General features: G+C 67.3%; 212 protein-coding genes, 6 tRNA genes and 3 pseudogenes (1 of these 221 only partly in view). 107 read left to right on the top strand and 114 right to left on the bottom strand.

Annotation, left to right across the window (positions count from 1 at the left end; translation table 11 throughout):
- Positions 1-445, top strand: the 3' end of a protein-coding gene (locus tag ACOZ35_RS02005; RefSeq protein ID WP_424014818.1) for an ArsR/SmtB family transcription factor. Its footprint begins 518 nt before the window's first position; the window shows 445 of its 963 coding nt (coding positions 519-963); its start codon lies off the left edge, out of view; it ends in the stop codon at positions 443-445.
- 763 nt (positions 446-1,208) lie between these two features.
- Here ACOZ35_RS02005 and sod read toward each other — a convergent pair.
- Positions 1,209-1,808, bottom strand: a complete 600-nt coding sequence (sod, locus tag ACOZ35_RS02000; protein WP_424014817.1) for a superoxide dismutase — start codon at positions 1,806-1,808, stop codon at positions 1,209-1,211.
- Between the two features lie 202 nt (positions 1,809-2,010).
- Between sod and ACOZ35_RS01995 the strand changes: the two genes are divergently transcribed.
- Entirely contained in the window at positions 2,011-2,784 is a 774-nt protein-coding gene (locus ACOZ35_RS01995; RefSeq protein ID WP_424014816.1) for a pirin family protein, read from the top strand.
- A gap of 90 nt (positions 2,785-2,874) precedes the next feature.
- A complete protein-coding gene (locus ACOZ35_RS01990) occupies positions 2,875-3,624 on the top strand; it encodes a GNAT family N-acetyltransferase (RefSeq protein ID WP_424014815.1) in 750 nt (249 codons plus the stop codon).
- A gap of 36 nt (positions 3,625-3,660) precedes the next feature.
- Here ACOZ35_RS01990 and ACOZ35_RS01985 read toward each other — a convergent pair whose 3' ends face one another.
- Both ACOZ35_RS01985 and ACOZ35_RS01980 read right to left on the bottom strand, forming a co-directional pair.
- Positions 3,661-4,653, bottom strand: coding sequence for an NAD-dependent epimerase/dehydratase family protein (locus ACOZ35_RS01985; RefSeq protein WP_424014814.1), 993 nt, complete (start codon positions 4,651-4,653; stop codon positions 3,661-3,663).
- 68 nt (positions 4,654-4,721) lie between these two features.
- Entirely contained in the window at positions 4,722-4,868 is a 147-nt protein-coding gene (locus ACOZ35_RS01980; RefSeq protein WP_424014813.1) for a hypothetical protein, read from the bottom strand.
- 79 nt (positions 4,869-4,947) lie between these two features.
- Between ACOZ35_RS01980 and ACOZ35_RS01975 the strand changes: the two genes are divergently transcribed.
- Positions 4,948-5,457 (top strand): DUF7575 domain-containing protein, encoded by a 510-nt coding sequence (locus tag ACOZ35_RS01975; RefSeq protein ID WP_424014812.1) that lies wholly within the window; start codon positions 4,948-4,950, stop codon positions 5,455-5,457.
- Between the two features lie 30 nt (positions 5,458-5,487).
- Here ACOZ35_RS01975 and ACOZ35_RS01970 read toward each other — a convergent pair whose 3' ends face one another.
- Together ACOZ35_RS01970 and coxB are read right to left on the bottom strand one after the other, a co-directional pair.
- Entirely contained in the window at positions 5,488-7,986 is a 2,499-nt protein-coding gene (locus ACOZ35_RS01970) for a cbb3-type cytochrome c oxidase subunit I (protein WP_424014811.1), read from the bottom strand.
- Positions 7,983-8,774 (bottom strand): cytochrome c oxidase subunit II, encoded by a 792-nt coding sequence (coxB, locus tag ACOZ35_RS01965; RefSeq protein WP_317649629.1) that lies wholly within the window; start codon positions 8,772-8,774, stop codon positions 7,983-7,985. The genes ACOZ35_RS01970 and coxB overlap by 4 nt, the downstream gene beginning before the upstream one ends.
- A gap of 252 nt (positions 8,775-9,026) precedes the next feature.
- Here coxB and ACOZ35_RS01960 point away from each other — a divergent pair, with 252 nt between their 5' ends.
- A complete protein-coding gene (locus ACOZ35_RS01960) occupies positions 9,027-9,449 on the top strand; it encodes a hypothetical protein (protein ID WP_424016095.1) in 423 nt (140 codons plus the stop codon).
- Positions 9,450-9,496: 47 nt separating this feature from the next.
- Here the strand turns inward: ACOZ35_RS01960 and ACOZ35_RS01955 are convergent, their stop codons facing one another.
- Positions 9,497-11,995 (bottom strand): efflux RND transporter permease subunit, encoded by a 2,499-nt coding sequence (locus ACOZ35_RS01955; RefSeq protein ID WP_424014810.1) that lies wholly within the window; start codon positions 11,993-11,995, stop codon positions 9,497-9,499.
- A gap of 60 nt (positions 11,996-12,055) precedes the next feature.
- On the bottom strand, positions 12,056-13,774 hold the full coding sequence (locus ACOZ35_RS01950) for a COG1361 S-layer family protein (protein WP_424014809.1): 1,719 nt from the start codon (positions 13,772-13,774) through the stop codon (positions 12,056-12,058).
- A gap of 166 nt (positions 13,775-13,940) precedes the next feature.
- On the opposite strand from ACOZ35_RS01950, the gene ACOZ35_RS01945 reads away from it, so the two are divergent.
- Positions 13,941-14,690: a TetR/AcrR family transcriptional regulator gene (locus tag ACOZ35_RS01945; protein WP_424014808.1), complete on the top strand. Its 750-nt coding sequence runs from the start codon at positions 13,941-13,943 to the stop codon at positions 14,688-14,690.
- 16 nt (positions 14,691-14,706) lie between these two features.
- Here ACOZ35_RS01945 and ACOZ35_RS01940 read toward each other — a convergent pair whose 3' ends face one another.
- Positions 14,707-15,408, bottom strand: a complete 702-nt coding sequence (locus tag ACOZ35_RS01940; protein ID WP_424014807.1) for an HD domain-containing protein — start codon at positions 15,406-15,408, stop codon at positions 14,707-14,709.
- Positions 15,409-15,614: 206 nt separating this feature from the next.
- Here ACOZ35_RS01940 and ACOZ35_RS01935 point away from each other — a divergent pair, with 206 nt between their 5' ends.
- Together ACOZ35_RS01935 and ACOZ35_RS01930 are read left to right on the top strand one after the other, a co-directional pair.
- Positions 15,615-16,604 (top strand): cation diffusion facilitator family transporter, encoded by a 990-nt coding sequence (locus ACOZ35_RS01935; RefSeq protein WP_424014806.1) that lies wholly within the window; start codon positions 15,615-15,617, stop codon positions 16,602-16,604.
- Positions 16,605-16,673: 69 nt separating this feature from the next.
- The gene (locus tag ACOZ35_RS01930; protein ID WP_424014805.1) at positions 16,674-17,378 is read left to right on the top strand and encodes a YqjF family protein; all 705 of its coding nucleotides are present in this window, start codon (positions 16,674-16,676) and stop codon (positions 17,376-17,378) included.
- A 61-nt stretch (positions 17,379-17,439) separates the two neighbouring features.
- On the opposite strand, the gene ACOZ35_RS01925 is transcribed toward ACOZ35_RS01930, so the two are convergent.
- Entirely contained in the window at positions 17,440-18,729 is a 1,290-nt protein-coding gene (locus ACOZ35_RS01925; RefSeq protein WP_424014804.1) for a Glu/Leu/Phe/Val family dehydrogenase, read from the bottom strand.
- A gap of 171 nt (positions 18,730-18,900) precedes the next feature.
- Here ACOZ35_RS01925 and ACOZ35_RS01920 point away from each other — a divergent pair, with 171 nt between their 5' ends.
- Both ACOZ35_RS01920 and ACOZ35_RS01915 read left to right on the top strand, forming a co-directional pair.
- Complete coding sequence (locus ACOZ35_RS01920) at positions 18,901-19,365, top strand: PH domain-containing protein (RefSeq protein WP_424014803.1); 465 nt, start codon at positions 18,901-18,903, stop codon at positions 19,363-19,365.
- The gene (locus ACOZ35_RS01915; RefSeq protein ID WP_424014802.1) at positions 19,362-21,467 is read left to right on the top strand and encodes a PH domain-containing protein; all 2,106 of its coding nucleotides are present in this window, start codon (positions 19,362-19,364) and stop codon (positions 21,465-21,467) included. The genes ACOZ35_RS01920 and ACOZ35_RS01915 overlap by 4 nt, the downstream gene beginning before the upstream one ends.
- 18 nt (positions 21,468-21,485) lie before the next feature.
- Here the strand turns inward: ACOZ35_RS01915 and ACOZ35_RS01910 are convergent, their stop codons facing one another.
- Complete coding sequence (locus tag ACOZ35_RS01910; RefSeq protein ID WP_424014801.1) at positions 21,486-22,631, bottom strand: acyl-CoA dehydrogenase; 1,146 nt, start codon at positions 22,629-22,631, stop codon at positions 21,486-21,488.
- A 177-nt stretch (positions 22,632-22,808) separates the two neighbouring features.
- Between ACOZ35_RS01910 and ACOZ35_RS01905 the strand changes: the two genes are divergently transcribed.
- Complete coding sequence (locus tag ACOZ35_RS01905) at positions 22,809-23,870, top strand: phytoene/squalene synthase family protein (RefSeq protein WP_424014800.1); 1,062 nt, start codon at positions 22,809-22,811, stop codon at positions 23,868-23,870.
- A 40-nt stretch (positions 23,871-23,910) separates the two neighbouring features.
- On the opposite strand, the gene ACOZ35_RS01900 is transcribed toward ACOZ35_RS01905, so the two are convergent.
- The 3 genes from ACOZ35_RS01900 to guaB form a co-directional block, all read right to left on the bottom strand.
- On the bottom strand, positions 23,911-25,947 hold the full coding sequence (locus tag ACOZ35_RS01900) for a DEAD/DEAH box helicase (protein ID WP_424014799.1): 2,037 nt from the start codon (positions 25,945-25,947) through the stop codon (positions 23,911-23,913).
- 63 nt (positions 25,948-26,010) lie between these two features.
- A complete protein-coding gene (locus ACOZ35_RS01895) occupies positions 26,011-26,595 on the bottom strand; it encodes a HalX domain-containing protein (protein ID WP_424014798.1) in 585 nt (194 codons plus the stop codon).
- Positions 26,596-26,728: 133 nt separating this feature from the next.
- Complete coding sequence (gene guaB, locus ACOZ35_RS01890; RefSeq protein ID WP_424014797.1) at positions 26,729-28,216, bottom strand: IMP dehydrogenase; 1,488 nt, start codon at positions 28,214-28,216, stop codon at positions 26,729-26,731.
- A 525-nt stretch (positions 28,217-28,741) separates the two neighbouring features.
- Here guaB and ACOZ35_RS01885 point away from each other — a divergent pair.
- The 3 genes from ACOZ35_RS01885 to ACOZ35_RS01875 all read left to right on the top strand — a co-directional run bounded on the left by ACOZ35_RS01885 (position 28,742) and on the right by ACOZ35_RS01875 (position 31,326).
- Complete coding sequence (locus ACOZ35_RS01885; protein ID WP_424014796.1) at positions 28,742-29,749, top strand: DUF5794 domain-containing protein; 1,008 nt, start codon at positions 28,742-28,744, stop codon at positions 29,747-29,749.
- A 108-nt stretch (positions 29,750-29,857) separates the two neighbouring features.
- On the top strand, positions 29,858-30,085 hold the full coding sequence (locus tag ACOZ35_RS01880; RefSeq protein ID WP_424014795.1) for a DUF5795 family protein: 228 nt from the start codon (positions 29,858-29,860) through the stop codon (positions 30,083-30,085).
- Between the two features lie 134 nt (positions 30,086-30,219).
- On the top strand, positions 30,220-31,326 hold the full coding sequence (locus ACOZ35_RS01875; RefSeq protein WP_424014794.1) for a tyrosine-type recombinase/integrase: 1,107 nt from the start codon (positions 30,220-30,222) through the stop codon (positions 31,324-31,326).
- A 30-nt stretch (positions 31,327-31,356) separates the two neighbouring features.
- Here the strand turns inward: ACOZ35_RS01875 and ACOZ35_RS01870 are convergent, their stop codons facing one another.
- The gene (locus tag ACOZ35_RS01870) at positions 31,357-31,752 is read right to left on the bottom strand and encodes a hypothetical protein (protein WP_424014793.1); all 396 of its coding nucleotides are present in this window, start codon (positions 31,750-31,752) and stop codon (positions 31,357-31,359) included.
- 270 nt (positions 31,753-32,022) lie between these two features.
- On the opposite strand from ACOZ35_RS01870, the gene ACOZ35_RS01865 reads away from it, so the two are divergent.
- The gene (locus ACOZ35_RS01865) at positions 32,023-33,006 is read left to right on the top strand and encodes a hypothetical protein (protein ID WP_424014792.1); all 984 of its coding nucleotides are present in this window, start codon (positions 32,023-32,025) and stop codon (positions 33,004-33,006) included.
- Here ACOZ35_RS01865 and ACOZ35_RS01860 read toward each other — a convergent pair.
- Both ACOZ35_RS01860 and ACOZ35_RS01855 read right to left on the bottom strand, forming a co-directional pair.
- A complete protein-coding gene (locus ACOZ35_RS01860; protein WP_424014791.1) occupies positions 33,003-33,185 on the bottom strand; it encodes a hypothetical protein in 183 nt (60 codons plus the stop codon). The genes ACOZ35_RS01865 and ACOZ35_RS01860 overlap by 4 nt on opposite strands.
- Complete coding sequence (locus ACOZ35_RS01855) at positions 33,178-33,468, bottom strand: hypothetical protein (protein WP_424014790.1); 291 nt, start codon at positions 33,466-33,468, stop codon at positions 33,178-33,180. Before ACOZ35_RS01855 ends, ACOZ35_RS01860 begins: the two co-directional genes overlap by 8 nt.
- A gap of 213 nt (positions 33,469-33,681) precedes the next feature.
- Here ACOZ35_RS01855 and ACOZ35_RS01850 point away from each other — a divergent pair, with 213 nt between their 5' ends.
- Positions 33,682-34,827, top strand: a complete 1,146-nt coding sequence (locus ACOZ35_RS01850) for an ISH3 family transposase (protein WP_424013255.1) — start codon at positions 33,682-33,684, stop codon at positions 34,825-34,827.
- A 147-nt stretch (positions 34,828-34,974) separates the two neighbouring features.
- On the opposite strand, the gene ACOZ35_RS01845 is transcribed toward ACOZ35_RS01850, so the two are convergent.
- Both ACOZ35_RS01845 and ACOZ35_RS01840 read right to left on the bottom strand, forming a co-directional pair.
- Entirely contained in the window at positions 34,975-36,708 is a 1,734-nt protein-coding gene (locus tag ACOZ35_RS01845) for a DUF262 domain-containing protein (RefSeq protein WP_424014789.1), read from the bottom strand.
- Positions 36,709-36,781: 73 nt separating this feature from the next.
- Positions 36,782-40,627: an Eco57I restriction-modification methylase domain-containing protein gene (locus ACOZ35_RS01840; protein ID WP_424014788.1), complete on the bottom strand. Its 3,846-nt coding sequence runs from the start codon at positions 40,625-40,627 to the stop codon at positions 36,782-36,784.
- 2,292 nt (positions 40,628-42,919) lie between these two features.
- On the opposite strand from ACOZ35_RS01840, the gene ACOZ35_RS01835 reads away from it, so the two are divergent.
- Positions 42,920-43,678: a hypothetical protein gene (locus tag ACOZ35_RS01835; RefSeq protein ID WP_424014787.1), complete on the top strand. Its 759-nt coding sequence runs from the start codon at positions 42,920-42,922 to the stop codon at positions 43,676-43,678.
- A gap of 237 nt (positions 43,679-43,915) precedes the next feature.
- Positions 43,916-44,914, top strand: coding sequence for a restriction endonuclease (locus tag ACOZ35_RS01830; RefSeq protein WP_424014786.1), 999 nt, complete (start codon positions 43,916-43,918; stop codon positions 44,912-44,914).
- Positions 44,915-45,113: 199 nt separating this feature from the next.
- On the opposite strand, the gene ACOZ35_RS01825 is transcribed toward ACOZ35_RS01830, so the two are convergent.
- The 3 genes from ACOZ35_RS01825 to ACOZ35_RS01815 form a co-directional block, all read right to left on the bottom strand.
- On the bottom strand, positions 45,114-45,392 hold the full coding sequence (locus ACOZ35_RS01825; RefSeq protein ID WP_424014785.1) for a hypothetical protein: 279 nt from the start codon (positions 45,390-45,392) through the stop codon (positions 45,114-45,116).
- On the bottom strand, positions 45,380-46,201 hold the full coding sequence (locus tag ACOZ35_RS01820; RefSeq protein ID WP_424014784.1) for a hypothetical protein: 822 nt from the start codon (positions 46,199-46,201) through the stop codon (positions 45,380-45,382). The genes ACOZ35_RS01825 and ACOZ35_RS01820 overlap by 13 nt, the downstream gene beginning before the upstream one ends.
- Positions 46,202-46,339: 138 nt before the next feature.
- A complete protein-coding gene (locus ACOZ35_RS01815; protein ID WP_424014783.1) occupies positions 46,340-47,146 on the bottom strand; it encodes a DUF429 domain-containing protein in 807 nt (268 codons plus the stop codon).
- 456 nt (positions 47,147-47,602) lie between these two features.
- Here ACOZ35_RS01815 and ACOZ35_RS01810 point away from each other — a divergent pair, with 456 nt between their 5' ends.
- From ACOZ35_RS01810 to ACOZ35_RS01790, 5 genes and pseudogenes are all read left to right on the top strand, one after another.
- Positions 47,603-48,076, top strand: a complete 474-nt coding sequence (locus tag ACOZ35_RS01810) for a hypothetical protein (protein WP_424014782.1) — start codon at positions 47,603-47,605, stop codon at positions 48,074-48,076.
- Between the two features lie 1,312 nt (positions 48,077-49,388).
- A complete protein-coding gene (locus tag ACOZ35_RS01805; RefSeq protein WP_424014781.1) occupies positions 49,389-50,012 on the top strand; it encodes a hypothetical protein in 624 nt (207 codons plus the stop codon).
- A 716-nt stretch (positions 50,013-50,728) separates the two neighbouring features.
- Positions 50,729-50,824, top strand: a pseudogene (locus ACOZ35_RS01800) (DUF5795 family protein); the annotation flags it as partial.
- A 138-nt stretch (positions 50,825-50,962) separates the two neighbouring features.
- Positions 50,963-51,137, top strand: a tRNA-Trp gene (locus tag ACOZ35_RS01795).
- 403 nt (positions 51,138-51,540) lie between these two features.
- On the top strand, positions 51,541-51,756 hold the full coding sequence (locus ACOZ35_RS01790) for a hypothetical protein (protein ID WP_149798596.1): 216 nt from the start codon (positions 51,541-51,543) through the stop codon (positions 51,754-51,756).
- 201 nt (positions 51,757-51,957) lie between these two features.
- Here ACOZ35_RS01790 and ACOZ35_RS01785 read toward each other — a convergent pair whose 3' ends face one another.
- A complete protein-coding gene (locus tag ACOZ35_RS01785; RefSeq protein WP_424014780.1) occupies positions 51,958-52,158 on the bottom strand; it encodes a hypothetical protein in 201 nt (66 codons plus the stop codon).
- Positions 52,159-52,268: 110 nt separating this feature from the next.
- Between ACOZ35_RS01785 and ACOZ35_RS01780 the strand changes: the two genes are divergently transcribed.
- On the top strand, positions 52,269-53,225 hold the full coding sequence (locus tag ACOZ35_RS01780; RefSeq protein ID WP_424014779.1) for a PQQ-binding-like beta-propeller repeat protein: 957 nt from the start codon (positions 52,269-52,271) through the stop codon (positions 53,223-53,225).
- A 136-nt stretch (positions 53,226-53,361) separates the two neighbouring features.
- Here ACOZ35_RS01780 and ACOZ35_RS01775 read toward each other — a convergent pair whose 3' ends face one another.
- Positions 53,362-54,531, bottom strand: coding sequence for an ISH3 family transposase (locus tag ACOZ35_RS01775; RefSeq protein ID WP_424014778.1), 1,170 nt, complete (start codon positions 54,529-54,531; stop codon positions 53,362-53,364).
- A 36-nt stretch (positions 54,532-54,567) separates the two neighbouring features.
- Here ACOZ35_RS01775 and ACOZ35_RS01770 point away from each other — a divergent pair, with 36 nt between their 5' ends.
- Positions 54,568-54,966 carry a PQQ-binding-like beta-propeller repeat protein gene (locus tag ACOZ35_RS01770; protein ID WP_424014777.1) on the top strand — a complete coding sequence of 133 codons (399 nt, stop codon included), beginning with the start codon at positions 54,568-54,570 and terminating at the stop codon, positions 54,964-54,966.
- 23 nt (positions 54,967-54,989) lie between these two features.
- On the opposite strand, the gene ACOZ35_RS01765 is transcribed toward ACOZ35_RS01770, so the two are convergent.
- On the bottom strand, positions 54,990-55,187 hold the full coding sequence (locus ACOZ35_RS01765; protein ID WP_424014776.1) for a DUF5800 family protein: 198 nt from the start codon (positions 55,185-55,187) through the stop codon (positions 54,990-54,992).
- A 91-nt stretch (positions 55,188-55,278) separates the two neighbouring features.
- Positions 55,279-55,458 carry a DUF5786 family protein gene (locus tag ACOZ35_RS01760; protein ID WP_424014775.1) on the bottom strand — a complete coding sequence of 60 codons (180 nt, stop codon included), beginning with the start codon at positions 55,456-55,458 and terminating at the stop codon, positions 55,279-55,281.
- A 179-nt stretch (positions 55,459-55,637) separates the two neighbouring features.
- Between ACOZ35_RS01760 and ACOZ35_RS01755 the strand changes: the two genes are divergently transcribed.
- Positions 55,638-56,840 carry a polymer-forming cytoskeletal protein gene (locus ACOZ35_RS01755; protein WP_424014774.1) on the top strand — a complete coding sequence of 401 codons (1,203 nt, stop codon included), beginning with the start codon at positions 55,638-55,640 and terminating at the stop codon, positions 56,838-56,840.
- 108 nt (positions 56,841-56,948) lie between these two features.
- Here the strand turns inward: ACOZ35_RS01755 and ACOZ35_RS01750 are convergent, their stop codons facing one another.
- On the bottom strand, positions 56,949-57,719 hold the full coding sequence (locus tag ACOZ35_RS01750; RefSeq protein WP_424014773.1) for a ribonuclease H-like domain-containing protein: 771 nt from the start codon (positions 57,717-57,719) through the stop codon (positions 56,949-56,951).
- A 176-nt stretch (positions 57,720-57,895) separates the two neighbouring features.
- Here ACOZ35_RS01750 and ACOZ35_RS01745 point away from each other — a divergent pair, with 176 nt between their 5' ends.
- The gene (locus ACOZ35_RS01745) at positions 57,896-58,579 is read left to right on the top strand and encodes a glycerophosphodiester phosphodiesterase (RefSeq protein WP_424016094.1); all 684 of its coding nucleotides are present in this window, start codon (positions 57,896-57,898) and stop codon (positions 58,577-58,579) included.
- A 26-nt stretch (positions 58,580-58,605) separates the two neighbouring features.
- Positions 58,606-59,340, top strand: coding sequence for an SOS response-associated peptidase (locus ACOZ35_RS01740; RefSeq protein WP_424014772.1), 735 nt, complete (start codon positions 58,606-58,608; stop codon positions 59,338-59,340).
- 31 nt (positions 59,341-59,371) lie between these two features.
- Here ACOZ35_RS01740 and ACOZ35_RS01735 read toward each other — a convergent pair whose 3' ends face one another.
- Positions 59,372-60,829: a small ribosomal subunit Rsm22 family protein gene (locus ACOZ35_RS01735; RefSeq protein ID WP_424014771.1), complete on the bottom strand. Its 1,458-nt coding sequence runs from the start codon at positions 60,827-60,829 to the stop codon at positions 59,372-59,374.
- A 26-nt stretch (positions 60,830-60,855) separates the two neighbouring features.
- On the bottom strand, positions 60,856-61,629 hold the full coding sequence (locus ACOZ35_RS01730; RefSeq protein WP_424014770.1) for a prephenate dehydrogenase: 774 nt from the start codon (positions 61,627-61,629) through the stop codon (positions 60,856-60,858).
- A 151-nt stretch (positions 61,630-61,780) separates the two neighbouring features.
- On the opposite strand from ACOZ35_RS01730, the gene ACOZ35_RS01725 reads away from it, so the two are divergent.
- Positions 61,781-62,836: a M42 family metallopeptidase gene (locus tag ACOZ35_RS01725; RefSeq protein ID WP_424014769.1), complete on the top strand. Its 1,056-nt coding sequence runs from the start codon at positions 61,781-61,783 to the stop codon at positions 62,834-62,836.
- Positions 62,837-62,906: 70 nt separating this feature from the next.
- On the opposite strand, the gene ACOZ35_RS01720 is transcribed toward ACOZ35_RS01725, so the two are convergent.
- Positions 62,907-64,286, bottom strand: a complete 1,380-nt coding sequence (locus ACOZ35_RS01720) for an MFS transporter (RefSeq protein ID WP_424014768.1) — start codon at positions 64,284-64,286, stop codon at positions 62,907-62,909.
- 107 nt (positions 64,287-64,393) lie between these two features.
- On the bottom strand, positions 64,394-65,074 hold the full coding sequence (locus tag ACOZ35_RS01715) for a DsbA family protein (RefSeq protein ID WP_424014767.1): 681 nt from the start codon (positions 65,072-65,074) through the stop codon (positions 64,394-64,396).
- 111 nt (positions 65,075-65,185) lie between these two features.
- Between ACOZ35_RS01715 and ACOZ35_RS01710 the strand changes: the two genes are divergently transcribed.
- Complete coding sequence (locus ACOZ35_RS01710) at positions 65,186-65,608, top strand: DUF5779 family protein (protein WP_424014766.1); 423 nt, start codon at positions 65,186-65,188, stop codon at positions 65,606-65,608.
- A 65-nt stretch (positions 65,609-65,673) separates the two neighbouring features.
- On the opposite strand, the gene ACOZ35_RS01705 is transcribed toward ACOZ35_RS01710, so the two are convergent.
- Positions 65,674-67,290 carry a long-chain-fatty-acid--CoA ligase gene (locus ACOZ35_RS01705; protein WP_424014765.1) on the bottom strand — a complete coding sequence of 539 codons (1,617 nt, stop codon included), beginning with the start codon at positions 67,288-67,290 and terminating at the stop codon, positions 65,674-65,676.
- A gap of 99 nt (positions 67,291-67,389) precedes the next feature.
- Between ACOZ35_RS01705 and ACOZ35_RS01700 the strand changes: the two genes are divergently transcribed.
- The 4 genes from ACOZ35_RS01700 (at position 67,390) to ACOZ35_RS01685 (ending at position 69,929) form a co-directional block, all read left to right on the top strand.
- Positions 67,390-67,629, top strand: coding sequence for a hypothetical protein (locus tag ACOZ35_RS01700; protein WP_424014764.1), 240 nt, complete (start codon positions 67,390-67,392; stop codon positions 67,627-67,629).
- Positions 67,630-67,747: 118 nt separating this feature from the next.
- Positions 67,748-67,822 (top strand) — tRNA-Met (locus ACOZ35_RS01695).
- A 258-nt stretch (positions 67,823-68,080) separates the two neighbouring features.
- Positions 68,081-68,692, top strand: a complete 612-nt coding sequence (locus ACOZ35_RS01690; RefSeq protein WP_008445717.1) for a translation initiation factor IF-2 subunit beta — start codon at positions 68,081-68,083, stop codon at positions 68,690-68,692.
- 61 nt (positions 68,693-68,753) lie between these two features.
- Entirely contained in the window at positions 68,754-69,929 is a 1,176-nt protein-coding gene (locus tag ACOZ35_RS01685) for a M24 family metallopeptidase (RefSeq protein WP_424014763.1), read from the top strand.
- Between the two features lie 71 nt (positions 69,930-70,000).
- Here ACOZ35_RS01685 and ACOZ35_RS01680 read toward each other — a convergent pair whose 3' ends face one another.
- From ACOZ35_RS01680 to ACOZ35_RS01670, 3 genes are all read right to left on the bottom strand, one after another.
- The gene (locus tag ACOZ35_RS01680) at positions 70,001-70,153 is read right to left on the bottom strand and encodes a hypothetical protein (protein WP_424014762.1); all 153 of its coding nucleotides are present in this window, start codon (positions 70,151-70,153) and stop codon (positions 70,001-70,003) included.
- A gap of 86 nt (positions 70,154-70,239) precedes the next feature.
- Positions 70,240-72,633, bottom strand: coding sequence for an ATP-dependent DNA helicase (locus tag ACOZ35_RS01675; protein ID WP_424014761.1), 2,394 nt, complete (start codon positions 72,631-72,633; stop codon positions 70,240-70,242).
- Positions 72,634-72,813: 180 nt separating this feature from the next.
- Positions 72,814-73,470: an HAD family hydrolase gene (locus ACOZ35_RS01670; RefSeq protein ID WP_424014760.1), complete on the bottom strand. Its 657-nt coding sequence runs from the start codon at positions 73,468-73,470 to the stop codon at positions 72,814-72,816.
- A gap of 138 nt (positions 73,471-73,608) precedes the next feature.
- Between ACOZ35_RS01670 and ACOZ35_RS01665 the strand changes: the two genes are divergently transcribed.
- Positions 73,609-74,058, top strand: coding sequence for a TIGR00725 family protein (locus tag ACOZ35_RS01665; protein ID WP_424014759.1), 450 nt, complete (start codon positions 73,609-73,611; stop codon positions 74,056-74,058).
- Between the two features lie 55 nt (positions 74,059-74,113).
- Here ACOZ35_RS01665 and ACOZ35_RS01660 read toward each other — a convergent pair whose 3' ends face one another.
- From ACOZ35_RS01660 to dph2, 3 genes are all read right to left on the bottom strand, one after another.
- A complete protein-coding gene (locus ACOZ35_RS01660; RefSeq protein WP_424014758.1) occupies positions 74,114-75,190 on the bottom strand; it encodes an ATP-binding protein in 1,077 nt (358 codons plus the stop codon).
- A 99-nt stretch (positions 75,191-75,289) separates the two neighbouring features.
- A complete protein-coding gene (locus ACOZ35_RS01655) occupies positions 75,290-76,444 on the bottom strand; it encodes a methionine synthase (RefSeq protein ID WP_424014757.1) in 1,155 nt (384 codons plus the stop codon).
- A gap of 126 nt (positions 76,445-76,570) precedes the next feature.
- A complete protein-coding gene (gene dph2, locus ACOZ35_RS01650) occupies positions 76,571-77,614 on the bottom strand; it encodes a diphthamide biosynthesis enzyme Dph2 (protein ID WP_424014756.1) in 1,044 nt (347 codons plus the stop codon).
- A 178-nt stretch (positions 77,615-77,792) separates the two neighbouring features.
- On the opposite strand from dph2, the gene ACOZ35_RS01645 reads away from it, so the two are divergent.
- The 4 genes from ACOZ35_RS01645 to ACOZ35_RS01630 all read left to right on the top strand — a co-directional run bounded on the left by ACOZ35_RS01645 (position 77,793) and on the right by ACOZ35_RS01630 (position 80,459).
- Positions 77,793-78,452, top strand: coding sequence for an alpha/beta hydrolase (locus tag ACOZ35_RS01645; RefSeq protein ID WP_424014755.1), 660 nt, complete (start codon positions 77,793-77,795; stop codon positions 78,450-78,452).
- 69 nt (positions 78,453-78,521) lie between these two features.
- Entirely contained in the window at positions 78,522-78,896 is a 375-nt protein-coding gene (locus ACOZ35_RS01640) for a YlbF family regulator (RefSeq protein WP_424014754.1), read from the top strand.
- Positions 78,897-78,990: 94 nt separating this feature from the next.
- Positions 78,991-79,734: a MinD/ParA family ATP-binding protein gene (locus ACOZ35_RS01635; protein ID WP_424014753.1), complete on the top strand. Its 744-nt coding sequence runs from the start codon at positions 78,991-78,993 to the stop codon at positions 79,732-79,734.
- A 104-nt stretch (positions 79,735-79,838) separates the two neighbouring features.
- Positions 79,839-80,459, top strand: coding sequence for an RAD55 family ATPase (locus ACOZ35_RS01630; protein ID WP_424014752.1), 621 nt, complete (start codon positions 79,839-79,841; stop codon positions 80,457-80,459).
- Between the two features lie 26 nt (positions 80,460-80,485).
- On the opposite strand, the gene ACOZ35_RS01625 is transcribed toward ACOZ35_RS01630, so the two are convergent.
- On the bottom strand, positions 80,486-80,746 hold the full coding sequence (locus tag ACOZ35_RS01625; RefSeq protein WP_424014751.1) for a hypothetical protein: 261 nt from the start codon (positions 80,744-80,746) through the stop codon (positions 80,486-80,488).
- A 108-nt stretch (positions 80,747-80,854) separates the two neighbouring features.
- Positions 80,855-81,790, bottom strand: a complete 936-nt coding sequence (locus ACOZ35_RS01620; RefSeq protein ID WP_424014750.1) for an FKBP-type peptidyl-prolyl cis-trans isomerase — start codon at positions 81,788-81,790, stop codon at positions 80,855-80,857.
- A gap of 187 nt (positions 81,791-81,977) precedes the next feature.
- Between ACOZ35_RS01620 and cyaB the strand changes: the two genes are divergently transcribed.
- On the top strand, positions 81,978-82,580 hold the full coding sequence (cyaB, locus tag ACOZ35_RS01615; RefSeq protein WP_424014749.1) for a class IV adenylate cyclase: 603 nt from the start codon (positions 81,978-81,980) through the stop codon (positions 82,578-82,580).
- Between the two features lie 11 nt (positions 82,581-82,591).
- Here the strand turns inward: cyaB and ACOZ35_RS01610 are convergent, their stop codons facing one another.
- Positions 82,592-83,098: a MaoC family dehydratase gene (locus tag ACOZ35_RS01610; RefSeq protein ID WP_424014748.1), complete on the bottom strand. Its 507-nt coding sequence runs from the start codon at positions 83,096-83,098 to the stop codon at positions 82,592-82,594.
- A gap of 503 nt (positions 83,099-83,601) precedes the next feature.
- Between ACOZ35_RS01610 and ACOZ35_RS01605 the strand changes: the two genes are divergently transcribed.
- Positions 83,602-84,477 (top strand): HpcH/HpaI aldolase/citrate lyase family protein, encoded by an 876-nt coding sequence (locus ACOZ35_RS01605; RefSeq protein WP_424014747.1) that lies wholly within the window; start codon positions 83,602-83,604, stop codon positions 84,475-84,477.
- 175 nt (positions 84,478-84,652) lie between these two features.
- A complete protein-coding gene (locus tag ACOZ35_RS01600) occupies positions 84,653-85,906 on the top strand; it encodes a Glu/Leu/Phe/Val family dehydrogenase (RefSeq protein WP_424014746.1) in 1,254 nt (417 codons plus the stop codon).
- Between the two features lie 47 nt (positions 85,907-85,953).
- Here ACOZ35_RS01600 and ACOZ35_RS01595 read toward each other — a convergent pair whose 3' ends face one another.
- Positions 85,954-86,670 carry a diphthine--ammonia ligase gene (locus ACOZ35_RS01595; RefSeq protein WP_424014745.1) on the bottom strand — a complete coding sequence of 239 codons (717 nt, stop codon included), beginning with the start codon at positions 86,668-86,670 and terminating at the stop codon, positions 85,954-85,956.
- 182 nt (positions 86,671-86,852) lie between these two features.
- Here ACOZ35_RS01595 and ACOZ35_RS01590 point away from each other — a divergent pair, with 182 nt between their 5' ends.
- Positions 86,853-88,094 carry a trans-sulfuration enzyme family protein gene (locus tag ACOZ35_RS01590; protein WP_424014744.1) on the top strand — a complete coding sequence of 414 codons (1,242 nt, stop codon included), beginning with the start codon at positions 86,853-86,855 and terminating at the stop codon, positions 88,092-88,094.
- Between the two features lie 26 nt (positions 88,095-88,120).
- On the opposite strand, the gene ACOZ35_RS01585 is transcribed toward ACOZ35_RS01590, so the two are convergent.
- The 4 genes from ACOZ35_RS01585 to ACOZ35_RS01570 all read right to left on the bottom strand — a co-directional run bounded on the left by ACOZ35_RS01585 (position 88,121) and on the right by ACOZ35_RS01570 (position 91,550).
- The gene (locus tag ACOZ35_RS01585) at positions 88,121-88,690 is read right to left on the bottom strand and encodes a DUF7110 family protein (RefSeq protein ID WP_424014743.1); all 570 of its coding nucleotides are present in this window, start codon (positions 88,688-88,690) and stop codon (positions 88,121-88,123) included.
- A 179-nt stretch (positions 88,691-88,869) separates the two neighbouring features.
- Positions 88,870-89,214 (bottom strand): glutaredoxin family protein, encoded by a 345-nt coding sequence (locus tag ACOZ35_RS01580; protein ID WP_424014742.1) that lies wholly within the window; start codon positions 89,212-89,214, stop codon positions 88,870-88,872.
- Between the two features lie 646 nt (positions 89,215-89,860).
- Positions 89,861-90,493 (bottom strand): transcriptional regulator GfcR, encoded by a 633-nt coding sequence (gene gfcR / locus ACOZ35_RS01575; protein WP_424014741.1) that lies wholly within the window; start codon positions 90,491-90,493, stop codon positions 89,861-89,863.
- Entirely contained in the window at positions 90,480-91,550 is a 1,071-nt protein-coding gene (locus ACOZ35_RS01570; RefSeq protein WP_424014740.1) for a glucose 1-dehydrogenase, read from the bottom strand. The genes gfcR and ACOZ35_RS01570 overlap by 14 nt, the downstream gene beginning before the upstream one ends.
- Positions 91,551-91,656: 106 nt before the next feature.
- On the opposite strand from ACOZ35_RS01570, the gene ACOZ35_RS01565 reads away from it, so the two are divergent.
- Positions 91,657-92,460 (top strand): NRDE family protein, encoded by an 804-nt coding sequence (locus tag ACOZ35_RS01565; protein WP_424014739.1) that lies wholly within the window; start codon positions 91,657-91,659, stop codon positions 92,458-92,460.
- A 70-nt stretch (positions 92,461-92,530) separates the two neighbouring features.
- Entirely contained in the window at positions 92,531-92,884 is a 354-nt protein-coding gene (locus ACOZ35_RS01560) for a helix-turn-helix transcriptional regulator (RefSeq protein WP_424014738.1), read from the top strand.
- 121 nt (positions 92,885-93,005) lie between these two features.
- Here the strand turns inward: ACOZ35_RS01560 and ACOZ35_RS01555 are convergent, their stop codons facing one another.
- The 13 genes from ACOZ35_RS01555 to ACOZ35_RS01495 form a co-directional block, all read right to left on the bottom strand.
- Positions 93,006-94,784: a Na(+)/H(+) antiporter subunit D gene (locus tag ACOZ35_RS01555; RefSeq protein ID WP_424014737.1), complete on the bottom strand. Its 1,779-nt coding sequence runs from the start codon at positions 94,782-94,784 to the stop codon at positions 93,006-93,008.
- On the bottom strand, positions 94,781-97,018 hold the full coding sequence (locus tag ACOZ35_RS01550; protein WP_424014736.1) for a proton-conducting transporter membrane subunit: 2,238 nt from the start codon (positions 97,016-97,018) through the stop codon (positions 94,781-94,783). The genes ACOZ35_RS01555 and ACOZ35_RS01550 overlap by 4 nt, the downstream gene beginning before the upstream one ends.
- Positions 97,015-98,637, bottom strand: coding sequence for a proton-conducting transporter membrane subunit (locus tag ACOZ35_RS01545; protein ID WP_424014735.1), 1,623 nt, complete (start codon positions 98,635-98,637; stop codon positions 97,015-97,017). Before ACOZ35_RS01545 ends, ACOZ35_RS01550 begins: the two co-directional genes overlap by 4 nt.
- A complete protein-coding gene (locus tag ACOZ35_RS01540; RefSeq protein WP_424014734.1) occupies positions 98,630-99,172 on the bottom strand; it encodes a cation:proton antiporter subunit C in 543 nt (180 codons plus the stop codon). Before ACOZ35_RS01540 ends, ACOZ35_RS01545 begins: the two co-directional genes overlap by 8 nt.
- Positions 99,172-99,966 carry an MnhB domain-containing protein gene (locus tag ACOZ35_RS01535; RefSeq protein WP_424014733.1) on the bottom strand — a complete coding sequence of 265 codons (795 nt, stop codon included), beginning with the start codon at positions 99,964-99,966 and terminating at the stop codon, positions 99,172-99,174. The genes ACOZ35_RS01540 and ACOZ35_RS01535 overlap by 1 nt, the downstream gene beginning before the upstream one ends.
- On the bottom strand, positions 99,963-100,553 hold the full coding sequence (locus ACOZ35_RS01530; RefSeq protein ID WP_424014732.1) for a DUF4040 domain-containing protein: 591 nt from the start codon (positions 100,551-100,553) through the stop codon (positions 99,963-99,965). The genes ACOZ35_RS01535 and ACOZ35_RS01530 overlap by 4 nt, the downstream gene beginning before the upstream one ends.
- The gene (gene mnhG, locus ACOZ35_RS01525; RefSeq protein WP_424014731.1) at positions 100,550-100,885 is read right to left on the bottom strand and encodes a monovalent cation/H(+) antiporter subunit G; all 336 of its coding nucleotides are present in this window, start codon (positions 100,883-100,885) and stop codon (positions 100,550-100,552) included. The genes ACOZ35_RS01530 and mnhG overlap by 4 nt, the downstream gene beginning before the upstream one ends.
- The gene (locus tag ACOZ35_RS01520; protein WP_004598222.1) at positions 100,882-101,187 is read right to left on the bottom strand and encodes a cation:proton antiporter; all 306 of its coding nucleotides are present in this window, start codon (positions 101,185-101,187) and stop codon (positions 100,882-100,884) included. The genes mnhG and ACOZ35_RS01520 overlap by 4 nt, the downstream gene beginning before the upstream one ends.
- Positions 101,184-102,437 carry a monovalent cation/H+ antiporter subunit E gene (locus ACOZ35_RS01515; RefSeq protein ID WP_424014730.1) on the bottom strand — a complete coding sequence of 418 codons (1,254 nt, stop codon included), beginning with the start codon at positions 102,435-102,437 and terminating at the stop codon, positions 101,184-101,186. The genes ACOZ35_RS01520 and ACOZ35_RS01515 overlap by 4 nt, the downstream gene beginning before the upstream one ends.
- Before the next feature lie 204 nt (positions 102,438-102,641).
- A complete protein-coding gene (coaBC, locus tag ACOZ35_RS01510; protein WP_424014729.1) occupies positions 102,642-103,811 on the bottom strand; it encodes a bifunctional phosphopantothenoylcysteine decarboxylase/phosphopantothenate--cysteine ligase CoaBC in 1,170 nt (389 codons plus the stop codon).
- A 584-nt stretch (positions 103,812-104,395) separates the two neighbouring features.
- On the bottom strand, positions 104,396-105,553 hold the full coding sequence (locus ACOZ35_RS01505) for a DUF63 family protein (RefSeq protein ID WP_424014728.1): 1,158 nt from the start codon (positions 105,551-105,553) through the stop codon (positions 104,396-104,398).
- Positions 105,554-105,601: 48 nt separating this feature from the next.
- Positions 105,602-106,051: an Lrp/AsnC family transcriptional regulator gene (locus tag ACOZ35_RS01500; RefSeq protein ID WP_004598227.1), complete on the bottom strand. Its 450-nt coding sequence runs from the start codon at positions 106,049-106,051 to the stop codon at positions 105,602-105,604.
- A gap of 57 nt (positions 106,052-106,108) precedes the next feature.
- Entirely contained in the window at positions 106,109-106,873 is a 765-nt protein-coding gene (locus ACOZ35_RS01495; RefSeq protein WP_424014727.1) for a 4-phosphopantoate--beta-alanine ligase, read from the bottom strand.
- A gap of 204 nt (positions 106,874-107,077) precedes the next feature.
- Here ACOZ35_RS01495 and ACOZ35_RS01490 point away from each other — a divergent pair, with 204 nt between their 5' ends.
- The gene (locus ACOZ35_RS01490) at positions 107,078-107,314 is read left to right on the top strand and encodes a hypothetical protein (RefSeq protein WP_424014726.1); all 237 of its coding nucleotides are present in this window, start codon (positions 107,078-107,080) and stop codon (positions 107,312-107,314) included.
- 842 nt (positions 107,315-108,156) lie between these two features.
- Here ACOZ35_RS01490 and ACOZ35_RS01485 read toward each other — a convergent pair.
- On the bottom strand, positions 108,157-109,857 hold the full coding sequence (locus tag ACOZ35_RS01485; RefSeq protein ID WP_424014725.1) for an acyl-CoA mutase large subunit family protein: 1,701 nt from the start codon (positions 109,855-109,857) through the stop codon (positions 108,157-108,159).
- A gap of 123 nt (positions 109,858-109,980) precedes the next feature.
- Here ACOZ35_RS01485 and ACOZ35_RS01480 point away from each other — a divergent pair, with 123 nt between their 5' ends.
- The gene (locus ACOZ35_RS01480) at positions 109,981-110,334 is read left to right on the top strand and encodes a hypothetical protein (RefSeq protein WP_424014724.1); all 354 of its coding nucleotides are present in this window, start codon (positions 109,981-109,983) and stop codon (positions 110,332-110,334) included.
- A 38-nt stretch (positions 110,335-110,372) separates the two neighbouring features.
- Here ACOZ35_RS01480 and ACOZ35_RS01475 read toward each other — a convergent pair whose 3' ends face one another.
- From ACOZ35_RS01475 to ACOZ35_RS01395, 17 genes are all read right to left on the bottom strand, one after another.
- Positions 110,373-112,067, bottom strand: coding sequence for a potassium transporter TrkG (locus tag ACOZ35_RS01475; RefSeq protein ID WP_424014723.1), 1,695 nt, complete (start codon positions 112,065-112,067; stop codon positions 110,373-110,375).
- Position 112,068: 1 nt separating this feature from the next.
- Positions 112,069-112,752: a potassium channel family protein gene (locus ACOZ35_RS01470; protein WP_424014722.1), complete on the bottom strand. Its 684-nt coding sequence runs from the start codon at positions 112,750-112,752 to the stop codon at positions 112,069-112,071.
- Positions 112,753-112,843: 91 nt separating this feature from the next.
- Positions 112,844-113,284: a universal stress protein gene (locus tag ACOZ35_RS01465; protein WP_424014721.1), complete on the bottom strand. Its 441-nt coding sequence runs from the start codon at positions 113,282-113,284 to the stop codon at positions 112,844-112,846.
- A 147-nt stretch (positions 113,285-113,431) separates the two neighbouring features.
- Positions 113,432-115,000: a TrkH family potassium uptake protein gene (locus tag ACOZ35_RS01460; protein ID WP_424014720.1), complete on the bottom strand. Its 1,569-nt coding sequence runs from the start codon at positions 114,998-115,000 to the stop codon at positions 113,432-113,434.
- 79 nt (positions 115,001-115,079) lie between these two features.
- Entirely contained in the window at positions 115,080-116,582 is a 1,503-nt protein-coding gene (locus tag ACOZ35_RS01455; protein WP_424014719.1) for a TrkH family potassium uptake protein, read from the bottom strand.
- A gap of 7 nt (positions 116,583-116,589) precedes the next feature.
- Complete coding sequence (gene trkA / locus ACOZ35_RS01450) at positions 116,590-117,927, bottom strand: Trk system potassium transporter TrkA (protein WP_424014718.1); 1,338 nt, start codon at positions 117,925-117,927, stop codon at positions 116,590-116,592.
- 48 nt (positions 117,928-117,975) lie between these two features.
- A complete protein-coding gene (locus tag ACOZ35_RS01445) occupies positions 117,976-118,869 on the bottom strand; it encodes a mechanosensitive ion channel family protein (RefSeq protein ID WP_424014717.1) in 894 nt (297 codons plus the stop codon).
- Positions 118,869-119,114: a YhbY family RNA-binding protein gene (locus ACOZ35_RS01440; protein WP_424014716.1), complete on the bottom strand. Its 246-nt coding sequence runs from the start codon at positions 119,112-119,114 to the stop codon at positions 118,869-118,871. Before ACOZ35_RS01440 ends, ACOZ35_RS01445 begins: the two co-directional genes overlap by 1 nt.
- A gap of 79 nt (positions 119,115-119,193) precedes the next feature.
- On the bottom strand, positions 119,194-119,637 hold the full coding sequence (locus ACOZ35_RS01435) for an SHOCT domain-containing protein (protein WP_424014715.1): 444 nt from the start codon (positions 119,635-119,637) through the stop codon (positions 119,194-119,196).
- A gap of 84 nt (positions 119,638-119,721) precedes the next feature.
- Positions 119,722-120,228 (bottom strand): DUF5797 family protein, encoded by a 507-nt coding sequence (locus tag ACOZ35_RS01430; RefSeq protein ID WP_424014714.1) that lies wholly within the window; start codon positions 120,226-120,228, stop codon positions 119,722-119,724.
- The gene (gene gatA / locus ACOZ35_RS01425) at positions 120,225-121,529 is read right to left on the bottom strand and encodes an Asp-tRNA(Asn)/Glu-tRNA(Gln) amidotransferase subunit GatA (protein ID WP_424014713.1); all 1,305 of its coding nucleotides are present in this window, start codon (positions 121,527-121,529) and stop codon (positions 120,225-120,227) included. The genes ACOZ35_RS01430 and gatA overlap by 4 nt, the downstream gene beginning before the upstream one ends.
- A complete protein-coding gene (gatC, locus tag ACOZ35_RS01420; RefSeq protein WP_424014712.1) occupies positions 121,530-121,832 on the bottom strand; it encodes an Asp-tRNA(Asn)/Glu-tRNA(Gln) amidotransferase subunit GatC in 303 nt (100 codons plus the stop codon).
- A 78-nt stretch (positions 121,833-121,910) separates the two neighbouring features.
- Positions 121,911-122,339, bottom strand: coding sequence for a DUF5788 family protein (locus ACOZ35_RS01415; RefSeq protein ID WP_424014711.1), 429 nt, complete (start codon positions 122,337-122,339; stop codon positions 121,911-121,913).
- An 89-nt stretch (positions 122,340-122,428) separates the two neighbouring features.
- On the bottom strand, positions 122,429-122,953 hold the full coding sequence (locus ACOZ35_RS01410) for a universal stress protein (protein WP_424016093.1): 525 nt from the start codon (positions 122,951-122,953) through the stop codon (positions 122,429-122,431).
- A 102-nt stretch (positions 122,954-123,055) separates the two neighbouring features.
- Positions 123,056-124,210, bottom strand: coding sequence for a pyridoxal phosphate-dependent aminotransferase (locus tag ACOZ35_RS01405; RefSeq protein ID WP_424014710.1), 1,155 nt, complete (start codon positions 124,208-124,210; stop codon positions 123,056-123,058).
- 27 nt (positions 124,211-124,237) lie between these two features.
- Positions 124,238-124,642 (bottom strand): 6,7-dimethyl-8-ribityllumazine synthase, encoded by a 405-nt coding sequence (ribH, locus tag ACOZ35_RS01400; protein ID WP_096393176.1) that lies wholly within the window; start codon positions 124,640-124,642, stop codon positions 124,238-124,240.
- A gap of 555 nt (positions 124,643-125,197) precedes the next feature.
- The gene (locus ACOZ35_RS01395) at positions 125,198-125,419 is read right to left on the bottom strand and encodes a hypothetical protein (RefSeq protein WP_424014709.1); all 222 of its coding nucleotides are present in this window, start codon (positions 125,417-125,419) and stop codon (positions 125,198-125,200) included.
- A gap of 178 nt (positions 125,420-125,597) precedes the next feature.
- On the opposite strand from ACOZ35_RS01395, the gene msrA reads away from it, so the two are divergent.
- Complete coding sequence (gene msrA / locus ACOZ35_RS01390) at positions 125,598-126,137, top strand: peptide-methionine (S)-S-oxide reductase MsrA (RefSeq protein ID WP_424014708.1); 540 nt, start codon at positions 125,598-125,600, stop codon at positions 126,135-126,137.
- Between the two features lie 706 nt (positions 126,138-126,843).
- Positions 126,844-127,524: a metallophosphoesterase family protein gene (locus tag ACOZ35_RS01385; protein ID WP_424014707.1), complete on the top strand. Its 681-nt coding sequence runs from the start codon at positions 126,844-126,846 to the stop codon at positions 127,522-127,524.
- Position 127,525: 1 nt separating this feature from the next.
- Here the strand turns inward: ACOZ35_RS01385 and ACOZ35_RS01380 are convergent, their stop codons facing one another.
- The gene (locus ACOZ35_RS01380; RefSeq protein ID WP_424014706.1) at positions 127,526-129,727 is read right to left on the bottom strand and encodes a prolyl oligopeptidase family serine peptidase; all 2,202 of its coding nucleotides are present in this window, start codon (positions 129,725-129,727) and stop codon (positions 127,526-127,528) included.
- 150 nt (positions 129,728-129,877) lie between these two features.
- On the bottom strand, positions 129,878-130,195 hold the full coding sequence (locus tag ACOZ35_RS01375) for a hypothetical protein (protein ID WP_424014705.1): 318 nt from the start codon (positions 130,193-130,195) through the stop codon (positions 129,878-129,880).
- 165 nt (positions 130,196-130,360) lie between these two features.
- On the opposite strand from ACOZ35_RS01375, the gene ACOZ35_RS01370 reads away from it, so the two are divergent.
- Positions 130,361-131,440 (top strand): NAD(P)/FAD-dependent oxidoreductase, encoded by a 1,080-nt coding sequence (locus tag ACOZ35_RS01370; protein ID WP_424014704.1) that lies wholly within the window; start codon positions 130,361-130,363, stop codon positions 131,438-131,440.
- A gap of 372 nt (positions 131,441-131,812) precedes the next feature.
- On the opposite strand, the gene ACOZ35_RS01365 is transcribed toward ACOZ35_RS01370, so the two are convergent.
- Positions 131,813-131,883, bottom strand: a tRNA-Gly gene (locus ACOZ35_RS01365).
- A gap of 225 nt (positions 131,884-132,108) precedes the next feature.
- Here ACOZ35_RS01365 and ACOZ35_RS01360 point away from each other — a divergent pair.
- Positions 132,109-132,633, top strand: a complete 525-nt coding sequence (locus ACOZ35_RS01360) for a DoxX family protein (RefSeq protein WP_424014703.1) — start codon at positions 132,109-132,111, stop codon at positions 132,631-132,633.
- A gap of 13 nt (positions 132,634-132,646) precedes the next feature.
- Positions 132,647-132,931, top strand: a complete 285-nt coding sequence (locus ACOZ35_RS01355) for a hypothetical protein (protein ID WP_424014702.1) — start codon at positions 132,647-132,649, stop codon at positions 132,929-132,931.
- Positions 132,932-133,012: 81 nt separating this feature from the next.
- On the opposite strand, the gene ACOZ35_RS01350 is transcribed toward ACOZ35_RS01355, so the two are convergent.
- Genes ACOZ35_RS01350 through ACOZ35_RS01335 form a run of 4 tightly spaced genes read right to left on the bottom strand, consistent with a single transcriptional unit; the run spans position 133,013 to position 140,144 of the window.
- Complete coding sequence (locus ACOZ35_RS01350; RefSeq protein ID WP_424014701.1) at positions 133,013-135,457, bottom strand: methyl-accepting chemotaxis protein; 2,445 nt, start codon at positions 135,455-135,457, stop codon at positions 133,013-133,015.
- Positions 135,458-135,517: 60 nt separating this feature from the next.
- Complete coding sequence (locus tag ACOZ35_RS01345; RefSeq protein WP_424014700.1) at positions 135,518-136,204, bottom strand: class I SAM-dependent methyltransferase; 687 nt, start codon at positions 136,202-136,204, stop codon at positions 135,518-135,520.
- 41 nt (positions 136,205-136,245) lie between these two features.
- Positions 136,246-138,438, bottom strand: a complete 2,193-nt coding sequence (locus ACOZ35_RS01340; RefSeq protein WP_424014699.1) for a type II secretion system F family protein — start codon at positions 138,436-138,438, stop codon at positions 136,246-136,248.
- Positions 138,435-140,144 carry a type II/IV secretion system ATPase subunit gene (locus ACOZ35_RS01335; RefSeq protein ID WP_424014698.1) on the bottom strand — a complete coding sequence of 570 codons (1,710 nt, stop codon included), beginning with the start codon at positions 140,142-140,144 and terminating at the stop codon, positions 138,435-138,437. Before ACOZ35_RS01335 ends, ACOZ35_RS01340 begins: the two co-directional genes overlap by 4 nt.
- 167 nt (positions 140,145-140,311) lie before the next feature.
- On the opposite strand from ACOZ35_RS01335, the gene ACOZ35_RS01330 reads away from it, so the two are divergent.
- Entirely contained in the window at positions 140,312-140,812 is a 501-nt protein-coding gene (locus ACOZ35_RS01330) for a DUF5793 family protein (protein ID WP_424014697.1), read from the top strand.
- 17 nt (positions 140,813-140,829) lie between these two features.
- Here ACOZ35_RS01330 and ACOZ35_RS01325 read toward each other — a convergent pair whose 3' ends face one another.
- Together ACOZ35_RS01325 and ACOZ35_RS01320 are read right to left on the bottom strand one after the other, a co-directional pair.
- A complete protein-coding gene (locus tag ACOZ35_RS01325; protein WP_424014696.1) occupies positions 140,830-141,702 on the bottom strand; it encodes an SAM hydrolase/SAM-dependent halogenase family protein in 873 nt (290 codons plus the stop codon).
- Positions 141,703-142,197: 495 nt separating this feature from the next.
- A complete protein-coding gene (locus ACOZ35_RS01320) occupies positions 142,198-142,728 on the bottom strand; it encodes a nicotinamide-nucleotide adenylyltransferase (protein ID WP_424014695.1) in 531 nt (176 codons plus the stop codon).
- 170 nt (positions 142,729-142,898) lie between these two features.
- On the opposite strand from ACOZ35_RS01320, the gene lonB reads away from it, so the two are divergent.
- Positions 142,899-145,205, top strand: coding sequence for an ATP-dependent protease LonB (gene lonB / locus ACOZ35_RS01315; RefSeq protein ID WP_424014694.1), 2,307 nt, complete (start codon positions 142,899-142,901; stop codon positions 145,203-145,205).
- A gap of 405 nt (positions 145,206-145,610) precedes the next feature.
- On the opposite strand, the gene ACOZ35_RS01310 is transcribed toward lonB, so the two are convergent.
- Positions 145,611-145,790, bottom strand: a complete 180-nt coding sequence (locus ACOZ35_RS01310; RefSeq protein WP_424014693.1) for a hypothetical protein — start codon at positions 145,788-145,790, stop codon at positions 145,611-145,613.
- A 219-nt stretch (positions 145,791-146,009) separates the two neighbouring features.
- Between ACOZ35_RS01310 and ACOZ35_RS01305 the strand changes: the two genes are divergently transcribed.
- Genes ACOZ35_RS01305 through ACOZ35_RS01295 form a run of 3 tightly spaced genes read left to right on the top strand, consistent with a single transcriptional unit; the run spans position 146,010 to position 148,678 of the window.
- Positions 146,010-147,434 carry a cytochrome ubiquinol oxidase subunit I gene (locus ACOZ35_RS01305; protein WP_424014692.1) on the top strand — a complete coding sequence of 475 codons (1,425 nt, stop codon included), beginning with the start codon at positions 146,010-146,012 and terminating at the stop codon, positions 147,432-147,434.
- A complete protein-coding gene (locus ACOZ35_RS01300; RefSeq protein ID WP_424014691.1) occupies positions 147,427-148,431 on the top strand; it encodes a cytochrome d ubiquinol oxidase subunit II in 1,005 nt (334 codons plus the stop codon). The genes ACOZ35_RS01305 and ACOZ35_RS01300 overlap by 8 nt, the downstream gene beginning before the upstream one ends.
- A gap of 1 nt (position 148,432) precedes the next feature.
- Positions 148,433-148,678, top strand: a complete 246-nt coding sequence (locus tag ACOZ35_RS01295) for a hypothetical protein (RefSeq protein WP_149799432.1) — start codon at positions 148,433-148,435, stop codon at positions 148,676-148,678.
- A 133-nt stretch (positions 148,679-148,811) separates the two neighbouring features.
- On the opposite strand, the gene ACOZ35_RS01290 is transcribed toward ACOZ35_RS01295, so the two are convergent.
- Positions 148,812-149,051, bottom strand: a complete 240-nt coding sequence (locus tag ACOZ35_RS01290) for a hypothetical protein (protein ID WP_424014690.1) — start codon at positions 149,049-149,051, stop codon at positions 148,812-148,814.
- Positions 149,052-149,235: 184 nt separating this feature from the next.
- On the opposite strand from ACOZ35_RS01290, the gene ACOZ35_RS01285 reads away from it, so the two are divergent.
- The 7 genes from ACOZ35_RS01285 (at position 149,236) to ACOZ35_RS01255 (ending at position 154,448) form a co-directional block, all read left to right on the top strand.
- The gene (locus ACOZ35_RS01285) at positions 149,236-149,955 is read left to right on the top strand and encodes a helix-turn-helix domain-containing protein (protein WP_424014689.1); all 720 of its coding nucleotides are present in this window, start codon (positions 149,236-149,238) and stop codon (positions 149,953-149,955) included.
- A complete protein-coding gene (locus ACOZ35_RS01280) occupies positions 149,952-150,887 on the top strand; it encodes a sulfurtransferase (protein ID WP_424014688.1) in 936 nt (311 codons plus the stop codon). Before ACOZ35_RS01285 ends, ACOZ35_RS01280 begins: the two co-directional genes overlap by 4 nt.
- A gap of 170 nt (positions 150,888-151,057) precedes the next feature.
- Positions 151,058-151,423, top strand: a complete 366-nt coding sequence (locus tag ACOZ35_RS01275) for a helix-turn-helix domain-containing protein (protein ID WP_424014687.1) — start codon at positions 151,058-151,060, stop codon at positions 151,421-151,423.
- 201 nt (positions 151,424-151,624) lie between these two features.
- Positions 151,625-152,407, top strand: a complete 783-nt coding sequence (locus tag ACOZ35_RS01270; protein WP_424014686.1) for a CBS domain-containing protein — start codon at positions 151,625-151,627, stop codon at positions 152,405-152,407.
- A 120-nt stretch (positions 152,408-152,527) separates the two neighbouring features.
- Positions 152,528-152,764: a hypothetical protein gene (locus tag ACOZ35_RS01265; protein WP_424014685.1), complete on the top strand. Its 237-nt coding sequence runs from the start codon at positions 152,528-152,530 to the stop codon at positions 152,762-152,764.
- Between the two features lie 102 nt (positions 152,765-152,866).
- The gene (locus ACOZ35_RS01260) at positions 152,867-153,817 is read left to right on the top strand and encodes an NOP5/NOP56 family protein (protein WP_424014684.1); all 951 of its coding nucleotides are present in this window, start codon (positions 152,867-152,869) and stop codon (positions 153,815-153,817) included.
- Positions 153,810-154,448, top strand: coding sequence for a fibrillarin-like rRNA/tRNA 2'-O-methyltransferase (locus ACOZ35_RS01255; RefSeq protein WP_424014683.1), 639 nt, complete (start codon positions 153,810-153,812; stop codon positions 154,446-154,448). Before ACOZ35_RS01260 ends, ACOZ35_RS01255 begins: the two co-directional genes overlap by 8 nt.
- Positions 154,449-154,488: 40 nt before the next feature.
- Here ACOZ35_RS01255 and ACOZ35_RS01250 read toward each other — a convergent pair whose 3' ends face one another.
- The gene (locus ACOZ35_RS01250) at positions 154,489-154,875 is read right to left on the bottom strand and encodes an ArsR/SmtB family transcription factor (protein ID WP_424014682.1); all 387 of its coding nucleotides are present in this window, start codon (positions 154,873-154,875) and stop codon (positions 154,489-154,491) included.
- 94 nt (positions 154,876-154,969) lie between these two features.
- Here ACOZ35_RS01250 and ACOZ35_RS01245 point away from each other — a divergent pair, with 94 nt between their 5' ends.
- Positions 154,970-155,656, top strand: a complete 687-nt coding sequence (locus ACOZ35_RS01245) for a DUF7509 family protein (RefSeq protein WP_424014681.1) — start codon at positions 154,970-154,972, stop codon at positions 155,654-155,656.
- 43 nt (positions 155,657-155,699) lie between these two features.
- Here ACOZ35_RS01245 and ACOZ35_RS01240 read toward each other — a convergent pair whose 3' ends face one another.
- The 3 genes from ACOZ35_RS01240 to ACOZ35_RS01230 all read right to left on the bottom strand — a co-directional run bounded on the left by ACOZ35_RS01240 (position 155,700) and on the right by ACOZ35_RS01230 (position 156,768).
- Complete coding sequence (locus ACOZ35_RS01240) at positions 155,700-155,903, bottom strand: helix-turn-helix transcriptional regulator (protein WP_424014680.1); 204 nt, start codon at positions 155,901-155,903, stop codon at positions 155,700-155,702.
- Positions 155,900-156,316: a DUF2178 domain-containing protein gene (locus ACOZ35_RS01235; protein WP_424014679.1), complete on the bottom strand. Its 417-nt coding sequence runs from the start codon at positions 156,314-156,316 to the stop codon at positions 155,900-155,902. Before ACOZ35_RS01235 ends, ACOZ35_RS01240 begins: the two co-directional genes overlap by 4 nt.
- A gap of 143 nt (positions 156,317-156,459) precedes the next feature.
- Positions 156,460-156,768: a hypothetical protein gene (locus ACOZ35_RS01230; protein ID WP_004598280.1), complete on the bottom strand. Its 309-nt coding sequence runs from the start codon at positions 156,766-156,768 to the stop codon at positions 156,460-156,462.
- Between the two features lie 123 nt (positions 156,769-156,891).
- Between ACOZ35_RS01230 and ACOZ35_RS01225 the strand changes: the two genes are divergently transcribed.
- The 4 genes from ACOZ35_RS01225 to ACOZ35_RS01210 all read left to right on the top strand — a co-directional run bounded on the left by ACOZ35_RS01225 (position 156,892) and on the right by ACOZ35_RS01210 (position 160,043).
- Positions 156,892-157,593: an endonuclease III domain-containing protein gene (locus ACOZ35_RS01225; protein ID WP_424014678.1), complete on the top strand. Its 702-nt coding sequence runs from the start codon at positions 156,892-156,894 to the stop codon at positions 157,591-157,593.
- 42 nt (positions 157,594-157,635) lie between these two features.
- Positions 157,636-158,208, top strand: coding sequence for a phosphatase PAP2 family protein (locus ACOZ35_RS01220; RefSeq protein WP_424014677.1), 573 nt, complete (start codon positions 157,636-157,638; stop codon positions 158,206-158,208).
- 69 nt (positions 158,209-158,277) lie between these two features.
- Positions 158,278-158,362, top strand: a tRNA-Leu gene (locus tag ACOZ35_RS01215).
- 394 nt (positions 158,363-158,756) lie between these two features.
- Positions 158,757-160,043 carry a sulfatase-like hydrolase/transferase gene (locus tag ACOZ35_RS01210; protein ID WP_424014676.1) on the top strand — a complete coding sequence of 429 codons (1,287 nt, stop codon included), beginning with the start codon at positions 158,757-158,759 and terminating at the stop codon, positions 160,041-160,043.
- 37 nt (positions 160,044-160,080) lie between these two features.
- On the opposite strand, the gene ACOZ35_RS01205 is transcribed toward ACOZ35_RS01210, so the two are convergent.
- The 4 genes from ACOZ35_RS01205 to ACOZ35_RS01190 all read right to left on the bottom strand — a co-directional run bounded on the left by ACOZ35_RS01205 (position 160,081) and on the right by ACOZ35_RS01190 (position 163,256).
- On the bottom strand, positions 160,081-160,563 hold the full coding sequence (locus tag ACOZ35_RS01205; protein ID WP_424014675.1) for a hydrolase: 483 nt from the start codon (positions 160,561-160,563) through the stop codon (positions 160,081-160,083).
- A 120-nt stretch (positions 160,564-160,683) separates the two neighbouring features.
- Positions 160,684-161,706 carry an NADP-dependent oxidoreductase gene (locus tag ACOZ35_RS01200; protein WP_424014674.1) on the bottom strand — a complete coding sequence of 341 codons (1,023 nt, stop codon included), beginning with the start codon at positions 161,704-161,706 and terminating at the stop codon, positions 160,684-160,686.
- A gap of 79 nt (positions 161,707-161,785) precedes the next feature.
- Positions 161,786-162,967 (bottom strand): CapA family protein, encoded by a 1,182-nt coding sequence (locus tag ACOZ35_RS01195; RefSeq protein WP_424014673.1) that lies wholly within the window; start codon positions 162,965-162,967, stop codon positions 161,786-161,788.
- Between the two features lie 88 nt (positions 162,968-163,055).
- A complete protein-coding gene (locus ACOZ35_RS01190; protein WP_006113132.1) occupies positions 163,056-163,256 on the bottom strand; it encodes a hypothetical protein in 201 nt (66 codons plus the stop codon).
- A gap of 179 nt (positions 163,257-163,435) precedes the next feature.
- Here ACOZ35_RS01190 and ACOZ35_RS01185 point away from each other — a divergent pair, with 179 nt between their 5' ends.
- Positions 163,436-164,545: an OBG GTPase family GTP-binding protein gene (locus ACOZ35_RS01185; RefSeq protein ID WP_424014672.1), complete on the top strand. Its 1,110-nt coding sequence runs from the start codon at positions 163,436-163,438 to the stop codon at positions 164,543-164,545.
- Positions 164,546-164,617: 72 nt separating this feature from the next.
- On the opposite strand, the gene ACOZ35_RS01180 is transcribed toward ACOZ35_RS01185, so the two are convergent.
- Positions 164,618-165,391 carry a hypothetical protein gene (locus tag ACOZ35_RS01180; protein ID WP_424014671.1) on the bottom strand — a complete coding sequence of 258 codons (774 nt, stop codon included), beginning with the start codon at positions 165,389-165,391 and terminating at the stop codon, positions 164,618-164,620.
- A gap of 389 nt (positions 165,392-165,780) precedes the next feature.
- Here ACOZ35_RS01180 and ACOZ35_RS01175 point away from each other — a divergent pair, with 389 nt between their 5' ends.
- The gene (locus tag ACOZ35_RS01175; RefSeq protein ID WP_424014670.1) at positions 165,781-166,626 is read left to right on the top strand and encodes a halocyanin domain-containing protein; all 846 of its coding nucleotides are present in this window, start codon (positions 165,781-165,783) and stop codon (positions 166,624-166,626) included.
- A 187-nt stretch (positions 166,627-166,813) separates the two neighbouring features.
- On the opposite strand, the gene ACOZ35_RS01170 is transcribed toward ACOZ35_RS01175, so the two are convergent.
- Together ACOZ35_RS01170 and ACOZ35_RS01165 are read right to left on the bottom strand one after the other, a co-directional pair.
- Positions 166,814-167,170, bottom strand: coding sequence for an ArsR/SmtB family transcription factor (locus tag ACOZ35_RS01170; protein ID WP_424014669.1), 357 nt, complete (start codon positions 167,168-167,170; stop codon positions 166,814-166,816).
- A gap of 19 nt (positions 167,171-167,189) precedes the next feature.
- Entirely contained in the window at positions 167,190-168,149 is a 960-nt protein-coding gene (locus ACOZ35_RS01165) for a lysostaphin resistance A-like protein (RefSeq protein ID WP_424014668.1), read from the bottom strand.
- Positions 168,150-168,248: 99 nt separating this feature from the next.
- On the opposite strand from ACOZ35_RS01165, the gene ACOZ35_RS01160 reads away from it, so the two are divergent.
- The 10 genes from ACOZ35_RS01160 (at position 168,249) to ACOZ35_RS01115 (ending at position 175,088) form a co-directional block, all read left to right on the top strand.
- On the top strand, positions 168,249-168,590 hold the full coding sequence (locus tag ACOZ35_RS01160) for a helix-turn-helix domain-containing protein (RefSeq protein WP_424014667.1): 342 nt from the start codon (positions 168,249-168,251) through the stop codon (positions 168,588-168,590).
- Position 168,591: 1 nt separating this feature from the next.
- Positions 168,592-168,915: a hypothetical protein gene (locus ACOZ35_RS01155; RefSeq protein ID WP_424014666.1), complete on the top strand. Its 324-nt coding sequence runs from the start codon at positions 168,592-168,594 to the stop codon at positions 168,913-168,915.
- A gap of 20 nt (positions 168,916-168,935) precedes the next feature.
- On the top strand, positions 168,936-169,208 hold the full coding sequence (locus tag ACOZ35_RS01150) for a DUF7521 family protein (RefSeq protein WP_424016092.1): 273 nt from the start codon (positions 168,936-168,938) through the stop codon (positions 169,206-169,208).
- A 767-nt stretch (positions 169,209-169,975) separates the two neighbouring features.
- Positions 169,976-171,163, top strand: a complete 1,188-nt coding sequence (locus ACOZ35_RS01145) for a redox-regulated ATPase YchF (protein WP_424014665.1) — start codon at positions 169,976-169,978, stop codon at positions 171,161-171,163.
- 98 nt (positions 171,164-171,261) lie between these two features.
- Positions 171,262-172,092 (top strand): amidohydrolase family protein, encoded by an 831-nt coding sequence (locus ACOZ35_RS01140; RefSeq protein WP_424014664.1) that lies wholly within the window; start codon positions 171,262-171,264, stop codon positions 172,090-172,092.
- A gap of 79 nt (positions 172,093-172,171) precedes the next feature.
- Positions 172,172-172,657, top strand: coding sequence for a DUF371 domain-containing protein (locus tag ACOZ35_RS01135; protein ID WP_424014663.1), 486 nt, complete (start codon positions 172,172-172,174; stop codon positions 172,655-172,657).
- 259 nt (positions 172,658-172,916) lie between these two features.
- A complete protein-coding gene (locus ACOZ35_RS01130) occupies positions 172,917-173,174 on the top strand; it encodes an MTH865 family protein (protein WP_004598292.1) in 258 nt (85 codons plus the stop codon).
- Positions 173,175-173,278: 104 nt separating this feature from the next.
- Positions 173,279-174,049, top strand: a complete 771-nt coding sequence (locus ACOZ35_RS01125) for a J domain-containing protein (protein WP_424014662.1) — start codon at positions 173,279-173,281, stop codon at positions 174,047-174,049.
- Positions 174,046-174,858: a metallophosphoesterase gene (locus tag ACOZ35_RS01120; RefSeq protein WP_424014661.1), complete on the top strand. Its 813-nt coding sequence runs from the start codon at positions 174,046-174,048 to the stop codon at positions 174,856-174,858. Before ACOZ35_RS01125 ends, ACOZ35_RS01120 begins: the two co-directional genes overlap by 4 nt.
- Before the next feature lie 32 nt (positions 174,859-174,890).
- On the top strand, positions 174,891-175,088 hold the full coding sequence (locus tag ACOZ35_RS01115) for a hypothetical protein (protein ID WP_424014660.1): 198 nt from the start codon (positions 174,891-174,893) through the stop codon (positions 175,086-175,088).
- A gap of 99 nt (positions 175,089-175,187) precedes the next feature.
- Here ACOZ35_RS01115 and ACOZ35_RS01110 read toward each other — a convergent pair whose 3' ends face one another.
- Both ACOZ35_RS01110 and ACOZ35_RS01105 read right to left on the bottom strand, forming a co-directional pair.
- Entirely contained in the window at positions 175,188-176,108 is a 921-nt protein-coding gene (locus tag ACOZ35_RS01110; protein WP_424014659.1) for a metal-sulfur cluster assembly factor, read from the bottom strand.
- Positions 176,108-177,169 (bottom strand): amidohydrolase family protein, encoded by a 1,062-nt coding sequence (locus ACOZ35_RS01105; RefSeq protein ID WP_424014658.1) that lies wholly within the window; start codon positions 177,167-177,169, stop codon positions 176,108-176,110. The genes ACOZ35_RS01110 and ACOZ35_RS01105 overlap by 1 nt, the downstream gene beginning before the upstream one ends.
- Before the next feature lie 155 nt (positions 177,170-177,324).
- On the opposite strand from ACOZ35_RS01105, the gene ACOZ35_RS01100 reads away from it, so the two are divergent.
- From ACOZ35_RS01100 to ACOZ35_RS01080, 5 genes are all read left to right on the top strand, one after another.
- On the top strand, positions 177,325-178,365 hold the full coding sequence (locus tag ACOZ35_RS01100) for an NAD(P)-dependent alcohol dehydrogenase (RefSeq protein WP_424014657.1): 1,041 nt from the start codon (positions 177,325-177,327) through the stop codon (positions 178,363-178,365).
- 71 nt (positions 178,366-178,436) lie between these two features.
- The gene (locus tag ACOZ35_RS01095; RefSeq protein ID WP_424014656.1) at positions 178,437-179,849 is read left to right on the top strand and encodes a hypothetical protein; all 1,413 of its coding nucleotides are present in this window, start codon (positions 178,437-178,439) and stop codon (positions 179,847-179,849) included.
- A gap of 148 nt (positions 179,850-179,997) precedes the next feature.
- Complete coding sequence (locus tag ACOZ35_RS01090) at positions 179,998-180,480, top strand: hypothetical protein (protein WP_424014655.1); 483 nt, start codon at positions 179,998-180,000, stop codon at positions 180,478-180,480.
- Between the two features lie 22 nt (positions 180,481-180,502).
- Positions 180,503-181,675 carry a thiamine pyrophosphate-dependent dehydrogenase E1 component subunit alpha gene (locus tag ACOZ35_RS01085; RefSeq protein WP_424014654.1) on the top strand — a complete coding sequence of 391 codons (1,173 nt, stop codon included), beginning with the start codon at positions 180,503-180,505 and terminating at the stop codon, positions 181,673-181,675.
- A gap of 75 nt (positions 181,676-181,750) precedes the next feature.
- Complete coding sequence (locus ACOZ35_RS01080; RefSeq protein WP_424014653.1) at positions 181,751-181,933, top strand: hypothetical protein; 183 nt, start codon at positions 181,751-181,753, stop codon at positions 181,931-181,933.
- Between the two features lie 30 nt (positions 181,934-181,963).
- Here ACOZ35_RS01080 and ACOZ35_RS01075 read toward each other — a convergent pair whose 3' ends face one another.
- Positions 181,964-183,286 carry an NAD(P)/FAD-dependent oxidoreductase gene (locus ACOZ35_RS01075; protein ID WP_424014652.1) on the bottom strand — a complete coding sequence of 441 codons (1,323 nt, stop codon included), beginning with the start codon at positions 183,284-183,286 and terminating at the stop codon, positions 181,964-181,966.
- A 433-nt stretch (positions 183,287-183,719) separates the two neighbouring features.
- Here ACOZ35_RS01075 and ACOZ35_RS01070 point away from each other — a divergent pair, with 433 nt between their 5' ends.
- Positions 183,720-184,967 carry a pyridoxal-phosphate dependent enzyme gene (locus ACOZ35_RS01070; protein ID WP_424014651.1) on the top strand — a complete coding sequence of 416 codons (1,248 nt, stop codon included), beginning with the start codon at positions 183,720-183,722 and terminating at the stop codon, positions 184,965-184,967.
- A 30-nt stretch (positions 184,968-184,997) separates the two neighbouring features.
- Here ACOZ35_RS01070 and ACOZ35_RS01065 read toward each other — a convergent pair whose 3' ends face one another.
- Positions 184,998-186,251 carry a PGF-CTERM-anchored ABC transporter substrate-binding protein gene (locus ACOZ35_RS01065; protein ID WP_424014650.1) on the bottom strand — a complete coding sequence of 418 codons (1,254 nt, stop codon included), beginning with the start codon at positions 186,249-186,251 and terminating at the stop codon, positions 184,998-185,000.
- Between the two features lie 62 nt (positions 186,252-186,313).
- On the opposite strand from ACOZ35_RS01065, the gene btuC reads away from it, so the two are divergent.
- The 7 genes from btuC to ACOZ35_RS01030 all read left to right on the top strand — a co-directional run bounded on the left by btuC (position 186,314) and on the right by ACOZ35_RS01030 (position 191,821).
- Positions 186,314-187,480: a vitamin B12 ABC transporter permease BtuC gene (gene btuC / locus ACOZ35_RS01060; RefSeq protein WP_424014649.1), complete on the top strand. Its 1,167-nt coding sequence runs from the start codon at positions 186,314-186,316 to the stop codon at positions 187,478-187,480.
- On the top strand, positions 187,477-188,775 hold the full coding sequence (locus ACOZ35_RS01055) for an ATP-binding cassette domain-containing protein (protein WP_424014648.1): 1,299 nt from the start codon (positions 187,477-187,479) through the stop codon (positions 188,773-188,775). Before btuC ends, ACOZ35_RS01055 begins: the two co-directional genes overlap by 4 nt.
- Positions 188,776-188,849: 74 nt before the next feature.
- The gene (locus tag ACOZ35_RS01050; RefSeq protein WP_424014647.1) at positions 188,850-189,845 is read left to right on the top strand and encodes a class I SAM-dependent methyltransferase; all 996 of its coding nucleotides are present in this window, start codon (positions 188,850-188,852) and stop codon (positions 189,843-189,845) included.
- 85 nt (positions 189,846-189,930) lie between these two features.
- On the top strand, positions 189,931-190,152 hold the full coding sequence (locus ACOZ35_RS01045; RefSeq protein ID WP_424014646.1) for a hypothetical protein: 222 nt from the start codon (positions 189,931-189,933) through the stop codon (positions 190,150-190,152).
- Complete coding sequence (locus ACOZ35_RS01040; protein WP_424014645.1) at positions 190,139-190,528, top strand: peptide ABC transporter ATP-binding protein; 390 nt, start codon at positions 190,139-190,141, stop codon at positions 190,526-190,528. The genes ACOZ35_RS01045 and ACOZ35_RS01040 overlap by 14 nt, the downstream gene beginning before the upstream one ends.
- Before the next feature lie 581 nt (positions 190,529-191,109).
- Positions 191,110-191,182: transfer RNA gene (locus ACOZ35_RS01035), tRNA-Thr, on the top strand.
- 231 nt (positions 191,183-191,413) lie between these two features.
- Positions 191,414-191,821: a DUF4112 domain-containing protein gene (locus ACOZ35_RS01030; protein WP_424014644.1), complete on the top strand. Its 408-nt coding sequence runs from the start codon at positions 191,414-191,416 to the stop codon at positions 191,819-191,821.
- A gap of 315 nt (positions 191,822-192,136) precedes the next feature.
- On the opposite strand, the gene ACOZ35_RS01025 is transcribed toward ACOZ35_RS01030, so the two are convergent.
- The 3 genes from ACOZ35_RS01025 to proS all read right to left on the bottom strand — a co-directional run bounded on the left by ACOZ35_RS01025 (position 192,137) and on the right by proS (position 196,438).
- On the bottom strand, positions 192,137-193,438 hold the full coding sequence (locus ACOZ35_RS01025) for a helix-turn-helix transcriptional regulator (protein ID WP_424014643.1): 1,302 nt from the start codon (positions 193,436-193,438) through the stop codon (positions 192,137-192,139).
- A 108-nt stretch (positions 193,439-193,546) separates the two neighbouring features.
- Complete coding sequence (locus ACOZ35_RS01020; protein WP_424014642.1) at positions 193,547-194,743, bottom strand: hypothetical protein; 1,197 nt, start codon at positions 194,741-194,743, stop codon at positions 193,547-193,549.
- A 219-nt stretch (positions 194,744-194,962) separates the two neighbouring features.
- Positions 194,963-196,438, bottom strand: coding sequence for a proline--tRNA ligase (gene proS / locus ACOZ35_RS01015; protein ID WP_424014641.1), 1,476 nt, complete (start codon positions 196,436-196,438; stop codon positions 194,963-194,965).
- Between the two features lie 157 nt (positions 196,439-196,595).
- On the opposite strand from proS, the gene ACOZ35_RS01010 reads away from it, so the two are divergent.
- Positions 196,596-197,195, top strand: coding sequence for an NUDIX hydrolase (locus tag ACOZ35_RS01010; RefSeq protein WP_424014640.1), 600 nt, complete (start codon positions 196,596-196,598; stop codon positions 197,193-197,195).
- A gap of 512 nt (positions 197,196-197,707) precedes the next feature.
- Positions 197,708-198,766, top strand: coding sequence for a M42 family metallopeptidase (locus ACOZ35_RS01005; RefSeq protein ID WP_424014639.1), 1,059 nt, complete (start codon positions 197,708-197,710; stop codon positions 198,764-198,766).
- Positions 198,767-198,794: 28 nt separating this feature from the next.
- On the opposite strand, the gene ACOZ35_RS01000 is transcribed toward ACOZ35_RS01005, so the two are convergent.
- Positions 198,795-200,096 carry an MFS transporter gene (locus ACOZ35_RS01000; RefSeq protein WP_424014638.1) on the bottom strand — a complete coding sequence of 434 codons (1,302 nt, stop codon included), beginning with the start codon at positions 200,094-200,096 and terminating at the stop codon, positions 198,795-198,797.
- Positions 200,097-200,338: 242 nt separating this feature from the next.
- Here ACOZ35_RS01000 and ACOZ35_RS00995 point away from each other — a divergent pair, with 242 nt between their 5' ends.
- Positions 200,339-201,223, top strand: a complete 885-nt coding sequence (locus ACOZ35_RS00995) for a substrate-binding domain-containing protein (RefSeq protein WP_424014637.1) — start codon at positions 200,339-200,341, stop codon at positions 201,221-201,223.
- 4 nt (positions 201,224-201,227) lie between these two features.
- On the opposite strand, the gene purH is transcribed toward ACOZ35_RS00995, so the two are convergent.
- The gene (gene purH / locus ACOZ35_RS00990) at positions 201,228-202,832 is read right to left on the bottom strand and encodes a bifunctional phosphoribosylaminoimidazolecarboxamide formyltransferase/IMP cyclohydrolase (RefSeq protein WP_424014636.1); all 1,605 of its coding nucleotides are present in this window, start codon (positions 202,830-202,832) and stop codon (positions 201,228-201,230) included.
- A 167-nt stretch (positions 202,833-202,999) separates the two neighbouring features.
- On the opposite strand from purH, the gene purB reads away from it, so the two are divergent.
- The 8 genes from purB to ACOZ35_RS00950 all read left to right on the top strand — a co-directional run bounded on the left by purB (position 203,000) and on the right by ACOZ35_RS00950 (position 210,874).
- Positions 203,000-204,484, top strand: a complete 1,485-nt coding sequence (gene purB / locus ACOZ35_RS00985) for an adenylosuccinate lyase (protein WP_424014635.1) — start codon at positions 203,000-203,002, stop codon at positions 204,482-204,484.
- A gap of 62 nt (positions 204,485-204,546) precedes the next feature.
- The gene (locus tag ACOZ35_RS00980) at positions 204,547-204,885 is read left to right on the top strand and encodes a zinc ribbon domain-containing protein (protein WP_424014634.1); all 339 of its coding nucleotides are present in this window, start codon (positions 204,547-204,549) and stop codon (positions 204,883-204,885) included.
- A 100-nt stretch (positions 204,886-204,985) separates the two neighbouring features.
- Entirely contained in the window at positions 204,986-205,849 is an 864-nt protein-coding gene (locus tag ACOZ35_RS00975) for a sensor domain-containing protein (protein ID WP_424014633.1), read from the top strand.
- Positions 205,850-205,914: 65 nt separating this feature from the next.
- On the top strand, positions 205,915-206,595 hold the full coding sequence (locus ACOZ35_RS00970; protein ID WP_424014632.1) for a hypothetical protein: 681 nt from the start codon (positions 205,915-205,917) through the stop codon (positions 206,593-206,595).
- Positions 206,595-207,272 (top strand): metal-dependent hydrolase, encoded by a 678-nt coding sequence (locus ACOZ35_RS00965; RefSeq protein WP_424014631.1) that lies wholly within the window; start codon positions 206,595-206,597, stop codon positions 207,270-207,272. The genes ACOZ35_RS00970 and ACOZ35_RS00965 overlap by 1 nt, the downstream gene beginning before the upstream one ends.
- A gap of 85 nt (positions 207,273-207,357) precedes the next feature.
- Positions 207,358-208,959 (top strand): phytoene desaturase family protein, encoded by a 1,602-nt coding sequence (locus ACOZ35_RS00960; RefSeq protein WP_424014630.1) that lies wholly within the window; start codon positions 207,358-207,360, stop codon positions 208,957-208,959.
- Positions 208,960-209,029: 70 nt separating this feature from the next.
- On the top strand, positions 209,030-210,574 hold the full coding sequence (locus tag ACOZ35_RS00955) for a matrixin family metalloprotease (RefSeq protein WP_424014629.1): 1,545 nt from the start codon (positions 209,030-209,032) through the stop codon (positions 210,572-210,574).
- A gap of 81 nt (positions 210,575-210,655) precedes the next feature.
- Entirely contained in the window at positions 210,656-210,874 is a 219-nt protein-coding gene (locus ACOZ35_RS00950; protein ID WP_424014628.1) for a type II toxin-antitoxin system HicB family antitoxin, read from the top strand.
- A 156-nt stretch (positions 210,875-211,030) separates the two neighbouring features.
- Here the strand turns inward: ACOZ35_RS00950 and ACOZ35_RS00945 are convergent, their stop codons facing one another.
- The 3 genes from ACOZ35_RS00945 to ACOZ35_RS00935 form a co-directional block, all read right to left on the bottom strand.
- Positions 211,031-211,366 carry an AN1-type zinc finger domain-containing protein gene (locus ACOZ35_RS00945; protein ID WP_424014627.1) on the bottom strand — a complete coding sequence of 112 codons (336 nt, stop codon included), beginning with the start codon at positions 211,364-211,366 and terminating at the stop codon, positions 211,031-211,033.
- Positions 211,367-211,576: 210 nt separating this feature from the next.
- A tRNA-Ala gene (locus ACOZ35_RS00940) sits at positions 211,577-211,648 on the bottom strand.
- A gap of 80 nt (positions 211,649-211,728) precedes the next feature.
- A complete protein-coding gene (locus ACOZ35_RS00935) occupies positions 211,729-212,292 on the bottom strand; it encodes an SRPBCC family protein (RefSeq protein WP_424014626.1) in 564 nt (187 codons plus the stop codon).
- Between the two features lie 558 nt (positions 212,293-212,850).
- On the opposite strand from ACOZ35_RS00935, the pseudogene ACOZ35_RS00930 reads away from it, so the two are divergent.
- A pseudogene (locus ACOZ35_RS00930) lies at positions 212,851-214,581 on the top strand (ABC transporter ATP-binding protein); the annotation flags it as partial.
- An 8-nt stretch (positions 214,582-214,589) separates the two neighbouring features.
- Here the strand turns inward: ACOZ35_RS00930 and ACOZ35_RS00925 are convergent.
- Positions 214,590-215,228 (bottom strand): IS6 family transposase, encoded by a 639-nt coding sequence (locus ACOZ35_RS00925; protein WP_424014625.1) that lies wholly within the window; start codon positions 215,226-215,228, stop codon positions 214,590-214,592.
- 46 nt (positions 215,229-215,274) lie between these two features.
- Here ACOZ35_RS00925 and ACOZ35_RS00920 point away from each other — a divergent pair.
- Positions 215,275-215,646, top strand: a pseudogene (locus ACOZ35_RS00920) (hypothetical protein); the annotation flags it as partial.
- A 22-nt stretch (positions 215,647-215,668) separates the two neighbouring features.
- Here ACOZ35_RS00920 and gltB read toward each other — a convergent pair.
- The 3 genes from gltB to ACOZ35_RS00905 form a co-directional block, all read right to left on the bottom strand.
- Positions 215,669-220,372: a glutamate synthase large subunit gene (gene gltB / locus ACOZ35_RS00915; RefSeq protein WP_424014624.1), complete on the bottom strand. Its 4,704-nt coding sequence runs from the start codon at positions 220,370-220,372 to the stop codon at positions 215,669-215,671.
- A gap of 232 nt (positions 220,373-220,604) precedes the next feature.
- A complete protein-coding gene (locus ACOZ35_RS00910) occupies positions 220,605-220,772 on the bottom strand; it encodes an HEWD family protein (RefSeq protein ID WP_424014623.1) in 168 nt (55 codons plus the stop codon).
- 143 nt (positions 220,773-220,915) lie between these two features.
- Positions 220,916-222,649: a hypothetical protein gene (locus ACOZ35_RS00905; protein WP_424016091.1), complete on the bottom strand. Its 1,734-nt coding sequence runs from the start codon at positions 222,647-222,649 to the stop codon at positions 220,916-220,918.
- Positions 222,650-224,463 lie beyond the last annotated feature (1,814 nt).

Genomic DNA, 224,463 nt, shown 5'->3' with positions numbered 1-224,463 from the left:
CGACGGCCGCTCGACGGACGACCTGCTGGACGCGTTCGGCCACTACGTCCGCCACCACTACTGTCTGGCCGCGGACGGCGTCTGCCCCGAGTGCACCGGGACCGTCGAGACCGACCTCGTGCGCACCCCTGACGAGGAGGATCAGGAGGTCGCGGTCGAACACGCCTGCCGGCGCTGTAGCTACGACCTCCGATCCACTGTCGGCCTTCTCCTGCTCGACGACGCCGACGTCCTCCGGTTTCACGCGGACCGCGGCGTCGACCTGAGCTCGGTCCCGTTCTGGACGTTCGACTGGTGCGTGAGCGACGCCGCGACAACGGTCGTCTCCGAGGAGCCGCTCCGCGTCCGCCTGACGATCTCCTGTGCGGGCGACGAGATGCGTGTGGGCGTCGACGAGACCGGAACGGTCGTCGAGACCGACGCACCCGAACTCGACACGCGGTAACCACCCGAATCCGGACGATCACCGCTCGACGACTGCGGACAGCGAGCTTCATTTATAAAGAACTGCGGTGGCGCGTGCCTGCGAGCGGCCGCCCTCGGCGGCCGCGAGTCAGCACGCGCGAGGGACGCCGTGAGCGACGGGCGACCGAAGGGAGCCCGGAGCGAACGGCGAGGCTGGGGAGGCGTGAGGTGCTGTGCGGAGCGGTGCGGGGGGGACTCAAAGGGGCAGCCGGGAGGGCGCCGTAGGCGACGCAAGGACCGCAGGGAGCGAGCGCGGAGCGAGCGACCGAGGACCGCAGCGAGCGTACGGCGCCCTCCCGGCTGGGGCTTTGGAAGTGTTCACCGCCGATCCGCCAGTACTCATTTATAAGCGAGCGGCTGGGGCTTTGGAAGTGTTCACCGCCGATCCGCCAGTACTCATTTATAAGCGAGCGGCTGGGGCTTTGGAAGTGTTCACCGCCGATCCGCCAGTACTCATTTATAAGCGAGCGGCTGGGGCTTTGGAGGTGTTCGCCGCTGATATTCAGTCTACCATTTATAAGTGGGCGGCTGGGGCTTTGGAGCCGTTGGCCACCGATCCGTGATCATCTATTTATAAGCGAACAGCCGTTTCGAGCGGTGAGTTCCCAAAGTAACTGCGTTTCAGGGCCGAAGAGAAAAAGGGCCGCCGAGACTGCCCACAGCATCGCTCCGTCGCCGGCGGCGGGCGCGCGGAGCGGGGAAACGTCGTCTCTGACCGGGTCGCGCGGTCGACTACGCTTCGATTACTCGAACAGTTCGACGGCCTGCTCGTAGCGATCCGACGGCTCCTCCCAGTCGACGACCTCGAAGAAGTTGTCGACGAACTCGCCGCGAGCCGGACCGTAGTCGTGGTAGTAGGAGTGCTCCCAAACGTCCAGCGCGAGGATCGGGTGACCGCCCCAGATCGCACCCTGGTCGTGCTTGTCGACCACGACGTTGCGGAGTTGGTTCGAGAACGAGTCGTACACCAGAAGCGCCCACCCGCTCGCCGCGGAGGCCGCCGCCTCGAACTCGCCCTTCCAGGCCTCGTACGAGCCGAAGTCCTCCTCGATGCGGTCCGCGAGGGCGCCGGTCGGCTCGTCGCCGCCCGCCGGCGACATGTTCTGCCAGAACAGGTCGTGGAGGATATGACCCGAGGAGTTGTGGGTCACGTTGCGGATGGCCCCACCCGACGAGGAGAAGTCGCCCGCCTCGCGGTTCTCTTCGAGGGTTTCCTCGGCCGAGTTCCAGCCGTTGACGTACCCCTGATGGTGGGTGTCGTGGTGCCATTCGAGCACCTGCTCGGAGATGTGCGGCTCAAGTGCGTCGTAGTCGTACGGCAGCGGATCGAGTTCGTAGCTCATTGTTGCGTCCCAGTGTACTCGCGGCAGCGGTAAGAAGATTCTCTGTAGCGGATTCCAGTAAAATATCTGTTGTTTCCACACACCACCACATATGGCCCTTTAGCCACTTAAAACAGAAAATAAATAAATTAGATACTAAAACTGTCTATTTCTTGGTTCCGTAATCGTGATGCTTATCGGCCGTGATCGGCACCCTTCGAACGTGACTGAACACGAGTCGAGCGCGACCCGGACGGCGCCCCTTGCGGGCCAGACCGTCCGCCACGGCACCGGGGTGAACTCGAACCGGGCCTTCCCGACCGAGGCGCATCCGCAGCATCTCGATCCGTTCGTCCTCTTCGAGCGGTTCTACATCGAGCCGGACCAGGGGTTCCCGATGCACCCGCACCGCGGGTTCGAGATCGTCTCCTACATGATCGAGGGCGGCATGGACCACGAGGACAGTCTCGGGGTGACGAACACCGCCCGCGAGAACGAGGCGATGCACATCACGACCGGCGGCGGGATCCGACACTCCGAGTTCCCGGCTGACGGCGCCGGCTGCAACGGGCTCCAGCTCTGGGTGAACCTGCCGCGCGAGGAGAAGGAGATGGACCCGGACTACTCGGACGCCGGGCCCGACGAACTCCCGACCCAAGATCTCGACGGCGCGACGGTCACCACGGTCGTCGGCGACGGCTCACCGCTGTCGACGCACACGCCGCTGGAGTACCTCGACGCCGAGGTCACCGACTCCTGGCGGTGGGAGCTCCCGGACGAGTGGACGGGCTTCCTCTACGTCGTCGACGGCGCGGGGACGGTGGACGTGGGAGGAACCGCGACCGGCTCCGCGGACGCCATCGCCGAGGGCGAGGTCCTCCCGGTGACGGACGCCGAATCGGTCGACGTCGCTGCCGAAGGGTCACTTCGCGCGGTGGCGGTCTCGGGGCGCCCGCACGGGGAACCGATCCGCCAGCAGGGCCCGTTCGTCCTCTGAGAGCCGCCGGTCCGCCGCGGGGGACGACACTAACCGCGCGCGACGAAAATCCCGACCGAGTTTTTTGTATTCGGAGTGGTATCTACCCGCATGGACCTACGCGCCGCAACCGCCGAAGACGTCGACGCGGTCCGGTCGGTCGCCCGCGAATCGCTCGTGGCATCGTACGGACACGCGGTCGACGAGGAGCTGTTGGACGAGGCCGTCGAGGAGTGGTACGACGCCGGCGACCTCGGCGACGACGTCGAGGACGACGACGCGGTGTTCCCCGTCGCCGTCGTGGACGGCGTCGTCGTCGGGTTCGCGGAGAGCTACGTCGTCGGGCGCCGCGAGCGCGTGGGCGAGATCGACTGGCTCCACGTCCATCCCGACCACAGGGGGTCGGGGATCGGCTCCGCGCTCCTCGAACGGGTCGAGTCCGCGCTGCGGTCGGCCGACGTCGACCGCATCGAGGCGCGCGTGCTCGCCGACAACGAGGCGGGCACGGAGTTCTACGAGCGCGAGGGGTACGAGCTCGCGGGCGAGCGCGACGTCGACATCGGCGGCCAGACGTTCACGGAACGGGAGTTCCGGAAGCAGGTCGGCCGGCTCAGGGGCATCTCCGAGGCGACCTACCAGACCGAGGGCGGCGAGACGGTCTACGTCGCGTTCGACGAGAGCGACCGCGGCTCGCAGGCCCCGTTCTACGTCGCGTACGTCGACCCGGACCACGAGCGGCGGTACGGATACCTCTGTGGCAACTGCGAGGGGACGGACATCGCGATCGACACGATGGACCGGATGGAGTGTCGCGACTGCGGGAACCGCCGGAAGCCGACGCGGTGGGACGCGGCCTACTGACGGGGATCAGCCAGAGCACCGGCGTAACTCCCTTTTTCAGAGCGTCTCCTTCACGCCGATGACGCGCTCCTCGGCCTCGCGACCGGGATCCCACTCGCTCCCGTCGCGGTCCGACTCGCGGTGTTCCTCGACGGTCCGCGCCATCGCCTCGTCGACCGGCGTCGACTCCCAGCCGAGGTCGGCGAGCGCGCAGGTGTCGAGCAGGTGCGGGTACTCGCGGTAGAGGGTGAAGTCGTCGGGTTCGAGCCCGCCGGCCGCGAGCGCGTCGTCGCTCGCCGTGACGAGCTCGCAGTCGACGCCCGCGACGTCGGCGATCGTCTCCAGCGTCTCCCGCAGCGTGAGCGCGCGTCGGTCGCCGACGTTGTACGCCGCGCCCGGCTCGCCGCGCTCGGCGACGACCCGCAGCGCGCTCGCGACGTCCTCGACGTACGCCCGGTGCCAGAGGTTCTGCCCGTCGCCCGGGACGACCACGCGGTCGTGCGTGAGCACGCGGTCGATCCAGTAATCGAGCCGCTCCGTGTAGTCGTGCGGCCCGTAGACGATACACGGGCGGACGGCCATCGCGGCGACGCCCTCCTCGGCGGCCGCGAACACCGCGCGGTCGCCCTCCGCCTTCCGGTTGCCGTACGTCTCGTGCGAGTCGTCGGTCGCCTGCGCGTCGGTACACGATTCCAGCGGCGTCTCCCCCTCCCGCTTGGGGATCTCCTCGGCAGCGTAGCTGGAGCCCGACGAGATGTACACGTAGCCGTCGACGTCGGCGAAGATCTCCGTCGCGGTCTCCACGTCGGCCGGCTGGTAGGCGACGCAGTCGATCACGATGTCGGGCTCGACCGACAGCTTCGCGGCGCGTAACGCGGACTCGTCTTTCCGATCGCCCTCGACGTGAGTCACCCGCCCGTCGTCCGCGAAGGGGTTCTCGTGGTTCCCCCGGTTGAATATCGCGACCTCGTAGTCGTGTGCCAGCAGTTCCTCGACGGTGTGTCGGCCGATGAATCGCGTGCCGCCCACGACGAGCGCCGTGTCTGTCATACCCGGGATCGGACGAGCGAGGTGAAAAGCGTGGCCGAACCGGAACGCGGCGGGCCGACTCAGTCGACTCAGTCGTCGTCGTTGTCGCGGGGGCCGTCGCCGCGCCACCGGCGGTACAGGAGGTACGCGACGCCGAGACCGATACCCCAGGTGCCGACGCCGAACACCGCGACCGCGACCCCGGAGAGGAACTCGCCGAGCGGAACGCCGAACATACCCGAGTTCGGCGCGTCCGGCACATAAACGCTCCGAGAGAGGGGTAGCTTCTCGGGGCGGGAACTCGTACGACCGCTCATGACAGAACGCACTCGCCGGCGGCCCTGGCTCGCCGCCCTGCTCGCGCTCGTCGTCTCCGGACTCGGTCACGCGTACCTCCGCCGATGGGCCCGGGCGCTCGGCTGGTACGTGGCGGTCGCCGCGGCGGTGTTCGTGTTCGTCCCCGAGTCGGCGATCACCGGCGCGTTCGCCGGCGACCCGCCGGCGGTCCGAGAGGTCGCGCCCGCCGCCGCGGTCGTCGGCGCCAGCGTGATCGACGCCTACGTCGTGGCGCTCCGGAACAACCGGGCGTACGAGCAGGAGCGCGAGACGGCCCGCGCGACCAGTCGCACGGAGTCGATCGGCCACGGGACGGCAGATGAACCGAACGCGTCGTCTGCGGGGACGGCTGAAGAGCCGCAGGCGCCGTCCACGGGGACGGCGGACGACGACGGGACCGTGCGCTGTCCGGAGTGCGGGAAGGAGACCGATCCGGCGTTCGACTTCTGTCAGTGGTGTGCGGAGCCGGTCGGCGAGGCCGACGCGTGAGAGGAAAAGAAAACCGAACCGCGAACCGCCTCAGAAGAGGTAGAACAGCGGGAAGATGAACACCCAGACGATGTCCACGAAGTGCCAGTAGAGGCCGAAGTACTCGATCGGCCGTTCGTCGTCGAGGTAGTGACCCTGGTACGCCCTGACGAACAGGAAGATGGCGATCACTAAGCCGAGCAGCACGTGGATCCCGTGGAGCCCGGTCGTGACGTAGTAGATCGACGCCTGAATCGGGTCGCCGTGGGCGTTCGCGGAGATGGTGACGCCGCGGTCGAAGATTTCGTGGTTCCACTCCCACAGCTTGATCGCCATGAACGTGAACCCGAGCAGGATGGTCGCGCCGAGCGTCGCCAGGAGGCCCTGCCGGCTCTTCCGGCGAGCCGCGACCAGCGCGAGGATCACGGTGAACGAGGACGTGATCAGCACGAAGGTGTTGATGAGCCCCGGCAGCGACTCCGTCAGCGGCGACCAGGTCATCCAGCCCGCGTTGTAGCGGACGAAGATGGCCGCCGAGAGGAACGCGCCGAAGACGATCACGTCGGAGGCCAGGAAGAACCACATCCCCAGCTTCACCTTCTCGACGCCGTTGAACGGCCAGCGCTCGGCGAACTCCGAGGGAGGCGCGTAGAAGTCCTCGAGCCCCCACTTCACGCCGGTGTAGAGGAGCCCGACCATACCGGCCACGATCGCGGTCGGGTACAACGCGTTGGAGATGTTGACGCTACTCTGCATGGCCGTCGCGCCCAGCTCGACGGTGACCGCGTCCGCGAAGCCGGAGAAGCCGAACAGCGTGACGCCGAGCGCCACGGAGAGCGCGAACGGCCAGATGCTTGCGTGGCTCGGGTGTTTGTCCCAGTACGGGTACTCGGAGATGTGCGCCGAGTGGCTGTCGCCGCCGTCGGTGGCGACGTCGCCGTTGTCGTCGGTCTTCATCGCGGGGCCGCCGTCCGGCACGTAGTCTTTCACGAACTCCAGCTTGCCGGAGGCGTACGAGGGCCGGTTGGGCCAGTTCTCAAGCGGCGGGGGCGAGGAGACCGCCCACTCCGCGGTCCGCGAGTAGTCCCACGGGTTGTCGCCAGCTGGCTCGCCGGAGACGTAGGACTTCGCGAAGTTGTAGAACATGATGAAGAACGAGAAGCCGAGCACGAAGGCGCCGATCGTCCCGAACTGGTGGTAGATCTGGAACTCGGGGTTGTACTCGAACACCCGGCGGGGAGTCTCCCAGCCGAGGAACATCGAGAAGTAGACGGCGTTGAAGCCGATGAAGAAGATCACGAAGTGGAGCTTCCCGAGGAACTCGTCGTACATCTTCCCCGTTATCTTCGGGAACCAGTAGTAGGCCCCGCCGAACAGCGCTGTCGCGCCGCCGAACATCACGTAGTGGAAGTGTGCGACCACCCAGTAGGTGCCGCGGAACTCGTAGTCGAGCACGATGGCGCCGAGGAAGACGCCCGTGATCCCGCCGAGGATGAACAGCAGAAGCGCGCCGAACGCGAACAGGAACGGCGTCGTGAACTGGATCCGTCCCTTGATCAGCGTGTAGATCAGCGCGAAGACGACCAGGTCGAATGGGAGCGAGATACCGATGGTCGTCGCCATCATCAGCGTCTTGATCTCCAGGTTGATCGTCGTCAGGAACATGTGGTGCATCCACACGAGGAACGACTGGACGGAGATCAGACAGATGGAGATGATCACCCACTTCCGCCCGACGAGGCGACGGCCGGAGAACGTCTGGAACAGCTCCAGCATGACGCCGAGCGCCGGGAAGAAGACGATGTACACCTCGGGGTGACCGAAGAACCAGAACAGGTGTCCCCACAGGAGGGATCCGCCTTCGGTCGCCGAGAAGTAGACGCTGCCGAGGACGCGGTCGGCGGCGAGGATGAGTCCGACCGCGAGCAGCGCGGCGAACGCGAACAGCATCATCCACACGGTCGCGAGCATCGACCAGGTGAACATCGGCATGTCCATGATCCCCATCCCCTCCGCGCGGGAGTGGTGGATGGACGTGAGGAAGTTCACCGTCGACGCCGTGGTCCCGGTGACGAACATCGCGAGCGCGAGCACCGCACCGGTCGAGCCGATGCTCGGCGTGTACATCGGCACGTTGAGCGGGGCGTATATCGTCCACCCAGCCGACAGCGTGCCGCCCTGGAAGAAGCTCACCGCGAGCAGGAGCCCCGAGCCCAGGTACAGCCAGTACGATAAGGCGTTAAGGCGCGGGAACGCGAGGTCGTCCGCGCCGATCTGAAGCGGGACGAAGTAGTTCGCGAACCCGAACGCGAACGGCGAGAGGAACCAGAACACCATGATGAGCCCGTGGGCGGTGACGGCCTCGTTGTACGCCAGCCCGGAGAGGATCTGGCTCGTCGGGTCCCACAGCTGGAGGCGGATGAGCAGCGCCATCACGCCGCCGAACAGCAGGAAGAACAGCGCGGTGATCGTGTATAAGATTCCGATGTCCTTGTGGTTGGTCGTCACGAACCAGCGCTTGACCGAGGTCGTCGGCGGAAGCTCGCTCATGCGCTCACCCCGCTGGGCGCGGCGAACCCGGCTCCGGGCGCCTCGATGCTGGCGCTGTCGGTGCCGTTGCTCGCGGAGCTGTTACCGGTGCCCGCGTACCACTCCTCCCACTCGTCTTCCGGAAGGACCGTGATCTGTCCCTTCATCGCGGAGTGACCCGCACCGCACAGCTCGAAGCACTGGACGCGGTAGGTCGCCTCTCCGCCTTGCGCCTCGACGTCCTCGGAGCTCACGAGGAACCACGTCTCGCTGTAGTCGCCGGGGATGGCGTCGGACTTTATCCGTAAGTCCGATGAGCCGAAGTTGTGCCAGACGTCTCTCGACGTGATGTTGAGGTCGATCCGCTGGTCGGCCGGCACGATCAGTTCACCCCGTTCAGTGTGGCCGTTGGGGTACTCGTAGGCCCAGCCGTACTGGTATCCCTCGACCATGATCTCGATGTCTCCCTCGTCGCCGGTGTCCGGTCCCTGCTCGACGTAGAGGAGGAGCCCGTACGCGTACACGACGAGGCTGATGACGACGATCGCGCTCAACCCGAACGAGAGGAAGAGCTTCTTCGCTTTCGGACCGCCCTGTCCCGTCGGGAGCTCGCCGACGACCGGTGCGTCGAACTCCTCGTCCGACCGGTTCCCGTCGTCGCGGTACTTGTACACGTTCCACAGCGTGTACGCCACGACGATGGTGCCGACGAGGGTGCCAAGCGCGAGGAAGACGAAGAAGATCTCGTCGAAGACCTCCGCCTGTGCGCGCCAGTCGCCCCCCTGTTGTAGGATAACTGGATCTATCATGTTCGTCTGTCTGCTCTTGTACCACCCTTAGCGATGGCACACTTATCTCTTGTGTAGCGGGGCGGGCAATCGGCGGGCCGAAACGCGGGTCTCCCGCCACGGACGCGACCCCGCCGACCGGTCCGTCGACGCGTCGAGCGCAGAACCGTCGAGCCGGACAGAGCCCGCGCGTCGAAGGGTATTTGTACGCGCGAACGGAGCCCCTAACAACAGACATCCATGACATCACTCACCCTCTTGAGTACGGGGCTGATGGGCCTCCTCGTCGTCGCCACGTTCGTCGCGGTCGCCGAAATCGGAGCGAAGCGAGTCGCTCCCGGCCGCGACGAGGCGGGCGGGCGCTACGAAGCGATCGTCGGGACGCTCGGCGACGTCGCCCGGACGCCGGTTGTGTGGGCGGTCTCGTTCGTCGGCATCACCGTCCTCGTCGGTGGGAGCATCCTCCTCGGCGTCGGGAGCTTCGGGATCCCCGAGGGGCTCGCCGGGACGCTGGTGAGCGTCGCGTACCTGGCCGTCGGGCTCCTCCTCGTCGGCTTCGTCTTCCTCGGCGCCTACTTCGCGACGCGGAGCCGCGGACTCGGAAACGCGCACGGCGTCGCCGCCGGATCCCTCGCGACCGGCGCCGCGGGCCTCGTCCTCGTCACCGTCCAGCTGATCTTCGGCGTGGTCGGCTGACCCGGTCCCGCACTGGTTCTGTTAGCCGGTCGACGGTCGTTCGCCGCTCAGCGCTCGCTCTCGGCGCCGGACCTGCGGAGCCCGTCGTCGAGACCAAGACCGACCAGCCCGCCGTACCGGTCCCACACCACGACGAGCGACGGCACGAGCAGGATCGAACAGAGGTACGCATAGAACACGCCCAGCGCGAGCAGGACGCCGAAGTCGCGCAGCAGCGGGATCACCGCGAGCCACAGGACGCCGAGCCCGGAGACCGTGGTGAGCATGCTGCCGGTGAGCGCGCCGCCCGTTCCGGCGATAGTGACGTCGAGCGCCTCGTCGATCGGGAGCCCCGCCTGGTACTCGTCGACGAACCGGTGGACGAAGTGGACGGTGTAGTCAACGCCGAGCCCGATGGAGACGGAGAGGATCGGCGCGTTGATCGGCGTCAACGGAATTTCGAACAGCCGCATCGACCCGACGAGCAGCCCGACCGTGACGAGGACGGGAACGAGATTGAGGAGGCCGTAGACGGCCTTCCCTTCGAGGTACGCGTACGACAGCGCTAAGAACAGCGCCGTGAGCCCGAAGGCGGCGAACAGGCTGCGGATCGCCGACTCCGTCAAGAGGTCGATCACGGCCTCGTTGACGACGAGGGAGCCGGTCGGCACGGCTTCGAGCGGGGTCCGCTCGGCGAGGTCGCGCACGTCCGCGACCGCCTCGGAGTTGTCGACGCCCGGTCGGATCGTGTAATCGATCCGCGCGCTGCCGCGGTCGGCGGCCACGTAGCCGCGCGCCTGGCCCTCCGCGGAGGAGTCGAGGAGCGCGTCGTACACCTCGTCGACGTTCCGGTCGGGCACGCCGTTGCCGAGGCGGTCGTTGCGTTCGACCAGCGCCGCGAACTCGGGGTCCCGCTCCGCCCGGTCCTCGATCACGGTGACGATGCTCGTCGACTGCGCGCGGCGCTCGTCGGTCGTCGCGAAGGTGTCCGGCGGGTTCCGCGTCGTCCGATCGATCAGCTCTAAGGCGTCGTCGTCTCTGACCGACTGGTCGACGTACAGCGTCACCGACCCCACGAAGTCCTGTTCGAACTCCTCCTCGAAGAGGGTCAACACGTCGAGGAACGTGTACTCCGTCGGCGCGAACGGCTCCGGGAGGTCGGCGTACGTCTCCAGTCGATCTTGGTCGGGGAAGAACGCCTCCTCGGAGAACTCCGTGTTCACGCCGGTGCCGTAGGCGCCGCCGACCGCGCCGCCGACGAGGAGGAGGGCGACGACGGCGACGGGGGCGATCCGCGAGAGGTCGACGCCGACGTGGAGGACGCGGGCGAGCCGCGACCCGCCGGAGCCGAGCGCGCTCGTGCCGAACTCCGGGATCGGGAGGCGCTCTCGCCAGCGGTCGGCGAGCACCTTCGCGGCCGGGAGGAAGACGCCGAAGATCACGAGCGTGAACGTGATCCCGGCGGCCGCGACGATCCCGAAGTCGCGGTTCGGGTCGAACGGGCTCACCACGTTTGAGACGAGCCCGAACACCGTGGTGATCGTCACGAGCAGGAAGGCGATGAGCAGCTGGTCGGTCGTGGTCCGCATCGACGCCCCGATCCCGGTTCCGGTCGCCCGCTCTTCGCGGTAGCGGTTGACGATGTGGATCCCGAAGTCGATCCCGACCGCGAGCAGCAGCGGGAAGACCGTCACCAGCGAGTCGGAGAAGGGGATCCCGGCGTACCCCATGAACCCGAAGGTCCAGAGCAAAGAGATCAGCAGCGCGGAGATCCCGATCGCCATGTCGATCGGGTCGCGGTACGCGAAGATCAGGAACCCGACGATCAGGATGAGCGCCGCCGGGAAGACGATGATCGCGGTGTCGGTCAACAGCGCGGTGATCTCCGACTGGAGGATCCCGTCGCCGAAGAGGATCGCGTTCTCGCCGGCCTCGTTGCCCGGGACGGAGTCGACGACGTCGACGCTGCGGGTCTGCAGCTCCGTCACCCGAGCCGTGGTCGCCGCGTCCGGCAGGTCGTAGGTGATCCCCACGATCGCGGTGTCGGCCGCCTGTGCGGTGGGGTTGTAGTCGACGGACACCTGCGACGCGATCGCCCCCGTCGCGTCGGCGTCGGCGATGGCCGTCCGCAGTTCCGCGGGCGTCGCCTCGGCCACGGCGTCGCGCCGCTCGGCCGCGTTCGCCGCGTCCGGGTCCAGCTGCCGCGCGATCGCGTCCGCGTGGCTCGACGTCGACGCGACCCGAAGGGTGGAGCGCGACTGCAACCGGTGTTGGGTCTCCAGGGTCCGGACCAAGGCGTCGCGGGAGAGGACGTTGTCGTCGGAGACGATCACCTGCGCCGAGGTCGCGGAGCCGCCGATCGACGTCTCGAACTCCTCGTCGATCTCGTCGAGCGCCTGCTGCGCGGGGATGTCCTGCGTGAACTGGTCCGCGCCCGCGCTCGTCTCGATGCCGGTCAGCCCGCCCGCGAACACGACGGTGACGAGGAGGAAGACCGCCAGCACCGCCAGCGGCCGCTCCGTGACGACGCGGTCGATCTCCTCGATCAGCCGGTCTGCCGCGGTCACCGATGCCCCGCTGGCCGGCGCGTCCTCGCTCGGCGTTCAGTGGCGTGTCCCCTCATTCGATCACCGCCGTCGGTACCAGACTGCGCCGCCGACCGCGGCGACGACGAGGAGGGCGCCGACGGCGATCAGGCCCACGGGCGTCCCGCCGTCGTCGACGGCGGCGGTCACGGTGACCGGGACCTGCGTGACGTCCGAGATGCGGTCGTTGCCCCGCTCGTCGTCGTACCGGAAGTCGAGCTCGATCGGGTGCTCCTCCACGCTCGCGCTCCCCGCGGCCGACACCTCGAACCAGATCCTCGCGGACTCGCCCGGCTCGAGCTCGTCGACGAACGCCTCGTCGTTGACCGCCGTCAGCGGGCTGTCGGCGTAGAGCCCGGCGTTGATCGACGAGAGGGTCTCGGGGCGCCGGTTCGTGATCGTGGCGTTGATCCGTCGGGTCTCGCCGGCGGGGACCGTGGCGTTCTCGACGGAGAGCTCGAACTCGGGCTGTCGGGGCGCCACCTCGACGCGGCGGGTCTCCTCGGCCGCGAGCGTCGCGTCGCCGCTCTCGTACTCGGTCGTGAACCGGAACTGCCGCGGGCCGGGGTCGGCGCTCCCGCTCACGTCGGCGTCGAAGGTGAAGTTCGCCGACTCGCCGGCCGGGATCGTCGGGAGCGCGTACCGGCTCTCGCCGAGGCTCACGCGGTTGCTCCCGGAGTCGGCGACGAGGACGGCGTCCTCGACGTCGCGCGGTCCCTCGTTCGTGAGGGTGCCGGAGACCGTCCCGGAGTAGCCGACCTCCAGCGTGCCGGAGACGTCGCCGAGCGAGAACGACTGCTCACGTATCGGGACGACGCCGGCGCGCGCGGGCGCCGCGGTCTCGTCGATCCCGTTCGGGTCCCGGTAGTCGACGGTCGAGGAGAGCGCGTACGCGCCGCCGCCGAACGCCTCGCCGACCGACGAGTCGAACGTCACCGTCCGGTTCTCGCCGGGCGCCCAGTCGCCGACGAACGACTGGCCGCCGGCTTCGCCGGACCCGAGCCGGACCCCCGGGCTGGTCGTCGTTCCGGAGACGACCGCGTCGCGCGCGGTCTCTTCGCCGACGTTCGCCATCGTGACGGTCACGTCGCCGCCGCCGCCGACCTGCGCGTCGGTGTCGGTCTCCAGCACCGCGAACCGCGCGCCGTCGTCGACGACGATGGTGAGGTCGAAGTCGTCGATGCCGCGCCGATCCTTGTGGTCGTTGAACTCGGGGATGATCTCGAAGGTGTACCGGTAGCGGGCGGTCGCCTCAACCTCGTACCTGCCGTCGGGCACGTCGTCGGGCACGGTCACGTCCAGCGGGACGGAGACGGGGCTCGCGGCGGTCGAGACGTCGCCGACCGGGATCTCGCCGTCCTCGACGTCGATCGGCACGTCGCTGTCGTCGATCTCGAGGGTGAGGCCGCGCGCGGTCGTGACCCTGGAGTCCAGCTGGTTGCCGATCTCCATCTCGCCGGTGTTGACGATATCGACCGTGAGGGTCGACTCGGCGCCGCTCGGCACCGTCCGCTGGGTGGCGAAGAGTTCCAAGACCGGCGACCCGCGGACCTGTCTGTCAGTCGGGTCCGATTCGGTACCTGCCTGCGCGACTGCGCCGTCGGCAAGCGGGCCGTCGACGCCGGAGAGCGCCGCGGCGTCGCCGCCGTCAGCCGTCCCCGCGCTCGTGGCCGCGGCGCCCGCGAGCGAGAGGCCGACGAGTAGCGCGCTCACCGCAACGACGGCGAGCGCGGCGGTCGCGAGCCGCGCCGACCGACTCATCGATCCCCTCCGCCGGACCGGTGGGAGGGTCTGGTCGCGCGGAGCGACCGGTCGTACCGTGACGCGTCGGGTCGAGTCATACGTTCCCGTCAGGGGCCCGCGGCATAAGCGTGTTGAATGAACGTTCAATCAGGAGCGATATATACCGGACCCGTCTACGCGGCGTATGAACGACCCGTTCGCGGAGCCGTCGGACACGCGACAGGCGATCCTCGGCGCGGCGTTCCGCGCGCTCTGTGAACACGGCTACGCGAACGTCACGATCCAGCGGATCGGCGACGAGTTCGACAAGAGCCCGTCGCTGGTGTACCACCACTACGACGGGAAAGACGACCTGCTGATCGACCTCCTCAGCTTCCTGCTCGACGAGTTCGAGGCGTCCATCGCCGACGGTTCCGTCACGGGGCCGTCGGCCGACGGCGCAGCGGGAGAGGGAGACGTACCGGAGATGGCCCCCGAGGAGGCCTTCGACCGCTCGGCGCGGGAGCAGCTCGACGGCTACCTCACGGCCGCGGTCGATCCGGCGTCGCTCGAGGACGCGTACGCGCCCGACGAGCGGTTCGTCACCGTGATGACCGAACTCCGCTCGCAGGCCGCGAGCGACGAGGCGTACCGCGACCACTTCGACCGCAGCGACCGCGTCTTCGGCAAGTACCTCGAACGGCTCGTGCGCGAGGCGGCGGCCGACATCGCCCGCGACGGCGCCGAAGTGGCGGGCAACGGCGCGTCCGACGGCTCCTCCGACGCCGTCACCGCGTCGGAGGTGGCCGCGACGCTCCAGACGTTCGCGACCGGCGGGATGTTCCGCTGGGCGACGACGAACGACGGGGCGTGGGTCGGGGACGCTCGGGCCGGAATCGACCGCTATCTGGAGGCGACGCTGCCGCTCGTCGAGACCAACGGTTCGGAGAAATAGCGGTCGGGGAGCCCCCTCAGCGGTCGGTGACGCCCTCGGCGTCCATCCGGGAGACCTCCTCTTCGAGCCACTCGCGGATCCACTTCACGCGCTTGATGCGCTGGTGCGCGATGCTCTCGGCGGTGTCCGAGACGACGCGCTCGGTGTGGTCTTGGGCGCGCTGGAGCACGCGGTCGACCATCTTCGCCGAGTCCATGTGCGTGCGCGACTCGTACCCCATCCGCAACAACATGAGGACGGCGCCGTTGGCGCCGACCTTGTCGAGCACGTCGGCCTCGATCAGACACCGGCTCTCTAAGGGCACGTCGTCGAGGTCACCCGTGTACGAGTGGTCGACGACCGCCCCGCACACCTCCTCGATGAACGACTCGGGGTAGTTGCCGCGGCTCTGGAGGTACTCGCGGGTGACGCGCGCGCCGGCCTCCGCGTGGACGTCCTGTTCGGCCTCCAGCTTGGCGACGTCGTGGAAGACGGCCGCGACCCGCACGACGTCCACGTCGGCGCCCTCGGCCTCGGCGATCTCGGTCGCGAGGTCGACGACGTTGAGGATGTGATTGAACCGATACGACGCCGAGTGCCACGGGTACCAGCGCATCCGTCCGCCGTCGTCCTCGCCCTCGACGCTGGCCGCGAGGTAGTCGCGGACGAACCCCTTCATCTCCTCGAAATCCTCGTCGCTCACCACCGTTTCCTTAATTTCGACGCCCACCGGGACCACCTCGGGCGAAAAGATCGTGATTCATTACCGTCACCGAGGAGCGTTTCGGTCTTAGGCGTTACGACGGAGTCTTCGAGCCCCGACGCGCTCGGCGACGGGCGGTCCGACGACTACGCAGGACGGCGACCGGGACCGCCGACGAGCGGACGCCCCGACGGCGGCCGCGACGCGGGACGCTTAACAGGGTCGCGAGCGCAATGGCGTCTATGTCGAGCCCCTTCGGAAGCGGCGACCGCGCTCGGTTCCAGCGGGCGGCGGCGGTGAACGTCGCCGGCAACGCGGTGAAGATCGCCGTCGAGGGGGCGGTGGGGCTCACGTTCGGCAGCGTCGCGCTGGTGGCGGACGCCGCCCACTCCGTCGCCGATCTCGTCGCGAGCGCGGTCGTGTTCGTCTGGGGGGGCTCGCGGTACGAGAGCGCCGACGAGACGCATCCGCACGGCCACCAGCGGATCGAGCCGCTGACCGCGCTGCTCGTCGGCGCGACCATCGTCATTCTCGGGCTGCTGCTGTTACGCGAGTCAGTCCTCGGGCTGCTCGGGACGCACACTCCGCCCCGGAAGAGCCTCCTCCTCGTCGCCGCGCTGCTGTTCGCGATGGCGGACATGTACCTGCTGTACTGGTACACGGAGCTGGTGAACGCCGACCTCGGCTCGACGGCGCTCGCCGCGCTCGCGGTGGACTGCCTCAACGACATCTACACCACGATCGCGGCGCTCGTCGGCGTGTTCGGCGTGTTCCTCGACGTCCCGATCCTCGACCCGGTCGCCGGCGCGCTCGTCAGCGTCCTCGTCGTCTATCAGGGGATCGAGATCGGCCGCGAGAACGTCACCTACCTCGTGGGGGCCGCGCCGCCGGCGGGCGACCGCGAGCGCGTCGTCGCCGCGCTGCGCGATCACCCCGCGGTCGAGGGGGTCCACGACCTCACCGTCTTCTACGACGGAACCGACCTGGAGGTCGAGGTCCACGTCGAGGTCGACGGGGAGATGACGCTCCGCGAGGCCCACGACGTGGAGACGGAGCTCGTCACGACCCTCCGCGCGATGGAGGACGTCGGCGACGTCCACGTCCACCTCGACCCGTCCGGACTCGGCGAGTGGAAGGACGCGCCGGAGATATCGGGGGGCCCGGACGCGCCGGAAGGGTCGGAGGGCCCGGACGCGCCAGGGGCTCGCGGCGGCGCGGACCCGCGGGAGTGAGACCGGACGAACTGCCCTGAAACCGCCGGCGGCGTGCGGGTTTTGTCCCTTCGGGACCTACCGATCGATATGCTCGGTCGACGCTGGCTGGAGATGACGTGGCGGGACGGACTGTTCGCCCACTGGCCCGTCGACCCTTCGACCGTCGCCGCGGCGCTACCCGACGGGCTCTCGGTCGCGACTCACGACGGCGACGCCTACCTCGGCGTCGTCCCGTTCGTGATGGACGACATCCGGCCTCGGGGGATGCCGACGGGCCTGTCGTTCCCCGAACTCAACCTCCGGACCTACGTCGAGGGACCGAACGGCCCCGGCGTCTACTTCCACAGCCTCGACGCCGACGACCGGATTGGCGTCGCGGTCGCTCGCGGGCTGTTCCGGCTCCCCTACTACCGCGCCGAGACCGACGTCCGGCGCACCGCCACAGACGGCGAGTTCGATACCGTCCGCTTTGCGAGCCGCCGCGTCCACGAGGGCGCCCCGCACGCGCGGTTCGACGCGACCTACGCGCCAGTCGGCGAGGCGTTCACCCCCGATTCGGGGTCGCTGCCGGCTTTCTTACTGGAGAACTACCGCTTTTACACCGCCGGCTCGGGCGGGCGGCTGTACGTCGGCGAGATCGACCACGAGCCCTGGACGCTGCGCCCGGCCGAGGCGGAGATCCGGGCGAACACGCTGTTCGCGGCCAACGGCTTCGAGGCCCCCGACGGCGAACCGATTCTCCACTACGCCGAGCCCCTCTCGGTCACCGCGGACCGGATCAGGCGGGTCTGAGTCTCGCCGGTTTACCGAGCGGCGGTGAGGGGCTGCGAAGAGACAGCCCGCGACTGGCTCGCTACGGGAAGAGCCCGCGGTACTCGTGGGCCGTCGCCGTGCGCTCTAAGGCGAGCGTGTACGCGGCGGTCCGCAGGTCGGGAAGGTTCTTCGTGTCGTACTGCTCGATGGTCTCGTCGAACGCGGTGCCGATGCGGCGCTCGAGCTCGGCGTTGACCGTCTCCAGCGGCCAGGAGAACTCCTGGGCGTTCTGGACCCACTCCAGGTACGAGACGATGACGCCGCCCGCGTTCGCGAGGATGTCGGGAACGACCTGGATGTCGCGCTCGGTGAGCGCCTTGTCGGCGGCGACCGTCGTCGGGCCGTTCGCGGCCTCAACGATCGCAGACGCCCGGAGGTCGTCGACGTTGTCGGCGGTGATCACGCCCTCGACGGCGGCCGGGATGAGCACGTCGACGTCGAGCGTCAGCAGCTCCGCGTTGGTGATCGCGTCCGGGTCGTCCCAGCTGGAGCCGTCCGCGTTCCCCCGGTACTCGCCCGCGACGTACTCTTCGATCAGCCCGCCGGCGTCGACGTGCGCGCCGAGCGCCGCTACGTCGAGGCCGTTCGGGTCGTACGCCGCGCCCGACACGTCGGAGGTGGCGACCACGTTGGCGCCGGACTCGTCGAGGAGCCGGGCCGCGTTCGACCCGACGTTGCCGAACCCCTGGATAGCGACGGAGGCGTCAGAGAGGTCGCGGTCGAGGTACTCGAAGAGCCGCTCGGTGACGAGCGAGACGCCGCGCCCCGTCGCCTCCACGCGCCCGGGTGTCCCGCCGATCTCCAGCGGCTTCCCCGTGACGACCTGCGGGATGGAGTGGCCCTCGTACATCGAGTAGGTGTCCATCATCCACGCCATCGTCTGCGGGTTCGTGTTCATGTCCGGGGCCGGCACGTCGGTCTCGGGGCCGATCATCCGGCGGATCCCCTCGGTGTACCGCCGCGTGAGCCGTTCGAGGTCCTGGTCGGTGAGCTCCTTCGGCTCGCAGATCACGCCGCCCTTCGCGCCGCCGTACGGGAGGTCGACCAGCGCCGTCTTCCAGGTCATCCACCCGGCGAGCGCCTCGACCTCGCGCTGGGTGACCGAGGGGTGGAACCGGACGCCGCCCTTGAACGGGCCGCGGGCGCTGTCGAACTGACAGCGGTACCCCTCGAACACCTCGACCTCGCCGGACTCCAGCCTGACCGGGAGCGTCACCTTCAGCGTGCGCTCCGGGTGTTTGAGCCGCTCGAACACCCCGTGGTCCACGTCTGCGTACTCCTCGGCGCGATCCATCTGGGCGAGCATGTTCTCGAACGGGTCGTCGGCCATGGCCGAGACGACTCCGTCGCCCGGCATATCGGTTTCGGCAAGAATCGCCTTCGAAAGAGAATATCTCACACGATCTTTCGCCCGTTTTTCCCGACCGTTTCCGGCCGGACTTATACGTCGGGGCCGTCAATCGCCGGCCATGACACACGGACACGCGACGGGGGACCGTCGATGACGACACAGACGCTTCACCCCCGAGTCCAAGTCGTGTGGGTCCTCCGCGCGGTGCTGCTCTCGGCGCTCGTCACCGCCCCGTTCGTCGCCGGCGCGTACCTCGAGTACCTCCCGCAGTGGGCGCCGGTTGCCGTCGGGGCCGTCATCCTGACGCTCACCGTCGCGCACGCGCTGCTCCGCTACCGCCGCTGGAGCTACGAGATCCGCGAGGACGCGATCTACCTCGACCGCGGCGTGATCACGCAGGTGCGGACGACGGTGCCGCTGGTGCGGATCCAGCACGTCGACTCCCGCCGCGGCCCGATCGAGCGGACCGTCGGGCTCGCCTCCTGCGTGGTGTACACCGCCGGGTCGCGCGGCGCGGACGTGCGGATCCCGGGGCTGACGCCGGACGGCGCGAGCGACCTCCGCGAGGAGCTGAAGCGGCTGGCGATCCGCGCCGACGGGGAGGACGCGGTGTGAAGTTAGCGCCGCAGTCGGTCCCGTACCGCGCGCTCCAGAAGGCGGCCGGGACCGCCGTCGCGCTGTTCGTGATCGTGAACAGCGGCGGGTTCGGACTCCCGCTCGCGGTCGGCGGCGGGGCGGCCATCCTCCTCGTGATGCTCGCCTACGAGGTCGCGTACTACCGCCGGTTCGAGTACGTCCTCACGGAGGACACGCTCGACATCTCCTCGGGCGTCATCTCTCGGCGCGAGCGGGAGATCCCGTACCGGCGGATCCAGAACGTCGACGTGAGCCGCGGCGTGCTCCAGCGCGCGATCGGCGTCGCCGCGGTCGATCTGGAGACCGCCGGCGGCTCCAGCACGGAGGGGTCGATCCGGTTCGTCACGCCCGCGGAGGCGACGCGGCTCCAGCGCGAGGTCCAGCGCCGGAAGTCGGCGGCCTCCCGGTCGGACGACGCCGGCGAGGGGACGACGACCGGGGCCGACGCGGTCGAGGGCGGCCGCGACGACGCGTTCGCGCCCGACGAGGAGGAGCTGTTCGCCATCTCGCCGAGCGAGCTGGCGCTGGTCGGGGCGCTGTCGTTCGACGGGCGCCTGATTGGCCTCCTCGCCTTCCTCAGCTCCGGGTCGTTCCCGGTGCTGTCGAGCTTCCTGCCGGAGACATCGGCCGTCGCGCTCACCGCGACGGCGTTCGTCGGCGTCGCGGCGCTTTTCATCGCGTCGTGGCTCATCGGCGCGGGCGTCGCCTTCTCGAACTACTACGGGTTCCGGCTCTCGCGGGCCGGCGACGAACTCCGCTACGAGCGCGGGCTGTTCCGCCGGTACAGCGGGTCGATCCCGACGGAAAAGGTCCAGGCGCTGAGGATCACCGACAACCCCGCCAAGCGCGCGCTCGGCTACGCGAGCCTCTCGATCGAGACCGCGGGATACGCTCCCGGCCAAGGCTCGGAGTCCGGCAACCAGTCCGCCGTGCCGATCGCCGCGACCGAGCGCGTCTATCGGCTCGCACACGAGATCGAGTCGTTCGGAACCCCGGATTTCAACCGGCCGCCCAAGCGGATCCGGTGGCGGTACGTCATCCGGTACGCGATGATCGTCGGCGTCCTCACGGCCGTCGCGTACGGCGTGAACTGGTACGTCTCGGCGTCGCTCCCGTGGTACGGCGTCGCCGCGCTCCTCGTCGTCGTCCCGCCCGCGGCGCACCTGAAGTGGAAGCACCGCGGCTACTGGGTCGGCGAGGACCACCTGCTCACGCGGAACGGGTTCTGGAGCCGGTCCGTCGCCGTCGTCCCGTACTACCGGATCCAGAACGTGATCGACAGCCGCACCGTGTTCCAGCGCCGGTGGGGCGTCGCGACGATCGTCGCCGACACGGCGGGGACCAGTTCCCTGACCGGCAGCGACGCCGCGGCCGTCGACTTCGAGATCGACGAGGCCGAGGCCTTGAAGGAGACGCTCACCGAGCGCCTCGCGACCGCCGTCGCGGAGCGGCGGAGCGGGGGGACCGACTCATTCGAGTGGATCGACGACAACGCCGAGGGAGACGTGGGAGTCGGAGTCGGCAAGGGGGCCAAGACGGACGAGGGCGTCGGAGTCGGCAAGGGGGCCAAGACGGACGAGGGCGTCGGAGTCGACGAGGGAGTCGAAGTCGACGAGGGAGTCGAAGTCGACGAGGAGACCGGAGCGGACGAGAGAGTCGAAACCGACGAGACGAGCGAGCGAGACGAGGCGGCCGGTGCCGACCAGACCGGCAGCGACGGTCCCGTCGAGGGCGTGGTCGCCGACGCGGAAGCGGACGACGCGACGACGGAGGAGTCCCCCGACGACGAGCCCGAGATACCCGACGACGGCGTCGTCCGCCCGGACTTCTCGCCGAGCGACCGCGACTACTCAGAGCCCGCGGAGCGAATCGACACTGGCGGGTACGCGGTCGACCAGAACCCGTCGGATGCCGACGTGGCGCACGGACCTCGGGCCGACGAAGCGGGCGACGCAGACGAGCCAAAAAATGATCGGGACGGTGATGGGACGAACGGCGACCGCAACGAGGACGAACGGGCGGACGCCGACGACGCTGACGACGACCCCGCGAACGGCGACGACACCGATCCGCGGCCCTGAGCGGCGCTGCGTGCGGCGCTACTCGTCGAGCAGCTGCTGGGCGATCGTGTTACGCAACACTTCGCTCGTCCCCTCGTAAATCTCCGAGAGCTTCGCGTCGCGGTAGAAGCGCTCTGCGGGGAAGTCCTTCGTGTAGCCGTAGCCGCCGTGGATCTGGATCCCCTCGTTGGCGACCTCGCGGGATATCTCGGAGGCGTACAGCTTCGCCTGCGCGGCCTCCTTGATGTAGTCCTCGTCGCGCATCTTCAGGTCGGCCGCCTCGTGCATCAGCAGCTCCGCGGCGCGCGCCTTCGTGTCCATGTCCGCGAGCTTGTGCTGGATGGCCTGGAAGTCGGAGATGGGTCGGTCGAACTGCTCGCGCTCCTGCGCGTACTCGGCCGCCTCGTCGAGCGCGGCACGCGCGATGCCGACCGACCGGGCCGCGATGGTGATCCGGCCGCCGTTGAGCGTCTTCAGGGCGTGGACGAACCCCTCTCCCTCCTCGCCGAGCAGTCGGTCCTCGGGGATCCACATGTCGTCGAACCGGAGTTCCGCGGTCGGACACCCCTTGTCGCCGAGCTTGTCCTCCGTGCCCTCGACGATGAACCCGTCGTCCTCCTCGGGGCGCACGACGAACGACGAGATACCCTTGCGGCCGGCGTCGGGGTCGGTCTTGGCGAACAGCGTGACCGTGTCCGCGACGGAGCCGTTCGAGATCCAGAGCTTCCCGCCGTTGACGACGTAGCCGTCGCCGTCGCGCTCGGCCGTGGTCGACATCGCCGGCACGTCGGAGCCGGCCTCGGCCTCCGACAGCGCGAACGCGCCGATGTCCTCGGCGGTGTTCAGGGCGGTGAGGTACTCCTCCTTCTGTGCCTCGTCGCCGAACTCGTAGAGCATGTTGCCGGCCAGCGACGTGTGGGCCGCGACGACGGTCCCGAGCCCGCCCGAGCCGCGGGAGATCTCTTCGAGCCCGATCGCGTAGCTGTGGTAGTCGAGGCCGGCGCCCTCGTACTCGACCGGGAACGGCATGCCCATGAGGCCGAGGTCGGCCATCTCTTCGACCAGATCGGCGGGGAACTCGTCGGTCTCGTCGATCTCGGCCGCGCGCGGGACGACCTCTTCGTCGACGAACTCCGCGACGGTGTCGCGGATCTGACGCTGCTCTTCGGTGAGCGTGAACTCCATGCCGGAGCGTTCGGCCGGGCGGACTTAGCCGTTTCCACACGGTTGTACACGGGCCAGCGGTTCGTCGGAGCAGACGGGGACGGAGTCGTGCGGTTTCGGCGGCTCGGATGGCGAACGCCGGTCGGCCGCCGTTCCACGAGGCTTTTTATGCGTTGTGCCGTAAACACTGCCAACTGAATGAGCGGACGAGAACACGCCCCCGGCGAGGCCGACCTCGCGTGGTGTCACGAGGCGGTCCAGGGGGTCTCGCGGACCTTCGCGCTGACAGTCGACGTGTTAGAGGAACCGATGGCCTCGCAGATCTGCGTCGGCTACCTCCTCTGTCGCGTCGCCGACACGGTCGAGGACGCCGGTCACATCCCGCCGGACGCCCAGAGCGACGTGTTGCGGACCTACAAGCGGGCGATCGACCCAGAAGACGAGACCGAGATCAGTGAGTTCCGCAAGGCGGTCGACGAGTGGCTGCCCGCCGAGCGCGACGACGACTGGACCGTCGTCGCCGAGGCGCCCACCATCGCCGCGACGTTCGCAGAGCTCGATCCGGAGGCCCAGGAGGCCATCGTCCCGCCCGTGTTGGAGATGGTCGACGGGATGGCGATGTTCGTCGACCGCCACGCCACGGAGGGCGGGCTCCGCATCGACGACCGCGACGAGCTAGAGCAGTACTGCTACTACGCGGCCGGCACCGTCGGCAACCTCATCACAAACCTCCTCACCCGCGGCGACGTCGGCGAGGAACGCGCGCAGCGCCTGCGCGAGACCGCGGAGGAGTTCGGCCTCCTCCTCCAGCTCGTGAACGTCTCGAAGGACGTCTACGACGACTACACCGAGGAGAACAACGTCTACCTCCCCGCCGAGTGGCTGGAGGCCGAGGGGGTCGACCAGGAGCGCGTCGTCCACCCCGAGAACCGCGAGTCGTCCGCGCGCGTCGTCGACCGCACCGCCGACTACGCCCGCTCGTTCCTCGACGACGCGCAGGCGTACTTAGAGACGATGCCGCTCTCGAACGGCAACACGATGGAGGCGTGGACCGTCCCGTACCTGCTTGCGGTCGGCACCCTCCGCGAGCTCGGGAGCCGCCCGGAGGACGCGCTCACCGAGACCGGCGTGAAGGTGTCCAGACAGGAGGTGTTCGCGGTGATGTCCGCCGCGAGCGACGTGGGCCGCGACTCGCTGGCTGAGCTGCGACAGACCATCTCTCGAACCCCGTTCCACCGCGCGGTCGGCTCGGCCGACTGAAGCGCCGCGGTCCGACGCCGCCGATTTTTACGCTCACTTCTCACAGCCGCGACCGCGCTCGCGACACCGCCGGGACGCGCACGCCGATCGTCTCCCCGAGCGCCTCGGCCGCGCTCAGCAGCCACTCCGCGCGCTCGACCCGCGAGTCGAGGTCGCCGGGGCCGATGCGGTAGCGCTCGACGAGCTCCTCGACGGTCGCGCCGCCGATCCACTCGTCTAAGATGCGCGCGGTCTTCACCGACTCCAGCCACCCCTCGAAGTTGTCCGGCTCGGTCATGTCCGTGGTGAGGTGCGCCGCGTTCGTCCGGGCGAACTGGTATATTTCGGCACGCTCGGCGTTCCCAAGGTAGGTGTCCTGCATGTCCGGCGTGTCGCAGATCACCTCGAAGGCGGTGAGCGTCGTCGCGTCCGCGAGGTCGGCCGCTGCCCGGAGTCCGGCGACGATCCGCTCGCCCGTCTCGGGGCGGACGTACTGCTTCGAGGTAGTCTCGCCGACGGCCGTCGCGACGAGCCGGTAGTCCTCGACGCCGCCCGTCTCCCGCGCGACCATCCCGGCCGCGACGAGGTCGTCGACCGCGACGGCGACCGCGTCGGCGAGGCCGCCCGCGCCGGTCTCCCGCGCGTAGAACGTCCCCTCGAAGACGTCGAGGATCTCCGTCTCGGTCGCGGCGAACTCCGTCGCTATCGCCGCGAGGACGTGCGTCCGGAGCGCGGCCGGGTCGGCGAGCTGCGACTCGACGGCCTCGGGCTCGCCCTCGACGTACCGTTCGTGTACCTCGTCGCGCGTGTCGGCGTCGGCGACGAGGACCGCCTCGCCGTGCGGGTCGAGCCCCGGGCGCCCCGCGCGGCCGCACATCTGGTGGACCTCTAGGGTCGGGATCCACGACATGCCGCCCTCCCCGTACCGGCGCTGGTCGCGGACGACGACCCGCCGGGCAGGGACGTTGACGCCGGCCGCCAGCGTTGGCGTGGCGCAGATACAGGCCACGTCGCGCTCGCGGAACGCCGACTCGACGACCGCGCGGTGGCCCGACCGGAGCCCCGCATGGTGGAACGCGACGCCCGCACGCAGGCAGTCCGCGAGCTGGCGGCCGGTGAGCGTGCCGTCCACGTCGGTGGCCTCCTCGGCCGCCGCGGCGGCCGCCTCCTCGACCCCCAGATCGGCCGCGAGCCCCTCTTCCGCGAGCCGCTCGGCGAGGTCGACCGCCTCGCGCCGGGACCGGACGAACGCGAGACACTGCCCGCCGTCGGCGACCGCGTCGGCGACCAGCGCGGCCGTGACCTCGGTGGGGTCGTTCTCGTCGTCTGCGGCGTCCGCGTCGTCTGCGGCGTTCGCCTCGCCCGCCTCGCCTGCCTCGCCCGCCTCGCCCGCCTCGCCTGCCTCGCCGTCGGCTCCGGCGGTCACGGGGTCGACGTCGACCGACAGGCTCGTCCCGTCGTCGAACGCGACCTCGCCGCCGACGGCGACGCCGGTCCGGAGCTCGACGGGGCGCCAGTCGGACTCGACGAGGGCGGCGTCGAGCCAGTCCGCGATCGCGTCGGGATTGTCGACGGTCGCCGACAGCGCCACCGTCTGGAGGTCGGGGGTTCGGCGACGGAGCGTCGCCAGCGTCACTTCGAGGGTCGGCCCGCGCCGCTTCGCGCCGAGGAGGTGGACCTCGTCGACGACGACGCAGGCCAGCTCGTCGACCCACGAGGCGCCGTTGCGGATCGCCGAGTCGACCTTCTCGCTGGTGGCGACGACGACATCGTTGCCCGCGAGCGCCTCGCCCGTCGCGTCGAAGTCACCGGTGGAGATGCCGACGTCGATTCCGGGCAAGGCCGCGAACGTCTCGTACTTCTCACGGGCGAGCGCGCGGAGCGGGCAGACGTACAGCCCGGGGCCGTCCGCGGTCAGCAACGCGAGCTGGGCGACGAACGTCTTGCCCGAGGCGGTCGGCACCGCGGCGACGACGTCGGCGCCCTCGCAGACACCCGCGTCGACCGCCGCGCGCTGCGGCGGGTACAGCTCGCGCACGCCCCGCTCGGCGAAGTGGTCGACAACGGGCTGAGACAGCGGCAGGTCCCGGACGCGCATGTACCGCTCGTTCGGCGGGACCGGTGATAAAGAGTTGGCGGGATACCCCCTCGCGGGTGCTGGTTACTCGGTGTCGAAGTCCTGGAAGAGCTTCTCGTAGTCCTCGTCGTCGGTCGCGACCGCGTCGCGCGACTCGTCCGCCTGCTCGCGGAGCTCGGCGATCCGCTCGGTGAGCCGCTGGTACTCCTCGTTGTCCGCGAGGTCGCTCGCGCTCTTTTCGGACTCAAGCATCGCCTTCTTCGAGGTCAGCGAGAACAGCTCTTGGACCTCCGTGTCGTACTCGCCGCGGCGCAGCAGTCCCTCCACGGTCTCCTTGAGCGTCTCGCTCGTGACGGGCTTGACGAGGTAGTCGTCGAACCCCATCTCCAGGATGTCGAAGTCGGGCTCGACGGCGGTGACCATCGCGACCCGGCAGTCGATGCCGCGGTCGCGGACGGCCGTGAGGACCTCGTCGCCGGAGAGGCCGGGCATCCGGCGGTCGAGCAGGATCGCGTCGACCTCGTCGTCGGCCTCGTCGAGCTGGTCGAGCGCCTCGCGGCCGCCGTACGCGGTTCGGACGCGATACTCGTCGCCGAGCCAGGCGGCGTACAGGTCGGCCAAGTCGGGTTCGTCCTCGACCACGAGGACCAGCGGCGGTGTCTCACTCATGAATGACGGGAGCGAGGGGGTGTTCGCTCACACGTTTCGTCTCGCCGCTGGCTATATTAAAATACCTCTTCGACGCGCCGTTCGAACGGTCGGACTCGCCGCGGGTCGCAGCGAACGGAGCGGCTGGCCGAGATTACTCGTCCGGGCTGTAGTTGGGCGCCTCGTCCGTGATCATCACGTCGTGCGGGTGGCTCTCGCTCTGGCCCGCGCTGGAGACGCGGACGAACTCCGCGCGCTCGTGGAGGTCGGGGACGGTCTCCGCGCCGACGTACCCCATCCCGGAGCGCATCCCGCCCGTGAGCTGGTGGAGTTCGGAGGCGAGGCTCCCCTTGTACGGAGTCGCCGCCTCGACGCCCTCAGGGACGAACTCCTCATCTTCGTCCTCCTCCTTGAGGTAGCGGTCGCCGCCGCCGGACTTCATCGCGCCGACCGAGCCCATCCCGCGGTACTGCTTGTACTTCTTGCCCTGCATCGTGATGACGCGGCCGGGGGCCTCGTCGGTGCCGGCGAAGTAAGAGCCGAGCATCACCGCGTCGGCGCCCGCCGCGAGCGCCTTGATCGCGTCGCCGGAGTAGCGGATGCCGCCGTCGGCGATCACCGGGACGCCGTGTTCGGCGGCGACGTCAGCGACCTCCGCGACCGCGGTCATCTGGGGCATCCCCGCGCCGCTGACGACGCGCGTGGTACAGATCGAGCCCGGCCCGATGCCCACCTTCAGCCCATCGGCGAAGTCGACCGCGGCCTCGGCGGCCTCGCGCGTCCCGACGTTGCCGACGACGACGTCGGCGTCGACGGTCCCTTTGATGGCCTCGGCGGAGTCGAGGACGTTGAGGTTGTGCGCGTGCGCGCAGTCGATGAAGATGACGTCGACGCCGGCCTCGTCGGCCGCGACGGCGCGCTCCTCCTCGAAGGGGCCGACCGCGACGCCGACCAGCAAGCGGCCCCGCTCGTCGCGGGCTGCCTCCTCGTGTTCGCGGCGCTGGAGGATGCCCTGCATCGTGACGAGGCCGACGAGCCGGTCGTCGCCGTCGACGACCGGGACGCGCTCGATCTTGTGCTCGTACATCAGCTCCAGCGCCTCGCGGGCCTCGACGTCCTCCGGCGCGGTGATGACCTCGTCGGTCATCGCCTCGCGGACGGCGTCTTCCTCGCCGACCTCCAGGTACGGGCGGATGTCGGTGCCGGAGATGATCCCGAGGACGGCGTCGTCCTCGTCGACGACGGGGGCCCCGGAGACGCCCTGTCGCTCCATCACGGCGTCCGCCTCGCTGACGGTGTCGTCCGGCGAGACGGTGACGACGTTCTCGCGGCGGATGACGAGCTCGTGGGCGCGCTTGACGCGCTCGACCTCGGCGGCCGTCTCCTCGACAGTCATGTTGCGGTGGAGGACGCCGAGGCCACCCTCGCGGGCCATCGCGATCGCGAGGTCGCTCTCGGTGACGGTGTCCATCGCCGCCGACAGCACGGGGACGGTGAGCTCGACGTTTTTCGACACCTGCGTGCTCAGGTCGGCGTCGTCGGGCTCGACCCGGCTCTCCTTGGGTCGGAGCAGTACGTCGTCGAACGTCAACGCTTCCGGAACCTCAAGCTTCGCCGAGAATCGGCCAGAATCTGTCGCCATATAATGCGTCATGAACGGCCGATGAAAAGCGTTGCGAGACGGCACGGACGTGGTGGTTGATCACATCCGAGTCTGTGTTGTATACACGATTGTGGCTATTTTTCGACCGAAACGCGCTCGCGCAGGACCCGTCGGACGCAGCTCGTCGTCCGAGCGAGTTCGCCGCTCATAGCTCGGGGTGGAGGCCGAGAGATAATCGGAGAACCCCCGAGTGTGTCGACGTATCGTCATCGAAGGCGATTTTTCTCCGTCGATCCATCGTGTCGTGCGGACACGTCTCACACAACCTTTAACGCGACCGAAACACGTATATCGGGTATGGACTCCGACAGTCCCGTGAACGCGCGCATTGCCGGCCAGCCGAACGCCGACCTCGGCGTCCGCTTTACAGCCGGCAATCCGCGCAAACCCTTTACATGGGCTCGTCGGACCTCCCGCGGCGTGGACTCCGCGTGCTGGTCCCCGGACCATTACGATTCGCACGCGTCCCACCGCCACCCCGCCGGTCAGGGCTATCGTCCCTAAATGAGCACGTCACGCCACCCGGTCGCCCTGCGGCTCGAACAGCAGGTCGGGAGCGCGACGAAGCTGCTCGCGACCGTGATGGCCCTGCCGCTCGTCGACGGCATCTTCCCCGCCCTCGTCGTCGCCGGCGTCCTCGGCTCGGCCACCGGCGTCGTCGAGACCGGCATCCTCATCTTCGGCGGCTCCGCGACCGCCGCGGTCATCCTCGCGGAGATGGACGGCTCCCGGCGGGAGATGGCGACCTCGATCCTCCTGATCGGCGCGGTGATCATCCCGGTCGCCGCCGTCGAGGCCGCCCTCGCGCCGACGCTCCAAGGGCTCCTCAATCTGCCCGTCTTCGAGCGGTTCGCCGGGCTCGTCATCCTGACCGTCGCCGCCAAGACCGCCAGCTCGGAGGTCGGCGAGTACCTGCCGAGCCCGGGCGTGATCATCGGGCTCGGGCTCGTCGCGAGCTTCAACCCGTCGGGGTTCGTCCTGCGGACCTCGACCGAGTACGTCGTCAACGGCACCGCGGCCGCCGCCGTGGGCGTCGCGTTCGCGCTGTCGATCGCGCTGCTGTCGCCGCACCTCCGCGGGCGCGTCGACATCGACCGGTTCCGGTTCGGCTCCGCAGTCGCGCTGGGCGTGCTCGCGCTGCCGATCCTGCTCGGTCCGTTCGACCTCATGCAGACGGACGCGCCCGTTGCGCTCGCGGTGCTCGCCGTGACGACCCTGTTCGCGTACGACCCGAACTCGGGTGGGGTACAGAGCCCCACCGGCGACGACGACGCGCCCGACGACGACGAGTCGACGGACGAAGGTGCCGACGAGGGAGATGAGGACGCGACCGAGGCCAGCGAGGAGCCCGCGGAGTCGCCGAGCGAGCCCCCGCTCGACGCGCCACCCGAGGGGCCCTCCCCCATCGTCGACGACGACGTCGCGGTCCTCGCGAACGGCGGCGAGGGGCGCGAGACCGACGACGACCCGGACCCGTTCACCGACGACGACTCCCGGGCGCCGTGGCTGTAGTCCCGAGATAATCGGTCGCGGGCGCCGGCGCGTTCGACGCGCGTCGGTCGTCGCTCCGCGTCCCGCGCGTGTCGCCGGGGTTTAGGTACTCGACCCCGAACGACAGGTATGTCGAACCGCGTCGTTCAGGGGCGGATGGTGACGCCAGAGAAGCTCGCAGAGCTGGTCGAAGGTGAATCGGTGCTGGAGGCCGAGTCGATCACGGATGCCGACCGTGACTGCCCGGAGTGCGGCGGCGACGTCATCTCGGTCGGGTACATGCCGAGCGTGACCGAGTTCGTCACCGGCTACAAATGCCAGGAGTGCTCCTGGGGAACTACAGATCGGGACGAATAGGGCCTCATACCGACGGAATTGAGGCTTCTGCTGGTGCGACCACAGTACCGCGCACAGAATCAGTTACGAACTCCAAGTTTCGGGAAACCCGTCGCTGTCCCGTGATTTCGGATATTTTCCGCGCCAGTAGACAAATGAGTGACAACATCAAGGGGATACCTCTCATTCCCAACGGCACCGAGGAGCATCTCAACAACCGCCAGCTGGAAGACTACAAACACCATCGCCGAGAGTGGCTAACGTGGTGTTTGACCCAAGGCAAAGAGCCTGAGACTGGCACCGGCTACTCTCAGTCGACGATGGACGTTCGCCACTACCGCGCTAACAGCTTCTATGAGTGGGTTTGGGACGAGCGGGGGTACACCACGAACCTCACCCACGAGGACGCCGACGAGTATATACGGGAGGTCGCACTCTCCGAGTACGCTTCGAGCACGAAGGCGCACATCCAGAAAGCCGTGAAGTCGATCTACTGGTGGCGCGAGCACAAGTTCGACGAGCAGGAGTGGGAGCCCGACCTCAACTTCACGGGGAATAGTGGTGGCGCATCCGACCGCGACTACCTATCAAAAGACGAGCGCCAACGGCTCCGCGAGGCATCTCTCGAGTACGGCTCCATCCCGAACTACAACAGTTGCTCCAGGGTAGAGCGCGACCGCTACAAGGGACACCTCGCGCGTCGCTTCGACGTGCCCAAGGATGACATCGGCCTGGAGCACTGGGAACGTGCCAACGGATGGAAGATCCCGTCGCTCGTCTCTGTCTCCCTGGACACCGGACTGCGTCCGGTGGAAGTCCAGCGCGCAACGGCGGACTGGGCCGACCTCGACGCCGGCGTGCTTCGTATCTCTGCAGAGGACGCGTCGAAAGGAGACACCGCGTGGGCGCCTGTACTCAGCGAGCGTACCGTGGAGATACTCAGGCGCTGGCTTGAGCAGCGGAAGGCGATACCGATGTACGATGATACGGACGCCCTGTGGTTGACGACGAAGGCGAACAGGTACGGCTCTCGCTCGCTGTCTTACCTTATCGACCAGCTCTGTGACGTCGCAGGCATCGACACCACCAACCGGCAAGTTACGTGGTACTCAATCCGGCGTGGGCTCGCAACGGGGCTCATCGACGAGGCGGACTTGAGTACAGCGAAAGAGCAACTTCGGCACAAAAATATCGAGACGACGGTGCGATACGACCAGTCACCGCCAGAGCGTCGTCGTGATGCACTCGACAAACTGGGATAGGTTCACCATGGGAGACGGTTCGGCGACGACCTATTCTTTTGCGTCCGGTGGCTCGTCGGAGACTGTGCGCGCTGGCTCGCTTGAGAGGTAAGTTTGTGAGTGCTCAACTATCTCGTCGACATCCGAACTGTCCATCTCGTTTTGATTGACAGCAGCCCGTACCAGCTGAGTCGGGACTCGTTCGCCCGCGCGCTCCTCGAGTTCTCTCAAACTACCCATTCCAGTCTCTGCGTCCAAATCGCAGATTTCGTCCGGGGATCTCACCTTGGACGCCACGAAAAACTCCAGCTCCATCCCCTCGATGCGCTCGTTTTCGGCATCACCCCTCGCGTCGATAGCATCGCGCGGTTCGTTAAGCCCGTCACGCTTCTCGATCCGAGTATCGAGCTCTCTCTGCGTTGCCCCCAAATCGATCTTGTCTCCCATCTAAACACGGATTAGGGACGGTAGTGTATCGACTTTTATCCGTAGTCTGAACAATTTAGTTATTGTGCTAACTGTAGCGACTGTCTGCTGTCTGCCGGCTGCTGACTGACAACCAACCCACCCGTACACCACCTGCGATATATCTGCTGACAAACGAGACTGCTGGGTGCCCTCTGTTCGTTCCCACGCGAGCGTCATTGGGCAGGTAACTCTACAGCTGTTACGGGGGTGTTAATTAGTACCTACAGCGCGAAAGTTTGGATAACGCACATGGCTGATTCTCCTGAATTCGACCCCGATGAGCTCGCAGAGGAGATGACTGAGGAAGTAGTCGAGACAATCTCCCGAGTTTTCGGGCAGGATTTCTCAGAGGATGTCGATGACTCTGACTTAGAATCCGCCAAGGAGAAGGCGAGTACGCTACTTACCGAAGTCCAATCTTTCCAGCAATCCGACCCAGGTGAGGAAGAAGCAGTCCAATTTCTCCTCGAAAAGTACAATGAGGGGGCTGCTCGGATTCTGGGATTGGATGCGTCAGAACTGGATTCGTTGGACGGGTTGGCAGTCATCTTCGGGGAGATCGACACCAAACTCGACAAATTCCGAAATGAGGGAGAAACTCTGGGCTACCCTCAATACTTCGATGCTATCGAGAGCGTCGCAGATGGACTCATAGAACAGGAAGACTATCAAGAGCACCTCAACACGATCCGTGACGGTTGGGAAGATATTGGCGAAAAGAAGACACAGCGAATGTTTGCACGCTACAACAGCGACTTGCTATTCATCCTCGAAAAACCAGAGGTCGAAGATGGTTCGACTGTGGAAGAATACCTCGAGATGTACGGAGATTACTGCGAGCAGTTCAAGACACTCTCACCGTTCGCCATCTATAGCACGAACGTGATTCAGAAGGGCAGTGGAGAGCTGGATAATCGGCTAAACGATAATCTGCATACCCTCATCAGCATGTGTTCTTCCAGAGAGCAAATCGATGTTTTTGCGGAGGCATTTGACAACCACCGTCGGAATGCAATCGTCCACGACGATTACTTCGTCGACCCGATCGAGGAAACAGTGGAATTAGCCGTCAACAGTGAGGAAGAGGTATTCTCGTACTCGGAAGTTCGCGACTTAGCCGTCGAAGCCCGTTGCGCTGCTCAGTCGCTCTTTGTTTTCTCTGTCCTTGCCGAACACCGGGCAAACGTACGGGAATTTAGCGAACTCCAAGAAGAGTTCAACGAAGAAAATTAGTCGTCGATGTCGCTGCGCTCGAAGTCGAGCTGGTCGACGTCCTCCACCAGCGTGCCGGCGACGGTGGAGACGACGGCGGACTCGAGCTCGGGGAACGCGTCGAACACGGAGGTGTCGACGGGAACCGCTACCTCGTACGTGCGCACCGCGAAGTCGTCGAGTGGGGAATCGTCAGGCATTGGAGTCGGAATCAGCGTGGTAGTCGTCGAAGTCGGCATCGGCAGACTGGTTCTGGGCGCGCTCTCTGCGTACGATGAGGCGCTCGTAGCGGTGCGTCAAGCGACGTACCTTCTCCACGATGTCGTCGTAGCGACGTCCGCCACCGCAGGTTATTGCGACAGCACGGGAGCCATCTTGGGCTATACCCATCGACGTGTTCGGGAGGACTGATGCGGTCTCTACAAGGGTGCCCGTTACGGCCTCGAAGTCTTTTGGTGGGCTCGTCCGTGTCGGAGCCAGCATCGGTAGAGGGGAGGTCGGCAGCGAGGATTAGCACCTGGAAGGCGATCTCGTCGGGACGGAGCACTGTCTCTCTACTCTACACTAGGGGCTACTGCGCCGTAGGGTGTTCCCTCTGACGGGATAGCGCAACCGCCTGCGACGTGAACTAGCTCTCTACTTTTCTAGGCTCAGTCGATCACATCGGGTTAGAGGAAGTGTCTGCTTTGGGAAGATGTGCAACAACCCGAAGCAGACAGCGAGATAGAGGAAGAGCACCTGCTTAATTTTGTCGTCAACAGTCTTGAAGAGGAGCTTTCGGTAGATCTCGGAGAAGACGTTGAGGTCTCTACGGAGACATTGTACGAGGTCCTCGCCGGCGCCAGCGCCGGCGGGACCTCGATCAATCACGTCTGCGAAACGACTGACGACTCACCACACGCTAATACCGTCCGTGGACATCTCACCGATCAGTTTGAACTGGATTCGGTTGAATCGGTTGGAGACACGCTGCTTCAGCGAGATACGCTTGAGACACTTCCAGATCGACCGGTGGAGGTCTGCGCAGACCTCCACCTCGATCCCTACTACGGTGATGAGGACGAAACCGAGGCTCTGTACTCCTCACAGGCCAAGCGTGGAACAACGACGTTTCACGCCTATGCGACGCTCTACGTACGTGTCCGCAACAAACGATACACGCTGGCGGTTCGCCAGCTTGTCGCTGGCGATACCACCAGCGATGTCCTCGCTGAGTTCCTCGAACTGCTCGACGGCCTTGACCTCGGCGTCAAGGCCGTCTACCTCGATCGTGGATTCTACAACAGTACCTGCCTCGGACTGCTGTCCAAGCACAACTACGCCTACGTCATGCCGATTGTCAAGTGGGGCGAGACGATTCAAGACGAACTCAACAGAGGCTGGAGCCGCGAGATCGAACACGATCTCGCCGGTGAGGTGACGTTCCCCGTGTTCATCGACTGCGTCTACCAGCAGGGACGATACGACGAACACGGGGTGGCGCGTCACGGCTACGCCGCTGACGCGCCGTTCATCGACACACCACGGGATGCCCGAGAACACTACAGCAAGCGCTTCGGCATCGAGTCGAGCTACCGATTAGCTAAGCAGAGCCTCGCTTTCACCAGTTCTCAGGACGCTGGGCTCCGGCTGATGATGTTTGTAGTGAGCCTACTGCTTCAGAACAGCTGGCGATATCTCCACTGGAAGTACGTGGCGGCGCCCCGCCGCGGGGGGCGCCGCCTCTTGCAGTGGTCGTTCACGGAGTTCTGCGAAATGACGCTTCGCGCAGCTTGGACAGCACTTGGTGTGCGTAGGTCTGTTCCAGCGAACCAGTCACTTGACGACCGGTTCTTCCGGTAGCTGTCCACCGGTCCGGACAGCGGTCGTGAGTGGCGACGCCGTCGCGTCGGCGGCAGTCCGCCGCCGACAGCGGCGATCCATCCCGAAAATCATGCTCACTAGCGGTTCGAAGATGCTCCACAGCTAGTTCGGTTTGGTTCACCGTGATCAAACGGGGTTACGCGGCTGTCGATGTGATCGACTGAGGCTCCAAATCTTCACCATCGCGTTGGCTAACTCAGAGGTTCGCTGTTCTATTTCGTCAGTACCCCACTTGTCGTAGTCCTCACAGAGCTGCTGATTCATTCGCAGCTTCGACGTTGCATACGCCTCCTTCTTCTTTTTGAACGGGTCGGCTCCGATGGAGATGTTTTTCTCGGTTTCGAGGAGAGTGAGATTTCCAATTTTGTCTCTCACTTGCTCGAACTGCGCTTCCGTCGTACCAAGAGCCGATGGCCACGCACTGTACTTCTTTGCTGTGAACGAGGCTCTTGGCGCGATGTGCTCCCTATCGTATTCGTCAGTATCTATTTCTGTACCGCTGTAGTAGTCCGTCTCGATGCGTTTGAGAATGTAATTCGTTCTATCATTCAGCCTAACTCGTTTGTTCTCAACCGATGCGATGAATTCCTCGTCACTAGGACATCGGTCGGACAACCCTTTGTAGATCTCTCGGACGGAGTTCTCCTTGTCGAACGCCTCCGAACAGATTCGTGAGTAGATCCGGTCGAGTTCACCCCCGGTGGGATAGCTCGATATCTTCCAGCGCATCAGGAAGCTTTCCAGGAGGAGTAATGCTTCCATAGCCTTGTTCGCTGTATTGTATTCCTCAAATATCCCGAGCATAAGCGTCCGTGCCTGTAAGGAATTGATGATTTCCAGATCTGCGAGCTTGGAATTGATGGCCTTGTTCCCAGCATCATCGTACATGTCTATTTCATGATTGATTATTTTCGCGTAGAGCTCTGCTTTGTCAGCCACCTCCTCAATGTACTCATTTAGTGAGATACCAGCTTCAGGGAGTTTGGTGTCGATGATTTTCTGGTACTCATCATACAGCTTATAGTCTGACACGTCGCCGTCGTAATTCGGTACAGATGCCGACATGATGTAATGCCGGAAGAAGCGACTCGGCTGGTTCATATTCGGCATCAGTGTCTTGATGAGCCGTTCCCAGTCTTCCTGAATTTTCACGTAATCTATCTCCGAGTCCGGCGCGCTGGCAGCCTTGCTAAACGTGTAGTTCTTCATCAAATCCACTGACGAGAGCTCCATTCCACGATCATTTAGCGTCTCGAAGAGTCGGAATGCAGACTGTTCGCCCTCGCACCGAATCGAGACAAGAGTTACTGAGGCGAGAAGATGTTTCCGCAGCTCGTCTAGTGTATCTACGTCAAGATCTTCGAGCTTATTCCGGTAGAACTGTACGGCTTCCCGGAGCTGTCCATCTTCCATAGCCCCGTAATCCCGATCTATCATCCGCTTGAGGTCGGGATTGTCGAATGTGCTTAGCGTGAGATTCTGATATTCGTTCCTATCGAGGTCGCGCTTTTTCAGGTACTGGTTCTCGATATCCTTCGCTTGTTCGGACTCACCGAGCGCGTAGTACTTTTCACGCATCAGAGAGAGTAGAACCGTTATTGTCGCAATTCGCTGCTGGCCGTCAACGATCTCCAATTTGTTCAATTCATTGAGTCCTCCTGGACGCTCAATAAGTACGACTGAACCTAGAAAATGGGTTGAGTCATCACGAATCGAATTCAGGTCGGCCCAGAGAGCACCCCATTGCTCTTCACCCCAGGAATATCGACGTTGATAGTCTGGAACGGTGTATCGGTAATTCCGTGTGAGAACTTGTTCGACAGTGTCTTCAGTCGCAGAGAGTCCAATCCCGCTTGCCATATTATATGAACATCAATTGGAAGACAAAAAACATTCCCACAATTTCCATTCGGATTGAGTCTGTGTCTCCCGGCTAGCTCCCCTCTACAGCCAACTCGTCGTACTTCTCGAGTACCGTGTCGAAGTATTCGTCCGTCATCAATCGTGGATTCTGTACTTGGTAGAAGTCGTCGAGTATGAACTCAACCTGCTCTCGACCGAGCCCGTAGGCATGGAACGCACCGGCGTCCATCTCCGCTTGTAGCCGTTCGCGCTCTTCCGCGTCGGTGGCTGCATCAATATCCAACCGCTCGCGCATCTCGGCGAACTCGTCACCGTAGCAGTTGAGCTTCGCAGCTCGCGTCCAGATGTGCTCGAACCAGTCGTCACCCTCAGTGATACGGGGCATTTGCGATTCGACGAATTTGTATTTTTGAATATGGGTGTTGATCTTCGTCCTCATTAGGTAATCGAACGGGACGCTGTTAATCAGTCCGAGTGCAGCGAATAACGACTCATCGGTAAATATTCGCTCGTAAACCGAGTGCAGTGGTTCATCTGAAAGGTCGTCTTCGTCTGGGTCTATTTCATAAGGGCGAACCGTGTGAAGCGTGTTCGTACAGACGACTCCTGGCGGGATTACGGACGCAACAATTGTCCGCTCATTGCTGAACTTGGTGATGTCGCGGAAAACGATACGATATTCAGTGCAGTCCAGAAGTACATCCTCTTCGGAAAGCTCGCTTCCACGGTGGTCGTCGAGTAACTCATTAACGAATTGAACCTGTGAGCCCGTCCCATCGAACGCATCGAAGAGTCCCCGTTTTAATTTACGATAGTTCTTTTCTCGAATCCGGGTCTTCGCACTTAACTCTGGGTTATTGTCCTCTTCAACACTCGAGAACTCAGGGGGTTCGACGTCAAAGAATGAGCTATCATGGATGAATTGGTACACGTTGCTCCCCTGATATACTGGGTAGTCGCCCTCCCTAGGTTCTTCGACAAACCGGTCGGTATCATTTGTCCGGTGAAGTTCAGCGTAGGGTTTTGCGTACCAAGTCTCTGAGCGCTTCTCACCGATTGGGGGGAACTGGACGATCGTGTCGAGTACCTCTACCTCTTGCTGGGATTGAAGCTGCGGGAAGATTCTGGCTTCGGGAGAATATTCACGGAGGGCTTCCCTCGAAATCCGGAGTGCTTTCCGGTCGAAGTCCTCAAGTATGTCCATCCCTACATATTTGAACATCCCTTTGAGCTCCTCGGTTCTCCCTGAGTTCTTAAAAACGACAACTCCAAAGTTGAATTGGTCGTGTATCTCGGGGAAGACTATTCCCTTGTTCTCAAAGGTTACAAGGGATTCAATTGTCGTTTTGTCTAAGAGGTGGGTTCGGAGGTCTTTGTTTGCCGCACCACTGAAAATCATTCCAGGCAATACCTGTGATACTCGTCCACCTTCCTTGGTGAGCTGGAAGATCCGTTCAAGAAATAGAGAAGACAGGTCGTTCTCAGTACCCTGGGTTGTCCCACCGATGGTTGGCTTCTGCATGGTGTACTCCCCCGATTCGTGGAAGTACTTCGTGACAACCTCAATTTCGTGCTTGTATTGCTCCCACCCGTCTGCGATCTCCTCATTCTCGAGCAGCTCCTCCTGGCGACGGTTTTTGCCTTCTGGGAGTAGTGAGGGGAATTCCTCGTCGTACCGGACGAAGTAGTCGTCGCGAGTTGGGCGGAGCCTGTCCCACGGTGGATTCCCAACGATAACGTCGAACCCTCCCTCGGCGTACACCTCGGCGAACTCTAACACCCAGTGGAACGGGGTGTAGTTCTCAAGGTCGGCCTGTGTGACGTCGTCGACGACGTCCTGAAAGGTGTCGAAGATTTCGTCATCTAATTCTTCTCGGTATTCCTCCAGCAGGTCGAGTGCGTTCTGACGGTGCTCCTCCGCCTTCTCGGGGAAGGACTTGTACTCCTCGTGGAGTTCGATCTCCTCGATAACGTCGTCGTATCGCGAACGGACGCTGTCCTCCGTCCACCGCTCGAACGTTGCGAGTCCGTCCTCTGTCTCCTCGGGGAATCCAACGTAGCCGATCAGCGAGTTGCCTTGTCGAACGTTGAAGGTGATATTCGGAAGGGCCAGCTGCTCGGTGTCGAGCTCCTCGATGTCCTCCTTCTGGAGCTCGGACACGATGGAGAGCCACAGACGCAGTTTGCCGATCTCGACGGCCGGCTCCATGATGTCCACCCCGTAGATGTTCTCCTGAACCGTTGTCTGTTTCACAATGTGTCTGTCGGGGTACTCCTCGGACTTCGCCCACAGGTCTTGACGGATATTGGTAATCTCCTCAACTACGGAGGTGAGGAAGTGCCCCGAGCCCATCCCGGGGTCGACGACGTAGAAGTCGTCAATGTCGGCCAGTAGCTGGGTGACGAGGTCGCCCGAATCAGGAAGGCCGTCGATGAGCTCATAGAGCGTGTCGTAGTGTTCAACCTCGGCCTCGGGCCATCCCCGCTCTTCGACGAGTACACGCTCGAAACGTTCCTTCAGTGCGGGCCGAACCGTCTGCTCGGCGCTGAACCTGGTGATCTCCTTGGGCGTGTAGTAGGCCCCCAAGTCGGCGTTCTGGTCGCCAGGGTCGGTGGTGAGGTAATTGATCGTCTTCTCAAAGACGGAGCCCAGAACGCTCGGGTCGATGTCGGTGGGCCCACCGTCGGCGGAGAACTGGTACTCTTCGAGGAGCTCGACGATCGACTCTAGGACGCTGTTTTCGACGTCGAACTCGCGCTCGTCGGCCTCCGTCTCGTCGTTCAGTTCCGGCCGGAACAGGCCTCCGTTAAGGTACGGAATATCCTCGTAGAGTTCGACGCTGTCGACGTTGGATGTGCGCTCGTCCTCCTTTTTATTAAACACGTCGTAGAACAGTGGATCGAAGTAGGTCTTGTACAGGGACTGGGTATGGATGCTCGGGTCGTACGTCTCGACGAGCGACTCGAGCAACGTCGGATTGACGATGCATTTGTCCTCCAGGAACTTGATGAATATGAGCCGATTCATCAGTTCGACGGAGAACAGACGGGTATCGTCACCGGTAGCGCTGTCTGGGGGGATGACGCCGTCGCCCACCAACGAGCGCGCCCTCCGCTCGTCCTCGCCCTCGACGACCCCAAAGACGTACTTGAGGTAGTCGTCGTAGAACTCCTCGGTAACGGCCTTCTGTTTGCGCTTAATAACGTCACGGGCATCCTCGACAACCGAACGGAAGTTATGGTAACCAAACGAGCGGATAAGCTCGGCCACGAGCTCGCGCTCTTCGTCGGTGAGCACCTCCGTCGGCTGTTTGTGTCCCGTAACCTCGTTCTCGTAGAGTCGTTTGAAGACAGGCTGGATGTCGACGTCCGCGATGATATTGTGGGTGTAGGAGTCGGCGTCGTACCGAACGAACACCCAACGCAGCCCGTCGGTCGCGAAGCCGTAGTCGGTCTGGAACTCGCGCTGGCTAAGCCACGACTTTACCTGATCGACGCCATGCCCCCGATTTTCCAGCTGCTTCTTCAGTGGTTCCGCCTCGATCAGGAGCCGGGTGGAGTCGATGTTGGGGATGTCTCGCAGGGATACCGAGTAGTCGGCCTGTTCGCCACGGGTAGAGGAGAAGTCTCCCGCTTCGTAGCCGTAGTCCTCGTACCCGAGCACGTCGAGGAGGGGCTCGATTACTCTGTCCTGCGTCGTCGGTTCGGGGTCGAGTCTGTCGGTGGTATAGTCCGTTCGGAGAGTGTACTCGCCCCTTCCACGTCCAAAGATTTCGTCGAGGTACTTGTCGTCGATCTGCTCTCGCAGTCTTCGAACTGACTCCGCAATCGTTTCGATTACGGCGTCCTCTTCCTCCCGGGACACAGAGGTGGAGAACTCCTCGAAGTCAAATTCCGTCTGAGGGCCGGCCGACATTATGGGGCAACTCTTTCTCGTCACGGGATATGAAAGTACCACTTCGGTTGGCAGCGGGGACTTGCGTTTGAGACAAGCCCTCCGTTGCAATCAGTATGGTTCGTAGTCGAACGGTAACGCTCGGTGACAAACAGAGCTCGTTGGGGGGGGGCACCACAGACTCCGTCCGAGCCAAGGATAGCCCCCCTCGGTGACGAAAAACCCCTTCGCCAGACTACACACACTATTTCAGGGGTTCTCTCTGCTCCGAGAACCAGCCGGAGCGCCCAAACTTCGACCCCGAGGGGTGCTGGGTGCGAGCCGACGAAGACTGGGTGGGGATCGGCCAGATGAGTCGGCACTCGACGAGGCTGTCACAGCATAGTTTTGGAGTGTGATGACGACTCAGTATCCCTTGACGACTCAGACGTCGGTCCCGACTGAGTCTGTCCCGTCGACTCCCAACTCAACCAGTCACCCCCCAACGAGGTCGACGTTGGGGTCTACGTCGCACCAGCTTCTCCCCAGCATTACTGAGGCTTAACCAACAGTCGGCCCCAACCAGCGCCGTGTTGGTTAACAACCACAGAGTCGGTGTCGGATTCCACTAAGCGTAAGTCACCAACGACGTCGACGTCAGTGGGATTCGACACAGACAGCAGGCGCTATCAGTCGACTCACAGTAGCAGCTGGCACTGTTGGTGACGACGTCGAGGCCAGTGCTCTCCTGATTCGTCGACGACGTCGAGGGCGACTGAAGCCGTGTGAGGAGTCCAATCTCTGTGGTGTCTTATCAATGTGTTACGCCACAGATAATCTTGTACAGATAGTACAAGATTAATCCACTTCCGTAATCCCAAAAGTAGAAAATATCTATATTTTGATAGCGGTTGAATTATTGAGGCGTCGACGTGTTGGCTGTGTCGAGAGTGTGGCTTCAGTCCGTGCCACTGACACCGCCGGGTCAAAACAAACCAGCGATGCCAAGTCAGAATCGACAGAGAAGTAGCCACTAGCGCCTCTAAGCGACTTGACACCCCGGCTAAGTGGCAGGTGACTCGGAGTCAGCTGCGACGTCTCCTGAGGCATTCTGAGGCGTCTCAGCAAATCCCTACTGTATACTGTCTCAAGTCTTTGACTTGTCTACCTATACAGAAAGCTTCTGAGTGGCCTCTCACGGGTCTTAATTTTTGGTTATGATACAGACCACTTACCCACCACCCGGAAGCTGTTAGAGACGACGCCAGGACGGTCTGTGTCAATTCTGTGCTGAGTGGATCTCCCACCTGACTAGTAGAAATCCAACTGTCTAAGTAGACCACCTGACTAGTAGAAATCCAACTGTCTAAGTAGAGATCGACATCAGCTACCGCTACATTACGGCTCAGCAGTGTCGTGACCGCATAAGCAGACTCTAGATAACAACCCAGCACCGCAAGTTCAACACAACACAGTGACAGCACTACCACAGCATATGTACAGCAACGGCTCTACAGGGCCCACGCGTGAGTGGCCTAAAACGATTGAACCCTATTCAGCTAACACCAATAAGACGGAGATACCAGTAGAGTACAGTACAGCCCTCTCTGCGGTGTGTTGATACCAACTGAGTACTCGGTTGCCTTCCAGCTGGGCAGCGTTGCGCCCGATTCACTCCAAGTAGATCCCTATCTGGGCTAAGTCGCGATTTAGCCTGAGGGATTTCACTCAGCGCAAGACCTCCAAGGCATTGTTTTGATTTATATACAAAATACTACAATAACACATAAGTGTCATTCTATATATGAATTGTGTCGGCAACACAATATCCGTTTACCCCTGCTAGCGGTTTGTCGGCCTCAAATTGGCAGGCGCTACGAGACCGACGTCGCCCGTGTCTCTGCCCAGCTGGCACCGAGTCCTCGCCGACCGATGTGTCCCCACTACTGAGTGTCATCCGACATCAACACAGCTGTGACAACGGCGGTAATCTCGAGGCCAACCCGGTGCGTATGTCGGGACCAACCATGCTGGAGTGAGGCATTACTGTTGGCAATTCGAGCATTTCCGGAAGCGCGGTGTCTTAGATACCTGTAGGTCGTCTAATCCCAAGAATTGGATGTTTGTGAGTATCGACTCGTGGGGGCTTCCGTCTCACGCAACTGTGCCTGCGTCGGCAGCTGTCACTGTCGCGGACATCCGGGCACCTGCTGGCATACACGACACGCTGTGCTTGGGCGGTGTGGAGTGCCGTCCTCGGTAGTCGGACCCCAGGAGTAGCCCCGCTGATCCCTACCCATAAACGTTAGACCCCACACCGCCCAGTCTCACACTATGAGTACGGACTGGTCTGAGTCAGATTTCAGCAGCCACCTCCTCGATGTGTTTGACTACTATGGTATTGAGTATCAAACTGAAGTCCCACTCAGAAATCTCGGTGACAGTACTGGGTCTCGTCGGAAGATGGATATCTACGTCCTGAAGACGGACACGGCAATCGAGTTGAAGGGGGCCAAGGGCGACCTCGAGAGGGGACTCGGACAGGCGATGAATTATACGCGAGTCTGTAAGGAATCGATTCTGATGCTTGATGGTGAAGCTGCTGACCAGTATCGTCAAGATATCCACCGGACGTGCCAAATCGCACCGGCAGTCCACTTCTCGATGGTAATCCCCAACGGGAATCCCAACGGATCGGGTGCTGGGTTAGACGTCCGCACCGATTCTAGGCCGGACCTGTTCCACGAGATGCTGTACAACGAGGAGTGGGACGACGACATCGCTGTTGTGAAGCAGCTAATTCCTGAGTACGTCGACCACCAGGAAGAGAGGTGGGCCCGACCAGTTGGGGACCAAACCCTCTCTGGGTACCAACAGAATGGCGTCCTCAAGAGGGCGATACTGGCGTACGTGGAGTCGTCAAATGCGCCAGTTAGTCTCAATGAAGTTGTGGAACATATCCACGAGGACGTCGACGGTGTCAACCGCCACGATTCAGCCATCTACGATGCCTTCCGTAGCTTGTGTGATGAGAAGCGTATCATCAAGCTGAGTGAAAACAACTACGTCGAGAGGTTTGATCCCGACTCGTAGCGGGGCCTGCTACCTGTTAATGTCTACAATGTACCATCTCTGAGCGACATATATTGGGTGAAGGCATGGTGCCGAATCCATCGACGATTGATCTTACTGTCATGATACCGGATCACGACTCTCCGGAGATTGACGCTATCACTTCCACATTCCAAAATGTTGTTCCTTAGTTTCCAGCCAAGCTCATATCACATGACACAACAACGTTTTAATACTCACAATTATAAAAAATATTAGATGTCAGAATCAGATATGATTCAATCACTCAGGAATGATTTGTCCCCAGAACAATTTGAACACTTAATAGCAGATTTATGGACGCTACAAGACTGGAATACAGAAAAAACTTCAAATAAAAGTGACAAAGGAATTGATGTCATCGCAACCAGAACATCTCCATACAAAGAGAAGTGTCTTATTCAGGCCAAAAAGTATGGAAAGAACAGTAGTGTGAGTAGTCCAGAGATACAAAAATATGCCTCGCTTAAACAGAGAGAGGGTGTAGACACGGTTGTTATCGTCACTACAAGTGAGTTTACTAAAGAAGCTCTAGAACTCATAGATGATTTCAATCTCAAGCATATTAACGGAAGTCAATTAGTAGATTTCATTGGTAGACTGGACGCAGAAGAGCTTGTAAATAAATATGCTTTAGAGAATAAACCTGCTCCGGAGGTAGAGAGACCAAGCTACACAATCCAACAGGAAAATGAGTCTACCGACGAGAGCATAAAAACAGAAGAGCCAGAGCTCATTACTGTTTCCTCAGAACATCAAGACCTGTCTATCGAACTGGTCGCAACATCTAATGGAAGATCTCTCGATCCCTACTTGAAAGAAGACGTGATTGATGTTGAGGATCAAATGAGTGTCATAGGGCGAAAGACATTCCCAGGAAGGCTCATCGTGTTTTTACAAGCTAAAAATAGTGGAAATAGACTTGAATCCAGCCCTGATTATTTTACATTTGTTAGTAGCGATGGGTACGAATACGATATTGCCATCGATAGTGTCACTGGTATAACTGGAGCAAATTTACAAGGGCGCTGGAAAGCAGCGGACTTTGAGATAGCTCACGGGCAAACCCAATACTGGACTATCATCAGTAAGACAGTTCCTGAAGATATCAAAATTACATCTTTAGAGTACGATGACGGCAACCGAAAGATGGAACTAGATTTTAGCGAGGAGTTTGATAAACTGTTGGAGCAAAACGCAATGACATTTAGTTCGTGATTCTTTCATCTGTTGGGGACAAACTATTCAAAAACTCTGAACGGCAATGAGAGTGAGAAACCGGTTGACACTAGTCTTTGAGCGTAGTCGCGCCCAAGCTACTGAAAGCTAAGGACCAGAACGCTTACTAAAGCTGGCGAGCCTCTGAGGCTGAGAGTAAACTCTGGGTTCTACGGTTAGTACGTGCCTAGTCTGTACATTACTCGCCAACCACGAGCGTGACGTCAACCAGCTCATCGTTCTCCGACTCGTGAACGCGAGCGACGTCGATGTGGCCGAGTTCCATCACTTCTTGAATCGCCTGCTGGATGTGTCGACGACCATCAGTCTCGGTGGTGACCCACGAGTCCGGCTTGTCATCCACATCCCAGACTAGGTGGTCGGGATCGAGCATGGAGTCCTCGGTCGAGACACTGGTGAGCTGCGCTAAGTCCGGACCAGTGAGGCCGATGAAGCCTTCGACGGTCAGCTGGGACATGTCGGGGACAAGCGTGCCGTCGAGTGAGCTCTGGATCTGCCCAGGACGTCGGCGACCCACGGCTCGGCGTCGACGTCGAAGTCAACTATCGAGTCCTTGACACCCGCATCGGTCCCGACAGATGTGCCAGTCGACTCGAGCTCAGGTTCGCCGAGTAGGTCACTACCACGCGTTTCGGTCTCATCGCGACGCGAGTCCCACCAGTCGAGGGACGGGTCGCCCGACAGCGGGTCCTCACAGTCCGTGAAGAACCGGGCGTGCTCATCGATAGGTGGCTCGCCGAGTGCGTCCCAGTTGTTGACGGTGTACTGGTCGCCATCGACGCTGATGAGGTAGTCGGCCTCGAGATCGTCGATGGTGTTCCTGAGCTCGGGCAGGTTGACTTGGGACGCATCCGACTCTTCGAGGTAGTCGATAATGGGGTCAAGTCCGTCGACAGCACCACCGTCGCCCTTCACGTTGATCGCGTCGACGATAGCACGCTTGCGCTGGTCGATCCCGTACGTCGTTGCTCGGAGGACGTCGAGGCAGCGGACCACGTTGGCGACGTCCTGGGCCGTTGCGACGACACCCTCGACCTCCTCGAGCCCATCCTCGGTGCGAACGTTCCAGGTGACCGTGTCGCGCGAGTGGAAGTTGACCATCGCGCTGGCCTTGATGAGGTTCGCGACCATGTCGTAGACCCGGTTCGACTCCGAGCGCGAGTGCTTGAAGATGGGCTCGATGACGCTCCAGACGCCCCAGTCGAAGTCCTCACTGTCGTTGGGGAGGACAGCACGTTTCGGCGCGTTGCGATTTAACTCGAGCATGTGCGCCTGTAGTCGCTCAGTGCCGTCCACCCGTAGCCTCAAGCACTGGACTTGTTGATCCCCCCATCAAGAACACTGTTCACACCTGACCCCGCTCCTCGGCCTCAATTACGGCGTAGTAATTAGCTCTACGAATCGCTAGGCGTAGATATGTCCCTCAATCAGATTCTGTGGGCTAACATTGAACGGAGACGAATTTGTCGATGCCCGAAATGTCGCTAGTGATGCAACAAGACTATCCATGGCGTCGCCTCCTTTGTTATCAATAATCTTGTTTCGTGGAACACTACTAATATCAAGATCTGACAGATTAGATAGGGCGTGAACGTTGTGCTTTCTGCGGTCACGTGTAGATGCTCTACTTTTGTAGCGGGTAGCAAACAGTCCGTTTTCTCGTGCCAACGTCGCTGCTGGATAGGTCTCAAGAACGGTTGTATTTCCTCTATTGACCATTGGAGCGATAGACACACCTCGCTGGATTAACGGTTTCAGGATATCCCTGATGCCGTGAAACGTCTGTTTGTAAATTCGGATGCTGTGCGGGCAGTCTGCTCTATGCATCGCGTCGGTATCCCGTAATTCACTTTTTGAGAAATTGACGCACTGCTGACGGAATCTATCTGGGGTTAGTCCAGACCAATGTGAGCTATCAACAAACTTCAGCCATGATTTTGCGTCGAATACAACTTCAGCTATGATTTCGGGAACACCAAATGGGAAGTCGATTCCTATTGTTGTGTTGTTTAATGAGTCGATCCAATCGACAAGCTCTGTGAAAATCTTGCGCTTGTCGTTTTTAACAGCAAAGAAATCCGATGCCTTCTCACAGTTTGAAATCTGTAGGACTCCAGACGACTCTGTGCCTGTAGATATCCAAATGTGCTTTCCTGCGTTCTTTGCTCCACTAAAATCGATCCCAACCACATCTGGATTTGGACTGGTCACCCCTGTCAATTTGTTCCATACTGTATATGATTTACTGAACCTTCCTTTTCCTGCTATACCGTTATTCAATTGAGATTTTATGAGGCGAGCGAGATCTCAGTTTACTCATCTTCAATAGAGCTTTGATCACTATTAGCCGACCGACAGAATGAGTCGAAAGGGATCTCACGCCCGCTCAGAGTAGACGGGTGACCACTCAGAGACAACAGGACAGCAGAACCTGTGTGTGTCTAAGCGAAAAAATTGAGCCGACCCCCCAATTCGGAAATTCGAAGGCATGGTGCCTCGCGCACGCGCGAAAGTCGGAACCGGATGTAACCTATCCAGCGCTTATGGTCTAGACTAAATTTGTGACCGGGGTTAATATGGAGTTGCGTAGTGTAGCTGATCGACTTAGTTATTTATTTCCCATTATAAGAGCAGTAATTTAAAGATAGATCCGGAATAGAAGCCAATATGGTAAGAGATGACGACCTTCGTGTTGGCCACGATAAGATTCGTGACGAACTGAAGAAGCAGTTAGTTGAGTCAGACATTTCTGAAAACCAAGTCAACACTGAGTTCTACATGGATCCTCCCCGCTGGGTACGTACAAGACAGGTGGATGTTGTCTGGGAATTCGGGGATGAAATGGAGGCTAACGGTATAGCGTTTGAGATAAAACGAACGTCAAAGGGGTACTGTCGGATGAGCGGACTCAGTCAATTACACAGCGTCGCATTATCTGGATACTATCCAGTCCTTGTGGCGCAAGAGGACATATATCGTGACGAAACAGGCGGGCATACATCATTTGAGAGATTGGTGTTTGAGATCTCTGCGAGTTACGTCTCTATGAGTGAGAATGAAGGAGATCACTACACTGTGAATTTTAACATGATTAGAAACAGGCTCCCCTCCTGGGTTGATGTTCCAGATTGCTTCAATTAGATGCTACCAGTCCGATGTGTCCCCAGACGCCGTGTGGGTGTTTTTAAAATACGACCCATGTCAATCCAGTAATTATGCCCGGTAGCCGATCGCGAAAATTGGGGGGTGTCTTACACTAGGATCTGAAATATAACTTATTTTATACTAACTTGGATGCTAAAGCACCGCCCTCTGCCCAACCTCGGGTGTGTATCGGCAATAAGAATTCTCGGCACCATTGAAATCCTCAACCGGTGATCTGTTCTCAACGTTTTGTTGAATACAAAGCGCAGATCTCGCACAGAGATACCGGACGACACAATCAGTAATGAAGATTAGAGTGTGCGGGACTCGTGTAGCGACGTACCCCGGTATAATCTCTTGGGACAGCTGACGTTGTAGTTCTGATTTTTGACACTTGATAGGAGGCAGTAGAATTTCTATATCCGATAAATCCGATTTGCGTGGTATTAACTTCTCTAGCACAGGTATAGCTGGAGTATTTTTATATGCTCAATCAGACATGTAGACGCCGGGCGGGTCCGAACATCCGAACCTACAAGGGCCCGCCTCTCCAGGCAACCGATACGGCACAGGCCCACCCCTGAGCAGGTGAGCACTCCTGTGCTGCTCCGTCCATGAGCGACACGCAAGCTGATCGAAACAACGACGACGAGGAAGAATCACCGACGTTACTCGAACGGCTGCGGATGACGAAGATTGCTGTAAAAATCATCGTCATGGTCCAACAGCTACTCGAGTAGTAAAGCAAGTGGGCTCCAGATTCCTGGGCCCACCCCTGAGCAAGTGACCATTCAGACTTCGTGGAAATAAATCCCACTATTTTGTGAGTGAGTAGCTCTGTTGAAATCCTCAAACTGAGACATGTTCTTGACTACGTGCTGAGTGTGTCCTCTGTATCCCGCACCCAGATCCTATCAGTTTATGACTACATCTACAGAGCCGTATTCTCGTGTTTCTGTTGAACACTGTGGTTGCTAAGCAACGTATGGGCTTGCTGGGACACACTTTTGTCCCACTAGATTAGATGTTTGTGTGTAGTCGGTCTTTCGGAGGCAACCGTCGCACGCACTGCTCTACAACCTCCCCATACCGGGGCCCCAACAACGGCAACCAGATACACAACGCGCCCTACCAGCGGTGTGTAGCCATCGAATGGCGATACCGATCGCTCGTGAAGTTGTTCGGGTCTCAGTCGGAGGCAGGGTATTGTGCGGTGGTAATGAAACCTATAAACTCACTGCCTAAACGGCAACAGTCGACGTCTCGAATCGACCGAACAGCTAACCCACAAGATGATCCCCGAGTCGAGGTGTGGTCTGACCCCAGAGCTGCGGGAAACCCGCAGGCAACTGTTGACGCCAAAGGGAATCACTTTGAAATCACTGGGGGACAGCTCTCGTTGGGAAAAACCGTCTCGGAGACATGGTTCGCTGCTAATGATCTAAATGTGGATATCCAAGAATTGGAATCCCGTCACAAGCAGCAGATCCAGCGAATGTGGTTGGTTGATAGGGGCCAGGATGTCAACCCAAGCGATCCCTCACTCGGCGCTGAGGCGGGTCACTATGCCGATAGCACGGTGAACATGGAGGTCGTCTCAAACTTCGACCAGTTCAAGAACCACCTAGCGGATACATGTCTCCAGCAGCTGGAGGCCCCCGAATATGTCCGTAACCGTGTCCTCCATCTGATCCATAGTCGTGATATCCTGGAGTTCAATCAATACGGAGGTATCAACGGAGCAATTGTCGGCCTCACAATGGAAGCACTGGCAGAGTTCTACAGTCTGCGCACAGTGGCAGAAATCAAGGATACCCCCTGGTGGTCCGAAATCAAATCACTCGCCGATGAGTTCGATATCATCGGTGCTACTGGGCGCCAGTTCCGACAACTGGTAGACCACGTTGAGGAAAACTATGAGCTCCCCGAGTGAGCGGATGGCTCAACTGAACTTATCCATGAAGTAGGACATCGAGCGTCATCGATAGACTCCGAACTAACCCATCCGTCTCTAACAATTATACTAAACATGCCCTACAAGCCTTCTAACGTCTGATTCCCCCGAAGGTAATGTATAGTGGTGGGAGTTAGGATGAACCATGTGTGATTGCTCAGGAAGAACCTAGAACTGTTGTTGTTGATATAGATATCTTGGCTCGTACTAGTGTGCGTCTTGGAAGGAACGTGTCCTTGGCACAGATATTTTGTATACAACAGTGAACGCAGAGCGGGGCAGTGAGTGAATCTTTGCGGGCATAACCGACCTGCGGAGGCGGGGCGGAACGTCCAATATCTGCTGGCATACTACGAGAGGCGGAGGCGGGGCTGGGTGAGTACTCTGTGATATGAGTGTGATGCTAGTAGAGTAGCTAGATAATTGGCCGTGGCTGACTAAACCTGTTATTACTAATTTATATTTTACTTGTGGAGATTCGACTTATACTTCGTCACTGCCAGTTTAACCAGCAACGCGACATTTTATCACGATACACTCACTGATCGAATACGTGGTTGACCAGCAGCGTCGGACTAACTTCGAAGGGGTTTGCGACAGAATCATCCCCCATTTCGGTGTTAGCGAGTCTCCTATGGGCAAACTAGCACCCATCGCGTGTAAGCAGTCGACACGTTGCGCGCTGCTCAGTACTCGACGTCATCTCGGTCGGGTACATGCCGAGCGTGACCGAGTTCGTCACCGGCTACAAATGCCAGGACTGCGACTGGAGCGCCGACGATCGGGAGTAGCGCCGATCTTCGTCCGTTCCATACGGCCCCGAAGCGGACCGATATTCGCGGGACCGAGAGCGCGTCGCCGTCCCCCGAACGCCCTCGATCGAAACCCCTTTATCCGCGTTTCGGCAACGGTCTGATGCGAGATCACGCGGGGCTGTGGCCAAGCCAGGCATGGCGACTGACTCCAGAGGCTTGCGCCCGGGACGACACTCCAGACTGATATACCGAGCGGCCGACTGATCATCGGTCGTGTTGACGACCCTCTGGAGTTCCGAGGCGCACCGGAGATATCAGTCGATCGGGGGTTCAAATCCCTCCGGCCCCACTTCCTGCCGTCGCGAGCAACACCGCGAGCGACGGCGCCGTGCTGAGGAGGGATTTGAACCCAGCGGACGAGCGGAGCGAAGTCTGCGTGGTTCACGATCCCTCCGGCCCCATATTACTCCGAAATGCTTCGTAATTGCCAGCAGAGGCTTTTTCCGTTAACTTCTCCGCTTCCAAGGATAGTTATATTTCATTCGATCAGGGGATGATGACACACGCCATGATACAATTTGGAAAGCTGATGTAAAGCGAAAGCAGACGATCTTGAGCGCCCTCAATGCGCCTAAGCTCTCCACCCTATTCTGGTAAAAACACCGTGAGAGGTATAGAAAACAGATAGCTCTCTCAACAGAGATCAGAATCGGAATTCAAATAGCCGAATAGTTGTAACAGGGGATGTCCGAATGTCAGAAGATAGCAGTTCTACCCACGTACCCAGCCAGCCCGTTGTTGTCCAAGAAGACACCCATCAAAACGAAATCCCGGAGAATATCGACTCAGAGCTGTATTCGGCAGACAGCCCCACGAACTCGTTCCACGAGTTCACAATCGAGCGTGGAGACGACCTCGTTGAAGCACTGCGCAATAACGGCTACACGGTCAAATTCAGAGAGCGGTGACGTTCAGCTTGGACTTCGTTGGGACACTTAGAAACTGATAGGTTCGGTGTGGTCAGTCCGTCTGAGGTATGGTCCACTCCTCGTCAGTCGGTTCCAACGGAAGCCGCTCGGGATCGGAGTAGGGGAAAAGAAGCGTACTCGACGGACAGGTGCGGGCTCGTCGGCGGGTCGGCGGCGTCGGAAATTCGATTCGGCTTCCAACTACCGCCGCGCCACGATCCGCGCGGCCATCACGCCGACGATAGCGATCATGCCCGCCATCGCGAGGTAGATCCCCAGCCCGATTATTTCGCCGTTCGAACCGTTCACGCCCGCGAGACCCAAGAACACGAGGGCGATGACGGCGTGGAGCGCGAACACGCCGGACGGGACGTTCGCGCCGAGGTCGAATCCGATCTCCATACCCTCGCTTCGGAGGGCGGCGGAAAAAGTCGTCCGGTCGAAACGCGCGACGCCGGCCGCGACCGGCGCGGCCGCCACACTAAAGCGACCCCGACGCGACGGCTACCCCGATGACTGACGCCCGCTCTCGACGCGAGTGGCTCGCCGCGGTCGGCGCGGCGACGACCGCCGCCGCGGCCGGCTGCGCCTCCCTCGACAGCACGCCCATCGACGAGGAGCGGGAGGCCCCCGACGTGGACCCCGGCGCGGGGGATCCGACGCCGCAGACGATCCCGCCGGGCGTCGCGCAGTTCCGCGGGTCGCTGGAGCGGTGGGGGTACTACCCCGACGAGACGGTGCCGGACGCGGTCGAGGAGGCGTGGCGGATCCCGGAGGTGAACACCGGCGAACACAGCGCGGCGAAGGCGAGCGCAGTGCCGACCCCCGACGGGGGCGTCGTCCTCCCGGGCGACACCGGCGACCTGCTGTCGATAACGGCCGACGGCGAGGTGCGCTGGCGCGGGGAGACCAACGCCGGGGGTCGCGGGATTCACGGCACGCCGGCGGTCGCGGACGGCCGCGCGTACGTCGGCGCGTACGACGGCGTGCTCTACGCGTTCGCGCTCGACTCGGGCGACCTAGAGTGGTCGACGAACCTCGGCGGCTCGATCGGGTCGAGCCCGCTGTACCTCGACGGCGAACTGTACGTCTCCGTCGAGTTCCCCGACCCCGAGGGGCGCATGTTCGCGGTCGACGCGGAGACGGGCGACGTGACGTGGGAGGAGCCCCAGCACCGGCCCACCGACCACCCCCACTCCTCGCCCGCGATTTCGCTCGACGCGGGGCGGATGGTGTGTGGGTCGAACGACGGCTATCTCTACTGCTGGAGCTTCCCGGACCTAGAGTTTCAGTGGCGGTTCGCAACCGATCCGCCCGACTTCAACGACGGCGAGATCAAGGGCCCGATCGCGACGTACGACGGCGCCGCCTTCTTCGGCTCGTGGGACTTCAACGTCTACCGCGTGGACCTCGCGACGGGCGAGGAGGACTCAGTACCTCACAAAGCATCGTCAGCGAACCTGACCTGAGTCACCTATTCTGTTACAATGAGTCGTCGGTAGTGGCTGATCAGCGCTGTCCGAAGCCGGAGCTGTCGCTGTCGGCGGCGCTCAGCCGCCGACGCGACAGCGTTGCCACTCACGAGACGGCGTACTCGGTCGGTGACTACCGGTGGAACCGGTCGTCCGGTGGTCGGTTTGCGGGGACGGCCCGACGCACCGCGAGGGCCGTCCACGCAGCTCGTCGAACCATGTTCACGAACTCCTTGTACGGCCACCACCAGAGGCGACGCCCGCCTCGGCGGGGCGTCGCCACGTATTCGTAGTGGAGATACCGCCACGCGTTCTGTAACAGCAGACTCACCACAACGAACAGCAGTCTCACCGTCGCGTCTCGCGTCGTTGTTTTCGCTATCGCTTGCTCAGACAAGCGATAGCTCGACTCGATACCGAAGCGTTTCGAGTAGTGGTATCGAGCGTCGCGTGGTGTCTCAATAAACGGCGCGTCAGCGGCGTAGCCGTGACGCGCCACACCGTTCTCGTCGTACTTCCCGTTTAGGTACGTACAGTCGATGTAGACGGGAAACTCGACGGTCCAGCTGTGACCGTCGAGTTTCCCTGTCAGATCATGGTTGATGACACGGCTCCACCCTTTCGAGAGCTCTTGCTGAATCGTCTTCCCCCACCGAATGATCGGGATCACGTACGCGTAGTTATGCGCTTGAAGCAGCGTGAGGCACTTGCTGTCGTAGAATCCGCGATCAAGATAGACGGCCTTGACCTCGGTGTCAAGGCCGTCGAGGACACCGAAGAACTCAGCGAGGACGCTGCTGGCGGTATCGCCGTCTTCGAGACGGCGTACCGCCAGCGTGTAGCGTTTGTTCTTCACACGCGCGTAGAGTGTGGCGTAGGCGTGGAACGCGGTGGTTCCACGCTTGGCTTCCGAGTGATAGAGGCTCTGCGTGTCGTCTTCATTACCGTAGTAGGGCCGCAGGTGGAGGTCTGCGCAGACCTCCACCTGCTCGGGGAGCAGTTCAACGATATTTCGTCGAAGAAGGGTGTTTGCGACTCGTTCGAGCCGTTCCGGCTCGAACTTCGTCCTGAGGTGATAGAGGATCGTGTTCGCCGATGGGGAGTCTTGACTGGAGTTGCAGAGCGTCGAGATCGAGGTCCCGTCGGCGGTTGCGCCGACGAGGACCTCGTGGATGTCCTCTGTATCGATTTCAGCGTTGTTGGCGAGATTCAGAGTAACTTCCTCGTCAAGCTGGTTGACGAGGAAGTTAAGGAGTTGGTCTTCGTGGAGTTCACTGTCTGCTTGCTGCTGGTGTTTGGTCACATTCACAGCAAGCAGACGTTCTAACTAACCGGCTTTGTGAGGTACTGGGACTGGCGCTTCGAGACGGGCGACCTCTCGATGACGGGGCCCGCGATCGACGCCGAGCGCGACGTGGTGTACATGGGGAGCCACGACGACCACCTGTACGCGCTCGACGCGTCGACGGGCGAGATGGAGTGGCGCTTCCGGACCGGCCGCCCGCTGACCGGCTGCGCGACGACGACCGGCGACCGCGTGCTGACGGGCTCGAAGGACGGTACCCTCTACGCGCTGGACGCCGACTCCGGCAACGAGGTGTGGCGGGTCGAACACGACGGGTGGATAACGAGCGCGCCCCGCGTCGTCGACGGAGAGATCTACTACGCCGAGCGCGCGCCGGACCCGAACGGCGGCGACGTCGACGGCGGCGGCTACAAGCTCGTCGCCGCGGAGTGAGGGCGAGCGGTTCCGCTCGTAGTTTATAAGACGTCGCCGATCCGGACCGGCTCGCCGTCCAGCTTCGGGTCCTCGGCGACGATCGTCAGGACCTCGTGGTCGGTGACGTCGCGGTACGACTTCCCGGTCGCGTCCTCGATCAGCGTCTTCTCCAGCTCGAACTCGGTCCCCTCGTAGACGACGTCGACCCCGCGGTCGGTGAACGTCAGGTCGGTACTCATGCGTCGGCGTAGGCGGCGAATCTGTAAAAGGAGCGCGACACGGCTCGGGCCCCGCTGGGGGCTATCGGGCGTGGGGGTCTCTCGTCGGTAGCTACTCCTCGTCGTCGTCCCGCATCTCCGAGAGCCGGCCGACGAGGTCGTCGGTGTCGGCGTCGCCCTCGATGGTGACGTCGCCGTCGTGGTCGTTCTCGTGGACGTTGACCGCGTCGTCCTCGTCGGTGTCGACGTCCTGGTCCTTCTGTTCGCTCTCGTCGTACGATCCGAATCCCATGAGTGTCTCTTCGGCGGCGCACTGAAAAGCGCAGCGACCGTGATCCGCCGCGGTAGGGGTTCACGTCCCGGTCCGGAAGGAGGTTCTGCGGATCTGTGCCGACCTGACGCGGCGCGCACGCGTCCGACGCCCGTCCGACGCCCCGTACCGTTTATAGGCGCGGGGCGACTGCTCCCGGTGTGTCGCTGCGAGGAGACGGTCCGATAGAGGAGCTCGCGATCCCCTCGGGGACGACCGTCGAGGAGCACGACGTCGTCGTCGACGGCGACGTGCTCGTGGGCGGGCAGTCGACCGTCGAGCTCGGCGTCCGCGGCCGCAACGTCGCGATCGGCGAACGCGTGAGCGTCGCCAACGACATCGAGGCCGAGGGCGACTGCCGGCTCGACACGTGGTGTTCCGTCGACGGGAACGTGCTGGTCGGCGAGGACGCGTACCTCGGCGAGCGGGTGACCGTCACCGGCCGCCTGATGGTGTCGGGCGACCTCGACATCGGCGACGACGTGACGATCGAGGAGGGGTTCGAGGCCAACGGCTGGATCGTCATCCGGAACCCGGTACCGACGATCGTCTTCTACTTCATCGTCCTCTCGCAGCTGCTGCGCGTCGGCGAGACCGACGCCGCCGACGAGCTGGCCGAGGCGCTCGCCGACGGCGACGACGTCCGCGACCCCCTGCTGGTCCCGCGGAGCGCCGAGATCTCCGACGACGCCTGGCGCGTGTCGACGCCCGCGACCGTCGGCGACGACTGCCGCCTCCACGGCAACCTCCGCGCGGCGTCGATCCGCGTCGGCGAGCGCAACGAGGTGTTCGGCTCGCTGCGCGCCCGCGAGGACGTCACCGTCGGAGCCGACACGGTCATCCACGGCGACGTGACGACCCGCGGCGGGACCGTGACCGTCGAGAGCGGCGCGCGCGTCCTCGGCGACGTCTCCGCTGGCGACCTCGTGGTGTACGACGGCGCGGAGATACAGGGAACGCTCCGGGCCCGCGGCGAGATGAAGCTGATCCAGGAGACGGACGGAGAGGATGACGACGCAAGCGAGACCGACGAGGCCGACGACGTGGACGAAGCGGACGCCGACGACGTGGACGAAGCGGACGCCGACGACGTGGACGAAGCGGACGCCGACGACGTGGACGAAGCGGACGCCGACGACGGCGACGCCGAGACCAGCGGCGACAAATCCGAGACAAACGACGAGCCGGTCGAGATCGAACCGTCGGCGTCCGGCGACACAGATGGACGGGAGCCCGACGACGAAGAGGCCGACGAGGCCGACGACGAGACCGCCGAGACCACCGACGACGAAGAGGCCGACGAGACCGACGAGGAGGCCGCGCCGGTGACCGCGGACGCGGCGACAGCAGAAGACGAGTCCTGAGCGCGGACGAGTTGGGCGTCTAGTCCGGCGGAATTCTCCTGCGCGCCCCCGAGTTCGACCGTACGCCGCGACAGTCCGTACCCGCCGCCCGCGAGCTACGGGTTCCGCTCAGTCGCCGTCTCCGTCCGGAGCGGCGACGAACAGCTCTTCGTCGAGCCGCGCACAGACCTCGTCTGCGAGCGTCTGTAGGTTCACGGTGTCCTCGCGGTTGTACGAGACGAGCGTCTCCAGCGCCGCCTCGTCGCCGCGCTCGTACTCGCGCCAGAGGCGGACCGCGTCGCGCCCGGAGATGTCCGGTCGGTCGCGGTCGATCCCGAGCTGTTTCTCGATCGGCTTCAGCCCGCCCGAGAGCCCGATCCGCTTCGCGGGGTACATGAGGTCGAGGTGGGGCGTGTCGACCTCGAGGTCGAAGGAGGTCTCAAGGAAGGGGATGTCGAAGCGCGCGCCGTTGAACGTCGCGAGCAGGCTCGCGTCAGCGAACTGCTCGCGGAGGCGCTGCGCGGTGAGGTCATCGCCCGCGACGAGCGTCGTCGTCTCGCCGCCCTGATGGAAGCTGACCGTCGTCACGCGGTCGCGCCGCTCGTCGAGGCCGGTCGTCTCGATGTCGAAGAAGCAGGTCTCCTCGCGGAAGTTCTCGTAGAGCCGCCAGCGCTCGCCCGAGGGGAACTCCCGGTCGAAGTAGGCGGAATCGCCGTCGTCGAGCCGCGCGAGCGCCTCCGCGATGAACGACTCGATCCGGTCGGCGGTCGTCGACCCCACCCCCGCGACGTCGACCGCGGGGTCGAACTCCTCCCACGTCGTGACCCCTCGCTCCCAGAGGCGCCGTTCGGTCGTCTCGCCCACCCCCTCGACGGGGATGAAGCTGTTCTCGATGCGCATATCCGTCCCGGAGCGACGCGCGGCCAAAAACCCGACGGGACCGGCCGCGCGGCAAGATTGGGGGGAAGTGCTAACACGGTTCGAGCCCGAACCGGGACCATGATCGACCGAGTGAGCCGACCGAGGGGTAAGGCGTGAACGGCGAAACGACCCGGACGAACCCGGCCGACGTCACCATGATTGGCCACCGCGGCTGCGCGGGGCAGTACCCGGAGAACACGGTCGAAGCCGTCGAGCGCTCCGCGCCGCACGTCGACGCTGTCGAGATCGACGTGCGTCGGTGCGCGAGCGGCGAACTCGTCGTCTTCCACGACGCCGAACTCGACCGGCTGACTGACGCGTCCGGGAGCGTCGCAGACGCCGACTGGAACGATCTCCGCGAGCTGACGGTCCTCGACTCCGGAGAGCCGATTCCGCGACTCAAAGAAGTGTTCGACGCGGCGCCCGACAAGCTCCTCGTCAACGTCGAACTCAAGGAGTCGGGCGTCGCGGGCGACGCGCTCGACGCGGCCCGACGAGCCAGCAACGATGTGCTGTTCTCGTCGTTCCATCCCGAGGCGCTGACGGCGCTGCGGGACCGCGACCCGGCGACGGACCGCACGCTGCTCGTCGCGGACGGCACGCCGGAGAGCGTGGTCGAGACGGCGACCGACCTCGGCTGCGTCGCGGTCCACCCGCCGATCGACGTCGCGACCGAGCCGGAGTTCGTCGAAGCGGCACACGTCGCCGGGCTCGCTGTGAACGCGTGGACCGCGGTCGACCGCGCGGACGCGGAGCGGCTCCTCGCGGCCGGGGTCGACGGGGTCATCGCTGACCGCTGGGACGTACTCTCGGGGTCGGCGCGATCGTCGCGAGATTAAGTGGGTCCCGCCCCAACGTTGTCGACATGTGCGGCCGCTACACCCTCTTCACCCCGACCGACGACCTCGAGGAGCGGTTCGGCGTCGACTTCGGCAATCGCGAGCCGAGCTACAACTGCGCGCCGGGGCAGTCGCTGCCGGTGATCGCGGACGAGGACCCCGAGGAAGCGACCCGGATGGAGTGGGGGCTCACCCCCTCGTGGGCCGACGAATCGTTCGACCTCATCAACGCCCGAGCGGAGACGGTCCGCGAGAAGCGGAGCTTCGCCGACGTCTTCGAGCGCCGGCGCTGTCTCGTCCCCGCAGACGGCTTCTACGAGTGGGTCGGCGGGGACCGAGGTTCCGGGAAGACCCCCTACCGCGTCGCCTTCGAGGACGACCGACCGTTCGCGATGGCCGGAATCTACGAGCGGTGGGAGCCGCCCACGCCGGAGACGACCCAGACCGGGTTGGACGCGTTCGGCGGCGGAAGCAGAGACGGAGACGATGGAGCCAACGACGACCCGGACGTGATCGAGACGTTCGCGATTGTGACCACCGAGCCGAACGACCTCGTCACGGACCTCCACCACCGGATGGCGGTGATCTTAGACCCCGATGCCGGCGAGGAGGAGACGTGGATCCGGGGTGACGCGGACGAGGCCGCCGCGCTGCTCGACCCGTATCCGAGCGACGAGCTGACCGCACACCCGGTGTCGACGCGGGTGAACTCGCCGAGCGTCGACGCGCCGGACCTGATCGAGCCGGTAGCTGGTGACTGAGACGTTCGGTTCCGGCGATGGTCTCGGCCGTTCAGGGCGCGACCAAGTCGACGACCGTTTCGTCGTCGACGACGACGTTGTACGCGCCCTCGTCCTCGTTCCAGAGGACGAGCCCGTTCTCGACGAAGACGACCGACCCGTAGCCGGCCTCGCGGAGGTCGCGGTTCAGCGTCGTCTCGCGCGTACAGACGAGGTAGTGGTCGGTCGCCTGCGAGCCGTCGCCGACGCGATAGAGGGCGTTTTCGCCCTCGCTCAGGTCGTGGCTCAGCTTCACCGCGAGCAGGTTCACCCGGTCGGTGACGTGGCGCTCCGACTCGGCCATGCGCGCGCACCGCTCCGCGCTCGCCTCGACGTCGACGCGCCGTTTGCCGTCCGAACGGAGGATCGAGTACGCGAACTGCACGTCGACGTTGACGAACTCGCCCGGCTCGTCGGTCTCGCCGCGCGCCGTCGCCTCGTCGAGCCGGCGCTGGAACGGCGGGACCGCGAGGTCGGCGGCGACATCGAAGGACCAGCCCGGATCGGTCGGGACCGCGTCGGGCCACAGCCGCAGCGCCGGCGAGTATATCTCGGCGTCGCGGCCGGGGTCGCCGCCGGAGGCGACGACCTCGCGCTCGACCCGGCGGAGCCCGATCGCAGTGTTCCGGTCCGCGGGCGCGAACGCAACGAGGCTCCCGTCGGGCGCGAGCGCGTCGAGCGCGGCGTCGGCGACCGCAACCGGGTCGTCGAGCTCCGAGAGGACGTTGCCGAAGACGACGAGGTCGAAGGGGTCGTCCGTGGCGGAGGCAGGTCCTTCCGCCTCGTCGAGCCCGAGGAACGCCTCGGCCGTCGTCTCGTGGACCGTCGTCCGGAAGTTGCGGCCGGTCTCCTCCAACATCCGGTCGAGCACACCGGTCGCAGCGCTCGGCTCGACGGCGTGGTAGTCGACGACCGCGTCCTCGGGGAGGTAGTCGTGGAGCCCCAGCGCGGGGCCGCCGACGCCGGCGCCCACGTCGAGGACGCGGAGCGTACGGTCGAGCAGGCCGTTCTCGGTCAGGTCGTCGAGGACGTAGCCGACCGTCGCGTAGTACGCCGGCAGGTGGTAGATCGCGTAACCGAGCGCCGCGACGCGGTCGTACTCGACCTCGTTCTCGTAGAGGTAGTCCGTCTTCATCCGGCGGACGCGCTCGCGGAGTTCGTCGCCGGACTCGCCGCGGTGCCAGTTCGCGCCGTACTCGCGGACGAGCAGGTCCTCGACCGCGAACGCGTACGCCTCCGGCAGCGCCTCGGGCGCCCAGCCCGGCGGGTCGACGGGCGACTCCTCGACGGGGACGAAGGCGCCGTCCTCGCGCTCGCGGAGCCGGAGGTCGAACGCCTCCTCGCGGAGCGTCTCGCGGACGACCGCCGGGTGCGGGGTCCCCTCGATGTACTCGGCGATCTCTTCGGGGTCGATCGGTCTGACGTTGCGCAGGTAGTTCGCGTTGTTCCGGACCGCAGTTCTGTCGATCATTGGATTTTCGTCTGTCTCGGGTCGTCTCACTCCAGCCGGTCCCGCCCCTCGCCGTCGCCGCGGGCGCGCTCGTAGAGGGCGGCGAACGCCTCGTCGTCGGCGTCCGCGATCGCCGCTGCGGCGTCGGCCACGTCCTCGGCGCCGTCGAAGGCGCGTTGGATCTCGGCGTACACCGCGGGCGACCCCTCCGTGACGGTGTCGGCCACCTCGTCGAGCGCGGCCGACACGGGGGTGTGGAACTCCTCGCGGACCGGGTCCGCGGCGAGCCGCCACGCGAGCACCGCGGCGTGCGCGCCCGCCTGAACCGTCTCCATCGCCGCGTCGTGCTCGTCCGCTGTCGTCTCGAAGACGTCGTTGCCGCCGGCCCCGATCGATTCGGTGAGCCCCTCGACGGCCGGCCCGCCCTCGTCGACGACGACCGCGACGTTGCCCGGGACACGCGGCGGGGCGAACAGCGGGTGGTAGCTCGCGCGTTCGAGGTCCGGGGCGTGCTCGCGCATCGCGGCGAGGGCGTCGGTCATCTCGCCCGAGACGTCGACGATCGCCCGCTCCGCCCGCGGCGCGTACGCCTCGACCGCCGCGGGCACCGCCGACATCGGCACCGCGAGGCAGACCGCGTCGTGGACGGAGTCCCCGTCGACATCGACCGTCCGCGCGTCGCGACCCGACGCGGCGTCGGCAGCGACGGACGGGTCGCGATCGACGAACGCGACGCTCGCGTCGACCGGCGCGGCCTCGGCCGAGACGGTGTCAGCGACCCAGCGCCCGATCTCACCGGCGCCGACGACGAGGAGGTCCATCGGTTACGGGATCCGAGGCGACGCGCCGGTTAAAAGGACTCGCCTCGGGGCGGAGCGGGCGCTCGGCGCTGCGTCCCGCCGAGCGGATCGCGGGAGCGCCCGTTCTGCCGCGACCCCCGGACTTTCACGCGCGACCCGCAAGGGTCGGGACGTGACCGCGAACCCCACGCTCAACTTCGACCTGCTCGCGCGACTGGCGGACGCCCCCGGGCCGGTCGGTCGCGAGGACGGCATCCGGGACGTCGTGCGAGACGAACTTCCCCCCGTCGACGCCGTGCGGACGGACGCGATGGGCAACGTCATCGCGACCGCTGAGGGAGACGCAACTCCCGGCTACGAGGTGCTCGTCGCCGCGCACATGGACGAGATCGGGCTCGTCGTGAGCGACGTCGACGACGACGGCTTCCTCTCCGTAGAGCCGCTCGGCGGCTGGAACCCGGACGCGCTCCGCGGCCACCCGGTCACCGTCCACGCCGAGGACGGGGAGTACGGCGCGGTGGTCGGCGTCACGGCAGCGCACACGGCCGCCGAGGCGGCGCCGGACGAGTGGACGCTCGACGACGCGCACGTGTTCACCGGGCTCGACCCCGCGGCGGCCGCCGAGACGTTCCGCGTCGGCGACGTCGTCACGTTCGACGGCGACCTCCGAGAGATCGGGCGGTGCGTCGCCGGCTCCTCGCTCGACGACCGCGCGGGCGTGTACGTGCTGCTGGAGGCCGCGCGGCGCGCGGATCCCGACGTGACGGTTCACTACGCCGCGACCGTTCAGGAGGAGGTCGGCCTGCGGGGCGCGGCCGCCCTGGGTGTAGACGTCGACCCAGACCTCGCCGTCGCGATCGACGGGACGCTCGAGCAGTCGTACCCCGGCGTCGACCCTGCGGACGCGATATCGAAGCTCGGCGACGGCGTGGGCGTGAAACGGAAGGACGCGAGCGTCGTCCCGACGCCCGCGGTCGTCGAACGGCTCGAGTCCCTCGCCGAGGAGCGCGGAATCGACTTCCAGCGCGAGGTGGCTCGGAACATCGGGACCGACGCCGGCGCGCTCCAGAACGCCGGAGGCGCACGACCGGTCGGCGCCCTCTCCGTCCCCGTCCGGTACCACCACTCCGCCGTCGAGACGGCCGACGCGCGCGACGTCGAGGCCGCAGTCGACCTCCTCACCGCCTTCCTCGACACCGAGGACGGCGAGGGGTACGCGCCGAGCTGATCCCGGCCCGCGAGGAGGCACGTGACAGCGACGGCGCGTCGACCCCTTTCTCGGTCCCGTCGAAGCGACCTCACCCCTCCGCGCCGAGGCGGCCGATCACGCCCGCGCCGGGCGAGATGGAGCGGACCGCGGGCAGCAGCGCGATCGCGATGGCCAACTCCAGCCCACCGACCGCGAGGAACGCGGGCGTGTAGCCGAACGCGTCCGTGGCGCTCCCGCCGATGAGAAAGCCCGTGAGGAAGCCGAGCGAGCCGAACACGTTGAACAGGCCCATCGCCGCGCCGCGCACCTCCGGCTTGACGAGGTCGGTGACGAGCGCCATCGTCGCCGGAGCCATCAGCGCGCCGCAGACGCCGACCAGCACCATCAGCCCCGCGGCGATCGGGTACGCCGGCGCGACGCCGACGCCGATCGTGACGACGCCGTACGCGAGCGAGCCGGCCACCACAGGGAGGAAGCGCCCGATCCGGTCCGAGAGCGCGCCGAACGGCGACTGGAGCAGCGCGAACGGGACGAAGAAGAGCGCGAGTGTCGCGCCCGCCCCGGCCGCGGAGAGGCCGAACGTCGCCGGATCCTGGAAGTAGTAGACGCCGACCAAGGCGAAAAAGCCCGCTGTCAGGCGGTCGACGAAGCCGAACGCCAGGGGGACGAGGAGGCCGGGCGTCGTCCGGGCGCGGGCGAGCACGTCGCGGAAGCCGACGTCGTCGGTGTCGGTCGCCTCGGCGTCGGCTCCCGGTTCCGTCGTCGCCGTCGCCGTTCCCGACGTGGCCGCCCGGTCGTCGACGGTCACCGCGAGCAGTCCCGCCGCGGCCAGCACGACGGCGCCGGCGTACACCGGGTACAGCGCGCCCATATCGGCGAGCGCCCCGCCGACGACCGACCCGACCGCCGCCCCGAGCCCGATCGCGAGCCCCGCGGTCCCCATGTTGCGGCCGTTGCCGCCGCGCAGATCCATCAGGAGCGTGATCGAAAGCGAGAACGCGCCGATGGTGAGCGCGCCGCCCACCACTCTGACGAGGAGCGCGGCCTCGAAGCCGAATCCCAGGCCCGGCAGCGACGCGAGCGCGACGTACGAGGCCGCGCCGCCGAGCGCGCCGGTGACGATCAGCGGGACCCGCGTCCCGAGCGCGTCCGAGAGCGCGCCCCAGACGACCGCGAACGTCACGAACGCGCCGAACTCGGCGACGAGGAACCACATCCCGGCGTCGATGCCCGCGGGCGCGCCGAGCGCCACGACGAGGCCCGGCACGCCGGGGTAAAGGAGGACCTGCGAGATCAGCACCGCGAGGACGACCGCACCGAGGCGACGGCGTTCACCGGCGTCGGCCTCGGCCGCGGCCGCAGCAGATGGGTCGCCGTCGACCGAGCTGTGGCCGTCGATCGAGGCGTCGCCGTGGCCGGAGCCGTCGGCTTCGGCGGAGGGATCGGCGTCCGGGTCGGCGTCGCTCATCTACTTATAAAACGGGGCGAACGGGCAAAAGATCGACGCTCCGGGAATATTCGCTCAACGGTCGCGGCGGCGCCCGTTCGGTTCCGACGGGGCTCGTCGCGCGCGTTTCAGAGTTCGGCGTCGATCGCCGACGCGATCGATTCGGCCGCGTACCCGTCCTCGACGGGGCTTCCGTTCACGAAGATGGTCGGCGTCCCCTCGACGCCCATCGACGCGCCCTCCGACCTGTCGTCCGCCGACGCCTCTCCGTACGCCGCGAACCGCGCGTCGGACAGCACCGCGCAGGGGTCCGCGCCGGCGGCCTCCGCGGCGGCGCCGAGCGTCTCCCCGCTGTAGCTCCCCTGCGACTCGTAGGCCGCCGAGGCGAACTCGAAAAACGCCTCGTCGCCGTTGCGTGCGCCGACGCCGCGGGCCGCGCTCGCGACGGGGACCGCCCACATCTCGTCGACCGGAAGCGGGAAGTCCCAGTGTTCGTACCGGATCTCGCCGGGTTCGATGTACTCCTCGCGGATGATCGGGAAGTGGTCGAGCTTGTAGCTGGCGCAGTGGCCGCAGGTGAAGTCCTCGAACGCCTGGACGACCACGTCGGCGTCGGGGTCGCCGAGGGTGGGTCGGTAGTCGAGGTTCGGGTCCGACGGCTCCGTCAGGTCGCAGTCGTACTCGCCGGTGTCGAGTTCGACGCCGCTGAGGTCGAGGTCGGTCCCGCCGCCACCGCCGAGACATCCCGCCGCGCCGACGACGCCGACCGCCGCACCGGCCGCGAGCAGGGACCGCCGCGTGCGTTTCATAGCGTCTGTTGGGGTCGGCGCGCACTTAACCACTCCGTGACCGGACTGCGGTCGGGGTCGGAGTGGGAGTCGCGTCCGAACGTTTTTGCCGCCTCCTGTCGACTCCCACGTATGAGCGACTGGGACCTCGACCTGCGGGACGCCGAAGCGAAGATGGACGAGGCGTTCGCGGCCGCCGGCGACGTCGTCCTCGGCGTCTTGGACGGCACGACCGACCCGGAGGAGTGGGTCCGCAGCGTCGATTACGGGAACACGCTGGTGTTGTCGATAGAGGGCGACCTCAACGAGCTCGCCGCCCCCTTCGCGCGCGACGTGAAGGAGATGGACGGCGAGCTGATGCACTTCCGCGGCTTCCTCGTCGTCACCCCGCCGGGCGTGAGCATCGAGGCCGACCGGCTGAGCGACTCCGGACACGGTGCCGACGATGAGAACGGTGACGACGGCGACCGGGGCGGCGACGGCGGCGACGCCGACGACGCAGCCGAGGGGAACGCCGGTGCGGACCGAAGCGGCGCAGCTGCCGACCAGAACTGAGTGAGTTGCTGAAAAAACGGAGCCGTTGACCGTTCGAGACGCCTCGCGAACGCGGCCGGCGTCCGCTACCCCTCGCCGACCATCCGCTCTTCCTCGTCCCACTCGCGCTCGCGCAGCTCGTACTTCTGGATCTTCCCGGTTGCGGTGGTGGGAAGCTCCGCGACGAACTCCACCTCGCCGGGCGTCTTGTAGTCCGCGACGCGATCGCGGACGAACGCCTTGAGTTCTTCTGGGGTCGCACCCGCGTCGTCGGGGTCGCCGCTCTCGGGGACGACGAACGCCTTCGGCGTCTCGCCCCACCGCTCGTCGGGCGCGGGAATCACGGCGACGTCGGAGACGACGTCGTGTTCGAAGAGGGTGTCCTCGAGTTCGATCGAGGAGATGTTCTCCCCGCCGGAGATAATGATATCCTTCTTGCGGTCTTGGATCGAGACGAACCCGTCCTCGTCGACGACCGCCAGGTCGCCCATGTGGTAGTACCCCTCCAGCCGCTCAGAGAACGCCTCCTCGGTGGCCTCGGGCTTGTTCCAGTAGCGGTCCATCACCTGGTTGCCGCGCACGACGATCTCGCCGATCGTCTCGCCGTCGGCGGCCACGTCTTCGCCGTTCTCGTCGACGACGCGCACGTCCGTGCCGAGGTAGCCGATCCCCTGCGTCTTCTTCACCGCGAACCGGTCGTCGGCCCCCTCGTCGAAGTGGCGCTTCGCGTCGGAGGTAGTGATAAGCGGGCCCGTCTCGGTCGCGCCGTACACGTGTTTGAGGTCCCAGCCGAACTCCTCCTCGACGGTGCGGATCGTCGCCTCCGGCGGCGCGGCGCCCGCGGTGGCGACCCGCACGTCGTTGTCGCCGGTCGTTTCGCCGCCGTGTTCGGCGTGGTGGTCGCCGAGCATGTTGAGGACGGTCGGCGCCGCACAGAAGTACGAGACGTCCTCGCCGCGGATCCGGTCGAACGTCTCCGCGACGTCGACCCCGCGGGTACAGACGTGCCGGGCGCCCGCCCCTGTGATCGCGTAGATGTGTCCCCACCCGTTGACGTGGAACATCGGCAGCGTCCACAGGTACACGTCGTCGTCGGCGATCTCTTGGTGGATCGAGATGAGGTACGCGTGGAGCGTCTCGGCGCGGTGGGTGCGACAGACGCCCTTCGGGTCGCCGGTGGTCCCGGAGGTGTAGTTGATCGTGATCACCTCGTCTTCGTCCATCTCCGGGCGCTCGTAGGCGTCGGGGTCCGCGTCGTCGAGCGCGGCCTCGAACGACTCCCAGTCGCCCTCCACGGCGTCCGCGTCGTTCGTGAGGAACGTCTCCGTGGGCACCTCGTCGCGGATCACCTCGACGTTCTCGGCGTACTCGGCGTCGGCGTAAATTGCGTCGACGCCGGCGTCCGAGAGCATGTACGAGAAGTCGTCGGGCGTGAGCCGGTAGTTCAGCGGCGTGTGAACCGCGCCGACCTGCATCGCGCCGTAGGCGGCCTCCAGGTGGTAGTGGGTGTTCGGGTCCAACACCGCGACCCGGTCGCCCTTCTCGATCCCGCGCGCCTGAAGCGCAGCGGAGAAGCGGTCGGCTCGTTCGCCGAGCTCCGCGTACGTGTATCGCGTCCCGTCGACCGCGAGGACGGCCTCCTCGTCGGCGTAGTGGCGCCGCGCCCGGTCCAGAAAGTCCGTCGTCAACAGCGGCTTATGCATCGTCTATCACTATCGATGATGTGTGAAATCGTTTGCGGCCGACGCAAGGGACGGACGGTCGCGGGAGCCTTTTCACGGTCGGCCGCGGAGGGGTGAGAAATGAGCGACGAGTCCGAGGGGTCGGCGTTCAGCGAGGGGTACGTGATTCCGATCGCGGGACTGCTGTCGTTCATGTTCGCGCTGATGGCGGGACTTACCGCACAGCGGGCGCTTTCCGGCGGCCCGGCCGACGTCGCGGTGACCGTCGGCTTCGCCTTCGTGGCGGTCCTCGCGCTCCGGATCCGGATGAAGGCCGTCGCGGCGAAGACGAGCGACGACGGGGACGCGAGCGAGGAGTGACGGAGGGACTGATTTCGGCCGCCCGCGCGAGGGTTCGCGACCGCCAAGACGCGTGGACGAATCGCACACCGGCGTCGGGATCAGAACCCTTAACAGTCGCACCCGATTGTGCTACGATAGCGGGATGGGATAGCCAGGAGATTCCGCCGGGCTCATAACCCGGAGATCGGTAGTTCAAATCTACCTCCCGCTATCTTTTGTCGACGACAGTGAACGCCGAGCGCAGCGAGGCGTGAACAGCGTCGTCGACGAGATAGCCCCGAGGAGATTTGAACCAGGGAACGGAGCGAAGCGGAGTGACCGTGGTTCAAATCTCCCTCCCGCCATTTTCTGTCGAAGCCGAACGACTCCTGGCCGACTGCTACCCTCCTAGCGACGCTGCTCTCCGTTCGAAACCGCCATCGACTCCGAACCCGGAAGCGATTTCCGTCGCGCTGTCGTTTCCTCGCGTATGGATTACGAATCGAGCCTCGACCGCGCGATGGATGAGGTACCGGATCTGGGCGGCTCCGACGAGCGGCTGTCGGTCCCGGACCCGGAATGGCAGAAGGACGGGGCGTTCACCCGCCTGACGAACCTCTCCGGAATCGCCGACGCCCTGAGCCGCGACCCAGAACACGTCCACTCGAAGATCCAGCAGGAGCTGGGGACCGCGGGCCAGTACGAGGACGGCCGCGCGCGCTACAGCGGGAACTTCCGCGAGCGCGACTTCCAGGCCGCGATCGACTCATACATCGAGTCGTTCGTCACCTGCTCGGAGTGCGGCCTCCCAGACACGCGACTGGAGACCGAGAACCGGACGCCGATGCTCCGCTGTGAGGCCTGCGGGGCGTTCCGACCGGTGGCGAAGCAGAACACCTCCAACACCCAGCGGCAGGAGGACGCCGTCGAGTCGGGCAACACGTACGAGCTCGAGATCGTCGGCACCGGCCGCAAGGGCGACGGCGTCGCCGAGCGCGGCGAGTACACGATCTTCGTCCCCGGCGCGCAGGAGGGCGAGACCGTGACGGCGTACATCAAGAACGTCTCCGGCAACCTCGCGTTCGCCCGCCGCGAGAACTGAGTAGGGCGTCCCCGCGTTCCGCTACCCGACCGTTTATCCGCGCGTTCCCGTATCCTGAGCCATGGCCACGCGACTTCCAGAGTCGGCCTTCACGGACCGGCTCGCCGCGGTCCGAGACCGGCTCGCCGACACCGACGCCGACGCCGCGACCTGGGTCGGCGCGACGGCGATAGAGTACCTCACCGGCTTCCACCACATCCAGACGGAGCGCCCGGTCGTCCTCGCGGTCACCGACGACCGCGTCGAGATCACGGTTCCGAGACTGGAGGTCGAGCGGGTCGAGCCCAATCCGCGGATCGACGCCGTCCATCACTACTTCGATTACCCCGGCGGCGAACCCGTCTCGGTCGCCGTCGAGATGCTGAACGGGCTCGGCGCCGATGCGATCGCCGCCGACGCGGACGGCCCGCCGGGCGTGATGGGGTACGAGGGACCTGCCTTCTCCGAGTACCTCGATGTCGAGACGCAGTCGTGGGTCGACCGGATGCGCTGGGCGAAGTCCGACGCCGAGGTCGAGTTGATCCGCGAGTCCGCGAAGTGGGCGAACCTCGGCCACCGCTACCTCGCGGACTTCTCCGAGCCGGGCGCGCACCCGGCGACCGTCTCGCAGCGCGCGTCGACCGACGCCTCCCGCGCCATGCTCGACACGCTCGGCGATTCGTACAGCGTCCGCGTCCGCGGCGACGGGCCGGTCCACGCCGGCTACATCTCCGGCGAGGAGACCGCGCTCCCGCACGGCCACACCCCGAACGAGCGGCTCTCCGAGGGCGACGTGCTGGTCACCGGCGCAACGGCGAACGTCGACGGCTACCGTTCGGAGTTAGAGCGGACGATGTTCGTCGGCGACTACTCCGACGAGCAGGAGCACTACTTCGAGCTCATGCTGGAGGCGCAGACGCTCGCCATCGACGCCCTGGGCCCGGGCGTGCCGGTGGCCGAGGTCGACGAGGTCGTTTGGGAGTACTTCGAGGAGCAGGGCGTGACCGACCTCGCGCAGCACCACGTCGGCCACAACATCGGGCTGGGCGCCCACGAGCCGCCGTACATCGACCGCGGCTGGGACGAGCGCTACGACGGCGACGACGCCGTGATGGCGCCCGGGCACGTGTACACGATCGAACCGGGGATCTACACCGACGAGTTCGGCTACCGCCACTCCGACACGGTCGCGATCACCGAGTCGGGGACGGAGCGGCTCACCAACTTCCCGCGTGACATCGACTCGAACGTCGTCTGAACGCAGCGTCGACCGACCGCACCGCCGGCTGAACGCGGGGCGACTCGCCGGCGTCGTCGCCGAGCCGATCGTCACTCCACCCGATCGACGGCGACGCGGTGCCCGGTCTCGTCGACGTGCTCGCGCCGGAGCGCGTCGGCGTCGTCCAGCGCGTCGGACAGGTGTTCGACCGAGCACTCGCGGCAGACGAGGTGATACCGTTCGTTCCGAGAGACGGCGTCCATACGTTCGACACGTCGTATACCCGCATAGTTACAAGCCGCCTACCGGCGAGTAACGCGCCGTTATCCGGCGGTAGGCGGACCCGCGCTCACTCGCTCGTCGCGGGAGCCTTGGACTCGAACCGGTCGAGCGCGACCTCCAGCATGTCCGGGCTCACCGGCTGGTACTCCTCGCGTTCGTGTTCGGGCAGGTACTCACGGACGCCGTTCCACGAGTCGCGCGCGTAGCGGGCGTCGAGCAGCACGCGGACGCCGCGCTCGTCCGGCCCGCGGATGACGCGGCCGACTGCCTGTCGGGCCTTTCGCACAGCGGGGACGGTGAGCGCCGTCTCGAAGCCCGACTCGAACCGGCGGTCGTAGGCGGTGATCACCGCGCGGGTCTGCGGTTGGGCCGTGTTGATGATCGGGACGCCGCAGACGACGGCGGCGGAGAGGCGGTCGCCGCGGTAGTCGACGCCCTCCGTGAGCGTCCCGCGGAGGCTCGTCACCAGCACCTTCCCGTCGCCCGCGAAGAAGTCGTCTTTCAGCGACTCCGTCTCGCGGTCGCCGGTGGACTCGTCTAAGAGGACCGGCTTGTCGAGGCGGTCAGAGAGCTCCTCGGCCATCCACGTCGCCTCCGCGTAGCTCGGAGTCCCGACGAGGACGTTGCCGTCGCGGCGCGCGATCGCGGCCGTCGCGTCGAGGTGTGCGAGCCGCGTCGGGTTCTCCTCGTCCGGCGCGCCGCGGTTCTGGTGGGTGAACTTCGGCGCGTCGACCGCGAGGCTCGCGCGGTTCTCCTCGGGGAAGGAGAGCCCGTACGTCCGCTCGACGACCGGGCGCCCGCGCTCCGCCAGGTGGTCGAGCCCGGTCACCTCCCGGAACAGGTCCATCGGCTCCAGCGTCGCGCTCATGAGCACGCCGCCGCCGAACTCGGCCAGCCGGTCGCCGATCGGCTCGCTTGGCAGGCAGTTGTGGAGCGCGAGGCGCGCGTTGTACGCCCGCCGCCACGAGTCCGGCGGCTCCGTCTCGTCGAACGTACGTTCGAGCTCGATCGCCCGGAAGAAGTCGGTGTGGCCCTCGCGGTACCAGGCGTTGAGGGTGCGGCCGACGCCCGGCGTCGCGCGCTGTTTGTCCTCGTCCTCCAGCGAGTCGAGCACGCGCTTGACGACCGCGCCGACCTGCTCGGCGCGCGCCCAAACCCGTTCTTCGTACCCCTCGTCGTCGGCCCACGCCGTGATCTCGTCTTCGCCCGGCTCCTCGGGGTCGCGGAGCGGGATCTCCGTATCGTCGAGCTCGCGCATCGACGCCCGCCAGTCCGGGCGCTCGCGGTCGAGGTGCGCAGTCACGCGCCGGTCGAGCTCGCCGCGGAGGTCGGCGTAGAACTCCCGGACGGCCTCGATCTCCTCGATCGTCACGTCCGCGTCCTCCAGCTCGCCGCGGACCAAGGCGGCGTCGTCGGACTCCGCGCCCGCCGACTCGAACGAGAGCGGCTGGACGACGCGAGTGAGCTCGTTCTCCGCGTCGCGGAGGCTCGCGTCCGCGACGGCGTCGCTCACGAGGTCGCGAACTCGCGGTTCGAGCATGTGCGCCTCGTCGCAGACGACGAACGTGGAGTCGTCCAACAGCGCGCCGGTGAACGTCCCGGTCGTCACGGGGTCGAACGCGTGATAGTAGTTGCCGATGACGACCTCGACCTCGGGCACGAGCGCGCCCATGATCGAGTGGGGACAGGAGCCGTGGCCCGCCGCGAGCCGGACGAGCTCGTCGGCGTCGACGTGGCCGAGTTCGGTGACGTCGAACGGGACCGCCTCCGCGGGGTCGCCGTCGTCGGGGAGGTCGTCGAGGAAGCCGGCGTAGAACGGGCAGAACTCGACGTCGTCGTACTCCTCGGTGTCGGGGCGGTACGGGGTCGGCTCCCCGTCGACGGAGAGGTAGTCGGCCGCCGGCGCGCCGCCCTCGTCGGACGCGTCGTCCGTCCCGGACGCGCCGCTCGCTGCGGAGCCGGAGTCCATGAGCCCGACCTGCTGGCTCCGCGCCTCGCTCACGAGGTTCGAGGTCGTCGTCGCGCCGCCGTCGCCGACGAGGTTGCGGGTGCGCTCGCGGAGCCCCTCGCAGCGCTCGTACACGTTCTCGCGGTCGATCCCGCCGCGGTTCTCCCGCGCGTACGGACAGACGTCCGCCTTGCCGACGAGGGTGAGTCCGGAGACGGGATCGTAGTCGCTCGGGAGGTCGTCGTTGATGGTGCGCAGGTCCGTCTCGAACTGGCGTAACTGCTGTTTGACGCTGGTGAGAACGAAGACGCGCTCGAAGTCTGAGTCCGGGTCGCGGACGCGGTCGAGCCCGGCGGTGAGCGCGAGCATCGTCTTCCCCGTCCCGCAGGCGCCCTCCAGTGCGAGGAAGCCGCCGTCCTCGGCGGCGTCGACGGCGGCGTCGATGCCGTCGGCCTGTTCGGGGTAGGGTTCGGGATGGCCGAAGAGGTCGGCCCACGGGGGCGAGTCGGTCACGGAAGCGAGTTACGCCCCATCCGATTTAAACGCTTCATCACCCGCCGCCGGGTCGCTGCCAACGGTGTTGACGCGTCGCTGTCGACGCGGCCGACGCGTCGCTGTCGACGCGGCCGACCCGTCGCTGAAGGGGCCGACGCGTCGCTGCCGGAATGTGAAGTACGCGGGAAGAACGCGGCCTCACTCCACGATGTCGTGGAGGTCGGAGAGCCGCTCGATCTCCCAGGTCGGCCAGACGTTCAGCTCCCAGTCGCGGCGGTGGGGGCGGCGGATGAACGCCGAGTCGATCCCCGCGTTCTCGGCCGCGCGCACGTCCGACTCGTTGTCGCCGACGAACAGGGCGTTGCCCGCGTCGAGATCGCCGAGCGCCTGCTCGATGTAGTGGGGGTTCGGCTTGCGGAGCTGGAGCGAGTGGATCGTGGGCTCGCGGCCGTACGCGGCGCCCATGCGGTCGAAGCCGTCGAAGTGGTCGACGAGGAAGTCGACGGTCGCCTGCTGGTTCGACGAGACGATCCCCATCTGGACGTCGAGGTCCTGGAGCTCGTCGAGGTCGTCGTAGGGGGTCTTGCGCCCCTCGCGGGCCTCCTGCTGTTGCGCTCGCGACACCACGTCGTCGCGCGTCCGCCAGAACGACCCCGGATCGAGGTCGTACGTCTGACAGACGGTGCCGACGCTGCCGGGGGTCGCACCGATGGTCATCTGCTCTACGTCGTCCGGATCGGGCTCCTCGACGCCGCACTCCTCGAACGCGTTCCGGGTCGCATCCCGGAGCACGTCGAAGCGCGTGCGGCCCACGAGGACACCGTCGTTGTCGAACACGACGGTATCGTACGTCATAGGCCTCATTCGCGGCGGGCAGGGATAAGGGTTTCAGTGGCGGTTTCAGCGCCGAGAATTGGTTCGTTGCGGCCTTGCTCCGCCGTAACCGGTCTCCTATCGGTCGGTTTTACCTACCGGCCGGCCGAGGTGCGAGGCATGCGCGTCAGCGTCATCGGCGGCAGTTCGATCGACGAGCAGACGGCGGCGGTCGCGGAGGCCCTCGGCGAGCGGCTCGCGGAGCGCGGCCACGTCGTCGTCTGCGGCGGTCTCGGCGGCGTCATGGAGGCCGTCTGTCGCGGCGCCCGCGCAGCCGACGGCGAGACGATCGGGGTCCTGCCGACGGACGACCGACGAGACGCGAACCCGCACGTCACGGTGCCGATCGCGACCGGGATGGGTCACGCGCGCAACGCGCTCGTCGTCATGAACGGCGACGCCACGATTGCGGTCGACGGCGCGGGCGGCACGCTCTCGGAGATCGGGCTCGCGCTCGCGCAGGGGCGTCCGGTGGCCGGCCTCGACACCCACGACGTCGACGGCGTCGAGGCGGTCGACTCGCCCGCGGCGGCGGTGGAGTACGTCGAGCGGGCCGCGCGGATGGACTGACTCCGGCGAGGTCGTGCGTCGGCCCCGACGAGTTCGTGCGTCGGCCTCGGCCGGGTCAGTCGTCGTACTCGACACCAGTTATCTCGAACCTAGCGCCGCCACGCGAGCCCTTCGAGACGGCGACCTCCCATCCGTGAGCGCTGGCGACCTCGTTGACGATGTTGAGGCCGAACCCTGTTCCGTTCGCGTCCGTCGTGTACCCCACCTCGAACACGCGCTCGCGCTCCTCTGGGGGAATCCCCGGGCCGTCGTCCGCCACGAAGAACCCGGACGGGAGGACGGCGCCGGCGCGCGTCGTCGTGTACATGGGGGAGATGTCGCCGACGACGACGGTCACGTCCTCGCCGCCGTGGTCGACAGCATTTCGGAATAGGTTCTCGAACAAGCGCTTCAGTCGGCCTCTGTCCGCGAGTATCCGGCGGTCGGTGTCGACGACGAGCGTCGCGTCGCCGCTCGCGACGTTCGCCCAGCACTCGTCCGCGAGGGCGGACAGCTCGACCGGTTCGAGCTCCCCCGGCCGCTCGCCCTGCTTCGCGAGCGTCAACAGGTCGGTTATCAGTTCGAGCGTCCGGTCGACCGCGGACGCCGCGGTCTCGACGTGGTCGAGGTCGCCCTCGCTTCGCGCCATTTCGAGCCGCCCCTGCGCGACGTTGAGGGGGTTTCGCAGGTCGTGCGAGACGCCGTGAACGAACCCCTCAAGGCGGTCGTGCTGTCGCTCCGCCTCCGCGACGGCGCGGGCGGACGCGACGGCGTTCGAGATCCGGTGGACGAGAACCGGCGTTCGGTTAGAGTTGGCGTGCGCCCGGGCGACGTCAGTGGCACCCGCCTCGAACGCCTCAGCCACGGCCGGCGCGTCGAGCGGCTCGGCGGGGCAGAACACGATCGGGAGAGACGGGTGTTCGTCGCGGACCGCCTCGACGGCGGGGAGGCCGGTCGGTTCTGCGGGCCGACCGACCGCCACCAGACAGTCGACCGGCGAGTTCCGGAGGATATCCATGGCCGCGTCGACCGCCGCGACCGGTTCGACGGCGAAGCGGTCGGCGGCGCGCTCAAGCGACGCCTTCAGCTCCGCCGCTCGGTCCCGCGTACTCGCGAGGAGGACGACGGCGATCGTACTTCCGGGAGTTGCCATCGCGGAGAACCCTCTCTGAACGCCCGTCCGCTTGGGTGATAAACGTTAGCGGGAAAACGTCAGTCGGAGAACCGGTTCGCGGCGTCGCACGCGGTCCGCTCAGGCGATCCGGTCGCTCGCGATCTCGGCGCCCTCGACGAGCGCTTCGAGCTTCGCCCACGCGATCTCGGGGTCAACCATGCCGAGGCCGGCCTGCGTGCCGAAGCCGCAGTCGGGCGCGGCGACGAGCGGCGTGCCGTCGTCGACCGCGTCCGCGACGCGCTCCAGCCGGTCGGCGATCGTCTCCGGGTGGTCGATGATGTTCGTCTTCACGTCGACGACGCCGGGGATGAGCGTCCACCCGTCGGGGAGAGGGTGTTCGGCGAACGCGCGGTACTCGTGCTGGTGGCGCGGGTTCGCCTGCTCGACGCTGAGCCCGGTGATGTCCGCCTCGTAGATCAGCGGCAGCATCTCGGCGAGGTCGGTGTCGAGATGATGGGGTCCCTCGTAGCTGCCCCAGCACGTGTGGAGGCGGACCTGCTCGGCGGGCACGTTCGCGAGCGCCTCGTTGAGCGCCTCGACGTGGAGCCGCGTCGCGTCCTTCGCGGCCGCCAGCGGCTCGTCCGCGTACGCCGCGGTGTGGCCGACCGTCAGCAGTTCGGGGGCGTCGATCTGGAGCGTGAGGCCGGCATCGGCGACGAGCTCGTACTCGGTCTTCATCGCCTCGGCGACCGCGAACAGGTACTCCTCGTAGTCGTCGTAGTGGTCGTCGACGTGCGTGGCGGTGACGACGCTCGGCGACGCCGCGGTCATGAACGCGTCGTCGACGTCGCGGCCCGCGGCCGCGAGCGCGTCGGTGAACTCGTCTATCTCCGCCTGCGCCTCCTCGCGCCCCGTGTACTCGACCGCCTCGGTGACGACCGGGTGCATCGAGAGGTCGATCACGTCGGTCTTGAAGGTCTCCTCGGCGTAGGAGGGGAACTCCTGAAGATCGGCCCACAGCTCGGTCTCCCGCTTCCCGTCGATGCCGCTCAGCCGGTCGGCGACGTACCAGTTGAACGAGACGCGGGACTGCTCGCCGTTGTTGATCGCGTCGAGGCCGGTCTCGACCTGTCGATCGACGACGTCGCGGGTCGCGTCCGCGACCGTCTCGTCCCACTCGTCGGGATCGACCGACTCGCCGTCCTGGCGGCGGGTGAGCAGGTCGAGCAGTTCCGGCGGTCGCGGCAGGCTACCGATGTGCGTGGTGGAGATGTGGCCGTCGTTCGTCGTCATCGATCGAAATGACGGGTCGCTTCCCCAAAAGGGCGGAGGATCCGGCGAGTGGTCGCGAGAAAATTCGGCGAACGATCTCGTGAGAAGAGAGTGCGTCTGAACGAGTCGGACCGGAGGTCCGCGGCCTTACCAGGTGTCGTGGAACGTGTCGAACTCGATCGAGTCGAGCGGCTTCTCGCCGATGGCGGCCTCGTACTCGCCGGGGGTCAGCATCGGCTTGTGGAACCGCGGACCGTCGTCAGTCGTGATCCGGGGGCAGCCGGTGTTGACGAACGCGTCCATGTCGAAGTTCCGCAGGCGGTCCGGTGTCACCTCGTCCATCGTGATCAGGTAGGCGTTCTCGTTGTTGTCGACGATCTCCTGGGCCTTCTCCCAACGGCCCTGGCCGATCTTCGTACAGAAGATGACGCCCCACTTCTCGGCGTCCATCGCCTTGTGGACCGAGGCGTAGCGCTGCTTGAGGAACTGGTCGTGTTCCGCGACCGACACCGCGTTGTTGACGGGGTCCGCGATGACGACGCGCTTGTCCGGGTGCTCCATCGCGAGCCCGACCGGGTGGAACTTCCCGCCGCCGACGTACAGCACCTGCTCGGCGTCGATGTCCGCGGAGGCGTAGTTACAGCCGAGCACCTGCCCCTCCTTGGTGAGGCGGTCGTCGCCCCGGCGGGTGTGGACCTCGTAGCCGCGCTCCTCGAGCCAGTCGGTCATCTCCTCGAACCGGTTCATGTGCTGGGCCGTCGTGACGAGCCCGACGTCGGCGTCCTCCTCGGGGGGAGTCAGCTCCTCGTCGAGCGCGTCCTCCATGATCGGGAAGGGGTCGACGTTCGAGAACAGCGGGACGTAGACGATGCTGTCGGACTCCTTCATCGGCGTGTGGCCGAAGTGGACGAACACGTCCGTCCGGCGCATCAGGTACGTGTCGAGGTCACAGGCGCCGTAGCAGGGCTGCCCGGAGAGCATGAAGGTGACGTCGTCGGGCGCGACCTCACGGAGGTCGTCGGCAACCTTCGGACCGCGGCGCTTGAGCCCCTCGGGAAATTGAAGACCGACCTTCGAGGCGTCGCGCTCCTCGATGGCCTCGAGAATTCGGTCGAGTTCGTAGTCCCACTCGCGGTCGTGTTTCAGGGCCATCCCCGTCTTCGTGAGGTCGCCCTCCGTGGAGCCGCTCATATCGAGCGAATTATGCGGCAGGACGGTTAAACGGCGCGTTCGGCAACGGGTGGTGTAACCCCTCCCGGTTACTAGCTCCGGGGTCAACGGCGTCGGCCGGTGTTCGCTCTCGCCGAGCGTCCTCGTGTGCCTGCCGCGGCCGACGGACCTAACGGCCGTCCCCGCCAACCGGCGGCCGATGACCGACATTCCGCTCGAGCACGTCCACGTCGCGCCCGACGACAGTCCCGACAGCGAGCCCGCGCCGGCCGTCTTCGTCCTCCACGGCCGCGGGGCGGACGAGGAGGACCTGCTCCCGGTCGCCGCCGAGCTGCCGGACGACCACCACGTCGTGAGCCTGCGCGCACCCGACCCGCTCCAGGGCGGGTACACCTGGTACGAACTCGACCTCTCCGCGGGCGGACTGGAGTCGAGCCAGCCCGACACCGAGGACTTCCGGCGGAGCCTCGATCTGATCGTCGAGAGCGTCGAGGCCGCGGTCGACGCCTACGGGCTCGACAACGACCGGATCGGCCTGCTCGGGTTCAGCCAGGGCGCGATCACGAGCCTCTCGCTCCTGCTGGAAGACCCTGACCGCTACGCGTGGGTCGTCGCGCTCCACGGTTACCTGGCGGAGTCGCACGCGGACCTGAATCCTGACGGGATCGAAGGCAAGCCCGTCTTCGTCGGGGCCGGCGCCGGCGACCGGGTGATCCCCGAGTCGCGGACGACGGCGGCCGTCGACCGGCTCGAAGCCGTCGGCGCAGCCGTCACGAGCGGGAGCTTCCCGGGCGGCCACGGCATCGGCCCGCAGGAGCTCGAGGCGGTCGTCGAGTTCGTCGTGTCGCAGACGGCGTAGCGGGCGCCGGAAGTCACCTCCGAGCCCCGGCTCCGGCAGGTTCAAACCGCTCGGCCCCGATGTCCGGATATGAGCGTCGAACAGGTCTCCATCGAGGACCTCGGTCGAGAGCTCGGCGAGCGGATCGCCGAAACCCCGGAGTACGAGCGCTTCGAGGAGGCGAGAGCCGCGGTCCAGCGCGACGAGGAAGTCCAAGAACGGATCGACGAGTTCGAGCAGCTGCGCGCGGAGTTCATGCAGGCCCGACAAACCGGACAGGCGACGAACGACGGGCTCCAGCGCGTCCAGGAGGCGCAAGACGAGCTCCATTCGATGCCGGTGATGAGCGAGTACCTCGACGCGCAGGACGAGCTCGAGGACACGCTCGAAACGGTCAACGAGGCCATCTCCGAGCCGCTCGCTGTCGACTTCGGCGGCGAGGCCGGCGGCTGCTGTCAGGACTAACTACGGACCGCCTCCGCTGTGGCGGCGGGCCGAGTGCCGAACCGCGCGGCGACTGCGGCCGACTTTTTATACCGGATACCGACCCACCCCCGCCGTGATAGCCGTCGCCGGCGGCAAGGGCGGAAGCGGAAAGACGACGACCACCCTCGGGCTCGCCCGCGCGCTCTCGCGGCGCGGCGCGCCGGTGGTCGCGGCCGACGCCGACTGGGACCTCCCGAACCTCGCGCGGCTGGCCGCTGAGACGAGGCCCGAGGGCCCGACGGAGAATGCTGAGGCCCCGACGGAATCCGGAGCCGAAGGCCCGTCGGTCGGCGCCGGCTGTCGCGCGGACGGGGCGGCCGCGCGGACCGTCCTCGACGCGGTCCGCGGGACGGAGCCGGTCCGTCCCGGTCGCTCGGCACCGACTGTGCTCGCGGCTCCCGATTCGTCGCGGTCCGTCGACGCCGGTGCGACGTTCGACGCGCTCGACGCCATGACGCCCGAGGGCGCGCCGGTGTTGCTCGACAGTCCGGCGGGCGCGTCGCCGGACGTGGCCGCGCCCCTGCGAGCGGCGGACCGCGCGCTGATCGCGACGCCGCTCCGGCGCGCCGCGCTCCGCGACGCGGCGAAGACGGCGGCGATCGCCCGCCGACTCGACTGCCCGCCGGTCGGAGCGGTCGTGATCGGCGAGACGAGCGTGCCGGACCGGGTGGCGACGCTGCTCGGCTGTCCTGTCCTCGGCGCGATTCCGGACGGCGGGGGCGCCCCGCTGTCCGACCCGGGCGTCCGGAGGGCGTACGACGGCCTCGCCTCGCGACTCGCCGAGACCGCGGCCGCGAGCAGGTGGCAGATCGCGTGAGGATCGCCCCCATCGGCGGCGCCGAAACGGCGGACGACGGGGTCGCGACCGGCCGAGAGAGCCGCCATCGACAGACCCAAGCGTCCACAGGCGGCAGCGATCGTATGGAGACGCTTCCGACTGGGATCTCGGTGCTGGACCGACAGTTCGGCGGAGGGCTCCCGAGCGGTAGCGTCGTCGTGTTGAAGGCGAACCCCGACAGCCAGTCCGAACTCATCGTAAACCGGTTCGCCCGGGTCCGGCAGTGCCGCTACCTGACGACCGTCCGGTCCGCCGACGCGGTGGCGGCGGCGCTCAGCCGCGACGGCGACGAGGAGACGACCGTCGAGGCCACGGACGACGCCGGCGACCTCCACGAGGTGGCGTCGCTGACCGACGACCTCCCCGAGGAGGCCACGCTGATCGTCGACTCCGTGGAGCCGCTGGAAGAGAGCGCGTCCCCGGCGGCGTACGCCGAGTTCCTCGACGGGGTACGGTCCCGGATCGACGACGCCGGCGGCGTCGCGCTGCTCCACGCGCTCCGCGGCGGCGAGGACCCCCAGACGCGACGCGTCACGGAGCAGGTCGCGGACGTGGTGTTCGACCTGCGAACCACCGTCACCGGGACCGAAATCGTGAACCGCCTCGTGATCCCCAAGTTCCGGGGGGGAGCCGCCCTCGAAGAGCCGCTGAAGCTGAAGCTCACCGACGAGGTCGCTGTCGACACGAGCCGCGATATCGCCTGAGACTGCTGTTCGTTGGCGTTTCGAGCCTACAGCACGGCGGACGCGAGGAGGACAACCGCGCCGACGACGGCCGCCGCGACCGCCCAGTTCCGCGCGGTGTCAACGGCCCCGTACGGGCCGCCCTTCCGCGAGAAGAGGTACAGCGCGTACACGGCGAGCGGCGCCAGCGTCGGGAGCGTCGCGACCGTGACGACGCCGGTGAAACTCGACAGCAGCGCGATCGCGACCGTCGCCGCGCCCGCGACACCGGCCACGAGCGCGTCCTCGCGTGCCCGTTCGATCTCCATACTCGGTGTGGACGCGCCGCCGGGCAAAAGGGATCCGTTCGCCGGTCGGAGCGGGCGCTCGCCGGGCAGGAAAAACGCGAGAATCGGATGCTAGGAAAGCGGTGTCGACTACTCTTCGTCGATCTCGTCGACGATCTCGTCGGCGTCGACGTCGACGTCTTCGAGCGCCTCCTCGATGTCGACGTCGCCAGCGCCGGCACCGCCCATGCCGCCCATCATGCCGCCGAGACCGCCCATGCCGCCGCCCTCGATGACTTCCTCGATGACCACGCGGTCGAGATCGAGGCGGTCCATGAGGTCCTGCGCGATCTGCTGTTTCTGGAACATCCACTGCTGGTTCATCTGCATCGCCTGCGTTGCCGTGACGTAGAGGACGTCCTTCTCGACCTCCTCGGTCTCGACGGTCTCCTCGCCGTCGTCGTCCTCGGTGACGGTCTCCTCCTCTTCGGTCTCCGTCTCAATACGGACCTCCGGCGCCTCCTGGAGGTACATCCCGAGCATGCCGGCGGCCTGCTCCTCGCGGTCGTCGATCGCTTCGAGGATCTCGTACTCGTACTCGAGGTCCTCGCCGGCCAGCGGGTGGTTGAAGTCGACGCGGGCGCGGCCGCCGATGATCGTCTCGAGGTGGCCCTGCTGGTTGTCGATCTGGACCTGCGCGCCGGGGTAGCGGTCGTCCTCGGGGATCTTGTCGGCCTTGACCGTCTCGACCTCGTCGGGGTCGTACTCGCCGAAGGCGTCCTCGGCGGGGACGTCGACCGTGCCCTCGTCGCCGACGGCGCCGCCGACGAACGCCTCCTCGACGGTGGGGAACACGTGGCCCGCGCCGAGCGCGATGATTCGGGGCTCGAACTCGTACTCGTCGGTATCGATCTCGGCGTCCTCGGCCGTCTCCTTGTCGGTCGTGTCGATGACGCGGCCGTCGTCGGCCGTTCGGATCGTGTACGCGACGCGGACGAAGTCGCCGTCCTCGAGTCCGCCGGCGTCAGTCTCGGTCTCGGTCTCCTCGGCCTCGTCGGCCGCGTCCGCTTGCTCCTGATCGCTCATACCTGAAGGTCACCTGTTACACCCTTAAGAAGCACGGTTCGGCCCGAAGGCCGCCGACGAACGGCAGACAGCGGCGGTTCGAGGCGCGCGACGGCCGCCGGGCGGGTCCCGTCGACCGGTCTCGGAACCGCGCGGCGCCCCGCGCGGTCCCGCGCCGCTTATGAACGCCCCGGCCGCACCCACGGGCATGTACGAGGTCGAGATCAAAGTCCCGGCCGACCTAGACGCGACGCGGGAGCGCCTCCGCGAGGCCGGCGCCGAGCGCGTCGACGCCCGCCGGCAGCGCGACACCTACTACGACGCGCCGCACCGCGAGTTCGCCGAGACCGACGAGGCGCTCCGGATCCGACGCGAGACGCCGCTGGCGGAGGGCGACGGGTCGTCGACGGAAGGTGGCGACGGGTCGTCGGCGGAGCCGCCCGACCCGGCGGCGACGGTCACCTACAAAGGGCCGCTCCTCGAGGCGGCCTCGAAGACCCGCACCGAACACGAGACGGGCGTCGACGACGGCGAGGCGCTCGCCGCGGTCCTGTCGGGACTCGGCTTCGAGCCGGCCGCGACAGTGGAGAAGCGCCGCGAGTTCTGGTCGTACGACGGGTTCACGGTGACGCTCGACGCCGTCACCGGGCTCGACGAGTACGTCGAGATCGAGCGGGAAGTCGAGGCGGAAAGCGAGGTCGACGCGGCGCGCGAGGCGGCGGTCGAGGCGCTCGACCGGCTCGGCCTCGACGCGGACGAGCAGGTCCGGACCTCCTACCTCGGGCTGCTGTTGGCGGGCGAAAGCGACTGAGTTCGGCGGAGTTACGCGGCGCCGTCGGCGTCGTCGGCCGCGTCGCTTCCGTCGTCTCCCGCCGGCCGCTTCTTGGAGAGCACCGTCCGCTCGAACTCGCAGACGAGGACATCGTCGTCCCCGTCGACGACCTTGAACGCCTCCACGCGCATGGTGACGACGCCGCGCTCGCCGTCGCTCGTCTCCCGCTTGTCGGTGACCGTCGATCGCGCGCGGATCGTGTCCCCGTGGAAGACGGGGTTCGGGTGTTCGACGTCGTCGTACGAGAGGTTCGCGACGATGGTCCCGTCGGTCGTCTCCGGGATGGAGACCCCGACCGCGAGCGACATGGTGTAGAGCCCGTTCACCAAGCGCTCGCCGAACTGGGTTTCCTCCGCGAAGTCGGCGTCGAGGTGGAGCGGCTGCTGGTTCATCGTCATGTCGCAGAACCGCTGGTTGTCGGCCTCGCTTATCGTCCGTCGCTTCGCGTGCTCGATGGTCTCGCCGACCTCAAACTCCTCGTAGTACAGTCCCGGCATGCCTTCCCGGTCACTCGGTGACGTGAAATCGGTACCGCTCTTTACTGGGGGGTCATTCGTGGTGACTTCTTCCGAAGTCCAGTCGGTTGTTTATAAATGGCAGCCAGCAGATCGGCGGTGGACTCCTCCAAAGCCCCAGTCGCTCGGCTGTACGTGGTTGGCGACTCGACGGCGAACACCGCCAAAGCCCCAGCCGTGAGGCGGGCGCACGCTCGCTGCGCGCTTCAGTCGCTCACTCCGTTCGCTCCCTCCAGTGCTTACGTCGCCTTCGCCCGCCTCACGGCTGCCCCTTTGAGTCCCGCCCGCACCGCAACCGCACCTCACACCTCCCCAGCCTCGTCGGTCGCCGTCGCTCCGCTCGGCGACCGACTCCCTCGCACGCGCTCCTCGCGGCCGCCTTCGGCGGCCACTCGGAGGCGCGCGCCACCGCCCCGTTTCGGTTATTTATAAACCGTCCAGCGCAGACGACCACGATTTATGTCGGACGGCGGGGAGGCCTCGACATGGCCAGACGAAGCCTGCTGTTCTCTCCCGGCGACAGCCCCGACCTCATGCGGAAGGCGCCCGGCGCCGGCGCCGACGTGATCTGTTTCGACCTCGAAGACGCTGTCGCCCCCGGCCGGAAGGACGAGGCCAGGGCGGCGGTCGGCAAGATCCTCGCGGACCCCGCCTTCGACCCGGACGCGGAGGTCTGCGTCCGCCTGACCGCCGAATCGCCCGCGGCCGACCTCGACGGGGTGCTGGGGGGAGAGCGCGAGGACGGGATCGGCGACGAGTCCCTCAACGTTTGCCTCGACGCGGTGATGCTCCCGAAGATTGAGGCCGCGGATCGGGTCAAGCGCGTCGCCGAACTGTGCGCCGAGCGCGGCCGCGACCTCGCGGTCTTCGCGCTCGTCGAGACCGCGGCGGGGGTCCTCTCGGCGCAGGAGATCGCGGCCGCAGAGGCGACGGACGCAGTCGTGTTCGGCGCGGAGGACCTCGCCGCCGACGTGGGTGCGACCCGGACCGACGAGGGGACTGAGGTGCTGTACGCCCGCGAGCACGTCGTCCTCGCGGCGAGCGCGGCCGACGTCGACGCGATCGACACGGTGTACACGGACTTCTCCGACGAGGCGGGGCTCCGCGAGGACGCAGCGCTCGCCCGGCGGCTGGGCTACGACGGCAAACTCGCGATCCACCCGGCGCAGGTGGCGCCGATCAACGAGGCGTTCACGCCGGATCCCGAGGACGTGGAGTGGGCCGAGGCCGTCCTCGACGCGCGCGACGAAGCGGAGCGGGCGGGCCGAGCCGTCTTCCAGGTCGACGGCGAGATGATCGACGCGCCGCTGATCGCGCAGGCGGAGCGGATCCTCGACCGAGCGCCCGACGGCGACCGCTGAGGCGGCCCGCCCGTCCACGCTGCTTCGAGTCGCCCGTCCACACTGCTTCGAGTCGCCCGACTACACTGCCTTCGAGTCGCCTATCCGCGCTGTCGGAGTGGCTGTGACGGTGTCGACACGCACAATTTCCGTTCCGGTCGTCACAGTTAACCCCCGTCCACCAGCACGTGAAGGTATGTCTTCTGAGGCGAACCCGTTCGAGAGTCTGCGAGAGCAGGTAGACGACGCCGCGGCGGTCGTCGACGCCGACCCGGGCGTCATCGAGCGCCTGAAGAACCCGGAGCGGGTGTTGGAGACGAACCTGACGTTCGAGCGCGACGACGGGTCGCTGGAGACCGTGCGCGCGTACCGCTCGCAGTTCAACGGCGACCGGGGGCCGTACAAGGGCGGGATCCGCTACCACCCGGGCGTCACCCGCGACGAGGTGAAGGCGCTGTCCGGCTGGATGGCGTACAAGTGCGCCGTCGTCGACGTTCCCTACGGCGGCGGGAAAGGCGGTATCGCGATCGACCCGACCGACTACTCGGAGACCGAGCTTGAGCGGCTCACCCGGGCGTTCGCGACCGAGCTGCGTCCCCTGATCGGCGAGGACCGCGACATCCCCGCGCCAGACGTCAACACCGGTCAGCGGGAGATGAACTGGATCAAAGACACCTACGAGACCTTAGAGAACACCACTGCCCCCGGCGTCATCACGGGGAAGGCGCTCGACTCCGGCGGCAGCGAGGGCCGTGTCGAGGCGACCGGCCGCTCCGTGGCGCTGTCGGCCCGCGAGGCGTTCGACTGGCTCGACCGCGACATTTCGGGTGCGACGGTCGCCGTCCAGGGGTACGGGAACGCCGGATCGATCGCGGCCGCGCTGCTCGACGACCTCGGCGCGAGCGTGGTCGCAGTGTCCGACTCCTCCGGCGGAATCCACGACCCCGACGGCCTCGACCCCCGAGCGGTGAAGGCGCACAAAGCCGAAACCGGCTCGGTGGCGGGCTACGGCGGCACCGACGCGCTCACGAACGAGGAACTGCTCACGCTCGACGTCGACTGCCTCGTCCCGGCCGCGCTGGAGAACGCGGTCGACGAGGACCTCGCGGACGACGTCGACGCGAAACTGGTCGTCGAGGCCGCCAACGGGCCGCTCACGCCCGACGCCGACGACGTGCTCGCCGAGCGCGACGTCCACGTCGTCCCCGACATCCTCGCGAACGCGGGCGGCGTCACCGTCTCCTACTTCGAGTGGGTCCAGAACCGACAGCGGTTCAGCTGGACCGAGGAACGCGTCAACGAGGAGCTGGAACGCGTGATCACGGACGCGTTCGACACGCTCGTCGACACCTACGAGTCCAACGACGTCCACAACCTCCGGACCGCGGCGTACGTCGTCGGCATCGGTCGGATCGTGGACGCGTACGATCAGGCCGGTAGCTGGCCGTAACGAGCGGTTTCGATCGGTTTCGGTCAGTTTCGAGAGAAGATTCCGACTTACTCCAACCGCGCGCCGCGGACCTCGACGTGGCCGCGGTCGCCCTCCCACACCGCGTCGTAGGACAGGTCGATGCGGCGGTCCATGTGCGGGCCGTCGACGACGTACGTCTCGAACTCGCCGCCCTCGCCAAGCGGGTGGACGCCGTACTCCTCGCGGAGCGCGAGCAGCTCGTCGAGCGCGTCGGCGTCGTACCGCCGGCCGAGCCACGACTCGTCGAGCCCGTACGCCGCCACCTGGACGATCCGGATCTCGAAGCCGGCGTCGAACATCGCCTCCGCGAGCTCGACGGGGTCTTCCTGCCACAGCGGCGCGAACAGATCGATCCCGAGGCGGTCGCACATCGCCTGGATCCGGTTCGTCTGGAACTCGCTCTCGACGGCCCCGGCCGTGACGCCTGCGAGGTCGACGTCGTCCGCGGCGGCGAGCTCCCGGAGCGCCGCCTCCATCGGCTCCAGCTCGGCGTCGCCCTGCGCGCCGGCGTCGTCGACGTCGTCCGCGCCGAAGTCGTCGGGCGACACCTCGACGAGGTCGATCCCGACGCTCTCGGCCGCGAGCGAGGCGAGCTCCGTCGCCGGCGTGTGGTACATGTACGAGTCGCCGGTGGGGTGGACGGTCAGGAGTCGCGAGACGTCGAGGCCCTCCTCCAGCGCGCGGTACAGCGCCCACGAGGAGTCCTTGCCGCCGGAAAAGAGGCTCACCCAGTCGTCGGTCATTGGCGAAGGAACGCCCGGCCCACGTAAATCGTCGACGGTCCCCGGTTGACGACCGTCGACTGACGGCTGCCGGACGCGCCGATTTGTCGATCCAGCAGTAATATCCCCACGAGTTATCCGGAAATCCAGCATTATTAATGAAAAATGATAAACTATTAGCGCCGGTGCGTCGGAGTCCGCGTATGGAAGACCGATCGAAGTCGACGTTCGAGACGCTCACCGTCTCCGAGGGAGAAGAACCGTTCGAGAACGGGAGCGAGGCGGGTGACGTCGTCTCGCCGATTCACCTCTCGTCGACGTTCGCCCTGCCGGGCCTCGACACCGAGATGCGACTGGATGACGTCGACCCGGCCGCCGGCGAGTTCGTCTACGGCCGGCTGTCGAATCCCACCCGACACGCGCTGGAGACCCGAATCGCCGCGCTCGAAGGCGGCGCTCACGGGGCCGCGTTCGCCTCGGGCACCGCGGCGATATTCACGACGCTGCTCGCTCGGCTGACCCCCGGCGACCACGTCGTCGCCTTCGAGGACCTGTACGCCGGCACCCGTCGGATGCTCGACGACGTGTTCCGGTCGCGCCTCGGCGTCGACGTTACGTACGTCGACGCGACGGACACGGCGAACGTGGCGGCCGCACTCCGCGAGGAGACCGCCGTCGTCTGGATGGAGTCGCCGACGAACCCCAAGCTCGCGCTGTGTGACATCGCCGGTATCGCCGACCTAGTTGCGGACCGAGACGTGCTGTTCGGCGTGGACAACACGTTCGCGAGCCCGTACTTCCAGCGCCCGCTCGAACTGGGTGCCGACGTCGTCGCGCACAGCACGACGAAATACCTCAACGGCCACTCCGACGCCATCGCCGGCGCGGTCGTCACCGACGACGACAAGCTGGCCGAGGAGGTCCGGTTCCTCCAGCAAGTCGGCGTGGGCGCCGTGAGCGGCCCGTTCGACAGCTACCCCGTGTTACGCGGCACCAAAACGCTCGCCGCGCGGATGGAGAGACACGAGGCGAACGCGACGGCCGTCGCCGAGTTCCTCGACGGACGGCCGGAGGTGAGTGACGTGTACTACCCGGGGCTGTCGAGTCATCCTGACCACGAGCTCGCCCGCGAGCAGATGTCCGGGTTCGGCGGGATCCTCTCGTTCGAACTCGACGGGACGATAGCCGACGCGAAGCGGTTCGTCGAGGCGCTGACGGAGTTCACGCTCGCGGTCTCCGTCGGCGGCGTCGAGAGCCTGATCGAGCTGCCGGCCGCGATGACTCACGAACCGCTCTCGCCCGCGGAGCGGGAAGTGCTCGGAATCTCGGACACGTTGCTCCGCGTGTCGGTCGGCATCGAAGGAGTAGACGACCTGATCGCGGATTTAACAGGCGGGTTCGACGCGATGAACCGTCGCACGACGGCGCCGTCGGCAGACCGCTGACGCCGGTCGACGCCGCGGCGGCGGTCTCAGTCCGAGATGAACTCGTTGTCGCGCCAGTTGACGCCGCCGTCGCCCTCGCCGGCGCCCTGCGGGCTCTCGACGACCTCAATGCTGGCGGGGCGCGGCTCGCCCTCGACGATCCGCGTCGCCTCGAGGTCGCCGTCCTCCTCGGTGATCGCGGTCAGCGTCCCCTTCTCGGAGAGCGTCGCGATCTTGCGTAACACGAGGAACATGGGGTACTGGAGCGCGGAGTTCTGGAGGACGGTCTCGCGGTCGCCCTTGAAGCAGGCGAACTCGACGAGCTCGGAGGGGATCTCTTCTTCCTCGTCGTCCATCCACTGCGGGCCGCCGGCGCGCGGCGGCTCCTCCTCCCAGACGCGGGTCTCCGTGACCGACGCCTTCAGCTGCGCCGTGGGCGTGTACTTGCTGATCGACTCGTCGTCGGACAGGGCCTTGATGATGAGTGTGTTGTTTCGACGCGTGATGTCGATGTCGTCGATCTCCGGGGGCAGATCGGGGTCTTCGTCGAAGTACGTCTCTACGTCTTCGAGGGGCAGTTCGAGCGTCGAATGAAGTCGGAACACGCGGCCTGTCATTGTTTGTGGAATGCGGTGGGGTCGAACCGGTGGTCACGGCGGCAGCGGCAACGGCTGCACCTACCCTACGTAGGCACCGTAGGTTTATATGGACTGCCCTTCGAGGTGTGAGGATCGATGCGACGAGCGCACCCGGCGCGTTACGCTCTGTGCCGGGGATCCGAAACCGGAACCCGACCTCACTCCGCGCCCAGTTCGGCGGCGAGCTCGCCGCGCTCGTCGAGTTCGGCGAGCACGTCGCTGCCGCCGACGAACTCGCCGTCGACGAACGTCTGCGGGATCGTCTCCCAACCGCTGTGCGACTCTAGGGCCTCGCGGTACTGCGGCAGCGCGGGCAGCACGTCGACCGTCTCGAACTCCTCGACGTGCTGGGAGATGAGTTCGACAGCGCGCTTCGAGTAGCCGCACTGCGGCATCAGGCGGTTCCCCTTCATGAACAGCACCACGTCGTTGTCGGCGATGGTGTTCTCGACGCGCTCGGTGATTTCCTCGGGGTCGGCGTCCGTTTCGGGGCTGAACGTCATGGAGACGCGTAGGCGACGGCGAGGCAAATGGGTTCCGCACGGGAGAGGGGTGATCGTGAGGCGGTTCGGGCGCTGAGACTGCTCGAGTCGGTATAGGATGCGCTGAACAAGCAAAGAGCGCCTCTAAAGCCGCGGTTTGTTATTTATAAGCGAACAAGTGAGGGCGGACAACGAACACCGCCAAAGTCCCAGCCGCTTATTTATAAATAACTGCCAGCTGATCGACGGCGGACACCTCCAAAGCCCCAGCCGTGAGGCCGCAGTACGCTCGTTGCGCTCCTCGCTCGCGTTGCTCGCTGCGGTGCTTACGTCGTCATCAGAACGCGGAGCGTTCTGATTGGCTCACGAGAGCTTTGCTCTCGTGAACGCCTACTGCGGCCTCACGGCTGCCCCTTTGAGTCCCGCCCGACCGCAACCGCACAGCACCTCACGCCTCCCCAGCCTCGTCGGCCGGCCTCCGCTACGCTCCGGCCGGCCGACTCCAGCGAGGGACCGAAGGTCCCTCTGGCAGCCGGCGCGTAGCGCCGGCGACCTCGCGCGTGCTGACTCGCGGCCGCCACCGGCGGCCGCTCGCAGGCACGCGCCACCGTAACGTGTCATTCTGTGAGTCGACTTTATAAGTGAAGAGGCCAGAACCGTGGCGATGCTATTCGTCGCGGTCGACGCGGACGACGTCGACGAGCGAGTAGACCGGGACGCCGTCGATGTCGTCGTATCCCATCTTGTCGACCAAGACGACACAGGCGACCGGCTCGCCGCCCTGCTCGCGGATCGCGTCGATCGACTCCCGCATCGTCGTCCCTGAGGTGATGATGTCGTCGACGACGTAGCAGTCGCGGTTCCGGATCGCGGCGAAGTTCCGCGAGAAACCGCCGCCGTGCTCGTCGATGTCCCCCTCCTCCCACTGGTGTTTCGCGGGGGCGTACGTCCCGAGGTCGGTGTCGAGCTGGTTCGCGACCGCGGTCGCGAGCGGCGCGCCCGCCTTCTCGATGCCGACCGTCAGGTCGACCTCCTCGCCCTGTTTGGCGAGCAGGTCCGCCATCGCGCTCGCCGCGTAGCCGAGGCGGGTCGAGTCGCGCCCGAGCGCCGACCAGTCGACGTGGATGTCGGCCGAGACGGTCGCCCCCGAGGCCTCCGCGGTCTCCGCCCCGCCGCCGCGCTCGACCAGCCAGCTCGCCGTCTCGCGGGAGACGTTCAGCTCGTCCGCGATTTCGCCCTTCGAGAGCCCCCGCTCGGCGAGCTCGGCCGCGCTGTCGATGAGGTCGTCAACGTTCTTCATATGCGCCGAATTCGACCGCCGTTTTAATAGTCGTGTCGTCATCCGCGAACGCGGCCTCGAACTCGTCGAGCCCGTGGATCCCCGTCACCAGATCGCCTAAGAACTCGTCAGAGAGCCCCGCGAGCGACTCGACGGCCGACTCGAAGTGGCCGTACCCGGAGTTGACGCTGCCGACGAGCGCCTTGTTGTGAAGGACGAACTCCCGGTGGAGCCGGCCGCCGTCGATCTCGAACTCCCAGTCGCCCGGGACGCCGAGCAGCGCGCCGACGCCGTTGGGCGCGAGCGCCTCGATGGTCTCGAACGCGTGGGGGGCGTAGCCCGTCGCCTCGAAGACGAAGTCCATCGGCTCGTACGCCTCGGGAACCTCGGGGATCGAGGTATCGTTGGAGTTCACGTACGTCGCCCCCAGCGACTCGATGATCTCGATCGTCGGGTCGGGGCGCTCGCGGCGCCCGAGACAGTAGATCCGGTCGAACGACTCGTCGAGGGTCGCGACCGTCAGGAGGCCGAGCGACCCGTTGCCCAGCACGAGCGCCGACTCGGGCGCCCAGTCGAACGCCGACCGGCTGGCGTACGCGTGCTCGATCGCCTTCTCCGCGATCGAGATCGGCTCCACGAGGAACCCCCACTCCGCGAGCGCCGGCGGGATCTCCACGAGGAACTCCGCCGGGCTGGTGAAGTACTCCGCCATGAACCCGTGCGCGCCGACGATGCCGCGCTCGTGGTACTCGCCGTCCGGCGCCATGTCGGGCTCGCCGCGCGCGAAGTACTCGTTGGCGCCGTTCGGCGGGCGGCGCACCGTCGGGACGACGACGTCGCCGACCTCGAACGGCGTGTCGTTCGGGTCCTCGACCACGCCGACGGCCTCGTGGCCCAAAACCAGGTGGTCCTCGCCCGCGGGAACCCCCCCGTGACCGCCGGCGATGACCTCGTGGTCGGTCCCGTCCACGCCGACCCGCAGGGTCCGAACCAGCGCCTCGCCGGGCGCTGGCTCCGGTCGCGGCTTCTCTGTCACGACCGGTTCGTCGGCTCCCTCGTAGACGGCAATCGCGTTCATATCTGGACCCAAGCGGTCAGTCACCAAAAGATTTCTTTTATTCTGAGTAAACGCATGCGGCGGATCCCCCCGTGGAGTTTTCAGTCGGTCGCGCGTATCCAAGCCCGTGTGTACACTGACCCTCGCGTGGCGCGCGTTCGGCGACGCCCCCGTCGCGCTCGCGGCCACCCGCGACGAGGCGCTCGACCGCCCGAGCGAGCCGCCCGCGGTTCGCAGCGAAAGCGGTGACGGCGGCGGAGAGAGCGGAGGCGGCGAAGTCCGGTACGTGGCCCCGCGCGACGCTGAGGCCGGCGGGACGTGGATCGGCGTCTCCGAGGGTGGCCTCGTCGTCGCGGTCACGAACCGGTGGCTCGACGCCGACCGCGAGGGCGACCGCTCGCGCGGGCTGCTCGTCCGCGACTGCCTGACGGCCGCCTCCGCCGAGGCAGCGGTGCGAGCGGTCGAGCGCGAGCTCGACGAGCGCGCGTACGACGGCTTCAACCTCGTGCTGGCCGACGAGCGGGCGGCGTTCCTGCTGACGTATGACGGCGGCCTCGTCGTGACCCGGCTCGACCCGGGGGTCCACGTCGTCGGCAACGTCGGCGGCGTGGTCAACGGCGTGGAGCGGTTCGCGGTCCCCGAGCGGCGGCGGGAGTTCGGCGAGGAGCGCGCCGACAGCGCCAGGCGGATCGCGGCCGCGCTCGTCCCGGAGCCGGGTGAGACGGGCGCGTCGTGGCTCGACCGCGCGAGCGACGTCCTCGCGGACCACGAGTACGACGCCTGCCTCCACGGCGACGAGTTCGGAACCCGGTCGTTCACCCGGATCCGGACCGGCGATGACCCCGCGGTGGCGTACGCCGACGGGCCGCCCTGCGAGACGCCTGCTGAACCGGTGTCGCTCCCCGGGAACTTCGCTTTCACCCGCCAGTGAGCAATCTGTGCGGCCGCGAAGCGTGCGACCGGAAAGCCAGTTTTAAGCGATTCGGGAGGCGTGAGAGAGTATGAGCGCGTCCGAAATCGAGTCCGAGCTGTCGGCGGACGAGCGCGCCGGCCTCGAACTCATCCGCGAGACCGGCGGCATCCACCAGAGCGACTTCTGGAAGGAACTCGACGTCTCCTCGCGGAAGGGGAGCCGCATCGCCGAGTCGTTGGAGGAGGCCGGGGTCATCCAGCGAGAAGACACCGTCTACGACGGCCACAACACCTACTACTTAGAGCCCGCGCCGCGCGACCTCGACTTCTCGCTTTTGATGGCCGACGACATGCTCTCGCCGTTCATCGGCGAGGAGGAGGTCGATGCGCAGGCCGACGCCTTCTCGCAGTGGATGATGAACCTCGCGTACGAAGAGTACTGACGCCGAACCGTTCGTCGACCGACGCGACCGGCTCGATCGCGGACTGATTTTGTTGCGAGCGCGACCCGTCCACAGGCTTTCACGGACAGAAACCGGGAAAGCGCCGCAGCGACGCCCTACCTCAGACAAGCAGGAAGGCGAACAGCGCGATTCCGGCCGCGAGCGTCAGGAACAGCACGCTCCGTCCGATGCCGGCGCGGATCTCGACGTCGACGCCGGCTCGCGAGAGCATCTCGCGCGGGTGGCTCGCGGTCCACATCGTCGCGCCCGCTAGCGACATCGTCGCGCGGTCGACCGCGGCCCACAGCTCCGTGACGCCCCACACCGAACCGCGCCCGAGGTAGAAGGCGGCCGGGAAGAGGACGGCGTCGACGTCGGGCATCCGGTGAGCGAGCCAGCCGAGCGGGCGCTTCAGCGTGAAGAACCCGACGAAGCCGGCGATCAGCAGCGCTGCGCTCTCGACGAGGTGACTCCGGCTGTATGGCTTGAAGTACACCTCGTCGCTGAGGATGAGGTCCGTGAACGGCATCAGCTCGATTAGCTGGGTGTAGAAGACGCCGAAGAAGACGCACGCGCCCGCGGCCAGCAGCATTCCGGCCGTCTGGAACGGGGTGGCGTCGTCCGGCGACAGCGTCGCCGAGCCGTGGAAGAACATGTAGTAGCCGAGCTTGATGAACGACATGAACGTCCCCACGCCGCCGAGGACGAGCAGCCACCAGAGCAGCCCGCTGTCCAGCAGCAGGACATAGTTGTGGATCTCGTGGGCGGAGTCGAGCACCATCCCCTTCGAGATGAACCCGTTGAACCCCGGCACCGCCGTAATCGAGGCCGCGCCGACGAGGTAAACGAGGAAGGTGACCGGCATCACCTTCCAGAGGCCGCCCATCTCGCGGATGTCCTCGACGCCGGTCCGGTACACCACGACGCCGACCGCCATGAACAGGAGGCTCTTGTAGAGGACGTTGTTGAACAGGTGTGCGAAGCCGCCGGTGACCGCGAACTCGCCGACCGCCGTGGCGAGCCCGAACCCGGCGAGCATGTAGCCCAGCTGGGCCTGGATGTGGTACGATAACAGCCGGCGCGGGTCGTACTGGAGCAGCGCGAAGAACGCGCCGTAGACGGCCATGAACCCGCCGAGGTACGCGAGCCACATGCCGCCCTCGGGGAACGCACGGTACATCACGTACGCGGCGGTCTTCGTCGTGAACACCGAGAGGAACACCGACGCCGCGACGTGCGGCCGCGGGTAGGTGTCCGGCAGCCAGCTGTGCAGGAAGATGAACCCGCAGTTGATCCCGATCCCGATAGCCGCGAGCGCCGTCGCCGCCGGGTCGATTCCGGCCGTCGCCGAGAACAGGAACGTCTCGGCGTTGACGAAGTGGACAACGACGGCCGCGAGCAGGATGGTCCCGCCGGTGCCGTGGAACAGCGCGTAGCGGTAGCCCGCCCGCACCGCCTCGCCGCCGTGCTGCCAGACGAGCAGCGTCGAGGTGACGGCCGTCAGCTCCCAGAAGAAGACCAGCGTGAGCCAGTCCCCGGCGTAGATCGTTCCGAAGGTCGTGGCGACGTACGTCAGCGCGAACGCGGTCACCCACGTCGGCGCGTCGCTGCCGTAGGCGTACAGGACCGCGGCCGTCGCGAGGAAGCCGACGACGACCCCCATCAAAAGCGAGAACTGGTCGACGTTGAAGAACACGACGTCGAAGCCGAGGAACGTCGTCGCGAGGTGCGCGCCGGTCCCGCCGTCGCCGAGCAGGACCGCCTGGACGAAGGTGAACGCCGTCGCCAGCGCGGCGACCGCGTGTCCCGACCGCCGCGGCAGCGCCAGCACCGCCAGCGCCGCGAACGCGAGCAGAACGTACGGCGGAATCGACGTGAGGAGGCTTGTGGGCACCGTCACGGGCGCACCACCCCCTCGGGGAGCCGCGTGTCGACGATGAGCTCGATCAGCTCCAGGAAGCCCATCTCGTAGGGGATCACGCCGAGCAGCACCGCGAGCGTCATCGACGCGAGGATCGGGCCGAGCGTGAACCACGTCGACTCGCGCCCGCGGAGCGCGTCGAGCCCGGCGATGTGTTTCCAGCCGCCGGCCGGCGGCCCGCCGTCGTGGTGGTGGCTATCGTGGTCGTCACCGTGGTCGTCATGGTCGTCGTCGTCGTCGTGAGACTCGTCGCCATCGTCGTGCGACCCGGCGGAGCCGCGAGACTCGTCGACCGCGCTGTCCGGCTCGGCGGCCTCCGCGTCGTCGCCCAGATCTCCGCGTCCGGGCCCGAACGGTACGTCCGCGTCGGAGGGGCGCTGGTCGACCGCGTAATCGCCCGTATCCACGCGCTCGGCCGGCTCCGAGAAGTCGCGCTCGCTCGCCGCAAAGTCGGGCCGGACGACGCCCTCCTCGTCGGTCGGGAGGTCGTCGAGGTCGGCGTCGGGGATGTCCGACTCGTCGACGCCGTCGGCGGCGTCGGACGGGGAGTCATCTGCGTCGCCCGCGTCCGCGACGATGTCGTCGACGTCGTCGGCCGATTCCTCCACATCATCGTCATCGCCCTCGTTTTTGTCGTCGCCTGCGCGGCCACCGTCCGTGGCCGCGTGGTCATCTCCGCGGCCACCGTCTGTGGCCGCGTGGTCGTCTCCGCGGCCACCATCGGTCGCCGCGTGGTCGTCTCCGCGGCCCCCGTCGGTCGCCGCCACGATCGACCGCGACTCGCCGCCGAGCGGGAAGTCGACCAGCGGCTTCGCGTCGTGGGCGTCCTCCGCCTCGAAGAAGGCGGTGTAGATGACCGGCCAGAAGTACGCGATGTTGAGCACGCCGGAGAGCAGCAGCGCGCCGACGAGGTAGTAGGCGACCGGGGTGAAGTTCATCCCCATCCGCACCCCGCCGATCAGCATGTAGTACTTGCTGACGAAGCCGGCGAGCAGCGGGATCCCCGCCATCCCCAGCGAGGCGATGGTAAAGGCGCCCATCGTCAGCGGCATCCGCTTGCCGATCCCCGCCATCTGGGAGATGTAGTCCGTGTGGGTCGACACGTGGATGTTGCCCGCACAGAAGAACAGGGTGAGCTTCATGAACGCGTGCGCCGGGATGTGGAGCAGCGCGCCCACCAGCCCGTACCAGCCGAACAGCCCCAGCCCGAGGATGATGTAGCTCAGCTGGCTGATCGTCGAGTAGGCGAGCCGGCGCTTCAGGTGGTCCTTCCGCAGAGCGATGAGGGAGGCGGCGGTGAGCGTGATCGCCCCGATAGTCGAGAGGACGAGCCCGGCGGAGAAGCCGAACGGAAGCGAGAGGTTGTAGACGAGCTCGGGGCCGAACACGTCGAGGACGACCCGCGAGACGCCGAACGCGCCGGACTTGACGACCGCGACCGCGTGGAGCAGCCCGGAGACCGGGGTCGGCGCCACCATCGCCTCGGGGAGCCACTGGTGAAGCGGCATGATCCCGGCCTTCACGCCGAACCCGATCGCGAGCAGGAAGAAGGCGAGCATCGCGAGCCCGGGGTCGGCGTTCGCGAGCGCCGCGATACCGCCGGCAGTGAAGTCGACGGATCCGGCGAGCAGGTAGACGAGCGCGGTGCCGGCGAGGACGAGCACGCCGCCGCCGAACATCGTGTACGCGAGGTACTTGCGACCGGCCGAGCGCGCCTCCGCCGTCTCGTCGTGCGCGACGAGTGGGTACGTCGCGATCGAGAGCAGCTCGTAGAAGACGAATATCGTCACGAGATTGCCGGCGAACGCGATCCCCATCGTCGCGGCGAGCGACACCGCGAACGCCGCGAAGTACCGGGTCTGGTTCGGCTCGTCAAGCCCGCGCATGTAGCCGATGCTGTAGAAGGAGGTGATTATCCACAGCCCGCTCGCGAGGAACGCGAACAGCATGCCGAGCGCGTCCGCGCGGAGCGCGAACTCGATCGGTGCGCCGATCCCGGGGAGGAACGCCCCGGCCGACCACTCGAACACCGCGCCGTCGAGGACCGCCGGCAGCATCGAGGCGACGATGCCGAACTTCACGAGCGACGCGACGAGCGTCCACCCCTCGCGGACGTTCGGCGAGCGGTACGACGCGACGATGAGGAACGCCGCGACGAACGAGACGAGGACGGCCAGCAGGGGTCGTGGGTCTGAGAGTACAGCGTCAGTCATGCGAACGCCTCCGTGAGGAACGGGCCGAACCACTCCGCGAGCGCGAAGCCGCCGAAGCCGAGCGCGACCGTCGCAAACACCGCCAGCCCGAGCGCGAGCAGCGGCGCCGTGGGCACTCGGTCGGGGACGAGCGACGACCGCGAGGCGCCCTCGACGGGCGCAGGAAGACCGTCAGCGGTCTTCGCGGGAGACTCGTCGCTACCGTCGTCGCTTGCGCGGCCACCATCGGTTGCCGCGTTGTCACCACTCCCGGGCACCTCGCCGTGGTCGCCCGGAAGTCCCGCGCCGGCGAAGTAGAACCGCTCTATCAGCCGCGCGACGTACGACAGCGTGAACAGCGTGCTGACGAAGATCGCCGCCGCGACCGCGATCCCGACCGCGCCGCCGCCGGCGAGCCCGGCGTCGACCGCGCCGACGCCGATGTACCACTTGCCGAGGAAGCCGATCGACGGCGGGATCCCGACGAGTGCGAGCCCGAGGACCGCTACCGCGCCGGATGTGTACGGGGCCGCGCGCGCGGCACTCGCGAGGTCCTCGATCTGGCGGCTGCCGTAGCCGAGCGCCAGCAGCCCGATCCCGAGGAACAGGCCGAACTTCATGATCCCGTGGCCGATCAGGTGGACGATCCCGCCCAGCAGGGCGGTCTCGTTGGCCAGCGCGACGGCCGCGCCGATCATCCCGAACTGCGCGACCGAGGAGTACGCGAACATCCGCTTGAGGTTCGACTGCATCGCGGCGAGCGCGGAGCCCGCGACGATCGAGACGGTCGAGACGACGAGCAGCGCGGTCGCGATCCCCTCATTGGCCGCGAGGAAGTCGACCGTGAACACGGTGTACGTCACGCGGATCAGCGCGTAGGCGCTCGTCGTCGAGACCAGCGCCGCGACGATCGTCGTGACCGAGTCCGGCGCGCGCTGGTAGGCGTCCGGCTGCCAGGAGTGGACCGGGAAGATGGCGATCTTGAGCGCCAGCCCGGTCACGATGAACGCGTAGCTCGCGCGGACGAGCGGGTCGCCGTAGCCGGCTTGGGCGACGATCTGCGCCTGGACGTCGAGCATGTTCAGCGTCCCCGTCGCGAGGAAGACGTAGCCGACGCCGAGCAGGTACAGCGAGGCGCCGACGGTCCCGACGACGAGGTACTTCAGCGAGGCGTACGCGCTCGCGCCCGAGCGGTCCGATGCGATGAGCGCGTACGTCGTCAGCCCGGTGATTTCGAGGAAGACGAACAGGTTGAACAGGTCCCCGGTGAGCACCATCCCGACGAGACCGCCGACCAGCAGGAGGTAGGCGCTGTAGAACGGGTTCCCACGCGGACCGGCGACCCGCGCGAACGCGAGCGTCGCGACCGAGACCGCGGCGACGAGCAGCAGCACCGCCACCGACAGCCGGTCGGCGACGAGTTCGATCCCCACCGGCGGGAGGAATCCGCCGAGCGCGTGGTCGAACGGGCCGTTGACGACCACCTCCGCGGCGATCGCGGCCGCGATTCCGGCCACGGCCGTCGTGCCGACCGCAGCGATCGGCCAGCCGACGCGGTCGTACCGGAGGCCGAGCGCCAGCGGCAGCGTCGCCGCCACGATCGGGACGACGACCGCGAGCGGCAGGAGGACGTCAATCATCGGTCTCACCTCCCGTCTCGGACGCGCCCGACGCACCGTCGACGCCTGCCGCCCCGTCGGTGCCTGCCGCATCCGCCGAGCGCCGCGACGGGATCGACCCCTCGTCGCGGAGCAGTTCGCGGAGCGTGTCGGTACGCAGCGTCCCGTACTCGTCGTAGATCCGGATACACAGCGCGAGTGCGACCGCGGTGAGGCTCACGCCCACGACGATGGCGGTGAGCACGAGAACGTGCGGCAGCGGGCTCACGTAGAGGCCCCCCTCCGGACCGCCGGTCGGGACGATCGGAATCGATCCGCCCTCGACGTACGCCGAGGCGATGAACAGCAAGAATATCGCCGTCTGGAACAGGTTGAGTCCGATAATCTTCTTCACGAGGTTCGGGTTTGCGATCATCATGTAGAGGCCGATGCACAGCAGCAGCGCGAACGCGACGTACGCGTGTCTCGTCGCGAGGATCTCGACGGCGCCGCCGGTCGAGGCGGGCACCGAGGCGGCGATTCCGGCGAGGTCAGCAGCGCCGAAGGGAGCGAACACTACCGCTCACCCCCGTCGGTCGCGGCCGGACCGGGCGCTCCCGGGTCCGACCGACCGTCGTCGGTCCGGTCGGAGGCGCCGTCCGCAGTTTCGTCGACCGCGTCGCCGTCGGTCTCGTCCTCACCGGCCGGCTCGTCGTCGCCTCCGTCGGGGCCCTCACCGACCTCGTCGTCGAAGGCGTCCGCGTCGGCGAACCCGCCCGCGTCGCTGAACCCCTTCGCGAGGACGAAGAACAGCCCGATGAGGACGCCGGCGACGATGGTGCCGATCCCGAGGATCTCGACGCCCTCCATCCCGTACTTGACCGGGTCCGGGATCGGGAGCAGCTCGTACTGGAGGAACGCGCCGCCGAGCGCGACCGGGACCAGCCCGATGCCGGCGAACACGAGCGCGCCGCCGACCGCGAGCGCGACGACGACGGTGTTCGCGAGCCACTGCCGGGTCGCCTCGATGCCGAACGCGAACGCGATCATGAACACGACCGCGGCCACGATGGCGCCGCCCTGGAACCCGCCGCCGGGCGAGCCCGCGCCGTGGAAGGTGACGAACAGCCCGTAGGTGAACGCGAACGGCGCAACGATCTTCACCGTCGGCATGATCACCTGGCTCTCCGTGTACGGGCTTCCCTGTCGGCGCTCCGAGTCGAGCCGACCGTCGCTTCGCGGCGGCCGGTCGCGACCGAACCCGCCGCCGGACGCGAACTCGGGACCGGTGGAAGCGGCGTCGGCGTCCGCGTCGGGACCGGTGGAAGCGGCGTCGGCGTCCGCGTCGGCACCGGAATCTGAGCCGCTCATGCGAACACCTCCCTGTGGAGGACGATGAGGGCGGCGATCCCGGCCGCGAACACGACGACCGCCTCGCCGAACGTGTCGAACCCGCGGAACGCCGCCAGCACGGCCATCACCGTGTTCTCGACGTGCGTCTCCGCGTACGTCTCGGCGATGTACCACTGGGTCACGTCCGGGTTCGACCAGATCGGCGCGTCCTCCGAGCCCACCGCCGGGATGTCGCCCATCGTGAGCATCAGCCCGGCGAACAGCAGGCTCGCCGCGCCCGCAGCGGGCAGGTTCACCGACTCGAAGGCGGCCTCGTGGTCGAGGCGGGTCGTCTTCGCGAGCGTGAGCAGCAGCAGGACGGTCGTGACGCCGGCGGAGATGGCGGCCTCCGTCATCGCCACGTCCGGCGCGCGGTAGAACGTGTACAGCGCGGCCATCCCGAGGCTGTACGCGCCAAAGATGATCACCGCCGCGAGCACGTCGCGCGCCAGGGCGGTGAACAGCGCGGTCAACACCACGAAGACGAACAGGCTCGCCTCGACGGCGGTGACCTGCGCGACCACCGGGGCGCCGAGGGGGCCGACGGACGCGAGCGCGCCCGTCATCGGCGATCGTCCCCCTCGATCCACGGCACGATTCCCTCCTCGAAGGCGGCCCGGGCGATGGCGTGGGCCGCGGTCGGGTTCGTCACGAAGATGAAGAACAGCAGGAGGATCGACTTGAAACCGGCCCCCGCCAGCCCGACGGTGAGCGCGACGGCCGCGAGGCCGAACCCCGCGCCGAGCGTGTCGGCCTGCGAGGCGGTGTGCGCCCGCGAGTAGACGTCCGGCAGCCGGAGCACGCCCACCATCGAGACGAACGAGAAGAACAGCCCGAGCAGCGTGAGCGCCACCACGAGCCACACGCGGGCCGTCTCCGTCGCGGCGAGAGAGGTCACAGCACACCACCCCGCTCGACGGTGAACTTCGAGATGGCGATAGCCATCAGGAAGTTGAGCAGCGCGTACACCAAGGCGATGTCGAGGAACGTCGGCTCGCCGAGCGCCGCGCCGAGGATGGCGAGGATGACGACGGTGTTCGTCCCGAGGACGTTCACCGCCAGCACCCGGTCTTGCATCGTCGGTCCGACGACCGCGCGATAGAGCATGCCGACCGCGAGGACGGCGAAGCCGGCGGCCGCGACGAGCAGGAAGTCGCCGAGGGTGTAGCCGGCCGCGAGCGAGGCGTCCACGAGGCTCATCGGTCGGTCACCCCGTCTGCGTCGCTCGGGTCGTCACTCGAGTCGGCCTCGCCGCCCAGTCCGGGGTCGCCGCCGTCGGCGGCGGCGATCGGCAGTCCCTCGGTGGCGTCGGGGCCCTGGAGGATCGCGACGTCGTCGCGCTCGCGCGGGGACGGAAGCCGCGCCGCCCGGCGGCCGTAGTAGACGAAGCGCGTCCACCGTTCGAGGGGGCCGTCGAACAGCCCCTCGCGGGCCCACGGGACGAGCGAGTGGACGTAGAGGTCGCTGTCGCGGGCGCGGACGGTGAGCGTCCCGGGCGTCAGCGTGATCGAGTTCGCGAGCGTCATCAGCGGGAGGCCGCTCCCGACGATCACCCGCATCCGGTTCATCGTCGGTTCGATCGGGAGCCGCGGGTCGAGGATGACCCGGGCGACGACGAGGTTCGCCTTCACGATCTCGAACAGCAGCACGGGGACGTATATCAGCCCGCGGACGATCCGCATCGGCGTGCGCGGGAACGCCGGGTTCGAGTCGAGGCTCACCCGGGAGAGGGTGATCGAGACGACCGCGGCGGTCGCGACGCCCGTCACGGCGTCGAACCAGTAGGTCGGGTCGCCCAACAGGAGGTAAAAGGCCAGCGAGAGCCCGAACAGCGCCACGAACCGCCCGGTGGTAGCCTCGGTTCGGAACCGCTCGCGTCGCGTCGGCCGGTCGACCGGCGCGGTCTCGACCGACAGCGGCGTGTTCGAGAGCGCGAACTCCAGCGGCTGGAGCAGCGTCGTGTTCCCCACCGGGGTGTACTCGGGGTCCAAGACGACGCGGTCGGCGTCGTTCGCCTCGGCGTACTCCGCGAGGACGCGGACGTAGTCGTCGGCGCCGAACAGGTAGCCGTCGGCGCCGAGCACCGCCGTGACGACCTCGACGTCCGGGGCGCCGGGCGCCTCGGAGTCCTCGAGGTCCGCCCTCGTCCACGCCGCGGCGCGTTCGAGCACGCGCTCGGCGGCGGCGGCCCGCTCGTCGCTCTCGGGGTCCCCGTTCCGCCACGAGGCGATCTCGACCAGGTGGATCGCGGACGCCCCGTCGGCCGCGGCGTCCTCCGCGACGTGGGCGACCGTCGAGCGCAGCGTGGAACTCGGCTCGACCGGAACGATGACCGCACCGGACGACGGCGCCGACCCCGACGCCGCGTCCGAATCCGAGGCCCCGGCGGCATCGGTTGACCCGTCCGCGTCGGGGTCGTCGTCGCCGGACGGCGGGCCGGCGTCAGCCACCCACCACACCTCCCACGGAGCCGTGCGTGACCGTCTCGTTACACATGAGTTTCTCTACCCGTTTGGTTACCCTACCGCCTCAAAACAGTTTGTATCCGCGGAGACCCTGCCGGAGGCGGGCGATACCGTCCGCGCTGGGTCTCGGCCTCTCGGGGTCGTCTGAGGTACTCGCCGACGTCGCGCGAGCGACCGGTTGGCCGCCGCTTACGCCGACGCGTCGAGCGTCGCCGCGAGGCGGTCGGCGATACGGCCGGCGACTGCGTCCTTCGAGCCGGCGACCTCCTCGGGCTCGGTCCCGTCCTCGCCGACGAGGAGAACGCGCGTCTCGTCGCCGCCCATCACGCTCGCGTCGTTCGCGACGACGAACGCCAGCCCCACGCGGTCGCGGATGCGCTCCGCCTCCGCGACCATCGCCGCGTCGTCACCCGACGTCTCCGCCTTGAACCCGACAATCGGGAGGTCGGGGTACGCCTCGCGCACCGAGTCGATGAGCTTCGGCGTCGGCTCCAGCTCGACCGAGAGCGGCGAGCCGGACCGGATCTTCTCATCGACAGCGTCGGCGGTGAAATCGGAGATGGCGGCCGCGGAGATCAGCGCGTCCGCGGTCGCCGCGGTCCGCCGACAGGCCGCCATCATCTCGTCGGCCGTCTCGACGGCGACCACGTCGGCGTAGGGGACGTCGGGACCGTCCTGGACGAGCGTCACCCGCGCGCCGCGGAGGTAGAGCGCTCGCGCCACCGCCCGGCCGGTCTTCCCCGACGCGCGGTTCGTTAAGATCCGGATCGGGTCGATCCGTTCTTTCGTCGCGCCCGCGGTGACGACGACGTGCGCTCCGGAGAGCGTCTGGGGCGTCGTCGCGCGGGCGACCTCCGTCACGATGTCATCTTCGGCCGCGATCTTCGCCTTCCCCTCCTCGATCCGCGGGTCGGCGAAGCGGACGCCCCACGACTCCAGGCGGTCGAGCGCGTCGAGGACGCCCGGGTGGTCGTACATCGGCTCGTGCATCGCGGGCGCCATCACGACCGGCACGTCCGCGCCCAAGGCCGTCGTCGCGCAGGTCGTCACGGGCGTGTCGTCGACCGCCGACGCTATCTTCCCCGCGGTGTTCGCCGTCGCCGGCGCGAGCAGTAGCACGTCGGCCCAGCCCTCGCGGCCGCAGAGCTCGACGTGTTCCACGCTCCCGGTGATCTCGGTGACGACGGGCTCGTCGGTCGCGAAGTCGACCGCCCACGGGTGGATGATGTTCGTCGCCGCCGGGGACATGACGGCGCGGACGCTCGCGCCGTGGCGGCGCAGTTCGTGCGCGAGTTCGACGACCTTCACCGCCGCGATGCTCCCCGAGACCCCGAGCGCGACGTTGACCCCGTTCAGCATTATCGAATCCGTTTCGCCCGCGACGGTTTATAGGATGCCGTTGCGGAACGGGGTCAGATGGCCAACCCCGGCGCGTTCCCGATAACTGCTTATAAATGATCGGCAGTGGCGCGCGCCGGTGAGCGGCCGACAGGCCGCGAACCGCACGCGCGAGGGAGTCGGTGGTCCGGAGCGAAGCGGAGGACCACCGACGAGGCTGGGGAGGCGTGAGGTGCGGTTGCTGTGCGGGGCGGGACTCAAAGGGGCAGGCGGGAGGGCGGCGCAGGCGACGCAAGCACTGGAAGGAGCGAACGAAGTGAGCGACTGAAGCGCGCAGCGAGCGTACGACGCCCTCACGGCTGGGGCTTTGGAGATGTTCGCAGTCGATCTGTGGACGGCTATTTATAAACGGGGGGCTGGGGCTTTGGAGATGTTCGCAGTCGATCTGTGGACGGCTATTTATAAACGGGGGCTGGGGCTTTAGCGGTGTTTGCCACCGATCTGCGAACAGGTATTTATAAGCGATCGACTGCGGCTTCGGACGTGTTCGCGACGCCACCCACGGGAATCGCTTATAAATAACAAACCGAAGCCGAATCGGCTACTTAAACCCCGAAGGTCGCGCGCAGCATGTCCCGCGTGCCCGGCCCGAGCCCGACGGCCAGCACCGTGATCAGCAGCAGCAGCGTGTACCGCGGCGACTCCTCGTACATCTCGCCGTTGAACACCCAGACGACGAACGTCGCGGCCGCGAGCTTCACGAGGAGGAACGGCCACGCGTCGCCGGTGACGGCGAGGATCGAGTCCGGGAGGAGCCGCCCGGTCCAGTCGACGATCAGCGCGTTGACGACGTGCTTCGGAACGAGATTCTCGGTCCCGGTCAGCGCCGGCATCCAGTTGAGCCCGATCACGTTCGCGACGCCGTCTATCGCGTGGCCCCAGATGATCACGATCCCGGCCGCGCCGGTCCCCTGTCGGATCGTCGGAATCCGTCGCGTCGCCAGCGCCCACGTGCCGGCGGTCGCGACCGTCGCGATGACGAGGGTCGGGACGAGCACCTGCGGGTAGAAGGTGACGTAACCGGTCGTGGCCGCGAGGTACGCGAGGTAGCCGACCGCGAGCGCGAGCCCCGCCGCGCCCGACGCGAACAGCGGGCGGGCGTAGTCGTCGACGACGCCGCGGCGTTCGAGCGCGTACGCCGTGACCACGCAGGCGAGCGTGAACAGGAACACCGTGAAGTAGATGAACGGGCTGATCAGCACCGCGCTCGCCGGGAAGGCGATCAGCGGCTCGACGCCGGCGTCGGTCGCGGCGACGCCCGCGTCCTCGACCGTCCGCATGGCCCCGCCGAACAGCATGAACGGGAACAGCGCGAAGAAGAAGCGGAGCTCGGTCGCGATGTCGAGCCGGCGGAGGAGGAAGACGACGCCGATCAGCATCGCCAGCAGGATCACCACGTAGCTCACCGTCGAGAAGGTGGTGTACCCTGGGGTTGCGACGACCTCGCCGGCGCTCGCGGCCGACTGGCACGCCGCGCTGCTGCCGAGCAGCTCCGTGGTGCCGCCGGGCTCTCGGACCGCGCACTGCGCGCCCTCGCCGTCCGCGACGACCGGCCCCCAGAAGTAGCGCCAGAGGAACCGGTCGTAGACGACGCGCGGGAAGACCAGCGATCCGACCGCCAGCAGCGCGGTGACGCCGCCGACAACCGCCGCCCACGCGCGCTCCGGCGACGGGTCGAACCCGTCGGCCACACCTGTGCTCATGGTCACCGTTCGGAGAGGTCCCGAGTTGAGCGTTCCGGTCCCGCTTCCTTACAGCGGCGGCCCGGGCTGCTCGTAATCGGTGCCGAGAATGACCATCGTCTGCGAGCGCGAGAACCCCTCGGTCTCCGCGATCCGCTCGAACATCAGCTCGCGGAGCCGGTCGGTGTCGGCCGCGACGACCCGGAGTATCACGTCCCACTCGCCGGTGGTGAGGTGGATCTCGCGGACGCCGTCGATGCCGCGGAGGCGTTCGAGCGCGTCCTCCTCGCGGCCCTGCTCGACGCGCAGGCCGACGAACGCGCCGACGCCGTACCCAACCGCCTTCGGGTCGATGTCGGCGTGGTACCCCCGAATGACGCCCGCCTCCTCAAGGCGACTGACTCGGTCGTGGACGGTCGCGCTGGACATGTCGATTCGACGCGCGACCTCCGAGAACGGGGTCCGCGCGTCCTCCTGGAGGATCCGCAGGATCGCCCGGTCCGTCTCGTCGAGTTCCATAGTATCCGTTAGGACGGCGCACGCTTTTGCCTTCCGGCGGGGGAAGCGGCGCGGCGACTACTTCCCGTCCCCGTCCGCGAACGACCCATCGCGGATCGCCGCCTCCGCCGCGTCAAGCGCGGCGTCGGCGTCGAACTCCTCGACGGTCCGCTCCAGTTCGTCCGGCGTCGCGTCCGCGAGGTCCTTCGCGTGCGCCGTCACGTTCGACACGGCGCGCAGCAAGTTGTCGATTATCGGCACGTCCGCGGTCCGCGGCGAGCGGCTTCCCGGGTTGAGGTCGACGACGATCTCCGTCTTCCCCATCGCGTCGAGCGCGGCGGCGCGGTCGCCGTCCTCCAAGGGGACCACGACGACGTCGGCCGCCTCGATCCCGTCGGCGTCGACGACGCCGCGCGCGTGGTCGAGGCCGGGGATCTCGCCGTCGCCGGCGAGCCCCTTCACCTCGTCGGCGCCGTGCTCGCGGAGGTGGTCAGCGATCCGGCGGACGCGCTCGTCAGTGTGGTTGAAGAGGTTCACCTCCAGGTCGGCGTCGACCGCCTCGGCGAGATCGACCGTCTCCGCCGGCGCGAGCGCGGCGACGTTGCCGTTGACCGAGATCACGGGATGGTCGGCGAGCAGGAGCGTCGCGGCCGCGGCGCGCGCGGCGTCGTCGGCGCTGGGGAGCGTGCGCTCGCCGAGGAGGTAGTCGAACGCCTCGCCGCGCCCCTGCGCGATCAGCCCCTGCTTCGAGGTGATCCCCTTCTCGACGCCCGCCTCGATCCGGTGACGCGTCACGAGCGACGCGTACCGCGGGTGGTCCTCGGGGATCTCCGTCTCCGTCATACCGGAGCGAGGCGGCGCCCCGATTAAAATGGACCGTTCGCGGTCGGGTCGGGGGCGGCTTGTATCGATTAGGGACCGGCTTGCGACCGGGGTTGGTCGCGGTCGACTCTCACTCCGCCTCGCGGTCGAGGCGCCCCCGACGCCGCCGTACGCAGCCGTAGGGATTGCATAACTATGTTTCTGGAAGCTGAAACGCTAACCGTGATGAACCGGTCCGGCAAGTACACGATCGTCGAAGCGTGTAACGACCACGGGGCGATCACGCTCCGTGAGTTCCCGCGCAACGGGACGCTGTACGTCGTCGAGTACGACGACCCCGATGTTGAGGCCGAGCTGTCGTCGCTCGACCCCGGCTCAGTCGTCGAGCTCGACCTCCGGCGGGCGGGCCGCCGGGGCAACGCGTGGCGAGCGGAGTCCGCGCGCCCAGTCGAGACGGCGTGACGCCGGCAGATCCGTCGCGTTTCATCGTTCTCCTGTTTTCGCTCTCGACTCGTCGAGAGCGACGTCCTCTGACACATTCGACCGGTCGCGATCAGTACCGTCACAACGACGATCGATAGCGGGGGTGAATTGAACAGGGTAGCAGCAGCACGATCGCATTTAAATATCAGTCGGTGAGCGGCGACGATTGAACATAACAGCCGATGCGGTGGCGCGTGCCGATGAGCGCCCTTCGGGCGCGAATCGCACGCGCGAGGGAGTCGGCGGTCCGGAGCGAAGCGGAGGGCCGCCGACGAGGCTGGGGAGGTGTGAGGCTGCGTGCCGCGAGCGACCGGAGGGAGCGAGCGGGAGTACGGAAGTCGCAGCCCGCGCAGCGAACGGTGCGAGGTGCGAGCGGAGCGAGCACCTCGGTAAACGAGCGGCGAAGCCGCGAGTAGTGAGCGAGCAGGACCGTCTTCCGGTGGTGCCGTGCGGGGCGGGGTGGGGCTCAAAGGGGCAGTCGCGAGGGCGACGCTTGGCGACGCAAGTAGCGTGGCGCTACGCGCCACGGAAAGCCGGCGGCGTAGCCGCCGGCGACACCGCAGGGAGCGAATGGAGTGAGCGACTGAGGAGCACAGCGAGCCACGCGAGCCGTCGCGGCTGGGGCTTTGGAGGCACTCACCACGGCGTGGCCGGTCATTTATAAGCAACTGCCAGCAACAGCCCAGTTCGACTTATAAATGTTCGATCAGCCGAATCGATCAACGCACTCCCGCCATCGATCTCAGCAGACAGTACGCATCAACCGGCCGTTTCGGACTGACCGACGCCTGAAGCGGAGCGGTTCAAGCAGCTCCGCTCGGTCAGGCGACGCCGATCCGCTCGCGGTAGGTCCCGTGCTCCGCCTCGAACACTTCCATGATCTCGCCCATCGTCGCGTACGCCTTCACGGCCGCGACGATCTCCGGCATGGCGTTCTCGCCGGCCTCGACGGCGTCGCGGAGGTCGTCGAGCGCGGCGTCGACCGCGTCGTCATCGCGCTCGGCCTTCACCGACTCCAGCCGGTCGAGCTGTCGCTCGCGGGTGGTCTCGTCGACCTTCAGCAGGTCCGGCCGGGTATCCTCGTCGATCTCGTAGGCGTTGACGCCGACGACCGTCTCCTCGCCCTCGTCGACGCGCTCCTGGTACTCGTAGGCCGACTCCTGGATCTCGCGGTGGAAGTACCCCTGCTCGATGCCGTGGAGGACCCCGTCGCGCACGGAGCCGTCGCCAATCTCTTTGATCTCCTCGATGTACGCCATCGCGTCCGCCTCCGTCTCGTCGGTGAGGCTCTCGACGGCGAAGGAGCCGCCGAGCGGGTCGACGATGTCGGCCGCGCCGGACTCCTCGGCGATGATCTGCTGGGTCCGGAGCGCGACCCGCACCGCCTGCTCGGAGGGGAGCGCGAGCGCCTCGTCGAAGGAGTTGGTGTGGAGGCTCTGGGTGCCGCCCAGCACGCCCGCGAGCGCCTGAATCGTGACGCGCGCGACGTTGTTGAGCGGCTGCTGGGCCGTCAGCGACTGCCCGGCGGTCTGGGTGTGGAACTTCAGCTGCTTCGACGCCTCGGCCTCGGCGTCGTACCACTCCTCCATAATCCGGGCGTAGATCCGGCGCGCGGCGCGGAACTTCGCGACCTCCTCGAACAGCGAGTTGTGCGAGTTGAAGAAGAAGGAGAGCTGCGGGGCGAACTCGTCGACGTCGAGCCCGCGGTCGAGACAGTCCTCGACGTAGGCGAACCCGTCGGCGAGCGTGAAGGCGAGCTCCTGGACCGCGGTCGACCCCGCCTCGCGGATGTGGTAGCCCGACACCGAGATGGGCTTGAACTTGGGCGTCTCCGCCACCGCGAACTCGATGGTGTCCGTCACCAGATCAAGCGAGGGCTCGGGCGGGATCACCCACTCCTTCTGCGCGATGAACTCCTTGAGCATGTCGTTTTGCAGGGTCCCCCGAAGCTCCTCGCGGTCGATTCCGCGCTGGTCCGCGAGCGCGACGTACATCGCGTAGATCACCGGCGCGCTCGGGTTGATCGTGAACGAGGTCGACACCTCCGCGAGGTCGATGCCGTCGAACAGCACCTCCATGTCGCGTAACGTGTCGACCGCGACGCCCTCCTTGCCCACCTCGCCGAGCGACATCTTGTCGTCGGAGTCGATCCCCATCAGCGAGGGCATGTCGAACGCCGTCGAGAGCCCAGTCTGCCCCTCGTCGATGAGGTAGCGGAACCGCTCGTTGGTCTCCTCGGCGGTGCCGAACCCCGCGAACTGCCGCATCGTCCACGTGCGACCGCGGTACATCGTCGGGTAGACGCCGCGGGTGTACGGCGGCTCGCCGGGGAACCCCAAATCCTCCTCGTAGTCGAGGTCGGCGACGTCCTCGGGGGTATATAGCCGATCAACCTCGCGGTTCGACACCGTCGCGAACCGCTCGTTCCGTTCCCCGTGGCGGTCGAGGGTCGGATCGAGCGTCTCCGCCTCCCACGACTCCTTCGCCTCGCGGATCTCGGAGAGCTCCTCGTCGTCGTACATGCCGGTTGCTACCCGCCGGTCGCGTATAAATATTCATTATATTTTACAAGGATCCTCCGCGGCTCCCGTCCGTGGTGCCGCCTCCGCGGATCGATTATATGGGGGCGGGATCAACTCCCGCGCATGTCCGACTCCGCAGACCGGCCGACGCCCCCGGAGGGGCTCCCGCCGACGCTCGTCGAGGCGCTGAGCGACTGCTCGCCCGAGGAGCTCCGCAAGGCGATCGTCCACGCGCAGGAGCTGCTCCACTACCACGGCGAGGCCGAACTCCCGGTGAGCGCGGGGGACAACGAGGACATCCTCCGCGTCACCGAACACGAGGGGTACACCGAGGTCGTGAAGGAGTTCCGCTGCGCGGACGGCTGCGACGAGTGTCCTCACGGTCCGTACCTCTACCACGTCACGGAGGAGCCCCAGCCCGACGGCAGCCACAAGGTCCACTGGTCGTTCATGGGGACGGTACAAAAGGAGGAGTGAGCGGGCCGACCGCTTGACACCGACGCCGCGACGACGGCCTAGGGGTTCAGTCCCCAGATCCCGGCCCGCAGGAACACCAACACCGGGATGATCTCCAGGCGGCCGATCCACATGTTGAAGAGGAACATCGCCTCCGCCAGCGGCGGCATCGACGGCCCGGTGATCCCCGAGGAGAGGCCGACGTTCCCCTGCGCGCTGGCGATCTCGAACAGCGCGTCGGCGTAGGTGAACTCCGGCCCGGCGAGGTTGACGAGGACCAGGCTGCCGACCCCGAGCGCGAGGAGCCACAGGAGGGTGACGATGGCGGCCTCACCGAACTCCCGCTCCATCGTCGCGCGGTCCAGCGTGCGGTCGCCGATGCGCGCGGTGACGACCGCGTTCTTCGGCAGGAACACGCGGGAGAACTGCCAGGCGATCCCCCGGGCGACGGTGTACGCCCGGACGATCTTAATTCCGCCCACGGTCGACCCGGCCGCGCCGCCGAGCACCATCGCGACGACGACCAGCACCTTCGCGCCGGCGACCCAGTTCCCGATCGGGGCCGACTGGAACCCGGTGGCGGTCAGCGCGCTGACCCACTGGAACGTCGAGTCGCGGACCGCGTCGAGCCCCGCGCCGTCGAGGAGCGGGACCGGAAACGAGAGGAACGACTCCGTCGCGAACGCGCCGGACGCGACCGACACCGACGCGAGGTTCTGCGCTGAGAGGACCGCGACCCCGCCGGCGAGCAGGACGAACAGCCACCGGGTCTGGAGGTCCCCCGCCAGCTCGCGGAGGCTGCGGTCGCGCAACACGACGTAGTGGACGGGGAAGGCGATCGCACCGAGCACCATGATCGGCAGCAGCGTGGCCTCGACGAGCGGCGAGCCGTACGTCGCGATCGAGTTGTCCGTGACGGAGAACCCGCCGGTCGTCAGGCCGGTCATGGCGTGGTTGAGTGCCTGCCAGGCGGTCTCCCCGAGCGAGAGCGACTCGGCGTACGCGCTCTCGCTCGCGCGGATCGCGGCGAACAGCATCGCGACGGACAACAGCGTGTACCCGACCACGAGCTTCCAGACGGTCCGGACCGTCGAGACGACGCTCGGGTGGATCTTCTCCTCGCGGGCCTCGCTCCGGTAGAGGGCGTAGCTCCCGCTCCCCGGCCGCGAGAGAATGGAGACGGTGAGGACGATCACCCCGACGCCGCCCACCCACTGGATGAACGACCGCCACCACTGAATCGCGCGCGGCAGCGACGGCTCGTGGATCGCCATCGTCAGGCCGCTCCCGGTCCACCCGCTCATGCTCTCGAAAACGGCGTGGAGGGGGTCACGGAAGTAGGCCAGACTGGAGACCGTCGTCGACCCGCCGACCGCGATTGGCTCCCACGAAGATGTGTCGGCCGCGGCCGGGACGAACGTCTCCATGACGGCCGGCGGCGTCAGCCACGCCGTGAGGAACAGCGGGAGGGCGCCGAAGAGGGCGACGGTGAGCCACCCGCCGGCGGCGATCACCATCCCGTGTTTCGCCTTCGGCTCCGGGGCGTCGGCGAACCGGCGGTTCGCGAGGCCGCCGATCAGGGCCGTCACGCCGCCGGCGGTCAGGAACGCGAGCGCGGCGCGGAACTCGCCGAAACCGAGCGCGACGGCCACGGAGACGGTCATCAGCCCGGCCTCCATCAGCAGGAGCGAGCCGACGTCGCGCGCGATGATCCCGAGGTCGGCCGGGAGCCGGCCGTCGGACCGGTCAGTCATCTCACTCGCCGTCCCCGGAGTCGCTGAACACGTCCGTCACCTCGGGGGTCACGCCCGCTCCCGAGTACACCGTGAGCAGGTCGCCCGCCTCGATGCGAGTGTCCCCGCGCGGCGTTATCGGCGTCCCCTCGCCGTCGCGCTCGATGGCAACGATCAGCGTCTGCCCGCCGATGAGGTCGGCCTCGTCCGCCTCTCGCAAGGTCCGGCCAGCGATCGGTGCGTCCGACCCGACAGTGATCTCGAACACCTCGGCCTCCTCGCCGATGTGCATGAAGTCGACGACGGACGGCCGACTCACGGCCCGGTAGAGGTACTCGGCGATCAGGCTCTGGGGGTTCTGCATCGTGTTGACGCCGATCTGCTCGAACACGTTCATGTGTTCGGGGTTGTGGACGACGGAGACGATGTTCGGGATCGACAGCTCTTGGGCCAGCAGACAGACCATGATGTTCGTCGCGTCCTGGTCCGTCGTCGAGATGAGGGCGTCGGCGCGCTCGGCGCCGGCGTCCTGGAGGGTCTCCTTCGACGTCGCGTCGTCGTTGATCACGAGACAGTCGTACTGCCTCGACGCGCGCTCCGCCCGTTCCTCGTCGCGCTCGATGACGACGACCTCGTTGCCGCCGGCGGTCGCGACGTCGACGAGCGGGGTGCCGATGTCGCCGGCACCCACGACGATCAGATACATGCGACAACCGTTCAAAACCGACAACTGAAAGCTTACCGCTTAGCGCTGCGACGAGGCGCCGCATTCGCTCGGCCCCCGCCGAACGACCGACTTACTCCTCGTCGTCACCCTTTGGAAGCGCGATCACGGGGAGCGGTGCGTCCGTCACCAGCTTCAGCGAGATGTCGCCCGAGAGGAACTGCATGAGCCGGTTCCCGCCGCGCGAGCGGTAGGCGACAGCGCTCGCGCCGACCTCGTCGGCCGCCTCGAAGATCGCGTCGACGATGTGGCGGGCGTACGCCGTGTGTTCGTCGGCGTCCGGGAACACCGTCCGGACCGCGTCATACGACTCCGCGGCCAGCTCCTCGGACTGCTCGACCGGGGTCTTGTCCGGAACCCCGCCGCCCTTCTCGACGACGTGAAGCGCCGTCACGCGCTCCGGGTCGTACGGTTCGAGGGCCCGCGCCGTCGCCAGCGCGTCTTCCTCGTGTGCGACCGGGAGGAGGACGTGACCGAGCAGATTCTGCCCGTCGGAGTCGTCGGAATTCGTCATACCAACACCACTATTCTCGTCAGTTAAGAAGATACGCTCTCCCAAATCGAGCCGGCAGCGGCGCGTATGAGTGCTCTCGGCGGGCAAAACCTCCGCTTTCGAACGCCGAGAGCGGTGCCGGTCACCGAGTGCCGACCGCGGGGCCGGTCACCGAGTGTCGGCCGCCGAGATGAGCACCGCCAGCACCGGGACGATCTCCAGCCGGCCGATCCACATCAGGAACACCATCAGCAGCTTCGACGTGTCGGGGAAGAACAGGTAGCTCCCGAACGGCCCGAGCCGACCGAACCCCGGGCCGATGTTCCCGATGGTCGCGAGCGACGCGCTCGTCGATTCCAGCATCGTCAGCTGGATCCCGATCCGCGCGGCGTCGAGTGAGAGGAACACTGCCGAGACGCCGAACAGCACGAGGTACAGAATAGTGAACGCCATGATACTGCGGATGGCGTCCTCGTCGACGATGTTCCCGCTGAGCCGGATCGGTTGTACGATGTCCGGGTGCGCCGAGGTGAACAGCTCCCGGCGGATCGCCTTCCCGACGATGAGCCAGCGGACGATCTTGACGCCGCCACCGGTCGACCCGGCGGAGCCGCCGATGAACATCGCGAACATCAGGAGGATCTGCGCGTCGGTGTCCCACTGCGCGAAGTCGGCCGTCGCGTACCCGGTGGAGTTCAGCAGCGAACTGATTTGGAACGCCGCCTGCCGGAGCGAGTTCTCAGCGACCCCCTGCGTCGTCCCGCCGAGTTCGATGGCCGGCGCCGCGCCGCGGAACAAAAGCACCGCGAGGACCGCGGTCACGACCGCGACAGCGCCGGCGTACGCGCGGAACTCGGCGTTCTCACGCAGCACATCGATCTCGCCGCGCAGCACGTGCCAGAACAGCGCGAAGTTGACCCCAGCGACGAGCATGAACGGGATGACGACCCACTGGACGATTGCCGAGAACGCCGCGATGCTGTCAGCCTTCGGCGAGAATCCGCCGGTTGGCAGGGCCGTGAACCCGTGAGCGACCGCGTTGAACAGGTTCATTTTCGGCGCCATCCCGGCGAGGTGGAGCCCGTATAGGACCGCGATCATCAGCACGGTGAACCCGAAGTAGATGAGCCAGAGCGCGCGCGCCGTCTCCGCGATCTTCGGCGTGAGCTTCTGGAGCTCCGGCCCGGGCGCCTCCGACTCCATCAGCTGGGCGCCGTTGACCGCGACCTCGGGGAGGATGGCGATCATCAGGACGATGATCCCCATCCCGCCGAGCCACTGTGTGAGCTGTCGCCACATCAGCACGGCGTGGGAGTGACGGTCGGTGCTGATCTCGCCGAGGACGGTCGCGCCGGTGGTTGTGAACCCGCTCATCGACTCGAACAGCGCGTTGGCGATCGACTCCGTGAGCGCGCCGACCGACCCGGTGTGGAGCCCGACCGTCGACGGCGTCCCGTACCCGGCGATCAGGTACGGGATCGTGCCGATGACCGCCGCCGCGATCCACGCGAGCGAAACGAAGAGCAGCGCCTCCCGCGGTCCGAGGTCTGGGTCGGGGTCGACCCGCTCGACCGCCAGTCCGAGCGCCGCGACGAGCGCCATCGACACCAGGAACACCCAGATGTCTTCGCCGTACGCGAGCGCCACGACGAGCGGCACCAGCATCGTGACGGCGAGGTACTTGATCCCGACCCCGAGAAGCCCCACGCTCGCCTTCCAGTTGACGCCCCACGACATAGTTATCCGATCGATATGGGAGTCGCCCGTTCGCTGTATTAAACTGTCGAAGGGTGGCCGACGGCAGGCTAACGCGGAGTTAGGAGGTCCAGAACGCCTTCGTGAACAGCACCAGCACGGGGATGATCTCGATCCGGCCGATCCACATCAGCACGATCATCACGGCCCGCGTGCTCAGCGGGAACGTCGCGAACGTCCCGTACGGGCCCGCCTCGCCGAAGGCCGGCCCAATGTTGAGGAACGTGGTCGCTGCGGCACCGAGCGCCTCGAACTCGGTCACGCGCAGGTTCGCCCGTTCGGCGTCGACGACGATGACCACGGTGAGCAGGAAGAAGATCACGATGCTGAGGAGGAGGTACGCGTAGATGTCGCGGATCGCCCCCTCGTCGATCGGCTTGCCCGAGATCCGGACTGGCCGCACCGCTTCCGGGTGGATCGCGGTGTAGAGGTTCCGCTTGAACGACTTCAGCGCGACCAGCCACCGCAGCGACTTGATCGAACAGGTGGTGGAGCCAACCATCCCGCCGATGAACATCCCCATGAACAGCATGTGCTTGGCCGCTGGTGCCCACTGCACGTAGTCGGTGCTGGCGTACCCCGTCGTCGTCACGATCGAGGCGACGTTGAAGACGGCGTGCCGGAGGGTCGCCTCGGGACCGTAGGCGATGCTCGGATCGAGGAACAGGCCGAGCGCGACGACCGACGCGAGCGTCCCCATTGCGCCGAGGTAGAAGTGAAACTCCTCGTTTCGCAGCAGGCGCATCGGCTCGCCATTGATGGCGAAGTAGATGAGGACGAAGCTGGTCGATCCGATCACCATGAACGGGACGACAGCCCACTGGATCAGCGGGTGGAACGCGCCCACGCTCAGCGGTTCCGGCGAGAACCCCGCGGTCGCGACCGACGTGAACGCGTGCGCGACGGCGTTGTACAGGTCCATCTGCGGGTCGACGGCGAGCCCGAGCAGGAAGTAGACGGCGATCGCCAGCCCCGTGAGCCCGAAGTAGATCCCCCAGATCAGCTGCGCCGTCCGCGATATCTTCGGCGTGAGCTTGTTGACGTCCTGCGTCTGTGACTCGGTCTCCATGAGTTGCGCCCCGCCCACCCCGATCTCGGAGAGGACCGCGGTCGCCAGGATCAGGATGCCGAGCCCCCCGAGCCACTGGATCACCTGCCGCCACATCAGCACGGATTTCGAGTGGACGGAGAAGTCGCGCAACACGGTCGCGCCCGTGGTCGTCAGCCCGCTCATCGACTCGAACATGGCGTTCACCGGGTGGGCGACGGTGCCGACGCCCGCGACGACGAAGGGGATCGCGCCGACCGCGGCGACGAGGAACCAGATCAGCGCCACCGCGAGGAACGCCTCGCGGGGACCGAGGTCGACCGAGGGGTCTTGAACCGACCGGAACGCCGCCCCGAGCGCGAGCGAGACCGCGATCGCCGCGAGGAAGGGGATCGGCGACTCGCCGTAGTAGAACGCGACGAGAAGGGGGAACGCCAGCGGGACCGGGAGGGCGGCGAGGACGTCGCCGGTGAGTCCGACGCTCGCCCGCCACCCGACCCGGATCCTGCTGGTCACGGAGGCATCACGCCATGGAGGTGATCTCGCTCACGGAGTCGGACTCCACGAGCAGGACGACGTGGTCGCCAGCCTGAAGCACGGTGTCCCCGCGGGGAGTGACCAGCTGATGGTCTCTGGTGATCGCGCCGATGACGAACCGCACGTCACTCTCGGCGACGATCTCCGAGATGGGTCGCCCGACGAGCCCGCACCCCTCGGTGAGCTCGAGTTCGAGGACCTCCGCTTGGTCGTTCTCCAGCACCGCGATGTTCTCCGCGACGCTCTCGTAGGTGAACCGCGTGATCTCCTCGGCGGTCACGGTGCGGGGGTTGATCGCGATGTCGATGCCGATCTCCTCGAAGACGGTGACGTAATCGGGACTGTCAACGACGGCGATCACGCGGTCGACGCCGAGTCGCTTGGCGAGGACCGACACGAGGAGGTTCTGCTCGTCCGACCCGAGCGCGGTGACGACGATGTCGGCGTCGTCGACGTTCTCCCGCGTGAGGAACTCCGCGTCGGTCGCGTCGTGTTCCATCACGACGGATTTCGGAAGCTGCTCGGCGAGCCACCGCGCGCGGTCGCGGTCCTTCTCGATCACCCTGGGCTTGAGTTCGCGCTCCTCGAGGAGCCGTGCGGTCTGGTAGCCGATCTCGCTGCCGCCGACGATGACGATGTCGTCCGCGTCGTCCGGCGTCGTCTCCGGCGCGATGTCGGTCGCGAACGCCTGAACGCTCTCGGGGCTCCCGATCACCACCGCGCGGTCGCCGACGGTGATGTCGGTGTCGCCGCGGGGGATGATCATCTCGCCGTCGCGGAACAGGCCGACGAACGTGAGCGACTCGAAGCGGTCGGCCTCCGAGACCGTCTGTTCGGCGACGGGGCTCTCCTCTGCGATCTCGAACTCCGCCATCTGGACGAGGCCGCCGGCGAACGGGTCGACGTCGACCGCCGCCGGGAGCCCGATGACGCGGACGATGTTCTCCGCGGTCAGGAGGTCGGTACACACCATGAAGTCGACGCCGAAAGCGCCCTCGTTGCCCTGCCACGTGCGGAGGAAGTCCGTGCTCTTCACGCGGGCGATGGTGAACCCGCCGCCGAGCGTCTTCGCGGTGCCGCAGGCGACGAGGTTCGTCTGGTCGTTGTCGGTACACGCGATGACCATGTCCGCGCGGTCGACCTCGGCGGCCGACTGGATCTCCGAGGACGTGCCGTCGCCCGCGATGGTGAGGACGTCGAGTTCGTACTTGAGCTGTTCCGCCCGGTCCGGGTCGACGTCGACGACGACGACCTCGTGGTCCGACGCGAGACTCGCGGCGATGCTCGTCCCGACCTCGCCGGCCCCGATGACGACCACGTGCATGGGCACACCCAGTTACCGGACCCTCAAGTTCGTTACTATCGGGAGCGTTCAGTCGCCCCCGCCGAACGACGAGGGGTCCGTCCACTCGTTCCGCCCCGAGACGGTCCGCTGCGGGAACGGGATCGAGATCCCCTCCTCGTCGAACCGCTTTTTGACGGCCTTCACGTAGTCGGCGCGCGCCTTCACGAAGTCCGCCCGGGACGGGTCGTCGATCCAGATCCGCGACTGCAGGCCGACGTAGGAGTCGGCGAGTTCGGTCAGGCGGACCGACGGCGCGGGCTCGTCGAGGATGGCGTCGCTCTTCTCGGCCTCCTCGACGATGATATCCGTCGCCTTCTCGACGTCGTCCTCATAGTCGATCCCGAAGACGAACTTCAGGCGGAGCGTCTTCTTCGCGACCGGGTTCTTCACCACGTCGCTTGTCAGCGCGTGGTTCGGCACCGTGAGCAGCTCGTTGTCGAACGTACGGACGCGGGTGACCCGGAGCGAGATGTCCTCCACGATCCCCGAGTTCCCCTGCCACTCGATCCAGTCACCGATACGGAACGGCTTGTCCGTATAAATGAAGACGCCCGCGACGAAGTTCTTGATCACGTCCTGGAGCGCGAAGCCGATCGCGAGCGTCGCCGCGGCCGCAATCGTCGCCAGCGAGCGCAAAAAGCCCTGGTAGCCCGCCGCGCCGAACGCGACCGTGACGCCGGCGAACAGCACGAGGAACGCCACGATCTTCTGGATCGGGCGCCGCGCGTGCTCGTCGAGTCCCTGCCTGTCGAACACCCGCTGCGCGAGCGGCGCGATGACCGCCTTGTAGAGGACGTACGCCGCGACGACGACGACGACGAAGATCGCGGCGTCGACGGCGACCTCGGTCACCGGACCGAGGTACGGTCGGAGCGTGCCCCCGATCACGAGCGGTCCGAGCGTTCCCGCGGAAGTGCCCATCAGTGCAGCACCGCCGTGTTCCCGCGGGTTTCGATCAGGTCGGCGCCGACCGCCTCGGCGAGCTCGTCGGCGAGCTCGTCGGTCGAGGTCCCGCCGCGGGCCGCCCGGAGGAACTTCACCTTCACCAGCTTCCGGTCGTCGAGCTGATCGGCCAGCTCGTCGACGACGGAGTCGATACCGTGCTTCCCGACCCAGACGGTGACGTCGAGGTCGTGCGCCTCCTTCCGCAGTTCCTGGTCGTTCATACGCGGTCGAGTCGGCCGCGCGCATTGAAGCTTGAGGTTCGGCCTCGCCGGCGGAGACGACAGGAGACGGCCCCGCGGGTCACCGCTCGCGCTCGACGTCGCGTTCCCGATCGGCGGCCCGATTGCGCTCGGCCCACTCGGCGGCGTCCTCGGGCGTCTCGGTCTCCAGCAGCCGGTCGAGCTTCCGCTCGAACTGCTCGTCGGTGAGGTCGCCGTTCGCGTATCGGGTCCGCAACCGCGCCAAGGCGTCCGTCGTGTCGCCGGTCGACTCCTCGCGCTCCGCCGCCGTGCCGCGCTCGACGCGGACCGAGCCCGACTCCGACTCGACGTGGACGGACTCCGCCTCCTCCTCGTCGAACAGCATCGAGACGAGCGGAACGATGACGATGTACCCAAAGAGCATGAACGGGAGCCACCACTCGACGCCGAGGAGCAGCGCCGCCAGCCACGTCCCGGTCACCGTCGTGGCGGCGATGCCGCTGGCGTTGCGGCGGAACCGCTCGCGGAGGGTCTCGTCGGCCATCGGTAGCAGGGTGTCAGTCGCGGTACAAAATCGTGTCGGCGGATAAGCGCGCGCCCCGGTCTGGGGTCGATAGCGCCGCGCCGCCTACTCCGCTATCTCGACCGTGATCTCGTCGCGGTCGACGGCGAGCCGGAACGTCGGCACGGTGCGGTAGACGACCTCGACGACGTTCTTGCGTTCGAGGCTGCGGAGCGCCCGCCGCACCGCGTCCACCTCGGGGTCGGCGTCGTACGCCTCGCGGAGGGCGTTGAGCACGCTGACGACCGACTGCGAGCGCTCGTCGGGACCGGCGAGCACGTCGACGACCCGCGACTCCAGCTCCGGAACGTGGATCGTCTCCGGGACGCCGCCCTTCGCGACCGCGTCGGGTTCGACCCCGGGCTCGACGTCGACGAGGTCGTTCGCCTCGGCGGTCGTCCGGATCAGGCTGTCGTCGTCGCGGTAGTAGTACTCCTTCAGGTGGTTCTCGAGGTAGCTGTGGACCTCGCTGCCGCTCTCCATCTCCCAGGCGTCTTGGAGCTCGCCGTTCTTCGTCGGCTGAAGGCGGACCACGTCCGCGAGCCGCTCGCGCTCCTCGTCTGTGAGGCTCATCGCTCTTCGACCGCGCTCGCGGCGCGAACGATCGTCTCCTCGCCGAACTTCGGCCCGACGAGCTGGAGCCCGACCGGGAGCCCGTCGGCCTCGCCGGCGGGCACCGAGATCGCCGGGAGGTTCGCGAGGTTGACGGGGGTCGTGTTCGCGTCCGCGAGGTACATCCGGAGCGGGTCGTCGAGGCTCTCGCCGAGCTCGAAGGGGAGCACGGGCATCGTCGGCGAGGCGATCACGTCGACGTCGTCGAACGCGTCCTCGAAGTCCTGCCGAACCCACGCCCGGGCGTCCTGCGCCTTCTCGTAGTACTTGTCGTGGTAGCCGGCCGAGAGCGCGTACGTGCCGAGCAGGATCCGGCGTTTGACCTCCGCGCCGAACCCCTCCTCGCGCGTCTCCGCGAACGACTCGTTCCAGTTGCCGTCCGACTCGGCGCGGTTCCCGTACCGCACGCCGTCGAAGCGCGCGAGGTTCGAGGAGGCCTCCGCCATCGCGATCACGTAGTACGCCTGGACCGCGTGCTCGACGGAGGGGAGCGAGATCTCGGTCGTCTCCGCGCCCTGCGCCTCCAGCTCCGCGATCGCGGCCTCGACCGTCTCGACGACGCGCTCGTCGGCGCCCTCGAACAGCTCCGTGGGGACCCCCACGGTGAGGCCCTCCACGTCGCCGTCGGCGGCCGCGGCGTAGCTCGCGTCGGCGTCCGCGCCCTCGACCTTGGCCAAGTCGCGTGTCGTCCCGTCGTTGGGGTCGTCGCCGGCGATGACGTCGAGCGCGGCCGCCGCCTCCTCGACGGTGCCCGCGATCGGCCCGATCTGTTCGAGGGAGTTCGCGTACGCGATGAGCCCGTAGCGGGAGACGAGCCCGTAGGTGGGTTTGATCCCGACGACGCCGCAGAATGCGGCCGGGCAGCGAACCGACCCGCCCGTGTCGGAGCCGAGCGCCACGTCTGCCTCGCCCGCCGCGACCGCGGCCGCGGAGCCCCCGGAGGAGCCGCCCGGGACGCGGTCGGTGTCGACCGGGTTCTTGGTGGGGCCGAACGCGGAGGTCTCCGTCGTCGTCCCCATCCCAAACTCGTCCATATTCGTCTTGCCGACGATCGTCGCGCCCGCGTCAGTGAGTCGGTCGACGACCGTCGCGGAGTAGGGCGGGACGTAGTCGGCCAGCATCTCCGAGCCACAGGTCGTCCGGATCCCCTCGGTGGAGATGTTGTCCTTCACCGCGACGGTTGCGTCCGCGAGGGGGCCGTCGGCGTCCGCGTCGCCCGCTATCTCCTCCTCCGTGACGAAGGCGTTGAGGTCGGCCGCCATCTACGACACCTTCGGCCCGACGAAGAAGCCGTCCTCCGTCTCCTCGGCGTTCGCGAGCGCCTCCTCCTGCGTGAGTCCCTCCTCGATTTCGTCGGGGCGCATCACGTTGACGAGCTCCTCCTCTCGCTCGGTCTCGGGGACCTCGTCGAGCGCCTCGAAGTACTCTAAGATATCGCCGAACTGCGCCGCGAACTCGTCGACCTCGTCGTCGGCGAGCCGCACCCGCGCGAGATCGGCGACGTGTCTGACCTCCTCGGCGTCGACGGCGGCCTCGCCGTCGTCCGACGCTGCGGTGTCGCTCATACCCGAACGTACCACGCGGGCGGCGAGTAAGGGTTTCGGAAGGGGGCCGGCGAGGGGGGGACGGAGCGCGACAGCGATTCACCGAACCTGATCGACGAAGGCGAGCCAGCGCTCGTGGCCCGCCAGCGTGTCGGCGTGGTGTTCGTCGGCGAACCCCGGGCGGCGGATCCCCTCCAAGGCGTTCAGCGCGCGGTCGATGCCGATGACCTCCTCGGCGAGGGCCTCCGCCGTCTCTCGGTCGACCGGTTCGGTCTCCAACCGATCGAGGCGACGCGCTCGTTCGCTCCGGAGGGACTCTCGCGCGGCCGTCACCTTCCGATTGATCGCGGGCGGGACGCTGTCGACCTTCCGGGTCTCGACGATGAACGCGGAGAGGTCGAGCGGGCTCCCGTCGACCTCGATCTCGTCGGGGACGCGCGCGCCGACCGTCGCGCCCTGGCTGTTCACCCGGTCGAGGAGGGCCTCGCGCTCGTCGTCGCCGATCGCCGTCCGCTCCGAGTCGCTCATGGGAGAGCGTGGTCGGCGAAGCCGGAAAAGCCGTCGCCCGGCCGACCCGACCGCTCGGACCGAGCGTCGGAGCCTGTCGGACGCCGTCGTCACTCGTTTTCGTCCGCCCGGACCGTCACTACCGGCGCGTCCGACAGCCGCACCACCTTCTCCGCGACGCTGCCGAGCAGGTACCGCTCGACGCCGGTCCGGCCATGCGTCCCCATCACAACGAGGTCGACGTCGTTCTCTGTCGCGTACTCTAAGATGGCCGAGTGCGGCGTCCCAGTCTCGACGGCGGTGACCGTCTCCGGCGGCGCCTCGCCGTCACCGAGCGACGCGGCCGCCGCCTCGACGATCTCCTTGCCGCGCTCGGCGAGCGCCGACCGCGTCGCTTCCGCGTCGCTCCCCTCGCCGACCATGCCGCTGTCGTCGTCCGGCCCCGGATCAGCCCGCACGCCCGACCCCTCGTCCGTCAGGAAGGCGCCGCCCAGTCCGTAGTTGGCGCTTCGCGCGTCGATCACGTACAGGACGTGAACGGTCGCGTCGAACGCGGCCGCGAGCTCCCGAACGTGGTCGACGACGGCCTCCGCCCCCTCGCTCCCGTCCGTCGGATAGAGGATCGTCTGGTACATGGTGTGGTCCATGTGGAGTTCTCCGACCTGACAAAAAACGTTGGCGGCGGGGCGAGCCCGGCGGTCCCGCCGGGCGCGGAGCCGCGCGGCAGACGCGAGGACCTACAGCAGGTCGTTCGCGACGAGCCTATCGACGGCCTCGCGCAGGCGCTCCTCGCTGGCGGCGTAGGAGATCCGCGCGTAGCCGTCGGCGTTGAACGCGCTGCCGGGGACGCAGGCGACCGACGCCTCCTCGATGGCGCGCTCGCACCATCCCTGGTCGTCGTCGTCGACCGGGATCATCATGTAGAAGGCGCCGTCGCCGACGTCAACGTCGACGCCGTGTTCGTCGAACAGGTCGACGAGCAGATCGCGGCGGTCCGCGAACGCGTCGCGCATCTCCTCGACCGCGGCCTCGGTGTTCTCCAGCGCTTCGATCCCCGCGCGCTGGACGAAGTTCGTCGCACAGGAGACGGAGTGCGAGTGGAGCTTCCCCGCCTCGCCGACGAACTCGTCGGTGGCGTGGAGGTAGCCGAGCCGCCAGCCGGTCATCGAGTACGCCTTCGAGAAGCCGTTGATCGTTATCGTGCGGTCGCCCATCCCGTCGAGGCTCGCGAGCGAGATCGGCTCGACGCCGTACGTGATGCGCTCGTAGATCTCGTCCGAGATCACGGCGACGTCGTGCTCGACGGCGAGGTCGCGGACGCCCTCCAGGGCGGCCTCCGAGAAGACGGCGCCCGTGGGGTTGGAGGGTGAGTTGACGACGAGGAGCGCGGTGTCGTCGGAGACCGCCTCCGCGAGGTCGTCGAGCGCGGGCTCAAGCTGGAATCCGTGCGGCGCGAGGTCGACGCGTGAGAGGTCGGCGCCGGCGAGCTTCGCCATCGCCTCGTAGGAGACCCACGCCGGGTCCAGCAGGACGACCTCGTCGCCGTCCCCGATCAGGGTCTGGAACGTCTCGTACAGCGCCTGCTTGCCGCCGGGGGTGACGATCACCTCGTCGGCGTCGGCGTCGACGCCGTTGCCCCGCAGCTTCTCCGCGATGGCCTCCTTGAGTTCGGGGACGCCGTTCGAGGAGGTGTACCCCGTGTGGCCGGCGTCGAGGGCTTCCTTGCCGGCCTCGACGACGTTCTCCGGGGTGTCGAAGTCGGGCTCGCCGACCGAGAGGTCGACGATGTCGGCGCCCTCCGCCTCCTTCTCCGCCGCGAGGTTCGATATCGCCAGCGTCGCGCTGGGCTCTACGCGTCCGATCCGCTCCGAGAAGTCGTATGCGTCGCTCATGTGTCGTGTGTAATCGTCGTGGCTCGGTCAGTCGAGTGCTTCCGCGAGGTCGATCGCGGCCTCGGCCGCGTCCGCCCCCTTGTCGATCCGCTCGCGCGCCTCCGCGCCGGACATTCCCGGGCCGCTCACGCCGAAGGTGACCGGGGTGTCCCGGTCGAGGCTCACCTGCGTGAGCTTCTCGGCGGTCGCGTTCGCGATGACGCGGTCGTGGTCGGTGTCGCCGGTGACGATGGCGCCGACGACCGCGACGGCGTCGACGTCCTCGCGGCGCGCGAGCCGGTCGGCGGCCAGCGGGCTGTCGTACGCGCCCGGCACGCTCAGTTCGTCGACGACGACGGCGTCGCGGTCGGCGGCCGCCTCCCGGGCGGCCTCGGCCATCGGCTCCGTGACGGAGTCGTTGAACCGCGCCACCACCAGTCCCAGCGAGACCATATCGGAACTGGTGCGGGCGACGGCAAAGGTCTACCGTTCGACCGCAGGGTTGCCGGGCGAACCTGTTCGGGAACATGGCGCGAACGGTCGGACGGCTATTTATAAATAGATCCGCGGTGGCGCGTGCCGACGAGCGGCCGACAGGCCGCGAGTCGCACGCGCGAGGGAGTCGGGCGGCCGGAGCGAAGCGGAGGCCGGCCGACGAGGCTGGGGAGGTGTGAGGCGCGGTTGCGGTGCGGTCGGGTGGGACTCAAAGGGGCAGTCGGCGAGGAGGGCGCAGGCGACGTAAGCACCGCAGGGAGTGAGTGTAACGAGCGACCGAGGAGCGCAGCGAGCGTGCGCCCTCCTCGCCGACTGGGGCTTTGGCGGTGTTCACCGGCGATCCACAGTTTCTCATTTATAACCGAGCGACTGGCGCTTTGGAGGTGTATGTCCTCGATCCACTATCAATCATTTATAAGTGAGTGACTGGGACTTTGGAGGTGTTCGTCGTCGTTCAGCGGCACCCACCCATAACCGATCACCACCGTGGAGACGCGCAGTCCGGTTCGACGACTACCGATCGGGGCGAGACTCCTCTTTCGCCTTCGGTAGATCGCGGCGATTAGCGAGGTAGTACAGCAGGACGACGAACCCGGCCGTCGGGACGACGATCCCGAGTTCGTATTTAACGGGCTGTTTCAGGCCGAGCCGCTTCGCGTCGTATCGCACGAGCAGCGAGATGGGCAGTTGGAGGAAGACGAGGAGGACCAGCAGCCAAACGACGAGGTCAGTCATTTGACCCCCTGTCGCGAGGGCGCGTCTCGACGGCGTGTCGCGTCATGGCTGACCGATCTCTTGCTCCGTATTAAATTGGACTCCGAGATCCGACCGTCCCGAAATATCCCACCCGCCGGGTGCGGCCATCATGTCTTGCCACGCGTGATTAATACGTCTGCGACGCCAACAGGAATCCATGACAGACACCGAGACCGCGACGGTCGGCGGCGGCTGCTTCTGGTGCGTCGAGGCGGCGTTCAAGGAGCTCGACGGCGTCGAGAGCGTCACCTCCGGCTACGCTGGCGGCCACGACGACGACCCCACCTATCGCGAGGTGTGTTCCGGCACCACCGGCCACGCGGAGGTCGTTCAGGTCGAGTACGACCCCGAGGCGCTCTCGTACGAGGACATCCTGGAGATCTTCTTTACCGTCCACGACCCGACGCAGCTGAACCGACAGGGCCCGGACGTGGGCAGCCAGTACCGGTCGATCGTCCTCTACCACGACGACGAGCAGCGCGACGTCGTCGAGCGCTACGTCGAGGCGCTCGACGAGGAGGGCGGCTACGACGACGAGGTCGTCACCGAGGTCGAGCCGCTGGAGACGTTCTACCGCGCCGAAGAGAAACACCAGGACTACTTCGAGAAGAACCCGGCCGACGCCTACTGTACGATGCACGCGCAGCCGAAGGTGGAGAAGGTCCGCGAACGCTTCCGCGAGAAGGTGAAGGCCTAAGCGTCGGTACGGAATACCATCGAGGGTCCAGTCGCTCGTTTATAAATAGTCGATTGCGAATTGGCTGTGAACACCTCCGAAGCCCCAGTCGCTCGGTTATAATCGACTGTTCTCGGAACTGCGGTGAACACCTCCGAAGCCCCAGTCGCTCGGTTATAATCGACTGTTCTCGGAACTGCGGTGAACACCTCCGAAGCCCCAGTCGCTCGGTTATAATCGACTGTTCTCGGAACTGCAGTGAACACCTCCGAAGCCCCAGTCGCTCGGTTATAATCGACTGTTCTCGGAACTGCGGTGAACACCTCCGAAGCCCCAGCCGCGAGGCCGCCGTACGCTCGTTGCGCTCCTCGCTCGCTCCGCTCGCTGCGGTGCTTACGTCGTCATCAGAACGCTCCGCGTTCTGATTGGCTCACGAGAGCTCCGCTCTCGTGAACGCCTACGGCGGCCTCGCGACTGCCCCTTCGAGTCCCACCCCCGCACAGCACCGCACCTCTCACCTCCCCAGCCTCGTCGCTCGCTTGGGGCTCCCTTCGGTCGCCCGTCGCTCGCGACTCCCTCGCGCGTGCTCCTCACGCCCTGCGGGCGTTCGGAGGCACGCGCCAGTATCCCTATTTAAACTCTCTCGAAACGCCAAAACCACGCCACCCGTCCCGCGACACGCTCCTCGCCGCAACCTATTCCCTGCCGCCGATCGAATCCCCTCGCGATGAAGATCGGCCTCATCTCGGACGTCCACGCGAACCTCCCCGCGCTGGAGACCGTGCTCGACGACATGCCGGCCGTCGACCGGATCTACTGCGCGGGCGATGTCGTCGGCTACAACCCGTGGCCGGCCGAGTGCGTCGAGCGCGTACGCGAGGTCGCGGCCGCGACGGTACGCGGGAACCACGACCGCACCGTCGAGACCCCGGAGCGCTACAGCGCCAACCGGATGGCCGAGGCTGGTCTCGAACACGCGAAGGCGTCCCTGTCGGACGACCAGCGCGAGTGGATCGGCGGTCTCCCGCGCGCCGAGACGTTCGCGGGCGACCGGTACCTGCTCGTCCACTCGCATCCCGCGGCCGAACGCGAGGACGCGTACGTCTACCCCGAGGAGTTCCCGGCCCTCGACCGCCACATGGGCGAGTACGACGGGATCGTCCTCGGCCACACCCACGTTCAGGGGTGCCGCGCGGTGGCCGGCGGGTTCGTCGTCAACCCCGGCAGCGTCGGCCAGCCGCGCGACGGCGACCCGCGCGCCGGCTACGCCGTCCTCGACACGACCGCCGACGGGACCGACGCGGTCGAGACCCATCGCGTGGCGTACGACGTCGACCGCGTCGCGGACGCGGTCCGCGAGGCCGACCTTCCGGAGACGACCGCGGAGCGCCTCTACGAGGGCAAGTAGGTCAGGCGTCGTCGTCGCGGTCGCCGGCTCCAATTTCGACCCCCAACTGTTCGTACAGGAACGCCCACGAGTCCGTCTGCTCGTCGACGATCATCGAGGTTGGCTTGCCGACGCCGTGGCCGGTCTCGCCCTTGGTCCGCAACAGGAACGGGCCGCCGGCGACCTCGTTCTGGAGCCGCGCGGTCATCTTCCGGGCGTGCGAGGGGTGGACGCGCGTGTCGCTCGCGGCCGTGGTGAAGTACACCGGCGGATAGGTCACCTCGGGGTCGACGTTGTGGTACGGCGAGTACGCGCGGAGGTACTCGAACGCCTCCGGGTCCTCCGGGTGGCCGTACTCGGTCGTCCACGACTCGCCGAGCAGGAAGCGGTGGAACCGCAGCATGTCGAGCAGCGGGACCGCGCACTGCGCAGCCGCCCACAGGTCCGGGCGCTGGGTGACGACCGCGCCGACCGAAAGCCCGCCGTTCGACCCGCCGGCGACCGCGAGGTGATCCCTGTCGGTGACCCCCGACGCACAGAGCGCCTCGCCGGCCGCGACGAAATCGTCGAAGGTGTGCTGCTTGTCCGCCAGCATGCCCGCTTCGTGCCACGGCTCGCCGTACTCGTAGCCGCCGCGGGCGCACACCGCCGCGAACGCGCCGCCGTCCGCGAGGAACGGGAGTCGGAACCGCCCGAACGAGGGCGTGATACTGTTACGGAAGCCCCCATAACCGTACAGGACCGTCGGGCGCGGCCCGTCCACGGCGACGTCCTCGCGGTAGCAGACGAACACGGGCACCTCGGCGCCGTCCGTCGACTCGACGAACCGCTGTTCGACGACGAGGTCGTCGGGGACCGGAAGCTCGACCGAGTCGAGTTCCGTCGACGCGAGTTTGGGCTCTCCGTCGGAAGCGTCGCCGCCGAATCCCGATTCGACAGCGAGGTCGAGTCCCCGGACCGCCGACGGCCGGTCGAAGCCGGTGAGACCGAAGAACGCCTCGGGCGCGTCGCGATTCCCGGAGACCCACGTGACCGTACAGTACGACGGCAGCGAGACGTCGCGCAGGTGCGTCCCGTCGCGGTCGTGGACCGAGAGCTTGGAGTGCGCGTCCCGCTGGCGGTGGACGAGGAGCCGCTCGGGGGTCGGCACGACCGACTGGATGATCCCCTCGCCCCCGGGGAGGATCTCCCGGCACTCCTCGAACGAGAGGTCCCCCTCGCGGAAGCGGTCGACGGAGCAGGCGAGCAGCCGCCGCCGGGGCGCGCCGTGGTCGGTCGAGATGAACGCCGTCCCGCCGTGGAACCGGACTGACGTCTCGGCGTCGGTGTCGGTCAGGACGGGGCGAAGGTCGCCGTCGACGTGGACGTACCACTCGGTGCCGCCGACCATCTCGGAGAAGGCGACCGCGAGCAGGCCGGAGTCCGGGTCGACCGTCACCCGCGGCCAGACGTGCTGATCGTCGTGTTCGAGCAGGACCACCTCCTCGCTCGGGCCGTCAGCGAGCCGGAACCGGCGGATCTCCTTGTCCATCTGCGCGCCGTCTGCCGCGCCGCCGGTGGCGACGTAGACGAACCCTTCGCCCCCCGCTTCCCACGCGAGGCTCCCGGCGTTTACCCGACCGCGCTCGGGGAGGACCGCGACCTCCTCGACGCCCGGGCCGTAGCCCGCCGCCGCGTCGGAGTCGGACTCGCCCGCCTCCGAGCCCGACCGCTTCTCGCTCGGATCGGGCACCGAGAGCACCCGCACGTCGTAGTTCTCGTCGCCGCCCTCGGTGACGCCGACCGCGACGCGCTCGCCGTCGTGCGACGGGACGTACCACGCCATCGACCTGGGCGGGCGATCGTCGTCGCGGTTCGCCGCCCACGCGTTCGGGTCGACGAGGACGCGGTCCGCGCCGTCCGGCGCGTCGCGGGCCACGAGGCGAGCGTGGTCGGCGCCGGGCTCGCGGACGGTCGCGAAGTACCGCCCCTCGCGGACGGTTATCGGGCCGTAGTCGGCCACCTCGACGAGGTCCTCGAACCGGGGGCGGAGCCGGTCCCGCAGGTCGTCGCCGAGCGCCTCGTCGACGTGGGCGTTCTGCGCGTCGACCCACTCGCCGACCGCCTCGTCGTCGCCCTCGAGCCACCGGTACGGGTCGTCGACGTCGACCCCGTGGAGCGTCTCCGTGACGACCTCGCGTCTGGTCTCCGGCGGGGACGGGGCCGGAGCGGATTCGCGTGACATACGGATCGGTGTCACCGATGACGCAAAACGACTGGGGTCGCGGCGGCCGGGGTCGCGGCGGTCGGGGTCGCGGCGGCCGAGGTCGCGGCGGCCGAGGTCGCGGCGGTCGAGGCCAGCGCCGCGGTCGCCCGGTGTCCCGTGAGGCGAACGTCAGGGCCACAGGCCCGCGACGAACAGGAGGTTCCGCGCGGCGACCGCCAGCGAGAGGGCGCCGACCCCGGCGCACATCAGGGTCGCGACGAACCGCCGCGTGCCGCCGGCGACCGCGACCGGAACCCCGATGACGGCCATGCCGACGACCTTCGTGAGGAGCATCCCGCCGAGGAGACCGAATCGGGAGATGAACAGGCGACCGACTGGCGACCCCTCGACGTACTCGCTCCCGGTGAGGGCAACGTACGTCGTCCCCACGTCGGCGGCGATGCCGACGAGCAGGAGGCCGACCGCGAGGGCGAGACGGGAAGGCACTGACCGGGCGAACGCGGTACGGACGCATAAATCTCCGGGCATGCGGCCGGATCGCGGCGACGCCCGCCGGTCGGAGCTAGCAGGGTCGTACCCGGCCGTTGTGGCTGGTCGCCGGCCGCGCACAGCACGGCGTCATTTAAACCGGCGCAACGCATACATCCGGTAATGAGTTCGTCCGACGACGAGTACGAGATCGCGGTGGTCGGCGGCGGGCCGGCCGGGCTGACGACCGCGCTGTACGGGGCCCGACTCGGCCACGAGACGGTGCTGATCGACCGGGGCGGCGGGCGCGCGGCGATGATGGCCGACACGCACAACGTGATCGGCGTCACCGAGGACACCTCCGGCAACGAGTTCCTCGCGACCGGCCGCGAGCAGGTAGAGTCGTACGGCGGGACCTTCGAGCGCGGGTTCGTCACCGACGTCGAGCGCACCGACGACGACCGGTTCCGCCTCTCCACGAACGACGCCGAGATCCTCGCGGACCGCGTCGTCCTCGGGACCGGCTTCTCCGACGAGCGCCCGGACCCGCCGCTCCCGCGGACCGGCAAGGGGCTCCACTACTGCCTCCACTGTGACGCCTACATGTTCGTCGACGAGCCGGTGTACGTGATGGGTCACGGCGAGGCCGCCGCCCACGTCGCGATGATCATGCTCAACGTCACCGACGACGTGGACGTGCTGACCCGCGGCGCGGAGCCGACGTGGAGCGAGGAGACCGCCGCGCAGCTGGAGGCGCACCCGGTCGACGTCGTTCGCGAGGAGGTCTCTGGCGTCGAGAACGACCCCGACTCCGGCTGGCTCGAGGCATTGGAGTTCGAGGACGGGACCCGCCGCGAGTACCGCGGCGGCTTCGCGATGTACGGCTCCGACTACAACACCGCCCTGGCCGAGGGGCTGGGCTGCGACCTCAACGACGACGGCACCATCGACGTCGACGACCACGGCCGCACCAGCGAGGACGGCGTGTTCGCCGTCGGCGACATCACGCCCGGCCATAACCAAGTCCCGGTCGCGATGGGGCAGGGCGCGAAGGCCGGCCTCGCGATCCACAAGGAGATCCGCGAGTTCCCGCGCTCGACCGAGGAGATCGAGGCGGACGGCCCCGTCGACGCCGACGAGGTGCCCGCGATCCCGCCGCACCTCATGGCGACCGCCGTCGCCCACGAGGGGCACGCGGGCGGGCCGCGGGCGAAGGGCGTCGAGGTCGAAGACGGCGAGGTACCGGCCGCGGACGACGACTGAAAGGGTCCGAGCCCGCGACACGACTTTCCGCACAAACTCACTCGTCGCTGTCGCTCCTCGTTCGTAGTGTTCGAGAGTCCGCTGAGCGGAGCGAAGCGGACGTTGACTGACGAAGTCAGTCTGAAAATGCGCCGGCCGGGACTCCCGCGAGCGCGGCGAGGTGCGAGCGAAGCGAGCACCTCGATTGCGAGCGGTGAAACCGCGAGCAGCGAGCGAGTGGGAGTACGGGCGGCGCACGAACGAAGTGAGTGCGCCGGCCGGGATTTGAACCAGAGGAAGACGGTCCGGGCATGCGGCGCTTCGCGCCGTTCCGGGCTGCGACTTCCAGGGTTCAAATCCCTCTCGGCGATTTCTCTCACTACGTTCGAGAAATGCGCCGGCCGGGATTTGAACCCGGGCCATGAGCTTGGAAGGCTCAGGTCCTACCACTAGACCACCGGCGCTCGCGTCGGTTGATGACGCACCTACACGTAGGCGCAACGAGTTTCATAAGCGTTCCGTGTTCGGGCAGGAGACGCGGGCACGAGCCACTCGAATGGCATATCTCACTTAAAGAGCCACGATACTGCGGGCGTCTCCCAGCGCGTTAGAACGCTTTTCAGCCGCTTAGAAACCTGTTCGGGACCTATGTGTATACCCACCCAATCTACACCCGTGAGGTGAGACCGATGTCATACCAAACTAGCAATCCGCTGGTCGGCGAGACCGAGTTCGCGCTGGACGGACCCTGGGCGACGTACTGGATCGCGTTCCTGCGCGTCGTCACCGGCTGGTGGTTCTTCCACGCCGGCGTGACGAAGCTCATCGAGGACGGGCTCGCGTTCAGCTACGGCCCGATGTACATGTCGGAGATGACCGGGACCGCACTCGGGCCGATTCCGGTCTGGATGGGGAACAACCTCGCGTGGCTCATCGAGCCCGGGGTGCCCCTCTTCGAGACGCTCATCGGCCTCGCGCTGATCGCGGGGGCGTTCACCCGGCTGGCCGCGTTCGGCGGGGTCATCTTCATGGTCCTGTTCTGGATCGGCAACGCCGGGTTCACCAACGGCGTCGTCAACGGCGACCTGATGGGGCTGCTCCTGTTCCTGACGGTGATCGTGCTCGCGGCCGGTCGGTACTACGGCCTCGACGCGCTCATCGAGGAGACGGAGGTCGTCAAGCAGAACCCCAAGCTGCGGTACCTGCTCGGTTAAGAGGTGAACGCAAATGACAGACACTATCGACACGGCGGCGCGGGCGCTGAGCGCGGGACTGATGCTGTTCGGCATCGTCGTCCTCGGGGTCGTCGAGATCCTGGCCGGCGAGCCCTACAGCCCGGTCCCGATAACGAACGAGGCCGGTGACGTGGTCGCGACGCCGCTGATCTCGCCGGAGATCCGCACGGCGTTCGTGCTGGCAGGCATCGCGGTGTTAGGGCTGTACGCGGCGTACCGCTTCGTGACGCCGCTCCCGGACGACCGGGACGTCAGCCACGAGACGATGGCCGACTGAAACGCGCGGGAATCACCGACCGCGACGCGACCGGCGGAACGCGTCGTCGCGGACGACGACGGCCACTCTTCTGTTCGACGCCTACTCGTCGAGCGACCGCTCCCGCGTCTCCGAGCCGTCGCCGTCCGGATCGCTCACCTCGCTTGCGTCGGCGGTCGTGCCGCCGTCGGTGCTGGCGGGGGCCGCGTCCGACCGCTCCTCGTCGGCACCGAACGTGAACGCCGTCTCGTCCGACTCGACGGATCCGCCGGCGGCAGGTTCGCCGGCGGTCGGAGCTTCATCCCCGGCCCCGGCGTCGGCGTCGACCTCGAACTCCTCCGTCATCTCGCGGAGGTCGCTGGCGCGCTCGTGGAGGTCGTGCGCCTGCTCGGAGACCGCGCCAAGCGTGGCGGCCTGCTCCTCGGCGGCGGAGGCGACGGTGGTCGCCTCGGCGGTCGTCTGCTGGCTCACGCCGGCGAGGTCGTCGACCGCGCCGGTCACCTCGCTGACCGACGACGCCTGCGCGTCCATCGCGCCGGAGATCTCCTGAACGCCGTCGTCGGCCTCACTCACCCGGTCGGCGACCTCGGCGAGCGCGTCCTCGGCGTCCTCGACGACCTCGACCCCGTCGTCGACGCCGTCGCGGATCGCGGCCATCTCGTCGACGCTCTCGTCGGTGCGCTCGCGGAGGCTCTCGATTAGCGTCTCCACCTCGGCGGCGGACTCCTGGGTCTCCTCGGCGAGCGACTTCACCTCCTCGGCGACGACCGCGAAGCCGGAGCCGGCCTCGCCCGCGCGGGCGGCCTCGATCGAGGCGTTGAGCGCGAGCAGGTTCGTCTGGTCGGCGATCTCCGAGATGGTCTCGACGATCGCGTCGACCTCCGCCATCTCGGCTTCGAGCCGCTCGATCGTCTCCGCGGCGGACTCGGACCGGGCCTCGATCCCGTGAAGCTCCTCGACGGCGTCGGCGGCCGCCTCGCGGCCCTCCTCGGTGAGCGCGTCGGCCTGCCGGGAGGTGGTCGCGACCTCGTCCGCGGAGGCGGCGACCTCCTCGACGGTCGCGGACATGTCCTCCATCTCGCCGGCGACCTCGGAGAGCTGACGGCTCTGTCGCTCCGCGCCGGCGGAGATCTCGTCGACCGCGTCGCTCGTCTCCCGGCCGGCGGCCGCCGCCTCGTCCGTGCCGTCGGTGACTGCGTCGCTCCGGTCGGCCACCTCGACCGCGAACGCGTCGACCTCGGCGATCGCGGCCTCCAGCTCGTCCATCGCGTCGTTGAACTCCGCGGCGATCGAGCGGAGCGCCTCGGGGTCATCGGGGTCGGCGCGGAGCCGGGCGGTGAGGTCGCCGTCAGCGCAGGTCGCCATTGTCTCGCCGAACTCGCTCGCCCGCGACTCCAGCCGGTCGGCGAACGCCTCGCTCTCCGCCTTCGCCGCCTCGGCGCGCTCCCGCTGCGTCTCCGCCGACTGGATCTGCTCGCGCAGCGAGTCGCGCATGGTGGCGAACGCGTCGGAGAGGTCGCCGAACTCGTCGCGTCGCTCCGTGTCGAAGTCGACGTCGAGGTCGCCGTCCGCCAGCGCCGATGCCCGCCCCCGGAGCTGGTTCAGCTCGACGACGGTGCCGCGGCCGAGCGTCGCGCCGAGCAGCCCGAGTCCGACGATCGCGACGCCGACGATGAGCAGCAGGTTCCGCCCGATCATCCCCGAGAGGGCGTACGCCTCAGAGAGCGGGACGTGGACCGCGACGGCCCACTCCTCGGTCTCCATCGGCGCGTACGCGACGAGGTACTCGCCGCCGTCGGCGAAGCTGAACGTGGCCGACGGGAGGAACCCGACCGACCGCTCCTCGCCGAACAGCGCCGACCGGACGTCGCTGTCGTAGCGGATCCCCGCGAGGTAGTCGGCGTTGCTCGCCGCGATCCGGCCGTCGGACTGGACGATCGTCGTGAACGCGCCCTCGGTCGGCTGGCGGAAGTCGTCGGTGACGGCGGCGAGCGAGATCTCCATCACGAGGTAGTCGCGCATCGGCGTCGACGTGACGAACGCGATCCGGCGCTCGCCGTCGACCATGTAGGTGGGGCTCGTGAACACGCTCTCCGCGAACAGCAGGTTGTCGCCGTACCAGGACTGCGAGGTGACCCCCACCTCGCCCTCCCGGTCGGTGGTCGCGACGACGGTGCCCTCCTCTCGGTCGACGAAGTGGAAGGCGGTGACCGCCTCGGAGGTGCGCGAGAGGTGCGAGGAGAGGTACCCGTCGACGCTGTCCGGGTCCCGAGAGAACGCGTCGTTGTCGGCGATGTCCGTGAGCAGCGCGCGGCGGTCGCTCGCCCAGCCGTCGAGCTCCGTGGCGCTCAGCTCCGCGACGGCCGTATAGTCGTCGTGCGCGTTCGATTCGAGCTGATCGGTCGTCTCCGCGTACGTGACCGCCCCGACGGCGCCGATCGCGAGGACGACGACGACGAGGGCGACGAGGAACTTCGCGAGGTAGCTCCGGGCCAGCGCGCCGGGGGTGACCCGGCGAAGGACCCGTTCGGGGAAGGTGTCAGCCATTACTATCACGCGGTCGACAGGGGGTCTTTAATCCACCTCCAACACTATCGACAGCGATAATTAGCGGGGGCGGGGCGTCACTTCCGCGTAGCAGTTTCCGCTCGAAACCGTCACGTGTCGCGGTTCGAGGTCGCTTTCCGCGAGGTCCGCCTCGAACTCAGAAGGCGAGTAGATGTGATAGTACCGGGGGACCGTCTCGCCGCCCGGCAGCGTCCAGTCGACGGTCGTGTCAAATCCCTCATCACGGTCGAACCGGTCGTGCGCCGTGCTCCACGCGCTGACGAGCGCGACCCCGTCGGGCGCGAGGACGCGCGCCAGTTCGTTCAGGCTCTCGACGCGACCCTCCCGGGGCGAGAGGTGGTGGAGCGTGGCGACGTAGACGGCGAGATCGACCGCGTCGTCGCGGACCGGGAGCGCGCTCGCGTCCCCGTGGACGAACGCGGCCGAGTCCGCGAATCCCCGGTCGCGAGCGCGCGCGACTGCCTCGTCGAGCAGTCCGCGGCTGAGGTCGACGCCGACCGCGGCCTCGGCGCGCGCCGCGAGCGCCTCCGTGTGGCGACCGTTCCCGCAGCCGACGTCGAGCGCGACGGTCCCCGAGCGGCCCTCCAGAAAGTCCTCGACCTCGGGCCACGCGTACTCCCGCGTCTTCGAGAAGTGCGCCGCGATGCGGTCGTAGGTCGACTGGGGATCGCCGGGCGACTGCGGATCGTCGGGCGACTTTGGGTCGTCGGGCGACTGCGGATCCATACCGGGGCCTCGGCCGCGACGGGTATATGCCGACCGGACCGTCACACCACGCCGATCGCGACGAACGCGACGAGCGTGAGCGCGAGCAGCACCACGACGTGTTTGACCCCGTCGCGCACCGACCCCTCCCCGAGCTGTCCGGCGACGAGCCCGGAGCAGACCGCCTGGATCGACGCGGCGTGGAAGAACAGCTGTTCGTACGCGTCGACGTCGATGTCGCCAATTCCGTCCGCGATTCCCCCCGGGCCGCCGGGCACGCCGGTCCCGGAATCGGGGAGGCTCCCGCCGGTTCCCGGGACGCCCGCCGCCTCGATAGCGGGGATGAAAGACACCGACAGCGCCGCGATGATCCCGAGGAAGACGAGGAAGGAGATGTAGATGACGATGAGGTACGTGAGCATTACCTGCCGGCGCTCGCGCCGGAGCGACCAGGTCGCCCGGGACTCGTCGGCCGCGATCCGGAGGACGGGCCCGATGTCGCCGCTCGCCCGGATCGCGTTGGTGACGAGCGCGACCGCGCGGGAGGTCATCGGCGACCGGACCCGGCGCTCCAGCCGGCGCAGCGCGGTCGAGACGTCCGCGCCCCAGTCGATGTCGCGGCGGGTCCGGCGGAGGTCCTCCGTCAGCGCCTCCAGGTTCGAGTCGGCGACGCGGCGGACGCTGCCGACGACTGCGGTCCCTGCCTCGTTGACGCTGGCGAGCCGGTCGAGGAAGTCGGGCACGGCGGACTCGATCCGCCGGACACGACGCTTGCCGAACTCGTAGGCGACCGCGTACGTCGCGAGGACGAACGCGGTCGCAGCGACGATCGGCCCGTCGACCTGGCCGACCATCTCCACGGGCGTCCCGAGCGTGATCGGGAACGCGAAGACGAGCAGCCCGGCGACCGCGATCGGGACCGCAACGAGCAGGACCGTCCGGGGCGACGACAGCACCGTCTCGGCCGGCGACGCGACCAGCCGCCGCACTCCGCGGAGCCGGTCGTAGACGTGGAGTCGCTCGCGGCTCTCCGCCCAGCGATCTGTGCCGACTCCGTCCGCGGCTTTCCCGTCCGCGTCGCGTCCTGTCGCCGCGCCGCCGTCGAACCGTGGTGAGCCGCCCCGGTCCCCGGGCTCGTCCGTCGCGCGGCGCACGCCGGTGACCGAGGGGGCGTCCGGGTCGTCGAACGACGACGCCGCGACGGTCTCGGTGCCGCCGACGCCCTGCGTCACGCTGTCGACGTAGACGACGAAGCCGAAGGTGGCGAGCGGCACACCGAGGTAGACGACGACGCGGAGGAGCGGCATCGTGTCCTGCAAGACGAGGCCGATGACGACGAGGATGGTGATGAAAAAGAGCGGGCCGGCGACCAGCGCCGTCACGTACGCCTCGGCGAACGTCGAGAGCAGCTCCAAGTACTGCTCCTGTTTCGCCTCCGCCTCCGCTTGGTAGCGCTCGTACTGGTCGTTGAGGAACGCCGACACCGACTGTCCGGTGCCGAGGACGGAGGCGAGGTTCTCCGAGAAGTCCGCCAGGTCCTCGCTGGGCGTCCGCCGGGAGATGCGCTGGAGCGCGGTGAGCGCGTCGGTGCCGAAGGCGTTCATGTCGCGGACCGCGACCGACAGCTCCGTGGCGGCCTCGCCGTACACCGACTCGTTCTCCGCGAGCGTGTCCATCACGCGCGGGAACGCCATCCCGGAGCGCGAGAGCGCGTACATGAACGCGACCGTCCGCGGCAGGGTGGCGTCGATCTCGGCCGCACGGGCGTGAGCGCGCTGGTCGAGCAGCTGCCACCGGGCGACGTACGCGCCGAGCGCGAGCCCCGCGCCGACGGTCGCGGAGACGGCTGCGAGGAGGACGAAGAGCCGGAGGAGCCCGAGGTCGGCCAGCCGCGCGACGACGGCGAGGAACCCGAACTGCGCCGGGAGCGCCTCGCGGATCGCCGCCTCGCCGACGTCGAGCGCGGCGAGCAACCCCCCGGCCGCGTACACGCCGATCACGCTGCCGGCGACGCCGAGGACCGCGGCGTACAGCAGGGTCCGCGAGGCGTACACGCGGTGGGTGGTGCCGGCGACGTGGGCCGCGCGCATCCGGTCGCGCTGGGCCTGTCTCCGCGCCTCGTCCTCGCCGACGTAGTCGCCGAACGTGAACAGCGCGACGCGGGTGACGAACAGGTCCGCTCGCTCGTCGACGAGCGGGAGCGCGAGCGCGAGGCAGGCCGCGACCGCGACGGCGAGGGGGAGGTACTCGATCATCGGTCCGCGGCGTCGCCCGCCGAGTCTCCCGCGACGGTTCGGCCGTCGCCGACTTCCTCGCCGGCGAGGTCGTCGGGGTCGACGCCGTCGGCCGCGGCGGCGCGCTCGTCGAGCTTCTCCATCACGCGGTCGGGGTCGGCGTAGTACTCGTTGACGAGGGCGGTGAACGTGCGGTAGTCGTCGATGCCGAGCGCGGAGAGCAGTTCGATGAAGCGCTCGCGGCGCCGGACCTCGCGGAGCAGCTCGGACCGGGACCAGCCGCGCTCGTCGGCGATCTCCTCCAGCAGCGAGGAGTCGTTCCGCTGGAAGGTGTCCGAGTCCGGGACCCACTCGAACGCCGAGGAGTAGTCGAGCTCGCCGGTCCGCTGGTCGATGCCGCCGATCTCGCCGATCGTCTTCGCGCGGCGCACCCGCTCGTCGTCGGAGCGGGTGAGCGTCTGCACCGAGAGCATGTCCAGCGACTGCACCATCGCGCGCGGCACGTTGATCGGTTCGTTCTCCAGCCGGTTGATCACCGTCTCGATCGAGTCCGCGTGCATCGTCGAGAACGTGGTGTGGCCGGTGTTCATCGCCTGGAACAGGGTGATAGCCTCCTCGCCGCGCACCTCACCGACGATGATGTACTCGGGGCGGTGGCGCAGCGCCGAGCGCAGCAGGTCGTACATGTCGATGTCCGTCCCCTCGTACCGGCGCTCGCGGGTGACCGCCGAGAGCCAGTTGTCGTGGTATAAGGAGAGCTCGCGGGTGTCCTCGATGGTGAGGACCTTCGCGCGCGGCGGGACGAACATCGACACCGCGTTCATCGAGGTGGTCTTCCCCGAGGCGGTCCCGCCCGCGAAGATGAGGCTCTTGTTGTGCTCGATGCAGAGCCAGAAGTACGCCATCTGCTCGATCGAGAACGTGCCGTACTCGACGAGGTCGACGGGGGTGAACGGGTCCTCCGCGTACTGGCGGATGGTGAACGCCGAGCCTCGCGGGGTCACCTCCTCGCCGAGCGCCAGCTCCGCGCGCGACCCGTCCGGGAGCGTCGTCTCGACGATGGGGTCGCCGACGGAGACGTGGCGCCCGGACTGTTGGGCGAGGCGGATGACGTAGCTGTCGAGCGCCTCCTGGGCGAACGAGACGTTCGTCTCGATGTCCGTGTACTGGTCGTGGTAGACGAAGATCGGGAGGTCGTAGCCGTCACAGGAGACGTCCTCGATGTGGCGGTCGTTCAGGAGGGGGTCGACCTTCCCGTAGCCGCGGAAGTCGCGGTAGAGGTAGTACGCGAGCGCGTGGAACGTGTCCATCCCGGCCTCGACGCCGTACCCCTCCAACAGCGTCTCCAACTCCGCCTTGAGCGTCGCCTCGTCCGTCTTGCCGGTCCCTTCGCGGTAGAGGAGCGGGTCGCGGATGTCGTCGACGATGCGGTCGAGGAGGCCTCGCTCGAACGCGTCGAGCTCGGGCTCGACCGCGTAGTACCGGTGTTCGCTCTCGACCTCGTCATAGGTGATCACGACGTACGCGTACGGGGCGTTCACCCAGTACCGGTCGACCTCGCGCTCGTCCTCGGGAACGACGAACGACGCGAGCGGGCCGTCCTCGCCCGGGCGGAACGGGCGAACGTCGAGCGTGGACCCCTGGAGCAGCTCCCACGCACGCGAGAGGCGCCGCTGGAGGTCCTCGATCCGGTCGCCGAGGTCGCTCCCGCCGGCGTCACTCGCCATGGATACGGGGACGTAATGGCGGGGGGAAGTTAAACTACCCCCGACGATTATCACGAGCGACACCGGGAGTGCTCCGTCGCGACGGCCGCGATACCCTCGACGCAGCCCCGCGACACCGATCCGCCCGTTACGTTGATACGGCCGGACCGCAAAGCGTTCAATAGGAAATGCGGCGTGACTACTTCGATCTGACCGTTGAGGGCGTCGACGACGGCCCCGACTCCCGGTCGCCCCCGTTGGTGCGGATCGACTTCCACGGGCCGGAGGAACTGCTCCGCGAGCGGCTCTCCGGAGACGAGAGCGACAGCGTCGACGGCGACGAAGGTGACGAAGCCGGCGCCGACCTGCTCGCGGCCGACCAGATCGACGTCGCCTTCCGGCTCCGCGAGCCGCTGGGCGAGGCAGACGACCCGGAGGGCGTCGTCGGCGTCACCAACCGGTACACCGGCGACTTCGTCCTCGAACTCAACGAGACGGCGACAGACGTCCTCCCCTTCATCCACGCCGCGCGTGACGCGACCGACGACGGCGACGCCCGGTACCGCGTCGAGATCGACGTCGACGGCGAGCGGCTCGTCGCCTACGACAAGGACACCTTCCTCGTGTACGACCACGAGGGGAACCTGCTCCGCAGCGAGAGCCTGATCCCCTCGGGGGTCGAACTGTAGCGGCGGTTTTTTGAAACTCAGAGGCTCACGCTGTCGGGGACGAACCGCACCGAGTCGCCGGGCCGGAGGTCGAACGCGCCGTCGCCGCGCCCGTCGTTGACGTCGCACTCCGCGTAGCCGTGGCTCCCGACGGTGACGAGGCGCTCGCCGGGGTCGACGGCGCCGAACGTCTCCGCGACCGGCGTGAGGTCGCCGTCGACGCGGACCCAGTCCCGGCCACGGACCAGTTCGCCGGGGACGTTGGTGATCACGTTACCGAACCGGTCTATCGCGAGCACCTCGCCGTCGACGGCGATCACGTCGCCGTCGCCGTCCTCGGCGTCCCCACCCACCTCGCTCCCCTCAGCGCGCTCCACGGTCGGCTCCGGGAAGCTGATGTCGACCGGGTCGCTCGCGGGCGTCAGGTCGTCCATCGCGTCGAGCGTCTCAGCGACGGCATCGGCGTCGGGAGCGCCGTCCGACGCCGTCAGTTCGTCGTCGAGCGCCGTCCGAATGCGGGCCGCGGTCGGCGCGAACACGTCGCGGCCGTGGAACGTCTCGCTCGCGGGGTCGTCGACCGCGATGGTCCACGTCTCGACATCCGACTCGTCGACCGCGAGCGCCCGGGCCGGCGGCATCGCGAGGCCGTTGTCCGGGGCAACGATGACGTGCGCGCCGGCGCGGACGACCAGGGCGTCGCGGTCGGTGCCGACGCCGGGGTCGATCACGGCGCAGTGGACCGCCGGCGGGAATTCCGGAAGGACGAACCGGAGCCAGAAGGCCGCCGCGCGGGGGTCCCCGCGCGGAAGGTCGTGCGCGACGTCGATCATCTCGGCGTCCGTGTGCCGGCGGATCACTCCCTTCATCGCGGCGGGGTACGGCGACCCGAAGTCCGAGGCCAGCGTGATCATGTCCGAACCCGCGTCCGGCGAGGGTTTAAAAGGAACGGGCGACGGCGCCGTGGACTCTATCACCGCGGTGGCGCGTGCCTGCGAGCGGCCGCCCCTGGCGGCCGCGAGGAGCACGCGCGAGGGAGTCGCGGCCGCTTAAAAGCGGCCGCGACGAGGCTGGGGAGGCGTGAGGTGCGGTGCTGCGCGGTGCGGGGCGGGACTCAAAGGGGCAGCCGGGATGGCGGCGTAGACGACGCAAGCACCGCAGGGAGCGAACAGAGTGAGCGACCGAGGAGCACAGCGAGTGTACGCCGCCATCCCGGCTGGGGCTTTGGAGGAGGTCACCGCCGATCCGCAATCAGCTATTTATAAGCGAGCGGCTGGGGTTTTGGAGGCGGACACCGGCGATCCACTGACTCCGATTTATAAACGACCGAACTTTTCGAGGATGCCTTCCGCCAGTCCGTGACCGACGATTCGCAGAAAAGAAACCTCACCTCACCCGTACACCCCTCCCTATTGATCTAAGGGCTCGTCGGCTAACGAGTCGGTTTCGGCGATCCGGCGGATGCGCTCGACGCCGTCGACCTCGCGGATCACGTCGACGACGGCGTCGGGGACGAGGTCCTCCCAATCGCGGCCGCGGATCATGCGCTCTCGGAGTTCGGTCCCCTCCAGCACGTCGCGGCGGAACATGGGCGACTGGCGCACCTCGACGCCGGCCTCCTCGAAGAGGCGGACCACGAGCGGGTTGTTCGAGTACGCGACGTCGAACCGCGGGGTCATGCTCTGGACGTGGCTCACCCAGACGGAGTTGCGGTCGAGGTCCTCGATGGGGACGACGTAGGTGGTGGCATCGAGCTCCTCGACCGCCTTCGTCACCATCATCACGCGCTCGCCAGCCGTGAAGGGGTTCCGCGTGGTGTGGGAGTCGCCGGCGGAGCCGATCCCCAAGACGAGCTCGTCGACCTCCGCCGCGATCTCTTCCACCATGTGCCGGTGGCCGTCGTGAAACGGCTGATACCGGCCGATGTAAAACCCCCGCATGAATCTACGTACCGTCGGCGTCGTTTATAAACCCCGTGGGAACGCTCGTCCGCCGAGATCGGAGGATATACGGCTTCAAAAGGGTGTTTGATGCCACCGTACCGGTGCCTCCGGGGGGAGAAAGTATATCAGTAGCCGACCCGTCCTTTTCGATAGCGACACTCGATTCTATGAGCAACGAGAAGGACACGAACGACCCGACGGCCGACGACCCCGACGAACCGCCCCACGGCGGCGTCGACGACTCGAGTCCGGCGGGGAACGGCGAGGACGCCGAGCGAGGCGATCCCGAGCCCGACGACGGTCCGGCGAACGACCCCGGCGTCGACGACGCCGCCGACTCCGGCGGGGAGTCGACCGCGGACTCCGACGGAGGGTCGGCCACGGACCCCGAAGACGGAGACGACCCCTGGGACGACGGGGTCGTCGTCGACGACGGGGACGGGTTCGACGAGACCGAGGTCGTCGGCGAGGGTTCCAACGGGAGCCGGAACGCCAACAACCCCGATCCGGCCGACGACGGCGGGATCGACGAGCTCGGGAGTACCGTCGAGGTCGAGGGCGCCGAGATCGACGAGGACCCGGACGAGGACGACCTCCTCGGCGGGCTCAAGATCGACACGACGGCCGAGCTCGAAATTCCCGACCGGCTCGTCGACCAAGTCATCGGGCAGGAGCACGCCCGCGACGTGATCATCAAGGCGGCCAAGCAGCGCCGCCACGTAATGATGATCGGCTCCCCCGGGACCGGGAAGTCGATGCTCGCGAAGGCGATGTCCGAGCTTCTCCCCAAAGAGGAGCTTCAGGACGTCTTAGTGTATCATAACCCCGACGACGGCAACAAGCCGAAGGTCCGGACGGTGCCGGCCGGCAAGGGCGACCAGATCGTCGAGGCGCACCGCGAGGAGGCGCGCAAGCGCAACCAGATGCGGTCGCTCCTCATGTGGATCATCATCGCCGTCGTGCTGGGCTACGCGCTCATCATCGTCGGCCAGATCCTCGTCGGCATCATCGCCGCCGGGGTCGTCTACCTCGTCTTCCGCTACCTCAACCGCGGGTCGGACGCGATGATCCCGAACCTGCTGGTGAACAACGGCGACACGAAGACGGCGCCGTTCCGCGACGCCACCGGCGCGCACGCCGGCGCGCTGCTCGGTGACGTCCGGCACGACCCGTTCCAGTCCGGCGGGATGGAGACGCCCAGCCACGACCGCGTCGAGGCCGGGGCCATCCACAAGGCGAACAAGGGGGTGCTGTTCATCGACGAGATCAACACGCTCGACATCCGCAGCCAGCAGCACCTCATGACGGCGATCCAGGAGGGCGAGTTCTCGATCACGGGCCAGTCCGAGCGCTCCTCGGGCGCGATGGTCCAGACCGAGCCCGTCCCGACCGACTTCGTCATGATCGCGGCCGGGAACCTCGACGCGATGGAGAACATGCACCCGGCGCTGCGGAGCCGTATCAAGGGGTACGGCTACGAGGTGTACATGGAGGACACCATCGAGGACACCCCGGAGATGCGCCGGAAGTACGTCCGGTTCATCGCCCAGGAGGTCGCGAAGGACGGCCGCCTGCCGGAGTTCACGGCCGAGGCCGTCGAGGAGGTCATCCTCGAGGCCAAGCGCCGCTCCGGCCGGAAGGGCCACCTCACCCTCCTGTTCCGGAACCTCGGCGGGCTCGTCCGCGTCGCAGGCGACATCGCCCGCGGCGAGGACGCCGACTACACCACCCGCGACCACGTCCTTCAGGCGAAGGGCCGCTCGCGGTCCATCGAACAGCAGCTCGCCGACGACTACATCGAGCGCCGGAAGGACTACGAGCTGCAGGTGTCCGACGGCTACGTCGTCGGGCGCGTCAACGGCCTCGCCGTGATGGGCGAGGACTCGGGGATCATGCTCCCGGTGATGGCCGAGGTGACGCCGACCCAGAGCGGCGGCCAGGTGATCGCCACCGGCCAGCTCAAGGAGATGGCCGAGGAGTCGGTCCAGAACGTCTCGGCGATCATCAAGAAGTTCTCCGACGAGAACATCTCGGAGAAGGACATCCACATCCAGTTCATCCAGACGGGCCAGCAGGGCGTCGACGGCGACTCCGCGTCGATCACGGTCGCGACCGCCGTTATCAGCGCCTTAGAGAACGTCGGCGTCGACCAGAGCCTCGCGATGACCGGCTCGCTGTCGGTCCGCGGCGACGTGCTCCCCGTCGGCGGGGTCACCCACAAGATCGAGGCGGCCGCGAAGGCCGGCTGCGACCGGGTGATCATCCCCGCGGCCAACGAGCAGGACGTGATGATCGAAGACGAGTACGAGGAGATGATCGAGGTCATCCCCGTCTCGCACATCAGCGAGGTCCTCGACATCGCCCTCGAGGGCGAGACGGAGAAGGACTCGCTCGTCTCCCGGCTGAAGTCGATCACGGGGTCGACGCTGAAGGACGGCAACGTCTCCGGGCCGTCGAACCCGAGCCCGCAGTAAGCGGGCTCTCCGATCGCCTCGCGGCCCCCGCTCCGCAGGCGTGACTTCTCCGTTTCGGTCACTCTCCGGCGAGTTGTCGCTCCGCGATCGACTCCATTAGGCCGCTACGGGGACGGACCGACGCCGACGGGCCAGTGATACGTGTTGCGGGCGGGACACCGTCTCTGTATCCACGGCCGCACTGCGCGTCGGCGCGCTGTTTCTGCTAACCCGGCGACGGCCTACTCGAAACACTCCACGGGGCGTCTCGAAAGGAGCGCAGCCCCCGCGACTCGTGTGCCGCGTATCGGGAGCCGCGCCCTCGGCTCTCGGGAGTTCGGGAGGGGCAAATCGGCCGAGTACCGAGCCGCGAATCGACAGTACGAGGAGTGCCCGGCGGATCCCGACGCGGACCGGTCCCCCGCGTTAGCCGACCGACTCCCAGTTCCGGTACAGCCCCACGCCGAACGCGAAGACGATCCCGCCGACGCCGACCTGCCGACCGACCGTCCCGAAGTCACCGTCGAGGCCGGCAAGAACCGCTCTGACTGCCATTATCAGCGTGACGAGCGCGACGAGCGCCAGCACGGCGTGCCGTGTCCCCATGAGCGAACGCAATCGCTTCGGCCCCCAAAGAGATCGGTTGGCACAGGACAACTTCCGGGGCGCCTCGTCGAGGCCTCGACGCCGGGCAACGGTGGCACTCGACCGGCGCTTGTCCTGTGCCAACTCCGGGGTTATACAGGAGGAGTACTCAGCGTCGGATGAAGCGATCGACCGCGGCGCACGGCGGAGTGACCCTCCGAGGCAGCCACTCACCACGACATGATCGACCCAGTACTCGCAAGCCGATTCCAGTTCGCCCTGACGACGATTGTCCACATCATCTTCCCGGTGATGAGCATGGGGCTGGCTCCGTTCCTGATCTACTTCACGTGGAAGGACGTCCGGGGCGGCGATCCGGTGTACGAGCAGTTGCGTCGCTTCTGGACCAAGATCTTCGCTATCTCGTTCGTCGTCGGGACGGTCACCGGAATCGTCCTCGAGTTCGAGTTCGGGACCAACTTCGCGGCGTTCTCGACGACGGCCGGAGAGCTGTTCGGCGGCCCGCTCGCCGTCGAGGGGATGATGGCGTTCATGTTGGAGGCGACGTTCCTCGGCATCTTCGTGTTCGGTCGCGAGCGCGTCTCCGACCGGCTGTACATGGTCTCTAGCCTCGCTGTCGGCGTCGGAACGTGGCTGTCCGCCGTCTGGATCCTCATCGCGAACTCGTGGATGCAGATGCCGCGCGGCTACGAGCTCGTCACCGAGGACGGACAGGAAGTAGTCCACCTCGTCGACCCGGTCGCGGCGTACCTGACCCCGCGATTCGGGTACATGTACGTCCACATGCAAAACGCCGCCGTCGAGTCGGTGGCGCTGTTCATGGCCGGCGTCTCCGCGTACTACGTCTACCGACACCACGTCTGGGGGCACCAGACGAAGAACATCGTCTTCTGGCAGAAGACGCTCAAGATCGCGCTGGTCGCGCTGCTCATCACGGCCCCGCTACAGGTGCTCCAGGGCGACCTATACGCGCGCCACGTCTACGAGACGCAACCGCAGAAGTTCGCCGCCATGGAGGCGGTCTGGGACACCGAGGCGTACGTCCCGGAGTACATCTTCGCGATTCCAACTGACCTGAGCCAGTTTACCGACCCCCGCGCGAAGGAGCTGTTCGGCATCGGCATCCCGGGCGGAGCGTCGTGGCTCGCCAGCGGGGGAGACGCGACCGCGGAGATACGCGGACTGAACACGTTCGACACGGAGGCGCCGCCTGTCGCCATCGTGTTCTGGTCGTTCCGCGCGATGGTCGGGATGGGCTTTTGGTTCATCCTGCTCGCGTTCTGGGGCGGCTACCGGTGGTACGCGGGCGAGCTGTTCGAGGACGGACTGCTCCACAAGGCGCTGATGGCGTCCAGTCTGCTCGGGATCGTCGCGGTCGAGCTCGGGTGGGTCGTCACGGAGGTCGGTCGCCAGCCCTGGGTGATCCAGGGCGTGTTGAAGACGAGCGAGGGCGTGTCTCCCGGCCTCACCGGCACGGAGGCGATGGTCACGCTCGCGGGGTTCGTCGGCGTCTACGCCGGCATCCTCGCGCTGTACACGTACGTCGTCGCGCGAGTGATCCGGGAGGGGCCACCGAGCGTGCGCCCCTCGGACTCCCTCGCCGAGCGCGACGCCGCGCCCGCGGAGGTGCCCGACGATGACTAGCGCCGTCGACGCGCTCGCGGCGGGCCCGGTGTTCGGCCTGCCGCTCCCGGAGCTGTGGTTCGCGCTGGTGTTCGCGATCCTCGGAACGTTCCTGTTCCTCGACGGCTTCGACTTCGGTGCCGGCGCGATCTTCGCGACGCTTCGCGAAGACGAGGCACGCGAGGCGGTGCTGTCCGCGATCGGGCCGTTCTGGGACGGGAACGAGGTGTGGCTCGTCGTCTTCGGCGGCGCGCTGTTCGCCGCCTTCCCGTCGGTGTACGCGGGGCTGTTCAGCCGGCACTACCTGCTGATGTTCGGCATCCTCGGCGCCCTCATCCTCCGGGGGCTGGCGCCGGAGATGTACGAACAGCGCCACGACGAGCGCTGGCAGCGGTGGTGGGGGCGGTCGTTCGTCGCCGGCAGCGTCCTCGCGCCGTTCCTCCTCGGCGCGTTCGCGGGCAACTGGCTCGTCGGGACCACCCGTTCGTTCACGCTCGTCGGCGTCGTCACGGGCGTCACCGTCACGGCGCTGACCGTCGTTTCCGGCGCCGCGTTCCTCCGGCTGAAAGCCCGAGACGCGCTTCCCGAAACGGTGACCCGGCTCGGAGTCGGGGCCGTCGCGGCGTACCTCCTCGCCGTCGTCGCGACCCTTGGCGTCCTGGCGACTCGGCTCCCGGCCGGCGTCGACGCGCTGCTGTCGCCCCCGGTGCTCGCGCTGGTCGCCGTCTCCGTCGCGCTCGGCGTCAGTTACGCCGTCGCGCTTCGACGCGGGGCGAACGTCGCCGCGCTCACGGCGGCCGCGGGACTGACGTACGGGCTGGTCGCGGTGGTCGCGACCCTCATGTATCCGCGTATCGACCCGGCGACGGGGGCGACGGTGAGGGACGCCGCCGTCTCGACGTTACCGCTGAATCTCATGTCGATCGGCGCGGCGCTGCTGTTGCCGCTGATAGCCACGTACTTCGCCGTCCTGTACTCGGCGTTCAGCGGACCGATCTCGGCCGAGGAGGCGTACTGAGATGAGCGACGATCCAGCGGCGAACGAGCCGAGTCGGCGGTCGCCGGTCGGAACGCTGCTGCTCTCGCGCGTGCTCATCACGTGGGCGGAGCTCACTGTCGTCGGGTTCGGCGGGGCCGTCGCGGGCGGCGCCGCGTCGGGGCCGCCGCAGCTCGTCGTCTACTTCGCGACGGTTCTGGCCGCGGTCGCCGTGTTCATGTACAACGTCGACCGGCTCGTCGCCGCGCGCGTTCGGGAGGCGACGTGATCCGAGCGCCTCCCGAGAGGCCCCAGCAGGGCCGGACGGAGGGGACCGAACGGTGTCCGGCCGTGGACCGCGGATCGAGAACAGCGATGCGCCGACGCGCCGGACAGCAGTCCGCTCGCCGACGCGCAGATCGTCAGTTCACTCGCCGACGCGACGGGCTGAACGGTCCGATTCCGTGGCGCTTGGCGACGATGCCGAACAGCAGCGCGGCGCTCGGCAGGAACAAGAGCGCGCCCAGCGCGGTGACGGCGTCGTCGTGGGTGAGTCCGAAGGCGACTCCCCCGACTCCGGCGACGAGCGCGACAAACGCGGGTATCAGGAGACGACTTCGGAGCGCGGTCGGGGTTTCACGAGTCGAACGTGAGCGGACCATACGAGACAACGTAAGTGCGTCGAACCCATATCAGACGCGTTGTCGAGGGCCAACTTCCGGCCGAAGCGCGGTCGACCGCGACCGCTCGGCCGACTGCGGCCGTTCGGCCGAACCCGACCGCTCGGCCGAGCGCGAGGCGGAGGCCGCGAACCGAGACAGAAGAAGCGAACGAGTTCACCGTCAGATGTACGACTTCACGTTTACAATAACCTACGAACCCGGCGCCGACGAGTACGTCGACCTGTTCATCGACCGCGAGTCCCTCCAGTCGGAGGCGACCTACTCGTGTCTCGATCCCACGGAGCTGTGGAAGCTCGAATCGGTGACCGGGAACGCGGCCGACCTCGACGCCGTCGACGAGCTGCTCTTAGACGAGTCCGTCGACCGCGAGTCGATCAGCGCTCGGGAGTGTCGATCGAACCGCACGACGAGCCTGTTGACCAACGAGCAGCGGCGGCGAGTGACGTACACGTACGTCTCCGACGTTGACTACTGCGAGTCTGTGCCGCTGATCACGGCGAAGTACGTCGACGGGGGCGTCCTCTTCGAGCAGACGCGGTCCGGCGATACGGTCCGGTGGCGCGTGTTGGTCCAGGACGACTCGAAGATTGGGCTGTTGTACGACACGCTGGCCGCGAAGCTCGGCGACGGGCTGTCGTTCTCGTTCGAACACCTGACCGAGGTCGACCACTGGGAGAGCGAGCTGCTCTCTCGACCGGACGTTCCCGCCGAGCAGCGCGAGACGCTGCTGCTCGCGGTCGAGCGCGGCTACTTCGAGACGCCGCGGGGAGTGACGCTCGACGAGCTCGCGGCGGAGCTCGGAGAGCCCCGCTCGACGGTGTCGTACCGGCTGCGACGCGCGACCGCTGAGTTAGCGAAACGATTCGCGGACCAACAAGCATGACCGGCGAACTCCCCACGGACGACGATCAGCGAGAGCCGACAGAGGCGTCGACCGGCGGCCGGTACCCGACGGACGTGCTCGTCAGCGCCGACTGGGTGAACGCCCGGCTCGACCGGTTCGACTCCGACGCGACCGACCTGCGGCTGCTCGAAGTCGACGTCAACGCCTCGTTTTACGAGGAGGGGCACGCGCCCGGCGCCGTCGGCGTCGACTGGCGGACCGACCTCCGGTCGGCGGAGGCACACGACATCCTCTCCCCGGCGGAGATGACCGCCTTCCTCGAATCGCGCGGGATCACCGAGGAGACGACCGTCGTCATCTACGGGGACAACAGGAACTGGTTCGCGGCGCATCTGTACTGGCAGCTCGCCCACTACGGCCACCCGGACGTCAGGATCATGGACGGCGGCCGAGAGTACTGGACGGAACACGGCTACCCGACCACGACGGAGCCGGTCGCGCCGCCCGACGTGACGTACGGCGACGCGCCCGACGCGCCGGCCAGACCGGAGGTTCGGGCCGCGCGCACGGACGTGCGGGCGGCGATCGGTACCGACACGAAGTTCGTCGACGTGCGCCTGCCCGAGGAGTTCCGCGGCGACGTCACGAAGCCGCCCGGCAGCGACGAAGGAGCGATGCGTGGTGGACACATCCCGGGAGCGACAAACGTGTTCTGGGCCGAGAACGTCCGCCCCGACGGCCTGTTCAAGTCGCACGAGGAGCTCGCGGACGTGTACGAGTCCCGAGAGGTCACCCCCGACGACGACGTGATCGTCTACTGTCGGATCGGCGAGCGGTCGTCGGTCACGTGGTTCGTCCTCGAGGAGCTGCTCGGATACGAACACGTGCGACACTACGACGGCTCCTGGACCGAGTGGGGGAACATGATCGGCGTCCCGATCGAAGTCGGTGAGTCGGACGGCGGCAGCTAGGCGCACCGGAGCGGCGACGCCCCCGGAGTTGTCCTGCGACAAACAGACACACTAGCCGCTGTGGGCGCAATCCCCGATAATGAGTGGTACCCACGTCGAGTCAGAGGCGAAGCGCACGGGAGGCGGGGACGGAGCCCGACGAAGCGAGCCCGCGTCACCGGTCGTTCGCGATGAGTGACGCCGACTCGAAACGCGACGAGTCGCAGTTCGTCCAGCGGCTCCTCGACACCCTGAGCGAGGAGACGAACCGGACGATCCTGGCCGCGCTCGACGAGCCGATGTCGGTCGCCGAGGTTGTCGAGGAGTGCGGTATCCCGATGTCGACGGTGTACCGGCGCTTGGACGCGCTCAACGAGTTGGACCTGGTGACGGAACACGTCTCGATAGACGCCGAAAAGGGGCGGTATCGACGCTACGAGCGGAACGTGAGCCGCGTCTCGATCGCCGTCGACGAGCACGGGGGACTCAGAACACGGGTCGAGCGCCCGAACGGCGAGCCCGACGAGTCGGTGACTTGGGGGCCGCCCGCGAGGTAACGCCGCCCTCGACCGACGGGGGCCCGCCGTCGGCGTGTGGCAGAGGTTGCTCACTGCTGGCGTGTGGCGGAGGTCGCCCGCTCGTGGCGCTCCGGCGGGCGGACGCGCTGCGTCGCCGGAGCGGGTCTCCGTCGCCCCGCATCCATTCCCGCGCGCCGCCGCCCCGCCCCCTTTTTACCCCGGGAACGTTTACGGCGAACGATGAGCGGGAAACCGACGGTCGGGGAGTACATGACCCGCGAGGTGGAGACGGTCAGCCCGGACGAGACGGTGGCGGCCGTCGCGCGCCGCATGGCCGACAGCGACGGCCACAACGGGTTCCCGGTCACCCAGGGACGGACCGTCGAGGGGTTCGTCTCGGCCGGGGACCTGCTGCTCGCGGACGACGACGCCCCCGTGTTCACGGTGATGACGGAGAATCTGATCGTCGCGCACCCTGACATGAAGGTGACCGACGCAGCGCGGGTGATTCTCCGCTCCGGCATCCAGCGGCTCCCCGTCGTCGACGACGCCGACAACCTCGTCGGGATCATCTCGAACACCGACGTGGTCCGCTCGCAGATCGAGCGCGCGACGCCCGGCAAGGTCGGGAAGCTGATGCGGACCCTCTCGCAGATCCACGGCGTCGAGCTCGACGAAGAACGGCGCGAGGTGGCGATCGCGGACCTGACGCCGACGCAGGCCCGCGTGTACGCCGACGAGCTGGAGGGCCGGCAGTACGAGCTCGAACACGGGCTCGCCGAGCCCCTCGTCGTCATCGACAACGGCGGCACCCTCTACCTAGCCGACGGCCACCACCGGGCGATGGCCGCGCGCGAGGCCGGGATCGAGACGATGGACGCGTACGTGATCGTCCCGCGGACCCCGGTCGACCTCGGAATGGCGAAGACCGCCGAGAAGGAGGGGCTCCGCGTCGTCGACGACATCGAGATCGTCGACTACGCGCGACATCCCCTCGTGGAGACGACGAAGCGACTTCAGTAATCGGGAGCCACGGCGACCGTCCCAATTGGGGCGCGCGCATCGATCGGGTCACCCGCGTCGATCGCCCTATTTCGTGGTCTTCGCAGACACATTTTTATGAGCAGACAAGAAAGAGGGTGTATGGGATCACGAATCCGAAACTCGTTGAGCAGGGCGAAGTACGCGGCCGTCGGCGCCGCGGTGGGCGCCGCGGTCGGCGGACTGTGGAGCCGAAACGCGGCCAGCACGGGCGGCGCGCTCGGCGGGCTGGCGGGCGCGACGCTCTCCGAACTGAAGTCGGGCGCCGGCGGCGTGTTCGCCGATAAAGAAGACGACGCCGACGGCGACGACGACCCCGAGGCCGACGCGGCGGCGTGAGCGACGCGGTAGCGTGACGGCCGGAGGAGCGAGACGGCCGGGGGAACGCGACCCCGGTCGCATCGGGAACGTCTATACCGTCGGGGCGAGTAGCCGGCGGCAATGAGCGACACCGACGCCGGACCGGACGCGAGCGCGGCGTCCGACGGCGGGGGCGGCTGGTTCGAGGCGCTGCCGTCGGACGCGACCGGCGATACCGATAGTGAGACGGAGAGCGACGACGCCGCGACCGCGGCGGCCGCGGCGCAGGTGCGCGACGGGAGCGCCGCGTCGCCCGCCGACTGGCCCGCGCGCGCTGTCAAGTCCGGGTTCGCGGACGACGCCGACGAATACTACGACCGGCTCAAGGCCGCGACGACGCGCGCGACCCGCGAGGCGGTCCGCGAGCGTGAGCGCGCCGATGACGCGCAGTTGATCCACGCCGTCCGGGCGATGGACGACACCGAGCGCGTCGCCAACGAGCTCGCCGAGCGCGCCGTCGAGTGGGCGGGGAGCCTCTTCGACGACGTCGGCTCCGGCGTCGAGGGCGCCAGAGAAATCGCGTCGCGCGAGCCCGAGAGCGAAGTCGAGCGACGGGCTATCTCCCTCGCCGAGCGCGCCGCCGACCTCGACGACGAGCGCGCCGAGCTCGCCGAGACGATCGGTCGGATCGCGCCCGCCGTCGCCCCCAACCTCTCAGAGATGGCCGGCCCGGAACTCGCCGCGCGGCTGATCGCGCTCGCGGGCGGGTTAGAGCCGCTCGCGAAGAAGCCCTCGGGCACGGTTCAGGTGCTCGGCGCCGAGGACGCGCTGTTCGCGCACCTCTCGGGGCGGGCCCCATCGCCGAAGCACGGGATCATCTACACCCACGAGTTCGTCCGCGGGACGCGGCCGGAGGACCGCGGCTCCGCGGCGCGGGCGCTCGCCGGGAAGCTGACGCTCGGGGCGCGCGCCGACCACTACGCCGGCGAGCGCCGGGAACAGCTCCACGACGACCTCCGCGAGCGGATGGCGACCATTCGGGCGCGCGCGGATGGTACAGATACGACCGACGGAGGGGCCGCCGATGAGTGACCCCGCGCTCCCGGACGGCGTCGAGCGACGTGAGTTCGACGGCGAGGAGCGGCTGGCGACTCGCGGCGAGCCGGTGTACGGCGAGCCGACCGCCGACGGCTGGCGCACGTGGGACTCCGAGCGGTCGAAGCTCGGCGGGATGCTTGAACTCGGGCTGGAGACGGGCCTGACGGGCGGCGAGACGGTCCTCTACCTCGGCGCCGCGAGCGGCACCACGGTCAGCCACGTCGCGGACTTCGCGGGCCCGACCTACGCCGTCGAGTTCGCACCGCGGCCGGCGCGGGACCTGCTCGACGCCGCGGCGTCCCGCGACCGGCTGTTCCCGCTGCTCAAGGACGCGCGGAAGCCGGAGACGTACGCACACGTCGTTGAGAGCGACGTCGACGCGATCGTTCAGGACGTCGCCACGCGCGGCCAAGCGGACGTCGCCGTGCGCAACGCGGAGTTCCTGGCCGAGGACGGGCGGCTGCTTTTGGCGATCAAGGCGCGCAGCGAGGACGTGACGGCGGACCCGGAGACGGTGTTCGAGGGCGCGCTCGACCGCCTCCGGGAGGCGTACGAGATACTGGAGACGCGGCGGCTCGACCGGTTCCACGAGGACCACCTCGGCGTCGTCGCGACGCCGCGGTAGGGCGGGGATACGTTGGAGGGTGTCTCGACGCCTCTTGGCCTTACACCGCCTCGGCTCGATCGTTGACCGCCTCGAATAGTTGTGGGACGAACGCTTCTGCGAGCGGCGACAACTCGTATATCCGCGTCTTTCCGTCTCGGTACTTTCCGACGAGACCCGCATCTTCCAGAGTGTTGAGGTGGTGGTACAGGTCGTTTTGACGGCGATCGAGGGCGTCTGCGAGCTCACCGCTCCCGGTCTGTCCTTCCTGAGACAGCAAATACAGGAGTGTGAATCTGGTCGGCTCGCCCATCGCTTTGAGCCGCTCCGCCTCGCGATCGAGGTCGAGCGCATCGTTGAGTAGCTCCGTTTCGACTCGATCGTACCCCGCTGGGCGGTCCTCCACCGTTTCCCTCCGTTCCTCGATCTCGGCTTCCCGTTCGCTCATACGCGTACATCGGAGGCCAAGACGGATATACTTAATGACTGTTAAGAACTTGTTGACAGTATTGATATACGAAGCGGTAACGACACCCGGTACGATGGCCGACCTCGAGACCTACGGTGAAACACCGGTTCGGGACATCATCGTCGACTCCGTTCCGTGGGCAGACGCCTCCGATGTACTTGTCTTCTTGATGGGACCGTATCGACTGCTGGACCCGTCGTATCTCTATCCCGGCGACGGCTATCCTCACCCACCAGACCCACTCGCTCCCGAGGGCGACAACGCTGCTCCCGATGAGATTCAGGCCACGCTCAGATCGATCTGTCGAGAGGTCTCGAAGGAGACGCAAGCAGCGGTCTTCATCGCCAGCGACGTCGATATTCCGACGAAACGAGAAATCGCGACCGAAGGGTGCGCAGAACCCGGATTAGCGGTAATCGATCAATCGGTCGCGTTCGCGAAGGCGAGCGACGGGAACGCGTTTGTCTTCACCAAAGCGGGCCTCACGACTGGGACCGGCGCCGAAGCTGGCGCGGTTCCGGAGTACTTCAGACTTCGAGAACCCGGCTCACGACGACGCGATCCGAGGTCATTCTGTATCCTCTCCGAAGCGGAACGAAGCAGCGGGAACCAGAAGACGTACGAACCGAAGTTCAGCAGCGCGTCGATCGATGAGATGGACGACGCCTACAGCCTGCGCTTCCGATATTTCGCCGACCGAAACGAACTGGAAGACAAGCTCATCGATTTTATCGAGTCGTACGTCATCCCGACTAAATAAAAAGACCCGAAGACGGCGCTGTAGTGTGCGACCCCGAGACCGCTCAGCGATCCGCTTCTACCGGATCGAACAGGTCCTCGATCCGGCAGTCGAAGTGCGCGGCCAGCTTGAAGGCGAGCTCCAGCGAGGGGTCGTACCGCTCGCGTTCGATGGCGTTGATCGTCTGGCGGGTGACCCCGACGGCGGCCGCGAGGTCGGCCTGGCTCTCGCCGGTCTCCGCGCGCCGGTCGCTGATGTCGTTTCTCATGACCGGTACTTGTGATAGAGAACGGACGCGCCGAACACGACGAAGACCGCGAAGAGAGTCCACGTCGCGCCGTAGAACTCGCCCGGGAGCGTGACGACGCCGCTCTCCTGTAACGCGAGCCCGCCGGGCGTCCCGAGGATGAAGACGTACGCGAAGACGTTCATCGTGTTCTGGCTGGCCTTTCGCTCGATGGTGGTGTCGCGCTCGTCGTACAGGGTCACGGGACTGAACCGCTGGACGAGTCCCATGCCGAGACCGCCGGCCCAGTAGAGCGCCACGCCGAGGACGAACCGATCGGTCGCGATGCCGATCCACAGCGCGAGGATACCGGCGCCGAGCAGGCCGTACGCGATTCGCTTGTACCGTTTCCGTGTGGAGGGCCGAGTCGTCGCGGAGGTGGTGTGTTCGCTCATAGTGGAGGGTAAAGCGAGCGCGGGTCGACTGTAAAGCTCGCTTTACAGTAAAGGAGACTTTACGTTGGATAATAAATCTATCGCCGGCGAGATATCTGGCGGAGAATCGCGTTAGAGCCGTTCGTACGCGTGTTTTCAGGATTTTACCACGACGGCGGCGAGAAGCCCGCGTCTTCGAGGATTGGCTTCCATCGCTTCTGGACGGAGAGCCGCGAGACATCCATCGCGTCCGCGACGGCGGACTGCGAGCGCTCCTCGCCGCGGATCAGGCCGGCGGCGTAGAGGCTGGCGGCGGCCGCGACGCGCTTCCCGCGGTCGTCGTCTGGCGCGCGGGAGAGGAAGAGGTCGACCGCGGTCGAGCGGGTCTCCTCGTCGAGGTCGAGCGAGACGCACGCCTCCTCGACCAGTTCGATCCACGCCTCGTTGTCGACTCGGTCGCTCGCCCGGTACACGCGCCGGGATAGTCGACGGAGGGTTATAAACGACCCGCGGTTGCTGTCGTGGCGGTCCGCGGTCTCCCACTCGCTTTCGCCCGCGGTCGTCGCTCTGAAGTCGCCAGCCCACGTAGCGCGCGTATGTCGACACAGCAGTGGGACGCGACGCGGGTCCGGGCGCTTCACGACGACCTCGTCGAGCTGTACGAGCCGGTCGACCGCGTCGCCGAGCACGGCGCGGACCCGACCGCGAAGCCGGGCGAGGGCGTCCGCCAGCTGGTGACGACGATCCTCTCGCAGAACGTCGCCGACGAGAACACGCGCCGCGCCTCCGAGGCGCTGTTCGACCGCTACGATGACTTCGCGGCGATCGAGGCCGCCGACCACGAGGAGCTGAAAGAGACGATCCGCGTGGCGGGCCTCGCGGACCAGAAGGCCGCCCGGATCCAGCGCGCGCTGGCCGCGATCCGCGAGGAGACCGGCGGCGCGTACTCGCTGGCGTTCCTCGATGCGATGCCGACCGACGAGGCGAAAGGCTGGCTCACCGAGATCAAGGGCGTCGGCCCGAAGACCGCCAGCGTCGTGTTGAACTTCCACTTCGGGAAGCCGACGATGGCGGTCGACACGCACGTCAAGCGCGTCTCGAAGCGGTTCGGGCTCGTCCCGGAGTCGGCGTCGAACGAGCGCGCGCACGAGGTGTTAGACGAACAGGTGCCCGACGAGCTGATCTACCCGCTTCACGTCCTCCTGATCCGACACGGTCGCGAGCGCTGCTCTGCGCGAGGTGCGGACTGCGACAACCCCGTCTGTGACGCGTACTGCGACTGCGAGTACTGCCACTGAGCGCGGCCTCTATGGTTCTCGGGTCGATAGGATCGGTCATCCATGTTCGCGTTTCTCGGGGAGGTTCTGAACGCCGTCCAGTGGGTCGACCAGCTCGCCGTCGAGTTCATTAGCGCGATCCGCATGTCGCTTTTGACCGTGATGATGACGTCGATGACTGGGCTCGGCTCCGTCACGGCCGGGGTCGTGTTCGTCGGGCTGTTCTACCTCGCCGGCTGGCGCGAGGAGTTCGTCAAAAGCGTCGTCGCGCTGTCGCTGCTCGGCGTCGTCGTCTGGGGCCTGATGTCGCTCGTCGAACGCCCGTTCCCGCCGAACCCGATCTGTATCACGGAGGGAGACACCGGCGTGACGAGCTCCTTCCCCTCGGGACACGCGGCTGCCGTGACGGCGTACGCGACGATCGCGCGCAACTCCGACGAGCTCCCGTTCGCGGTCGCCGCGGGGTTCGCCGGACTGATCTCCTTCTCGCGGATCTACCTCGGGACGCACTACCTCTCTGACACCCTCTTCGGGATGGCGCTCGGGGTCGTCGCGGTGCTGTTCGCGGAGTGGCTCCTCGATCGGGTCGGCGAGGAGGCGGTCCTCGATCTGTTGCCGTTCGATACCGACATCTGAGGGGAGAATCGGGGCGTCGCGGGTCGCTAGCGACAACTATTTTTGAACCACTCGGGTACGGTAACTCGCGCGCGGGTTGCCGAGCCAGGCCAAAGGCGTAGCGCTTAGGACGCTATCCCGTAGGGGTCCGCCGGTTCAAATCCGGTCCCGCGCACTGAGCGAAGGAGCGTAGCGACTGAGCGAGGGAGCAGGAGTGGATTTGAACCCAGCGAGAAAGGCGCAGCGGACGGAGTGAGCGAGCATTTCTCGCCTCGGTTCAAATCCGGTCCCGCGCATACTGCCTCGAACGAACGTGAGAGGCATGTATGCGCGCAGGATTCGAACCCTGGAAGTCGCGCACAGCGAGCGAAGCGAGGCGCGAGCGACGCGCGCGCCTCGAGAAGCGAGCGGCGAAGCCGCGAGCAGCGAGTGAGCACGTCTTCCTTCCGGTTCAAATCCGGTCCCGCGCATGCCTCTCCGAGCAATTCGCGAGGAGAGGCATCTCGACGAGGATTTGAACCCCGAGAGCGACAACAGATATAACGTCAGTCACGGTGTAACACGGACAGATGGCACGCCGCCCGAACGTCTTCCTCCTGTCCGCCGACGCGCTCAGGGCGGATCACGCGACCGAACTCGTCGACGAGGTCGCGGGGCTGACGGGCGGGACCCGGTTCGCGAACGCGGTCGCGCCGGCCTCGCACACGGCCAGTTCGATTCCGGCCCTCGCGACCGGGCGGTTCATCGACGAGGAGGGCGCGGTCGACGACTCGCTGCTCCCGTCGTCGCTCTCGGCCGACGGCTACCGCACGCGGCTGTTGACCGACAACCCCATCGCCGCCGACGCGCTGACCGAGCGGTCCGTCGGGGAGGCCGGCGGACTGAGCAACCTGTTGGACGACCTGCTTCCGCGCGGGGTGACCCGGCCCGTCGAGCAGGCGTACTTCCGGCGCCTCTGGCCGACCATGCGGCGCCTCGGGCTCGCCGACCCCTACTACCGGCCGGCGGCGCGGCTCCACGAGGGCGCGCTGGAGGCGCTGTCGGGGGAGACCGGCCCGATATTCTGCTGGCTCCATTACATGGACACCCACAGTCCGTACTACGTCCCGAACGAGGGCGGGGCGACCGGCTCGCTCGACCCGGACCGGGCGGCCGCGATGAGTCGGAGCCTCACGATCGGGGACGCCGCGGACGTGGACCGCGCCGAGGCCGAGACGGTCGCGCGGCTGTACCGGCGGGCCTGCGACCACCTCGGCGGGTCGGTCGTCGAGTTCGTGCGCGAACTCCGGGAGCGGGGGCTGTACGAGCCTGACCGGGACGTGCTCGCGGTGACGGCCGACCACGGGGAGTGCCTCGACCCCGAGCGGGGGGTGTTCGGCCACCTGCCGCCGGCCTCGTGGGAGTCGCTCGTCCACGTTCCGCTCGTCGTCGCGCGACCCGACTGGCCGGAGTCGACCGTGGACGAGCAGGTCTCGCTCGTCGACCTGCCCGGCATGCTGCGACCCGATCCGGGAGAAGCCGCTCCGTCGACGTCGTTCGGCCGGGAGTACGTCGAGACGGTCGCGGGGACGCTCACGGCCGCCGGGGTCGTCCGCGGGGTCCGCCGGGCGGACGGAGAGAAGCTGTTCGGGCGGCGGACGGCGGACGGCACCGACGTTGTCCATACACGCTACGAGGTCGGCGACCCGGCCGCGGAGACCGTCGTCGGGGAGCCGTACGGCGACGGCGCGACGACGGCGAGCGTCCCCGAGGGGCTGCTCGAACGGGCCGCCGAAGCCGGCGGTCTCGTCGGCGACGAGCAGTACCTCTCCAGTGTCGACGAGTCGCACCTACGGGCGCTCGGCTACGTCGAGTAGGCTGCGGGCGCTCGGCTACGTCGAGTAGAGGGATGCGTCACGCACCGATCTCCGGCGGTCCGTCGCGAAGCAGGATCGCGCCGGCGAACAGCCAGATCGCGACCTCGACGTAGAACGACGGCGTCCAGAGGTACTGGAGCGCGAACGACCCCGGACCGAGCCCGATGGAGTTCCAGCTGCGAACGAGCGGCCAGAGGAGGAACACCACGTTCTCCGGCCGGCCGTTGATGCTGATGTGGACGGCGTCCGCGACGAGGTGCGTCGCCCAGCCGACCCCGACCGCTGCGACAGCCCCCGGCGCCGTCGCGGCACCGTAGCGACGGGCCGCCAGCCAGCCGGCGCCGAGGACGCCCGCGAACAGCGCGGAGTGGACGACGGAGTGATAGGTGGGGACGAGGCCGACCATCGCCAGCGGCTTGTCGACGAGGTCCGGGAGCGCCGCGCCCGCGACGACCCACACCACCGGGAAGCGGTTCCGCGCGACGAGCGCGCCGATGAGGAGGTGGGTCGCGAACAGCATGGGTGTGTTACGCGGTAGCGCAGCTTCTGCGTTACGCTCCGAACGGCGCGCGTCTCACCGCCGCTGGGGGGCGAGGTGGGATTGGGTGGAGTGGGATGGGGTCCCGGCGAGCTGGAGCCGCTACTCCTCGTCTGCCGCCGACACCCGTACCACCTGCTTGCCGATGTTGTCGCCGGAGAACAGGCCGAGGAAGGCGTCGGGGGCGTTCTCCAGTCCCTCCACGACCGTCTCGCGGTGTTTCAGGTCGCCGCTCGCGACCCACTGGCCGAGTCGCTCGCTCGCCTCGCCGAACCGGGTGGCGAAGTCGGCGATGAGCAGGCCCTGAACTTTCGCTCGCACCGGGATCAGCTGCGGGAGCTTGCGCGGTCCGGTCGGGACCTCCTCGTCGTTGTAGTGAGCGATCTGGCCGCAGACCGCGACCCGCGCGTCGAGGTTCAGCTGCGTGAACACGGCGTCCGTGATGGGGCCGCCGACGTTGTCGAAGTACACGTCGACGCCGTCGGGCGCGGCCTCCTCGAGTGCGGCGCGGTAGTCGTCGGTCGCCTTGTAGTTGATCGCGGCGTCGAAGCCGAGCTCGTCGGTGAGCCAGTCGGTCTTCTCGTTGCTGCCGGCGAAGCCGACCACGCGGCAGCCGTTGCGCTTCGCGATCTGCCCGACGACGGAGCCGACGGCGCCCGCCGCGCCGGAGACGACGACCGTGTCGCCGGGCTTCGGCTCGCCGACTTCGAGGAGGCCGAAATAGGCGGTCCGGCCGGGCATGCCGAGGACGCCGAGGTACGCCTCGGGGTCTGCGACGCTCGGGTCGACCGGCGCGACGTCGTCGGCGTCGAGGGTCGCGTAGTCGGCCCACGTCCCCTCGCCCGTCACGAGGTCGCCCGCGTCGTACGCCTCGCTCTCGCTTTCGACCACCTCGCCGACGACGCCGCCCTTGAGCGCGTCGCCGACGTCCCACGGCTCGGCGTAGGACTCGGCGTCGCGCATCCGACCGCGCATGTACGGATCGACCGAGAGGAACCGAGTGCGGACGAGGAGCTCGCCCGGCTTGGGGGCGGGGACCTCCGCCTCGCGCAGTTCGAAGCTGTCCTGATCGGGCTCGCCGGTCGGCCGCTCGGCGAGAAGCCACTCGCGGTTGGTGTTCGTCACGGTCGTCGTTGACGGCTGCGACCCAATAGGGTTTGGACGCCAGCAGCCGCCGAGGGGATCCGGAAGCCGCGCGGGAGAGCTATTCGCCGCCCAGCGGGATCCGCAGGCGACCCCCGTCGCGCTCGCCGTCGACGCCTTCGACGTCGGTGCCGAACGCCGCGGAGCGCTCGATGAGGGTGTGGCGCACCCACTCGGTGACGTCACCGTCGGCCACTCTTGCGGTCTCGTCGACGATCTCGGTCGGGAGGACGTCGAGGGCGGCGGGGTCGCCGTCGCGGACGACGAGTTCGAACAGCGCGCTGCGCTTGTTGTGAACGCCCTCGCGGTCGACGTAGTCGACGTAGTCGTCCACGAAGTCGCCCGCGTCGTAGATGATCGGCCGGCCCTCGTACACCTCGACGCCCTGGAGGACGTGCGCGCTGTGGCCGTGGACGACGTCGACGCCCTGCTCGACGAGCCAGCGCCCGAACCGCTCGTGGACCGCGCGCGGTTCGGTCTCCCAGTTCGCGCCCCAGTGGAGCGAGGCGACGACGAGGTCCGGATCGAGGTCGGCGACGTGGTCGAGGAGGTCGCCGACGAGGGTGCGGGTCTCGCGGACGGCGGGGTCGAGGCGCGCGAACGCGGTGCCCGGATCGTCGTCGGTCGCTGCGAACGCCGTCGACTGGTCGGTGAGCCCGAACGCGGCGACGGTGAGGTCGCCGGCCTCGAACGTCGCGGGTTCGAGCGCCTCGTCGGCATTCGTGCCGGCACCGGCGAGGGCGATCCCGGCGTCCGCGAGGTGCGTCCGGGTGTCGCGGAGGGCGGGCTCCCGATAGTCGAGGATGTGATTGTTGGCGAGCGAGACGAACGAGGCGCCCGCCGCCTCCAGCGCGGGAATCGCGAACGAGGGCGGCGACCGGAAGTAGTAGGCCTTGTCCGGCCAGCGCTCGCCGCGGTCGGAGACGCAGCATTCGAGGTTGGCGACGAGCGCGTCGAGCTCGCGGAGCCGCGGGAGCGTCGTTCCCCAGACGCCCTCGGGATCGTCGCGCTCGGCCCAGCGGTCGGCGACGCTGCGTCCGAGCATCAGGTCGCCGACGAAGCCGATCCGCGCGTCGCCGAGGGATCCATCGTCCGCGTTGCCGTCCTCCGTGTCGTCGCCGTTCGCGTCGGCCCCGTCCGCGGCGGGGTCGCCCGCGTCGAGGCCGGACGGAGCGGCGGCGCAGCCGGCGGTCCCGCCGAGACCCGCGACGCCCGCAGCGAGCAGCGCCCGACGAGAGAGCATCGTCACGTGGCCTCGGCGAGCGGCGACTTTAACCCTCCGAACGGGCGGACTGGAGAAGGGAGTCGGTGGACGGGGGTGAAGAGAACGGCTACGCGACGGCGACGCCGTTGCGGGTGAGGTAGTCGCTCGCGGCCTTGATCTCGACCGGGCTGCCGATGATCCGGTACTGTTCGGCCGTCTCGACGACGGTGACGGTGAACCGGTCTTCGAGGCACTCTCGGTGACCGTCGAGCGCGCGGCGCGGGAGGACGATCTGCGTGCTGTCACGGAGGCTCGACGGGTCTGGCATTCGGCGTGGGTTGGGATTATTCGGCGCCGATATAACCGTGTCGAAGTATCGGCGTTCCAACCACTCCTACGGCGACGATCCGCCGGTTCGCGGAGCGGAGTCGAGCGATTCAGTCCACGGCGCCGGGCGGGCGGTTCGAAGGAACACCTTTAACGAGCCGACCGGCCGAGAAACGGGTAATGGGACTGGAGGAGGAGATCGAGGACCTCCGCGAGGAGATCGCCGAGACGCCCTACAACAAGTCCACCGAGGCTCACATCGGGCGTCTGAAGGCGAAGCTCGCGGAGAAGAAGGAGAAGCTGGAGAACCAGTCCTCCGCCGGCGGCGGCCACGGCTACGCGGTCGAGAAGCACGGCGACGCCACGGTCGCCTTAGTCGGGTTCCCGAGCGTCGGCAAATCCACCCTCATCAACGCCCTCACCAACGCCGACAGCGAGGTCGGCTCCTACGAGTTCACGACGTTGGACGTTAATCCGGGGATGCTGCAGTACCGCGGCGCGAACATCCAGATCCTCGACGTGCCGGGGCTGATCGAGGGCGCCGCGGGCGGCCGCGGCGGCGGGAAGGAGGTGCTCTCGGTCGTCCGGACCGCGGATCTGGTCGTGTTCATGCTCTCCGTCTTCGAGATCGAGCAGTACGACCGCCTGCGCGAGGAGCTGTACGCGACCAACATCCGCCTCGACACCGAGCCGCCGAACATCAACATCCGGAAGACGCACAAGGACGGGCTCGGCGTGACGATGAGCGACGACGTGAGCTTAGACGAGGAGACGATAAAGCAGGTCCTCCGCGAGTACGGCTACGTCAACGCGAAGGTGACGATCCCCCACGACCTCACCATCGACGAGCTCGTCGACGCCGTGATGGACAATCGCGAGTACCTCCCCTCGATGGTCACCGTCAACAAGGCGGACCTGATCGACAAGAGCTACCTGCCGACCGTGAAAGAGGAGCTTCGCGAGCGCGACCTGGACCCCGACGACGTGCTCTTCATCTCGGCCGAGAAGGAGCTCGGCCTCGACGGGCTCAAGGAGCGCCTCTGGGAGGAGCTGGGCGTGATTCGGATTTATATGGACAAGCCGGGCCGCGGTGTCGACTACGAGGAGCCCCTCATCCTCTTCGAGGGCGACACGGTCGGCGACGCTTGTTCGAAGCTCGGCGGCGAGTTCGACGAGCGGTTTAAATTTGCGCGCGTGTCGGGCGAGAGCGCGAAACACGACGACCAACAGGTCGGGAAGGGCCACGAGCTGGCCGACGAGGACGTGCTTCGGATCGTCGCGCGGAAATGAATCTGTGAGCTGCTCGAGGCGAGCGGGCGGTCGTGACCGCCCCCAGTGAGTTGATTCCGCGCTTGTGGTCGATTAGAGTTCCGGGATTTTTGACGCGTCGCCCGGGCTCTGCGTCGATCGGTTCGGAGCGTCCCGTCCGTCTCGCAACTGGAGGTACGCTGATGCGATGATGGCGTAGTACGGCACGAAGAACACCGCTGTGAGAACGACCGTTACGATATCGGCAGCGACCGCTAGATCAGCGAGCGTCAACAACGGCGAGATCGCACCGATGACCCCGCCGAAAAGCGCAGTCACAACAACGAGGACACCGAGCTTGAGCCGAGACCCGCGAGCCAGAGCCCAACTCCGCTTGAGACTGCTGATGATCCCGCGATCTTCGACAGAGACAGCAAAGATGAAAAACAGGAACGAGGCCGCCAGGAACAGCCCGGGGAGAACCAAGAGAACCGTCCCGAGCATGACCGAGACAGAGACGATCAGTCCGCCAACAAGCGCGAAGATCGTGGTCCGACCGAGCCGTCGCGTCGACGTCGCAGGAAATTGGGACATCTCGCTCTGCGGTTGAGCGAACGTTCGCGAGAGAATGACGAAGTATGTCGAGCTCAATATCAGGAGTACAACGAATAGAGCAACCCCGGCACTCCCGGAAACCGGAAGCGCGAGCCCAGCGTTCCGACTAAATTGTTCGGCAGCCTCTGGCGGGAGAAATCCCAATACGGCACTGTTGGCGCTTATTTGAAGCCCGAACTGGATAGCGAGGAATCCCAAAAATAAGATTCCACCAGTTCGAGAAACTGTCCGTCGAATACCGTCGCTAACCGCATGGCTGAGTTGGAGGGCCATACGAGTCAAATATGTCTAAATCGTTCTAATAAAACAAGCGAAACGCTGATAGACGTAAAGACGTTTTGTACCCATCCGAACTCAACTCAATACCCCACCCTACTTTACTCGCCCTGACGGGGTCGCTCGTTGAGGGCGCTCCAGAACTCAAGGAGTTCCAGCTGCTAACCAGGAGTCTGTGACTTCTGGTGATCCTAACCTACCGCGGACCTACGCTCGGCGTACCGTTGCGATGTGTCCGCCGGCGACGCGCTCCTTCACTGCGATACAGGCCACTTCAGGCGGAGGAGGACGTCAATCTTCCCGGAACAGAACCTAAACGGTCTGATTCTAACAGACTGAGACTACCCACAAGCTTGTCTGTGTTCTCACACTGACGATAACGCGCAATGCCCTCCAACAATCGCCGCACGTTCCTTGCCGCGAGTACAGCTGTTGGAATCGGTTCGCTGACCGGTTTTGGCGTACTTCAGACGCACGGAACGAGTACGACCTCCACAGCAGACGATAGCGATGGGGAAGACTCGCTTGACACCTGGCTCGCAACCGCGAATGATCCACAGACGCACCAGATCCGCGATCTCCGGTATGACGACCCGCCGACGGTGTACCTCGGCATGTCGAACACAAACTCGTTCTCCCCGCCCGCGATCAGGGTGACGCCAGAGACCACGGTGACGTGGGAGTGGGTCTCGGACGACGCTGAGTACAATGTTGTAGCGACCGATGGGGCCTTCGACAGTGGACAGCCGCTTTCGAAGGCTGGGGAAACATTTGAGCACACCTTCGACGCGAAAGGAACATACAGATACGTCAGCGAACCGTATGCCGATGCGGGGATGCAAGGTGTCGTCGTGGTCGACACTGCGCCGTCGAGCGAGTATCCGACCGTTGACGAGTGGCTCGCTGGAACAAACGAATACGACGGGACCATTACGGATCGAACAGACACTGACCTTGTCGAGATCACCACCGGAGCGAAAGGTAATGGCGGTCACTTGGCGTTCGACCCCCACGCAGTGAAAGTCTCAACCGGGACGACGATTCGATGGTCGTGGACCGGGGAAGGCGGCGCACATAATATCGAATTCAGAGACGGTGACTTCGGTAGTGAGTCGCTCCACGTCGAGTCTGGCGTCCACTTCGAAGAAACGTTCTCTGAAGCTGGCGTCTTCAGATACGGCTGTAAACCCCACCATGCTCTCGGACACCGTGGTGCCATCATTGTCGAATGATGCATAGTTCACATTGATTCCGAGGGCAGAGCCTCCCGACTTTAGTCGTGAATAAACTGACTCCCTAGGAAAGCGAACGATCTCGGCTACTCACTAGCGGCTTCTGTTTCGGCGTTGCTGAAGTGGATTTCTCACCCAGTTCCCCATGACTGAAATCGTAGACTTCTGCCCTCGGAAGCAGTGTGACTCACCGCTGTGTTTCTGGAATGGAGTCTCCAAACTGAACAACTAGTTGTTCCACAGAGAGTGCGTAGACCGTCATCTCGGTTCCTTTTCTGGAGTACCACGTATCGACGGCTTCGACGATGTTAGCTTCGCAGAGGCGATCAAGGTGATACTTAGCGTTCTGGGTAGACGTACCGATAGCCTCGGCGATGTCTGAAGTTGTCGCTGGTTCGTCGTCGAGCGTCGCCAGTATCTGCTGTGCAGTGTCTGATGAGACCGTCTGGAGTACCTTACTTGACTCCTCGCCGTCAACGAGGAGATTGATTCGTTCGCGTGGTGTGTGATCGATAGGAGTACGGTAAGGGAACGCTGTTGTCATATAGGTAAATTAACGTGAGTCACCGCCCAGTGTAGCTGGTTACGCGGTCATTGAGTTCAAGTGACCCGTCGCGCCTGTGAATATATCCGACCAGTACCAGGCCACCGAGGATGGCGAAGCCGACGAAGACGAGTCCCTCTTCTCCAATCCAGCGTGGAGGGCCGACAATTTCAACAGCGAGGAGTTCCGGCGTCTGCTGTGAATGTCCCAGTCCGAATATCGCACTTTGTGTGAAATTATAGAACACGTGAAAGCCGATGCTCAGCGCGAGTTCGCCAGTTAGCACGTATACGCCACTCAGTACTAGTCCAGCGATCAGATAGTACCCGTAGTGGCTGGGATTCGTTATTTTTCCGCCGTGTAGAAACACAAACACGAGCGTGCTGAGAGTTACTGCGAGGCCAGCGGCTATCCACTGGGGAACAAACCTGTTCGATCCCTCGGCAAGGTTCTTCAACATCGCACCACGGAAGATGAACTCTTCCCACGTAGCCGCGAGGGCGATATACGCGAATACGACCACCATCGCAGGTATGAACGGTAGATCGCCGGACCCGCGCATCACGCCCACGAACGTAGCCCATCCAGCACTGAGTGACACTACGAGTGCCCCACCGTTGATCGCGGTGGCGACGAGCCCACCAACAGCGAATGAGTGCCACCACTCTCGGTCGAGCGAGAGCCCGAATTCACTCACCGGGTGTCGGTCAATGACTCGTGCACTGAGGAGAATTGCACCGATGAGAATGACGCCAATGCCAGTCAATTCAACGACTTCCCGGACGGGGTGCTCGAACCTAGCTCGGACCACAGTCTGAAGGATTCCCAGGAGAATGAAGGTCAGCAGGGCCGGCAGTAGCGCACGAAGTGGCGCACGCAGTCGACGTTGCTCATTATTCCAGACCGGCCAGAGGAGTCGGAAAGCCCTCTGACTCAGGGCGGTCGGTATGACGCGGTCAATCGTCGATCGTAACGACATACACGACGCAAGAGGACGGGTACAAGTAGGACCAAAGGCACGGCTTCCGACCCAGAAGCTGTGACGGGTTTTTTACTTGTACCCGTGTCTGGCACGTATATGAACGAGGACGAGGATGCTGTCTTGGCGGTACTCGACGACGAGTACGCCCGGGCGATCCTCGCTCACCTCACAATTGAACCGATGTCAGTCGATGAACTCTGTACGGCCTGTGAGATGTCCGATGCAACGGCGTACCGGCGTCTCAACCGGTTACAGGACGCGGACCTCGTGACCGAACAACAGGAGCTGGACCCCGACGGCCATCACTACAAGCGATATGCCGCTACAGTCGAGACTGTCACCGTCACGTTCGCCGATGGAGGCTACGAAGTAGCAGTGACGCGCTCGACAACCGACCCTGCCGACCGGTTCACAGATCTGTTCGAGGGGTTGTCCTGAGATGCTCCTCTTACAGCTGGATGCGACTGGGACTGACCCGCTCATCGCACTCGGGGTGCTCGTCCTTTCCGTGCTCTCAGTAGCGCTGTCGCTGACGATCGCCGTAGTTCTGGTTCGTGGTTATCGTCGAGGACCGTCTCATCGCGGGATGCTTTGGCTCGCAGTCGGTCTCATCTTCCTGATTACGATTCCCGAGTTGCTTCGCGTCGGGTTACCGACGGCGACCGACATTGGGGCTGTCGGCCGGTCGATACTCGTCAGTGGCTGTGAGCTATTCGGGTTGGGAACGATCCTGTGGATCGTGTGCGGAGGTGGGATACGGTGATAGCAGAGAATTTGCTGGTGATGGAACTGCTCAGTGTGGTGTCGGTGGCTCGCGGCGTCACTGCCGTCGTGGGACTGTTTGTCGCTACGCTAGCTTATCGAGGGTACCGACGAAATGGCTCTGCGAAGATGCGGGCGCTTGCAGTCGGTATCGGCCTGCTGACGGTAGGGATATACGTGGCCGTCATGCTCGCTGATATGGTTGGAGCAGGGAACGGCGTCGTCTTACTCGTACGGGGTCTCGTGACAGTCATCAGCCTCTGTGTCGTCCTGTACGCGATTACCGTGGCATAGCCGATTTTATTGAGAAGATGTCATAACTATTCACCGACAGCGTGAACTTCAGACTTTGTTAAGATCTGGCTCTGTTGAAATCCTCGTCTTCAGACAGATCATCGACTGAAACGTCCGGTGCTTAAAGGGTGCTTGCTGATCGGTTGCGGGAATGGGTATCGCAGATCGACATCGGCAATTCGGTATTTAAATAGCCATAAGCCACGGCGGCGATGGCTTATAAAGGCGGGCGGTGGCGCGCCCCGGTGAGCGGCCGCCAGGCCGCGAACCGACGGTGCGAGGGAGTCGCTGGCGCCGACGGCGCCAGCGACGAGGCTGGGGAGGTGTGAGGTGCCGTGCGGTGCGGGGCGGGACTCAAAGGGGCAGTCGCGAGGGCGAAGCACGCCGCAGCAAGCACCGCAGCGAGGGAGCGATAGCGACCGAGCGAGAAGCACAGCAAGGCGCGCGAGCCGTCGCGACTGGGGCTTTGGAGGTCCTCACCGCGGTAGCGTCGGTCACTTATAAACAGCCGACAGCAACACTGCTATTCTCCTTATAAACAACTACGACAGCACACTGAGCGACGTACTCCCGCTATCGCTCATCGCTACCTCTGTACTGAGCGATTCATTAGTCCCGTGTACTGACGACATGGGACATACCCTATTATTTTTTATATTTTCAAGAACACAAACAGCTAGACGACTGGTTATCGTTCTGTGTCTCGAATCCCTCATGTCCCCGCGGCCGACCGAAAGGCGCTTTTCGCGGGGCCGCGACCGTCGGGTATGCTCACGGTCGCGCTCGCGGGCAAGCCGAACGCCGGCAAGTCCACCTTCTACACCGCCGCCACGATGGCCGACGTCGACGTCGCGAACTACCCGTTCACGACCATCGACGCCAACCGCGGGGTGACCCACGTCCGGACGCGCTGCCCGTGTCTCGACCGCGAGGAGCGCTGCGGCAACGAGAACTGCCACGACGGGAAACGCTACGTCCCGATCGAGCTCCTCGACGTCGCGGGGCTCGTGCCGGGGGCGCACGAGGGGAAGGGCCTCGGCAACCAGTTCCTCGACGAGCTGACGAACGCCGACGTCGTCCTGAACGTCGTCGACGCCTCGGGCGCCACGAACGCCGAAGGGGAGCCGGTCGAGATCGGGAGCCACGACCCCCTCGACGACGTGGACTTCATCGAGGAGGAGATGGACCTGTGGCTCGCGGGCATCGTCGACCGCAACTGGGAGAGCGTCGAGCGGAAGTCCCGGGCGCCGGACTTCGACCTCGAAGCCGCGCTCTCGGACATGCTCACCGGGTTCGGCGCGACCGAACACGACGTGACCGCGGTCCTCCGGGGGCTGGAGTACCCCGACGATCCGAAGGCCTGGACCGACGACGACCGCGAGGCGCTCGCGCGGGCGGTCCGAAGCCGCACCAAGCCCATCGTCGTCGTCGCGAACAAGGTCGACGCGGCGCCCGACGGCGCGGTCGAGCGGATCCGCGAGGGGACCGACAAGCCCGTGATCCCGGCCACGGCGGACGGCGAACTCGCCTTACGCCGCGCCGCGGAGGCTGGCGTCGTCGACTACGACCCGGGCGACGAGTCGTTCGAGATCGTCGGCGACGTCTCCGACGACCAGCGCGCCGGCCTCGACGCGCTCCGCGAGTCGATGGCGGCCCACGACGGGACGGGCGTTCAGACGGCCCTGAACGCCGCCGTCTACGACCTGCTCGACCGGATCACGGCCTACCCGGTTCAGGACGCCGGCAAGTGGACGGACGGGACTGGCAACGTCCTCCCGGACGCATTCCTGCTGCGGTCGGGGGCGACCCCGCCGGACCTCGCGTACGCGGTCCACTCCGACATCGGCGAGGGGTACCTCCACGCGGTCGACGCGCGGGCCTCGCGCCGGATCGGCGAGGACCACGAGCTGACGGAGGGGGACGTGGTGAAGATCGTCTCGACGGCGGGGCCGTGACTGACTCCGGTCAACGCTGCCGTCCGTACCGCCCACGTCCCGTCGTGCGACCGACAGGCACATGCGGGTCGCCCGAGACGGGCCTGTAGAGAGCGGCCATGCTCGGCCTCGAACACGACTTCCGGATCGTCGACACCCGCGCGACCCTCGACCCCGACCAGTCGTCGGTCGCCACCCACGGGCGAGACATCTCGCCGGAGCGGCTGGAACGCGAGATGCTCCAGGCGGGCATCGTCCGCGCGGTCGCGAGCCCCGGCCAGCGCGCCGCCGGGCGGAGCTACCTCCGCGCGAACAACGCGGTCGCCCGCCTCTCCATCGACCGCCCGTTCGTCGCGTTCGCCCGCCTCAACGGCCCTCGCGACCCGGGCACCGGACCCGTCTCGGTCGTCCGGAACCTCCGCGCCGAGCGCGACGACCACCACACCCGCCCGGACGACGTCGAGCAGTACTCCTACGACGACCGCTTCCACGGGTTCACGCTGGCACCCCACGTCGACGGGCTCCCGAACGAGGACGTGCTGACCCGGCTGGCGGACGCCGACCTCCCCCTCTTCGTCCACGCGGGCCGGGAGTTCCCGCCCGAGGCGGTCGAGGCGGAGCTGCTCGGCTACGACCTCCCGGTCGTGCTGGGGAGCTTCGGGGGCTACCCGCTCGACGCTGAACTGATGAACCGGACGCTGGACCTGCTGGACGATCACGACCGCGTGTACGTCGACACGAGTGCGGTGCGGTACCGCGAAGTGCTCGAACGCGGCGTCCTCGAACACCCCGACCGCGTCCTCTTCGGCTCCGGGGCGCCCGACGTCCACCCCAACGTCGGCGTGATGGAAGTGCTCACCCTCGACGTCTCCGAGGACCTGATGGCCCGCGTGCTGGCGAAGAACCCCGCGCGCCTCGTCCCCGCGCTCGCCGAGGGCGCGGACGTCTGACGGCGGGGACCGCTGTCCGCGAACTCCTCCTCGGCGCCGAAGCGACGGCCACTTGTCGCGTCGCGGCCGACCGACGACAATGAGCGACGAGGACGCAGACGCCCAGCGGACCGGCGCCGACGACCCCCACGTCGAGGTCGTCAGCGCGATCGGCCACGAGCACGTCAGCGCCGAACACGCGAGCACCGTCGAGCTCACGACCGACGACTGGCTCACCCCCGCCGGCGACTGTATCGTCGGCGTCGAGGCGGACCGGACACCCCGGGACTTCTCGGCCGAGTTCCGCGAGGCGTGTCGGGACGCGGACGCGACGATCGAGGCGACGCTCGTCGTCGACGCCGGCGACGGGACGTTCGAGGAGACGATCACCGGCCGCGGCGACCCGGACCTCGCGCTGCTCGACGACCGCTCGATGGTCGGCCGGACGAGCGACTACACGGACGACGAGCGCACGATATTCGTCGACGGCGACGGTGCGGCCGCCGACCTCGACCGCGACCTCGTCGCCGCGCTGGCCGACGGTGCGGACCTCACGCTTCGATTGGCGGTCGAGCCCGGCGAGTGACGACCGCCCGCCGCCTCAACCCGCGACGCGCGCTCTCGTCGCCGTTCCGCCCGCGACGCGCGCTCTCGTCGCCGTTCCGCCCGCGACGCGCGCTCCCGTCGCCGTTCCGCCCGCGACGCGCGCTCCCGTCGCCGTCCCGCCCGCGCCGCACGCTCCCGGCGACGTCGTGTCCGTATCGACCGTCACGCAATCTGACAACCCTAAATAAGTTTACTGTTGTTCCGCAACCCTTTTGCGGGGCTCGCGGGATGAAGTGTGTATGAGCGACGTGAAAGCGGAACTCCGCGAACAGTTCTTAGAGGCGTTCGGCGGCGCAGACTTCCCCGTCGAGAACCAGATGGACCTCGTCCCCGCGCTGCCGGACGGCCCGGCGACGAAGTTCGAGGCCGGCGACGTGAGCTTCACCGCGATGGAGATGGCAGCGAAGCTCGGCAGCGAACAGGAGTTCCCCTACGACACCGCCGAGGAGCTGGTCGACGACATCCTCGACGGGCTCGAAGCGAAGGGAATGATCTGAGCCGGCCGACCGACACGGAACGTTTCTGTCGATGCTCTGCCCCCGTGACCCCGTAGCCGACGCGCCGGCGGGAGGTTGATTACCGCGGAGCCGTTACGGCGGGTGTGTTCGCCGAGCTCACGAGCCTAGTGCCGCGGTGGGTCCTCTGGGGGGTCGGCCTCGGGATCGCCGCCACCGGGGTGGTCGCGCTCGCCTTCTACCTCGGGGACCGGTTCGTGCCGGCTCCGGCCGCGTCGGCTGGCCGCCGCGGCGCCGCCGGCGACGAGCGCCGCCGCCGCGAGATCCGGACCTACCTGACCGCGGCCGGTGAGCGCTTCGCGGAGGACCACGCGTTCGACGACGTGTCGGTCCCCTTCTACCTCCCCGAGCGCGGCGTCGCCATCACCTTCGACGCGCACGACTACTTTCGCCTGGAGGGCGAGGGCGTCTACACCGTCCTCTGTGAGCACGAGATGCCGGGCCGCGGGCTCGGCCGTCGGCTCCCATTCGACGTCGACGAGCCCGACTGGGCGACCGACGAATCCGGTTCGGACGCCGGCCGCTCCCGACGCTTCGGCGGCGGCCGCTTCGGAACCGACCGGTCCGCCACCGGCCGCTCGACCGGCCGCTCACGGCCGGGCGGCCCCGCCGGCCGCGCCGACCCCGTCGGCGACGCCTTCGACGAGCTCGGCCTCGACCGCGACGCCGACATCGACGCGGTGAAAGGCGCCTACCGCGAGCGCGTCAAGGAAACCCACCCGGACCAGGGCGGCGACGAGGAGTCGTTCCGGCGCGTCCGCGAAGCGTACGCGACCGCCCGCAACCACGTCGACGGCGGGCCGGCCGACCGGGACGCGGACCGCCGCCGCGAGCGCTCGACCGGGTACGGGCGGTGACCGGGCGGGACGTTGAGGCCGGGGCCGGAGACGAAATCGGGACCGCGACCCCCTTCTCCGACGTCGCCTTCGCGGAGCGCGCGGTGTACCTCTCGGACGCCGACGCGCTCGTCGTCGCCGACCTCCACGTCGGCCGCGGCGAGGCCTCCGCCGTGTCGCTCCCCCTCGGCGAGCGCGCGGACCTCGTCGACCGGCTCGGCCGGCTCCTCGACCGGTTCGATCCGGCGACGGTCGTCGTCGCCGGCGACGTCGTCCACACCTTCGACCACGTCAGCGACAGGGCTCGCGAGGCGCTGGACGCGCTCCGCGACCGCTGCGAGGCGCACGGCGCCGCCCTCGAACTCGTCGCGGGCAACCACGACGCCGCGCTCGCGGACGCGTGGGACGGCGCGATTCGCGAGGAGTTGGTCCTCGGTAGGTCCGGGGACCGCGGAGCCGACGTCGGCGACGCACACCGAACCGTCGTCTGTCACGGCCACGAGGCGCCGTCGACGGCGGCGGACCGGTACGTGATCGGCCACGTCCACCCGACGATCGAGATCGAGGGCGACCGCCGCCCCTGCGTCCTCCGCGGCGAGGGGACCTACCGCGGCGCCGACCTCCTCGTGTTGCCCGCGTTCACCCGGCTCGCCTCGGGCGTGGCCGTCAACGGCATGGGCACGGCGGCGTTCGACTCGCCGCTCGTCACCGACGCGGACCGACTGGCACCGGTCGTGGTCGACGTGCCCCCCGACGGCGCCGACGGCGGCAGTGAGGGCGGGGAGCCGCTCCGCTTCCCGCCGCTCGGCGAGTTCCGCGAGCTGTTGTGAACGCTTTTGTTCTTCCCTGCGTACTGTGAGCTATGAACACGGAGAACGCCTGCCTCGGCTGCGGCGAGCCGTTCGACTGGGGCGACGGCGAGTGCCCCGAGTGCGGCTGGGACCGCGACGAGTGGGCGGCGAGCGGTCGGCACGGCTTAGCGAAGGAGGGCCACGGCGAACCCGAGGAGGACGGCGAGTCCAGTGGCGGCGGGCTCGGGGGACTCGGACCGATCCGCTGAGAAGGGAGAACGGGACGGAGAGGAGGGTTCGACGGGTGACGAGGAACGAAACGGAAGGATCGGGACGCGACAGCGGGCGACGAGCGGGCCGACCGCGAATCAGTCGTCGCTGCTGAGCGTCCACGTCGAGGTGAACTCCTCGACGTCGCCGTCGTACGCCGAGGGACCGTCGCCCGACTGGTCGACGTACGACGCCCCGGAGCCGTCCGGGCCGTCGGGCCCGTGGCGCGCGCGGTGAAGCGCGTCGCAGACGGCGCCTTGTCCGCCCATGTTCACGCTCGCGAGCCGGGAGCGCTTCTGGACCACGTCGAGCCGCTCGGCCGGGATCGGGTCGCCCTCCGGCGTCAGGAACAGCGTGTCGTCGGGCCCCGTCACGTGGCCGCTCGTCTCCACGCGGTCGAGGTAGTCGGCGACCGGTTCGGCGTCGACGACGACCGAGAGCCCGCCGAGGTCGACGTGGGCCTCGTCGCCTGTGACCTCGACGTCTGAGCGGTCGAGCGCGACGACCTGTCCGGGGTCGATACCGGCGTCGAGCAATGCGTTGACCGCCTCGCGCTGCGTCGAGACGCGGGCTTTGTCGGCGATGGCCGCGCGCACCTCCGCCACGCCGCCGTCCGCGTCCGGGAACGTCTCCCCGAAGGTGTCGCGGGCGTTGACGCCGGTCGTGATCTCGTCGCCGTGCATATGGTCGCACAGCTCGATCCGCGCTTTGTCCACCCAGTCGAGCCTCTCGATCTCGTCGCGGGCGTCGGTCGCCATCATCCACGCGAAGGCGGGCGAACACCACGCGGTCGGGAGCGTGAACCTGACCTCGACGCGTCCGCCGTCGATCTCGATCGCGTCGATGTAGTCGAGTTCGACGATCGAGCGGGCGAGCTCCGGATCCTCGACGCGGTCGAGTCGGTCCCTGACCGCCGAGATCCGCTTCGGGTCGCCCGCCGGGTCGGCGGGTTCGCTCGTCCGGTCGCCCGCGGGGTCGTCACCGGGGTCGCTCGTCGGGTCCGCGCTGCTCCCCGACATCAGTCCGCGGCGGCCCCTGCGTCGCCGCCGTAGTGGGCGCCGAGGTCGAATCGCTCGGTGATGTCGTCGTCGCGGAACTGGCGCTTCTTCTCCTCGATGTCGATGTCGTACAGCTCCGCGACGTTCTCGCCCATGACCTTCTTCATCGTCTCGACGTCGAGCTCGACGCCGTACTCGTCTTTCTGCTCGTCGGTGAGCTCCGCGTTCATTACCTGATCGACGAGCCAGTCGGGGTTCCACAGCGCGTAGTCGGAGCCGAACAGGACCCGGTCCTCGCCGAGCCAGTAGAGCAGCTCGCCCATGATCTCACCGAACTTCCGCGGGCGGTTCGTCGTCATCGCGGAGGCGACCGCGAGCCCGCCGTACACGTTCGGCTCTTGGGCCGCGATCCAACAGAAGTCATCGAGCCGAGGGAGCCCGACGTGGTTGACGATGAAGTTGAGCTCAGGGAACGACGATGCGGCGTCGTCGATGTCCTTCACGTCGAACGCGTCGCGGTTGAGCGGGCGGATCGTCGGCCCCTTGTGGGCGTTGATGTTCTCAATTCCGAGGTCGGCGCACTTCTCTAAGAACTCGAAGGCCTCGTCGCTGTCGAGCCGCCACCCCTTCGAGTCGCCGCGCCACTCGGCGGTGTACAGCTTCACGCCGGGGATGTCGTACTCCTCTTTCAGGTGTTCGAGGTAGCGTAACCCCTCCTCGCCGTCGCGCGGGTCGAAACTCCCGTTGAGCACGAAGCGCTCCGGATACTCCTCGGCGAGCTCGGCGTTCTGTTCGGTCGTGTTGAACCCCTCGTCGTAGAAGTCGTCGAGGTACGTCGGCTGGAAGATCGCCATATCGGCGGCCGCGTTCCCGAACAGGTCCTCGGTCATCTTGTCGGCGCCATAGTGCCGGTAGGTGTCGATGTCCCACTGCTTCTCCTCCGGGGTGAATCCCGTGTGGTAGTCGTAGAAGCACTGGATGAACTGCTCGCCCCCCTCGTGGATGATGTTCTCCTCCCGCGCGTCCCACATGTGAACGTGGCCGTCAATGACGAAGATCTCCTCGCCGTCCATCTCGTACATACAAGTTGGTGTGGGAGTTGGTCACACATAACTATAAGGATCGTTCAATATTATTACCAATGGTAAGCCGAGAGGTCCTGATGCGTACACTGGTTGCCCGGACGCGCACATTCGTAACGAATGTTTATGTGGATGTATGCGAGACAGTATAACACATGGAAGCAGCCAGACTTCACGAGTACACCGACGACATGACAGAGGGGCTCACGATCGACGAGGTAGACCGCCCGGCGGTGAGCGGTTCGGACGACGTGATCGTCGAGGTCGAGGGCGCGGGATGGTGCCAGACGGACAACCACATCATCGAGGGGATGTGGACGGAGTACGTCCCCCAAGAGCTCCCGCTGACGCTGGGCCACGAGAACGCGGGGACGGTCGTCGAGACGGGCGAGGACGTCGAGATCGTCTCGGCCGGCGATCCGGTGATCTGCCACCCGGTTCAGACCTGCGGGACCTGTCGTCCCTGCCGGCTCGGCGAGACGATGCACTGCGAGAACAGCGCGTTCAACGGGCTCACCCACGACGGCGGCTTCGCCGAGTACCTCCACACCAGCGAGCGGGCGGTCATCCCGCTGCCGAGCGGGGTCGAACCGATCGACATCGCGCCGCACGCGGACGCCGGCATCACCGCGTACCACGCGGCAAAGAAGGCGGTCGGCGAGCTGAACCCCGGCGACCACGCCGTCGTCATCGGCGTCGGCGGGCTCGGCCACATCGGGCTCCAGTGCCTGAACGCGATGAGCGCGGCCCAGATCACCGCCGTCGACCTCAAGGAGTCGGCGCTGAACCTGGCCGACGGCTACGGCGCCGACCACCTGGTCAATCCGAGCGAGGCGGACGTCCCCGCCGAGATCGAGGCGATTACGGACGGGACGGGCGCGGCGCAGGTGCTCGACTTCGTCGGCGCGGACGTGACGACGAGCTACGCGCCGGACATCACCGCCGGCGGCGGCGACCACCACATCATCGGCTACGGCGGCCACGTCCACGAGCCGTCGCAGTCGCTGGTCAACGGCGAGTTCTCTTTCGTGGGTAACATCGTCGGCCGGTACGCCGAGCTACAGGAGCTTGTCGCGCTCGTCGAGCAGGGCGACGTCGACCTCCACACCAGCCGGTACGAACTCGACGACGTGAACACGGTCGCCGAGAAGCTCGAACACGGCGAGATCGACGGGCGCGCGGTCATCACGCCCTAAACGGGCTCCGGCGGACGGCCCGCGCCGCGGCCCGCAGAAGATTTTTATCATTCGTTTCAAATTTCCGCGGTATGGACCGCAGAGCCCTCCTCACGGCGGTCGGCGGGTCCGTCGCCGGCGGATCCGTCGTCGCGCTCTCCGGGTGCGTCGGTGAGACCGACACGGACCCGGCGACGAACGGAACCGACGACGGGTCGGAAGACGGCGACGGCGAAAGGTCGAACGACGGCGGGACGACCCCGTCGCTCGACGTCGAACTCCGGACGGTCCCCCACGTCGTCACCGCCTACGAACCGTCGCCGAGCCGCGGGATCGACCCGGAGCACGTCGTCCCCGAGTCGGAGGTCCCGGACGCGCTGCGCGACCCGCTCGCCGCCGCGCTCGACGGCGGGTTCGAGACCGACGACCCGAGCGACGCGCTGCTGGCCGCGGTCGACGAGTTCCGCGTGTGGGACAAAGGAAAGCTGAAGCCGTACGTCGAGATCGACGGGACGCGCTACGCGTTCGACCCGACGCTCCCGACGTTCACCGCGGAGCTCGCGGACGAGGAGGCCGACGAGTACGACGAGGACCGCGTCCTCCGCGAGGCGGGACAGGGCGACGACCTCCGGTCCGAGGCGGTCGAGACGTTCGTACACGCGCTGACGGCGTACGGGACGAACGTGGCCCGCGGAGAGTACCGACGGTGCGTGCGACCGGAGTCGGTCGCCGCGTTCCTCGAGGAGTACGACTACCTGGAGGACGTGCTGGGCGTCTCTCGAATCGAAGTGACCGTCGAGCACGAGGACCCGCCGTACGCGATTACGGCACAGGAGCTGACCGACGGCGACATGTGGGACCGCTCGGTGATCGACGAGTCGGCACTCGACGCGGAACTGGTCACCTTCTTCGAGCGCGCGCTGGCGTCGGAACACCGGGCGCCCGCGCTGCCGGGCGACGACCGCACCCAGCTCTACGCCGACGACGTGCCGGACGCCTACGAGGCGTTCGCCGCCGGGCGCGACGAGCCGGTTTACTACCGGATCGACGGGACCGTGTACAGCATTCTCGTCGGCGAGTCCCGGTACGACCGCCTCCCGGTGTCGGTCTCGGTCGCGGCGAGCGAGGACGCGTCCCGCGAGTTCACGCTCACCGTGGCGCCCGAACCCGGGAACGCCGACGGCGACGTCGAGGGGCCGTACACGTTCTCGAGCCGGGGCGCGCTGCCGAGCGCCCTCTGGACCTTCCACGAGGGCGAGCGGCGCTCGCTGGAGATCGTCGAGACCGAGGGCGTCGAGGGGCCGCAGCCGAGCCGCCCCGACGGCGAGGCGCTGGAGTCGCTCGACGCCGGCGACGAGATGGCCGCGACGTACGCGGTCCCGTCGGACCTGCCCGCGGGGACGTACGCGAGCCGCGGCCTGTTCCACGTCTCCTGGGGCGTCCCGGAGCAGACCCCGGGCGAACACGGATCGTACCCGTTCGAGCTGGCGGTCGCGGTCGAGTGAGCGGAACGGGCTCTCCCGGGCCGCCCGAGCGCTCTCGACGCTCACGCAGACCGGGACGACCCCGGCGAAGCGGACGCGTCGCGAGCGAGGATCAAATCAGCGCTTCACCCACGAGAAAGAATTTACCGCACGTTCACGACCTCCGAACATGGACACCTCCGTCTCATCCGCGTCCGGGCCCGCTCCTTCGCGGCGCTGGTCGCTTTACGCTGGCTTCTACGCCGTCGGCTGCGGCGCGGTCACGGCCGGCCTGCTGTCGACCGTCCTAAGCGTCTTCGCTCAGGTGATCGGACTCCCCGAGTCGTTCCCGGTGCCCCTCCTCGCGGCGCCGGCGCTCCTCGTCGGCGGCGCAGTCTGGTGGCTGCTCGTCGAGCGTCGCGGAGCGTACACGTACCGAGCGGGCGTCGCGTACGGGGCGGTCACGGCGCTCGGAACGGGTCTCGTCTGGACCGCGTGGTTCACACTCGTCTGGAGCGTCGAGATGCTCGCCGCCGGCCCCACGCGCCTCCTCGTCGGCTTCGTACTCGGGGCCGTGACGGCCGCCGGGACGCTGATCGGGGTCCCGATCACCTACCTCCGGCGCCGAAGCCGAGCGCGGTCCGCCGCCGACGCGACCGCTAACTCCTTGTGACCGCGGGCCACACCGATCCTCCATGGACGAGAACGGCGCCGGCGCCGGCGCATCCGACCCCGAAGACGCGACCGACCCCCTCGCCGACGAGGACCTCTACCGCGTGCTCGGGCCGGACGGCAGTCCCCTGCCGGACGCGACGGTCCCAGATCTCTCGGACGAGCAGTTCCGCGCGATCTACCGCGACCTGGTGGTCACGCGCCGGTTCGACGAGCGCGCGGTGAGCCTCCAGCGACAGGGGCGGATCGGCACGTACGCGCCCTGCGCGGGCCAGGAGGGATCGGCGGTCGGGTCGACGCACGCGCTCGCGGACGACGACCTGATCAGCTACCAGTACCGCGAGCACGGGGCGGTCGTCGTCCGCGACCTGCTCGGCGAGTACCTCCCCTACTGGATGGGCCACGAGTCCGGGACCGAGGCGATCGCCGACGGCAACGTCTTTCCCCTCAACATCGGGATCGCGGCGCACCTCCCGCACGCGGTGGGGGCCGCGTGGGCGTTCGACTATCAGGAGGAAGACCGCGTCGTCGCCGCGCACTTCGGCGGCGGCGCGACCAGCGAGGGCGACTTCCACGAGGCGATGAACTTCGCCGGGGTGTTCGACACGCCGACGTTGTTCTGCTGTCACAACAACGGCTGGGCCATCTCGATCCCGGAGTCGCGCCAGACCGCGAGCGACACCTTCGCCCAGAAGGCGGCCGCCTACGGCTTCGAGGGCGTCCGCGTCGACGGCATGGACCCGCTCGCGAGCTACGCGGTCACGCGGGAGGCGGCTGAGCGCGCGCGGGGTGCGGAGGAGTCTGACGGCGACGGTTCCGATGGGGACGACCCCCGCCCCGTCCTCATCGAGTTCGTCGAGTACCGGTTCGGCGCGCACACAACCGCCGACGACCCGACCGCCTACCGCGACCCCGACGACGTGGACCCGTGGCGCGCGCTCGACCCGCTCGACCGGATGGAGGCGTTTCTCCGCGAGACCGGCCGGATCGACGACGAGGGCGTCGCGGCGGTTCACGAGGAGGCCGACGACGTCGTCGCCGACGCGATCGACGTCGCGGAGTCGATCGAGGCCGAGCCGAGCGACATGTTCGACCACGCGTACGCCGAACTCCCACCCGAGATCCGTCGCCAGCGCGACGAACTACTTGCGGCCGTCGAGGAGCACGGCGAGGACGCGTTTCTGCGCGAGGAGTAGCGGTCGATCGCGAGGCGGTGCCGCCCGCGGTCCGAGGACCAGCACGCCTATGGGTCCGGCCATAGGTGTGCCCGCATGAACGACGCCGCCCTCCGGACCCGCCTCGACGCGATCCTCCTCCTGCTGACGACGAACGCACTCCTCCTGTTCGGAATCGGGTTCCGGTACGCGAGGGAGATAACGGTAGGAGTGGCCGTCCTCGCCGCGCTCGTCGGGTACGGGCTCGTCCGGGGACGGCGGTCCGGCGCGCTGCCGTGAGACGTGACCGGCGCGGTGCGGCCCGTTCGGTTACAGGTGCTCCGCCGCCGCGTCGGCCGCCTTCCGCCCGCTCTCCAGCGCTCCCTGAATCGACGACCACTCCGTGTAGTCGCCGGCGAGGACGACCGGCCCCTCCGGGTCGTCTGGGTCGGGGAGGTCGGCGTGAACGCCCGGCGGTTGCGCGAACTGCGCGAAGCGGATCCGGTGGACGTCGAGGGTCTCCAGTCCATCGAAGTCGCGCTCGGGGAACCACGCCGCGAGCGCGTCGCGGACGTCCTCGCGGAGGTCCTCGGCGTCGCGGTCGAGCGCGTCCTCGCCGAGGAACGTCGCCGCGAGCAGCGCGCGGTCGTCGGGCGCGTACTCGGGCGCGACCTCCGACATCGGGACCACGGCGTTCGGGGACTCGTTCGCGGCGTTGAGCAGAATGCGCTTGCCGGTCTCGAACGACTCACCCGCGGGGAGCGCGTACCAGCCGGTGGTGTTCGGGACGCCCTCCGTGGGCACCGACTCAACGTCGGTGAGCCGCCGTGCCTCGGGCGGCGAGGTCGCGACAACGACCGCGTCCGTCTCGCGGGTCGAACCGTCCGAGAGTTCGACGGTGGCGCCGTCGGCGTCGGCGTTGCCGGTACGGAAGGGGATCCGGCCCTGTCCGGCGATCCGGACCGACTCCACGTCCTCGCCGGTCCGTATCTCGACGCCGGCCTCGCGGGCGCGGTCGGCGAGCGCGGCGGGGAGCGCGGCCATCCCGTCGGCGGGGACGCCGATGGAGCCGCGGCCCATCGCGCGGAACGTGTACTCGAAGACGTGCTTCGAGGTGGAGAGGGTCCGGTCGAGGGTGATCCCGCCGTAGAACGGCTCGACGAAGTTCGTCACGTAGTCGTCCGCGAACCCCCAGTCGCGGAGGTACTCGCGGATCGACGCGTCCGGGCCGGTGAAGAAGTCGTCCTCATCGCGATTTTCGAGGTCGTACCGGAGCGCCAGCGTCCGGAGCTTGTCGGAGAGGGAGACCTCGTCGTTCAACATCGAGGGGAGCGCGGCGCGCGGGTCGCGAAGGGGGTCGCCGAGGGTCGAGCGCGAGCCCGGCCGGCAGATCGTCGCCCCGGGTGCGAACGTTCGGAGGTCGAGGTCGTCGAGCCCGTCGGCGCCCAGTTCGCGTGCGACTGCGGGGTAGCTGGAGAAGAGGACCTGGAAACCGCGGTCGAGGGTGAAGCCGTCGACCGTCTCCGTCCGCACGCGCCCCCCGACTTCGGGCCGTCGTTCGTACAGCGTCACGTCCGCGCCCGCCTCGGCCAGCCGCGTTGCCGCGACCAGCCCCGCCAGTCCGCCGCCGACGACCGTGGCGTCTCCGTTCATACGTTGACTGTCGGGGTATAGGGTTATAAGCGATCGACACCGGAGCGACGGTGAGCGATTCCAAAGTCTCGGCCGCTCATTTATAAATGGTCGACGACTCCGCGGTGACCACTCCCAAAGCCCCAGCCGGGAGGCGGGCGCACGCTCGCTGCGGTCCTCGGTCGCTCGCCCTGCTCGCTCCCTGTGGTCCTTTCGTCGCCTGCGCCCGCCTCCCGGCTGCCCCTTTGAGTCCCGCCCCGCAACGCACAGCCCCGCACCTCACACCTCCCCAGCCTCGTCGGCCTCCCTCCGGTCGGCCGACTCCCTCGCGCGTGCGACTCGCGCCCTGCCGGGCGCTCGTCGGCACGCGCCACCGCAACGTCTGGAGTCTGGTTTGGATCGCGGTCCACCTCCGAGTGAGAAGCGATTAGTCGCCGCCGCCGCAACGTTCGATATGGATGATTTCGAGACCACGCCGGCGTTTCGCGGGTTAAAAAGTCGGGCGTCGGGACGCGTTCACGAAACCGCCGACGCGGCGTCGATCGACGACGAGGAGCGGGCGCGCGGCCTCGACCCCGTCTACGACTACGACGCGGTCGACCCGGACGACCTCTTCGACCCCGCGGCTCGCGGCGGGAGCGGTGACGCTCGGGCTGCGCCCGCGACTGCGAGGGGGCACTGGCGGTTCGATGCCCTGCTGCCCTTCCCGGCCGCGGACGCGCTCACCGCGGGCGAGGGGGGTACGCCGCTGGTCGCGACCGACAGACTCGCCGACGAACTCGACGTCGACGCGGTGTACGTCAAAGACGAGGGGCGGAACCCCACGGGGACCGTCCTCGACCGCGGCCTCTCGCTCGCCGTGACCGAAGTTTCGAAGCGCGCGGCCGATGGCGCGGACGTGGAGCCGCTCGTCTGCGCGAGCCCGGGCAACGCCGGCCAGTCGATGGCGGCGTACGCGGGCCGCGCGGACCTGCGCTCGTACGCGTTCGTCCCCTCGCGGTGCGCCTTCTCGAACAAGTCGATGACGAACGTCCACGGCGGCGAGATGCGCGTGGTCGGCGGGCGCTTCCCGGACGCGGCCGCGGCGGTGGACGAGCAGCTGGAGACCGACTACACCGACCTCGGCGAGTTCGCCACGCCGTACCGCCACGAGGGCGCGAAGACGGTCGCGTTCGAGCTCGTCGCCGACCTCGGCGACGCCCCGGACGTCGTCGTCGTCCCGACCGGCTCCGGCGAGGTCGTCGCCGGCGTTTATAAGGGGTTCTCAGAGCTCGACCGCGTCGGCGCGATCGACGGAACTCCGAAGGTCGTCGCCGCGCAGGCGTCGGGCTGCGCCCCGATCGCGGCCGCGGTCGAGCGCGGCCTCGACGAGCCCGAACCGTGGGGAACGCCCGACACCATCTGCGGCGAACTCGAGATCCCGGACCCCGCCGGCGGCGCCGCGGCGATCGAGGCGGTCACCGAGAGCGGCGGGACAGCGGTCGGCGTCGACGACGACGACATCCTCGCGAGCGCGGTCGCCGTGGCGCAGAACGAGGTCGTCGAGATGGGCGCGGCGGGCGGCGCCGCCCCCGCCGGCGCGTGGGCCCTCGCGGAGGAGGACTTCTTCGACGGCGACGAGACCGTCGTCCTGCTCAACAGCGACGCCGGGCTGAAGACCCCGGACATCCTTCGCAGTCACCTGATGGGTCAGGGAATTTAAGAAGAAGCGCCGGTCCGAAACCGCTTCGCGTCAGTCCCGCCGCGCGAGCAGCCCGGTCGCGAGCAGCGCGAGGGCGGCCGCGACGACGCCGAATCCGGGCGACTCCGCGCCCGTGTTCTCGTCGCTCTCGTCGCCGTCGGTCTCGTTCGCGTCCTCGCCGTCGGTCGACGAGCCGTCACCCGAGGAATCGCCGTCCCCCGACGAATCGCCGTCAGAGGAGTCGCCGTCAGCCGAACCGTCCGTCGAGTTGCTGTCCGTCGAACCGTCGGTCGACTCGGTCCCGTCGGCCTGAAGCTCGACCACCGCGTTCGACAGCGTCGTCGTCGACTCGATCACGCTGCGCGGCGCCGGCTGGTTGAGGTAGTTCTCGTTCATCACGACGTAGCTGTCCTCGGTGCCCGCGGTCGTGCTGGCGTACGGCTCCGAGTCGAGGATGGAGGCCTCGGCGTCGGTGACTAAGAGTAGTTCGGGGTTCGATTCGAGGATGACCTCGTCGGAGAGCTGCGGGTACGCCTCGTACTCCGAGGCGACGTTGTCGGTGCCGCCGGCGTTCATGATCGCGTCGATGAACGTGTTGTTCGCCGCGACGTAGCCGCCGCCGAGCGGGTACAGCGCCGCCGGACGGTCGACGTCGGCGGTCCGCTCCTCCGCGGCCGCGACCGCGTCGTTCATCTCCTCGTTGGTCTCCGCGGCGGCGTCACACGCGCCGACGAGCCGGCCGATCGTCTCCGTCTTCTCCGCGATGTCCTTGATGGAGGTCGCCGCCTCGAAGTGGTACACCGTCAGCCCCTGCTCGCGGAGCGGCTCGACGTCCGCGGCCGAGGCGTTCGGCGCTAACACGAGGTCGGGGTCGGTGTCGACGACGCGCTCGACGCTCGCGCCGAACTCGGCGGAGACGTTCGCGCGCTCCTCGGCGCCGTCGAGGTAGAACGCGAACTGGCTCACGCCGACGACGCGGTCCTGCGCGCCCAGCTCCCACAGCGTCTGCGCGGCCGACGGGTTGATCGTCGTTATCCGCTCGGGGCGCTCCTCCAGCGTCACCGTCTCGCCGGTGGCGTCCGTCGCGTTGAACGGGAAGCCGCAGGCGCCGTCCGTCTGTGCGGGAGCGGTCCCCGACGCGTCCGCGGCTCCGACCGCCGGTTGCGCGCCCGCAGTTGGCTGCGCACCCGCGGTCGGTCCGTCCGTCGATATCGTCGGCTGTGCGCCCGCGGCGGTCCCGGCGACGCCGCCGATCAGGGCGGTCGTCACCAGCACGGCCATCGCGATCGCGAAGCTGTGTCGCATCGGATCGACGACCGGCTTCGTCCAATAAGTATTTACCTACTACAAGTTGTGTTGGAGAACGTATGCGACCGTGGGTCCGGTCGGCGGTCTGGTCGGCGGCGGTAGCGGCGCTTTTAGCCGTCGTCGTCGTCGTCAGCGCCGCGATCGGTCCGGTTCGAATCCCGCCTGAAACCGTGCTGAAGTCGGTGTTGAACGCGGTCGCGGTGCCGGCGGGGATCGAGACGAGCGCGGGCGGCGTCGGGCCGCTGCCGATACCCGGCGTGGGCCCCCTCACGATCCCGAGCGTCGACCTCGCGTTCGCGTCGCCGTTCGCGTTCCCCGTCGACTCCGTCCACCAGCAGATCGTCGTGGGCGTGCGGCTCCCGCGGATCCTGCTTGCCGCGCTCGTCGGCTTCGCGCTCGCGGCTGCCGGCACGGTGATGCAGGGCTTCTTCCGCAACCCGATGGCGGACCCGTCGATCATCGGCGTTTCCTCCGGGGCAGCGGTCGGCGCCGTCGCGTTCATCGTCTTCCCCGTCGCGCTCTCGACGACCGTCGCGCTCCCGCTCGTCGGCCCCGTCGAGCTCGCGCTCTCGCGCGGCGCGGGCACCAGCCTCTTCGCGTTCGTCGGCGCGCTCGTCGCCGCCTTCGGCGTGTACGCGATCGCGACCCAGGGTGGGCGGACGCCCGTCGCCACCCTCCTCCTGGCCGGCGTCGCCGTCCAGACGTTCCTCGGCGCGGTCGTCTCGTACCTCCAGTTACAGGCCGGCGAGTCGCTCCGACAGATCGTCGCCTGGCTGATGGGCCACCTCTCGGGCGCGGCGTGGAGCGAGGTCGCGGTCACAGCGGTCGTCGTGCCGCCGCTCTTCGCCGTGCTGCTCGCGTACGCCCGCGACCTCAACGTCCTCCTGCTCGGCGAGGAGGAGGCCCGCGGGCTCGGCATCGCGGTGGAGCGAACGAAGCGCGTGCTGCTCGCGGCCTCGGCGCTCGTCACGGCCGCCGGCGTCGCGTTCGCCGGCGTGATCGGCTTCGTCGGCCTCATCGTCCCGCACATGCTCCGACTCGTCGTCGGCCCGGACCACCGGGTGCTGCTCCCGTCCGCGGCGCTCGCCGGCGGCACCTTCCTCGTCGCGGCCGACACGGTCGCGCGCTCGGCCGCCGCGGAGTACCCGGTCGGCATCATCACCGCCGCGGTCGGCGCGCCCTTCTTCGTCTACCTGCTCGTGACCCGGGAGGTGACGGAGCTGTGAGCGCGGATCGCTCCGACGACGGCACCGCCTCCCCGTCCGCGGACGGCCTCCCGTCGCTGCCCGACACGGCGCTGTCGTTCGGCGACGCGCCGCTGCTGTCCGCCGCGGACGTGGCCGTCTCGTTCGGCGACCTCGACGTCGTCTCGGGCGTCGACCTCCGGGTCGAGCCTGGCTCGCTCGTCGGCCTCGTCGGACCCAACGGCGCCGGCAAGACAAGCGTGCTGCGCGCCGTGACCGGCGCGGTCGAACCGGACGCGGGGACCGTCGCGATCGGCGGCGAACCGGCCGCGTCGCTGTCGGCCAAGCAGGTGGGGCGGCGCGTCGCGAGCGTCCCGCAGGCGACGAACCTCGCGTTCGACTTCCGCGTGCGCCACGTCGTCGAGATGGGGCGGACGCCGCACCTCGGCCGCTTCGACGCGCACGGCGTCGAAGATGACGCCGCAGTCGACGCCGCGATGGCCGCGGCCGACGTCGAGCGCTTCGCGGACCGGTCGATCACCGAGGTCTCTGGCGGCGAGCGCCAGCGCGTGCTGCTCGCGCGGGCCTTAGCGCAGGCGGCCCCGCTCCTCCTCTTAGACGAGCCGACCGCGAGCCTCGACGTGAACCACGCGGTCGAGACGCTCGAACTGGTCCGCGCGTTCGTCGACGACGGCGACCGGGGCGCGATCGCCGCGATCCACGACCTCGACGCCGCGGCCCGCTACTGCGACGAGGTCGTCGTCCTCGCGAACGGCGGGGTTCAGGCCGCCGGCCCGCCGGAGTCGGTGCTATCCGCCTCGACCGTCGGCGCCGCGTTCGACGCGGAGGCGTTCGTCGGCCGCGATCCGGCCACCGGGACGCCCGCGGTGACGGCGTTCCCGCACAGCGCTGTCGAGAGTCGGCGCGTCCACGTGATCGGGACAGGGCGGCCGACCGCGCGCATCGTCGCCCGACTGGCCGCCGCGGGCCACGAGCCCTCGGTCGGCGTGGTCCCCGAAGGCGACGCGGTCGCCGGCGCCGCCGCGGACGCGGACGCGACCGCCGTGACGGCGCCGCCGTTCGAGGCACCCTCCGCGGCGACGCTCGCTGCGGCCCGCGAGCTCGCGGCCGACGCGGACGCGACGCTCGCGGTCGGCGCGGAGCGCTCGGGAGACGGGGCGGACGGCCCGACCGCGGACGGACCGGACGGCCCAACCACGGACGGCCCGAACGCCGAGGTGGCCGCGGCCGCGGACCGGGTCGTTCCGGTCTCCCCCGACGTGAGCGGCGCGGAACTGCTCGACGCGGTCGCGGCCGCGACAGCGGACGGGGAGTGAGCCCTCGCCGCCCCGGCCGCCCCGGCCGCCCGCGAAGCGTCACCGTTTATTCGGTCGCCCGCGTCCCTCCGACGATGAGCGTTCCCTGCGTCGCCGTCGACCGCGAGCGCGGCGAGAGCGTCCGGAGCCGCCTCGCCGACGCCGACGCCCTCGACGGCGACCACCAGATCGCGGTCGAGGACGACACGATCTATATCCCCGTCATCGACCGCGACCGGGTGCCCGCCGACCTCGCGGACCGGATCGTCGAGCGCGACGCGGCGGCGCGAGACCGTCCGACGACGCCCGCGGAGCTCCTCGGCTACGAGCCCTCCCTGGAGCGGCTGGGCGACATCGTCATCGTCGACGAGGACGACGACGAGCGCGCCCGCGAGATCGCCGACGCCGTGATGGCCGCCGACCTCCCCTGCGAGGCCGTCCTCAACCGCGCGTCGCCGATCGAGGGCGAACTGCGGGTCCGCCGCTGGGACGTGCTGGCCGGGAACGGCACGGAGACGGTCCACCGCGAGTACGGCCACGAGTTCGCGCTCGACGTCGCCGAGGTGTACTTCTCGCCGCGGCTCGCGACCGAGCGCCACCGGGTGGTCGAGCAGGTCGACCCTGGGGAGGCGGCGGTCGACATGTTCGCCGGCGTGGGGCCGTACGCGGTGCCCATGGCGTCCCGGGGCGCCGACGTGGTCGCGTGCGACCTCAACGAGCGCGCGGTCGAGTACCTCCGCGAGAACGCCGAGCGAAACGGGGTCGCAGAGCGGGTGACCGCGATCGCGGGCGACGTGCGCGAGATCGCCGACGAGTACGCCGGCACGGCCGACCGCCTCGTGATGAACCTCCCGCACTCCGCGGACGAATTTCTGGACACGGCGGTCGCGCTCGCGGGCGACGACTGCGTGATTCACTACTACGACATCCAACACGAGGACGACCCGTTCGGTCCGGGCCGCCGGGCCATCGAGGCAGCCGCGGGCGACACCTACGCGGTCGAGGTCCAGACCGAGCGCGTCGTCCGGTCGTACGCCCCCCACGAGTACAACGTCTGTCTCGACGCCCGCCTGACGCGCGTCGAGGGCTGATCCGGTCGAGACGCGCCGCCTCGGAACACCGGCACGACACGTCAGGGCGTCCGTTTATGAGTGTTACTCACTAACATGCTCTTGTATGAGCGACGACGCAGACCCCGAGGAGCGCATCGACGAGACGACCACCTGGCCGGACCTGGCGATCGGACTGTACGACCGACTGACCGGCCGGAACGCTGAGATTCACTACCAGTTCGACGATCTGACCGTCGAGGTGCCGAGCGGGACGGGCGACGACGCCGAGCACGCCGAGTGGCGCGTCGACGGCGGAGTGCGGGTCACGACGAGTGAGTCCGAGTGAGTCGAGCCCGCGGCTCTCGGTCGAGACCGACGACCTGACGCTCTCGGTGGACGGCGTCGACGCCGCGGTCCACGCGACCGACCGCCGGATCTTCGTCGAGGTCGAGAGCCTCCGCGACGCCCTCCGCATCGCCCGGCGGCTTCCGGACGAGTCCGTCTCGAACCGCGCCCTCGCTGAGCTGCCGCGCGCGGGCCTCACCGCCGAGGTCAGGGTCCGCGGGCGAACGGTCGCGGTCGCGGGCGCCGACGCGCGACCGGGTCCCCTCTCGCACCGGCTCGGCCTCGCGCCCGCGGAACTGCGGCTCGGCGGAGTGGTCGGCGCCGGGTACGGCGACCTCTCCGCCGCGGTCCGCCGGGCGCGGCGACTGTTCTCGTAACGCGACTCGTCCGACGCCGTCCGAGCGCGCCGAGCGGTCCGGCCGCTCGCGAGGAGACTCGAGACAGCGAAAAGGCCGCGCCGCCCCGAGGGGGGTGGGGCGGCGCGGCCGGGGCCCGTCACATGACAAGCGGTCGCGGCGGCGGTCTCGGACCAGAGGCGATTCTGCGCTTGGCGCGTCGGAGACGCGTTTTACACGGTAGCCGCGACGGAACGCTGCTGGGGATGACGGCCGCGCCGGGTCGCCGTGGGGGTGACGACCGGCGAGGCTATCGCCGCCCGGTACGGGCTTCGACCGGGCACGCACCGCCGGGGGATTCGATCCCCGCCGTCTCGGCACGCGGGCGGTGTCATCACATTCAGATTGAAGTCCGAACACGTATTTAGTCTTTTTCCTTATACACTTGTATTGTGTTGCGATTTCTTGTGTGTATCAGAATAGTAGTCGAGAGTATTCGGTACGTACGTCCGGTTATTATCGGAATAACTCGCCGCTTCCAGCACGCGGCTCGGCGTGTCGGATCGCCGCTCCGTCCCCGTTTCGGAACCCTTATTTTTCCGTCCGGGAATTGAAGCATGCGTGCCGGAGTAGCTCAGCTGGCAGAGCGATTCCTTCGTAAGGAATAGGTCGGGGGTTCAAATCCCCCCTCCGGCTTCCTGCTGCGAACAACGTGTGCAGCGGAAGCCAAACCAGGATTTGAATCAGGGAGTGAAGCGAAGCGGAACGACCGTGGTTCACAATCCCCCCTCCGGCTCTTCTGACGGAACAACGTGGAGTCGAAGAGCTGCGGGAGGGCCTCGATAAGCCGCGTATACTGCGTTGCTGTGGCTCGTAGGGGTGAATTCCCGGCAGCAGGGTTATTCAGCGCGAAACCGTACGTGATCTATGACGAGAGAAGCGGACGACGAGTTCCAGGCCGAGTTCAACGACCGGATAGATCGCCTCCCGGACTCCGTCGACCGAGCGGCGATCAAGCGCGTACAGTTCGTCGCGTACGTGCTCGACGAGGGCGTCCGCGTGCCGGGGATCGGGTATCGCATCGGCATCGATCCGCTGCTCGGTATCCTCCCGGGGGCGGGAGACGTACTCACCGGCGGAATTTCGCTGTATGTCGTGGTCGAGGCGGCCCGTCTGGGCGTCTCCTACACGACGCTGCTCAAAATGATCGCGAACATCTCCGTGGACGTGGTCGTGGGAACGGTCCCCCTCGTCGGCGACCTCTTCGACGTCGTCTGGAAGGCTAACACGCGAAACTTCGAACTGGTGTTAGAAGAACTCACGGCGGACGCGTAGGAGCTCACCGAAGCTCGCTCGGTCCGATACCTGCCGATCTCGGGATTCCGATCGTTCGGTCACCGTCTCGCGCCAATCGATTTATATTATCCAAATAATATTAGGCGTGTGATTATCTATCATGGGCGCGTATCGAGGTATATGCGACCAAAATACGAGTGTGACAGCGAAGAAGTGTACGAGTGTTTCGAATGCGGCCGGCGGACGGGATCCGCCGGAGAGTGTGAGTGCGGGGGTGAGCTGCTTCACATCGGCCGCTCACGGGACCTGTGACCCCGAGCGGGCGGAACGCTGTGCGGACCGTCGTCGGACCGGTCAGTCGCCGCCGGTAGCGCCGCCCTCGTCGCTCTCGTCTGTTCCGCCGCTCTCCTCGCCCCCGTTTATCCCGTCGCGCTCCTCGTCACCATTGTCGACGCCGCTCCCGTCGCCGTCGTCGTCGTCTCTCCCCGACTCCGCCTCGGGGTCGTAGTCGGGAAGCGAGAGGACGTTCTCGCGGCCCAGTCGGAAGCCGTCGAGGTCGCCCTCGTCGCGCAGTCCGGTCACTACCTGGCTCGTCTTCGCGGCGGTCCAGTCCAGCTCCTCGGCCACCTGCTTCTGTTTCATCCGCCCGCCCTCCGACTCGATCAGCCGAAGCACCTGCTCCTCGTTGCTCAACAGGTCGCTGTCGACCGGCGCCGCCTCGTCCGAGCCGCCCTCCGATCCCGACGCGTCGCCGTCGCCGTCTGTCGATCCCGCTGCCGCCGAGCCGCCAGCAGCCGCCGTCGTCGCCGCCGCGTCCGCTTCGTCACCTGCGGCCGCGTCGGTGGCGGTCCCGTCGCCCGACGTCTCGGTCACGGTATCTCCGCCACCGCCCGCGACGACTCCCGCCTCCCCGTCGCTCCCGTCGTCCCGCCGACGATAGGCGACGGCGCCCCCGGCGACGACGAGGACGGCGAGGAGCGCGACGATGCCGGCCGTCGGGAGCCCGGAGAGCGGGCCCGCGGGCGCGACCGAGATCCGCGGCTGGCCGGCCGAGAAGTCGACCGGCCCGTTCCAGACGACCGACCGGTCGCGCACCTCGCTGGGCTCCGGCGTCGTCTCGTCGAGGCGGTACCCCTCGGGCCACGAGACGATGAGCGACGAGGAGTCGTCTAAGAACAGCCCGTCGACCGCGTCGCCGACGCGCAGTCGGTCCCCGTCGACGGCGGCGAAGTTCGTCCACTCGAACCGGTAGGTCAACACGCCGTACGCCTGCGGGAGCTCGCGCCGCTCGGCGGTGACGGTCGCGTTCGACACAGTCATGTTGCGGCCCGTCGTCGACTCGGCGGTCGCCGCGGTCGAGACCATCCGGTCGCGGAACCGGGTCGTGTACGCCTCCGTGTCGTTCTCCACGTCCGTGCGGAGCTGTTCGAACGCCTGCTCTTCCTCGTCGGTACCGAGCCGGATCCGGTACTCGACGGTCCACTGCGCGTCGCCGTCCGGCTGGACGGCGACCTCCATCGACACGTCGTCCGGCTCGACGTCCATCTGGGCGAAGCCGCCCTCGAACGGGACCGCGCCCGCGCCGCCGGCGCCGAGCGCGAGACCGACGGCTCCGAGGAGGGCGACGACGGCGAGAAGGATCGACGCTCGCTGCACAGATTACGTCACACGGACTGCCGGTAAATTCCTTCCCATCCGGAACGAGATCGAATCGCCGCCGCGGGTCGGGGCGTTCCGAGATCCGCGTTCACGGCGCGACGTCGATCACGCATCGAGGCGAACCGGACCGCCGAGGTCTGTGCGGAACGTCCCTGCCGCACCGTCGATTGACGGGGCGTCCGCGCCGCCGTTCGATCCGTTCCCGTTGGGGCCGCCGTCGCTCGGCCCGGCTCCGCTCGGGCCGCCGTCGCTCCCGGACTCGCTTCCGGAGTCGGCGGGTGGGCCGGTCGACGCGTTACCGGCTCCGTCATCGGTCGCGTTACCGGACCCCGGCGAATCGCTCTGGTTCGACCCGTTCGCGGGACCGGTCTCTGATCCGTTCGCGGCGCCGGTCTCGGACCCGTTCGCGGGACCGGTCTGGGACCCGTTCGCGGCGCCGGTCTCGGACCCGTTCGCGCCTCCCGCGTCCGGCGGTCCGGCGGACCCGTTACCGGGACCACCGAGCGATCCGTTCCCCGATCCCGCTCCGGGGGCTCCGATCGACCCGTTCCCGGAACCCGCTCCCGGCAGCCCGGCCGAGCCGTTTCCCGAACCAGCTCCGAGCGGTCCCTCACCGGCCGGACCAGCGTCGTTCGGCGGGCCGCGCTCGGTCCCATTCCCCGGCGGTCCGCGACGTGCCGGACCGACCGGCCCCCCGACGCCCTCGCCGGCCACGCCGCGGGCGATGGCGGCGACCTCGGGGCCGCTGAGCTCGTTCGCGCGCTCTCGGAGCGTCGCGAGCCGCTCGTCGTCGACGCCCGTCTCGTTACGGACGGCGGGCGGGAGCTCGCTCGCCGCGCTCGCGCTCCGGTTCAGCCCCCGGGAGAGCGTCTCGATCCGCGCGGTCGTCGTCGCCATCCGCGCGGCGTACGCGCCCTGACTCAGCTCGCCGGCCGCGCGGCGCTCGCGGAGCTCCTGCTGCTCTGCTTCCAGCTCCGCGAGCCGCGCTTCGGTCCGGTTCAGGCGCTCCGCGACGACGCCGGCGCGGCTCTCGTTCGTCTCGGCCTCCCGGAGCCCGACCTCGAAGGCGCGCGACTCGACCTCCCCCTCGATCTCGGCGCCTTGGACGCCGACGACCCCGGAGAGCTGCTCGCCGGGGCTGAGGTTTGTTGCGTTCGCGCCGCTCGCGTTCTCGCCGTCGCTCGCGTCGGTCGGCGAATCGGTCTGTGCGGTCGCCACTCCCGCCGGCGCGGCCGCGGCGGCCCCGGCGATCACTGCCGCGGTGACGGCCACGACGACGAGGCTCGCAATCCATCGGTTCATTACCTGCGTGTACACGCTCCGTCCCTATATACCCGAAACTCCGTTAAGCCGGATCAACGCGGATTAATCGCACGACGTGACGGGGGCGGCCCGTCGTCACGAAACCGCGGTCGTTTCGGTCAGAAAACGCGGTCGTCCCGTCCAGAAAACGCGGAGCGTTCGGCCCGTCACGCCGAGGGGGCCCGTCCATCCATCCGTCCGTCCGTTCGTCCGCCCGAGTCAGTACGTCTTCGCGAAGTAGGCGGTCCGCTCGGCGTCGGCGTCGCACATGGCGCAGGTCTCGCCGTGGTCCCCGTCGGCGAGGGGGTCGTCGTCCTCGAACGGGACCATCACGATCTCGGCGGCCAGCGGCTCCTTGATCGGCTCCTCGCAGGCCTCGTCGCCGCACCACGGCGCCTTCACGTAGCCGCCGTGCTGGCCGAGCGTCCCGAGGATCTCCGCGCGGTCGTCGGCCTCGCGCACGCCCTCGTCGAGGGTCTCCTCGGCGGTCGCGTACAGCTTGGCGTAGATCTCGTCGAACTCGTCGCGGACGGTCTCGGCGACGCCGTCGCGGTCGACCTCGACGCTCTCGCCGTCGGGGCGGTGGACGAGCGTGAGCTCCTCGTCGTCGACCTCGTGGGGGCCGATCTCGATCCGGAGCGGGATCCCGTTCAGTTCGTGTTCGTTGAACTTGAAGCCGGGGTTGCGCTCGTCGCGGTCGTCGAGCTCGACGCGGATCCCGGCGTCGTCGAGGTCGTCGACCACGCCCTCGGCGTAGTCGAGCACGTCGTCTTTCGTGTCCTCCTGCCAGATGGGGACGACGACGACCTGCGTGGGCGCGACCGTGTGCGGGAGGACGAGTCCCTGCTCGTCGGAGTGGGTCATGATCAGCGCGCCCAGCGCACGCCACGAGAGCCCCCACGAGGTGGTGTGGGCGGTCCGCTCCTCCTCGTCCTCGTCGGAGTAGGTGATGTCGAACGCCTCCGCGAACGACTGGCCGAGGTGATGGGAGGTGCCCGCTTGGACCGACTTCCCGTCGGGCATCAACGCCTCGACGGTCGTCGTCGTGTCCGCGCCGGGGAACTTGTCGTGGTCGGGCTTTTGCCCTTTCAGGACCGGCAGCGCGAGCAGGTCCTCGTAGACGGACTCGTACTGGTCGAGTCGCGTCATCGTCTCCTCCCAGGCGTCCTCGTGGGTCGCGTGCGCGGTGTGTCCCTCCTGCCAGAGGAACTCCTTCGTGCGGAAGAACGGCTTCGTCTCGGTCGCCTCCCAGCGCACGACGGAGCACCACTGGTTCACGCGCAGCGGGAGGTCGCGGTGGCTACGGATCCACTGCGAGATGTACGGCGTGATGATCGACTCGGAGGTGGGGCGGACCGCGAGCCGCTCTTCGAGCTCCTTGTTGCCCGCCTCGTCGACCCACGCGACCTCGGGGTCGAACCCCTCGACGATGTCCTTCTCGCGTTCGAGGTACGACTCGGGGATGAAGAGGGGGAAGTAGGCGTTCTGGACGCCGGTGTCCTTGAACTTCGCGTCGAGGAACCCCTGAAGCCGCTCCCAGACCGCGTACGCCCGCGGACGGGTGACGATGAAGCCGCTCATTCCCTCGGGCCCGTAGTCGGCCAGCCCGGCCTTCCGTACGACCTCGGCGTACCACTCGCCGGTGTTGTGCGTCTTGGACTCGGTGATCCCGAGCTCCTGGTCGTCGTCGCTCATTACTCTCGAAAGCGGGTGTCGCGGGCTTAAAAGGTCCGAACCCGACCGCCGCGGCGTCCGCGGCGAACCGGAGCCATCGGCTCCCCGTCGAGCGTTCACATCCCACGCGGACGGAATCCGCGGAAACGTTAACCGCCTCGCGTCGCCTATCTCGACCATGGACCTGTCGGGGCTGCGTCGACACGCGCCGCAGTCGCTCGCCGGGCGGCGGGAGGCCGCGGTGTTGGCGCCGGTGATCGCGCGCGACGGCGAGGCCCACCTCCTTTTCACCAAGCGCGCCGCGCACCTCGGCGAACACCCCGGACAGATGAGCTTCCCCGGCGGCGGCCGCGAGCCGATCGACCGGACGCTGACCGACACCGCGCTGCGCGAGGCCGACGAGGAGGTGGGTATGCGACCGAACGAGGTCGACGTCATGGGTCGGATCGACGACACGCGGACGTCGAGCAAGTACGCGGTCCGCCCGTTTGTCGGCGTCGCGCCCGACCGCGAGTACGTCCCCGACGAGTCGGAGGTCGCGGAGGTGGCGATCCTCGCCGTCGACGCGCTCACCGACCCCGCCAACTACGAGTCGGAGCGCCGCGTCGGCCACCCGGAGTACGGCGACCACCGCGTCCACTACTTCCACGTCGACGGCTACACCGTCTGGGGCGTGACGGGCCGGATGGTCGTCCAGCTGCTGGAGCGGACGACCGACTGGCGCGCGCCCGCCGAACCGGACCGCGTTGTCGGCGCGGACGCCGAACTGCCGATCTGAGTAGAACTCCGCGTAGGTCGTTCACTTATAAATGACTGCCAGTAGATCGGCGGTGTCCACCGCCAAATCACCAGTCGCTCACTTATAAATAGCTGAGAACAGATCGACCGCGAACGCCTCCAAAGCCCCACCCGTGAGGCGGGCGCACGCTCGCTGCGGTCCTCAGTCGGTCGCTCGCGTTGCTCGCTCCCCTCCCTGCGGTCCTTACGTCGCCTGCGCCCGCCTCACGGCTGCCCCTTTGAGTCCCGCCCCGCACAGCGCCGCACAGCACCTCACACCTCCCCAACCTCGTCGGTCGCCCGTCGCTTCGCTCGGGCGACCGACTCCCTCGCGCGTGCTCCTCGCGGCCGCCTTCGGCGGCCACTCGGAGGCACGCGCCACCGCCGAGGTTTATAAGCAATTCTCATCACCGTTCACGGTTATTTAAATACCGGGCCGCTCGCGGTTCGGCGAAGGCCGACGGTCGTGCCGGATCCTGCGGACCTTTGTCGCTGGCGCGGTCATAGCGTGGTATGCCACGCGAGTTCGACTTCGACTTCGACCTGCTGCGAGAGCTGACCGAGGCGCGCGGCGTCCCCGGCTACGAGGACGACGTCCGCGAGATCGTGCGCCGCGAGTTCGCCGACAGCGTCGACCGCGTCCGGAGCGACGCGATGGGCAACGTCGTCGGCACGGTCGAGGGCGACTCGGACTACTCGGTCGCCGTCGCGGCCCACATGGACGAGATCGGCTTCATGGTCCGCCACGTCACCGACGAGGGGTTCGTCCAAGTCGACCCGCTCGGCGGCTTCGACGCGCGGGTGCTGCGCGCCCAGCGCGTCACCGTCCACGGCGACGAGGACCTGACGGGCGTCATCGGCTCCGTCCCGCCGCACACGCTCACGGAGGAACAGCAGGAGAAGGACGACGAGGTGAAAGACGTCTTCATCGACCTCGGGCGCGACGCCGAGGCGGTCGAAGAGTTGGTGAGCGTCGGCGATCTCGTCACTCTCGACCAGACCACGACGCGGATGGGCGACCGGGTCACGGGGAAGGCGCTCGACGACCGGATCTGCCTGTTCGCGATGCTGGAGGCCGCCCGCCGCATTGAGGACCCCGACGTGACGATCCACTTCGCGGCGACCGTTCAGGAGGAGGTCGGGCTTCGGGGCGCGCAGGCGCTCGGCGTCGATATCGACCCCGACCTCGCGGTCGCCCTCGACGTCACCGTCGCCAACGACGTGCCGCAGATCGGCGACCCGGCCGACGCCGTCACCGAACTCGGCGAGGGGACGGCGGTGAAGCTGAAGGACTCCTCGGTGATCACCAGCCCGAAGGTCCACGGCCGACTGACTGAGGTGGCGGAAGCGGAGGAGATCGACCACCAGCACGAGGTGTTGCCCGCGGGCGGCACCGACACCGCCGGATTCCAGAACACGGCGGGCGCGAAGCCCGTCGGCGCCATCTCGATCCCGACGCGGTACCTCCACACCGTCACCGAGACCGCGGACGGCGGCGACGTCGAGGCGACGATCGACCTGCTGACGGCCTTCCTGGAGTCGGAGACGGGCGAGCACGACTACACGCTGTAGGCGGATTTGTCCTCGCGCCGCAGTCGGGTCAGTCGTCGCCGGGGACGGCCCCGCCCGGATCCCGGCGAGCGCGGTGGGCCGAGCGCGCCTGCCACGCGAAGCCGGTGGTCGCGAACGCGATGAACGCGGCCGCGAGCAGGAACCCCGTCTCGGTGGTCGTCCAGTCCATCGTGGTACCGACCAGCACGGGCCCGACCACCTGTCCGACCTTCCACGAGACGGAGCGCAGGCTCATCGCGCTGGCGACGGAGTCGTACGCCTCGCCCTCGCTGACGAACAGCGACATGCTCGCCGGCAGCCGGATCGAGTCGGCGATCCCGAGCAGCGAGTAGGCGCCGAACAGCGCGAAGAACGCCCCGCCCAGCGTCTGCGAGTCGCCGAGGTAGGAGACGGTGACCGGCGAGAGCGTCCCCTCGAAGTACGCCGCGAGCGGGATGATCGCCGTGCCGACGCCGTACAGGAGCGCGCCGACCGCGACGAACAGGTACGTGCGCTCGTAGCGGTCGGTGAGGTCGCCGACGAACCCCTGCGTGAGCGCCTTCGTCAGCTTCCCGCCGGCCATGATCCAGCCGATCGCGAACGCGGAGATGCCGAACGTTGTGCGCGCGTAGATGGGGAGGAAGATGATCACCGCCATCTTCCCGACGCTGAACGTGAACCGGAAGAAGACGAGCGCGCGCAACATCGGGAGGCCGAGCAGCGACCGGAACGTCTCCAGCCCGCCAGCCTCTTCGGGATCCTTCCGGCCGCCGGGATTGTCGCGGAGGAACGCGAAGACGAGGGCGAACGCGGCGAGCGTGACGAGCGTCAAGACGAGGTACGTCTCCGCGAACCCATAGGCGTACAGGAGGTAGCCGCCGACGAGGTCGCCCGCGAGCGACGAGAAGGAGGCGAATTGGTTGTACGAGCCGAGCCAGCGCCCCTGCTCGTCGTCCGGGCTGATCTCCCCGATCACAGTCGCGCCCGTGATCCAGAGGACGCTCGCGCCGAGCCCCTGGACCATCCGCACGAGGATGATGTGGACGGAGCTGTCGACCAGCGCGAAGCCGACGAAGACGGCGACGTTGATCAGGAAGCCGCCGAGCAGCCACCGCTTCGCGTTGCCGGTGTCGACCTTCCGCCCCAGCGGGAGGACGATGACCAGCTGGACGATCGCGAAGGCGGTGCCGAACAGGCCCTCGATGAACCCGGTGGTGCCGAAGAGATCCGCGTACAGCGCCAAGGCGATGAGGATCGTCGAGTACGCCTGACTGCGGGCGAACGCGGTCCCGGCGAGCGCCGCGAACTCGCGGTCCCCGAGCAGCCGTACCGAGTTGCCGAACTGCGCCACGGTCGTCTCTGATTCGAAGCAAGGACAGCCCGAGAAAAAAGCGCCGTCGATCCGGCGGTCCGGGTGGGGTTGTCACTCGGGGCTGGGTCGTCGCTCGGGGCTGGGTTGTCACTCGGGGCTGGGTTGTCACTCGGGGCTGGGTCGTCGCTCCGGCCGAGGTCCGAGCCGCCCGAGGGCACCCCTATATAACTGAAACAAGTTACTATATGATTCTAAGTACCTGTATTCAGTTACCTACACGTATGCGCCGTCGACAGTACCTGCGGGCGCTCGGTCTCGGTGGGGCCGCCTCGCTGACCGGCTGTGCGAGTCGGGCGGGCGAGACCGCCCCCCGTCCCGGATCGCTGACGCTCGCCACCGCCACGACGGCGTACGACAGCGGACTGTTGCCCGTCCTCAACCGCGGATTCGCCGAACGGTTCGGGACGGAGGTTGAAGCGGTCGTTCGCGGGACCGGCGCCTCGCTCCGTACCGCCCGGGACGGCGACTGCGACATCGTCCTCGTCCACGCCCGGCCGCTGGAAGACGAGTTCCTCAGGGAAGGCGAGGGAATCAACCGTCGCAGGCTGATGGTCAACGACTTTCTGGTCGTCGGGCCGCCCGATGACCCCGCGGGCGTCGCGGGAGACGACCCGACGTCGGCGTTCCGGGCAATCGCGGAGGCGGAGGCGACGTTCCTGTCGCGGGGCGACCGGTCGGGAACGCACATCCGGGAACTCCGGATCTGGGACGAGGCGAGCGTCGACCCCGGCGGCGACTGGTACCTCGAAACCGGTCAGGGAATGGGCGACACGCTCACCACGGCGCAGCAGTCGAACGCCTACACCCTCGTCGACCGCGGAACCTTCCTCGCCGTCGCCGACGACGACGGCCTCGCCCGCCACGTCGACGTCGGAATCGACGACCCGCCGCCGCTCCTCCGGAACGAGTACGCGGTCATCCCCGTCAACCCGGCTCGTCACGACGTGTCGTACGCGCGAGCCATGTCCTACGTCGGCTACCTCACCGGTCCCGGACAGTCCCTGATCGAGGAGTTCCGGGTCGGCGGGGAGCGAGCGTTCCGCCCGCTCGGGCGGTCCTCCGATCCCGAGTTCGAGCAGTACGTCCCGAGCGATTGGGACGGGTAAGAGTCTAATCGTGCCGGAAGCAGCGCGACCCGGTGAACGCCATCGCCATGTCGCGCTCGTCGGCCGCGGCGATCACGTCCTCGTCGTTGACGGAGCCGCCGGGCTGGATTATCGCCTCGATGCCGGCGTCGGCCGCCTCCTCGACCGCGTCCGGGAACGGGAAGAACGCGTCCGAGGCCATCACCGCACCCTCGGCGGACTTCCCCTCCGCGTCCTTCTCGGCTTTCATCGCCGCGAGCGTGACCGCGTCGACCCGGGACACCTGCCCCATCCCGACGCCGACCGTCTCGGTACCGGTCGCGAAGAGGATGCCGTTCGATTTCACGTGTTTCAGCGTCTTCCAGGCGAACAGCATCGTCTCGACCTGCTCGTCGGTCGGCTCGCGCTCGGTGACGAACTCCAAGTCCTCGGCGGTCGGCGACTGCCGGTCGCGCTCCTGAACGAGGCGGCCGCCGACGATGGGCTTCTCCGTGAACCGCTCGGAGAAGCGGTCGTCGCCCTCGCCGAGCGGACCGACGTCGAGCACGCGGAGGTTCTTCTTCTCGCGGAGCACGTCGAGCGCGCTGTCGGTGTAGCCGGGCGCGACGACGACCTCCTTGAAGGAGTCGGCGACCGCGGTGGCGGTGTCGGCGTCGCACTCGCGGTTCAGGGCGACGATGCCGCCGAACGCGGACTTCGCGTCGGTGCGCAGCGCGCGGTCGTACGCGTCCGCGAGGTCCGAGCCGACGGCGCAGCCCGCGGGGTTCGTGTGCTTGATCACCGCGGCCGCGGGTTCGTCGAACTCCTTGACGAGGTCGAGGGCCGCGTCGGCGTCGTTGTAGTTGTTGTACCCCATCCCCTTCGCGCCGGGGTTCAACTGCTCGGCGTCGACGACGCTCGCCTCCTCACAGCCGTCGTCGACGTATAAGGCGGCGTCCTGATGCGGGTTCTCGCCGTAGCGCAGCGAGGTGGTGCGCTCCTCGGAGACGAACCGGCGCTCCGGGAAGTCGCCGCCCACGTCGCCCTCGACCGCGACGCGCTCCGGACTCCCGTCGGCGTCGCGCTCGACGGTCACGCGGTCCTCGGCGAACCAGCGGACTGCGCGCGGGTACGCCGTGAACTCGGCCTCGCGGAGGACGCGCGCCTTCAGCGAGTCGGCGTCGTCGTCCTCGTACACCGGGATCGGCTCCTGGGTGACGACCGGGCCGGCGTCGACCGCCTCGGTGACGACGTGGACCGTACAGCCGGTCGTGCGGACGCCGGCCTCCAGCACCTGCTCGTGGGCGTCCATGCCGGGGAACGACGGGAGCAGCGATGGGTGGACGTTCAGCGTCGTCGGGACGGCGTCGAGGAACTCGTCGGTGAGGACGCGCATGTAGCCGTCGAGGCAGACGAGGTCGACGTCGTAGTCGGAGAGGCGCTCGACGATCCGGCGCTCGTGCGACTCGCGCGACTCGCCCTCGTCGCGTTCGACGACCTCGGTCGGGATCCGGCGCTCGGTCGCGGCCCCCAGCACGGGCGCCTGCTCGCGGTTCGTCAGGACGACCGACAGCTCCGCCCCGCCGGGCGCGGCGTCGGCGATGTGTCTGAGGTTCCGTCCCCGGTTGCTCGCGAGTCCCGCGATCTTCATACCCGACGGTCCGACCGATCGGGTATATCGATTGCGGTCCACGCCGCGGTGGTGTACACGTTTGCGGATCGGAACGCCCACACGACGCGCTTCGAGCCGGCTACGGATCCACGTCCGTGCGACGCCCCATCGACACGCTTTTGCTGGCGCCGGGGGCAGTCGCGGACATGACCGACGACTCCGAACCGACGGCGGACGACGCCGGACCGACAGCGGGCGCCATCGCCGGGCTATCCCGTTCGGACCCGCTCGCGGCCGTCTCGCCGCTTGACGGCCGCTACGCTGGCCGGACGGCACCGCTGTCCCCGTACGCCAGCGAGGCCGCGCTGATGCGCGCGCGGACCCGCGTCGAGGTCGAGTACCTGCTCGCGCTGGGCGCGCTCGACGCGATCCCGATCGGCTTCGACGAGGCGACGGAGGCGGCGCTCCGCGGGATCTACGAGGGGTTCGACGCCGAGGACGCGCGGCTGATCAAGGCGCTGGAGACCGAGGGTGCCGCCGGGTACGACGCGACCAACCACGACGTGAAGGCGGTCGAGTACTTCCTCCGCGTCCGGCTGTCGGAGTTGGTCGAAGAGAACGACGCCCCGCTCGCCGACGCCGAGTCGCTGTACCCGTGGATCCACTTCGGGCTCACGAGCGAGGACGTGAACAACCTCGCGCACCGCCTGCTGCTCAAGCCCGCGGTGAGCGAGGTGATCGTCCCCGCGGTCCGCGAGGTGCGCGACGCGCTCGTCGAGCTGGCACAGGAGCACCGCGACACGCCGATGCTGGCGCGCACGCACGGCCAGCCCGCGACGCCGACCACCTTCGGCAAGGAGATGGCGGTGTACGCCGCTCGGCTCGGCCGCGCGCTGGGCCGGGTCGTCGTCGCGAACGGGGACCTTTCCGGGAAGCTCGCGGGGGCGTCCGGCACCTACGCGGCGCACCGCGCGGCCTACCCCGACGTCGACTGGCAGGGGTTCTCCGAGTCGTTCGTCCGTGACCTCGAACTGGAGCACACCGCGCTCGCGACGCAGGTGAATCCCTGCGACGACCTCGCGGCGCTGTTCGACGCGCTGCGCGGCGTCAACAACGTCCTCCTCGATTTAGACCTCGACGCGTGGCTGTACGTCTCCGACCGCTATCTCGGCCAGGAGGCCGTCGAGGGCGAGACGGGGTCGTCGACGATGCCCCACAAGGTGAATCCGATCGACTTCGAGAACAGCGAGGGGAACCTCTCGAAGGCGAACTCCGATCTCACCTTCCTCGCCGACTACGTGACGACCTCCCGGCTCCAGCGCGATCTCTCGGACTCCACCGTCAAGCGCAACGTCGGCGCCGCCCTCGCCCACTGCCTGATCGGCTACTCGAAGGCCGCCGACGGGCTCGGGAAGGTCGTCCCGAACGAGACCGTCATGCGCGAGGAGCTGGACGCGACCCCCGAGGTGATCGGCGAGGCGGTCCAGACGATCCTGCGCCGCGAGGGTGACACCGCGGCCTACGAGCGCGTGAAGGCGCTCTCGCGCGGCCGGTCGGTGACGCTCGACGACTTCCGCGAGCTGTTCGACGACCTCGACGTCGACGACGCGGTCCGCGCGGAGCTGAAGGCGCTGACCCCGGCCGGCTACACCGGCTTCGCCGACGAGCTCGTCGACGAGATCGACGAGTAGCGCCACAAAGGGACCGGGAAACGCCACAAGAGGTTTAGCGATCGCGGGAGCAGGGGACACCGATGCCCTCCGACAACGACGAGGAGACGGAGTACTCCGTCTTCGGCGACGAACCGAACAACGAGTGGGACGACGCGGGGGACGGCGATCGCGCCGCTCCCGACTCGGCTCACACGGGAGAACGGCCCGAGTCGCTGGCGGCCGGAGACGACGACGGCTGCCCGAAGTGCGGACACGCGGAGACGGAAACCGACGAGATCGCGACGAGCGGGACCGGCCTCACGAAGATGTTCGACGTTCAGAACCGCAAGTTCGTCGTGGTCTCGTGTGCGAACTGCGGCTACTCGGAGCTGTACAAGGGACAGTCGACTGGGAACGCCATCGACTTCTTCATCGGGTAGCCGGGCGCGACGCGACCCGGATCGCCCCGCTTTTGAACTCTCTCGGGCCCCGTCGATTGCGATCGATTTATGTCGGCGGAGAGAAATGTTACGGCCGCGCATGGTCTCCCTCCGTTCACTCTCAACCCTCCCGGTCGTCGGCGTCCTCGTCGACGGCCGAACGTACAGACACCTGTTGTACCTCCTGCTCGCGATCCCGCTCGGGTTCGTCTACTCGATGCTGTTCTCGTTCGGGTTCGTGTTCGGACTCCTCTTCTCCGTGGTGCTGGTCGGGCTCGTCGTCCTGCTGGCGACGCTGATCGGCGCCCGGATCGCGGCCGGCTTCGAGCGCTGGCTCGCCAACGGGCTGTTGGGCACGGATCTCGACCGATACGACGACGTGCCCGAGGACGCGGGCGGCGCGCTCGCGGGGGTCAAGAAGTACGTCGACGCGGCGTCGACGTGGCGGGGCGTCGGCTTCCTCTCGCTGAAGTTCTTCGTCACCGTGGTCGCGTTCGTCCCGCTGGTCGCGCTCGCGAACGGGCTCCCGCTGATCCTCGCCCCGCTTCGGTACCCCCACGTGGCCACCTTCGGCGAGTCCGACGGGGAGCCGGTGACGTGGGCGATCGACACGCTCCCCGAGGCGCTTTTGGCGGTCGCGGTCGGAATCGGCGCGGTGCTCGCGGCGCTCCACGTCACGAACCTCGTCGCGTACGTCTGCCGGCAGATGACGACCGCGCTGCTCGGAGAGCCCCGGACGAACGCGGAGACGCCGGCCGAGGACCCGGTGGCGATCGGCGACGGCCCGGCGACGACCGAAGAGGACCCGGCGACGACCGACGAGGGGTCGGCGGCGACCGACGGAGCCTCCACCGGCTCCGAGCCTACCGAAGCTTCGCCCCCCGAGGCCGACGAGTTCATCCCGGCGGACGCGGTCGAGCCGGGCTCGGACGAGGGCCCGAACCGGGCGGAAGACGGCTCCTGATCCGGCGGTATCGCGGCGACTTCCGCCCCCGGTGCGCTTATCCTCGTGCGATCGTCAGGGGCGGTATGGCTCCGACGCTCGTCGCCGCCGCCGTCGGCGCGCTGCTGGCGGCGGCCCTGCTCGGCGCCGCGTTCGACCGGCGCGCGGTCGCGGTCGTCGTCGCGGCCGCCGTCCTCCCCTCCCTCGACGCGGCCGCGAGCCTCGTCGTCCCGGGCGCGACGAACGCGCTCCTCCACGCGGTCTGGCTACCCCTCCTCGCCGGCGTGCTCCTCTACTGGGACACGACGCTGCGCCCCGGGTCGAGCCTCCGCGATCGGTGGGGCCCCCGCGGCGTGCGGGTCGGGTGGGCCGCGCTCGCGTCGTTCGTCGTCGCCGGGATCGGCTCGGCGCTGTTCGCCGGCGAGGGCGCGGCGCTGCTGTACCCGCTGGAGGACGCGCGCTACGTCGTCCGCGGGCGACTCGTGTTCTCGACGCAGGAGGGTGTCGTCCAGACGTTCCTGACGCTCGGCGCTGAGGGTCCGGGAATCCTGCCCTTAGAGCGCGTCGGCGGTGCGGTCGCCGACCCGGTCGCCTCGTGGGTCAACCCGGACGGCCGGCCCGGCCTCGATCCGGGCGCCGACCGCGAGTTCCGGTTCGTCGACGGCGGGTGGCAGCTGGTCGTCGTCGCCGCCGCGGCCGCGACGCTCGCGGTCCGGTTCCGGTCCCGCGATCGGGACGCGGAGACCGACGGCGGGGTGAGCCGCTGATGCCCTCGACGGTCGTCCACGCCGGGTTCGCGCTGCTGCTCGCGGCGGGGCTGCTCGGTGCGTACTACGACCGGCGGGCGCTCGCGGTCCTGCTCGTCGTCCTCGTGATACCGGAGGCCGACAGCTTCCTCGGGGTGGTCATGGCGGGCGCGCACCGCACGGTCGGGCACAACTTCGTCTTCCCCGCGGCCGCCGCGCTGGCGCTGTACTACGACACGCGGGTCCGAGCGGAGTCGTGGCTCCGGGAGCGGCTCTCACCGCGGTGGATCGCGGTCGCGTGGGTCGCCGTCTTCGTCCACGTCTTCGCGCACGTCGCGATCGACTGGACCCACCTCGACGGCGTGAACGCGTTCTGGCCGCTCCGCGACCGGTTCTTCCACCTCGACGGGGAGATCCTCTACTCGACGGCCGACGGGTTCGTCCAAACGTTCGTCGACGTCCGCCTCGACCCGGAGACGGGGTCACGGACCGTCGACGCGGGCGCGGGCGGCACCAGCGAGTCGGTCCACGTCAGCAACCCCGTCCAGCCGCGCGACCCGGACGTCGACGTCGAGGAGCCGGTCGACCGCCGGTTCCCGATCGCCAACAGCGGGTGGCGGCTCTACCTGATCGGCCTGGGGCTGTTCGCGCTCGGCGCCCGACGGCTCCAGGGCGACGGCGTCGGAGACGACGAATGATCGGCCCCCAAGAGTCGACCGACTGCGGCGCCCCTAACATGGTATGACCGCAGGGTAAACCTCCCCGGACGCGTAGTCGGAGGTAATGTCACCCCAACCGGACGCGGGACCCTCAGGGGCAGACGAACCGCTGGCCGGGGAGTCGATCGCGGTCGTCGGCGCCGGCTTCGGCGGCCTCTCCGCGGCCAGCTACCTCGCCGACGCGGGGGCGGACGTGACCCTGTTCGAGCGCAACGACCACCCCGGCGGGTACGCCGGGCGGATCGAGCGCGACGGGTTCCGGATCGACACCGGCCCCTCGTGGTACCTCATGCCGGAGGTGTTCGACCGCTTCTTCGAACAGTTCGGGCGGTCGACCGACGACTACTACGACCTCGTCGAGCTCGACCCGCTGTACGAGGTGATCTGGAAGGACGGCGACCGCGCGTCGATGCCGGCGGACCGCGCGGGCCAGAAGGCGCTGTTCGAGTCCTACGAGTCGGGCGCGGGGGAGGTCCTCGACGAGTACCTCGCGGACGCCGAAGAGGCGTACGAGCTCGGCATGGACCGGTTCGTCTACCCGAGCCGGTCGCGGCTGCGCGACATGGTCGACGCCGACGTGCTCCGGTCCGGTCGCGCGCTCCCGAAGCTCCGAGAGATGGACGAGTACGTCGGCGACTACTTCGACAGCGAGAAGCTCCGCCAGATCGCGGAGTACAAGCTCGTCTTCCTCGGCGGGTCGCCGTACAACACGCCGGCCATCTACACCCTGATGAGCCACGTCGACATGAACCTCGGCGTCTACCACCCGATCGGCGGGATCGCGAGCGTCGTCGACGCGATGGCCGACCTCGCCCGCGAGCTCGGCGTCTCGATCCGGACGAGCGAGCCGGTGACCGCGATCGAGCCGTCGGTCGCCGCGTCCGTCCCGAAGTTCACGGTCGAGACGGAGCGGCATGGCGGAGACGGTGACCCGGCCGCAACGACGGCGAGCGACCGCTTCGATCGCGTGGTCGCGAACGCGGCACCGCCGCACGTCGAGCGCGAGCTCCTCCCCGCGGGGACCGTCGACCGCGAGTCGTACTGGGAATCGCGGACGTACGCACCCTCGGCGTACCTCGCGTACCTCGGCGTCGAGGGCGATGTGGACCTGGACCACCACACGCTCGTGTTCCCGACCGACTGGCGGCCGCACTTCGACGCCATCTTCGACGAGCCGGGGTGGCCCGACGACCCCGCGTACTACGTCCACGTCCCCTCGAAGACGGACCCCGAGGCGGCGCCGGACGGCCACGAGGCCGTCTTCCTGCTCGTCCCGCTGGCGGCTGGGCTGGAGGACGACCCCGAGACCCGCGAGCGGTTCCGCGAGCTGGTGTTCGACGACCTCGCCGAGCACGCCGGCGTCGACTTCCGCGACCGGATCGTCTTCGAGGAGACAGCCTGCGTCTCCGACTTCCGGCAGCGGTTCAACGCGCCCCGGGGCACCGCGCTGGCGCTGTCGCACACGCTCGACCAGACGGGGCCGCTCCGCCCCGCGCACCGCGCGCCCGGCGTCGACGGCCTCTACTACGTCGGGGCGTATACCAACCCCGGCATCGGGATGCCGATGTGCCTGCTCAGCGGCGAACACGTCGCCGAGGCGGTCGTGGAGGACGCGACCGGCGGCGGCGTGCTCCCGTCGGTCGTCCCGACGTCGACGCTGCGGTGAGCGGTCCCCACACCTGATCGACAGCTGAAACGAACGTTAACCGTGTCCGGTCCCGACGGGAAGACGACCGATGCGTAACGCAAGTGCCGTCGCTGCCGTCGCCCTGCTCGTGGTACTCGCCGGCTGCGGCGGACTCGGCGGGGAGCTAGCCGGACCCCTCGGAGCGCCGTCGCCGTCGATCGAGTCCGTCGACGCGCCGGAGTCGCTCGGCCACGACGAACGGGCGACGGTCGAGGCGACCGTTCGGTGGGAGGGTCTCGCGGACGACGGCGACGACAGCAGCGACGGGGGCGGGAGCGGGGGATCGGAGAGCCCGAACGCGACGCTTGACCCGGTCCGGGTGACGGTCCGCGTCGGCGACGAAACGCTGCTCGCCGAGAACCGGTCTGTCCCCGCGAACGGGACGATGACGGTGATGGCCCCGATCGACGCCGCGGCGCTCGACCCGGGCGAACACGAGATCAGGGTGGCCGTCGGCGAGGCGACGGCGACTCGCATGATCGTCGTCGAGGAGGCGCAGCCGGCGTCGTTCGCGGTCTCCGAGATCGAGGCCCCCGAGAGCGTAGCGTACGGCGAGGACCTCTCCGTCACGGCGACCGTGACAAACGTGGGCGACCTGGCGGGCAACCAGACGGTCCGGATCGGGTACGGGAGCGGCGCGAGCGCGAACCGGACGCTCGCGCTCGACGGCGGCGCGGAGGCGGAGGTCTCCGTCACGTTCGCGGACGTACGGCTCGACGGCGGCGACTACCCGGTCGTCGTGACGACCGCGAACCGGACGCGCGAGCGGACCGTCTCGGTGATCCACCCGAGCCCGTACGGGAAGACGACGCTCGCGCTCTACGTCGACGACGAGGCGGTCGACCGGAACGTCTCGGACGTCGTCGGGGCCGCGACGGGGTACTGGGAGCGCACCGACGAGCGCTACCTCGGCTACCCGGTCGAGTACGAGCGCGTCGACGACGAGGACCGCGCCGACGTCGTCCTCCGGTTCGACCGCGTGGAGCGGTGCGGCGTGGAGGAGACCAACGAGACGCGGTACTTCGGCTGCGCGGACCTCCTCGTCGATGAGCCGCGGACGCCGATGACCGCGACCGTCGACCCCCGGATCTCCGACGCGGAGATGAACGCGACGATCATCCACGAGCTCGGCCACGTCCAGGGGCTCGAACACGGCGAGGAGCCGGCCGGGCTGATGAGCGCGACGAGCACGCTCGCGACCCACCAGCCGGTGAAGGTCCACCTGCGCGCCGACGACGGCGCGGTCACGGGTCCCGTCGAGGACGAGGTCGCGGCCGCGCTCGACTACTTCGCAGGCCGCGACGACCTCGCCGGGAGCGACGGGTTCTCGTGGGAGTTCGTCGACAGCGCGCGGGAGGCGCACGTCCAGATCACCTACGACGAGGCCGGCGACGTCTGCTTCGCCGACGGCGGCGGGTCCTGTACGGTCGACGGCGAGTACTACGGCCAGGAGGACGTGCGGTTGGAGGAGCTAGACGAGGAGGTCGTCGCGTGGCACGTCGGCGCGTCGCTGGCGCCGGTGCTGTTGGACGAGGTGCCGCCGGAGCTCACGGGCGAGGCGGAGCGGCGGGAGCGGGAGGCGTGGCCGGAGTAAGCAGCGGGCGAGACCGATCGCCCTTCGACATAGTCTCCGAGCGACAGAACGCTTATTCCACGGTGACAACTACCACTACCAATGAGTACTGGCCGGGAGATCCGCCTGATCGAGGAGGATGAGGGGGGATGGTCGGCGATCGACCAAGAGCTGAACGTCGCCAGCCAAGGGGAGACGCGCGAGGAGGCGCTTTCGAACCTCGACGAGGCCGTCGAACTGACGAAGGAAGCCCGCGAGGCGGATACAGACGCGCCAGAACCAGACGTTCTCTGGTTCGACGACGCCGACGAGACGGCGTAACTGTGGTCGCGCGAAAGTCGTTCGAGGATGGCGTACCACGTGTAGTTAGCCACCGCAGTTCACCTAATGCGGAACTGTCCGACAAGTGATAAAGGACTGGACAAGGTCGAACGCTTTTGGATCCGCTGGTGTCGAGATCGGGTTAACCGTGTGATCCTACAGGAAAATTCCGAGGAAACTGAATGTGAAGTAACCGAGACTGAGTACAGCGAGGAGGGCAATGAAGACGAGAAGGATCGTATTGGGCCAGAGGTTGGACTGGCTGTTTCGGTTTGCTGATTCACGGCCCTCGCTTAGGGGTTGCCCGCTTTCGTCATCGAACCAGGGTATCTCTCCGCCTTCGGCTCGAATCATCTCGCGTTGAGCTTTATCTATTGCCAAGCCAGTACAATCGTGAGACTCAGGTAACCGGTGAGTGACACAATATGTATCTCCGCAGCGAGAACAGGTGTAGGACATCGAATCCGCCTCCCCACACACCTCGCAGTTCATGTGAGTTCATGACAGCGGTGAATGATAATTCTATGGTGAGAAGCAGCCCCTTCTCGCCCAACTGTCGATTAGGGCCTTAGTTTAATACATCGACTACGCAGACGACAGAGAGGAGCACAGGAGTGGACTCGCGGGGGTCCCGCGAGCGAACGAAGTGAGCGAGTGGGACCACGCGAGGGAACGACTGAACGACCGAAGGGAGTGAAGGAATGGACTCGCGGGGATTTGAACCCCGGGCCTTCCCCGTGCCAGGGGGATGATCTACCACTGATCTACGAGCCCGCGAACGCATTCGTTCGTTCCGCGGTGAATATCTTAAGGGCTTCGAATCGCGGACCGGCGGGGCCGCGCTCCGCCCGCGCTCAGATCCGGGCGGAGTCGACGTACACGTCGAGGTCGACATCGCGCGTCGACCCCTCTAAGTCCTGAACGGCGCGCTCGACGACGCGCTCCGCCTCGTTTCTGATCAGGGGAATCGCCTTCTTCAGCACCCAGTCGAACGAGACCAGCCGCGGGAGGTCGAGCGCGTCGGAGCTGGCCGATCCGGGGTCGAACTCGACTTCGAGCGCGACCTCGCAGGGGGCGTCGTCGCTCGGGGTGGCGTCCGTGTCGGCGGAATCCCCGTCGCGCTCGACGCTTTCGGGCGGCGTCACGCGCCAGCAGCCGCCGGCGTCGATGTCCTTCGTGATCTCCCAGTCGATCCGTTCGGGCGGCTCGACGCCGGTCACCTCCGAGCGGGCGGTGTAGGAGATCTTCCACCACGCGAACGTGAGCGCGTACTCGGTCCCGGGACCGCCGTCGCCGGTGACGGTTCGGACCTCGCGGAGGTACTCGGAGTAGTTCGCGTACTGCGGGAAATCGAGCAGGAACGCGTACACCTCCTCCGGGTCGGCGTACACCTCCGTACTCACGACGAGTTCGTCCACGTACGTGGGTTCGAGCGGCGCTTATTAAACCGTCCGGCGACCAGATCACTCTCGCTGAGACGAGTCGGTCGCCGCTTCAGGCGTTGAGGTATGACATTTATAAATGGTAGCTGGTGGATCAGCGGCGAACGCCTCCAAAGCCCCAGCCGCTCGCTTATAAATGGATGATCACGGATCGACGACGAACACCCCCAAAGCCCCAGCCGGGAGGGCGGCGCACGCTCGCTGCGCGCTTCAGTCGCTCACTCCGTTCGCTCCTTCCAGTGCTTACGTCGCCTGCGCCGCCCTCCCGGCTGCCCCTTTGAGTCCCGCCCCGCACAGCACCGCAGCCTCACACCTCCCCAGCCTCGCCGTTCGCTCCGGGCTCCCTTCGGTCGCCCGTCGCTCACGGCGTCCCTCGCGCGTGCTCCTCGCGCCCGGTGGGCGCTCGGAGGCACGCGCCACCGCACTCGGTCGGTTCTTTATAAATGATCGGCAGGTCGAGAATAGCGATCGTCGGAACCCGGAACGGGCCGCCGAAGCCGCCGGATACATGGGGATCGCAGCGCTCCTACCCCTATGGCTGCCGACGAGCGCAACGCCTTCGAAGTGTACCGCGACCGGGTCGACCGACCCCTGGGTCGGCTGTTCCGCGAGTACGGGGCCTCGGAGGCTCACTGGCTCGTCATCGGGATGGTCGCCAACGTCGTCGCCCGCGTCGCAGGGCTGATCCCGCCGGTCGTCCTCGGGGTCGCCATCGACGCCGTCTTCACCGGTACCGGCCCCTACACGCTCCCGATCGTCCCCGACGCGTGGCTCCCCACGGAATCAGGCGCGCAGTTCCGCCTCTCGGTGCTGCTCATCTTCGGCTCGTTCATCGTGACGGGCGTGTTCACGTACATCTACGGCATCGCCGCGAACAACTTCGCGCACCGCGTGATGCACGCGGTCCGCACCGACTCCTTCGACCAGATGCAGCGGCTCGACATGACCTTCTTCGACGACAAACAGACCGGCGAGGTCATGTCCGTCCTCAACAACGACGCCTCGAACCTGGAGGTCTTCCTCGATAACGCCCTCCAGAACTCCGCCCGTCTCGGCGTCATGCTCGTGGGCATCGCGACCGTCCTCGTCTACTACAACTACGAACTCGCCGTCGTCACCCTCGCCGCGGTGCCGCTCATGTTCCTCTTCACGCTCTGGTTCATGCGCGCGGTCGAGCCCCGGTACGTGGCCCAGCGCTCGGTCGTCGGCGATCTGAACACCGCGCTCGAAAACGCGCTCTCGGGCGTCGAGCTGGTGAAGACCTCCAATACGGAGGCCCACGAGAGCGAGCGCGTCGAGAACGCCTCGTTCTCGTACTTCAAGCGCACGATGTCGATCCTCCGACTCAACTACATCTACCGGCCCGGGATGGAGCTGCTCGCCGGGCTGGCGTTCGCCGCCACCTTCGCGGTCGGCGGCTTCTGGCTCGCGAACGGCCCGCCGGGCCCGTTCACCACGGAGCTGACGGTCGGGACGTTCGTCACCTTCGTCCTCCTCACCCAGCAGTTCGTCGCCCCGCTCGCGGAGGTGTCGAACATCATCGACCAGTACGAGAACGCGAAGGCCTCCTGCGAGCGCGTGTTCGGCCTCCGCGACATCCCGGTCCGCATCGAGGACGACGACGACGCGATCGAACTCGGCGGCGGGACCCGGAGCGACGGCGGAAGCCAACAGACCGGCGGAACCGACGAGGACGGCGGCTCGGACGGGAGCGGCGCGACCGCCGACCACGGCGGCGTCGCGGGCGCCGTCGAGTACGATGATGTCTCCTTCGCGTACCCCGAGAACGCCCTCGTCGACCCCGAGGATGCAGACGAGGAGGTCCTCCGCGGCGTCTCCTTCACCGCAGAACCGGGCGACACCGTCGCGCTCGTCGGCCCGACCGGCGCCGGGAAGTCGACGCTGCTCAAGCTCCTCCTCCGGCTGTACGACGTGACGGACGGCGCCATCCGCGTCGACGGCCACGACGTCCGCGACGTGACCGTCGAGAGCCTCCGCTCGTCGGTCGGCTACGTCGCGCAGGACACCACGCTGTTCGACGGCACCATCGCCGAGAACATCCGCTACGGACGGTTCACGCGGATCGACGAGGAGGATGAGGGAGACGAGATCCGCGAGCGCGTTATCGAGGCCGCGAAGGCCGCGGAGGCCCACGAGTTCATCTCCTCGCTGCCGAACGGCTACGAGACGCGGATCGGCGAGCGCGGCGTGAAGCTCTCCGGCGGCCAGCGCCAGCGGCTCGCCATCGCCCGGGTCGTCCTTCAGGGGTCGCGTTAAGTTTGGCGTGAATTGTGGTAGACGGCGAAGGCTTCTAGCCAGTTTTGAGCTGTCTCTAGCGCGACATTGCTAAAACTATTCGCAAAAGATGATGTTCGGCGTTCTATTTCCCAAAAGACACGTTCGATAGCATTCCGATTTCCATGTCGAATGATTTGAAATCGATAGCCGTCTTTAGCGAGAACTGATCCAAGATAGTCTGCGTCATCGACGAGAAATTCCACGTTATCGAGCTGATAGCGCCGGTGGAGCTCGGTGAGAAACCATCGCGTCGTCTGTTTATTTGCGGTCGGATAGAGACTCACGTGAAGGATCTCGTTCGTCTGTGGGTCAACCGCGCCGTACAGCCAGAACTGCTGGCCGTGGAGTCGGATCATCTTTTCGTCAACCGCGAGTTGATCCTCTGAGACGGTCGAGATCGGCTGTAGATCAGCTTTATGAACCCAGTTATGGATCGCGACGTGACTCCGCTTGATCCCAAACAGTTCAAGATGTTTACTTACCTCCCGAAGTGACATACCGGCCAAGTGACAGCGGATCCCTACTTCAATCGCCCAGCGCGGAGTTCGATCTCGCTCCACAAACGACAAGTCGATCCACGTGATACGTTCGCTGAGGCGGTCGAATTCTGCCATAGACACTCAGAAATCGTCCGCCTCATCCTCTAACTTAAGGCGACGCCTTCAGGATCCCGCGATCTTAATCTTAGACGAGGCGACCTCGGCCGTCGACACGGAGACGGAGATGCTGATCCAGCGCTCGCTCGACCGCCTCGCGGCCGACCGCACTACCTTCGTCATCGCGCACCGCCTCTCGACGGTGACCGACGCCGACACCGCGCTCGTGCTGGAGGACGGCGCGGTCGTCGAGCGCGGCACCCACGATGAGCTGCTCGCCCGAGACGGGCTCTACGCGAAGCTCTGGGGCGTTCAGGCCGGCGAAATCGACGAGCTGCCGGAGGAGTTCGTCGAGCGCGCCCGCGAGCGACACGTCGACCGCGCGGTCGAGCGGGCGACCGCGGAGAGCGAGGTCGACTCGGAGACGCTCGACTGACCGCAGACGATTTTTCCGACCTTCAGTCGTCGCTCGACGCCTGTCCGGTCGCGTCGGCGTCGGCGTCCGGCACCGCGGCGGCGGGCGCGGGCGGCTCGTCGCGCACGTCGGCGCCCTTGCCCTCCGCGATGACCTCCGCGTACGCGTCGGGGAAGACGCGGACGAAGTCGTCGAGCGCGGCCTCCCAGTCGTCGAGCAGGTCGGCCGCGCGCTCGCTGTCCGTGTACGCGCGGTGGTTCTCGACGAGGCGGCGGAGCATGCGCTCGTCGGACTCTTCCAGCGTCTCGGAGACCGACACCATTCCCCGATTCACGCGGTCGTCGAGGCGGTCGTCGGGGTCGTACACGTACGCGATGCCGCCGGACATCCCGGCCGCGAAGTTGCGGCCCGTGTCGCCGAGGACGGCGACGACGCCGCCGGTCATGTACTCGCAGCCGTGGTCGCCGACGCCCTCGACGACCGCCCGAACGCCCGAGTTGCGAACGCCGAACCGCTCGCCGGCGACGCCGTTGACGTACATCTCGCCGGAGGTGGCACCGTACAGACAGACGTTGCCGGCGACGACGTTCTCCGTCGGGTCGTACCCCGCCTCCGGGGGCGTGTCGATCACCAGGCGGCCGCCGGAGAGCCCCTTGCCGACGTAGTCGTTGGCGGCGCCCGACAGCTCCATCGTGATCCCCGGCGCGAGGAACGCGCCGAAGCTCTGCCCGGCCTCGCCGTCGAAGCGGCAGGAGATGGTGTCGTCCGGGAGCCCCTCGCCACCGTGCTCGGAGACGACGCGGTTCGAGAGCGTCGCGCCGACCGCGCGGTCGACGTTGCGCACGTCGCGGGTGAGCGCGACCGGCGCGCCGTCCTCGATGGCGGGCGCGGCCTCGTCGATGAGGTCCCAGTCCAGCAGGTCGTCGATGCCCGAGTGGGCCTGCTCGCGGACCTTCGTGCGGGCCTCGCCCGCGGGCTCTGCGATGACCGCCGAGAGGTCGAGGTGCTTCGCCTTCTCGTGGTCCGTCTCGCGCTGCGAGAGGAGCCCGGGCCGACCGATGAACTCCTCAAGTTCCGTGTACCCCTGCTCGGCCATGATCTCCCGCAGCTCCTGCGCGATGAACGTCATGTAGTTGATGACGTGGTCGGGCTGACCCGGGAACCGCTGGCGGAGGTCCTCGCGCTGGGTGGCGACGCCGACCGGGCAGGTGTTCTCGTGGCACTGCCGGGCCATCACGCAGCCAGAGGTGACGAGCGACGCGGTGCCGAAGATGTACTCCTCGGCGCCCAAGGCGGCCGCGACCGCGACGTCGCGCCCGGTGCGCAGTCCGCCGTCAGCCGACACGCGGATCCGGTCGCGCAGGCCGGTCGCGCGCAGCATCTGGTTCGCCTCCGCGAGCCCGAGCTCCCACGGCAGGCCGGCGTTCTTTATCGAGGTCTTCGGCGAGGCGCCCGTCCCGCCGTCGTGGCCGGAGACGTGGACGACGTCGGCGTTCGCCTTCGCGACCCCGGCCGCGATGGTGCCGATGCCGGCCTCCGAGACCAGCTTCACGTTGACGTCGGCCTCGGGGCTCGCGGCCTTCAGGTCGAAGATGAGCTGCTTGAGGTCCTCGATCGAGTAGATGTCGTGTTGGGGCGGCGGCGAGATGAGCCCGACGCCGGGGGTCGAACACCGCACATGCGCGATCATCTCGTTGACCTTCTTCCCGGGGAGGTGGCCACCCTCGCCGGGCTTCGACCCCTGCGCCATCTTGATCTGGAGCTCCTCCGCGTTCGCGAGGTACTCCGAGGTGACGCCGAAGCGCCCGGAGGCGACCTGCTTGACGGTGCACTCCTTCTCGGTGTCGAACCGCTCGGGCGGCTCACCGCCCTCACCGGTGTTCGACTTCGCGCCCAGCCGGTTCATCGCGATGGCGTTGTTCTCGTGGGCCTCCGGCGAGATGCTCCCGAGACTCATCGCGGCCGTCGAGAAGCGCTCGACGATCGACTCGACGGGCTCGACCTGCTCGACCGGGACCGGGTCGCGGTCGGAGTCGAACTCCAGGAGGCCGCGCAGCGACTGCAGCTCCTCGGTCTGGTCGTTCACCAGCTCCGCGAACTCCTGGTACTGCTCGTAGTCGCCGCCCCGGACCGCCTGCTGGAGCGTGCCGACGGTCTGGGGGTTCCAGCCGTGCTTCACGCCCGAGGAGCGGTGTTCGTACTCGCCGATCGTCTCAAGCTCGGGATCGGCGCCGAACGCCATCGCGTGGCGGGTGCGGAGGTCGTCTTCGATCTGCTCGGCGCCTATCCCCTCGGTGCGGATCTCGGTCCCCTCGAAGTACTCGGCGACGAACTCGGAGTCCAGCCCGACCGCCTCGAAGATCTGGGCGCCCTGGTACGACTCCATCGTCGAGATGCCCATCTTCGCCATCGTCTTGAGGAGGCCGTCCTCCAGCGCGTGGCGGTACGCCGCGAGCGCCTCGTCCTCGTCGGCGCCGTCCGGGCCGGCGACCACGTCGGCGATGGAGGCGTACGCGAGGTACGGGTCGACCGCGTCCGCGCCGTAGCCGACGAGCGTCGCGAGGTGGTGGACCTCGTGCGGCTCGCCGGACTCGACGACGACGCCCGCGCGGTTGCGGAGCCCCTTGCGGACGAGGTGGTGGTGGACCGCCCCGGTCGCGAGCAGGCTCGGCACCGCGAGGCGCTCGGGACTCACCGCGCGGTCCGAGAGGACGACCACGTCGGCGCCGTCTTCGATGGCGGCCGCGGCGTCCTCGCGGACGCGACTCACGGCGTCGACGAGCGACCCGTCGCGGTCGTAGGTGACGTCGACGGTCACGGAGGTGAACGAGGGGCCGTCGGACGCGTCGTCGTCGCGGTCGCCTGGCGTCCGTTCGCCCGGTCCGGGGAGGTCGCGGAGCGCCGCCGTCTCGGCGTCCGTCAGGACCGGCGTGTCGGCGACGATCTGCTCGGCGTGTTCGGGCGTCTCCGCGAGGAGGTTGCGCTGGTTCCCGATGCGCGTCTCCAGCGAGGTGACGAGCTCCTCGCGGATGTAGTCGATCGGCGGGTTCGACACCTGCGCGAACAGCTGCTTGAAGTAGGTGAAGAGGGGGCGGTCGACGTCGGCGAGGACCGACAGCGGGGTGTCGTCGCCCATCGAGCCGACCGGGTCCTTCCCCTCCTCCGCCATCGGCTCGACGAGGTGGTTCAGCGAGTCGGTCGTGTAACCGAACGCGGCCTGGTGGGCGCGGACGGTCGGTTCCGCGTCCTCGCTGTCGTCTTCGTCGGCCGCCTCAGCCGCGTCGGCGTCGATCCCGGCCGCGACGCCGTCCTCGTCGGTGAGCGCGTCGAGGTCGACCTGCCCGTCCTCGACCCACTCGCCGTACTTCTCGTCGGTGAGCTCCTCGAACACCTCGTCGTCGGGGACGATCCGGCCGGCCTCCGGGTCGGCGACGAAGATCTCGCCGGGCTGGAGCCGCCCGCGGCGACGCACGTCGGACGGCTCGGTCGGGAGCGCGCCGACCTCGCTGCCGACGACGAGGCGGTCGTCGGTCGTCACCTCGTAGCGGCACGGGCGGAGGCCGTTGCGGTCGAGGACGCCGGCGACGCGCTCGCCGTCGAATCCGATGACGAGGGCGGGGCCGTCCCACGGCTCGACGAGCGAGGCGTGGTAGTCGTAGAACTCCGCGCGGTCGTCGTCCATCAGGTCGTCGCCGCGGAACGCCTCCGGGATCAGCATCCGGAGCGCGTGCGGGAGATCACGGTCGGTCTGGAGCAGGAGTTCGAGCGCGTTGTCGACGCTGGCGGTGTCGGACTGGTTCGGGTCGTCGATCACCGGCTTGATCGTGTCGAGCTCGGCCCCGAACGCCGGGTGTTCGAGGTCGTTCTCGCGGGCCCGAATCCAGTTGACGTTGCCGCGGATCGTGTTGAACTCGCCGTTGTGGACGATGTTGCGGTACGGGTGCGCGAGGTGCCACGCGCCGAGCGTGTTCGTCGAGAAGCGCGCGTGGACCAAGGCGACGTGGCTCGCGAACCGCTCGTCGGTCAGGTCCGGGTAGTAGTCTGCGAGCTGCGAGCCCTTCAGCAGGCCCTTGTAGACGACGCGCTGGCGGTCGAGTGAACAGACGTAGAAGCGGCCGGCGCCGTCGACCTCCGACACCGCGTTCTCGATCTCGCGGCGGGCGGCGTACAGCGCGCGGTCGAACCCGCGCAGGTCGGGGTCGACGTCGTCGGACCGGTCCTCCTCGCTGGTGAATCGCTGAGCGATCCCCGCGCCGTCGACGGGCGCGACGAACACCTGCGACACCTCCGGCTCGGAGTCGAGCGCCGTGGCGCCGAGGTCGCTGTTGTCGGTCGGGACGGAGCGCCACGCGAGCACCTCCAGCCCGTAGACGGCGCACACCTCGGCGATGACGTCGTGGATCTCCGCCTGGACGCCCGGCTCCGGCGGCATGAACACGGACCCGACCGCGTACTCTTCCGGGAGGTCCGCGTCGACGACCTCGCGGAAGAACTCGTCCGGACGCGCGACCATGATCCCCGCGCCGTCGCCGGTGTTCTCCTCCGCGCCCGTCGTCCCGCGGTGTTCGAGGTTCTCGAGCAGTTCGACCGCGTCCGTGACGGCCTCGTGCGACGGCGCGCCGTCGAGGTCGACGACTCCCCCGATGCCGCAGTTCGACCGGTCGTCCGTCGGCGCCGCGAGCCCCCCCTCCTGACCCGAGGACTCCGAGTCGCGTACGCCCCGGGTGGTACTACGTGACTTGGTCATACACTCGCGTTCGAGTGAACAGTTAAAGGTATGACCCTGATAGGGGTAGGATCCATCGTACACACATTAGGGAATATAAGGTAATTATTCATCACGGGTGGTGACCAGATCACACACCACAGGATCGATCAGGAGTCACGCACGGCGGAGCCACAGATTGCCGTGTTCCACAAAAATCCTTCGCGGACGTCTCACGTATTCCAACCTGAGTGGGAGAACGTCCAGTCAGGAGCTACTCTTCGAGGGGGACGAACGAGCCGTTGATGTCCCACTCGTGGATGCAGTAGACGTTGCCGGGCTCGTCCGCGATCCGCCACCCGTCGGCCTCGTCGTCCCACCGCTCCTCGCGCCCGCACAGCTCGCACGTGCGCTCCTTCGGCGGTGTGATGGTCACGCTCATGTCCGACTGAACGGCACCGGCGAGCAAAAGGATACCGGCGATCGGCGGCGGGCGACTGCCCGCGGTGGCCCGGTCCGACGGCGCCCCCGCCGACCGGGCCGTCGCGATCCCAAGCACCGTCGCGATCATGAGCACAGTCCCGATCACGACCCGCGTCCGCGACGCCGAGCGAGCAGCGACGCGCCCGCCACCGCCGCGAGCGTCGCGACGGCGTCGAATCCGGGAAGGTCGTACGCGGTCGATCGGATCGGCGCCTCGTCGTACCCGAGGTCGCTCGCGTCAGCCTCGTCCGCGGACTGATCGTTCGACGCGGACGATTCGCTCGCCGTGGACGCCTCGGACGACTCGCCTGCCGTGGACGACTTAGGCGACTCAACCGAGTCGGCGGACTCCGGCGACGTCGCGTCATCGCTTTCACTCCCACCCGCGTCGTTCGACCGGCGGTCCTCGGAGCCAGAGTCCGCCGCCGCGGGGCCGCCCGCGCCGCGTTCGGGACCGCCGGTTCCGAAGAGCTCCGGCGGCCCCGCGGACGGCGGGATATCGGACGTCCCGGGAGCGATCGAGATGCCGACCCCGAGACGCGGCGCCGAGCGGTTCGCGTCCGAACCGGGCGCCTCTTCGGACGGACCCGGACCGCCCGCGTCCGTTACGTTACCGGCGCTGGCCGAGTCGGCGGACCCGACGCCCCCTCCGGATCCGCTCGGATCGCCGGTCGAACCGCCACCGGCCGAACCACCGCCGGTCGAACCGCCACCGGCCGAACCACCGCCGGTCGAACCGCCACCGGCCGAACCACCGCCGGTCGAACCGCCACCGGCCGAACCACCGCCTGCCGAACCGCCGTCTGTCGAACCGCCACCGGCCGAACCACCGCCTGCCGAACCGCCGCCGGCCGAACCATCGCCTGCCGAACCGCCGCCGGCCGAACCATCGCCTGCCGAACCGCCGCCGGCCGAACCACCGTCTGTCGAACCGCCGCCGGTCGAACCGCCGCCGGCTGAACCGCCGCCGGTCGAACCGCCACCGGCCGAACCACCGCCGCCGGTCGAACCGGAACCATCCGCCGTGCCGGTCGAGCCCGACGTCTCCGAGTCGGTGGACGAGCCCGCTTCGGTCGAGTCGTCGTCGGTTTCGGCGTCCGTAGCCCCGTCGGTCGAATCGGCGGCGTAGGCCAGCTCGATCGTCGCCCGGTGCCGGTCGTCGGCCGCAGTCTGACGGAGTCGATCGTCGTCGACCCGGAATCCGGCCTCGAACGTCGCACCGGGATCGGGGGCTGTCTCGGTGCCGAACGCGCGTTCGCCGTCGGCGACGAGGTACAGGCCCTCCCGGTCGAGGTGGACCGCGGACCCGTTCGGCGTCCGACCGAGCGCGTCGCCGTCGGTGGACTCGTTGTCGTCGTCCGTCCCCGCCGGCGCCACTCCGAACGAGAGGCCGTCGAGGCGGTCGAGGTCCGCACCTCGCTCCAGCGACGCGTTCGCGGCTGCCGGGAGGCCAGTCAGCCCGGTCGCGTTCACGGCGTAGACGACGGTGTCGTTCGCGCTCGCGGTCGTCGCGGGCGTGAGCGTTCCGTTGGCGATCGCTTCTCGGACCGCGGTCGCGTTCTCGAACTCGCCGGGAGCGACCGCCCGGGTGGTGTACGCGGTCAGGTTGCGAGTCGAGCGGGGTTCCACGGTGACCGTCGCGGTGTCGTTGGCGACTTCCGTGCCGTGCTCCGACCGCAGCGTCAGGTTGTACGTCCCGGGCGAGAGCGGAGCGGTATCTCCCGTGACCGATTCGACGCCGATGCCGGACCCGGTCGTGACGAACTCCGAGGGAGATTCGGGCGACGCGTACGTGTTGAGCGTGACTGGTGTCGGACCCGTCTCGGTGGTTGTCAGTTCGAGTGTTGTAGTGGTGCTACTACTCGTATTAGACAAATTCAGCTCCAAACCTGGCACACGATGTGACAAAGAGATTCTGAGATAATTTCCATACATAGCTTGATTTGAGATATCGCTTAGAGAGATCTCTTTTCCGTCCTTTCCAATAACATCGAACTCTTCTGAGTCTCCTTTTCCTGAGTGAATATAATATGTGCCGGAGGAGAGCAGTGACGTATTATAGCCAACTCGATCTGAGTTATTTAATCGAGTTCCCACAGACACTACGCGAGTTGTGTTGTCCTCGTTTAGTCTGTGTAACTCAACTTCCTCCGCAGTTAAAGAAGAATTAAAATAGATCATTTGACCAGAGTATACAGGTGTTTCCAGTGATTGATTACGCTCGATTTGAACACTCTCTGAGCTAGATCCGTTTTTGCGGATAGAGTCTATTGAGATCACGCCAGCATCTGCGACACCATCAGAAACAAAGTGGTTATTTAGGTCAGAGTTCCGCAGTAATTCAGAATCCTTTGAGGAAATCCAATCTCCAGCGTTATGTCCACGTGCCAGCTGTATGGCCGCCGCATAGCGATTACTTCGGAAAATACCAGTCCCGTTGCTTGTAGTATTAAAGTGAAGTTTAACATCTTCATTCCATCCAGTTAGTACTCTTGAACTAGCAACTGCCTCGTTATGTCGGATATGTCCAGTTGAGTTGACTGGATATAATGAAACCACAAATGGGGTTTCATCCTCAATTGTATCAGAAACTTTAGCACTGGGAATAGTGATAGTATCTGATTGTGGATCTTCATACGAAAGATTAGCAAATTCAATACCAGCATTTACTATCCGTCCTTTATCCTCTGACAGCGCTGAATCTGTTATGTTCGTAGGAAGGGTGTCCCTAATACCGCGATCAGAAATCCCAGAAGTAGAGTTCGCAATCAAAAACCCTCTAACATCACCTCCAGGAAAGGACGTCTCAACAGAAACTGTTTCTTTTGTCTTAAGGACACTTTTTGGAAGTCTGCGGATCCCGATTATCTCATTATCATCACCACGTGTAATGAAGAGCGTCGAGTTTGTGTTGCCGCTGAGATCGTCAATTGTTATGCCGATAGTTGTACGAGTATCTTGATGTAGTTGAGGTGAACCAGTTGCCTGATCATGAAGCTCAATCGTACCATCGATTATCTTGAATGAATCTGTACTCGTTACTTCCACTTCGTCTGTAGAAGAGAATTCAGTGCTATTTGTAACAGTAATATTATAGTCTAAATTAGTTGATTTTTGGGCATTACTTGTATCCATTCCGGAGATGTGAGCGGAGTCAATCTGTATTGAGCGGCTCGATCCATTTGGACGTATAGTTGCTGTTAGAAGCGTCTTATTCTCAGAATTCACCTGTGTAGTATTGGTTACAGAACCATTTTGAATACTATTAATAGACAATGAGGCAGAAGATGTGTTGACCCCTCTTGACTCAATACTAGCTAAATTCACATATAATCTGATTTTGCTGGCAGTATCAGTCTGGTTTGAGAGTAAGATTTCAATATTGCTAATATTTTGTTCAGATTGATCTATTCGAATGGGGCTTGGATTGCCAGTCTCATTTAAAATAGGTTTGTAATCGTGTGTTTGAGCTCCAACCGGACTCACTCCCAACAATAAAACCACAGCACCCACCACGACACAGACCACGATACCGACCCACAGCCATCGAAGCGATCGCGTCCGGATCATAGCGAACGAGCCACGGATGCCAGAGCGGTCGCTTCGGGGCAGCGCGGCGTCAGTAGTCGGCCCGGTCCCGCGAAGCGGCT

Source organism: Halorubrum xinjiangense (assembly GCF_049604745.1).
GTDB classification, from domain to species: Archaea; Halobacteriota; Halobacteria; order Halobacteriales; family Haloferacaceae; genus Halorubrum; species Halorubrum xinjiangense_A.
Note: the sequence above shows the minus strand (reverse complement) of the source record. Positions and strands in the feature narration are given on the sequence as shown.

Bases quoted from the DNA above. Each gene is read 5' to 3' on its own strand.
- sod (WP_424014817.1), bottom strand. From the start codon at position 1,808: ATGAGCTACGAACTCGATCCGCTGCCGTACGACTACGACGCACTTGAG.
- ACOZ35_RS01990 (WP_424014815.1), top strand. From the start codon at position 2,875: ATGGACCTACGCGCCGCAACCGCCGAAGACGTCGACGCGGTCCGGTCG.
- ACOZ35_RS01985 (WP_424014814.1), bottom strand. From the start codon at position 4,653: ATGACAGACACGGCGCTCGTCGTGGGCGGCACGCGATTCATCGGCCGA.
- ACOZ35_RS01980 (WP_424014813.1), bottom strand. From the start codon at position 4,868: ATGTTCGGCGTTCCGCTCGGCGAGTTCCTCTCCGGGGTCGCGGTCGCG.
- ACOZ35_RS01975 (WP_424014812.1), top strand. From the start codon at position 4,948: ATGACAGAACGCACTCGCCGGCGGCCCTGGCTCGCCGCCCTGCTCGCG.
- ACOZ35_RS01970 (WP_424014811.1), bottom strand. From the start codon at position 7,986: ATGAGCGAGCTTCCGCCGACGACCTCGGTCAAGCGCTGGTTCGTGACG.
- coxB (WP_317649629.1), bottom strand. From the start codon at position 8,774: ATGATAGATCCAGTTATCCTACAACAGGGGGGCGACTGGCGCGCACAG.
- ACOZ35_RS01960 (WP_424016095.1), top strand. From the start codon at position 9,027: ATGGGCCTCCTCGTCGTCGCCACGTTCGTCGCGGTCGCCGAAATCGGA.
- ACOZ35_RS01950 (WP_424014809.1), bottom strand. From the start codon at position 13,774: ATGAGTCGGTCGGCGCGGCTCGCGACCGCCGCGCTCGCCGTCGTTGCG.
- ACOZ35_RS01945 (WP_424014808.1), top strand. From the start codon at position 13,941: ATGAACGACCCGTTCGCGGAGCCGTCGGACACGCGACAGGCGATCCTC.
- ACOZ35_RS01935 (WP_424014806.1), top strand. From the start codon at position 15,615: ATGTCGAGCCCCTTCGGAAGCGGCGACCGCGCTCGGTTCCAGCGGGCG.
- ACOZ35_RS01930 (WP_424014805.1), top strand. From the start codon at position 16,674: ATGCTCGGTCGACGCTGGCTGGAGATGACGTGGCGGGACGGACTGTTC.
- ACOZ35_RS01925 (WP_424014804.1), bottom strand. From the start codon at position 18,729: ATGGCCGACGACCCGTTCGAGAACATGCTCGCCCAGATGGATCGCGCC.
- ACOZ35_RS01920 (WP_424014803.1), top strand. From the start codon at position 18,901: ATGACGACACAGACGCTTCACCCCCGAGTCCAAGTCGTGTGGGTCCTC.
- ACOZ35_RS01910 (WP_424014801.1), bottom strand. From the start codon at position 22,631: ATGGAGTTCACGCTCACCGAAGAGCAGCGTCAGATCCGCGACACCGTC.
- ACOZ35_RS01905 (WP_424014800.1), top strand. From the start codon at position 22,809: ATGAGCGGACGAGAACACGCCCCCGGCGAGGCCGACCTCGCGTGGTGT.
- ACOZ35_RS01900 (WP_424014799.1), bottom strand. From the start codon at position 25,947: ATGCGCGTCCGGGACCTGCCGCTGTCTCAGCCCGTTGTCGACCACTTC.
- ACOZ35_RS01895 (WP_424014798.1), bottom strand. From the start codon at position 26,595: ATGAGTGAGACACCGCCGCTGGTCCTCGTGGTCGAGGACGAACCCGAC.
- guaB (WP_424014797.1), bottom strand. From the start codon at position 28,216: ATGGCGACAGATTCTGGCCGATTCTCGGCGAAGCTTGAGGTTCCGGAA.
- ACOZ35_RS01885 (WP_424014796.1), top strand. From the start codon at position 28,742: ATGAGCACGTCACGCCACCCGGTCGCCCTGCGGCTCGAACAGCAGGTC.
- ACOZ35_RS01880 (WP_424014795.1), top strand. From the start codon at position 29,858: ATGTCGAACCGCGTCGTTCAGGGGCGGATGGTGACGCCAGAGAAGCTC.
- ACOZ35_RS01875 (WP_424014794.1), top strand. From the start codon at position 30,220: ATGAGTGACAACATCAAGGGGATACCTCTCATTCCCAACGGCACCGAG.
- ACOZ35_RS01870 (WP_424014793.1), bottom strand. From the start codon at position 31,752: ATGGGAGACAAGATCGATTTGGGGGCAACGCAGAGAGAGCTCGATACT.
- ACOZ35_RS01865 (WP_424014792.1), top strand. From the start codon at position 32,023: ATGGCTGATTCTCCTGAATTCGACCCCGATGAGCTCGCAGAGGAGATG.
- ACOZ35_RS01860 (WP_424014791.1), bottom strand. From the start codon at position 33,185: ATGCCTGACGATTCCCCACTCGACGACTTCGCGGTGCGCACGTACGAG.
- ACOZ35_RS01855 (WP_424014790.1), bottom strand. From the start codon at position 33,468: ATGCTGGCTCCGACACGGACGAGCCCACCAAAAGACTTCGAGGCCGTA.
- ACOZ35_RS01845 (WP_424014789.1), bottom strand. From the start codon at position 36,708: ATGGCAAGCGGGATTGGACTCTCTGCGACTGAAGACACTGTCGAACAA.
- ACOZ35_RS01840 (WP_424014788.1), bottom strand. From the start codon at position 40,627: ATGTCGGCCGGCCCTCAGACGGAATTTGACTTCGAGGAGTTCTCCACC.
- ACOZ35_RS01835 (WP_424014787.1), top strand. From the start codon at position 42,920: ATGAGTACGGACTGGTCTGAGTCAGATTTCAGCAGCCACCTCCTCGAT.
- ACOZ35_RS01830 (WP_424014786.1), top strand. From the start codon at position 43,916: ATGTCAGAATCAGATATGATTCAATCACTCAGGAATGATTTGTCCCCA.
- ACOZ35_RS01825 (WP_424014785.1), bottom strand. From the start codon at position 45,392: ATGTCCCAGCTGACCGTCGAAGGCTTCATCGGCCTCACTGGTCCGGAC.
- ACOZ35_RS01820 (WP_424014784.1), bottom strand. From the start codon at position 46,201: ATGCTCGAGTTAAATCGCAACGCGCCGAAACGTGCTGTCCTCCCCAAC.
- ACOZ35_RS01810 (WP_424014782.1), top strand. From the start codon at position 47,603: ATGGTAAGAGATGACGACCTTCGTGTTGGCCACGATAAGATTCGTGAC.
- ACOZ35_RS01790 (WP_149798596.1), top strand. From the start codon at position 51,541: ATGTCAGAAGATAGCAGTTCTACCCACGTACCCAGCCAGCCCGTTGTT.
- ACOZ35_RS01785 (WP_424014780.1), bottom strand. From the start codon at position 52,158: ATGGAGATCGGATTCGACCTCGGCGCGAACGTCCCGTCCGGCGTGTTC.
- ACOZ35_RS01780 (WP_424014779.1), top strand. From the start codon at position 52,269: ATGACTGACGCCCGCTCTCGACGCGAGTGGCTCGCCGCGGTCGGCGCG.
- ACOZ35_RS01765 (WP_424014776.1), bottom strand. From the start codon at position 55,187: ATGAGTACCGACCTGACGTTCACCGACCGCGGGGTCGACGTCGTCTAC.
- ACOZ35_RS01760 (WP_424014775.1), bottom strand. From the start codon at position 55,458: ATGGGATTCGGATCGTACGACGAGAGCGAACAGAAGGACCAGGACGTC.
- ACOZ35_RS01750 (WP_424014773.1), bottom strand. From the start codon at position 57,719: ATGCGCATCGAGAACAGCTTCATCCCCGTCGAGGGGGTGGGCGAGACG.
- ACOZ35_RS01745 (WP_424016094.1), top strand. From the start codon at position 57,896: ATGATTGGCCACCGCGGCTGCGCGGGGCAGTACCCGGAGAACACGGTC.
- ACOZ35_RS01740 (WP_424014772.1), top strand. From the start codon at position 58,606: ATGTGCGGCCGCTACACCCTCTTCACCCCGACCGACGACCTCGAGGAG.
- ACOZ35_RS01735 (WP_424014771.1), bottom strand. From the start codon at position 60,829: ATGATCGACAGAACTGCGGTCCGGAACAACGCGAACTACCTGCGCAAC.
- ACOZ35_RS01730 (WP_424014770.1), bottom strand. From the start codon at position 61,629: ATGGACCTCCTCGTCGTCGGCGCCGGTGAGATCGGGCGCTGGGTCGCT.
- ACOZ35_RS01720 (WP_424014768.1), bottom strand. From the start codon at position 64,286: ATGAGCGACGCCGACCCGGACGCCGATCCCTCCGCCGAAGCCGACGGC.
- ACOZ35_RS01715 (WP_424014767.1), bottom strand. From the start codon at position 65,074: ATGAAACGCACGCGGCGGTCCCTGCTCGCGGCCGGTGCGGCGGTCGGC.
- ACOZ35_RS01710 (WP_424014766.1), top strand. From the start codon at position 65,186: ATGAGCGACTGGGACCTCGACCTGCGGGACGCCGAAGCGAAGATGGAC.
- ACOZ35_RS01705 (WP_424014765.1), bottom strand. From the start codon at position 67,290: ATGCATAAGCCGCTGTTGACGACGGACTTTCTGGACCGGGCGCGGCGC.
- ACOZ35_RS01700 (WP_424014764.1), top strand. From the start codon at position 67,390: ATGAGCGACGAGTCCGAGGGGTCGGCGTTCAGCGAGGGGTACGTGATT.
- ACOZ35_RS01690 (WP_008445717.1), top strand. From the start codon at position 68,081: ATGGATTACGAATCGAGCCTCGACCGCGCGATGGATGAGGTACCGGAT.
- ACOZ35_RS01685 (WP_424014763.1), top strand. From the start codon at position 68,754: ATGGCCACGCGACTTCCAGAGTCGGCCTTCACGGACCGGCTCGCCGCG.
- ACOZ35_RS01680 (WP_424014762.1), bottom strand. From the start codon at position 70,153: ATGGACGCCGTCTCTCGGAACGAACGGTATCACCTCGTCTGCCGCGAG.
- ACOZ35_RS01670 (WP_424014760.1), bottom strand. From the start codon at position 73,470: ATGACGTACGATACCGTCGTGTTCGACAACGACGGTGTCCTCGTGGGC.
- ACOZ35_RS01665 (WP_424014759.1), top strand. From the start codon at position 73,609: ATGCGCGTCAGCGTCATCGGCGGCAGTTCGATCGACGAGCAGACGGCG.
- ACOZ35_RS01660 (WP_424014758.1), bottom strand. From the start codon at position 75,190: ATGGCAACTCCCGGAAGTACGATCGCCGTCGTCCTCCTCGCGAGTACG.
- ACOZ35_RS01655 (WP_424014757.1), bottom strand. From the start codon at position 76,444: ATGACGACGAACGACGGCCACATCTCCACCACGCACATCGGTAGCCTG.
- dph2 (WP_424014756.1), bottom strand. From the start codon at position 77,614: ATGAGCGGCTCCACGGAGGGCGACCTCACGAAGACGGGGATGGCCCTG.
- ACOZ35_RS01645 (WP_424014755.1), top strand. From the start codon at position 77,793: ATGACCGACATTCCGCTCGAGCACGTCCACGTCGCGCCCGACGACAGT.
- ACOZ35_RS01640 (WP_424014754.1), top strand. From the start codon at position 78,522: ATGAGCGTCGAACAGGTCTCCATCGAGGACCTCGGTCGAGAGCTCGGC.
- ACOZ35_RS01630 (WP_424014752.1), top strand. From the start codon at position 79,839: ATGGAGACGCTTCCGACTGGGATCTCGGTGCTGGACCGACAGTTCGGC.
- ACOZ35_RS01625 (WP_424014751.1), bottom strand. From the start codon at position 80,746: ATGGAGATCGAACGGGCACGCGAGGACGCGCTCGTGGCCGGTGTCGCG.
- ACOZ35_RS01620 (WP_424014750.1), bottom strand. From the start codon at position 81,790: ATGAGCGATCAGGAGCAAGCGGACGCGGCCGACGAGGCCGAGGAGACC.
- cyaB (WP_424014749.1), top strand. From the start codon at position 81,978: ATGTACGAGGTCGAGATCAAAGTCCCGGCCGACCTAGACGCGACGCGG.
- ACOZ35_RS01610 (WP_424014748.1), bottom strand. From the start codon at position 83,098: ATGCCGGGACTGTACTACGAGGAGTTTGAGGTCGGCGAGACCATCGAG.
- ACOZ35_RS01605 (WP_424014747.1), top strand. From the start codon at position 83,602: ATGGCCAGACGAAGCCTGCTGTTCTCTCCCGGCGACAGCCCCGACCTC.
- ACOZ35_RS01600 (WP_424014746.1), top strand. From the start codon at position 84,653: ATGTCTTCTGAGGCGAACCCGTTCGAGAGTCTGCGAGAGCAGGTAGAC.
- ACOZ35_RS01595 (WP_424014745.1), bottom strand. From the start codon at position 86,670: ATGACCGACGACTGGGTGAGCCTCTTTTCCGGCGGCAAGGACTCCTCG.
- ACOZ35_RS01590 (WP_424014744.1), top strand. From the start codon at position 86,853: ATGGAAGACCGATCGAAGTCGACGTTCGAGACGCTCACCGTCTCCGAG.
- ACOZ35_RS01585 (WP_424014743.1), bottom strand. From the start codon at position 88,690: ATGACAGGCCGCGTGTTCCGACTTCATTCGACGCTCGAACTGCCCCTC.
- ACOZ35_RS01580 (WP_424014742.1), bottom strand. From the start codon at position 89,214: ATGACGTTCAGCCCCGAAACGGACGCCGACCCCGAGGAAATCACCGAG.
- gfcR (WP_424014741.1), bottom strand. From the start codon at position 90,493: ATGAAGAACGTTGACGACCTCATCGACAGCGCGGCCGAGCTCGCCGAG.
- ACOZ35_RS01570 (WP_424014740.1), bottom strand. From the start codon at position 91,550: ATGAACGCGATTGCCGTCTACGAGGGAGCCGACGAACCGGTCGTGACA.
- ACOZ35_RS01560 (WP_424014738.1), top strand. From the start codon at position 92,531: ATGAGCGCGTCCGAAATCGAGTCCGAGCTGTCGGCGGACGAGCGCGCC.
- ACOZ35_RS01550 (WP_424014736.1), bottom strand. From the start codon at position 97,018: ATGACTGACGCTGTACTCTCAGACCCACGACCCCTGCTGGCCGTCCTC.
- ACOZ35_RS01545 (WP_424014735.1), bottom strand. From the start codon at position 98,637: ATGATTGACGTCCTCCTGCCGCTCGCGGTCGTCGTCCCGATCGTGGCG.
- ACOZ35_RS01535 (WP_424014733.1), bottom strand. From the start codon at position 99,966: ATGAGCGGCTCAGATTCCGGTGCCGACGCGGACGCCGACGCCGCTTCC.
- ACOZ35_RS01530 (WP_424014732.1), bottom strand. From the start codon at position 100,553: ATGACGGGCGCGCTCGCGTCCGTCGGCCCCCTCGGCGCCCCGGTGGTC.
- ACOZ35_RS01520 (WP_004598222.1), bottom strand. From the start codon at position 101,187: ATGAGCCTCGTGGACGCCTCGCTCGCGGCCGGCTACACCCTCGGCGAC.
- coaBC (WP_424014729.1), bottom strand. From the start codon at position 103,811: ATGCTGAACGGGGTCAACGTCGCGCTCGGGGTCTCGGGGAGCATCGCG.
- ACOZ35_RS01505 (WP_424014728.1), bottom strand. From the start codon at position 105,553: ATGAGCACAGGTGTGGCCGACGGGTTCGACCCGTCGCCGGAGCGCGCG.
- ACOZ35_RS01500 (WP_004598227.1), bottom strand. From the start codon at position 106,051: ATGGAACTCGACGAGACGGACCGGGCGATCCTGCGGATCCTCCAGGAG.
- ACOZ35_RS01495 (WP_424014727.1), bottom strand. From the start codon at position 106,873: ATGACGGAGACGGAGATCCCCGAGGACCACCCGCGGTACGCGTCGCTC.
- ACOZ35_RS01490 (WP_424014726.1), top strand. From the start codon at position 107,078: ATGAACCGGTCCGGCAAGTACACGATCGTCGAAGCGTGTAACGACCAC.
- ACOZ35_RS01485 (WP_424014725.1), bottom strand. From the start codon at position 109,857: ATGTACGACGACGAGGAGCTCTCCGAGATCCGCGAGGCGAAGGAGTCG.
- ACOZ35_RS01480 (WP_424014724.1), top strand. From the start codon at position 109,981: ATGTCCGACTCCGCAGACCGGCCGACGCCCCCGGAGGGGCTCCCGCCG.
- ACOZ35_RS01475 (WP_424014723.1), bottom strand. From the start codon at position 112,067: ATGACTGACCGGTCCGACGGCCGGCTCCCGGCCGACCTCGGGATCATC.
- ACOZ35_RS01470 (WP_424014722.1), bottom strand. From the start codon at position 112,752: ATGTATCTGATCGTCGTGGGTGCCGGCGACATCGGCACCCCGCTCGTC.
- ACOZ35_RS01465 (WP_424014721.1), bottom strand. From the start codon at position 113,284: ATGACGAATTCCGACGACTCCGACGGGCAGAATCTGCTCGGTCACGTC.
- ACOZ35_RS01460 (WP_424014720.1), bottom strand. From the start codon at position 115,000: ATGTCGTGGGGCGTCAACTGGAAGGCGAGCGTGGGGCTTCTCGGGGTC.
- trkA (WP_424014718.1), bottom strand. From the start codon at position 117,927: ATGCACGTGGTCGTCATCGGGGCCGGCGAGGTCGGGACGAGCATCGCC.
- ACOZ35_RS01445 (WP_424014717.1), bottom strand. From the start codon at position 118,869: ATGGGCACTTCCGCGGGAACGCTCGGACCGCTCGTGATCGGGGGCACG.
- ACOZ35_RS01440 (WP_424014716.1), bottom strand. From the start codon at position 119,114: ATGAACGACCAGGAACTGCGGAAGGAGGCGCACGACCTCGACGTCACC.
- ACOZ35_RS01435 (WP_424014715.1), bottom strand. From the start codon at position 119,637: ATGGCCGACGAGACCCTCCGCGAGCGGTTCCGCCGCAACGCCAGCGGC.
- ACOZ35_RS01430 (WP_424014714.1), bottom strand. From the start codon at position 120,228: ATGAGCCTCACAGACGAGGAGCGCGAGCGGCTCGCGGACGTGGTCCGC.
- gatA (WP_424014713.1), bottom strand. From the start codon at position 121,529: ATGGCGGCCGACCTCAACGCCTTCGTCACGGAGGAGGAGATAGCGGGC.
- gatC (WP_424014712.1), bottom strand. From the start codon at position 121,832: ATGAGCGACACCGCAGCGTCGGACGACGGCGAGGCCGCCGTCGACGCC.
- ACOZ35_RS01415 (WP_424014711.1), bottom strand. From the start codon at position 122,339: ATGAGCGACTCGGAGCGGACGGCGATCGGCGACGACGAGCGCGAGGCC.
- ACOZ35_RS01410 (WP_424016093.1), bottom strand. From the start codon at position 122,953: ATGTACCAGACGATCCTCTATCCGACGGACGGGAGCGAGGGGGCGGAG.
- ACOZ35_RS01405 (WP_424014710.1), bottom strand. From the start codon at position 124,210: ATGAGCGACGCATACGACTTCTCGGAGCGGATCGGACGCGTAGAGCCC.
- ribH (WP_096393176.1), bottom strand. From the start codon at position 124,642: ATGGTCTCGCTGGGACTGGTGGTGGCGCGGTTCAACGACTCCGTCACG.
- ACOZ35_RS01395 (WP_424014709.1), bottom strand. From the start codon at position 125,419: ATGACTGACCTCGTCGTTTGGCTGCTGGTCCTCCTCGTCTTCCTCCAA.
- msrA (WP_424014708.1), top strand. From the start codon at position 125,598: ATGACAGACACCGAGACCGCGACGGTCGGCGGCGGCTGCTTCTGGTGC.
- ACOZ35_RS01385 (WP_424014707.1), top strand. From the start codon at position 126,844: ATGAAGATCGGCCTCATCTCGGACGTCCACGCGAACCTCCCCGCGCTG.
- ACOZ35_RS01380 (WP_424014706.1), bottom strand. From the start codon at position 129,727: ATGTCACGCGAATCCGCTCCGGCCCCGTCCCCGCCGGAGACCAGACGC.
- ACOZ35_RS01370 (WP_424014704.1), top strand. From the start codon at position 130,361: ATGAGTTCGTCCGACGACGAGTACGAGATCGCGGTGGTCGGCGGCGGG.
- ACOZ35_RS01360 (WP_424014703.1), top strand. From the start codon at position 132,109: ATGTCATACCAAACTAGCAATCCGCTGGTCGGCGAGACCGAGTTCGCG.
- ACOZ35_RS01355 (WP_424014702.1), top strand. From the start codon at position 132,647: ATGACAGACACTATCGACACGGCGGCGCGGGCGCTGAGCGCGGGACTG.
- ACOZ35_RS01350 (WP_424014701.1), bottom strand. From the start codon at position 135,457: ATGGCTGACACCTTCCCCGAACGGGTCCTTCGCCGGGTCACCCCCGGC.
- ACOZ35_RS01345 (WP_424014700.1), bottom strand. From the start codon at position 136,204: ATGGATCCGCAGTCGCCCGACGACCCAAAGTCGCCCGACGATCCGCAG.
- ACOZ35_RS01340 (WP_424014699.1), bottom strand. From the start codon at position 138,438: ATGATCGAGTACCTCCCCCTCGCCGTCGCGGTCGCGGCCTGCCTCGCG.
- ACOZ35_RS01335 (WP_424014698.1), bottom strand. From the start codon at position 140,144: ATGGCGAGTGACGCCGGCGGGAGCGACCTCGGCGACCGGATCGAGGAC.
- ACOZ35_RS01330 (WP_424014697.1), top strand. From the start codon at position 140,312: ATGCGGCGTGACTACTTCGATCTGACCGTTGAGGGCGTCGACGACGGC.
- ACOZ35_RS01325 (WP_424014696.1), bottom strand. From the start codon at position 141,702: ATGATCACGCTGGCCTCGGACTTCGGGTCGCCGTACCCCGCCGCGATG.
- ACOZ35_RS01320 (WP_424014695.1), bottom strand. From the start codon at position 142,728: ATGCGGGGGTTTTACATCGGCCGGTATCAGCCGTTTCACGACGGCCAC.
- lonB (WP_424014694.1), top strand. From the start codon at position 142,899: ATGAGCAACGAGAAGGACACGAACGACCCGACGGCCGACGACCCCGAC.
- ACOZ35_RS01310 (WP_424014693.1), bottom strand. From the start codon at position 145,790: ATGGGGACACGGCACGCCGTGCTGGCGCTCGTCGCGCTCGTCACGCTG.
- ACOZ35_RS01305 (WP_424014692.1), top strand. From the start codon at position 146,010: ATGATCGACCCAGTACTCGCAAGCCGATTCCAGTTCGCCCTGACGACG.
- ACOZ35_RS01300 (WP_424014691.1), top strand. From the start codon at position 147,427: ATGACTAGCGCCGTCGACGCGCTCGCGGCGGGCCCGGTGTTCGGCCTG.
- ACOZ35_RS01295 (WP_149799432.1), top strand. From the start codon at position 148,433: ATGAGCGACGATCCAGCGGCGAACGAGCCGAGTCGGCGGTCGCCGGTC.
- ACOZ35_RS01290 (WP_424014690.1), bottom strand. From the start codon at position 149,051: ATGGTCCGCTCACGTTCGACTCGTGAAACCCCGACCGCGCTCCGAAGT.
- ACOZ35_RS01285 (WP_424014689.1), top strand. From the start codon at position 149,236: ATGTACGACTTCACGTTTACAATAACCTACGAACCCGGCGCCGACGAG.
- ACOZ35_RS01280 (WP_424014688.1), top strand. From the start codon at position 149,952: ATGACCGGCGAACTCCCCACGGACGACGATCAGCGAGAGCCGACAGAG.
- ACOZ35_RS01275 (WP_424014687.1), top strand. From the start codon at position 151,058: ATGAGTGACGCCGACTCGAAACGCGACGAGTCGCAGTTCGTCCAGCGG.
- ACOZ35_RS01270 (WP_424014686.1), top strand. From the start codon at position 151,625: ATGAGCGGGAAACCGACGGTCGGGGAGTACATGACCCGCGAGGTGGAG.
- ACOZ35_RS01265 (WP_424014685.1), top strand. From the start codon at position 152,528: ATGGGATCACGAATCCGAAACTCGTTGAGCAGGGCGAAGTACGCGGCC.
- ACOZ35_RS01260 (WP_424014684.1), top strand. From the start codon at position 152,867: ATGAGCGACACCGACGCCGGACCGGACGCGAGCGCGGCGTCCGACGGC.
- ACOZ35_RS01255 (WP_424014683.1), top strand. From the start codon at position 153,810: ATGAGTGACCCCGCGCTCCCGGACGGCGTCGAGCGACGTGAGTTCGAC.
- ACOZ35_RS01250 (WP_424014682.1), bottom strand. From the start codon at position 154,875: ATGAGCGAACGGGAAGCCGAGATCGAGGAACGGAGGGAAACGGTGGAG.
- ACOZ35_RS01245 (WP_424014681.1), top strand. From the start codon at position 154,970: ATGGCCGACCTCGAGACCTACGGTGAAACACCGGTTCGGGACATCATC.
- ACOZ35_RS01240 (WP_424014680.1), bottom strand. From the start codon at position 155,903: ATGAGAAACGACATCAGCGACCGGCGCGCGGAGACCGGCGAGAGCCAG.
- ACOZ35_RS01235 (WP_424014679.1), bottom strand. From the start codon at position 156,316: ATGAGCGAACACACCACCTCCGCGACGACTCGGCCCTCCACACGGAAA.
- ACOZ35_RS01225 (WP_424014678.1), top strand. From the start codon at position 156,892: ATGTCGACACAGCAGTGGGACGCGACGCGGGTCCGGGCGCTTCACGAC.
- ACOZ35_RS01220 (WP_424014677.1), top strand. From the start codon at position 157,636: ATGTTCGCGTTTCTCGGGGAGGTTCTGAACGCCGTCCAGTGGGTCGAC.
- ACOZ35_RS01210 (WP_424014676.1), top strand. From the start codon at position 158,757: ATGGCACGCCGCCCGAACGTCTTCCTCCTGTCCGCCGACGCGCTCAGG.
- ACOZ35_RS01205 (WP_424014675.1), bottom strand. From the start codon at position 160,563: ATGCTGTTCGCGACCCACCTCCTCATCGGCGCGCTCGTCGCGCGGAAC.
- ACOZ35_RS01195 (WP_424014673.1), bottom strand. From the start codon at position 162,967: ATGCTCTCTCGTCGGGCGCTGCTCGCTGCGGGCGTCGCGGGTCTCGGC.
- ACOZ35_RS01190 (WP_006113132.1), bottom strand. From the start codon at position 163,256: ATGCCAGACCCGTCGAGCCTCCGTGACAGCACGCAGATCGTCCTCCCG.
- ACOZ35_RS01185 (WP_424014672.1), top strand. From the start codon at position 163,436: ATGGGACTGGAGGAGGAGATCGAGGACCTCCGCGAGGAGATCGCCGAG.
- ACOZ35_RS01180 (WP_424014671.1), bottom strand. From the start codon at position 165,391: ATGGCCCTCCAACTCAGCCATGCGGTTAGCGACGGTATTCGACGGACA.
- ACOZ35_RS01175 (WP_424014670.1), top strand. From the start codon at position 165,781: ATGCCCTCCAACAATCGCCGCACGTTCCTTGCCGCGAGTACAGCTGTT.
- ACOZ35_RS01170 (WP_424014669.1), bottom strand. From the start codon at position 167,170: ATGACAACAGCGTTCCCTTACCGTACTCCTATCGATCACACACCACGC.
- ACOZ35_RS01165 (WP_424014668.1), bottom strand. From the start codon at position 168,149: ATGTCGTTACGATCGACGATTGACCGCGTCATACCGACCGCCCTGAGT.
- ACOZ35_RS01160 (WP_424014667.1), top strand. From the start codon at position 168,249: ATGAACGAGGACGAGGATGCTGTCTTGGCGGTACTCGACGACGAGTAC.
- ACOZ35_RS01155 (WP_424014666.1), top strand. From the start codon at position 168,592: ATGCTCCTCTTACAGCTGGATGCGACTGGGACTGACCCGCTCATCGCA.
- ACOZ35_RS01150 (WP_424016092.1), top strand. From the start codon at position 168,936: ATGGAACTGCTCAGTGTGGTGTCGGTGGCTCGCGGCGTCACTGCCGTC.
- ACOZ35_RS01145 (WP_424014665.1), top strand. From the start codon at position 169,976: ATGCTCACGGTCGCGCTCGCGGGCAAGCCGAACGCCGGCAAGTCCACC.
- ACOZ35_RS01140 (WP_424014664.1), top strand. From the start codon at position 171,262: ATGCTCGGCCTCGAACACGACTTCCGGATCGTCGACACCCGCGCGACC.
- ACOZ35_RS01135 (WP_424014663.1), top strand. From the start codon at position 172,172: ATGAGCGACGAGGACGCAGACGCCCAGCGGACCGGCGCCGACGACCCC.
- ACOZ35_RS01130 (WP_004598292.1), top strand. From the start codon at position 172,917: ATGAGCGACGTGAAAGCGGAACTCCGCGAACAGTTCTTAGAGGCGTTC.
- ACOZ35_RS01115 (WP_424014660.1), top strand. From the start codon at position 174,891: ATGAACACGGAGAACGCCTGCCTCGGCTGCGGCGAGCCGTTCGACTGG.
- ACOZ35_RS01110 (WP_424014659.1), bottom strand. From the start codon at position 176,108: ATGTCGGGGAGCAGCGCGGACCCGACGAGCGACCCCGGTGACGACCCC.
- ACOZ35_RS01105 (WP_424014658.1), bottom strand. From the start codon at position 177,169: ATGTACGAGATGGACGGCGAGGAGATCTTCGTCATTGACGGCCACGTT.
- ACOZ35_RS01100 (WP_424014657.1), top strand. From the start codon at position 177,325: ATGGAAGCAGCCAGACTTCACGAGTACACCGACGACATGACAGAGGGG.
- ACOZ35_RS01095 (WP_424014656.1), top strand. From the start codon at position 178,437: ATGGACCGCAGAGCCCTCCTCACGGCGGTCGGCGGGTCCGTCGCCGGC.
- ACOZ35_RS01090 (WP_424014655.1), top strand. From the start codon at position 179,998: ATGGACACCTCCGTCTCATCCGCGTCCGGGCCCGCTCCTTCGCGGCGC.
- ACOZ35_RS01085 (WP_424014654.1), top strand. From the start codon at position 180,503: ATGGACGAGAACGGCGCCGGCGCCGGCGCATCCGACCCCGAAGACGCG.
- ACOZ35_RS01080 (WP_424014653.1), top strand. From the start codon at position 181,751: ATGAACGACGCCGCCCTCCGGACCCGCCTCGACGCGATCCTCCTCCTG.
- ACOZ35_RS01075 (WP_424014652.1), bottom strand. From the start codon at position 183,286: ATGAACGGAGACGCCACGGTCGTCGGCGGCGGACTGGCGGGGCTGGTC.
- ACOZ35_RS01070 (WP_424014651.1), top strand. From the start codon at position 183,720: ATGGATGATTTCGAGACCACGCCGGCGTTTCGCGGGTTAAAAAGTCGG.
- ACOZ35_RS01065 (WP_424014650.1), bottom strand. From the start codon at position 186,251: ATGCGACACAGCTTCGCGATCGCGATGGCCGTGCTGGTGACGACCGCC.
- btuC (WP_424014649.1), top strand. From the start codon at position 186,314: ATGCGACCGTGGGTCCGGTCGGCGGTCTGGTCGGCGGCGGTAGCGGCG.
- ACOZ35_RS01050 (WP_424014647.1), top strand. From the start codon at position 188,850: ATGAGCGTTCCCTGCGTCGCCGTCGACCGCGAGCGCGGCGAGAGCGTC.
- ACOZ35_RS01045 (WP_424014646.1), top strand. From the start codon at position 189,931: ATGAGCGACGACGCAGACCCCGAGGAGCGCATCGACGAGACGACCACC.
- ACOZ35_RS01030 (WP_424014644.1), top strand. From the start codon at position 191,414: ATGACGAGAGAAGCGGACGACGAGTTCCAGGCCGAGTTCAACGACCGG.
- ACOZ35_RS01020 (WP_424014642.1), bottom strand. From the start codon at position 194,743: ATGAACCGATGGATTGCGAGCCTCGTCGTCGTGGCCGTCACCGCGGCA.
- proS (WP_424014641.1), bottom strand. From the start codon at position 196,438: ATGAGCGACGACGACCAGGAGCTCGGGATCACCGAGTCCAAGACGCAC.
- ACOZ35_RS01010 (WP_424014640.1), top strand. From the start codon at position 196,596: ATGGACCTGTCGGGGCTGCGTCGACACGCGCCGCAGTCGCTCGCCGGG.
- ACOZ35_RS01005 (WP_424014639.1), top strand. From the start codon at position 197,708: ATGCCACGCGAGTTCGACTTCGACTTCGACCTGCTGCGAGAGCTGACC.
- ACOZ35_RS00995 (WP_424014637.1), top strand. From the start codon at position 200,339: ATGCGCCGTCGACAGTACCTGCGGGCGCTCGGTCTCGGTGGGGCCGCC.
- purH (WP_424014636.1), bottom strand. From the start codon at position 202,832: ATGAAGATCGCGGGACTCGCGAGCAACCGGGGACGGAACCTCAGACAC.
- purB (WP_424014635.1), top strand. From the start codon at position 203,000: ATGACCGACGACTCCGAACCGACGGCGGACGACGCCGGACCGACAGCG.
- ACOZ35_RS00980 (WP_424014634.1), top strand. From the start codon at position 204,547: ATGCCCTCCGACAACGACGAGGAGACGGAGTACTCCGTCTTCGGCGAC.
- ACOZ35_RS00975 (WP_424014633.1), top strand. From the start codon at position 204,986: ATGGTCTCCCTCCGTTCACTCTCAACCCTCCCGGTCGTCGGCGTCCTC.
- ACOZ35_RS00970 (WP_424014632.1), top strand. From the start codon at position 205,915: ATGGCTCCGACGCTCGTCGCCGCCGCCGTCGGCGCGCTGCTGGCGGCG.
- ACOZ35_RS00965 (WP_424014631.1), top strand. From the start codon at position 206,595: ATGCCCTCGACGGTCGTCCACGCCGGGTTCGCGCTGCTGCTCGCGGCG.
- ACOZ35_RS00960 (WP_424014630.1), top strand. From the start codon at position 207,358: ATGTCACCCCAACCGGACGCGGGACCCTCAGGGGCAGACGAACCGCTG.
- ACOZ35_RS00955 (WP_424014629.1), top strand. From the start codon at position 209,030: ATGCGTAACGCAAGTGCCGTCGCTGCCGTCGCCCTGCTCGTGGTACTC.
- ACOZ35_RS00950 (WP_424014628.1), top strand. From the start codon at position 210,656: ATGAGTACTGGCCGGGAGATCCGCCTGATCGAGGAGGATGAGGGGGGA.
- ACOZ35_RS00945 (WP_424014627.1), bottom strand. From the start codon at position 211,366: ATGAACTGCGAGGTGTGTGGGGAGGCGGATTCGATGTCCTACACCTGT.
- ACOZ35_RS00925 (WP_424014625.1), bottom strand. From the start codon at position 215,228: ATGGCAGAATTCGACCGCCTCAGCGAACGTATCACGTGGATCGACTTG.
- gltB (WP_424014624.1), bottom strand. From the start codon at position 220,372: ATGACCAAGTCACGTAGTACCACCCGGGGCGTACGCGACTCGGAGTCC.
- ACOZ35_RS00910 (WP_424014623.1), bottom strand. From the start codon at position 220,772: ATGAGCGTGACCATCACACCGCCGAAGGAGCGCACGTGCGAGCTGTGC.